The sequence below is a fragment of the Sinomonas soli genome (genome assembly GCF_054782415.1).
The window spans coordinates 1-226723 of record NZ_BAAGSN010000006.1 but is presented as its reverse complement, the minus strand read 5'-3'; the positions used below and the strand labels follow the sequence as shown (position 1 = coordinate 226723).

Sequence of the window (226723 nt, the reverse complement as noted above, 5' to 3'; positions counted from 1 at the left end):
CGTACGAGCCCCTGCTCTCCTGGGTCGAGGACATCGCCGAACTGACGAGGCCCGACCACATCCACTGGGTCGACGGCTCCGAGGCGGAGTACCGGCAGCTGACCGACGAGCTCGTCGCCGCTGGCACCCTCACCCGTCTGAACCCCGAGCTCTTCCCCAACTCCTTCGCGGCCTTCTCGGACCCCGCGGACGTGGCGCGCGTCGAGGAGCAGACCTTCATCTGCTCGCGGAACGAGCGCGACGCCGGCTTCACCAACAACTGGATGGACCCGGACGCCATGAAGGAGAAGCTCACGGGCCTCTTCGACGGCTCCATGCGCGGCCGCACCATGTACGTCATCCCGTTCGTCATGGGCCACCTCGACGCCGAGGACCCGAAGTTCGGCGTCGAGATCACCGACTCTGCCTACGTCGTCGCCTCGATGCGCATCATGGCGCGCATCGGCACCGACGTGCTGAAGAAGATGGAGGAGACCCGGGCGTTCTTCGTGCCCGCGCTGCACTCCGTGGGCGCCCCGCTCGAGGAGGGCCAGGAGGACGTGCCGTGGCCGTGCAACCCGGAGAAGTGGATCGTGCACTTCCCCGAGGAGCGCTCCATCTGGTCCTACGGCTCGGGCTACGGCGGCAACGCCCTGCTGGGCAAGAAGTGCTACGCCCTGCGCATCGCCTCCGTGATGGCGCGGGACGAGGGCTGGCTGGCCGAGCACATGCTCATCCTCAAGCTCACGAGCCCCGAGAACAAGGTCTACAACATCGCCGCCGCGTTCCCGTCGGCCTGCGGCAAGACCAACCTCGCGCTCCTCGACCCGACCATTGAGGGCTGGAAGGTCGAGACCCTCGGCGACGACATCACGTGGATGCGCTTCGGCAAGGACGGCGAGCTGCGCGCCGTCAACCCCGAGGCCGGCCTGTTCGGGGTGGCCCCGGGCACCGGCTGGGGCACCAACCCGAACGCGATGCGCGCCATCGCCAAGGGCAACAGCATCTTCACCAACGTGGCGCTCACCGATGACGGCGGCGTGTGGTGGGAGGGGATGACCGAAGAGGTTCCCGCACACCTCACCGACTGGCAGGGCCACGACTGGACGCCGGACGCCGACCAGCCCGCCGCCCACCCGAACTCCCGGTTCTGCACGCCGATCGACCAGATCGACATGCTGGCCCCCGAGTACTTCGCCCCGGACGGCGTCGAGGTCAACGCGATCCTCTTCGGCGGCCGCCGCAAGACCACCGTGCCGCTCGTGACGCAGTCGCGCAGCTGGGCCCAGGGCATCTTCTACGGCGCCACGCTCTCCTCGGAGACCACGGCCGCGGCGGCCGGGGCCGTCGGCGTGGTCCGCCGCGACCCGATGGCGATGCTGCCGTTCATCGGCTACGACGCCGGCGACTACCTCGCCCACTGGGTGCGGGTCTCCGCGAAGGCCAACCCCGCGAAGCTGCCCAAGATCTTCCTCGTGAACTGGTTCCGCCGCACGCGGGACGGCGGGTTCGCCTGGCCCGGATTCGGCGACAACAGCCGTGTCCTCAAGTGGGCCATCGAGCGCATCGAGGAAGCGGCCGACGCGGTCGAGACGCCGATCGGCTTCGTGCCCACGCCGTCGAGCCTGGACCTCACCGGCCTCGACATGACGGAGGCCGAGGTCGAGGAGGCGGTCCGCTTCGACCGCGACGAGTGGCTCAACGAGCTTCCCGGCCTCACCGAGTGGTTCGAGCGGTTCGGCGGCTCGCTGCCGAAGAGCATCACCGCCGAGCTCGACTCCCTCAAGACCCGTCTCGCCTGAGACGGCCATGACCCCGGCGGTTTAGACGGCGCCGGTCTCCAGGAGGGCTGCCCCGCTGCACACGGGGCGGCCCTCCTACTCTTTCCGGGGGGTCACCTCCTGAGGGCGGCCTCCCCGTGGGCGGCATGCGGCGGTACGTTGGAGCGATGGACGACGGCGTCTCCTCACCTCGTGTCCTCCCGCTCGCCTCGGTGGGCGCTGACGACCTGCCCGCGGTGGGCGGCAAGGGTGCGAACCTCGGGGAACTGGTGGCCGCCGGGCTCCCGGTCCCGCCCGGGTTCGTCGTGACCACCGCGGCGTACCGCGCGCACGCCTCAGCCGCTGGGCTCGACCCGGCGGCCGCCGCGGCGGATCCGGCCCGCGCCCGGGACCTCCTGACGCACACGCCCCTCGCGCCAGAGACGCGGCATGGAATCGCCGCCGCCCTGACGGACCTCGGACCGGAGGGCACCCGCGTCGCCGTCCGGTCCAGCGCGACAGCCGAGGATCTCCCCGGTGCGGCGTTCGCCGGGCAGCAGGACACCTTCCTGGACGTGACGGGCACGGACGAGGTGCTCGACGCCGTCCGCCGCTGCTGGGCCTCGCTCTGGACGGACCGCGCGGTGGCGTACCGGCAGCGCCAGGGGATCGGGCCGGAGGAGGTCGCGATCGCCGTCGTGGTCCAGCGCATGGTCCCGGCCCAGGCCGCCGGCGTGCTCTTCACGGCCAATCCGCTCACGGGCCGCCGCGCGGAGCTCGTGGTCGATGCTGCCCCGGGCCTCGGCGACGCCGTCGTCTCGGGCGAGGTCACCCCCGAGCACCTCGTCGTCGGCCGTGACGGCGCCGTGCGCTCGGTGCTGCCCCGGTACGAGGGCGCGCCTCGCGTCCTCTCCGACGCCGCCGCCGCGCAGCTGGCCGCCCTCGCGGTCAGGGCCGAGCGGCACTTCAGCGGCCTCGCGGGCGAGGAGGTGCCGCAGGACATCGAATGGGCGCTCGTGGACGGGCGGATCAGCCTCGTCCAGGCCCGGCCCATGACGGCCCTCCCGCCGGAGCCGCCAGAACTGGGCCGGATCCAGCGGACCGTGGGCCCGTTCTTCCTCGAGATGTTCGCGGTCCGGCCGCATCCCCTGGACGTCACCGGCTGGCTCGCCCGCGGCGTGCTGCCGATGTTGGACCTCATGGCCGGCAGCGTCGGGGTCCGCTTCCCGCCCCTCGGCCAGGTGATCCGGGAGCGCGAGGGCTTTCCGCTCCAGCTCGTCCCCCCTCGGCCCAGGCCGAGCCTGCTCATGGTCGGGGCACCGCTCTCTCTGGCCCGGCGCGCGCGCCGGTACGACGTCTGCCGGTGGACCGCGGACCCGCTCCTGGCCGAGTTCGACGCCGCGGTGGCCGCCCTCGAGGCCGAGGACCCGGCAGCGCTCCCGTGGCCTGACCTCGTGCGGCGCGTGGACCGCTGCAACGCCTCGCTTGAGCCGGTGGCCAGGATCCGGGTGCGGTACCTGCCCTCGGCATTCGTCCCCTTCGCCCCGCTCCGTCTCCTGCTCGCCGCGCTCGGGCTCGGACGGCTCGCGTCGCCGCTCGTGGCGGGCGAGCGGACCCGGACGCGGGACGGCAACGACGCGCTCGAGGCGCTCGCCGGCGTGGTCCGCGCCGACCCGGAGCTGGCCCGCGCGGCGGCCGGGCCGGACCCCGCCGAATTCCTCCGCGCCGTCCGGGAACGCCCGGAGTTCGCAGGCTTCGCGGCAGAGCTGGATGCGTTCCTCGCCGAGTACGGGCACCGGGAATCGGTCAGCGTGCTCCTGGCGACGGCGCCCACGTGGCGCGACGATCCCACCCCGGTCGCCGCGATCCTGATGTCCCTCGCGGCCGCGCCACCGGAGGGCCCCACGCCCGACAGGGCCGCGGAGGCCCTCTCGGAGCTCCTCGCCCACCCGCTCCTGCGGCCACGGCGCGCCGCGGCGGCTGCCCGCGCGGTGGTCGGCGCGTGCCGCCGCGGGCTCGCCTTCCGTGAGGACACCCACTTCCACGCCACCCGGCTGCTGCCGCCGCTGCGCCACACGTTCCTCGAGCTCGGCCGCAGGCTCTCCGAGGTGGACGCCCTCGCGGCCCCCGAGGACGTGTTCCACCTCCGCTTCGAGGAGCTGGCCGCCCTTGCCGACCCGGTGGTGATGGACGACGCCGAGGCCGCCCGGGTGCGCGCCCTCGCCGCCCGCAGGGCGCGGCTGAGGCGGGAGTACGCGGGCGTGCCGATGCTCGACCCGGGGCTCTTCGCCCCGGCCCGCGCCGGCGCGGACGCCGCCGACGCCCTGCTCTCGGGGACCCCGGCGAGCGGCGGGGTCGCAGAGGGACCGGTGAGGGTGGTTCCCGGCCCCGAGGCCTTCGCCTCCCTGCGGGCGGGGGAGGTGCTGGTGTGCCCCAACACGAACCCCTCGTGGACCCCGCTGTTCGCCCGGGCGGCAGCGGTGGTCGTGGACACCGGCGGCCTGGGGTCCCACGCGGCGATCGTCGCGCGGGAGTACGGGGTGCCGGCCGTCATGGCGACCGGGCATGGAACGTCCGTGCTGCGGGACGGACAGCGCGTCCGGGTCGACGGCACCCGGGGACGCGTGGACCTTCTGTGACGGTTGAGGGGTCATGTCCCTGCCTTGAGGGGTCAGAAGACAGCGATGAGGGGTCAGGTCCTCTCGAGACCTGACCCCTCATCGTGGGGATGTGACCCCTCATCGTGGGGATGTGACCCTCAGAATCAGGCGGCGGGGGCTGCCTCGGCGACGTCCGCGCGGACGGTGAGCAGCGCGCCGTCGTGCGTGTCCGCGCACTCCGCGCCCTCCGGAACCGAGACGCCCACGGTGACCCGGCCGCCCTCGGCGACCGCCCCGGTGACGAGCAGGTCCGCCACCCGGTCCTCGAGCTCGCGCTGGATCACGCGCCGCAGCGGGCGGGCCCCGAACTCGGGCTCGTAGCCGCGGTCGGCGATCCAGTCCACCGCGTCCTCGTCCACGGCCAGGGCGATGCCCTGGGCCGCGAGGCGGGCCTCGGTGCCGCGCAGCTGCAGCCGCACGATGTCGTGGAGCTGCTCACGGGTGAGCTTGCGGAACAGCACGATCTCGTCGATGCGGTTGAGGAACTCCGGCCGCATCGTCTCGCGCAGGCGCCCCATGATCCGCGCGCGCAGCTCGGCCGCCGAGGGGCCGCCGTCGGCGCCGCCGGCTGCAAAGCCCAGCGCGGCGCCGCGCGTCGCGAGGAACTCGGACCCGAGGTTGCTGGTCATGATCACCACCGTGTTGCGGAAGTCCACGGTGTGGCCCTGGCCATCCGTGAGCCGCCCGTCGTCGAGGACCTGCAGGAGCAGGTTGAACACGTCGGGGTGGGCCTTCTCGACCTCGTCCAGCAGCACCACGGAGTACGGGTGCCGGCGGACGCGCTCGGTCAGCTGCCCGGCCTCCGAGTAGCCGACGTATCCCGGAGGGGCGCCGACGAGCCGAGAGACCGTGTGGCGCTCGCCGAACTCGCTCATGTCGAAGCGCACCATGGCGGACTCGTCGCCGAACAGCGAGGCCGCGAGCGTCTTGGCGAGCTCGGTCTTGCCCACGCCGGTCGGGCCGAGGAACAGGAAGCTGCCCACGGGACGGTTGGCGTCGCCGAGGCCGGTGCGGTTGCGGCGCACCGACTTGGCGATCACGGAGACCGCGTCCTCCTGCCCGACCACGCGCTCGTGGAGCTCGTCCTCGAGGCGCGCGAGCCGTTCCCGCTCGCCTTCGGTCAGGCGCGCGGCGGGGATGCCGGTGGCGCGGGCCACGACCGCGGCGATGTCCGCCTCGCGCACGACGGCGTCCGGCCCGCTCCCGCCCGCGGCGTCGCCCTCGGCGGCGGTCCCGGCAGGACGGGCAGCGCCCGAGGCCTCTGCCTCGATGGTCGCCGTGAGCGCGTCGATCTCGTCCCGGAGCCGGGAGGCCTCCTCATAGGCCTCACGGGCGATGGCGGCCTCCTTCTGCTCTGTCAGCTCGGCGACCCGGGCCCCGAGGGCCTCGAGGTCCACGCGCGGGCCACGGGCCAGGCTCAGGCGCGCCCCGGCCTGGTCGATGAGGTCGATCGCCTTGTCCGGCAGGTGGCGGTCCGTGATGTAGCGGTGCGAGAGCTCGACCGCCGCGCGGACTGCATCCTCGGCATAGGTCACGCCGTGGTGCTCCTCGTAGCGGTCCTTGAGCCCCTCGAGGATCGCCACGGCGTCCTCGACGCTCGGCTCGCCGACCGTGACGGGCTGGAACCGCCGCTCGAGGGCGGGGTCCTTCTCGATCTTGCGGTACTCGTCGAGGGTCGTGGCACCCACGAGGTGCAGCTCCCCGCGGGCGAGCCGGGGCTTGAGGATGTTCCCGGCGTCCATGCCGCCCTCGCCGCCGCCCCCGGCGCCGACCACGGTGTGGATCTCGTCGACGAACGCGATGATGTTCCCGTCCTCGGCGATCTCGTCGATGGTCTTGGTCAGTCGCTCCTCGAAGTCGCCGCGGTAGCGGGTGCCGGCGAGCATCGCTGGCAGGTCGAGGGAGATGACGGTGCTGCCGGCGATCTGCGCCGGAACGTCCCCGGCCGCGACGGCCTGGGCCAAACCCTCGACGATCGCGGTCTTGCCCACGCCGGCCTCGCCGATGAGCACGGGGTTGTTCTTGGTCCGGCGTGCCAGGATCTCGATGGCCTGCTCGATCTCGTCGGCGCGGCCGATCACGGGGTCCAGCCGGCCCTCACGGGCGAGGGCGGTCAGGTCCGTGCCGAACTGCTCGAGCATCGACCCCTTCGTGCGCCGGCCCTTCTGGGCTGCCGTGGCGCGCAGGGGGCGCCTGGCCGCGCGCGGCGAGTGGCCGGCGTCGTCCGCGGGGTCCGCAGCGGCGGCCGAGGATTCGCCGTCCTGCAGCGACTGCGGGGTGACCCCGGCCGCTGCGAGGATCTGGCCCGAGGCGGCGTCGGAGTTGAGCACGAGGGCGAGGAAGAGGTGCTCGGGGTCGATGTAGGTCGAGCCGACCGAACGGGCCACCTTGTAGGCGTCGAGGAACGCGTGCTGGGCGCTCGTGGTGAGCGAGGGCATGCCGTCGCCGTCGTTCTGGTCACCGCCCACCGTGCCGGGCAGCCGGTCCTCGGCGGAGGCGGCGATCCCGGCCGGGTCCGCGCCCGCGTGCGTGATCATCGCGGCGACCTGCTCCGTCTCGGTCAGGGCGCGCAGCAGGTGCAGGGCGTCCACTTCGCGGTGACCGTGCTCCCGGGCGTAGCGGCCGGCGGCATTGAGGACCGTCTGGGTCCCGCGGCTCACGAGCCTCGTCATGTCGATGGGGCGTCCAGGCCGGCGAGCGCCCTGGCCCTGCAGGTAGCGGGCGAGGAACTCGTCGAAGGAGCCATTGCCGGCGGCGGGGCCGAAGAAGAGTGGCATCAGTTGTCCTCCGAGGGATATGTGCGGTGGCGTTGGAGCGGGCTGGGGCTACAACGGTAGAAGTTGAGTGACTTACGCTCAAGTTCAACGCTGTGTCCGACGAGATATTCCCGAGGGGTATCGGCGCTCTGCACCACGCGGCTAGGTTGAGGATCATGACGACCATCGCGCAGAACATCGTCGAGACCCTCGCAGCCAACGGCGTCCGCCGCGTCTACGGCCTCCCGGGCGACTCGCTCAACGGCTTCACGGACGCGCTCCGGGCCACGCCGAGCATCGACTGGGTCCACGTGCGGCACGAGGAGGCGGGGGCCTTCGCCGCCGCGGCCGAGGCCGCGCTCACCGGGGAGATCGCCGTCTGCGCCGGCTCCGCGGGGCCGGGGAACCTCCACCTCATCAACGGCCTCTACGACGCCAACCGCTCCCGGGTGCCCGTCCTCGCGATCGCAGCCCACATCCCCTCAACCGAGATCGGCTCGAACTACTTCCAGGAGACGCACCCGCAGGAGGTCTTCCGCGAGTGCAGCGTCTACGCCGAGCAGGTCACCGACCCGGCGCAGATGCCCCGCATCCTCGAGATCGCCATGCGCACCGCGGTCGAGAAGCGGGGCGTCGCCGTGGTGGTCCTGTCCGGCGACGTGGGGCTCACGTCGACGAACTCGGACCGGGTCACGGTGGTGCGCCGGGCCCGGCCGCGCGTGGTGCCCAACGAGGCCGAGCTGCGCGAGGCCGCCGGGATCCTCAACGCCGCAGGCAAGGTCACGATCCTCGCAGGCGCCGGCGTCGAGGGCGCCCACGACGAGGTGGTGGTGCTCGCGGACGCGCTCGGCGCTCCGATCGTGCACGCCATGCGCGGCAAGGAGTTCATCGAGTACGACAACCCGTTCGACGTCGGCATGACCGGCCTCCTCGGCTTCTCCTCGGGCTACCGGGCCATGGAGGACTGCGACGCCCTGCTCATGCTCGGCACCGACTTCCCGTACCAGCAGTTCTTCCCGTCCAAGGCCAAGGTCATCCAGGTCGACCTCCGGGGCGAGCAGCTCGGCCGGCGCGTGCCGCTGGACCTGGGCCTCGTCGGCGACGTCCGGGACACCGCGGCGGCGCTCCTTCCGCTCGTGCCGCGCAAGAAGCGCCGCACCCACCTCGAGTCCTCGCTCAAGCACTATGCGAAGGCCCGGTCCAAGCTCGACGACCTCGCGACCCCGACCAAGACGGGGCAGCCGCTGCACCCGCAGTTCGTCACCCGCACCCTCGATCGGCTCGCTGCCGACGACGCGGTCTTCACGGCGGACGTCGGCACCCCCGTCATCTGGGCGGCCCGCTACCTGACGATGAACGGCCGACGCCGGCTGGTCGGCTCGTTCACGCACGGCTCCATGGCGAACGCCCTGCCGCACGCGATGGGCGCCCAGGCCGCGTTCCCCGGCAGGCAGGTCGTGGCGCTCGCGGGCGACGGCGGGCTCTCGATGCTCATGGGCGAGCTCCTGACGCTTCGGCAGAACCGGCTGCCGGTGAAGCTCGTGGTCTTCAACAACGCGTCGCTGAACTTCATCGAGCTCGAGATGAAGTCCGTGGGATTCGTGAACTTCGGCACGGGCCTGGACAACCCGAACTTCGCGGCGGTGGCCGAGGCCATGGGCCTCAAGGGGGTGCGGGTCAACGACTCCTCCGAGCTCGAGGCGGGACTCGCGGAGGCCCTCGCGCACGACGGGCCGGCGCTCGTGGACGTGGCGACGATGCGCGAGGAGCTCGCCATGCCGCCGACGATCACCGCCCAGCAGGCCGGCGGCTTCACGCTGTACGCCCTGAGGACCGTGCTCTCCGGCCGCGGGGACGAGGTGCTCGACCTCGCGCGGGCCAACTGGCGGCGGGTCTTCTAAGGGCTGGCCCCGCGCCGGAATAGGGCCGGGGCCCGGAGGCGTTGTGACGGTTGTACCGTCAAGTTTTAGGAGCCCTCATGAAGATCGCCGTCTACGGAGCCACCGGAATGGTGGGGAGCCAGATCGTCGCCGAGGCCGCGCGCCGCGGCCACGAGGTGACCGCCATCAGCCGCAAGGGTGCCCCGGTGGAGGGGGCCGCCGTCGTGCGCGCCGCCGAGCTGGCTGACACGGATGCCTTCCGCGAGATCGCGGAGGCGAACGACGCCGTGGTGCTGGCGACGGCGCCCGACCGCACCGGCGGCCCGCGGGAGCCCTACATCGAGGCGCACCGCGCGATCGCCGCGGTGCCGACCGCCGCCAGGCTCTACCTGGTGGGGGGCTTCGGCGGCCTCTCGACGCCGGACGGCACCCGCATCAAGGACACCCCGGACTTCCCGGTGGAGTACAAGGGCGAGTCGGACGCGGCGTTCGCCGCCTACGAGGCCCTGCGGGACGCGGGCACGGACCTCACCGTCCAGGCTCCCGCGGCGGTCATCGCGCCGGGGGAGCGCACCGGCAAGTACGTCACCGCTGTCGGCGTGCCGGCCGCGGGCGACTCGATCTCGTCGCAGGACTTCGCCGTCGCCGCGCTGGACGAGCTCGAGCAGCCCCAGTTCCGCGGGACGTTCTTCACCGCCGCCAACTGACGTCCGGCCGCACCTGCGCGTCGAGCCGCCACCCTCATGCCTTCCAGAGCGCAGGGTGGCGGCTCGACGCCGTCGTGGGGAGGGCGGCTGCCCGGGGGATCAGTTCGCCGAGGCGAGCCAGAGATCGGGGCCGAAGACCTCGTAGTGGATGTTCGTGGCGGGGATACCCTTGGCGATCGCCTGGGAGCGGACCTTCTGCATGAACGGCAGCGGCCCGCACAGGTACACGCTGGCGTCCTCGGGAAGATCGATCTCGGCGAGGTTCATGAAGCCCTCGTGCGTGTCCAGGCGGGCGGGGCCGCCGCCGGTACCCGCGCCGACCGGGGCCAGCTCGGGCTGGGCCTGCTCGAGCCAGACCTTCAGGTGCGCGCCGTCGATCTTCTCCACGTCCCGGAGCATCTGGTCCGAGAGCGCCCACGTGTCGAGGCTGCGGTCCGCGTGGAGCGCGAGGACCTCGCGGCCCGAGCCGTTGGTGGCCAGGGCGCGCAGGATCGAGGCGGCAGGGGTGCAGCCGATCCCGGCGGTCGCGAGCACGAGGGGGCCGTCGCCATCATCCAGCGTCACGTCGCCGTACGGGTTGGAGAGCTCGACGACGTCGCCCACCTGGATCTTCTCGTGCATGATCGGCGAGACCTCGCCGCCGTCGTTGAACTTGGTGGTGATGACGCGGCGCTCGGTCGACTCGGCGTCGGCGGAGAGCGTGTACTGGCGTGCCTGGAGGAGTCCGTCCGCGACCGGGATGCGCACCGAGACGAACTGGCCGGGCTGGCCCGGCGTGGCCGGGGTGTCGTCCGCGGGCTCGAAGACGAACGTCATGGTGGTCGGGCTCGCCGAGGTCTTCTCGACGACCCGCCACGGCATCCACATCTTCGTGTTCGCCTGCTTGGCGTAGAGGCCCTTCTCGATCTTGACGAGCGCGTCCGCCATGAGCCAGTAGACCTCGGTCCAGGCGGCCGCGACCTCGTCGGTGACCGCATCGCCGAGGTCCTCGGCGATGGCCTCGAAGAGGTACTTGTAGACGATCTGGTACTGGTCCTCGGTGATGCCGAGCGAGGTGTGCTTGTGGGCGATGCGGCTCAGGACCGCCTCGGGGAGGGTGTCCGGGTTGTTGAGGAGGTGGCTCGCGAACGCGGCGATGGCGCCGGCGAGGGCCTGGCGCTGCGTGCCATTGGCCTGGTTGGCGCGCGAGAACGTCCCGTTGAGCAGCTCGGGGTGCGCGGCGAACATCTTCTGGTAGAACAGCGGCGTGATCTCGCCGATGCGGCTGCCGACCAGGGGCAGGGTGGCCTCGATGACGGGGCGCGCGGTATCCGAGAGCATTGCGACTCCTCAAGCATGGGGCTGGTCCCCGCGGCGGGGACTTGGTTATTCTGCATCTGTGATGCTGAATTAGCTCCAGTTTTCTACGACTCGTAGAAAATGGCAATTCCAGGGAGCGTGGGGGTCGTCACACAGCGGCTGTGGCGCAGGGGTGCTGCGATCGGGGCGCCGTGACCCAGAGGTTGCGGGAGGAGGATCTGCGAGGGGCCCGAGGGCGTCAGGCGGCGGGCGGGCGGAGCCCGATCTGCACGAGCACGGGGTCCATCTGGCGCTCGTGCGGCAGCGAGGCGACCACCACGCCGTCGAGCTCGCGGTAGAAGGCCTCGCGGGCCCGCCGGAGGGCGGCGCGCAGGCCGCACTGGAAGTTCAGCGGGCAGGAGCCGTTGGGCGTCTCGCAGTCCGCCAGGTCCGCCCGGGTGTCGAGGTCGCGCAGGACGCCGCCCACGGTGGCGGACCGGCCCTTGGGGCTCAGCTGGACACCGCCCGCGCGCCCGCGGGTCGACTCGAGGTAGCCGAGTTCGCGGAGTCGCAGGACGGCCTTGCTCACGTGGTTGTAGGGGGTCCCGACGCCCTCGGCGATGGTACGCGTGGCGAGCGGGACGCCCGAGTCGTTGGCGGCCAGGAGCATGAGGGCGCGCAGGCTCACATCCTCGAAGGCCGTCATACGCATGGCGGATATTCTACTCGCCGGTTCCCGCGTCCGCGGAGCCGGTCGGGTCGGCGCCCGCCGCCTCGTGCAGCAGCCGCACGAGCAGCTGCACTCCGGGGCTCGCGGCCATCGTGCGGCGGAAGGCCGCGGAGATCACACGGCGGGGCCGCTCGCCCGTCAGGGGCCGTGCCACGACGGTCCTCGGGAGTGGCAGCCGGCCTAGCCTGGGCACCAGGGCCAGCGCCGCGCCGTCGGCCGCGAGGGCCACGTGGGTGGCGAAGTCCGGATCGGTGAAGGCGATGCGAGGCAGCGCACCCTCGGCCTGGAAGAGGCGCATGAGGGCCTCGTGGCAGATCGCCCCCTTCGGAGTGGCGCACCAGGTCTCATCGAGCAGCTCGCGGCGGTCAAGGGCGCGCCGGTCGGCGAGCCGGTGGTCGCGGGGGAGCACCACGTCGGCCTCGTCCTCACACAGCTGCTCGACCGTCACCTGCGCCGGGACCTCCAGGGGGACGGAGTTCCAGTTGTGCACCACCGCGACATCCACCTCGCCGTGGGCCACGAGGGCGACGGCGTCGACGGGGTCGACGCTCGTGACCTCGAGGCGGGCCTGCGGGGCCTCCTGGCCGAGCCTGCGCGCCACCTGCCCGAACAACGCCCGGGTCGCCGTGGAGAACGAGGCGACCGAGAGCGTGCCCTGCGGGGCGTCCCCGGCCGTGAGCATGGCCTCGACACGCTCGAGATCGGCCAGCAGGCGGGATCCGTGCTCCACGAGCGTCCGTCCGCGTTCGGTGAGCAGCACGCCTCGGCCCTGCCGTTCGAGGAGGGCCGCGCGCGACTGGCGCTCGAGCTTCTTGATCTGCTGCGATACCGCGCTCGGGCTGAAGCCGAGCGCGTCTGCCGCGGCGACGACCGAGCCGTGCCGCTCGACGGCGGCGAGCGAGCGGAGCGCCTGGAGATCGATCATGAAGAAATCGTAGATGGTGGCCTGCAGAAATCAACGCTGGTGCTGCATGGTCTAGGACCGGATGATGGAGGAGTGAAACCCCGCCACGCCGCCCTCGCCGTTCTCGTCGCCATCCTGTGGGGGCTCAACTTCATCGCTATCGAGCTGGGACTCCGGGACGTCCCGCCGCTCGCCTTCGTGGCGCTGCGGTTCGCCCTCGTGGCCTTCCCCGCGGTGTTCTTCGTGAAGAAGCCTGACCTCCCCTGGCGGGTGATCGCGGGGGTGGGGGCCTTCATGAGCGCCGGGCAGTTCGGCCTCGTCTACCTCGCCATGCACCTCGGGATGCCGGCCGGACTCGCGCCCCTCGTGCTCCAGAGCCAGATGCTCTTCACGATCCTCCTGGCTGCGGCGGTGCTCCGGGAGCGGCCGACGGCGGCGCAGCTCGCCGGGGTGGGGGCCGGCGTCGTGGGCCTCGGCCTCGTCGCGGCAGGGCGCGGGGCCGTCGCGCCCCTCGGCCCGATGCTGCTGGTGGTCCTGGCGGGCCTGTCGTGGGGGATCGGCAATACGATCTCGCGGGCGGCGAGAGGCACGTCCGGGCTCGGGCTCGTCGTGTGGTCCGCGCTCGTGGTGCCCGTGCCGATGCTCGCGCTCTCCGCCCTCGTGGACGGCCCGGCGGCGCTGCTCGGCGCGCTCGGCCACCTCACGCTGCCCGCGTGGCTGAGCACGGTCTTCACCGTGGTCCTCGCCTCGCTGGTCGGATACTCGGCGTGGAACACGCTGCTGGGGACCTACCCGGCCGCGGCGGTCGTCCCGTACACGCTGCTCGTGCCGCCGGTCGGGATGGTCGGGGCGTGGCTGGCGTTCGGCGAGGTGCCCGAGCCGCTTGAGCTCGTGGGCGGCGCCGTCCTGCTGTCCGGCGTGGCCACAGCCGTCCTCCGTCGCCGCACCCCCGCCCCGTCTGGGGGCCGCCTCCAGGACGTCCCGCAGAGCGGCGCCCCGGACGCGACCTCCAGGAGGTGACCCTCAGGAAGTGATTCTCAGGAGGTGACCCTCAGAAGACGGTGGCCTCGTGGCCGTCCGCCTCCAGGGCGCCGAATGCGTAGCCCTCCGCCGTCAGCTCGTAGGGGACGACGGCGGCCATCACCCCGCCGCCGCGGTGTTCGGCGGCGCCGTGGATGCCGTCAGAGCCGTGCTCGGGGAGGTGCACGTCCGACGCGAACGCCACGGCCTGGCAGCCGTCACGGCCCTGCCGGAGGAGCTCGAGGAGATCGGCCATCATGGCCTCGGCGTCGTAGTCCCCGTCCGTGGCGGCCTCGGGCGGGGCGACCATGACGAGCCGCAGTTCGCCCTCGGAGTCCAGGGTCACGCCGAAGGGCAGGAAGCCGCCGTTCTGCTCGAGGTGCTCCTGGGCCAGGCCCAGCGCGGTCCCGAGCACTTCGCGCAGCTGGGCCTGCTGGGTCTCCAGGGGGATCTCCTCCGGCATCGTCACGCCCGCACGATCGCGAGGACGGTGTCCTGGATCGACGCGAGGGTCTCGCGGTCCTTGGCCTCGCCGTTGAAGCGCAGGAACGGTTCGGTGTTGGACGGGCGGAGGTTGAACCACCACGAGCCGTCCGCGGCGGAGAAGGTGGTGCCGTCGAGCTCGTCGATCGCGACGTCGTCGCCCTCGTACTCCTCGCGCACGCGGGCAACAGCGGCGGCCTTGTCCTCGATCTCGGAGTTGATCTCGCCCGAGGCCACGTAGGGCTCGTACTCGGCCGCGAGCTCGGACAGCGGGGCCTCCTGCTCGCCCAGGGCCGCGAGGACGTGCATCGCGGCGAGCATGCCGGTGTCGGCGTTCCAGAAGTCGCGGAAGTAGTAGTGCGCCGAGTGCTCACCGCCGAACACGGCGGCCTCCTCGGCCATGACGGCCTTGATGAACGAGTGCCCCACGCGCGTGCGGACCGGCCGGCCGCCGTCGTGCTGGACGAGCTCGGGGACCGCGCGCGAGGTGATGAGGTTGTGGATGATCACCGGCTCGGCCTCGCCGGCGGCCTTGGCCCGGGCGATCTCCCGGCGCGCCACGAGCGCCGTGATGGCCGAGGGGGACACCGGCTCGCCCAGCTCGTCAATGACGAAGCAGCGGTCCGCGTCGCCGTCGAACGCGAGCCCGAGGTCGGCCCCGTGCTCCACGACGGCCTTCTGCAGATCCCGCAGGTTCTCCGGCTCGAGCGGGTTGGCCGGGTGGTTCGGGAACGTCCCGTCCAGCTCGAAGTACAGCGGCACGATCTCCAGCGGCAGCGCGGCCAGGAGCTGGTCGCCGAGGACGGCCGGCGTGGTCATGCCCGCCATGCCGTTGCCGGCGTCCACGACCACCTTGAGCGGCCGGATGCCGGCCAGGTCCACGAGGCCGCGCAGGTACGCGGCGTAGTCGGCCAGGATGTCGCGCTGGTCAACGGTCCCGGGGTGGGCGACGGCGGGGACGGTGCCGGTCGCGAGGTACGCCTCGGCGGCAGCCTGGATCTCCTGGAGCCCGGTCTCGGAGGAGACGGGCTGCGCCCCCGCCTTGGCCATCTTGATCCCGTTGTACTGGGCAGGGTTGTGGCTGGCCGTGAACGTGGCGCCGGCCGCATCGAGGGCGCCGCAGGCGTAGTAGAGCTCGTCGGTCGAGATGAGGCCCAGCGTCATGACGCTGCCCCCGCGGGCCGCGGCCCCCTTCGCGAACGCCGCGATGAACTCGGGGGAGGACGGGCGCATGTCACCTCCCACGAGCACGGTCTTCCCCGCGAGCCCGAGCACGTCCACGAACGCCGCCCCTACGGCCTCCACGATGCCGGCGTCGATGGTCTCGCCCACGATCCCGCGCACGTCATAGGCCTTGAACGAGGCCGAGAGGTCGATGGAGGGCCGGGCGCTGCCGGGCAGGCTGGATGCGGCGTTCACGTTGCTGGTCACGGGCTCGATTCTACTGGCGGCCTCCGACACCGCAGGGTTGCGGCGCGGAGCCGGCCCGAAAGCGCGACGGCGCGTCCCCCACCCGAGTGGGGGACGCGCCGTCGTACGCGGACTCGCCTGCAGCCCGCCGGCGGGCTCAGTAGGCCTTGACGCGCTGCTCCACGATGAGGTGGATGAGGGCGAAGGTGCCCTCCTCGTCGATGGCCCGCAGGGCGGCCTCGAGGGCCGCCGGGACGTCAGCGTCCTTCTCCACCCGCACGCCGAATCCGCCGAAGGCCTGCGCCATGAGGGCGAAGTCGGGGTTCTTCAGCTGCGTGCCGGAGATGCGCTGCGGGTAGTGGCGCTCCTGATGGGAGCGGATGGTGCCGTACTCCTGGTTGTCCATGACGACCACGAGGGGAGTCGCCCCGTACTGGGCGGCCGTCGCGAGCTCCTGGCCGTTCATGAGGAACTCGCCGTCACCGGCGATCGTGACGACGCGGCGGCCCGGGTTCGCGAGCGAGGCGGCGATCGCGGAGGGCACGGAGTAGCCCATGGAGCCGTTGCGGGCGCTGATCATGGACCCGTACCGCTGGGTGGGGAAGTAGCGGTGGGCCCAGTTGGTGTGCTCGCCGGCGCCGAGGGTGACCATGGCATCCTCGGGCAGGGAGGCGACGAGGTGGGCCATGAGCGTGTCCATCCGCGCGGGGCCGTCCGTCGGCGTGGCGGGCGGGAGCGCCGCGAACTTCTCCTGCTCGGCGCGCATGCGCTCGGTCCAGGCCTTCCACTGCTCGCGGGCGGGCAGGTTCATGAGGACGAGGTCGCGCACGAACGAGTCGGGCTTGGCCACGATCTGGTAGGAGACCGGGCCGGAGCGCCCGCGCAGGGACGGGTCGATGGTGACGAGGAAGTTCTTCTTGGCCCAGTCCTGGCGCACGAGGAACCCGTCGGTGATGACGTCCCCGGGGACGGTGCCGACGAAGACCAGGAGGTCGGTCTCCTCGAGGAGGTTGTAGGTCGGCTTGGGCCGGCCGTAGCCGATGGGCCCGACGTAGGAGGGCGAGTCGAACGGGATGGTGCCCTCGCAGCGCCACTCCGCGGCGGCGGGGATGCTGTGGTCCTCGAGCCAGTTGGTCAGGGCGGTGGCGCCCTCCTGGGTCCAGTCGTTGCCGCCGACCACGAACAGGGGCTTCTCCGCCTGGGACAGGGCGGCCTTGAGCGCCTTCCAGTCCGAGACGGTCATGCCGCCCTCGGCGACCGGGATGACCGGGTGGATCGTCGCGTCGACCTCCTGCTGGATGATGTCCTCGGGCAGGCCCACGACGACGGGCCCGGGACGGCCGCTCATCGCGGCGAACATGGCCTCGGCGACGATCTCGGAGGCCCGCTCCGGGTGGTCCAGGACCATGACGCGCTTGGCGCCGGTGTCGAACCAAGACTTGATGTCGAACTCCTGGAACGCCTCGCGGTCGCGGTGGGCGAACGGGATGAGGCCCACGAACAGGACCATCGGGGTCGAGTCCTGCCAGGCGGTGTGCAGGCCCACGTGCGCGTTCGCGGCGCCCGGCCCGCGGGTGACCATGGCGACGCCGGGGAGCTGGTTCATCTTCCCGTCGGCCTCGGCCATGTACGCCGCGCCGCCCTCGTGGCGGCACACGATCGTCTCGATGTCGGCCCCGTGCAGCCCGTCGAGCACGTCCAGGAACGACTCGCCCGGGACGACATAGGTGCGCTTGACCCCGTGGGCGGCCAAGGAATCGACGATCACGTGCCCGGCGGACTTGCGCGCGGGCGCGGAGGGGGCGGGCTGGCCGGACTCGGCCGGGTGGAGGGCATCAGAAAGGGGCGGCACCGTTGCCGTCATGTCACGTTCCTTCTCGTTGGCACTGAGATGCCTTTACGGTATCGGGACCGCCGGGCCTGCGGGGCCGGGAAGTGTCGGAGGTCACGGCCATACTGGAAGGCATGGCAGGCAGCGCGCGTGAAAGTGTCCCTTCAGCGGAAAGTGTGACGGACCGTGACGATCCGTCCGGGCGCGGAGGGGGCGGCGCCGAGCAGCTGCGGGCGGAGGCGCTCACGGTGCTGCGCAGCCTCGTGGGCACCGAGGCGGCCCAGTTCCACCCGGGGCAGTTCGAGGCGATCGAGGCCCTCGTGGCCCACCACCGGCGCACGCTCGTGGTCCAGCGCACGGGCTGGGGGAAGTCCGCCGTGTACTTCGTCGCGTCCCTCCTCCTCCGCTCCCGCGGCGCGGGGCCGACGCTCATCGTCTCCCCGCTCCTGGCCCTCATGCGCGACCAGGTGGCGGCGGCTGCGCGGGCGGGCGTGCGCGCCGTCGCCATCAACTCGGCCAACCGGCTCGAGTGGGACGAGGTCCACGCGGCGCTCGAGGCTGATGCGGCGGATGTGGTCCTCATCTCGCCCGAGCGGCTCACCAACCCCTCGTTCCGCGAGCAGCACCTGCCCGAGCTGATGGCGCGGACCGGCCTGCTCGTCGTGGACGAGGCGCACTGCATCTCGGACTGGGGGCACGACTTCCGCCCTGACTACCGCCGCATCGCGGGCCTCATCGACGAGCTGCCCGGCTCGGTGCCGGTCCTCGCGACGACGGCCACCGCCAACGCCCGCGTGGTCCACGACATCGAGGAGCAGCTCGGCTCCGACGTCCTCACGCTCCGGGGACCGCTGGGCCGCGAGTCCCTGCGCCTCGGCGTGCTCGCACTGCCGGACGCCGGCCATCGCCTCGCGTGGCTCCTGGCCCACCTCGAGGAGCTGCCCGGCAGCGGGATCATCTACACGCTCACCGTCTCCGCGGCGGAGGACACGGCGCGCATCCTCACCGAGGCCGGGCACCGGGTCCTGGCCTACACCGGCAAGACGGACACCGAGGACCGGGAGCGGGCCGAGCAGCTGCTCAAGGACAACGAGGTCAAGGCCCTCGTGGCCACGAGCGCCCTCGGGATGGGCTTCGACAAGCCAGACCTCGGGTTCGTCGTCCACCTGGGGGCGCCGTCGAGCCCCGTCGCCTACTACCAGCAGGTGGGCCGCGCGGGCCGCGGCGCCGCGAACGCGGACGTCCTCCTCCTGCCCGGCCCCGAGGACCGCGACATCTGGCGCTACTTCGCGACCGCGTCGATGCCGGACCAGGACAAGGCGCAGGCCGTCATCGCAGTGCTGGCCGAGGCTGGCCGCCCCCTCTCGACCGTGGCCCTCGAATCCGCGGTCGAGCTGCGCCGCACCCAGCTCGAGCTCCTCCTGAAGGTCCTCGCCGTGGACGGGGCCGTCGAGCGGGTCGGCGGCGGGTGGCAGGCCACCGGGCTGCCCTGGGAGTACGACGCCGAGCGGTACGCGCGCATCGCCGAGGCGCGGGTCGCGGAGCAGGACTCGATGGTGGTCTACGAGCAGACCGCAGGCTGCCGCATGGAGTACCTCACGAGCGTGCTCGACGACGACACCGCAGCCCCCTGCGGCCGCTGCGACACGTGCGCCGGGCGGTGGTTCCCGGACGAGGTCGACCCGTCCCTCCTCGAGCGCGCCGGAACCCAGCTGCGCCATGCGGGCATCCCGATCGAGCCGCGGGCGCAGTGGCCCTCGGGCATGGACAAGCTCGGCGTGCCGGTCAAGGGCAGGATCCCGGCGGGGGAGCAGCTCGGCGAGGGCCGGGCCCTCGCCCGCCTCACCGATCTCGGCTACGGCGGCCCGCTCAGGGAGCTCTTCGCCGCGGGGGCGCCGGACGCCGAGGTCCCGCCCGCGCTGGCCCGCGCCTGCGTCGAGCTGCTCTCGGCCTGGGCGCGCGGCGACTCTGCGGCCGGGGCGTGGGGCGGCGCGGGGCGGCCCGCCGCAGTCGTGAGCGTGCCCTCGGCCACGCGGCCGCGGCTCGTCGACTCCCTGGCGCGCGGGATCGCCCAGGTGGGGCGCCTGCCCTACCTCGGCGCGCTCGAGCGCACGGACGCGGCCCGGGCAGGCCAAGGCGGGGGCAACAGCGCGTTCCGCCTCGCCGGGGTTTGGGAGGCGTTCGACGTCGGGGCCGACCTGCGCGAGCAGCTCGCTGCGCTCGCCGGCCAGCCCGTGCTCCTCGTGGACGATCTGGTCGACAGCCGGTGGACCGTCACGGTCGCCGGCCGTCTCCTGCGCCGGAACGGCGTCGGCGCGGTCCTGCCCCTCGCCCTCGCTCAGGCGGGATAACGGGAGGACGGCAGAGCGGTCGCGGCTGAATGTGACACGCCCCACGTCACAGGATGATCACGGATTGGTCACGGTTCGGTAGGGTGGAGCGAAGAGAACATCTGTGACTTAGACGAAAGGGCCCTCGTGAGCCACCCGGCCCCGCCGATCGTCCGGCGTCTGGCCTTCCTTGCCGTGCTTCTGGGTGCCCTTGCCATCCTGCTCCCCGGGGTCCTGGCCCCGGGGGCCTCCGCGGCGGAGGGCCGCGTGCCCGCGTCGCCGAGCGTCCCGGACCCGACCCCGTCGCCCACCATGACCCCCGCGACCCCGACGCCCGCCGGGCCGGCTGCCCAGGTGGCCCTCGCGCGGGCGGCCTGTGACTCAGTGCGCCTCACCGCGCGGACGGATGCCACGTCGCCCATGACGTACCGCGTCGCCGACGAGGCCGGAAACGTCGTGGCGACGGGCACCTTCTCTGGATCCGTGGATCGGGTCCTCTCACTCTCGACCGGGCATGACTACACGGCGGCCGTTGGGCCTGCGGGAGCCGACCCGATCGCCACGTCCTCGCCGGCCAGCCTGCGCGAGGCGTGCCCGGTCTCCGTCACCGCAGATGCCCCCGGCTTCGACGATCCATGCGGCACCCAGGCCGACGCGGTCGTGGCGCCCACGATCATCGGGGTGGACTACCGCGTGGGCGGCACCGTGCTCGCGCCCGGGGCCAATTCCGCCGTGGGGATGGTGACCGTCGAGGCGAGCGCCCGGCCCGGCTACGTCCTCAAGGGCCCCTCGCGGTGGACGCACACGTTCTCCGCCGCGCCGTGCGCGGGCCCGGTACAGGCGGTGCCCGAGCCTCAGGAGGAGGCCCCTGCGCCGGCACCGCCACCTGCCGTCCCGCCTGCGGCGTCCGCTTCGGGCACCGGCACCTCCGTGGTCGCCCCGCCCGCGCCGCAGACACCGGCGCCCACTCAGGATCCCGGGCTCGACGCCTCCACCTCGCGCTCGGCCGCCCAGCCCGCCATGCAGGCTTCGATGGGTGGTCCGGGGCCCCTCGAATGGAGCATCATGATTGCCATCGCGGTGGCCGGCGGCGTCGCCTTCTGGCTCAAGACCCGCCACTGAGGCCCAGCGGCACGGACCATGGCCCTGCGCGGTCCGAGGAGCCCGCGGTCCGAGAATGCAGAAACGCCCCCGGTTCAATGAACCGGGGGCGTTCCGCTCGGCGGAGACGGGGGGATTTGAACCCCCGGTCCAAGTTTCCCCGGACCCTTCATTAGCAGTGAAGTCCATTCGGCCGCTCTGGCACGTCTCCTTGCTGTCGCCAGCCTGACAAGCGTACCCAACCCGGGGGGCGAGAGCAAAAACCTCGCCCCGCTCGAGTCTTGGGGGTCGCCTTCTGGAGGTGACCCCCAGGAGGTGACTCCCAGGAGGTGGCCCCAGAAGCGGGGTCAGCGGAGGGTGCCCGTCAGGGCGCGCCACAGGAAGGTCTGGCTGCGGGCCTGCAGGGCCGCAGCCTGCCGGTTGTCCGAGGCCCCGGCGTGCCCGCCCTCGAGGGCCTCGTGGAACCAGACGTTCGGTATGCCCATGGCCTCCATGCGCGCGGCCATCTTGCGCGCCTGCACGGGGCCCACGCGGTCATCGGAGGTCGCCGTCCAGATGAAGGTGTCCGGGTAGTCCACGCCGTCGCGCAGCAGGTGGTACGGGGAGAAGGTGCGGATGGACTCCCACTCGTCCGGATGGTCCGGGTCCCCGTACTCCGCGATCCACGAGTAGCCGGCGGAGAGCTTCGTGTACCGGCGCATGTCCAGCAGCGGCACCCCGCAGGAGATGGCTCCGAACAGGTGGGGGTAGCCCACCAGCATGTTTCCCACGAGCAGGCCGCCATTGGAGCCGCCCGAGCAGCCCAGATGCCCGGGCGAGGTTACCCCACGTCGGACGAGGTCCCGGGCCACCGCGGCGAAGTCCTCGTAGGCGCGGTGCCGCTTCTCCTTGAGCGCGGCCTGGTGCCACGCCGGCCCGTACTCACCGCCGCCGCGGATGTTCGCCACGACGTACACCCCGCCCTTCTCGAGCCAGGCGCGCCCCACGGTGCCCGAGTAGGCAGGCGTGCGGGAGATCTCGAACCCGCCGTACCCCGACAGCTGGGTCGGCGCCGTCCCGTTGAGGACGAGCCCCTTGGGGCCGACCTGGAAGTACGGGACCTGGGTGCCGTCCGCCGAGACGGCGAAGTGCTGCTCGACCTCGAACCGCGACTCGTCGAAGAACGACGGCGCGCGCTTCACCTCCGCGTGCTCCCCGCCGAGGGTGCCGCGCAGCAGCGTGGTCGGGGTCAGGAAGCCGGTCGCCACGAGCCAGTAGTCGTCCCCGGCGTCGGGATCTTCGTCGTCCACCGCGTACGACTCGACGAGGTGCAGCGGCGGGCACGCATCGAGCACGCGGGGCGACCACGCAGCGTCGTCCGCCGGCTCCGCCGGCTCTGCAGACTCCGTCTCCGGAGCCGCAGCCCCGGGAGCGCCGGCCTCGCGCGAGGGCGGGGTGAGGACCCGGATCTCGGAGGAGACGTCGCGGAGGAGGTTGAGCAGCAGGTGGCTCCTGGTCCACGACCACGACTGCAGCGAGGTGTGGGCATCCGGCGCGAACAGCACGGTGACCTCCCGCGAGCCGGCCATGAATGCCTCGAAGTCGGCGGCCAGGAGCGACCCCGCCGGGAACACGCGCCCGTCCGCGCCCTCCTGACCGGCCCTGTCCTGGCCAGCCCCGTCGGCGCCGAAGTGCCAGTCGCGCTGGGGCCGGAACAGGATCCACTCCCTGTGCAGGTCAACGTCCACATCGGTGGGCACGGGGATGCGCTGCCAGGCGCCGTCCCACCAGATCGAGTGCTCGACGTCGAAGAAGCTGATGCGGTCGCTCGCGATGAGGCGCTCGAACCCTGGAGTGTCGTCGAATCCGGCCCCGGCCATCATGTGCTCTGCGGGGACCTCGAAGATCACCTCGGCGTCGGCGAGTTCGGTGCCGCGCGGCAGCCTGCGCACGATCCGCGGGTAGGAGGACGTGGTGACCGCGTCCTCGCCGAGGGTCGAGGAGACCAGGAGGGTGTCGGGATCCAGCCAGTCCACCCCGCCCTTCGCGGCGGGGAGGGCGAAGCCGCCCTCGGCGGGGTCGACGAAGGCGCGGTCCTCGACGTCGTACTCCCGCACGGCCGCGGCATCGCCGCCGTCGGGGGAGAGCCGGACCATGCAGCGCCGCCATGAGACCCCGTCCGCCGGGCGCAGGAAGTTCGCCCCGCCCCAGACCCACTCGACCCCGTCCGCGGCGGCCAGCGCATCGACGTCGAGCACGGTCTCCCACTCCGGGGTCCGGGTCACATAGGACTCCCACCGGGTCCGCCGCCACAGCCCCTTGGGGTGCTCGCCGTCCCGCCAGAAGTTGTAGTACCAGTCTCCGCGCTTGGCGACCATCGGGATCCGGTCCGTCGAGTCCATGACCTCGAGGATCCGTGCCTCGAGCTCGGGGTAGTCGGCCGTCTCGAGCAGCTCCTCCGTGCGGGCGTTCTGCTCCCGCACCCACGCGAGCTGGTCCTCGCCATGGATGTCCTCGAGCCACAGGTTCTCGTCGACGGGCTGGTCTGCGGGGACGGGAGCGGCCGGGGCGAGGGTGGCGGTGTCCGCGGCGGACTCTGGCGGCTGGGCAGTCATGGGGCCATCCTTCCACGCCGCACGTTAAGCTCAACCCTATGGTTCGGGGCGGGATTCTGCGTGTGGCGGTGGTGGGCTGCGGCCCCCGCGGAGCCTCCGCCGTCGAGCGTCTCCTCGCCGTGCACGCACAGCGGTCCGCCCCCGCGCACGACGCCGATGCCTCCCCGGGCGGCCGGCCCGGCGCCCGCGCGGCGCGCCTCGAGATCACCGTCTACGACCCGTTCGCCCCCGGGCCAGGCAAGGTCTGGCGCCCGGCGCAGCCGCGCCTGTTCCTCATGAACACCCAGGCCTTCTATCCCACGCTCATCCCGAGCGAGCCCGGCCTCGCGCCCCCTCTCGCGGGCGGGAGCTTCGACGCGTGGCGCGCGGCCCAGCGCGAGGCGATCGACGCCGGAACGTGCACCCTCGCGGCCGAGGAACAGGCCGAGCTCAAGGGCCTTGAATCGAGCGACTTCCCGCCGCGTGCGCTCTACGGGCGATACCTCGCCCAGACGTGGGACGCGGTTCTCGCGGCCACCCCGCCCGGTGCGGCGGTGCGGCACGTGCAGGCCGAGGTCGCCCGGGTCGGGCGCACCCCGCACGGGTTCGCCGTCACCTGCTCCAACGGCCGCGCCCAGGAGGCGGACGCCGTCGTGCTTGCCCTCGGCCACGTGCCCGCCCAGCCCAGCCCGGAGCAGGCGGCGCTAGCCGACGCGGCGGCGCACCTGGGGCTGCATTACCTGCCGCCGGCGGCTCCCGCTGATGTGGACTGGGACCGGCTGCCGGCGGGCGAGACCGTGCTGGTGCGCGGCATGGGGCTGAACTTCTTCGACGTGGTGGCCGCGCTCACCGAGGGCCGCGGCGGCCGGTTCGCCGAGGGGCACGACGGGCGGCTCGTGTACACGCCGTCCGGGCGCGAGCCGCTCATCGTCGCCGCCTCCCGGCGCGGGGTGCCGTACCGGGGCAAGGCCGAGCTCGACGCCTACTACGCGCCCTCCGTCCAGCTGCGCTGGCTCACCCGCGCGGCAGCCCTCGCGCCGCGGCAGGCCGGGATCCAGCCCTCCTTCGACCAGGACCTCTGGCCCCTCCTGCACCGCGACACACTGTGGGCGTACTATGCGACGCTCGCCCGGGTCGAGCCTGCGGCCGTGTCCGAGGGCTTCCTGGGGGAGCTCTCGTCCGCGCTGGCCGTGGAGGGGCCCGGCTGGGAGCCGCGCGCCTCGGCGGTGGTGCGCGACGGCGTGGCCCCGGCCCGGCGGCTCGACCTCCGTTCGCTGGGGGCGCCGCTGGGCGGCTGGCACGCCGCCGACCGCGCTGAGCTTGACGTCCGGGTCCTCGCGTACCTCGATGAGGACGCCGAAGGATCCGCGCGGGGAGAGGACGACCCGGTCAAGATGGCCATCGCCGCCCTCCACCGGGGCCGGGCGGTGCTCAAGGAGGCCGTGGCGGACGGCGGCATCACCGAGGCCTCGTGGGTCTCGGGCCTCCGTGGCTGGTTCGAGGGGCTCGCCGAGGGACTCGCGAGCGGGCCGCCTGCCCAGCGGATCCGCCAGCTGGCCGCCCTCATGCGCGCCGGGATCGTGAGCACCGTGGGGCCCGAGCCCCGCTTCTCCGTGGACCGCCTCGCGCGCACCTTCACCGCAGCCTCGCCCTGGGTGGGCGGCCCGGAGGTGCGCTCGCGCTGGCTGGTCGAGGCCCTCGCGCCGGCGAACGCCGTGGCGCGGGCCGACTCTCCGCTGGTGTCCGGCCTGCTGGCGGACGGGCTCGTGCGTCCGCGCTTCCTCGCAGGCGCGGACGGGGTGCCGCAGCCCGCTACCGGGCTGGACGTCACCTCGCCGCCGTATTGCGCGCTCGACGTCAACGGCCTGCCGGTCGAGGGCCTCTACGTGCTGGGCCTCCAGCTCTCCGCGGTGCAGTGGGGCACCGCGATCGCCGCCGAGGCCCACCCGCTCGCCGCGCCGGGCGAAGCGCACGAGGGCGCCCCCTATCCCAGCGGGCAGCGCACCCTCCGCGACGCGGACGCCATCGCGCGGGACATTCTGGGGATCACCTCCTGAGGGTCCCACACGTGGTGACCTTCAGGAGGTGGCTCCCAGAAGGTGGTGGGGCCGAGCACGACGACGGCCGGCGACCTCCCGTGGGGAAGCCGCCGGCCGTCGTCGCCCGTCACCCTGCCGCGTACCCGGAACGCGGAAACCGCGTCGAGATGCGTACCCGAAAGGGGTCAGGGGCGACGAGATGCGTACCCGAAACCGGGGTCAGTGGCAGAGCCTCGCGTAGTTCCTGGTCAGCGCCTCGACGGCCTTCGCCGAGCGGTTGCCCGGGTCGTCGAGGCTCTTCCTGAGCGCCGCGCACTGCGCGGACGCGGGCACCGGAGCCGGCTGGTCGACCACGGGGACGGAGAGCGGGAGCGTCACGGCGGCCTTCGACTCGAGAGCCGAGACCACGTACGTGCCGCCCTGCGGGAACTCCGGGACCGTGAAGTCCAGGACCGCCCTGCCGCCGGCCACGCCGTAGGTCCCCACGAGGACCGGCTCGCCGGTCGCAGGGTAGTACGTGAGCGAGACCTGGGAGTTCACCGGGCTGCCCAGGGACGTCAGGTCAAGCTGGCCCACCGTGACGGAGAGCTTCTGGCTGGCCGTCACGGACGACGGCGCACCGGTCACCTCGGCGCTGCGCTTGGCGAAGTCCGGGGAGACCGGGGAGTTCGCCGTGAGGTACGAGATCCACGCGTCGCGGTCGATCAGGCCCGAGTCACGAGTGTCCGTGCCGCTCTTGAAGACGTGGAAGTTGTCCCCGCCCTGCGCCAGGAAGCTGAACGTGCCCACACGGTACGTGCGCTGCGGATCGATCGGGCCCCCGTTGACCTGCACCGACGTGACCCGGTCGCCCTCAGGGCGGGTCGAGTCGAACGTGTAGGTGAGGTTCTTCGAGGTGCCCAGCTGGAGGTACGGACGGCTCGGGACGTTGCCCGCGTCGTCACGCTGCCACTGCTGCTCGAGCATCGTCTTGACCTGTGCGCCCGTCAGGGACGTGGTCCAAAGGTTGTTCACGAACGGCAGGACCGCGTTGGCCTCGGCGTAGGTGACCGTTCCATCGGGTGCGTAGTACAGCTCGGCGCGCAGGCCGCCCGGGTTCACGACGCCGATCTCGGCACCCCCCGCGGACGCATCCTTGAGCGTGGCCAGCAGCGAGTCGGCAACGAGACCGCCGAGGGTGGACGACGACGCGCGGTCGTCCCGCTTGCCGCCGGAGAACGCCGTCGTGACGTCCGCGGTCAGCTTGCCGATCGGCTGGCTGCCGATCTGGTCGGCCTTGGCGAGCGCCGCGTCGACGATCCCCTTGACTGCGGCGGCCCGCGGGTAGGCGGCCACAAGGCTCGCGTCCGCGGCAGTGGAGCGCTTGACGTTGGACTGCGAGTACTTGGTGACCCGCTTCGTCGCCAGATCGACGGTGAGGTCGATCATGCCAACGTTCTCGCCGTAGTTGCCGGTCTGCAGCACGGGCCGGGTCTTGCCGGGCTGGCCGGGGACCGGCCCGTCCCACGTGTACTCCTTGTGCGTGTGGCCCGTGAAGATGGCGGCGACGTCCGCGGACGTCTGGGTCACCAGCTTCGCGAAGGGGCCGCCCGCGGCGATCTCCGCCTCGAGGGTCACACCGTCCGGGGTGCCGGCGCCGGCACCCTCGTGGTACTCGGCCACGATGACGTCGGCGAGGTTCTCGGCCTTGATCTTCGCGGCCACCCGGTTGACGGCGTCCGTCGGATCGCCGAAGTCGAGGGAGCTCACGCCGCCCGGTGAGACAAGCGTCGGGGTCTCCTGGGTCACGACGCCGATCACGGCGACCTTGAGCCCGCCGGACTCGACCACGGTGTACTCGGGGAGCGCCGGGGTCGTGGTGCCCTTGGCGTACACATTCGCGCCGAGGTACGGGAACTTCGCGCTCGAGGACACGCGGCCCGTGAGGTCAGCGGAGCCCTTGTCCAACTCGTGGTTGCCCACCGCGCTGGCCTTGGCCTCGAGGGCGTTGAGGACATCGAGCGTGGGCTGGTCGTCCTGGCTCGCCGAGGCGAACAGGGACGCGCCGATGCTGTCGCCCGCGGAGAGGAACAGGGCGTTGCCGCCGGGCGCCTCGGCCTTGAGCTGTTCGACCGTGCCCGCGAACTTCACGGTGTTGGCGTCGATGCGGCCGTGGAAGTCGTTGATGTTCACGAGCCGGAGGGCCGCCTCGGCCGGTGCCGCGGCGAGGTTCATGCCGAGCACGAACGGGTCGTGGTCGGAGGAGCGGTACTGGTCCGCCACGTAGTAGTTCGTGACGTTGTAGTTGTACCGGCTGTACTCGAGCGCGATCGACTCGTAGGCGTTGATGTTCCAGACGTCCGCACCGCTGACCGTGGCGTCCGCGGCCGGCGAGGCGAGGACGTGGTCGAGGGACCCGACCATGCCGCCGAAGGCGTACGTGTGCTTGCCCGTGCGGGCCTCCTGGTCGATGTACCCAGCGTCCTTGAGGACCTTGATCGGATCCTCGAACTGGTAGGCGTTGAAGTCGCCGACGAGGAGGACCTTGTCCGTCTTCGCCGCGGCCTTCATCGTGTCGGCGAACGTCACGAGCGCCTGCGCCTGGCGGGTGCGGGCGAGGTTCGAGGCGCCCTGGCCCTTGTCGGTGTCATCCGGCGTCGCGGCCGAGCCCTTGGACTTGAAGTGGTTCACGATCGCGAGGAACGTCGCGTCGTCGCCACCCGTGACCGGCTTGAACGCCTGGGCGAGCGGCTGGCGTGCGATGCCCGTGAACGTGGCGTCATCGAGGATCACCGAGGCGCCCACCGGCGCTGCGACGGCCTTGCGGTAGATGAACGCCGTGCGGATCACGTCCTCCTGCGCGGGGACGACGGCCGGGCTCGGGACGAACGCCCACGTGTCCGCGGCAGCGGCGTTGAGCGCGTCGACGAGGATCGAGAGCGCGGAGTCGCGGTTCTTGCCGAACTTGGACGAGTTCTCGATCTCCTCGAGCGAGATGACGTCCGCGCCGGAGGCGTTGATCGCCGCGACGATCTTGGCCTGCTGGCGCAGGAGGTTCTCCTGGTTCGCGGCCCCGCGGGCGTCGCAGCCCGATTTCACCGTGATGGGGTTGCCCGCGCGGTCGATGTAGTACGTGCAGCCCTTGAGCGTGTCTCCCGTGGTCGGGAAGTAGTTCTGCACGTTGAACGTGGCCATCGTCAGGTTTCCGCCCACCTTCGCGGGGGCCGCCTGGCGGGTGTTCTCGAAGTGCGCGGGCTGGACCACGGCGGCGTTCGACGGCGTGAGCTGCTCGAGCGGCTGGAGCTTCCACGTGCTGTTGCGGTAGTCGAATACCATGTCGCCCGTGAACGTCGTGGGGGAGCCCACGCGGACCGGGTCCGTGGTTGCCAGGTAGGGCAGCGGCTGGGACTTGTTGGCGGCCGACATGAAGTTGGTCGAGGCGCCGTCGTCCAGGGTGACCTTGCGCGCGGCGTTGTCGGCGACCGCGGCGCTGTACGCGTCAGAGCCGTAGGCCGCGACCGCCGTCGGCTGCACGAGCGCGGAGGTGCCCGCGGCCAGGCCGATCTCGCCGTACTGGTTCACCGAGTAGTTGTCCGTGACCGTGAACGCGCCCTCGGGGGCCACGAGCATGCCCTCGAGCGCCTCCTTGGCGGTGTCGGACAGGGGGAGCGAGAATGAGGTCGGTTTGACCTCGGGTGCCGCGTCGGAGAGCGTCGTGAGGCCGCCCGCGGCCACCGTGATCTGGGTGAGGTCGAAGTACTCGCTCACGGCACCCGTGACCTCGACGTAGTCGCCGCGATGCACCGAGCCGGCCGTGGCGGGGGAGTAGACGAAGATCGCGTCCGACGAGGCGCGGTCGCCGGCGTCGGTGCCGCCCGACCCGGGGGTCTGGATGTAGTAGCCGTTGAAGCCGCCGGTCGCGTAGACGGCGGTGACCTTGCCACGCGTCGTGACGGTCTTGCCCACGAGTGGGCTCGCGGTGCCGGTGCCCTGGATGTCGGCGATCGCCGCCACCCCCGCCGGGTCGGTTCCGGTCCCCGGGTCGGTGCCGGGATCGGTGCCGCCGCCCGTGGAGGCCGAGTTCTGCGGCGTGATCGTGGCATTGAGCGTGAAGTCGGCCGAGTTGTCGTCGGTGTCCGTGCCGCCCGTGCGGTTGAGGCTCCGCACGTCGGTGTTGCTCGACGGCGCGGCGGCGGCCTTGGTCTCGAACGTGTTCGAGGTGCCGTAGCCGAGGAGGTCGGCCACGTCCGGGTTCCCGGTCAGGCTGCCGGTCGGGAGGGTCAGCGCGGTCGCCTTCCTGGCGAGCACGATCGTGCCGGTGGTGCCGGAGGGGTTGAAGCCTGACTGGACGTCCGCGGCGGGCAGGTCGGCCCCTGCCGTGCCGTTCGAGCCGCCAGCGACGAGCAGGTAGCCGCCGGCCTTGATGCTCTTGCCGGCGAGGCTCACGGTGGTGCTGGACGCCCCAGTGCCGGTCCCCGCCCGGTACTGGAGCGACCACGTGCTCAGGTCGACGTCCTGGGCGGAGGCGTTGCGGAGTTCGACGAACTTGTTCTTGAAGACGGCTCCGGCGCTGCCGCCGGAGAGATAGGCCTCATTGATGACGATGCCGGGCGCCTGCTCGGCGGCCGTGGCGGGCACGGCGGAGACCAGCGGTGACACGACGGCCACCGCGGAGAGGGCGGTCGCCGCTCTCCACGAGAATTTCCCCATATTCGGTTTCTCTTTCACAGGGTGGGTGAGTGAGGTGCTTGGAGCGAGATGGAACAGGCTGGATCCAACCAGCGGGATATGAACGGAAGGTTTCGCACTGCGGGGCTGCGGCATGACGCCGGAGGCCCGCGGGCAGTGACGGGACGGGAGCGGGGGTGGCGCCGCGGCCCCCCAAGCCGCGGTTCGCACCCCCGGGCCTACGCCTACGCCTGGCTCTCCTGCCCTCCCTGCCCGAGGTCCTGCGTGATGCGGAACACCGCCCCGAACGGGTCGGCGAGCGCCGCCATGCGGCCGAACGGGGTGTCGGCGGCGGGCATGAGCACGGTGGCGCCGCCGGCGGTGGCCCGGTCGACGACCTGGTCCGCGTTCTCGACGGCCCAGTAGACGACCCAGTGGGCGGGCACGCCTTCGGGCAGGTCGCGGGCGGCGTCGAAGATGCCGGCCTTGGACTCCGGGCCGTCGCCGTAGGTGGAGTAGCGGAAGTCGGGGGTGTCACTCATGACCGTGAGGTCCCAGCCCAGGGCCTTCGGATAGAACTGCACGGCGCCGTCGTAGTCCCGGGCATGGAGCTCGAACCACGCGGGCGTTCCCGGTTCGGCGAGCGAGCCGAAGCCTGTATGACCCGTGGTCTGCCAGGAGCCGAAGGCGGCGCCGCCGGTGTCCCCGAACACCGCCATGTGGCCCTGCTCGGGGACCTCCATCGGCGGCATCCAGACCTGGCCACCGGCGGAGGAGACGGCGTCCGCGGTCGCGGCGATGTCGTCCGTCCTGAAGTACACGGTCCACACGTCAGGCATGGAGGCCTGCTCCGCCATCTTGCCCATCATGCCGGCCACCATGGCCCCGTCCTTGAAGGCGGTGACGTAGCCGCCGTACTTCTCCTGGTCGCCGGTCTCGTAGGTCCAGCCGAACAGGTCGGCGTAGAACGCCTTCGCCCTCTCGACGTCGCTGGTCATGAGGTCGGTCCAGCAGGGTGCGCCGGGCACGAAGTGGGGGGTGGGCATGTGAGCTCCTCGGGTCGGTCTGTCTGGATGTCTGCCGAACTAGCCGAACGAGACAGACGCTATGTGGCGCATCCGACATTTTTCAAGGATCGGCGGGTCCAGTGCGCTGACCGGGCCGCGCCGTATCTCTCGCTGGCTCCGGACGCCGCCATCTCGCACGTCAGCGCGCTCGCGCTCCGCGGCCTGCCGCTCCCGGAGGCGCCCAGGCACGACCCGCGCCTCCACCTCACCGTTCCACCCGGCGGGGCGCAGTTCCGCCGCCGCGGCGTCGCGGGGCGCCGCGGCCGGGGGACGTCGAGACGGTCGACGGCGTCCCGGTCACCTCGCCCGCGCGCACCCGGCTCCGGCTTGCCCTCATCCGGGCGCGGCTGCCCGAGCCCGTCGTGGGATGCCGCGCTGCCCGCGCCAGTGCGCGGGCCCCCAGCAGCACCCGCCGGTGCTCGGCCCGCCAGGCCCCCCACACCCCCGGAAAGCGGCAGCGCCCCCGGCCGTGGGACCGGGGGCGCTGCGCCTAGGCGGAAGGTAAGGGATTTGAACCCTTGGTACGGGGTAACCGCACACTGGTTTTCAAGACCAGCTCCATAGGCCGCTCGGACAACCTTCCGTGTCCTAGTAGTGTTTCATAGGCCAGTGATCTCGTGAAAACTTCACGCCCCCTGGGGGAGGAGCACCGATATGAAGGCCGTGTTCATCACCGAGCCCGGAGGGCCGGAGGTACTGCAGGTGCGCGAGGTCGACGCGCCGGAGCCCGGCCCGGGAGAGCTGCTCATCGACGTCGTGGCCGCGGGGATCAACCGCGCTGACGTCCAGCAGCGCCGCGGCTTCTACCCTCCTCCGCCGGGCGCCTCGGAGATCCCGGGCCTCGAGGTCTCTGGCCGCATCGCCGGCTTCGGGCCAGAGGTCACCCGGCCTTTCGCGGTCGGGGACCGGGTCGTGGCCCTCCTGGCCGGAGGCGGCTACGCAGAGAAGGTCGCGGTCCCGGCCGAGCAGGTGGTCCGGGTCCCCGAGGGCGTGGACCTCGTCACGGCGGCCGCGCTGCCTGAGACCGCAGCGACGGTCTACTCGAACCTCTTCATGACGGCCCAGCTGGCCCCGGGCGAGCTCCTCCTCGTCCACGGCGCCACCGGCGGGATCGGCACGATGGCCGTCCAGATGGCCAAGGCCTTCGGTGCGCGCGTCGCCGCGACGGCGGGCGCGGAGGAGAAGGTCTCGACGGCGCGCGCGTTCCTCGGCGTGGACGTCGCGATCAACTACCGCGAGCAGGACTTCGTCGAGGCGGTGCGCGAGGCCACGGACGGCCGCGGCGCGGACGTGATCCTCGACGTGGTCGGCGCGAAGTACCTCGAGCGGAACGTCGAGGCCCTCGCCCCCTACGGCAGGCTCGTGGTGATCGGGCTCCAGGGCGGGGCGAAGGGCGAGCTCAATCTGGGCACGCTGCTCAGCAAGCGCGCCGCCGTGATCGCCACGTCCCTCCGGCCGCGCCCGGTGGAGGAGAAGGGGGCCATCATGGCCGCCGTCAAGGAGCATGTGTGGCCGCTCGTCACGGATGGCCGCATCAAGGCGCTCGTGGACAAGTCCTTCCCGCTGGCCCAGGTGACAGCAGCGCACGAGTACTTCGACTCGGGCGAGCACGTGGGCAAGATCCTCCTCACGATGTAGCCGCCACCCCCGCCGCTCACCGCGCGCTCCCTACCGCTCACCGCAGCGCCCGGCACCGGCCGGATGCCGGGGCGGTCGGCGCCGTGCCCTCTGGCTAGGGTCGAGAGCATCCATCACTCTCGCTCGAGGAGGAGCACCATGAGTACCGTCTCACGCCGCGCTGGGGGAGCGCCCGAGACCGGCCCGGCCGAGGGCGACCTCGTCCAGGACCCGGCCCTGCCGCCGGTCGCCGTCGACCCCGCGAGGCTCGAGGCGGAGAAGCGCTGGACCCCCGCCAAGATCGCTCTCTGGACCGCCATCGCCCTCGCGGGAGGGCTCGCTTGGGTCATGCTCGCGCTGGTCCGCGGCGAGACGGTGAACGCGATCTGGTTCGTCTTCGCGGCCGTCTGCACGTACCTCATCGGCTACCGGTTCTACTCCAAGTACATCGAGAAGTACCTGCTCAGGCCCAACGACGTCCGCGCGACGCCGGCCGAGTACAACGCGGACGGCAAGGACTTCGTCCGCACGGACCGCAACGTCCTCTTCGGCCACCACTTCGCTGCGATCGCCGGCGCCGGCCCGCTCGTGGGCCCCATCCTGGCCGCGCAGATGGGCTACCTGCCCGGCACGATCTGGATCATCGTGGGCGTGGTGCTCGCCGGCGCGGTGCAGGACTACCTCGTGATGTTCTTCTCGATGCGCCGCGGCGGCCGCTCGCTCGGCCAGATGGCCCGCGAGGAGCTTGGAGTCATCGGCGGGACGGCAGCGCTGCTCGCGACCCTGCTCATCATGATCATCATCGTGGCCATCCTCGCCCTCGTGGTGGTCAACGCCCTCGGCGAGAGCCCGTGGGGCGTCTTCTCCGTGGCCATGACCATCCCGATCGCGCTGTTCATGGGCGTCTACCTGCGCTTCATCCGCCCGGGCAAGGTCATGGAGGTCTCCGTGATCGGGTTCGTGCTCCTCATGACCGCGATCATCGGCGGCGGCTGGGTCTCGCACACCGACTGGGGCCAGGCGCTCTTCCACCTCGACCGGCTCCCGATCGCCTGGGGCCTCATCGTGTACGGCTTCGTCGCGGCCGTGCTGCCCGTGTGGCTCCTGCTCGCCCCGCGCGACTACCTCTCGACCTTCATGAAGATCGGCGTGATCGCGCTCCTCGCGGTCGCGATCATCGTGGTGCGCCCCGAGATCAGCGCCCCGGCGTTCAGCGAGTACGCGTTCAAGGACAACGGCCCAGTCTTCGCCGGCGGCCTCTTCCCCTTCCTGTTCGTGACGATCGCCTGCGGCGCCCTCTCCGGCTTCCACGCCCTCATCTCCTCCGGCACCACCCCGAAGCTGATCGAGAAGGAGCGCCAGACCCGCTTCATCGGCTACGGCGGCATGCTCATGGAGTCCTTCGTGGCGATCATGGCCCTCGTCGCCGCGGTCTCGATCGACCGCGGGCTCTACTTCGTCATGAACGCCCCGGCCAACCTCACCGGCGGCTCCGTCCAGCAGGCCGCGGCCTGGGTCAACGGCCTGGGCCTCGCGGGCGTCAACGTCACGCCCGAGATGCTTTCGGGGACGGCCCAGGGCGTGGGGGAGGCGTCGATCGTCTCCCGGACGGGCGGCGCACCGACCCTCGCGGTGGGCCTGAGCCACATCATGCAGCAGCTCATCGGCGGTGCGGGCCTCGCGGCCTTCTGGTACCACTTCGCCATCATGTTCGAGGCGCTGTTCATCCTCACCGCGGTGGACGCCGGCACCCGCGTGGCCCGGTTCATGCTGCAGGACTCGATCGGGAACTTCGTCCCGAAGTTCAAGGACACCTCGTGGCGCCTCGGCGCCTGGCTCTGCACGGCGGCCATGGTCCTCGGCTGGGGCTACATCCTGATCCTCGGCGTCACCGATCCCCTCGGCGGCATCAACACGTTCTTCCCGCTGTTCGGCATCGCGAACCAGCTCCTCGCGGCGATCGCGCTCGCGGTGTGCCTGGCCATCGTGGCCAAGCGGCGGACGTTCCGCCACCTGTGGATCGTGGCCCTGCCGCTCGCGTTCGCCGCCGTCGTGACCATCACGGCGAGTGCCTACAAGATCTTCTCGCCGGTCCCGGCGGTGGGCTACTTCGCCCAGAATGCCGCCTTCGCCAAGGCGCTCGCTGACGGGAAGACCTCGTTCGGCACCGCGAAGACGGTCGCCGCCATGGAGGCCGTGGTCCGCAACACGATGGTCCAGGGCGTGCTGAGCGTCGTGTTCGTGGTGCTCTCGATCATCGTGATCCTCGCCGCGCTCGTCGCGACGTCCAAGGCCTTCCGCGGGATCGGCGTGGGGCCGGAGGCCGACACCGAGGACCCCGCCGTGCCGTCGCGGGTCTTCGCCCCCGCGGGAATGGTGTCCACCGCGGCCGAACGCGAGGTCCTCGCCCAGTGGCGGGACGCCGGCATGGACACGACGCCGGCGGCTCACCACTGATGTCCCCCTCATCGGCCCGTCCCGGCGGCGAAGGGCGCACGACGGCGGTCGCCGCCGTGCGCTCGGTCCTCGCCGGGGCGCGGGCGCTCGCGCGCGGGGTCATGGGCGCCGACGCGTACGAGAGGTACCTCGAGCACCACCGGGCGGAGCAGGCCGCGGGCCGGTGCGCCGCGCCGGCGATGACCGAGCGGGAGTTCTGGCGCGACCACGCCGACCGCCAGGACGCGAACCCGCAGGGCCGGTGCTGCTGAACGGCGCCCCGGCTGGCCGGCGCCCCGGCTGAACGGCGCCCCCGCTGAACCGGGGCGCCGCTGAACCGGGGCGCCGGGTGCGGTCCCGCGCAGCCTTTCGCCCCGTGGCCCGGCGCGGGGCGCGTGAGAGGATGGCGCTATGACGTCAGCGGGGAACGAGCACACGGACGGGCAGGCAGCGGACCACGCGGAGGAACCCGTCGAGGGGACCGCGATCGAGGGCGACGCCGCCGCGGAGGCCGGCCACGCGGCGTCGTCAGCGCAGCAGCCGAGGCGGCCGAACCTGCAGGAGCTCGTGGACGAGCCGGCGAAGGTCATGCGGATCGGCACGATGATCCGGCAGCTCCTCGAGGAAGTGAAGGGGTCACCGCTCGACGAGGCCGCCCGCGAGCGCCTCGCCGAGATCCACGAGCGCTCGATCCGCGAGCTCGAGGACGGCTTGGCGCCCGAGCTCGTCGACGAGCTCCACCGCATCTCGCTGCCGTTCTCGGACGAGTCGGTGCCCTCGGAGTCCGAGCTGCGCGTCGCCCAGGCCCAGCTGGTGGGCTGGCTCGAGGGTCTCTTCCACGGCATCCAGACAGCCATCGCCGCGCAGCAGGCCGCCCACCAGCTCGCCGCGGCGCAGGTGCAGCTGCGTCAGCTCCCGCCCGGGACGATGATCGCGCCGGGCGTGGTCATCGGCCCGAACGGCGAGCCCCAGCGCGCGGCCCAGGGGCCCGGACAGATGCCCGGCCAGCGGCAGGGCATCCCCCGCGATCCCGACCACGGCCCGGGCCAGTACCTCTGAGCGTCCCCGTGGGATTCATCAAGTCCGCCCTCGCCGGCCGCCGCGACGACGCTGAGCTCGGCAAGGGCCTGTGGCGCCGCGCGCACGACCGCTTCCGCAGGGGCCTCGACCGCTACCACCAGGTCCTCGAGGGGATCGAAGACGACGCGCTCTACAGCGAGCTCGTGGTCATCGCCGACGGCCTCGCCGACCTCCTTCCCCGGGTGCGGGCGGTCTGCGCCGAGGCGCAGCGCCGCTCCCCGAGCGAGGGGCTGGACGTCCCGGGCGACTACGCCGCCGTGCACCGCGCCCTCTCCCGTGCAGGCAATGCCCTCGCGACCACGGCCGAGGCGGCCGCCATGCTGCGCCTCGCCGTCGGCCCTGTGCCGGTGGGGGCGCTGTCGGTGCAGCGCCGGGCCGCGACCGTGCTCGAGCATGTGCAGGAGGCCGAGGAGCTCATGCGCCGCTGAGCTGCCGACAGCCGGATCTATTCCACGGTTCGCGCTCCGCGAAGTCCGCTGGGAAATCCCTTGGAACCGCCGGTGCGCGCGCCCCGCGGTGGCAGGATGGGCAGCATGACTTCTGCTGAGACCCTGACCTCCCCTGTCCTCTCCTTCCACGACGGCCGCACCATCCCGCAGCTCGGCTACGGAGTGTGGCAGGTCGAGGACGACGTCGCCGAGCGCGTGGTCGGCGAGGCGTTCCGCGTGGGCTACCGCCACATCGACACCGCCGCGATCTACGGCAACGAGGCCGGCGTCGGCCGCGCCATCGCCTCCTCGGGGCTGGATCGCGACGAGCTCTTCATCACCACAAAGCTCTGGAACGCGGACCAGGGCCGGGACAAGGTGGCCCCCGCCTTCGAGACCTCCCTGGACAAGCTCGGCCTCGACTACGTGGACCTCTACCTCATCCACTGGCTCCAGCCGAAGCGCGGCCTCTACCTCGAGACCTGGGAGGAGCTCGCGAAGCTGAAGGAGTCCGGCCGCGTCCGCTCGATCGGGGTCTCCAACTTCACCGTCGAGGCGCTCGAGGAGATCCAGCGCGAGACCGGCGTGGTCCCCGTGATCAACCAGGTCGAGACCCACCCGTACTTCCCGCAGGCCGAGCTGCGCGCCTACGAGGAGTCCAAGGGGATCCTGCACGAGTCCTGGTCGCCGCTGGGCCAGGGCAAGGACCTCCTCGAGGATCCGGTGCTGCGCGAGATCGCCCAGAACCACGGCGTGAGCGTCCCGAACGTGGTCCTCGGCTGGCACCTCGCCCTCGGCAACGTGGTGATCCCGAAGTCCGTCACGCCCGAGCGCATCGCCCAGAACTGGACGGCCCTCGCCCTCACCCTCGAGCCGGCCGAGATCGAGGCCATCAACGGCCTCGACAAGGGTGCGGCCGGCCGCATCGGCGCCGACCCCGCCGAGGCCGACTTCGCCTGAGTTGCGAAGCCTGGACTGAAGCACGACGGAAGGTGACCCGCCTCCGCGAGGCGGGTCACCGGCGTCGTGCGCCTGGATGAAACGAGGACCCTGTGGAACAGCAGGCTGAGGTGTCCGCAGCGGCCGCCGGGGCGGACAGTGGCTGGGCAGCGATCGACCTCCTGCTCGCCGAGAGCCGCGCGGGACTCGAGCGCGTCCAGCCGGAGGAACTGGACCGCGAGATGTCGGCCGGTGCCCTGGTCGTCGACACCCGCCCGGTCGACCAGCGCCGCCGCGACGGGGCCCTCCCCGGGGCGATCGTGGTGGACCGCAACGTCCTCGAATGGCGCCTCGATCCGACGAGCCCCTGGCGGCTCCCGGTCGCCGACGACCCCGGCCGGCGGATTGTGATCGTGTGCAACGAGGGCTACAGCTCGAGCCTCGCCGCCCACACCCTGCAGCGGCTCGGCCTGAGCAGGGCCACCGATCTGGTGGGCGGCTTCCAGGCGTGGGCCGCGCACCGGCGTCAGGCGCGGGACTGAACGCCGCCGCCGAGCGCTAGAGGAGCACGATCGCGCCGGACGCAGCGACGCCCAGCACGAGCCACACGGTGTAGTCGCCGACCCGCCCCGAGTGCAGGTTCCGCAGGACACGCAGGGGAGGGTCGAGGAACGCCAGCGGGCGGCGGCCCACTGCCGAGGGCAGGCGGTGCCGGTAGAGGTCCGCGGCGGCGACCCCCAGCGCCGCGGCCGTGGTCACGAGCCCCCAGAGGATGCCCGGGGCGTCCCATCCCGACGAGGGACCGCCCGGGACCGCGCCAGCCGTGCCAGCGAGGGTGGCCGCCACGTACCCGGCCCGGTCCGTGAACTGCCGGCCCGCCGCCGCTGCCGCGTCGGCGATCCCCGGCAGGAAGCCGAGCAGGGCGCCCGCGCCGAGGAGCGCGGCCACGGGCAGGCTCATCGACGGCGGGACACGCCGCCGGCCGATCCGGACCTCGATCATCTCCTCGTCCCCGCTCATGCCCTCGGCCTCGATGCCCTCCGGCGGCGAGCCGAGCCCGAGGAAGATCCTCAGGCCCACGCGCAGCACGGCGCCGGCCGTGAGCGCAGAGACCGCGATCATGAGGGCCATGCCCCAGACCCGCCCCGACTCGGTCAGGGCATGCTCCGTGATGGCCTTGCCGAGGCCGGTCGCGAACGGGGGAGCGCCGGCGAGGGCGGCCGCGGCCACCAGGAAGGCCCCGCCGAGCAGGGGCGCGTCGCGGCCCCGCCCCTGCAGGGTGTACTCGTCCACGCTGCCGTACCGGTCGAGGACCACGCCGCTGAGCAGGAAGAGCGAGCCCTTCACCGCGGCGTGCCCGAGGACGTAGACCGCGATGCCCGCCAGCGCGGACTCGGAGGCCGAGCCGAGGGCCACGAGGAAGACACCCATGTGCGCGATCGTCGAGTAGGCCAGGAGCCGCTTGAGGTGGCGCTGGATGAAGCACATCAGGGTGGCGACCACGGCGGTGAGGACGCCGAGGACGAGGAACAGGGCCTGGATCCCCGCCGCTGCCGGCGTGCCGCTGAACACCGTCCAGTACACCCGGGCCACACCGTACAGCCCGAGTTCGACCATGACGCCGGAGAAGAGGACGCAGACGGGGGAGGGCGCCACGGCGTGCGCGTCGTCGAGCCAGAAGTGGAACGGCGCCACGGCCCCCTTGACGAGGAAGCCGGTGCACAGGAGGACGAACGCGATGGGCACGAGGAGGCTGTGGTCGCCCTCGAGCTGGTGGGAGAGGGCGGCGAGGTTGAGGCTGCCCGTGTGCGCGTAGACGAGCCCGACGCCGGTCAGCGACAAATAGGCGGCGAGCGAATTGATGATGCCGAAGTTGATGGCCCCGTGGACCGCGGACGGGTCCTCGCTCTTGAGCCCGGTGAGCGCGTAGGCCGCGACCCCCATGAGCTCGAAGAAGACGAACATCGTGAAGACGTCCCCGGCGAACGCGAACCCCGTCATGCCGGCCAGGAACAGCAGCATGAGGCCGTGGTAGTGCGAGCTGTCCGATTCGAAGTACCGCCACGAGAAGACCAGCGCGGCGACCATGAGGGCGGCGGCGAGCAGCGCGAGCCCGACCCCCAGGCCGTCGCCCACGAGGGCGATGCCCACGGTACGCCCGTCCCGCGCGGACCAGCCGCCCATCCAGTACACGAGCCGGGACGACGAGGTGCCCGCGAGCAGCATTCCGTCCACGCACACCGCTGCCACGGCGGCGGCGACGGCGAGGACGTCGGCGAAGGGCCTCCGGACGTACCTGCCGACCGCCATGAGCGCGCCGGCGGCGAGCACGAGCCCCACGACAAGGGCGGGCATCAGGGCCGCCGTCCCGGTCTGCATGCCTCAGCCCTTCAACGGGCCGAGGTCGTCGGGGTCGATGGCGCGGCGCCGCTTGGCCATCTGGATCACGAGCGCCAGCAGCATCGAGGTGACGGCGGCCGAGACCACGATGTCGGTGAGGGTCAGTGCCTGCACCACGGGGTCGACGACGGGCGCGTCCCGGCCCACCTGCGAACCGAAGATCGGAGCGAGGCCGCCGTTCTGGTAGCCGACCGCGATGAGGAGGATGTACGTGGCGGACTGGGCGACGGACAGCGAGACGACGGCGTGCACGAGGTTCCGGCTCGTGGCGATCCCGGCGATGCCGATCAGCAGGACGGCCCCGGCGACGATATAGGCGTACACGGTCATGCTGCTGCCTCCTCGTCGTCGTCCCGCTCGCCGGGATCCTGCTGGGGAGCCGCGCGGATCGCGAGCGCCTGATCGAGGAAACCGGACAGGAGGATGACGACGCTGCTGGCCACCGTCATGCCCACGGCGATGTTGAACAGGGGCACGGTCCCCGAGGACACGAAGTCTCCGAGCTGGCCCTGGGGGATGGCGTTGGCGAAGAGGTCCGCCCCGAGCGCCGCGCCCGCGAGGCCGAGCGCCCCGAACAGCACGACGCCGAGCGATTCCCCCTGCGCGAACCAGTCCAGCGGGCGCAGCCGCTCCAGGAGCCGGTAGTGGCCGCCCACGTAGAGCAGATGGATGCCCGTGGCCAGGACCACACCGCCCTGGAAGCCGCCGCCCGGGGTGATCGCCCCATGGGCCACGACGTCGGCGCCGAGCACGAGCGTGAGCGGGAACAGCACGTAGACCACGAGGCTCGTCGACTCGAGGGTCTGCCCGCCGCTGCCCACGGTGCGCCGGCGCTCGCGGTGGACGGGCCGCAGGAGGGCGACCACGCCGGCTACGGCGCAGAAGAGGATCGTCTCCTCCCCGAAGGTGTCGAAGCCCCGCTGGTCGAAGTTGATGCTCGAGACCGCGTTGGCCGTCGCGTGCGCAAAGGTCGCGGCGACGGCGAGGTCGCGGTAGGGGTGGCTCGCGCCGCCGAAGCCGGGGAGCTGCGCGAGGGCGGCCCAGAGCATCATGCCGAAGGCCACGAGCGCCACGGCGAGGAGGCCCATCCGCACGCCGCGGCTCACCGCTCGTCCTCCGCGCCGCGTGACTCCGCCTGCTCCGAGCGCACGCTCTCGATCTTCCGGATGGCGAGCACCACGATGAGGGGCACGACGGCGGTCCCGATCGCCACCTGGCTCAGCGCCACATCCGGCGCCTGCAGCACCATGAACATCAGCGACAGCACGAGGCCGTAGGCCGAGAGGACCACGGCCTGGCGTGCCGGCCGGCGCGTGAGCACCACCGCGGCGGCGCCGGCGAGCACGAGCGTGAGGCTCACGGCCACCAGGAGATCGGTGACCGGGGAGCTGGTCATTCGGGCTCCTTCCCGACCTCGGCCCCCGCCTCGGCCGCGAGTGCGCGCCCCACGGCAGCGGTGAGCGCTGGCCCGCTCAGGGCGAGGGCCGCGGCCGTGACCGCGACCGACGCGCTGCCCAGGGAGACTCCGAGCGCGAGCACGCCGGCGACGGCGAAGAGCGGCACCGCGAGGGTCGTCACGGGAGCGAGGAAGTGCAGCCGGCCCAGCGGCGAGCGGGCGAGCAGGGCCCCGCCCGCGGCGTAGGCCACGACGAGGACGGCGAGGGCGGCGCAGACCGCCTGGGCGGCGAGCATCAGGGGCCCTCTCCCGCGCCGGTGTTTCCGGCACGGTCGTTCCCCGCGGCGGCGGACTCGGGGGTGAGCAGGCGCGTGTAGACCAGGGTGCCGGTCGCCGTCAGCACCGCGAGGACGAGCGGGACGATGAGGTAGGAGGACTGGTTCACTGCCACGGACAGGGCGACCATGGCCATGATGGCGGAGGCGCCCAGCAGTTCGAGCCCGATCAGCCGTGACACAGCGGTGCCCCGCGCGCACAGCAGCAGTCCCGGCGCCACCCCCACGAGGAGGAGCGCGAGCGCGGCGGCCGCCCACAGGGATCCGGACGTCATCGTTCCGGCTCCTTCTCCCTGAGGACCTGCTCGTCCAGACGGGGCCAGCCCGAGGTGATCGAGTGGACCTTCACGGCCCCCGACTCGGGGTCGGAGGCGACCACGATCGATCCCGGAGTCGCCGAGAGGGCGACGATGCCGCCCGCACGCCAGCCGGTTTCCCGGGGACCGCCCGCGGGCATGGCGGCCTCGCGCAGCTCCTCCCGCTGCCCGGCGCGCAGCCAGCCCGGCAGACGGACCAGGTCCGCCACGGTTGCGGCCGGCACGGCGGCGGCCCAGCGCAGCCATCCGCGCACGGGGCGCGCCCGGAACGGCAGCGCCCGGCGGCCCAGCCGCGCCAGCACTGCGCAGACCAAGGAGACCGCGGCGGCCACCGCGGTCTCCACGGCCGTGACGGTCGAGGCTGTCGCGAGCCAGAAGAGGGTGCCCGCCGCCGTCCACAGCGCGTACTCGAGGGCGGCGCGGGCGGGAGCGGCGCGGGACGCCGCCTGCTGGTTCACACCGCCTCCTGCTGGGCCGTGATGGGCCGCGCAACCTCCTCGAGGGAGGTGCGGGAGGCCTCGACGCCGAGGAACACCTCGACCAGGCCGGCGGCGACCATCAGGCCCGCGCCGATGAAGTAGCCGCCGGCCACGGCCCCGACACCCTGGCCGATGAAGCCGCCGAAGAGGAGCGGGCCGATGATGCCGCCGAGGCCGGTGCCCACCGCGTAGAAGAACGCGATCGCCAGGGCCCGGGTCTCCAGCGGGAACACCTCGCTCACCGTCAGGTAGGCGCTGCTCGCCCCGCACGAGGCCACGAAGAACACGATCGTCCAGCAGGCGGTGAGCCAGAAGCCGTCCAGTGCCCCGGCGCCGAACAGGGCAGCGACGATGGCCAGGAGCACCCCCGAGCCGATGTAGGTGGCCGAGATCATCACCTTGCGGCCCACCGAGTCGAACAGGTGGCCGAGCGTGAGCGGCCCGGCGAAGTTGCCCACCGCGATGGCCACGAGGGCCCACGGGGCAACGTCCTCGGGGACATGCAGGAGCTTGGTCAGGACCAGGGCGTAGGTGAAGAACACCGCGTTGTAGAGGAAGGCCTGCCCGACGAAGAGCGAGAGCCCCAGGACCACGCGCTTCGGGTACCGCTCGAGGGAGACCTTGATGATCTCGCCGAACCCGATCGACCGGCGCTGCTTGATCGTGATGGAGTCGTCGACCTCGCCGAGCCGGCGCCCGGTCTCCTTCTCGATCTCGGCCTCGATGTCCACCACGGTCTTCTCCGCGCCGTCCTCCTGGCCGTGGATGAACATCCACCGCGGAGACTCGGGCACGTTCCGCCGCACCAGGAGGATGAGCAGGCCCAGGACGGCGCCGAGGCCGAACGCGAGCCGCCAGCCCAGTTCGGCGGGGAACAGGGCGGTGTTCAGCAGGACGACCGAGAGCATGGCCCCGAAGGCGGTGCCGAGCCAGTAGGAGCCGTTGATGGCGAGGTCGACGAGTCCCCGGCGCCGGGCGGGGATGAGCTCGTCGATCGCCGAGTTGATCGCGGAGTACTCGCCACCGATTCCCGCGCCGGTGAAGAAACGGCAGATGTAGAAGTAGACCGGGTTGAAGGAGAACGCCGTGGCGACGGTGGCCAGCAGGTAGAGGCCCAGGGTGATGATGAAGAGCCGCTTCCGGCCGAACCTGTCGGTGAGGTAGCCGAAGACGAGGGACCCCACGCAGGCGCCCGCGACGTAGATCGCGGCGGCCAGGCCGATTCCGGCGGGGGAGAGGCCCAGACCCGCGGAGGGCTGCGTCAGCCGGTCGCTGATGGAGCCGACGATGGTGACCTCGAGCCCGTCGAGGATCCAGACGGTGCCGAGGCCGATCACGACCATCCAGTGCCATCGGGCCCAGGGCAGGCGGTCGAGCCGGCCGGGGATGTTGGTGCGGATGGTGCCGAGCGTGCTCTGACTCATGGTCCCTCCTGAACGAAACCCTCCCGGCGACCCCCGCCAACAGGCGCGCCGTTCTTACCCTCCGCGCCGCGGAGCGAAACGCCGCCCCGCACCGATTCCCTCCGGATGACCCTGCCCGCGTCCCGGGAGCCTCAGGCGACCCGGTACTGCTCGGCGTCTGCCGAGCGGAGGACCAGGCCGTTGCCGAGCAGGGAGGAGTCCGGCGCAATGGCTCCGCCGTCGGGATCCGGGACGCCGTCGAACAGCATCGACTCGAGACGGACGTGGTCATGGAACCACTCGAGGTGCCGCAGCCCCGCGGCGGCCGCAGCCGGGGCTGCCGAGATCGCCGGGGCGCAGTGGCCGGAGAAGCCCACGCCGTGGGCCGCCGCGACGGCCGCGATGCGCAGCCAGACGGTGATGCCGCCGCAGCGGGTCACGTCGGCCTGCAGGCAGTCGACCGCCCCCGCGGCGCACATCCGCTCGGCGTCCTTGAGGCGGGTGAGGTACTCGCCCGCGGCGACGTCGGGGGACGTGCGCTCGCGCACGAAGCGCAGCCCGTCGAGGTCCTCGCTCGAGACGGGCTCCTCGAACCACGTGATCCGGGCCTCGGCGGCGGCGTCCGCGACGCGCACGGCCTGCTTCGGGGTGTAGGCCCCGTTGGCGTCGACGAACAGGGCCGTCCGGCCGCCGATCGCCTCGCGGGCGGCGAGCATCCGGGCGATGTCGCGGGACTCCGCCGCACCGCGGTCCTGCCCGATCTTGATCTTCACGCGGGGGATCCCCTGCGCCGTCCAGCCGGTGAGCTGCTCGGCCATGCGGGCGTCGATGTAGGTGGTGAAGCCGCCGCTGCCGTAGACGGGCACCTCCGTGCGGGCCGCGCCGAGGAACTGGTGCAGGGGCAGCCCGGCATGCCGGGCTGCGGCGTCCCACAGCGCGCAGTCGACGGCCGACGCCGCGTACGCGCAGGCCCCCGACTGGCCCGCGTTGCGCAGCGCGCGGGCCATCGCCTCGGAGCAGGCGGGGACCGAGAAGACGTCCGCGCCGACGACCGCGGGCGCGAGGAGCTCCTGCACGACCGGCACGAGGGCCGCCGGGCCGTAGGTGTACCCCGTCCCGTGCGTGCCGCCCGCCTCCACCCGCACCACCACGATGGTGGTGGAGTCCCAGGCGAAGGTCCCGTCGGCCTCGGGCTCGTCGGTCGGGACGGTGTAGGCCGCAGCGGTGACGGACGAGACCGCGGCGCCCGATCCGGCGTCGTGCATCGGGGCGCCCGCTGGCGCACTCATTCCCGATGCCCCGGGAGGAGCTCCTGGGCCTTGACCTTGAGGCCCTCCTTGATGAACTGCCAGGCGTTCTCGTCCCCCTTGGCGGCGCTCTTGGCCGTGTTGAGGGCCTGCTTGAGCGTGGCGTGGGGCGGGATAGGGGGCACGTTGGGGTCCGTGCGCACGTCGAGCAGCGTGGGACGGGTGGCGGTGAGCGCCTTGTCCCAGGCGGTGCCGAGCGCGTCCGGGGTGTCCACCGAGATGGCTCCCAGGCCCAGGCTGGCGGCGAAGCCCGCGTAGTCCACGTCCGGCAGCTCCTGCGTCATCGGCACGGTCGGAGAGCCGCTGAAGGCCCTCAGCTCCCACGTGACCTGATTGAGGTCGTCGTTGTGGAGCACGACCACGACGAGCCGGGGATCGGACCAGTCCTTCCAGTAGCGGGCGATCGTGATGAGTTCGGCGAGGCCGTTCATCTGCATCGCACCGTCCCCCTCGAAGGCGATGACGGGTCGGTCGGGGTGGGCCATCTTGGCCCCGATCGCGTAGGGCACCGCAGGTCCCATCGTGGCCAGATTCCCGGAGAGGCTCCCGCGCACCCCGGCCGGGAACCGGATCTGCCGCGCGTACCAGTTGGCGGCGCTGCCCGAGTCCGAGGTGACGATCGCCGAGGCCGGGATGCGCTCCGAGAACTCCGAGAAGACCCGGAGCGGATTGATCGGATCGGCCTCGACGAGGGCCTCGTCCCGCATGTCCGCCCACCACTTGGCGACCTTGTCCTCGATGTCCTCGCGCCAGCCGCGGTCCCCCTTGCGGTTCAGGAGCGGGATGAGCGCCCGCAGGCCCGCGGCGGCGTCCGCCACGAGGTTGACCTCGTAGGGGTAGCGCATGCCGATCATGGTCGCGTCGACATCGATCTGCACTCCCCGGGCCTTCTCCGGATCCGGCATGTACTGCAGGTAGGGGAAGCTCGAGCCGATGGTGAGCAGGGTGTCGCAGTCCCGCATCATCTCGTAGCTCGGCCTCGTCCCGAGGAGCCCGATCGAGCCGGTGACGAACGGGAGGGTGTCCGGAAGCGAGTCCTTCCCGAGGAGCGCCTTCGCCACCCCGGCGCCGAGGAGCTCGGCCACCTCCTGGACCTCCGCGGCAGCGTTGCGCGCGCCCTGGCCGATGAGGATCGCGACCTTCTTGCCCTGGTTGAGGACCTCGGCCGCCCTCCGGAGGCCCTCGGTGTCCGGGGCCAGCTCGGGCCACTCGATTCCGAGGCTCGAGGGGACCATCTTCATCTCGTGCGGAGGCGCCGAGTACTCGAGCTCCTGGACATCGGAGGGGATGATGACGGCGGTCGGCGCCCGCCGCGCGCAGGCGACCTTGATGGCCCGGTCGATCACGTTGGGCAGCTGCTCGGGGACGGTGACCAGCTGGACGTAGTCCGAGGCGACGTCCTTGAACAGCGAGGGGAGATCGACCTCCTGCTGGTAGGAGCCGCCGATCGACGTGCGCGCCACCTGCCCCACGATCGCGACCACCGGGACGTGGTCGAGCTTGGCATCGTACAGGCCATTGAGGAGATGGACCGCGCCGGGCCCCGACGTGGCCATGCACACTCCCACCTTGCCCGTGAACTTGGCGTAGCCCACCGCTTCGAAGGCGGCCATCTCCTCGTGCCGCGCCTGCACGAACCGGGGGCCCTCGCCCTTGCCGAGGGCGGTGACGATGCCGTTGATGCCGTCTCCGGGATATCCGAACACGGTGCTGATGTCCCAGGCCTTGAGCCTTTCGAGCAGGAATTCGGCCACGTTCTTCTCGGCCATGTCAGCTCTCCTTTGCTGGTTCGCTTACTGGTTCGCGCTGTGGTTGGCGCTGCCCCCCGCGCGCGCCTGCAGCGAGGCGGCCCGCGGTGCGTGCGGCGAGGGACATGATCGTCAGTGCCGGGTTGGCGCTGCCCTGGGTGGGCAGCACGCTGCCGTCGGTGATGAAGAGGTTCGGGACGGCGAAGGTGCGGCAGTCGGCGTCGACCACGCCGTGCCGCTCGTCCGCCGCCATACGCGCCCCGCCCACGAGGTGGGCGTAGCGCTCGATCGTCATGACCTCGCTGGCCCCCGCGGCCGTGAGGATCTGCTCCATCGTGTCGGCCGCCGCCGCCATGAGCCGGCGGTCGTTGCCGCAGCGGCTGTAGGTGAAGCGGGCCACGGGCATGCCGCGCCGGTCTGTCTCGGAGTCGAGCGTCACCCGGTTCTCCGGCTGGGGCAGGAACTCGCACAGGGCGCCGAGGCAGGCCCAGTGGACGAAGTCGGTCATGCGGCGGCGCAGTTCGGTGCCCCAGTGCCCCTGGGCGGCGATGTGCTCGGCCCACGTGATGGGCAGGGGGGAGACGGTCTGGATCGAGTAGCCGCGCTTGTACGGCTTCGTGGGGTCCGTCTCGTAGAAGGCTTCGCTGCTGACCTCGGGCGGCGGCGCCTTGTACATGCGCACCTCCTCCTCGAACCGGCCACCCGTCTGCGGTGCTCCCTGCACCATGAGGTAGCGGCCAACGAGGTCGTGGTCGTTGCACAGCCCGTCGGGGAACTGCGGCGAGGCCGAGTTGAGCAGCAGCCGGGGCGTCTCGATCGAGTAGGCCGCCACCGCGACGTTCCGCGCCCGCTGGAAGTGCTCCACGCCGCCGTGCTCGTAGTGCACGCCGGTCGCCAGCCCGGTGCGGGGATCGACGGCGACGCGGGTGACCATTGAGTCGGCCCTGATCTCGGCTCCGTGCGCGATCGCGTCGGGGACGTGGGTGATGAGGGGAGAGGCCTTGGCGTCCACCTTGCAGCCCTGCAGGCAGAACCCGCGGTAGATGCAGTGCCGGCGGTGCCCGAAGCGGCCGTTGGAGATCGCCACCGGCCCCACGCGGGCCTCGATCCCGCACGCCAGCGCGCCCCGCAGGAACGCCTGCCCGTTGCCCCCCACGGGGTGCGGGGTGTGGGGGTAGCTGTGCGGGTCGCCCCACGGCCAGTCCTGGCCGGCCACGGGCAGCTCTTCCTCGATGTCCTCGTAGTACGGCTTGAGGTCCTCGTACCGCAGGGGCCAGTCGGCGCCGACCCCGTCGAGGCTCTGGGTGTGGAAGTCGCTGGGATGGAAGCGGGGGGTGTAGCCGGCGAAGTGCACCATCGAGCCGCCCACACCGCGGCCGGAGTTGTTCGAGCCGAGCGGCACGGGGTCGTCGCCGTCGATCACGCGCGGCTCCGTCCAGTACAGCCGGTGCGACCCGGCCTCGTCGCTGACCCAGTCGCGGTCCGGTTCCCAGAAGGGCCCGGCCTCGAGGACCACGATGTTCCACCCGGCGCGGGCGAGGCGCTGCGCCATGGTCGAGCCGCCGGCTCCGCAGCCCACGATGACGAGGTCCACCTCGTCGTCGTCCGCGAAGCGGCGCATGCCGGTGTCCACGTCCGGGTCGGCCAGGGGCAGCAGCCAGGCGGACTCATTGCGGGCCCTGACGCCGCGCAGCCCGCGGGCCGCGCTCATGCGCTCTCACCCGGGCGCGCGTCCCGTACCTCGAAGTGCTCGCGCCGGTCGAGGCCCAGGTTCGCGTAGCCGCGGGGGTAGGCGGGGCCGGGGAACCCGATCTCGTCCCACACATACGGGTGGGAGTAGAACGCGGTGCACGCGTACCGCAGCCACAGGTTCCACACGTGGCCGGCCGGGAAGCCGTGCCAGGAGCCCTCGGTCTCATGGAGCTGGGTCAGGAGGGCCTCCTGCTGCTCCCGGCCCGCGGTCGCGAACCCGGTGCCGCAGCGCTCGCGTGCGTCCTCGTCGAGGAAGCGCAGCCCCTGCCGCCACACCTCGGCGTCCTCGGGCAGGTCCGCGTAGTGCCAGCCGTCCGTCTCACCCGCTGCCAGGCGGGCGTCGACGAAGTTCACGAGCGGGATACGCGGCTGCGCGTCCGGCTCCTGGCCCACGAGCCGGTCGAGGAGTGCGGCGGCGATGCCCTGCTCCTGCGCCGAGAAGAAGCTGATGTCCGGCGGCCGCTGGGTGCGGGAGATGACGAGCGACGCCGTCGTGTCGTCCCAGTGGCCGCGCTCGTCGAGGGCGCGCTGGCCCGGGAAGCGTCCTCCGCCGTCCTCGGCGGGCAGTGGGAGTGTCACGGCTCCCTCCGCAGGATCGACGCGAGGATCCCCATCCCGCCGACCAGGGTCACGAGCAGTGGGGCCAGCAGCGGCGGGCCCATCTCGACGTTGTAGCGCAGCTCCTTGAAGCCGCCGGGGCGCTGGGCGATCCCCCGCAGGTGGAGGTAGGTCCCCTGGAGCCCGTTCGCGACGATCGCGGCGCTGGCGATCGGCAGCGCCGTGTGGGCGAGCCGCGCGCTGAACACCCCGCCGATCCCGGCGGCGGCGCCGAGCGGTCCCAAGGCCACGGGCGCCCACATCCAGGGATTGCCGAAGCTCGCCTTGTCGTGCTCGAGGTAGATCTCGGCCGCGGTCACGAGCGCCCCCGCGGCGGTGAGGCCCGAGAGCGTGCGCTCGAACCGGCCGGTCTCGACGTTGCGGACCAGCTTCTGGATTCCGCGCGGCTGCACTGCGCCGAGGGGGCCACTACGGTTCAGGGGCCCGCGCCCCGGGCCCTTCGCGGCCAGGAATGCCAGTGTTCCCATCGGGGTTCCTTCCGTGCACGGACCGGGCGGCGTCCAGCCCTCCTTCTTCAGCGCTACCCGCGGGGGAGCGGGCAAAACGGGCTCCCAGTACCTTCCCAGCCGCCGGCGTACGCTGGCCGCATGAGCCAGGCGGGGGTTCCCGAGGAGACGCACGACGCCGGTGACGCACCGGCGGCGGGCGCGTCGCCGCCGTCGTCCGCCCGCGGCAGCGACGGCAGGGGCCGGAGCCGGAAGGGCGAGCCGTCCTGGGCGACGACGCCGGCGATCCGCCGCACCATGCTCGGGAACCGCTCGCGGGACACGGCCCCCGAGCTCAAGGTGCGCCGGGCGGTCCACGCCATGGGCCTGCGCTACCGCGTGGCCTACCGCCCCGAACCGGCCCTGCGGCGCACGGCGGACCTCGTGTTCACCCGCGCCCGCGTGGCGGTCTTCATCGACGGCTGCTACTGGCACGGATGCCCGGAGCACTACATCGAGCCGGCGAGCAACGTGGACTACTGGCGACCCAAGATCGCCCGCAACCGCGAGCGGGACGCCGAGACGACCGCCGCCCTCAGCGCGGCCGGCTGGCAGGTCCTGCGGTTCTGGAGCCACGAGGACCCCGCCAGGGTGGCCGCGGCGATCGCCGAGGCGGTGCGCCCGGCGGGATCAGGCCCGGGCCGCGCCGAGTCCGACTAGTCCGACGAGGCGGGAGGCTGGTCGCTCGCTGGCGTCCCGCGGTGGAGCGCGAGGGCGGCGTTGACGAGGCCGAAGTGGCTGAAGGCCTGGGGCGTGTTGCCGAGGTGCCGGCGCGCGTGCGGGTCGTACTCCTCGCTCAGCAGGCCCACGTCATTCGCCAGGCCGAGGAGCCGCTCGAACAGGGCCGACGCCTCCTCGGTCCGCCCGATCCCGACGAGCGCAGTCACGAGCCAGAAGGAGCAGACGAGGAACACGCCCTCGCCGTCCGGCAGGCCGTCCGCGCCCGACTCGGCCCGGTAGCGCAGCAGCAGGCCGTCCACGCTCAGCTCGCGCTGCACGGCCTCGACGGTCGCGACGACGCGGGCGTCCGTGTACGGCAGGAAGCCGACGCGGGGGATGAGCAGGAGCGCCGCATCGAGCTCTCTCGAGCCATAGGCCTGGACGAAGTGGGTCCGGGTGGGGTCGAGCCCGTGGGCCAGGACGTCGGCGCGGATCGCGTCGCGGACCTCGCGCCAGCGTTCGAGGGGGCCCCCGAGCCCGGCCTCGGCACCCTTGACCATGCGGTCTGCGGCCACCCAGGCCATGACCTTGGAGTGGGTGAGGTGCTGCCGCGGCCCGCGCATCTCCCAGAGCCCGTTGTCCGGCTGGTCCCAGATCCCTTCAAGGTATTCGACGAGGGCGAGCTGGAGGTCCCAGGAGTCGTCGCACGAGTGGACCGAGCTGCGGGTGAGGGCCAGGCCGTCGAGGACCTCGCCCCACACATCGAGCTGGAGCTGGCCGGCGGCGGCGTTGCCGGTGCGCACCGGGGCCGTTCCCTCGTACCCGGGGAGCCATTCGAGGGTGGTCTCCGGCAGGCGCCGCCGGCCGGTGATCGAGTACATGATCTGCAGGTCGGCCGGGTCGCCGGCGACCGCGCGCAGGAGCCAGTCGCGCCAGGCCGCGGCCTCGTCCGTGTGGCCGGTGGCGAGGAGGGCCTGGAGGGCGAGCGCGGCGTCGCGGAGCCAGCAGTAGCGGTAGTCCCAGTTCCGCACGCCGCCGATCGCCTCGGGCAGCGAGGTGGTGGGAGCAGCGACGAAGGCGCCGGTCGGCTCGAAGGTCAGGGCCTTGAGGGTGATGAGGGACCGGTTGACGGCCTCCCGGTGCGGGCCGGTCACCGTGCAGCGGCCCGTCCACTCCTCCCAGAAGGCGCAGGTGCGGGCGAGGGAGGCCTCCGCGTCCGGCCGGGGAGAGTACTCCTCATGGCTCGGACCCCACGTCAGGACGAACGGAACCCGCTCGCCCTCCTTCACCGTGAAGCTGCTGCGGGTGCGCAGATCGCGGCCCACGAGGGGCGCGGGCGTGCTCAGGTAGGCGGCGTCGGGGCCGGCGATCGCCTGGAGGACCCCACCGTGGCGGCGCACCTAGGGCACCACGTGGCCGTAGTCGAACCGGAGGGCGAGGTCCATCTCCAAGGACACCTCGCCCCGGAGCCCCTCGACGATCCGTACGAGGTCGACGACCCCGTCGCGGGGCGGCATGAAGTCGATCAGCCGCACCGCGCCGTCGTCGGTCTCCCAGATGGTCTCGAGGACGAGGGTGTCCGGGCGGTATCGGCGCGAGGTGCAGTCCCCGGCCCCAGCCGGCGCGATCCTCCAGCGCCCGTGGTCGGCGCTGCCGAGGAGCGCGGCGAAGCAGGAGGGCGAGTCGAACTGCGGCAGGCACAGCCAGTCGACCGAGCCGTCGCGGCCCACGAGCGCGGCCGTCTGGAGGTCGCCGACCAGTGCGTAGTCCTCGATCCGGGCCATGCGCCGCACCCTACCAAGGGCGGCCAAGGGCGGCAGCGTGAGTGATTGGATCCCCGCCCCGGCGGGTACAGGGAGGGAAACCTGACACTCAGGAGGTTGACCCATGGACCCGACCCAGCTCACGGCGGTCATTGTCATCGCGGTGATCGTCGTCATCGTGATCATCGTGGCCATCGCGGTGTCCCGGAAGCGGGGCGAAGCCCGGCGGCAGCGCCAGCGCGCGCACGCGGAGGAGCTGCGTGCCGAGGCCGAACGCCGGGAGATCGACGTCCGAGACCGGGAAGTCAAGGCCCACGAGGCGCAGGTGCGCGCCGAGCGCGCCGAGGTCGACGCCGCCCGTCTGCGCCGCGAGGCCGAGGGGCACAGCGAGAGCACCCGCGAGGACCGCGAGAAGATCGAGGAGCAGCGCCGCAAGGCGGACGAGCTCGACCCGGACCGCCGCAGCCGCACCGACGGTGCCCGAGAGGAGGCGGTCCCGCGCCAGGAGGTCCGTCAGGAACGCCGCGAGGAGGCCGTGGCGGAGCGCCGCGGAGAGCCGGTGCCCGGGGAGCCGATCCCGGGAGAGCCGGTCCGCGGGAATCAGGTCCGCGGGGAGCAGGTCCGCGAAGATGCCGGCCCGGTTCGACCCGGCCGGCACGGGGCGACGGAAGACCTCCGCACCGACCGCATGGACGGTACTGTGCCGCCGGACGCCGAACGCGGCGGGGCGACCGGTACCACCACCCCGACTGAAGGAACCCGCTGAGCGGGTTCACGAGAGAGGAGAGCCATGACCGATTCCGCAAACCCGATCCAGATCCAGAAGTTCCTCGAGGGCGTCGACTACCCCGCCGAGAAGGGGACTCTCGTCGCCAAGGCCAAGGAAGAGGGCGCCGACAGCAACGTCATGCGCTCCCTCGAGGCCATCCCGGACCGCTCCTACGCGAAGCCTACCGAGGTGAGCCAGGCGATCTCGGAGGTGGGCAACCACCCCGAGCGGGCCGCCGCCGGTGACTCGGGGGTGGACGACGACGATGACGAGCGCGGCGGCGACCGCTTCGACGCCGGGTGACCCGCAGGGAACCCTGCAACAGCTGGGAGGAGCGCCGGTCCTTGCGGACCGGCGCTCCTCCGTGGGGTCGGTAGTCTCTGGCCCGGGCCTGAACTCTAGAAGGGCTTCCCGCCGGTGACGGGAACCACCGCTCCTGAGATGTAGGAGGCCTCGTCCGAGGCGAGCAGCACGTAGGCGGGTGCCAGCTCGGCAGGCTGGGCGGGGCGCCCGAGGGGCGAGTCCTTGCCGAACTCCGGGACGTGCTCGGGCCAGCCCGTCGAGGGGATGAGCGGCGTCCAGACGGGTCCGGGCGCCACCGCGTTGATGCGGATGCCCTTGCTGCCCAGCTCCGGTGCGAGCGCCTTGACGAGGGCGGCCTGCGCGGCCTTCGTCATCGCATAGTCGAAGAGCCCCGCCGAGGGCTGCGCGGCCTGCACGGAGCTCGTGATGATGATGGACGCGCCCGGCTGGAGATGGGGGACGGCAGCGCGGAGCGTCCAGAACTGGCTGTACAGGTTGGTGCGGATCACCCGGTCGAACTCCTCAGTGGAGACCGTGTCGATGCCGTCCCGCGCCTGCTGGTACGCCGCATTGAGGACGAGGATGTCCAGCTTCCCGAACTCCTCCAGCGTGCGCCCGGGCAGGGAGGCGGCGAAGTCCTCCTCCCGCAGGTCGCCCTCGAAGTGCGCCGCGCGGGTCCCCGCCTCGGAGATGGCCGCCGTGGCCTCGGCCGCGTCCTGTGCCTCCTCGGGCATGGCGGTGATGGCGACGTCTGCCCCCTCTCTGGCGAACGCGAGGGCCACGGCGCGGCCGATCCCCGAGTCGCCCCCGGTGACGAGGGCGGCGCGCCCCGTGAGGCGTCCGTGGCCCTCGTAGGTGGTCTCACCGTGGTCCGGGCGGGGCTCGGTCTCCCGGGTGGTGCCCGGGGCCTCGAGATCCTGCGGGGGAATGGTGCCCGTCACGCGGGCACTGCGCGGGTCCTGGGGATCAGATGCATTCATGGGTGATTCCTTCCGTGACGGCCCGGCCGGCGGCCGGCGGGCTGGTTCCATCCGTGGGGCTGTGGGTAAGTAGCTGCCGATGAAGACGCGCAGCAGGCGGACGGCGCACGGGACAATCACCCGGCGCCGCGCGGGCAAGGGGTTCAGCTACCGGGACGCGGACGGCCAGCGGGTCGACGCGCCGGAGGTGCTCGCGCGGATCGAGGCGCTCGCCATACCGCCGGCGTGGCGGAACGTGCGGATCGCGGCGTCCCAGCGTGCCCGGGTCCAGGCGACCGGCATCGACTCCGCCGGTCGGAAGCAGTACCTCTACCACAGCACGTGGCGTGAGCGGCAGGAGGCCCGCAAGTTCGACCGCGCCGTCGCCCTGGCGCGGCGGCTCCCCGGGATCCGCCGGGCTGTCACGGAGGACCTCCGCGGCAAGCACGGTCCCAAGGAGCAGGCCCTCGCGGCCGCACTCCGCATCGTGGACCGGCTCGGGGTGCGCGTGGGAAACCGCAGGTACGCCCGCCAGCACGGGTCGTTCGGTGTCACCACGCTCCAGCGCAGGCATCTGCGGCTCGACGGCGACACCATCTCGCTGGAGTTCCCGGGCAAGTCGGGGATGCAGTGGTCGGTGGAACTGCGCGATCCCGACCTGGCCGGGTACCTCCGCAGCCTGCCGAAGGGCGCGAGGTCCCGGGCCGCGCTGGGCTACGAGTCCGGCGGGGGGTTCCAGCGCATCGGATCCGAGTCCCTCAACGGGTACCTGCGGGTGCGGGCCGGGATGGGGGTGAGCGCCAAGGACCTCCGGACGTGGCGGGGCACCGTGATCGCGGCGGAATCCCTTGCGTGCAGCGGCGAGCAGGGCTTCGACGCAGAGGAGGCGTGGCGCCGCGCCATCGCCGACGCCGCGGACTGGCTCCACAACACGATCGCGGTGGCGCGGGGATCCTACGTCGACCCGCGCCTCCTCCTCGCCTACCACGAGGGCAGGAAGCTGACGACGCCGGGCGGCAAGGTCTCCGACGCGGCGCTGGCCGAGCTGCTCGACTCGACGCCGCGCACGGGTCCGGGAACCTAGGCGCAGCGCGGCCGCCCGGATCACCGCCCGGCATTCCCGGATCAGTGGTCCGGGAACTCGTCGCGCGCCGGCTGCGAAGCGTTCTCCGCGTCTTCGCGAGGGGTCAGGTAGTGCTCGCCTTCCTCGGTGGTCGCGACCTCGTACTCCTCGGCGACCGCGTCGATGCGGGCCTGGTCCTCGGGCCCGGGCGGGCGGACCGGACCGGGGTTGGGCGTGCGCTCGGCATCGCCCCACACCGCTCCGGCTCCCCGGGAGGACGGGGTGACATCGGTCGGACCGTCGGCGACGGTGTCGTCCACCCCGTGCCGGGGCACCGGGGTGCCCGGGTGCGGGCCCGAGCTCTCGGCCGTGCGCTCCTCGCCCGGCTCCCGGTCCGCGAAGTGGGCCTCGCCGCCCTCGAGGGGCGTGCTCTCCCGGCGCTCGGGCTCGTCAGGAAGATTCCGCTGGTCCATGGCGTCCTCTCGAATCGGTGGAAGGCGGGTACAGGCCGCCCACGTCTTCATACCCTCTGATCGCCCGCATCAAAACCGCATCAAGACCGCATCAGAACCGCACCGGGACTCCGCCGAGGATGCGCCCGGCGGGAGTGCCCAGGGCCGCGCCTTTCCGGGGATCGGCGGCCCCAACTGGGAGCCTTCCCTCGGTAAGGCCGCGAGATAATCGGCACTCCCCATGCCAAGAGACAGAACTGTTCCTTCTCGCGCCGTTGTATTCGACGAGCAGTCGTGCCTACGGTGGAAACCGGAGTCAAGCAGCTGGCCCGCACCACCACGCCGGATGGCCAGTTGACTGGAGATTCAACGTCACTATGACCCAAGCGGCGCGACCCGTCGGCCGCCGCGAGCTGATCACCGAAGAAGACGCCCACCGCGCCGCTGTGCGCGCAGCGACGCCCGAACGGGTCGCCTCGGCGACTCGCGGTCCCTCTTCCCTTCCAGGCGACGCCGACCCCCAGCCCACCAGGACTCGAGACACCGGGACCTGGCCCCCATACGTCCCCGCGCACGGCGCGGACCGCCCAGCTCAGGAGGCGCCCGGCAGTCACTGACGCCCCACACATCTTTCCAATTCCAGCGAGGAGGCAACTCGCCATGCAGGAAGCTCCACGGCAGGCCCATCTGCTCCCAGTCCCCAACGATCCAGACCTTGCCGGCGCTCCAGAGAGCGTCAACGGCGTCGTCCTGGGAGCCGCGCCCGAAGGCCGGGCGTGCCGCAGCGAGCCTCCGACCGACGGCACCGACCCGGTGGCAGCGGGACAGCTCGCCATCGAGTACCTCGGGGTCGCCGATGCCCTCGCCCGCAGGTTCCGCTGCGCGGGGCACGACACGGAGGACCTGCGCCAGGTGGCCCGGCTCGGCCTGCTGAAGGCCGCCCACCGCTACCGGGAGCCCCTCGGACACGGGTTCGTGCCCTACGCGGTGCCCACCATCACGGGAGAACTCAAGCGCTATCTCCGCGATCAGTCGTGGGTCGTCCGGCCGCCCCGTGCGCTCCAGGAGCTCCGCCTCAAGGTCAACGCGCTGCGCCCCGGCCTCGCCCAGGAGCTCGGGCACGATCCCACCACGGCGGAACTGAGCACCGCGGCCGGAGTGCCGGCCTCCGACGTGGCGGAGGCGCAGATCGCGGAGTCGGCGATGGTCGGCCAGCCCGTCGAGCATGGAGACTCGTCAGAGGATCCCGAGGAACGCCGGCTGAACGTCGTCCTCGGTGCTGAGGACCCCGGCTACGAGCACGTCGAGCAGATGCACGCGCTCGCCGGGGCGATGTCCGACGCGACCGACCATGACAGGCAGCTCCTCGACCTCCGCTTCGTCCAGGAGATGACCCAGGACCAGATCGCCAAGGAGCTCGGCGTGAGCCAGATGCAGGTCTCGCGCCTCCTCAAGCGTCTGCTCGACAGGCTGCGGAGGAGGATGGCGGCCTGAGGCCCGTCCGTCCGGGCATGATGCCGGTGTGAGGGGGGCGGCATCAGGCCCGGGCGCGGCACACAGGAAGGGCGCGGTGCGTGCACCGCGCCCTTCGCCGCGCCTGGTCCTCCGGCCCCGCAGACCACCAGGCCGGCCCTAGCTGAAAGCGACCTGCCCGCCCTCCTGGCCGGCGGCGTCGTCCTCCTCCAACCCCTCCAGCGCGTCGAGGACGTGGCCGGGCAGGACGGCGAGCAGCGCAGGATCGGGGTCCGCGGCGAAGGGATCGCCCACACGCACCCGCGGATCCGTGAGGACCACGTGCGGGCCCTCCGCGGGCGGTCCCCACTGCTCCGGGGCCGCCGGCCCGAACATCACCACCGAGGGGGTGCCGTAGGCCGTGGCCAGATGGGCCGCCGAGGTGTCCGCGGTGACCACCGCCCGCGCCGCGGCGATCGCGGCGGCGAACGCATCGAGCTCCCAGCGCCCGGCCACGCAGGCCGAGGCATGCAGCCCGGCGGCCTTGACCACCGCCGAGGCGCGGAAGACGTCGTCCGGGCCGCCGGTGACCACCACCTGGTGGCCCCGGAGGGAGAGCACGGTCGCGACGTCCGCGAACCGCTCGATGGGCCAGCGCCTGCTGCCGTACGCGGCGCCCACGTGGATGATCGTGGCCCGCTCCACCGGTGCCGGCGTCTCGGGCGGGCACAGCCGGAAGTCGGAGGAGTCGGCCACGATGCCGTTCCACGTCAGCAGGCGCACCCAGCGGTCCCGCTCGTGGAGGAAGTCGTCCCATTCGGGACCGGCCCAGCCCGGCGCCGCGTGGCCGATCCGGTAGGTGGGCTCCAGCGCATCGAGCCGGCCCCTGCTCTCGGGCCCGTTCCCGTGCAGGTTGACGGCCACATCCACCGGGCGGCGCCAGGCGAGCGGATGGTCGAGGCCCGGCGTCGGCAGCAGCGCGTTGATCCCTCCGATGAGGGGGACGATCGGTGCCAGCCAGCGCGGCGCGGCGAGGACGAGCTCGTGGTCGGGGAAGGCCCGGCGCAGGCCCCGGAGCGCCGGGACCGCGACGAGGAGGTCTCCCAGTTTGAGTGCCCGCAGGGCGAGGACGGTCGGCTTCGTTGCACGCTGTGCCACGGCTGCTCCCTGAGTGTGGGATGACGGTACGCCCGCGGCTTGAGCGATTTTGGGAGAAGGAGGAGGAGAAGAAGAAGTCGTGTTAGGTCCGTTTAGTGTACTGCTGCAGGGGCACTGCTTCTCCTATGAGGAAGACCATTGGCGAGAGGGAGCGGCGGCCGGTACCGTCCGCAATCCTCTTCGACCGCGACGGGACGCTCGTCGCGGACGTCCCCTACAACACGGACCCCGATCTCGTGGTCCCGATGCCCGGGGCGCTCCAGACGCTCCGCCGCCTCCGCGCACTCGGCATCGCCTGCGGCGTCGTGACCAACCAGTCCGGAGTGGGCCTCGGCCTCATCGCCGAGCACGAGCTCCGGGCCGTCAACGCCCGCATCGAGGAGATCCTCGGCCCGTTCGACACCTGGCAGGTCTGCCCGCACGCCCCCGAGGACCGGTGCGAATGCCGCAAGCCCAAGCCGGGCCTCGTGCACGCGGCCTGCCGGGACCTCGGGATCCAGCCGGAGGACGCCGTGGTCATCGGCGACATCGGCAAGGACATGGAGGCTGCCCACCGCGGCGGCTCGCGCGGGATCATGGTCCCCACGCCCATCACCCTGCGCCCCGAAATCCTCGAGGCGCCCATGGTCGCTGGGGACCTCTCGTCCGCCGTCATGCTCGCCCTGGGACCCGAGCTGGCGCACAGCACCCGGCTCGGCCGCCCCGGCGCCCCGCCCCTCGGGAGCGTAGCGTGAGGCGCGTCCTCGCCGTCCGGCTCGACAGCCTCGGGGACGTGGTCATGGCCGGCCCGGCTGTCCGGGCGATCGCGGCACACGCGGAGCCCTACCTGCTCACCGGGCCCCGCGGGACCGGCGCTGCCCGCCTGCTGCCTCAGGTGCGCCACACGCGCGAATGGGAGTGCCCCTGGATCGGCAACCCGGCGCCGGAGGCGACCCCGCGGAACCTCCGTCAGCTCGAGCGGCTCGTCTCGGACATCGCCCCCGACGAGGCCGTCATCTTCACCTCCTTCCACCAGTCGCCCCTGCCCCTCGCCCTCGCGCTGCGGCTCTGCGGGGTCCCGCGGATCACGGCGCTATCGGAGGACTACCCGGGCTCGCTGCTCGACGTGCGGGTGACCTCGCGCGAACTCCCCTGGGAGACCCACGAGGTGGACAGGGCACTCGGCATCGCCGCCGCGGCGGGCTTCCCGCTTCCGGCCGACGACGACGGCCTGCCCGCCCTCGTGCCCCAGCGTCGCAGCGGGCTCCGTCCCGACGGCCCCTACGTGGTGGTGCACCCCGGGGCGGACGCGCCAGCACGGTCCTGGCCCGCCGAGAACGCCGCGGAACTGGTCGAGCAGCTCACTGCCGCGGGCCTGCGCGTGCTGGTCACCGGCGGACCGGACGAGCGAGCGCTGACAGCCCGCGTGGCGGGCTCCCGCGGCACCGACCTCGGGGGAAGCACGGGCCTGCCCGGCCTCGTGGACGTGCTCGCGGGCGCCAGCGTCGTCGTCGCCGGCAACACCGGGCCCGCGCACCTCGCGTCTGCCGTCCGCACGCCCGTGGTGAGCCTCTTCGCACCGGTGGTGGCCGCCGAGGTCTGGCGGCCGAGGGGAGCGCCCACCGTCCTCCTCGGCGACCAGGAGGCGCCGTGCGCCGGCACCCGTGCGCGGATCTGCCCGCTCCCGGGCCATCCGTGCCTGGCCGGCGTGCGGGCCGAGCAGGTCGTCGAGGCCGTGCAGGACCTGCTCGCGGCCCAGACCGGGGCGGTGGCCTGATGCGCATCCTCGTGTGGCACGTCCACGGCGGCTGGATGGACGGATTCGTCCGCGGCCCGCACGAGTACGTGGTCCCCGTCGACGCCGAGCGCGGGCCCTGGGGGCTGGGCCTGGCGGGCAGGCCCTGGCCGCGCGCCGTGGAGGCCACGGCCGAGGAACTCGCGGTCCGCGGAGGCGGGATCGACGCCGTCGTGCTCCAGCGCACCGAGGAGATCGGGCTGGTCCAGTCCCTGACGGGCCTGCGGCCCGGGACCGACCTCCCCGCGGTATTCGTCGAGCACAACACCCCCAAAGGCTCCGTCCCGGAGACCCGGCACCCGCTCGCCGACCAGACCGGCATCCCGATCGTGCACGTCACCCACTTCAACGCGCTCATGTGGGACAGCGGCCACGCGCCCGTGTTCGTGGTCGAGCACGGGGTCAACGACCCCGGCCTGCGCTACACCGGCGAGCTCGAGAGGCTCGTGGCGGCCGTGAACGAGCCCGTCCGGCGCCGCCGGGTGGCCGGCACGGACCTGCTGCCCGTCTTCTCCAAGGCAGCGCCCATCGATGTCTTCGGGATGGGCGGCGGCGGCCTCGAGGAGGCCACAGGCCTTGGGCCCGACTGCCTGACGTGGGCCGGCGACGTGCCCTCCGGGACCCTGCACGCCGAGCTCGCCCGCCGCCGCGCCTACCTCCACCCCTTCCGCTGGACCTCTCTGGGGCTTGCCCTCATCGAGGCGATGTTCCTCGGACTGCCGGTGCTCGTGGTGGGCTCCACCGAGGCCTGGCGCGCCGTGCCCCCGGGGGCCGGCTGCGTCAGTTCCGACCCGAAGGAACTCCTCGCTGCCGCACGCCGGCTGCTCGCCCACCCGGACGAGGCCGTCGAGGCGGGGCTGAAGGCCCGCGAGGCCGCCCTGGCCCGCTACGGACTGGACCGGTTCCACGCTGCGTGGGACCAGGTGCTCGCGGAGGCTGCGGACGGTACCCGCGGAGCGGGCACGCTGAAAGGAGCACAACGATGAAGATCGCCATGGTCTCTGAGCACGCGAGTCCGCTCGCGGCCATCGGGGGCGAGGACGCCGGAGGGCAGAACGTGCACGTCGCTGAGCTCTCCGCGGCGCTCGTCCGCCGCGGGCACGCCGTCACCGTGTTCACACGGCGCGACAGCAACAGGCTCCACTGGGAGCAGATGCTGCCCACCGGCGTCGGCCTCGTCAACGTCGACGCCGGGCCCGCACGCGCCGTCCCCAAGGACAGGCTGCTGCCCTACATCCCCGAACTCGCGGACCGGATCAGCGAGTACTGGGCGCAGGACACCCCGGACGTGGTCCACGGGCACTTCTGGATGTCCGGCGTCGCCTGCATCGAGGCGGCGGACAAGGTGCAGCGCCTGGGCCTCACCCCGCCCGTCGTGGCACAGACCTTCCACGCGCTGGGCGTGGTCAAGCGGCGCCACCAGGGAATCGAGGACACGAGCCCGCCTGAACGCGAGACCCTCGAACCGTGGGTCGCGCGGTCGGTGGACCGCGTCATCGCCACGTGCCCCGACGAAGCCTTCGAGCTGCGGTCCATGGGCGTGAGCCGGCGGCACATCTCGATCGCGCCCTGTGGCGTGGACACCGGCCTCTTCACCCCGGACGGACCGGCCCGGACCCGGGGCCAGCGGTTCCGGATCGCCACGATCGGCCGCCTCGTGCCCCGCAAGGGCGTGGACACAGTGATCCGTGCGCTCGCCCTCCTCGCCGAGTCCGGACGCCGGGACGTCGAGCTCCTCGTGGTCGGCGGCTCCGTGGCCAAGGAGCGCGTCGCAGAGGACCCGGAGGCGCGGCGCCTGCGCGACCTCGCCGAATCCCTCGGGATCGGCAGCCAGATCATCTTCACCGGCCAGGTCGCCCGCGACGCCATGCCCGAGCTCATGCGCAGCCTCGACGCCGTGGTCTGCTGCCCCTGGTACGAGCCCTTCGGCATCGTCCCGCTCGAGGCCATGGCCTGCGGAGTACCCACCATCGTGGCGGCCGTGGGCGGCCTCGCCGAGACCACGGTCGACGGCGTCACGGGCCTCCACGTCCCGCCCAAGGACCCCGAGGCGCTCGCCGACGCCGTGTCCGCGCTCGCGGACGATCCGCAGCGCCGGGCGGCCCTCGGCGCCGCCGGAGTCGAGCGCGCGCGGAGCCGCTACACGTGGGACAAGGTGGCCTCGGACACCGAGCGCATCTACCGGGTGATGCGCGAGCACTGGCAGCAGCCGGAGCCGGCCGTCCTGCGGTCCCGGCGCAGGCTGCGCCGCGTCGAGGAGGGGGCCTGAGGATGTGTGCAGCTCACCGAGGACTGGACGCGGCGCGGACCGCGCCCCGCTCCCGTGCGGCCCTGCGGCCCGTACCCGGCGCCGGGAGCGCCGCCTTCCGCTCCGCCGCCCAGCGCGGTCGGGCCGCCAGCGACCCCACCGCTGCGCTCGCACGCAGTGTGGCGGCCCATATCGCGGAGTCCATGGTGGCCCTCGAGGTGCTCGAGCGCCACTCCCTCGTGCTTGCCCGGTGGGGGCATGAGCTGGCGCATCGGCTCTCCCACGGCGGCAGGCTCCTCGTGGCCGGCAACGGCGGCTCCGCGGCGGAGGCGCAGCACCTCACGGCCGAGCTCGTGGGGAGGTACGACGGCGATCGGGCCCCCTTCTCGGCGATTGCCCTCCACGGGGACACCTCGGCGATGACGGCGATCGGGAACGACTACGGCTACGAGGAGGTCTTCGCCCGGCAGATCCGGGCCCATGCCAGGCAGGGCGACGTCGTCGTGCTCCTCTCCACCTCCGGGAAGAGCCCCAACCTCCTCAGCGCCGCCGCGGCGGCGCGGGAGGCCGGGGCGGTGAGCTGGGCCATGACCGGCCCCGGACCCAATCCGCTCTCCTCGGCGGTGGACGAGGCCGTGCTCCTCGACGGAAGGAACTGCCACGTGCAGGAGTCCCAGCTCGTGGCGATCCACGCCCTCTGCGTGTGCTTCGACGCGTGCATCGCAGACACCCCGGCGCCGCAGCCCCGGCCCGGCCGGAGCATCCCAGGAAGGGACCCCAGATGAGACTTGCCGTGGTGGGAGACACCCTCATGGACATTGACCTGCACGGCCACGCGAGCCGCCTCTGTCCGGACGCCCCCGCGCCCATCGTCGAAGTGGGCCGCCGGCTCGAGCGCGCGGGGGGCGCCGGCCTCGTGGCGACGATGCTCGCGGAGGACGGGCACGACGTCGACCTCGTCACCGCCCTCTCCAACGACCAGGCGGCGGCGCGCCTCCGCGCCCTGCTCAGCGGGGTGCGCGTGACCGCCGGGGCGCTCGGCGGCCCGACGCCGGTCAAGATGCGGGTCGTCGCGGACGGCCAGAGGGTCGCGCGGATCGATGAGGGCTGCGGCCAGAAGCCGTTCCCCCTGGTCGACGAGGCGATGCTCGAGCGGATCGCCGGTGCGGACGCGATCGTGGTCGCCGACTACGGCAGGCGGCTTGCGGAGGCCCCCACCCTCCGCGCGGCGATCGAATCCGCGGCCCGGCACGTCCCCGTGGTGTGGGACCCCCACCCGCAGGGCGCCCGGCCGGTCTCCAAGGCCGCCGCCGTGACGCCGAACCTGCCCGAGCTGCTGGCGTTCTCCGGGCGGGCGGTCAACGGACTCGGCGCCGTCGCGACCGCGGCGGGGCGGCTGCGGCAGCGCTGGAACGCGGAGGCGGTCGTGGTCACCCTGGCCGAACGGGGCGCGCTCGTGTGCGGGCCCGACGCCGACACCCACATCGCGGCGCCGGCCGCCGGGCTGCGGATCGAGGACTCGTGCGGCGCGGGGGACCGCTTCGCCGCCTCGCTCGCCGTCGCGCTCGCCGCCGGGCACGGCCTCGAGCGCGCGGTCGAGGCCGCCATCTCCGGGGCGGTGGAGTTCCTCGGCGGGGGCGGGGTCTCCTCGCTCGAGCGCGGACAGGCACCCCTGCCCCCCGCGGCGTCCGGGGGCGTCGCGGAGGCGCCGACCGCGGGGGAGGAGGAGCGGGAGGAGAGCGCCGCCTTCGCCCTTGCCCGGCGCGTCCAGTCCACCGGCGGCCGCGTGGTCGCCGCGGGAGGCTGCTTCGACCTCCTGCACGCCGGCCACCTCCGGCTCCTCGAGGCGGCCCGCGACCTGGGCGACTGCCTCATCGTGTGCCTCAACTCGGACGAGTCGATCCGACGCCTCAAGGGCGACTGCCGCCCGCTCATGTCCCAGGCCGATCGGGTGGACCTGCTCCTCGGGCTCAGCTGCGTGGACGCCGTGGAGGTCTTCTCCGAGGACACGCCGGAGCAGCTGCTCAAGGAGCTCCGCCCGGACGTCTGGGTCAAGGGCGCCGACTACGACGCAGAGCGGCTGCCCGAGACCGCACTCCTGCGGGAGTGGGGCGGCGACGTCGTCACCGTCCCGCTCGAGCCGGGACGGTCGACGACGGGCCTCGCCTCCGCAATCGCGGGGCTCGGCTGACGCCGGGCGACGACAGACCACTGACCATCACCACTGAACCGGAAGGACTCCCATGACCACCACGAGTACACGCATCAGCCACGAGACCGACCAGGCCACCCACGGGCCGCTCCGCGGCGCCCGGATCCTCGTGACCGGGGGCGCCTCAGGCCTCGGCGCGGCGATCGTCGACGCCGCGGCGGGGCAGGGGGCGCGGCCGATCGTCGTCGACCGGCAGCCTGCGCCCGAGGGCGTGGCCGGAGTGGTCGCCGACCTCTCGGTGCGCGAGGAGGCGGAGGCCGCCGTCGCCCGCGCGGTCGAGGAGGCAGGCGGGCTCGATGCGGTGGTGTGCGCCGCAGGCATCGACCGCTGCGGCGAACTCGCGGAGGTGCCGGCCGATGAATGGGAGCGCGTGCTGCGCGTGAACCTCCTCGGGACGGCCGCCGTGGTGCGCGCCGCCGTCCCGCATCTGCTCGAGTCGCATGGCCGGGTGGTGACCGTCGCATCGACCCTCGGCCTCCGCGGCGCCGCGGGGGCCACGGCCTACTGCGCCTCCAAGTTCGGCGTGATCGGCTTCAGCAGGGCCCTTGCCGCTGAGCTGAAGGGGAGGGTGGGCGTGACCACCCTCATCCCCGGCGGCATGGACACGGCCTTCTTCGATGACCGGCCCGAGGAGTACAAGCCGCACGACCGCAGCACCCTCAACCGGCCCTCGGACGTGGCCCGCTCGGTGCTCTTCGCCCTCTCGCAGCCGCGGGGCTGCGAGGTCCGCGAGCTGCTCGTGGCCGGTTCCATGGAGGATTCCTGGCCGTAGGCCGGCCTGTCGGACGACGGCATCTACGGGCAGAGCTACGGAGGACTGTGAGACGCGCCGGTCTGCCGCATCTCCAGAAATAGAAGATGTGCTCTAACAGTCTTCGTTCTATCGAATACATATACTAATATTGGTACATGGGGTGGGATGATGCATCGGGGTCAGGGGCTGAGGGGCCCCTCGGCGAGGGCGCGTCTGGCTGGGTCCCGCCGGAGCCGCCGGAGTGGCTGCGGCTGGAGTGGGAGCTCAACGATCTGGCGCGGCCGCAGGGGGTGGCTGCGGGTGCGCTGGGGCCGGTGCTCTCGGCGGCGTTCAGGGGGGCCCCGGACAAGGACCTCGCCGCGGCAGCCGTGGGCGGGGCCGGCCGTTCCGTCGGGACCGACCCCGATGCCGATTCATCGGACGGCGCCCAGCACCTGAGCGACAGCGGCCAGCGCCTATGGGACATCGTGGACGGGGTGGACTCGGGGCTGTTCGCGTCCCCGGAGGAGCTCGAGGTCTTCCCGGCGTCGGTAGTGCGGGCGGAGCTGAGGGAGATGGCCGCGGCCGGGCTCGTGCGCCGCCTGGTCCGCCTCGAGCAGCTCGAGGCGGACCGCCTGGCCGAGCAGGCCGCCGTGCTCGGCGCGCTCGTGGACCTCTGCGCCGGCGACGGCACCGACCCTCTCCGGACGGCGGAAGCGGCCTCGATCGCGGCCTCGGAGGTCTCCGCGGCCCTGAAGGTCTCCGCCCGCACCGCCAGGGGGCTGGTCGTCGAGGCCCTGTCCCTCAGCGACCCCGCCGCGGCCCCCGTCCTGGCCGCCCTCGCGGCCGGGCGGCTCTCCCGACGTCGGGCCAAGACCGTCCTGGATGCCGCCGTGCCCGTGCCCCCGGCACGCCTTGCGGCATTCCTGACCGCCGCCGTCGAGGCCGCCTGCCCCGCCGACCCGGACCGCATCCCCTCCCCGGCCGCGCTGACACGCCGCCTGCGCCGCCTCGTCGAGGACCACGCGGATGAGCCGTTCACCACCCGCAAGGCCCACGCCGCCGCCGGGCGCCGCGTCGATCTCGACCCCGCTCCGGACGGGATGTGCTGGCTCACCGCCTACCTGCCCTTGGAGCACGGGGCGGCGATCGACACCCGTCTCGAGGCCATCGCCCGCTCCCTGCACGCACCCGGCGAGGCCCGGACCCTTCCTCAGCTGCGCGCCGACGCTCTCGCCGACCTCCTCACCACCGACCTCCTTACCGCCGGTGCCGCGCCGCCCGGCGCCCCCGACCCCGCCGCGCTGTCCGGGGCCGCCGCGCTGTCCCAGCCCGCAGCACTGTCCCGGGCGGGAGTGCCGGACGCGCCTGCGGCCCCGGGACTCGCTCCACGAGCCGAGTATGGCGTGCCCGCGGGATCTGTGGGACCTGCGCGGTCGGGGGTCCGGTGCGAGGTGCTCCTCGTCCTGCCCGCGGCGACCGCCGCCGGCACCGCAGACACTCCCGCCGAACTCCTCGGCTACGGTCCCCTCGACCCCGCGGCGGCCCGCCTTCTCGCCGCCGACGCCGCAACCTGGACCCGTCTGTGGGCAGACCCCGCCACCGGGGCGCCCCTGGCCATCGGCCGCACCCGCTACGCCCCCACGGCAGCCATGCGCCGCTACCTCGGCGCCCGCGATGCCGCCTGCCGCTTCCCCGGCTGTGATCGCCCCGCTGCCACGACCGAAGCCGACCACACCATCGAATGGCACGCGGGCGGCCACACGGCCGCGGCCAATCTGGCCCTCCTCTGCCGCGAACACCACCGCCTCAAGACCCGCGGCCACTGGACGCTCACCCAGACAGACACCACTCAGACAGGCACCATTCCGCACGGCGCACCCGCACCGGCACCCGCACCCGCACCACCTCAACCGGTCGAACCGCCGGGCACCCTGCGCTGGACCTCACCGGCAGGACTGGCCTACACCACCTACCCTCATCACGACCCGCCCCCACCCTTCTAGGGCGGACACGGGAAAGAGGCACGTTGAGCGCGGACGGGGGGGTGACACCTTCTGGCGCCGACGCAGGTGAAGGGCTGGGGAGTGCCTTTCTACTGCCCAGCGAGCAGGGCCTTTGCGTCGGCCAGTACGCCCTCGACCGGGACGTCGGAGACCCATGGCTCGGAGTGATCGCAGGACCTGCCGAAGGGGTCGGTGCCATCGGCCCCGCACACCGGGCACAGCTGGCGCCACGAGATCTGCACCCGGTGCCTCCTCCGCTGGCGCGGCCCGGCGTTGACCAGGTTGGGGCCCCAGTACACGGACGCGGTTGGAGTCCCGAGCGCCTGCGCGAGGTGCCGTGGACCGCTGTCATTGGCGACCACGAGCTGCGCCGCATCGAGGAGGCCCACGAGCCCGTGCAGGTCCGTCCGCCCGGCCGCCGACCCGATGAGGTGCGCGGCGCTGGGAGCCGCCAGCGCGGCGTCGTGCGCGATCCCTTCGGCGAGCCCGCGCTCGTCCGGATCGCCCACAACGAGGACCTGCCAGCCCTCCTCAGCGAGGGCCGCCGCCACGTGGGCGAACCGCGCCGCCGGCCAGCGGCGCCGCGGATCGGTCGCGCCCGGATGGACGACGACGAGGCCCCTCGCCTCCGTCTGCAGCCAGGGAGCGGCAGCGTCGGCGTCGGCAGGAACGGCAGTCAACCGGGGCTCGAGATGCCTGGTCTCCGCCCCCGCGAGCGAGACGACCTCGAGCCAGCGGTCCACCTCGCGCTGGTAGTAGAGGTGCGCCAGCTGACGGTCGAGCGGGTCCGCGTCCGGGGTCGAGCAGCCGACCGTGTGGGCGGCGCCCAGGGCGAGGACGAAAGGGTTCGAGTTCTTGCCGCCGCCATGCAGCTGGGCAGCGAGCCCGAGCCCCTCGGCCTGCAGCGCAGCGACGACGTCATCCGTGCGCGGGTCATCCCGCCACGTGTGCCCGGACGCGTCCGGCGCGTCGGGGAAGGTCGGGACGACGACGACGCGGTCCCACGGGCCAGGACGGCCCTCGAGCAGCGCCGCCAGCAGCGGGGTCGTGAGCAGCGTGAGGTGTGCAGGCCGGTAGGTCTCTGACAGGGCTTCGAGGGCGGGGAGGACCGAGAGCAGGTCCCCGATCCCGCCGCCCCGGAGCACCGCGATCCGGTCCACACCGTCGAAGGGCTGGTCCTCACCGTGGGCGGCTCGCGCCATCGTGTCTCCTTGAATCTCTCTGTGTTCCGCCCGGCGGCGGACCTCCGGCTGCGGGCTCCAGGCACCCCCCCCCGAACCTCCGCGGACCCCCGGCTCCAGTCGGCTCCGTGCGGATCCGCTACCCCCGGGGCCCGCGTGCAAACGACCTCGAGAAGTCTTCCGAAGGGGTCGCTTGGGAGAGGAGGGCAGGGGTAGTAGGCCGATAGACGTTGTACAGGAGGTCGACATGAGCGCTGTCCTGCCGGGCAAGGCAGACTACGCGGGTGCGCCGCACCCATCGGGAGACGACGCCTTCGGAACGGATGCATCCGGAGCGGACGCAGCAGCAGGAGGCGCAGCCTCCGGGACGGAGACGGAGGCAGACGCAGCAGCGCTCGCCGCGGCCGAGGCACACCGGGTCGAGAGCGCGCTCCAGTCGGCCCGCCGGGCGTCAGCGGTGTGGCGACGCACGCCGCAGGCGGAACGCTCCACGGCTCTGCGGGAGATTGCCGCCGCCGTCGAATCGGCGGCCCACGAGCTCGCCGACCTGAACTCCCGGGAGACGGGCCGCCTCTTCGACGATGCCTTGGAAGGCGTGCGCTCGGGAGCCGAGGCGCTCCGGCGCTTCGCAGAGCTGGGCCTGCTCCGCTCGGGCCCGAGCCTCGCCGGGGCGTTCTCGGGGCTCGACTTCACGGTCTTCGAACCCCGCGGAGTCGTGCTCGGCCTGACATCCTGGGACGACCCCGTGGCGGTGGCCTGCGCCGTTGTCGGCGCGTCCCTCGCCGCCGGCAACGCCGTGGTCCTCAAGCCGAGCGGCCGCTGCCCCGCGCTCGGCCGGCGACTCGGACGGCTCTTCGCCTCGGCGGTCCCCGCCGGGGTGATCGGCACCGTGACCGGCAGCGGCGCCGTGGGCGCGGCCCTCGCCGAGGACCGGCGCGTCGACGCGATCGTCCACATCGGGTCCTCGGAGGCGGCGGACAGCCTGACCCAGTCCGCGTGCGCGACGGGTGCCCATCTGGTCCGCGGCAGGCCGGGCAACGGCGTGTTCATCGTGGACCGGGAGGTGGATCCCGGCTGGGCTGCTGCGAGTGCGGCGGAGGCAGCCTTCCGGCACGCGGGCCAGCTGCGCTCCGCGGCGAGCCGGATCTACGTGCTCGAGGACATCGCCGACGACTTCCTCGAGGCCTTCGCCGACCAGGCCCGGCAATGGACGGCCGGTGAGCGGCTCGGTCCGCTCGTCGACGCCCGAGCGCGGAAGGACGTCCACCGCGTGGTGGCCCAGGCCCTGGACCGCGGCGCCTTGCGCATCGCCGGCGGCGCCATCCCCGACGGATCGGGCTCCTACTACCCGCCGACCATCCTCACCGGCCCCGCCGCGACCTTGGAGGGCTTCACCGAAGAAGTCCGCGGTCCCGTGGCCGCCGTCATCCGCGTGGGAAGCTTCGGTGAGGCGATCGCCGAGGCCGCGCACTGCCCCTGCGGTGCCTCCGCAACGGTCCTCACCCGGGACATCGCCCATGCCCAGATCGCGGCCGCCGAGCTGCCGGTGGGCACGGTGGTGGTCAACGGCGTCGCCCAGGGAGCCACCGGGACCGATGCCCCGGGCCTCCCGCAGACCGGCAGCCCGGTGGGCTTCGGCCCGCGCCTGCTGGACGAGCTGAGCCGTCCCAAGGTGATCCACCTCGAGCCGCCCGTGGTCTCCCGGCCCGGGCCGGGCCTGGTGATCTGAGGTGGACGCCGCAGAGATCCTCGCTGCCCTCGGCCGCCGCCGCCCCCGAATCCTCGTGCTAGGGGACGTGCTCCTCGACCGCTGGTGCGAGGGCGGCGCCGAACGGCTCTGCCGCGAGGGGCCCGTCCCGGTGCTCGACGTGGCCCGCGTCGTCGACGCTCCGGGAGGGGCTGGGAACACCGCCATGAACCTCGCCGCGCTCGGCGCGGAGGTGGTGCTCGCCGGGGTGGCGGGCGACGACGAACCAGGCGGCGCGCTCTCCGCGTGCCTCGACCGGGCAGGGATCAGCACCGAGGGAACGCTCGTGCGGCGTGCCGGCCGGTCCACGTCGGTGAAGTCCCGGATGCTCGCCGGGGGCCAGCTGCTCCTCAGAGTGGATTCGTGCCGCCATGCTGACGAGGACGAGGCCCGCGAGGTCTCGGACCGTTCCCTCGCCGCGCTGGCGGGGGCGGACGCCGTCGTGGTGTGCGACTACGGCCTCGGCGCGCTCGCGGCCCTGAACCGGAACGCGGTCCGCCGGGGAGCGCACGCGCTCGTGGTGGACGCCCGCCGCTTCCACGACTGGGCGAGCCTCCGGGCCGACGTTGCGACCCCCAATGCCCAAGAGGCGGCCGACCTCCTCGGCGAGCCTCCGCCCCACGGAGACCGGCGTGCCTGGGCCGAGGGGCATGCGCGCGAGCTCGGCAGCGCGACCGGGGCCGCGCACACCCTCGTGACCTTGGACCGCGACGGGACCGTGCTCCTGGGGCCCCCGGGCAGGGTGCACGCCACCGCCGCCCGTCCCGCCCCTGAACAGAACGCGGTCGGTGCCGGCGATACCTTCGTGGCCGGGCTCGCGTACGCCCTCGCGCTTGGCCTGCCCGTCGATGCGGCCGCCGACGTCGGACAGGCCGCCGCGGACGTCGTGGTGGGCCTCCCGGGCACGAGCACCTGCACCGGGGAGCGGCTGGCCGCCGCGCTCCGCCGCGAACCGCCTCGCCGCGTCAGCACGCTCGAGGCGGCCCGCGAGGCCGCCGCCGCGGCCCGGTCCGCCGGCCATGCGGTGGTCCTCACCAACGGGGTGTTCGACGGGCTGCACCGCGGCCACACCGCCTTCCTCGAGGAAGCCGCACGGATGGGCGGCCTGCTCGTGGTCGGCGTCAATTCGGACCAGTCCGCGCACCGCCTCCACGGAGTCCTGCCGTCGGCCGCGGAGGACGACAGGGCGGCCGTCGTCGCGGCCCTCGGCTCCGTGGACCACGCTCTGGTCTTCGACTCCGAGACGGCCGTGCCGCTCATCGAGGCCCTCGCCCCGGACGTCTACGTCAAGGGCGGCGACTACCTTCCGGGCATGCTCGCCGAGGCGGGCGCCGTCGAGGCCGTCGGCGGGCGGCTTGAGACCCTCGGCTGGACCGAACGCGCGCACCGGCAGCCGGTGGACGGCCGCCGGATAGACAGCCGTCCAGAGGACAGCAGCCCGATGGACAGCCGCCGTGTGGACAGGAGGGCGGACCGGTGACCCGCGGTCCCGCGGACTGGGCCGCACCCAGCCCGCGCGGCGAACCGCTCCTCGAGGTCCTCATCCCGACCTGCAACCGCCCCACCGAGCTGGCCACCACCCTGGCCGGGCTCGCCGCCCAGGACTCGGACGGCTTCGGCGTCGTCGTCAGTGACCAGAGCGACGGCGCGGCAGGCTGGGAGCACGAGGGGCCCGCCGCGATGCTGCGGCTGCTCGAGGCGCAGGGGCGCCCGGTCCGCACCCTCCGGCACCACCCGCGGAGGGGCCTGGCGGAGCACCGCCAGTTCCTCCTCGAGGCCTCCGCCGCGCCGCGAGTGCTCTTCCTGGACGACGACGTATGGCTGGCCCCCGGCGCGGTCCGCACCCTGGGCGAGGCGCTCGGCACCCTCGGATGCGGGTTCGTGGGGATGGCCGTCCAAGGTCTGTCCTACCTCGATGACCCCCGCCCGGAAGAAGTCGAGGCCTTCTCGGTGTGGGATGGCCCGGTGCGGCCCGAGCGGATGGACCGCGGCGCCCCGGGGTTCGTGCGCTGGCGCCTGCACAATGCCGCGAATCTGGCCCACCTCGCGGCGGACCTGCGCCGCACCGGCAGGCTGCGGGCAGGCGAGTGGCTCCCGTACCGCGTGGCCTGGGTCGGCGGGTGCGTGCTCTACCGGCGGGAGGCCCTTGAGGACTGCGGCGGCTTCGGGTTCTGGCGCGACCTCCCCGCCGCGCATGCCGGCGAGGACGTCGTGGCGCAGTGGCGGGTGATGGAGCGCTACGGCGGTGCCGGGATCATCCCGTCCCAGGCCGTGCACCTCGAGAGCCCCACCACGGTCACGGACCGTTCGGTCGAGGCCTCGGCCGTCCTGGTCGGGGATGGGGGGCGGGGTCCGGAAGAGGTGTGAACCGGGTATCGAGAGGGAAACAACGGCTCGGGCGGGTCGGGGGTGCCGTCCGCGGTGGAAGGAGAACGGCGATGCCGGCGAATCGGACGCCTCCGAGCGTCAAGGGTCCGCAGATGTACGAGGGGCTGCGCGTGAAGGGGCACGCCTCCCTGCGCATGAGTGAGTCTGCCGATGCCCTCCGGAACCACTGAGCGTTCCTCCGAGCGCAAGTCCCAGCGCCACCTCCTCTACCACCGCCGCGAGACGTACGCGGAGAAGCTGGACCGCAACTGGGCCGAGATCCTGCAGGAGCTCCGCATCCTGCAGACTGGCCTGCAGCTCATTGCGGGATTCCTCATGACGCTGCCGTTCCAGGCCCGCTTCACCGCGCTGGATGACTACGCGCGCACGCTCTACCTCGTGCTGGTCGTGGTCGCGGCGATCGCCCTCCTCGTGGTGCTCACGCCCTTGAGCGTGCACCGGTGGCTCTTCCGCAAGCAAGTGAAGGACCGCCTCGTGGCGAGCGGGTCGTGGGCGGCGAAGGTGGCCCTCGGTCTGGCCGCCCTGCTCATCACGGGCACCTCGTCGCTCATCTTCGACGTGGTGCTCGGGCGGTGGCAGTCCCTCGTGGCAGGGGGTGTCCTGTGTGTGCTCTGCATCATGATGTTCCTCGCCGTGCCGGCCGCCATCTCACGCTTCCCGGACCCCACCAAGCTGCCCGAGACAGAGGCGGCGGTCCAGGAGCGGGAGGCTGAGCCGGGCCACGGCACGGACGACCACGGCACGCATGAGGTGCACACGCATCAGGGGCACGAGCCGCGCGACCCCGAGGCGCGCGGACTGCCGGGCGAGTGAGCGACCCTATGGGCGGCCGGCGCACTGACGCAGACGGGAAGGGGCCCGGCGCAGACGGGAAGGGGCCCGGCCCGTGGTGGAAGCGGGCGGCGAAAACCCTCGGGCCCGGGGTGGTCACGGGCGCCTCGGACAACGATCCCTCCGGCATCGCCACGTACGCCCAGGCCGGAGCCTTGTACGGCTTCGGCATGGCCTGGACGGCCCCGGTCGTGCTCCCGCTGATGATCGCGGCCCAGGAGATGTCCGATCGCACGGCATCCGCGACCGGCAAGAGCATCGGGGCGATCGTTCGGGACCGCTTCCCCCGCGCGGGAAAGGTCACCGTCGGAGTCCTCCTCGTCCTCCTGATGGTGGCGAACACCATCAACCTGTCCGCCGACCTCATGGCAGTGGGGGGAGGAATGGAGATCCTCGGCGCCGGTCCCGCTCAGTTGTGGAGCGCCCTCGCGGGCATCGCCATCGCCGTGCTCCTCGTCGCGGGCTCGTACAGGATTGTCTCCCGCATCTTCACGGGCCTCTGCCTCGCGCTCTTCACCTACGTGGCCGTGATGTTCGTGGCCCACGTCAGCTGGCTCGAGGTCGTGAGAGGACTCTCCTTCCAGCGGGTCACGGGCGATCTCCCGTACTGGGGGCTCGTCGCCGGCGTCTTCGGCACCTCGATCTCGCCCTACCTCTTCTTCTGGGAGAGCGGCCAGAGGATCGAGGAGATGCGCGCCGAAAAGCGCCATGGAGGCCCCTCTGCCGTGCCCGGCCGGGACATTCCCCTCCACCGTGCCCACCGGCGGCGCCGCCAGCGCCGGGTCGACGTCGTGACGGGAATGACCCTCTCGGTGGTGGTGATGTTCGCCGTCATTGTGGCCACCGGGGCCACGTTGGGACAGCACGGACAGTCGATCCAGACGGCGGCTGACGCAGCCAAGGCCCTCGCCCCGATCGCGGGGCCGCTGGCCGGCGCGGTGTTCGCCGTGGGATTCATCGGGACCGGTCTCCTCGGCGTCCCGGTGCTCGCCTCCGCCGCGTGCATCGGCCTGAGCAGCCTGACAGGAAAGTCGTGGGGGTTCGAGCGCAGTCTCCGCAGGGCGCCGGTGTTCTACGGGCTCGTGCTCGTCGGTACGGTTGGCGGCACGCTGCTTGCGAGCATCTCCCACAACCCGATGACGATGCTCGTGCTCAGCGCCATGATCAATGCGGTGGCCGCCGCGCCCTTCCTCGTGGTGGTCCTCCTCATCGCGCGCAGCAGGACGATCATGGGCAACGCCCGCAACGGACTGCTTTCCAATGTGCTGGGCTGGGCCACAGCAGCCGCCATGGCCGTGTGCGGCGTCCTGGCGCTCTGGTCGCAGATCGCCGGGGTTCAGTAGGGCCGGGACTCCCGAGGGCCCGGGGCCCAGTTGTGCCGGCCGGGCACCGGGGCCCAAGTTCCCTAGCCCCCGGGCGAACGGGGGCCCTAGGCTCTGGCCATGAGCGAAGCACAGGATTCTGCCCCCGTCCAAGGGATTGTCGTCGGCGTCGACGGTTCGCCCCTCTCGATCGAGGCCCTCAAGTGGGCGGCGCGGCTCGCACCCACGCTGGGCGGCCCCATCACGGCGATCGCGGCCTGGCACATTCCCACCAGCAGCGCTGGCTACGTCTCGTACCCCGGCATCGACTGGAACCCGGAGGAGGACGCCGCGACGGTGCTGCAGTCTTCGCTCCAGGAGGCCTACGGGGAGCACCAGCCGGAGGGCCTGAGGGCGTTCACGGTCCAGGGACGCCCGGCCCAGGTCCTCGTACGGGCCAGCCGGGACGCCACCATGCTCGTGGTCGGTTCCCGCGGCCTCGGAGGCTTCATGGGGATGCTCCTCGGGTCGGTGAGCCGAGCCGTGGCCGAGCACGCCTCCTGCCCGGTGATGGTGCTGCACACCCAGGGCGACGAGCAGGCGGGGGAGTCCCTCGACGCGCAGGAGCTGACCCGCAGCTAGGGGACTTTCGCCCTTTACAGGGGGCCTTCTCCGGCGTGTACTGGAAGTGGCCAGCGCGATGCGCCGGCGCATCTGCACCGACCAGCCGAGCACTGACCGAGTCCCCCGGGGGGACCGGGGGTGGAGAGTTGGGAGGAGAGCAACCCATGAACAAGTGGACGCGCTGGGAGGACTACGTCGCGCTCATCTGCGGCCTCTACGCGGCGCTTGCAACGATGTGGACGTCGCAGACTGCGTCGTCGACCTCGCTCATGCTCGTGTTCGGGATCCTGCTGATCGCGTCGGGCGTCCTCAACCTGTCGTTGCCCGGCACACCGTGGCTCGAATACGTGCAGTGCGCGCTGGGCGTCCTGCTGTTCGTGTCCCCGTGGATGGGCATGTACACGACTCACATGGGAGCGTCCTGGACCTCGTGGATCGCCGGCATCATCGCCGCTGGAGTGACAGCTGCGGCCTTCAAACCGGCCAACGACGCCAGGCACCACCGCGTGATGCCCTCGCACTGAGCGAGTCATCCTTCACCGTGGCCGCGGCCCGCAGGGGCCGCGGCCCTTTCACGTCACGAGGCGGGCCAGGCGCCGTGCCGTCCCGGCTCAGTCGTGCCCGGCTCAGTCGTGGTCGTGGGACTGGCGGTTGAGGGTCTGGTCGATGATGTCGCGGATCTCCAGGAGCGTCTCGGGGGAGAGGTCGCTGGTGAGGGCGCGGGCCGCGAAGTTCTTGACCTCGGCCTCCTTGAGCGTGCGGAGCAGCTCGAGTTGGGCCGTCACGCGCGAGGGCACCTCGGCGTCCGCGTCGGTCAGGAAGGACACGGGCACCCCGAAGAAATCCGCGAGGGCTTCGAGGAGGGGAGTGTCCGTGGTCATGGGACCGGTGCCGGCGCGCATGTAGTGCCAGCGCTGCCGGGAGATGTGCACGCCACGGGCCTCCATGGCGGTCTTGATCTCCGGGAAGGTGTAGCGGTTGCCGCCCTCGGCAGCCACGACGTCGAGGAGCGTGTTGAGGCGTTCCGCCAAGACTTCCTGTGGCTCCGGCGGGAGATGCTCAGGCATAGAAGGCTTCCTCCGATTTCTTGACGAGTCTCGATTCCGATGATGTCAGGAGCGAGCCGCCGGCGGCGAGTTCGCTGTCCATGATTTCGACCAGGGCGCGGTGCAGGCGCGACCTGGGGTCCCTGCTGACCACACCGCTGAGGGGCGCCGTGAGCGCGTCCATCACGAGGTTGGCGTCGGCCGCGCGCCGCCAGACCCGGTCCAGGCGCAGCAGGCAGTATCGCTCGTACACCTGCCAGGCGTCGGCCCACCGCGTCAGCGAGGGGAGGGCGAGCCCGAGCGGCAGCAGCACGCCGGCGCAGCCGGCGAACCACTCGAAGGAGGCCTCGAGCGCGGGCCCGGCGTCGAGGCCCACCGAGGTGAGGTCGCCGGCCTCGCGCAGCACGTTGGCCACCATGCCCGCCACGGCTGAGCCGCAACCCACGGCCACCGTGGTGAAGCCGGTCCTGAACAGGCCGGACGCCATCTGGGGCACGTAGCGCAGGCACACGAGCGCAATCTGGACCGCGGCGAAGATGACGTAGATGGAGAGCGTCGTCGTGAACACGAACACCCCGACGTCCACCTGGGCCTCGGGTCCTGCGGGGAGGCCGCGCAGCGGGACGGCGCCCACCGCGACCGCGCAGGCGTAGGCCGAGCAGTACGCCGTCATCGCCGCGGCGGTCTGCAGCAGGCCGCGCTGCAGCACCGACGCCTGGTCTGCCGGCAGCACGACGGCGCGGACGATCGCCGCGCGCACGAGCCCGAGCGCGAGCATGATGAGGGAGCCGACCGTGGGCACCGCCGCGCCCCCGCCGAAGACGGCGCCGCTCACCGCGGGCGCCATGAGGACCGCTGCCGCGGCGCCGGCGAGGGCCGCGGCGAAGACGAGGTCCCCGCGTCTGCGCAGGAACGGCCCAAGCCGGGTCAGGACCAGGATCCACAGTGCAGCCGTCGCGGCGGCGAGCGGGGTCATCCGAACACGCCCCGGAAGTTGAGGGGCTCGTCCCGGCGCGCCCGCCGGCCGCGGGCGATGGCCCCGGCGAACAGGTCGGCGAGGGATTCGGCGACGATCTCGGGCTCCGACTGGCGGCGGCAGCGAGCCAGGACCCGGGACACGATGCTGCGGTCCAGGTCGGGCAGGAGCGACGCGAGATGGCGGTCCTCGCCCTCGAGGAGGTCGTGCTGGAGCACCATGTGGGCCAGCTCGTGGAGGATGATCTGCTCGCGATGCAGCTCCGAGCCGGTCTTGGCATGGAGCACGAGCTCTGCCGCGGGCAGCGAGAGCCATAGCCCCGAGATCTTGTCCGCCCCGAGATGATCGACCGCGCGGACCACGATCTTCCGGCCGCGATGCAGCTCGATCCGCTCGGCGAGCGAGTCGAGCGTAAGATGGTCGGGCGCCCCGAGCGCCTCGAACGCGGCGGCCGCCTGCCGCCGGAGAACGCCTGTGTCCACGACACAACCCCCTTAGTCCCCCGTGGTCCCGCCAGCACCAGTGGCACCAGCACCACTGGTCACAGTGTAAGGTCTGCGTGAGGGCCGGATGAACGGCCGCGCGACATCAAGGCTGAAAAATGAAGAAGTTGATGTGGCAGCTGCCGGCAGTGGTCGGGGGGACAGCTGTTCTGACATTCTGCGGCGTCAGCACACTGCAGGCGGCCATGAACGGGCCGCTCCAGCAGTACGGTGCCTCCGTCCAGTCGGCGCGGGCCAGCGCATCGGCTGCCGCGCTCCGTGCCGCGCCCGCCTCCGCCTCTCCGGCTCCGCCCGCGAGTGCCGCCGGCGTCGAGCCGGTGGCGATGCCGTCCCTCGATCCCTGCGCCACTGGTGCCTGCGGCGACCCCTCCGCCGTCGTGCTCACCCCGGCTGCGAAGGCACCGGCCGACGCGGGACCCGCCGCCGATCGGGGCGGAGACGGCGGAAGCCCTGACGGCGGCCCCGACGGTTCGGGGAAGGGCAGCGCACCCGCCCAGGGCCGCGACTCCTCGGGCGGCCAGGCCGCGGCGCTGGGGAAGGGCCAGGGGCCCGCGGACTCGAACGGCGACGGCGCTGGGGACAACGCCCAGGGCCCGGGGCCGAACGGCCGCGGCCAGGGCGGCGCCGCCTCACAGCGGAATGGCCAAGTCAATGGGAACGGCCAGGACAACGGGTACGGCCAGAGCAATGGGTACGGCCAGGGCAATGGGTACGCGAACGGCCGTGGCGGCGGCAACGGACAGGGCAACAGCGCTGCGTCCGCCGCCGGGCAGCTCGTGAGCACCCTCGACCGGATCCTCGGTCTGACGGACCCCTACGGGATCTCCGTATCCGCGGGGCCGGGGAACTGGAACGGGAACGGCCCTGCCAAGGGGAACGGCCCTGCCAAGGGCAACGGCAACCAGGGCAACGGCCAGGGTGGCCGCGGGAACCAGGGCAGCGGCCAGGGTGGCCGCGGGAACTAGGACCAGCGGGTCCGCCGGCCGGAGGCGCCTGCTGTCCGGCCCTACTGCGCGCCGAGTCCGGCCCGCACGGGCCAGCCGTCGAGCACGGCCTGCACCGCCCGTCCGTCGGCGTCGTTGACCAGCACCGGAGCCGCGAGGTTCACGGTCGTGGCGCCGCCGGCCGGGGTCGCGACGACGAGGATGCGCGGGCGGTCCTGCTCGCGCAGGCCGATACGGGCGGCCGGCCCGGCGACGTCGGGGGAGTAGCCCGGCACGTACACCGCGGCGTCGAGGACGAAGAGCCTGATCGCCGGGTCCGCCGGGGGGCAGAGGCTGAAGAGGCCGGGGGCGCCGTCGACCGCCTCGAGCACCCAGTCCGTGTGCGGGGCAAGGCCGGGGAGCGGCTCCGCGAAGGCGAGCGCGCTCACCGGAGGAAGTCCGTCAGGCTCGGCTGGAGCACCTTGGCGGTGACGGCGAGGGCAGCCTGGTACGCGGTCTGCTGCAGCTGGAGGTCCAGCACGGCCTTGCCGAGGTCCATGTCCTCGATGCCGCTGCGGCGCGCCTCGAGCGAGGTGGCGGCGTCCGCGGTGGCCTGGCCGGCGCGGCTGAGCTGGGAGAGCCGGCCGCCCACGTCGGAGCGGGCAGCGGCCACAGCCTTCATGCCGTCGTCGAGCGCGGTGAGGCGCGACGTCGGGTCCGCACCCGAGCGGAGATCGGCGGCGATGCCGTCCAGCACCGCGAAGACGGAGCCGGGGCCCGTCCCGAAGGCGGCGGCGCCGTCGGCGTCCACGCGGACGGTCTGGTCGGGGCCGATCCGGCGCTGCACGGTGCCTCCCTGGGTGCCGTTGAAGGTGGGCGGGGTCCCGTCCGTGAACGCGCTCGCGGCGTCCGAGGTCCCGGCGAAGACGCTGCGGCCCATGTACTGGGTGTTGGCGGTGGCCAGCAGGTCCTGCCGGAGGGAGTCTATCTGGGTGGCGAGGGCGTTCCGGCCGTCCTGGTTGAGCGAGCCGTTGCCGCCCTGGATCGTGGCGTCGCGGACCCGCCGGAGCAGGTCGGTCGCCGAGCCGAGGGCGGAGTCGAGGGTGCCGAGCCAGGCGGTCCCGTCGTCGATGTTCCGCTTGTACTGCGCCCCGGCGGCCATCTGGGCGCGTACCCGCAGCGCCTCCCCGGTGCCCACGGGGTCGTCGGAGGGCCGCGTGATGCGGGTGCCGGAGCTGGCGGTGGCCTGGGCCGCGGCGAGCCTCGCCTGCCGGGCGCCGAGGGCGCGCTGGGCCGCGAGGGTCATGGTCTGGTCTGTCACGCGCAGCATGGCTACAGTCCTACCGTTCCGGTGTGGTTGATGAGGGTGTCGAGGGCCTGGTCGACCGCCGTGAGGACGCGGGCCGCCGACTGGTAGGCGTGCTGCGCCGCGAGGAGGTTCACGTTCTCCTCGTCGAGGCTGACCGACGCGTTGGAGGTCTGGGCCTGCTTCGCGTTCGCCGCGGCCGTGTCCGCGAGGTCGCCCTGCTGCTGGGCGGCGCGGGAGGCGGACCCCGTGGCCGTGACGAACGCGGCCCAGCCGGCGTCGGGCGATCCCGGGGCGAGGCCGAGCTGGGCGATCGCGTCTGCGGTGGAGCCGTCGAGGGCGCCCCCTCCCGGCGCGCCGGCCGCGATCTGGTCCGCGCCGCTCACCGCAACGGTGAGGCCCTGCGCGGCAGGGAGCGAGGCGGAGAGGGCGAAGAAGGCCCCGCCGCGGGCGCCGGTCGAGGTCTGCCCGGCGCTGTGGACCGCATTGACCGAGGCGGCCAGGGACGCGGCGACCGCGTTGTACTGGGCGGCGGCCTCGGCGATCGCTCCGCCGCTGCCGCCGTTTGCGGGCGCGAGGACGGAGAGCGCCCCGGCGATCGACCCGCCGTCGAGCCCCACCGCCTGCGCCGGGCGGTCCGCCCACACGAGGGTGGGGGCACCCGAGGCGGCGTCCGCCATGGTGGCGGCGCCGGCGAGCTGCACGGACCGGGCGGAGTCGCCGCTCACGAGCGCGTTCCCGCCGAGGTAGACCGTGACCGTGCCGTCCCCCTCCTCGCGCACCGTGCCGCCGGCGAGGGAGGCGATGGACTCGGTGAGCCTGGCACGGGCGTCGATGAGCTCGTTGGGCGAGCCGCCCGCCCCGAGCGTGGAGCGGATGCTCTTGTTCAGCGCCGCGACCTGGGCGGCGGCGTCGTTGAGCGAGGCGACCATGGACTGCGCGTCGGCGCGGGAGGCGGACCACTGGGCGTCGAGGGCGCCGTAGCCGGCGGAGAGGGTCGAGGCGATCTGGTTCCCGGCCTGGATCAGGGCGCTCGCCGGCGCGGGCTGGCCGGGCTGGTTGGCCACGTCCTGCCACGCCGACCAGAAGGACTGGAGCCTGGCGGACAGCCCGTCGCTGCCGGGCTCCTGGAGGACCGCCTCGATCTGCTGGTAGGCCGATGAGCGCTGCGCCGTGTACCCAGCGGTGGCCGCGGTGGTGCGGGCGGAGGCGTCCAGGAGGGCGTTGCCGAGGCGGGCGATCCGGTCCACCGAGACGCCCTGGCCCACCTGGGGGCCGGCCGTCGCGAGGCCCATCGCCGCGGGCGCTGCCACGGAGGACTGCTCGATGCGCTGGCGCGTGTAGCCCTCGGTGCCGGCGTTGGAGATGTTGTGGCCGGCGAGGTCCATGGCCTGCTGGGCGGCGGAGAGGCCGCGGTAGGCTGTGTTGAGGGCGCCGAAGGTGCTCACGGGGGTCCTATCCGCTCAGAGGTTCTGGTCGAACAGGCGCGCGCTGCCCTGGGCAGCCGAGCGCCCGCGCGCATCGTAGAGGGTGGTGACGGACGCCTCGGTCTCCGCGAGGGTCTCCTGGGTGGACCGGGCGGCCGCGCGCAGGAACTGGGCGTTCGCATCGCGCAGCTGCCGGATCAGGGCGGCCTGGTCCGTCATCGCCTTGAGGTGGGCCGAGAGGATGTCCGCCCACGCGGCGTCGGGCGCGCCGGCCGCGAGGTCACGGAGCGTCGCCTCCTCGTCCAGCCCCCACTCACGGGCGACGGCGGCGGCCGTCACCGCGCGCTCCAGACCGACCGCCTGGAGGCGCTCGAGGACATGCTCGACCTCGCGGGTCGCGTGCGAGAGCCACCGCGTCTTCCCCGCGGTCAGCAGCAGCTGCTCCTCCTCGAGCTTGAACGTCAGCAGGTCCAGCAGCTCGCGCTCGCGCCAGAGCTGGGCCGACAGGTCGTGGATCGCCATTCCTTGGCCAACTCCTCATCCATGAGGCAACAGTGCCGGGTGCGTGGCGCGCAGGCGCGCCGTGTACAGAGGACTGTCGGCAGGGCAGGCCGAAAAATTAGCCGGGCACAATTTTCCAGCGCGCAGCTAACGCGTTCCCCGGGGCCGCCGATAGGTGCGGTTGAGGGCCCACGGACGGGCCCGGAGCAGTACACATCACCAGTCACGGAGGAACCCACGATGGCACTGACCGTCAACACCAACCTTTCGGCCATGCAGGCCTACCAGAACCTCAACAAGACCTCCATCGAGATGGCCAGCTCCATGGCCAAGCTCTCGAGCGGTCTCCGCATCAACACCGCCGCCGACGACGCCGCGGGCCTCTCGATCTCCGAGGGCCTCAAGTCCCAGGTCAACGGCTATGGCGTGGCCGCCCGCAACGCCCAGGACGGCATCAACGTCATCCAGACCGCGGACGGTGCGATGGGAGAGGTCACCTCGATCCTGCAGCGCATGCGCGACCTCGCGGTGCAGGGCGCAAACGACTCGAACAACACTGCTTCGCGCGGGTCGATCCAGAAGGAGGCGGATGCTCTCAGCAAGGAGCTCTACCGCATCACGAACGGCACGAACTTCAACGGTAACAACCTTCTCAAGGGTGGTACCCAGAACTTCCAGATCGGCTCCGGTAGCGATGCCAACTCCACCATCACCGTGAACCTCGCGGACGTCGCCACGGGCGTCGGCAGCCTCGCGTCGACGGACGGGACCACCGCCGGCACAGGCTTCGACGTCACGAGCAACACGACGGCGCAGACGACGATTGGGAGCATTGACACGGCGATCGCCGCGATCTCGGCCCAGCGTTCTGATCTCGGTGCATCCCAGAACCGCCTGTCCCACGCGATGAACATCGCGAATGTCTCCGCGCAGAACCTCGCGGCCGCTCAGTCGCACATCGCGGACACCGACATGGCGTCCGAGATGGTCAACTACACGAAGGACTCGATCCTCTCGCAGGCCGGCACGGCGATGCTCGCCCAAGCCAACCAGTCCGGCCAGGGCATCCTCAAGCTCCTCGGCTGATCAGTGCAGTAGCGCCCGCGGCGGCCAGGCCCTCCACGGCCTGGCCGCCCTCGGCGTCCCACCCCTGACGCGGCGCGGCCTCGGCCGGCACCGCGCCGGACCGAAGGAGCACTACCATGGGAGTCTCGGTCAACGGACTGGGCAGCGGTCTGGACATTACGTCCATCATCACCTCGCTCATGAACGTCGAGGCGCTGCCCCAGCAGCAGCTCAAGCAGGCCCAATCCGACCAGCAGAGCATGATCACCGCCCTCCAGGGCCTCAACACGAAGGCCTCCGCGCTCGGCGACCTCGCCACGAAGATCTCTGCGCCCGGGGCGACCAACCTCTTCACGGCCACGACGGACAACACCGCCGTGACCGCCACAGCCGGCACCACGGCGACGGCGGGCACGTTCAACGTCACGGTCAACCAGCTCGCCCAGACCCAGGTCGACGTCACCGCTGCCATGGCCTCGTGGCCCACCGACTCGACCGGGGCGCCCTCGGCGCTCACCCTCGTCGACTCCACGGGCAGGCAGACCCAGATCACGCCGGCGAGCACGTCCCTCGATGACGTGGTCACGGCAATCAACGCCTCTGGCGGCCCCGCGAAGGCCCTCAAGGTCGCCTCGGGCACGGACGCGAGCGGCAACCCGCTCTACCGCCTCCAGCTCACCGCCACGCAGTCGGGCGCCGCGGGCGCCTTCACCGCCTACCAGGGCACGTCCGCGGACGTGAGTGCCGGCACGGCGACCGACCTCATGTCCCAGCCGGGGGCCGCCGTCGTGACCTCCGCGCAGGACGCCAAGGCGACGCTCTATGCGGGCGCGGCCGCCCAGCAGACCATCACCTCGGCCACCAACACGTTCACGAACCTGCTCCCGGGCGTGAACGTCACCGCCTCCGCGGGGGCCGTGGGCAGCAGCGTGGGCGTGACCGTCGCGAGCGATGCGGCCGGGATCTCGAAGCAGGCCAGCGACCTCGTCGCCTCGGTCAACGACCTCTTGAACACGATCGCGAGCAACTCGGCGGTCACGACGACGAGCAGCTCCTCGGGGGTGACGTCCGCGTCCGGCGGCCTCTTCACGGGCGACTCGAGCGTGCGCGCCGTCGGCTCGGCCATCACGGACGCCGTGTACCTGCCGACCTCGAACGGGCAGTCGCCATCGCAGATCGGCATCGTGATCCAGCGCGACGGCACCTTCTCCTTCGACTCGGCCAAGTTCTCCGCGGCCCTCGCGGCGGACCCCGCCGGGACCCAGGCCGCCCTCGCGGAGATCGCCGGCCGCGTCGCCACCGCGGCCACGAACGCCTCGGACCCGGTCACCGGCTCGATCACCTCGCTCATTGCCGGGCGCCAGAGCGCCGTCAACGACCTCGGCACCCAGATCAGCGACTGGGACCAGCGCCTGGCCGACCGCAGGGCGTCCCTCACCGCGGTGTACAACGCGATGGACACCGCCCTCGGAACCCTCAAGTCCCAGCAGTCCTGGCTCACGAGCCAGATCGCGGGGCTCCCGACCTACAGCCAGAGCTCGAAGTGAGCCCGAAGAAAGGGGACCGCCCGTGAGAGGCGCATCCTACGCTCGGCAGCAGTACACCCGGGACGCGGTGCTGTCCGCGAGCCCTGCCCGGCTGCTGACCATGCTCTACGACCGGCTCCTGCTGGACCTGCGCCGCGCCGAGGTCGCCCAGGGCGCCGCGGACTGGCAGGCGGCGAGCGACAACCTCCTGCACGCGCAGGACATCATCGCCGAGCTCACCGCGACCCTCCGGCCGGGCGTGTGGGACGGCGCCGACGGCCTGCGGGCCATCTACGAGTACGTCCGGGTGGCCCTCGTCAACGCCAACATCCACCGCGACCCCGAGCGCACCCGCGAGGCGATCACCCTCCTCGAGCCGCTCCAGCAGTCCTGGCACGCCGCCGCCGGCGTGGTCGCCGAGCAGGAATCCGCCGGCATCGAGTCCTCCCAGGGGTACGCCGTTGGCTGAGCAGGCCACGGACGTCCAGACGCAGGCCTGGGAGGCGGTCCTCGCGGCCCTCGAGTCGGACCTCGCCGCCGCCGGGCAGCTGCTCGGCGGCCCCCTCCCCGGCGCGCACGACGCCGGCCGGCCCGCCCGCGCGGGGCTCCCACCCGCCGTCGTGCGCTGGACAGCACCGGCCGCCCTCGGCCCGCTGCCGGAGCACCTCGCCGAGCGCGCCCGCGCCCTCGAAGCCGCCCAGCAGGACCTCGCGGCCCGGCTCGCCGAGGCGCGCTCCAACGCGGCGACCCACCTCGGCGCGCTCCGGGCCGTCCCCTCGGCGCGGCGCGACGCCCCGGTGTACCTCGACGTCCAAGGCTGAGCCGCCCGAGCGCTAACGCCCGCGCCCACCCTGCCGATAATGCCCTGCGAGCACGGATTGCTCGCAGACCAGGCCACGGACCGGCCCCCCTCTCGCGTTCCTCTTGGGCAGGAGAACTGTGCTCGAATCCGTGACGTCCGCCGCGCTCACCAGCGCCCTCGACGGACTCTCGCAGCGCCAGCGCGCCATCGCGGACAACATCGCCAACGTCAACACCCCCGGCTACCACGCCCAGCGCGTGTCGTTCGAGTCCGCGCTCGCCGCGTCCGTCCAGGCCGGCGACGGCCGCGCGTCGGCGACCACCTCCGTCTCCGCGGAGCCGACCCGCACGGACGGCAACAACGTCAACCTCGACACGGAGACCCTCTCCAACGTCGACACCGTGCTGCGCTACCAGTTCGCCTCGCAGGCGATCAACGCGCAGTTCACCGGGATCCGCACGGCGATGAGGACGGCCTGATGACCTTCGACGCGATCGGGATCGCCGGCACCGCCCTCACGGTCCACCGCAAGTGGCTCGACGCCATCTCGGACAACCTCGCCAACGTCAACGACGCCGCCCCCACGAGCGGGCCCGCGTTCCAGGCCCGCTTCATCGAGGCGCAGGCCGGCCCCGGCACCTCGGGCGTGTACGTCAAGAGCACTCCGCAGGGCAGCGCGACCGGGCGCATGGTCTACGAGCCCTCCAACCCCGTGGCCGACGCGCAGGGCTACGTGCGCTACCCGGATATCGACCTCAACGAGCAGATGGGCTCGCTCATCATGGCCCAGCGCGGCTACCAGGCCAACGCCCAGGTCGTGGACCGGGCCCGCACCATGTACGAGTCAGCGCTGCAGATCGGCAAGTCATCATGAGCATCGCACCCATCGGACCGGTCTCCCCGCTGCAGGGCGTGCAGGGCCTCGACGGGATCACCGGCGCCGCAGGCGTCACCGGAACCGCGGCGGGCACGACGGCGGGCGGCGGCTTCGCGGCGAGCCTCGCCGGCGCGGTGGACAACCTGCAGCAGCTCCAGTCCACCTCGAACCAGCTCTCCGTCCAGGCGGTGACCGGGAACCTGGATGACATCCACAACGCGACCATCGCCGCGACCCGGGCCCAGGTCACCCTTGAGCTCGCGGCGACCGTGCGCAACAAGGGCGTGGACGCGTTCAACGAGATCATGAGGATGCAGGGCTGATGCCGCCGTTCCTCCTGGCCGCGGGCAGGCGCCTCGGGGTCACCGTCAGGGGCTTCACGACGGGGCAGCGGACCCTCGCCGTCATCGGCCTCGCGGTCCTGGCGCTGGGCACCGTGGCCCTGGTCTCGTGGCTGACCCGGCCCACCTACGCGCCGCTGTTCACCGGGCTGCAGAGCTCGGACGCGAGCGCCGTGGTGGCCCAGCTCGGCAAGGACAACGTCCCGTACCAGCTCGCCGACGGCGGGGCCACGGTGCTCGTGCCGCAGGAGAAGGTCTACGACGAGCGGCTCAAGGCCGCCTCGGCCGGCCTCCCCGCCGCCCCGGCCACGGGCTACTCGCTCCTGGACAAGATGGGCGTGACCTCCTCCGAGTTCCAGCAGGACGTCACCTACAAGCGGGCCATCGAGGGCGAGCTGGGCACCACGATCTCGCACCTCGACGGCGTCAAGGCCGCCACGGTGCAGCTCGCCCTGCCCCAGAAGACGGTGTTCACGTCCCAGCAGGTCGACCCCACGGCGTCCGTATTCGTCGAGACCGTGCCCGGGCAGACCCTCTCGGCGGACAAGGTCGAGGCGATCGTGCACCTCACGTCGGCGGCCGTGCCGAGCCTCAAGGCCGCCAACGTCTCCGTGGTGGACGCCCAGGGCAACGTGCTCTCCGCCGTCGGCGCGGGCCTGAGCGCGAACGGCGCCAAGCAGGCCGCGGACTACCAGCAGCGCACCCAGACCGCCGTCCAGGCCGTGCTCGACCGCGTGCTCGGCCCGGGCAACGCGACCGTGGCCGTGGTGCCGGAGGTGGACCAGCAGTCGGCGCAGCAGAAGTCGGAGACCTACGCGAGCGCCTCGGCGGCCCCCCTGAGCCAGTCGACCACCACCGAGAAGTACAGCGGCACGGGCGCCTCGGGCGCCTCCGGGGTGCTCGGGCCGGACAACATCGCCGTGCCCTCGGGCGCGGCCGGCGGCAACGGCACGTATGACTCGACCAAGGACACCCGGGACAACGCGGTGAACAAGGTCACCGAGGACCGCACCATCCCCGCCGGGGCGCTCAAGCGCCAGTCCGTCTCCGTCGCGGTCAACTCCTCGGCCGCTAACGGAGTGAACATCCAGAACCTCAACGCGCTCGTCTCCGCCGCCGCCGGCATCGACACGACCCGCGGGGACGTCCTCTCGATGCAGGTGGTGCCGTTCAGCACCGCCGCGGCGGACCAGGCCAAGGCCGCGCTCGCCCAGCAGCAGGCCGACGAGGCCGCCAGGCTGCAGGGCCAGCTGCTGACCACCATGATCTGGGCCGGGGTGGCGCTGCTGGCGCTCATCGTCGCGGCCGTGCTGCTGTCGATGCGCCGGCGCCGCATGGCCGCCCGCGAGCCGATGGAGCTCGGCGGGGACATCCTCCTCGACGAGCTGCCCGTGCCCGTCGCCATCGAGCCCTCCGTCACGACTGCCCTCCCGGCGGTGGAGCCGCTCGTGCCGGCCCTGCCCGATCCCGGCGAGGAGGTGCTCGACGCCGAGCGGCGCCGCGCCCAGGTCGATCGGCTGGGCGCCACCGACCCGCAGAAGACCGCCGAGTACCTGCGCGGGCTCATGGACGAGAGGCAGACGGTATGACGCCCGCACTGGCGGCCGTCGGAGAGCTCCGGCTCACGGGGACGCAGAAGGTCGCGATCGTGCTCATGCAGATGAGCCCCGAGTCCGCCGCGAAGGTGATGGCCCACTTCACCGAGGCCGAGGCGGAGGACATCGCCGCCGAGATCGTCCGCCTCAGCCGCGTGGACCCCGCGGTCTCCGACGAGGTCATCGCCGAGTTCCACGAGATCGCGGTCTCGGGGCGGCGCATGACCCGCGGGGGCCGGGACTTCGCCGTCGGCCTCCTCGAATCCTCCTTCGGCCCCGACCGGGCCGCGGGCGTCATGGACCGGCTCGCCTCCACCATGGCCGGGAAGTCCTTCGAGTTCCTCGACACCGTGGACCCAGCGCAGCTGCTGACCCTCCTCGACGGGGAGCTGCCCGAGACGATCGCCCTCGTGCTCGCCCACCTGCGGCCCGAGCAGGCCTCCCACGTGGTCGCCGGCCTCGGCCCGGCGCAGGCCACGGACGTCGCGCACGCCCTGGCCACCATGGGCTCCGCCACCCCCGAGGCCGTCAGCGTCGTGGCCGAGAGCCTGCGCGCCCGCACCGGAACGGTCCTGACCCCGGGCCAGCGGCAGGTCGAGGTCATGGGCGGCGTCCAGCCCCTCGTGGACATCATCAATCGCTCCGACGTGGCCACCGAGCGCACCGTCCTGGACGGGCTCGCCGAGCGCGACCCCGAGCTGGCCGAGGAGGTCCGCTCCAAGATGCTCACCTTCGCGGACATCGTCAAGCTCGAGCGCAAGGACATCCAGCTCATCCTCCGCGGGGTCGACGCCGGCCTGCTCGCCCGGGCGATGAAGGGCGCCTCCCAGCCCGTGCTGGACGCGATCACCGGCAACGTCTCCGACCGCAACCGGGACATCCTCACCTCCGAGATCGCGGCCCTGGGCCCGGTGCGGGCCTCCGAGGTGGAGGAGGCGCGCGCGGAGATCGTGCGCTCGATCCGCGAGCTCGAGGCCACCGGGGCCATCACGATGCGCCGCGGCGAGGAGGACGACCTTGTCTACTGACACGGTGAACCTCGGCGCCCCCCTGCCCGGTGCACCGGTGCGCCCGGTCGTGTTCCCGGACCTGGGCCCGGCCGGGGAGTCGGAGGGCTACGCGCGCGGCCACGCCGCCGGGTACGCCGCCGGGCTGCGCCGCGCCGCGGCCGAGGCCGGCGAGCGCGAGGAGGAGCGCCGGGCCGAGCACGCGGCCGCGCTCGCCGTTGCGCGCTCGCGGGCCGAGGCCGCCGTTGCCGTCCTCGCCGCGGCCGCCCGCGCCCTCGAATCGCGCACCGCCCCAGTCCTCGCCGAGGCCGAGGCCCAGCTCGCCGCCGCGGCGCTCGCGGTCGCGGAGGCCGTGATCGGCCGGGAACTGGGCGACGCCCCGGGCAGCGCCCGGGCCGCCCTCGCCCGCGCCCTGACCGCACCGGACGCGGCCGCCGTCCTCTCCGTCCGCCTCCACCCGGCGGACCTCGCACTCCTCCGCCAGGCCGCGGCCCCGGTGCCCGCGGGCGTTGTCCTCGAGCCGGACCCGTCCCTCGCCCGCGGCGACGCCGTGGCCGTCTACCCCGACGGTGAGCTCGACGCCCGGATCGCCACCGCCCTCGCCCGCGCAGCCGCCGCCCTCACGGCGTCGGACCACGAAGCCCCGCCGCCTGAGGCCCACTCGCCCGGAGCCCGCGCATGAGCGTCCTGCAGGGCCTCCCCGGCGCCGTCGCCGCCGCGGCCCCCAAACGGGTCGGCACCGTCACCGCCGTCCGCGGCCTCGGGCTCGAGGTCGCCGGGCTCGGCTGCGCCGTCGGGGACCTCGTGGAGATCGCGGGCGACGCCGGTTCCGTCACCGGGGCCCAGGTGGTCGCCTCCGCGCGGGGTACCCTCACCTGCATGCCCCTCGGACCGCTCGCCGGCCTCCGGGTGGGCCACCCGGTGCGGGGCCGCCGCGGCGGCTCGCTCGTCCCCACGGGGCCGGCGCTGTTCGGCCGCGTCCTCGACGGCCTCGGCCGTCCCATCGACGGGCGCGGTCCCATCCCCGGCCCCCGCGTCCCCGACGAGGGCACCGTGCCGTCCGCGCTCGAGCGGGCCCGGATCGACATGCCCCTGCAGACCGGCGTCCGCGTCCTGGACACGCTCGCCACGGTGGGCCGGGGCCAGCGCCTCGGCCTGTTCGCCGGCTCCGGCGTGGGCAAGTCCTCGCTCCTGTCCATGGTGGCGCGCGGCACCGAGGCGGAGGTCTCCGTGATCGCCCTCGTGGGGGAGCGCGGCCGCGAGGTCCGCGAGTTCCTCGAGGACGATCTCGGCCCCGAGGGCCTGGCCCGCTCGGTCGTGGTGGTCGCCACCAGCGATGAGCCCGCGCTCATGCGCCTGCGGGCGGCCTCGACCGCCACGCGCATCGCCGAGTCGTTCCGCGAGCAGGGGGCCCACGCCCTGCTCATGATGGACTCCCTCACGCGCGTGGCGATGGCCCAGCGCGAGATCGGCCTCTCGGCCGGCGAGCCGCCCGCCACGCGAGGCTACCCGCCGTCAACCTTCGCCCTCCTTGCCCGGCTGCTCGAGCGGGCCGGGACCGCGCGCACCGGCTCCGTCACGGGCATCTACACGGTCCTCGTGGACGGCGACGACCACAATGAACCCGTGGCCGACGCCGCCCGCTCCATCCTCGACGGGCACGTGGTGCTCGAGCGCAAGCTCGCCGTCATGGGCCACTTCCCGCCGATCGATGTCCTCGGCTCGGTCTCCCGCGTGGCAGCCAAGGTCAACGCGCCCGAGCGCACCGCATGGGCCGCGGCCCTGCGCCGGGTGCTCGCGGCCCGCACGGCCGCCCAGGACCTCATCGACGTGGGCGCGTACCAGCGCGGCGGCAACCCCCTCGTGGACGCCGCCCTCGACCACGCCGGGGAGATCGACGCGTTCCTGCGCCAGGGCCTCGACGAGCGCACCGCGTCCGAGGACGCGTGGGCCAGGCTCTCCCGACTCGCCACGATCCTCGGAGGTCCCCGATGACGGCACCCTTCCCCCTCGCCGGCCTGCTCAGGCTGCGCCGGCTCGAGCAGGACCAGGCCGCCGGCCACCTCGGCGCCGCGAACTCCCGCCTCGCCGCCCTCGCCGCGCGCGAGGGCCGGTCCGTCGCGGAGGCCGAGCGCATCCCGTCCGAGGCCGACACCTCGGCCGCGCTGCTGGCCGTCGCCGCCGCGCGGGCCTCCTCGATGAGCATGCTCACCGAGCTGCGCAGCCTCACCGCCACGGTCGAGGCCGAGCGGGACGAGGCCGAGCGCGAGTTCGGGGCCGCCCGCGCCCGCACCGTGGGCCTGGAGAAGCTCGAGGCCCGCCACGCGGCCGCCGCCGCCGCCTCGGCGCTCGCCGCCGAGCAGGTGGTCCTCGACGAGCTCGGCTCGGCCGCCCGGCTCCGGGACGCCCACGGGGCAGGCACCGGCGCAGATGCCGGCCCCGGCGGCCTGCCCGGCGCGGGAAGCGGTGGCGCATGAGCATCACCGAGGCCATGGGCCGCGTGGCCCAGATCCAGACCACCATCTCAGGGTTCGACCCCGCGGCAGCCGCACGGCCGGCGTCGTCCGCCCCGGCCGCCGCGCAGTGCGCCGGCCCGGCGGCCACCCAGACCACGCCCCAGACCGCCGCGGCCTTCGCCCAGGCCCTCGCGGGCCTCCTCGCCCCCGCCTCCGCGGCGCCGGCCGACGGGACGGCCGCCCTCGCCGCGGCCGGAAGCACGGCCGGGGCCGCTGGCGGGGTCACGGGCGAGCAGGTCGCGGCCGCGGCGCAGAAGTACGTCGGCGTGCCCTACGTGTGGGGCGGAACCGACCCCGCCACGGGCATGGACTGCTCCGGGTTCGTCCAGCGTGTCTACCAGGACCTCGGCATCCCACTGCCCCGCGTCGTGCACGACCAGATGACCCAGGGCACGCCCGTCGCGTCCCTCGCCGACGCCAGGCCCGGCGACCTCCTCATCGACTTCGGCGGCGAGCACGTGGCCATCTACCTCGGCAACGGCAAGGCCATCGACGCCCCCGAGCCGGGCAGGACCATCCAGGTCCGCGACGCGTGGGAGAAGTACACCGGGCTCACTGCGATCCGGCGGATCGTGCCGGACAGCGGAGTCCCAGGGCCGGGGGCGGCCGCCGGAGCGGTGACCAGGTCGGCTGCTGGCTCCGCGCCGTCCGGCGTGGCGGGCCTCACCGCGTCCCAGCTGGGCTACGCCCGAACGATCGTCGGCGAGGTCCGTGCCCGGGGCCTGCCCGCCCAGGCCGCGGTCGACGCGATCGCCACCGCGCTGCAGGAGTCCTCGCTGAAGATGTACTGGAACCCGAAGGTCGCGGGCTCGCAGGCGCTCGCGCCCGATCCGTCCGCCATGGGCACCGACGGCTACTCCGTGGGCCTGTTCCAGCAGCAGGTCAACGGGAGCCAGTTCTCCTGGGGCACCGTCGCGGACGCGATGGACCCCCGGGCCTCGACCCGGATGTTCCTGGACCGCCTCACCGCAATCCCCGGGTGGCAGAGCATGCCCGTCTCCGCCGCCGACCAGGCCGTGCAGCGCTCCGCCTACCCCGGCGCCTACGCCCGGTGGGAGCCCACGGCGCGCGCCGTCGTCGCCGCCCTCTACCCCGGAGGCGCCTGATGCCCGCCCTCATCTCCGCCGCACCGCCCCTTCCTGCGACCGCCGCGGCCCCACGGCCCACCCCGCGCGGCGGTACGCCCGCGAGCGGGGGACCGGACCAGTTCGCCGCGGCGCTCGCCGACGTCCGGGGACGGCAGACCCCGGACTCTGGGAGCCGGCCTGCCGAGGCGCGCCGCTCCCACGACGACGCGGACACCGAGTCCGCACCCGGCGCCGGGGTCCCGGCGGCGCCCGCCGGATTCGTCCCGGGCCATGCGGGGGCTGCCGCCGCGGGTCCCGCGCAGGCTCCCGGCCCCGGCACGGGCACCGGCCCCGGCCCCGGCGCCGCGCGCACGACGGCGGGCCTCGCCGCCGCGTCCGGCACCCCGGCCGTCGGGCTGCCTGCCGTTGCTGGCGTGCCCGGCAGCGGCGCGGGCACCGGCGCTGTGGCGACTGGCGGCGCGATGGCGGCCGGACCTGCCGCGACTGGCGCGCCCGGCATTCCGGCGGGGGACAACGGCATGGCGGGCATCCCGGACGCCGCGCTCGTCGCGGCCGGAACCGCAGCCGCGGCCGCAGCCGCAGGGCCTGGCGCCGCAGTGCAGACGTCCGGAGCACCGGCGATGGGGGCCGGTACTCCGGGATCATCCGCCTCCCGGGCCTTCGGCCTAGCGGGCAGCGCGAATGCGCCCAGACTCGGCGGTGCCGGGACGGCGCCGGGCACGGCCATGTCCGGCTCCGCGCCCATGGACCTGTCCGCCGGCCGCCCGGAGTCGGTCCAGCCCGGCTCCGCCCTGTCTGGCTCTGTCCTGTCTGGTACGGCCCTGTCTGGTACGGCCCTGTCTGGTACGGCGCAGCCTGGTACTGCTCTGCCTGGCTCGGCGCAGCGTGGTACTGCTCTGCCTGGCTCGGCGCAGAGTGGCTCTGCCCTGTCGGTTCCGACACTGCCTGGCGGCACGCCGGCCGGCCAGGGGCCGGCCGACCTCGCGTCGTCCGCCGCAGCAGCAGCCGCCACCACCGGGCTCCCCGCGGCGCCCCTCCCGGCGGCGACGGTAGGCGCGGTGCTGCCGACCGCCGTCGTGCGCGGCCCGGCGGTGCCGCCGCAGGGGTTCGCCGGCCAGCTTTCCCAACCCGTGGCGACCCTCGCGCAGGCCGGCCCGGGCGAGCACCTCATGACCGTGAAGGTCACCCCGGAGAACCTCGGCCCGGTCACGGTGCAGGCACGCATCGGGCCGGACGGGGTCCGGATCGAGCTCTTCGCCCCGACCGACGCCGGCCGCGCCGCCGTGCACGCCGTGCTGCCCGACCTGCGCCGCGACCTCGCCGGGACCGGGCTCGGCGCGAGCCTCGACCTCTCCCAGCGCGGCGCCCCGCAGCAGCCGGGAGCCCAGGGGGACCGCGGGCAGCCCGGCAGCCAGCCCGGGGGCCCCGCGGGAGGCGCGGCGGGAGGATCCGCCCACGGCCAGCCGGGAAGCACCGCGGGAGGCCACCCCTCCGGACGGGGGAGCGGCGGAATCCCTCTGGACCCGGGCGCGCCGCCGGCAGCGCCCGGCGCACCGCCCACCACCGCCCCCACGGCCTCTGGCCTCGACATCCTCGTCTGAGAGAAAGGCACCCATGAGCACCAGCCCCATCGGCTCCGTCGGAAGCCCCATCGGCCCCGTCGGGAGCACGAGCCTGACCTCGTCGGCCCCGGTCCGGGCCCCCAAGCAGACCATGGACTCGACGGTCTTCATGGACCTGCTCGTCACGCAGCTGAAGAACCAGGACCCCAGCTCGCCCATGGACACCAACGCGATGATCAACCAGACCACGCAGCTGTCCATGATGGAGAAGCTCACCCAGCTGGCCACGGACAGCGCCCAGGGCCTGAGCATGCAGCAGCGCGCCGCCGCGGCGGCCCTCATCGGCAAGGCCGTGACCTACCTCGGCGCGGACGGCACCGCCGCCGTCGGCACCCCCAGCAGCGTCTCCTACACCGGAGCCGCGCCGACGGTGACGATCGGCGGCACCTCGGTCCCGCTCGAAGCGATCACCGGCATCGCCGGCGCCTGACCCCTCCTGTTTTCCTGACCAGCCCCGCCCCGCCTCCCTTACCGCCCGACGAAAGGCAGCCACCATGCTCCGCTCGCTCTACTCCGGCATCTCGGGCCTGCGCGCCCACCAGACCATGCTGGACGTCACCGGCAACAACATCGCCAACGTGAACACCACCGGCTTCAAGGGCTCCTCGACCCAGTTCGAGGACACGCTCTCCCAGCTGACCCAGGGCGCCAGCGGGCCGCAGCCGGCCACCGGCGGCACCAACCCGGCGCAGATCGGCCTCGGCGTGAAGGTCGCGGCCGTCACCACGAACTTCACCCAGGGCTCCGCGCAGACCACCGGCAAGGCCACGGACATGATGATCGCCGGCGACGGGTTCTTCATCACGAGCCGCGGCGGACAGCAGCTCTACACCCGGGCCGGCTCGTTCGGCTTCGACGCCGGCGGACGCCTCGTGGGGCCCGACGGCGGCATCCTCCAAGGCTGGACCGCGAACGCCGCCGGGGTGGTCAACACGGGCTCCCCGATCGGTGACGTCACCCTCTCGCCCACCGCCACGATCCCCGCGGTCGCCACGAGCCAGGTCGGTGTGGACGGCAACCTGCCCTCCGACGCCGCTGCCGGCACGTCCCTCGAGCGGGACATCAAGGTGTTCGACGCGAACGGCACCGCCCGGAACCTCGCGCTGACCTTCACGAAGACCGCCGGCGGGTGGGACGTCGCCGCCGCCGACGCCGACGGGGCCACCGGTGCCGGCACCCTCGCCTTCGCGGGCGGCAAGCAGACGGCGGGCGGCACGCTCGCCGTCGGCGGCATCACCGTGGACCTCGGCCCTGTGACGGGCTACGCGGGGATGACCACCGTGGCCGCCACGAGCCAGAACGGCTCCTCCGCCGGCACGCTCGAGGCCTTCACCCTCGGCTCTGACGGCTCCCTGATCGGCTCCTTCAGCAACGGCCTCAAGCAGACCGTGGGCCGGATCGCCCTCGCCAAGTTCACCAACCCCTCCGGGCTCGAGAAGGCCGGCGACTCCTCCTACACGGTCACCGCGAACTCCGGCACGGCCCAGATCGGCCAGGCCGGCGACCCGGGGTTCGGCACCCTGGCCGGTGGCGCGCTCGAGATGAGCAACGTGGACCTGTCCCAGGAATTCACCAACCTCATCGTGGCCCAGCGCGGCTTCCAGGCCAACGCGCGCATCATCACCACCTCGGACCAGGTGCTCCAGGAGCTCGTGGACCTCAAGCGCTAAAAAGGACGGGAACTGCAGAAGTCCGCGGGGCAGCCCGGCTGCCGGACGGGCCCGGCCTAGGTTGTCCGCTCCCCGGCGCTGGCAGCGGTGGCCAAGTGGGAGCGGACGTGGACGGGTGTGGCGGCGGTCTGCGGGATGGCCTGCAGGGCGAAGGACTCAACGGCGCCGGGCCGGAAGAGAAGGCACTGGGTGGAGCCGCCGAACTGGAAGTATCCGAGTTCCTCGCCCTTCTCGAGGTGCTGTCCGGGGACCACTTGCTCCCCGATGACGCAGGAGGAGACCTCGATCATCCCGACCGGCACGACGGCGACGAGCCCGATTGTCGGGTTGTCCGCCTCGATGAGGATGATGGCGCGGCTGGCGACATGGGCCAGATAGGCCTGGGAGTTGGTGGGTTCCACCGCGTCCGCGCCCTCCGAGTCGGCCTCCGAGAAGTACGTGCCGGGCTGGACGTAGGCGCGGACCACGGTGCCCGAGACTGGGCTGTGCCAGCGGTGGTAGTTCGTGGCGCTGAGGAAGGCCTGGTGGACGGTCCCGCCGACGAACTCGTCGACGGCCGGGTCGTCCGCGAGCAGGTCCTCGAGCGAGTAGGGCTGGCTCTTGACCCAGAACTCGTCCCGGCGCTGCACACCGGTGCTGAGCTTGTACGGCGTGGACTCGCAGGCGCTGACGATGACCCGGTCGTCGTCGGGGCGGTCCACCGGCCGCTGCCCGTCGGCGAACCGGCGGGTGAAGAAGTCGTTCCAGGAGGTGAATCCCCAGTGCGGGTCGTCGGGGTCGTGGGCGAACTGGTTCATGCCCACCACCCGTTGGGCCGTGTCGCTCTTCCAGCCCGTGTCCGAGTCGTTGAGCACATACAGCGACTCCTCGCTGTCCAGGAAGGCGCACCAGGCGTTGAGGATGTCCTTGAGGCCCTCGTTCACCCGCGGGTCGCGGTAGAACGCGAAACCGGCGGCCGTGCCCGTGGTCCAGTCGAGGATGCCGGCCATCGGGGTCGTGACCATCGACCCGTCGCTGAACTCCGGCGCCGTGGTCAGGACGGCGTTGACCAGGGACAGCATCTGCTCGAAGCTGTGCAGGTGCCGCTGCTGATACGGCTTCGAGGAGGGCACCTGCTCGATCATCCGGGTCGCGTACATGCGCAGGGTCGGGTCCGACGTCACGAGCCGGCGGAACCGCTGCACGGCCGGATGCCACTGGGTTTCCGCCTCGGAGCCGGCCGTGCGCTCGGCATGACCCTGAAGCCATGCCTCGAGGTCCTCCTGCCCGGGAAGCCATCCGCCCTGCTGCTTGTGGTCCTGTTCCGCCATGGTCCTCGTTCGTTCCTAAGGGACTGCCTCTGCGTGCGGTCCGATGAGTGATGGACGCGCGGACGCGCGCCGGGTCTGCGAGCACCCGTGGGCTCCAGCCGAAGAGGGCTTACCCGACGGCTGCGTCTCTGAACCCAGACGGGATGCTGACAGCCTCCGGGCACGTGGGACGGGTTCGCCATGCGCGGCGACGATGTTGCCGGTCTTCTCGGCGTGGAGCTCGAGGAGCCCGACGGGGCGGTCGCCTGGGCGAGGGCGGCGGCGTGGGCGACGTCGGCGGGGATGTGCTCGACGGTGACAACGACCCGTCCGGCCCTGTCAGCGATCGCGGGCGCTCTGGGTAGACACGGTGCCAATCGTGCGACGGCCACTGACCCTTGCTGTGCCAGTCCGCATGCGCGCACGTGCGGGAGGCGTCCGGCTGGCGCCCGGTCCGGAGGGAGGCCATTGGCCGGCCGGGGCGCCTTCCGTGCCCCCGGGCCGTCCGAGCCTCCGTCCGGATGTCATCAGATGCTGGGCAGCCAGTTTCGGCGTCGAAGCCTCGTGGGCCGTTCCACATGGAGGAGACAGCGCTTCCCCCTCCCGAGGCAGGAGCCACTCCTTTGCCGACCAAAGCAGCGGCCTTACGCCGCGGACAGGGCGGCCGATAGTGGGGGGCGAGGCCGCGAGCCTCGCCCCCGAGCAGAAGAACGGCCCCATGATCGCAGTCACCCGCCTCAACGGGTCACGCTTCGCAGTCAACCCAGACCTCATCGAGCGCGTGCAGGAGAACCCTGACACGACCCTCGTGATGGTCGGTGGCGCCACCTACGTGGTGCGGGAGAGCCTCGCCGAGATCATCGGGCTCATCGCGGACTACCGCGCCCTCGTGCTCGCCACAGCACGCGGGCTCACGGTGGGCCAGGGGCAACAGCTCAGCCTCGTGCGGGGGACAGCGGAGAACGATCCAGGCCCGGGGGCCACGCCCCTGCGCCCCACCCAGCGCTAGGAGAACACCACTATGGACCCGTCACTCATCGTCGGACTCGTCCTCGCGTTCGGGTCCGTCGTCGCGATCGTGTCGATGGAGGGCGCGAGCGTCACGGCCCTCATCCTGCCCCCGCCCATGATCCTCGTCTTCGGGGCCACCATCGCCGTCGGCCTCGCCGGCAACACCCTCAAGGACACGCTGCGCGCCTTCCGGGCCGTCCCGCGGGCGGCGACCGGCCGCGCCCCGAGGCCGCAGGAGAGCATCGACAAGATCATCGCCCTCGCGGAGAAGGCGCGCGCCGAGGGCCTCCTCTCGCTCGAGGCCGAGGCCACCGACACGAAGGACCCCTTCCTCTCGCGCGCGCTGCAGAACGTGGCCGACGGCACCGACGCCGAGGAGCTGCGCATCATGATGGAGGACGAGATCGGCACGAAGTCCCGCGCCGACCACGCCGACTCCAAGTTCTTCGCCGCCCTCGGCGGCTACGCCCCCACCATGGGCATCATCGGCACGGTGGTCTCGCTCACCCACGTGCTCGAGAACCTCTCCGACCCCACGTCACTGGGCCCGATGATCGCCAGCGCGTTCATCGCGACCCTGTGGGGCCTGCTCTCCGCCAACTTCATCTGGCTCCCGATCTCGGCCCGCATCGCCCGCCTGTCCGAGCTCGAGATCGAGCGCATGACGCTCATCATGGAGGGCATCCTGGCCGTCCAGGGCGGGGCCCAGCCCATGCTCCTCGCGGACCGCCTCCGCGCGATGGTCCCCGAGCACCACGTCAAGGACCGGGGCAGGGCGGACGCGAAGGAGAAGATGAGGGCCGCCGCGTGAGCCGACGCCGCACCCCGCGCAAGCCCCCCGAGCCCTTCCACGTCGACGAGCGCTGGGCGATCTCCTACATGGACATGATCACGGTCCTGTTCTGCCTGTTCGTGGTGCTCTACGCGATGTCCACCGTGGACCAGAACCGGTTCGAGAAGCTGCGCAACTCCCTCGCGACGGGCTTCGGCACCACCGTCACCCAGAAGATCGACACCGCCACCGGTACCGTGGTCCCGCCGGACAAGGCCAGCAAGGACACCGAGGGCTTCTCGAGCCTCGCCCTGGCGACCAAGGAGGTCGAGAGGCTCACGGCCCTGAAGGAGCAGATGACCGCGCGCCTCGACGCGAAGGGCCTCCTCGGGGACGTGCAGTTCACGATCGACCAGCGCGGGCTCACCGTGCGTCTCGTCGGGTCGCAGACGTTCTTCAGCCCGGACAGCTCGGCGCTCACCCCGCGCGCCGTGGGCGTGCTCGACGCGATCACGCCCGTGATCGTCCCTACGCCGCTGCACGTCTCGGTCGAGGGGCACGCCGCGAACCTCATCACGGGCTACCCCTCGGTCTGGGAGCTCTCCTCCGAGCGGGCCACCAAGGTGCTTCGCGTGATGGTCGAGCGCGATGCGCTGCCGGGCGCCCGGGTCGGCGCCACCGGCTACGGCTCCTCCCGGCCCGCGAACACGGGCACGAGCGACGCCGACTACGAGCAGAACCGCCGCGTCGACGTCGTCGTGCTCTCCGACCAGTCCGAGGAGGTCCGGGCGCTCATCCCGGAGGCGCTCAAGGCGCGGGCGGCGCAGAAGTAGTCAGGGCAGTTCGACTCTGGACCACGGCACCGGCAGCATGCAGAATCAGTGCTCCACGGAGGCGAGCGGTGCGCGACGCGAAAGGTGCGCGATGAACGGACCCAGCGAGGAACTCCGCGCCGAGGTCGAGCGGCGAATCGACTCCCTCGAGCGTGAGCTCGCCGAGGCGGACCAGAGGCTTCCTGACATCAGCGCGTGGGTCGGGGAGATCGAGGAGGACGTCGTCCGGCTGGTTTCGCGGGTGCTGGAGGAATGCCGGCACGACGTCGAGTCCGACGGGCGGCTGACGGCAGGCCGTGCGGCCCTGGACCGCGACGGCGCCCTGGGCGTCTACGCGGCGGTCCAGGCGTGGGCGGCCCTGGCGTCCTACGTCGTGGCCCGTGTCTATGCGCCGAGGAGTCCGTGGCACCACGGCCTGGCGACCGCCGCCACGAAGGTGGTCGCCGTCCTCGGCTCGATCGCCGTCGTGCTGGCCGGCCCGCTCCGCCCCGTCGCGGCAGCGCTCGGCGCGCAGTCCTCCACCATCGGCACCCAGTTCCCCTCGGCGCCGCTCACCGTCAGCCTCACCTTCGCGGCCTAGGTGGATCCGCGCAGGGTGGGCGAGCGGACTCGAGGACGTGCGCCGCCGGCGGTTTGGGGACGCCGTGGGCCGGGAACGCACTGGGGGTACCACCGGAACGGACAGTAGGAGGCATGGCGATGACTGAGGAAAAGCCCGAGGCCGACGCTTTCGAGCAGGCCCTTCCGGCGGAGCCGGCCGCGCAGGCCGATCCTGTCGGCAGCCCCCCGGTGGAGGCGCCGGAGGCGGACTACGCGGAGCAGCACGCCCCGGTCCTTGCGTCCGAGGAGACCTCCCGGCCCCGGATGGACGCCGAAGCCTCGGAGGCTGACCTGCTGGAGCAGGCCGAGGGGATTCCGGGCAGCGACGAGGACTACCCGCCCGGAGCCGAGGAAGAGGGGTACCCCTCCGCCGGAGAAGACGAGGGACCCGAAGAGTAGACGGGGGAGGGGCGGGCTCCGGGACGAGCCCGCCCCTCCCGCTTCCCCAGTGCTCTGGCAGGGGCCGGCGGTCGCTGCCGGCCTCGGCCAGAGCCCCTTACCGCCCGTCCCCGCCTGCCGATAGTGAAGGGCGTGACTGCGCAGGACCTCGGCATGCCCCAGGCCAGAACCGCCGAGCCGTACGACTTCCGGCGTCCCACCACTCTCGCGCGCGAGCACAGCCGCATCCTCGAGGCGGCCTTCGACTCGTTCGCCCGCCAGTGGGGCACCCAGCTGACCGCGAAGGTCCGCACCAAGTCCACCGTCACCACCGAGTCGCTCCTGGTGCAGACCTATGACGAGTACGTGGCGTCCCTGGTCCCCGTGACCACCATGGTCCGCTGCGTCCTCGGTGAGCACCACGCCAAGATGGTCGTCCAGTTCCCCACCCCGGCCGCCCTCGGCTGGGTGGCCCGGATGCTCGGTGGCCACGTGGACAAGGCAGGCCTCGAACGCAAGTTCACCCCCCTCGAGCACGCGCTGGTGAAGAACCTCGTGGACGAGGCGCTCGACGTCCTCGCCTACTCGCTCGGCCCCCTACTGCCCGACACGGCCAGGGTCGAGTCCATCCAGCACAACTCCCAGTTCGCCCAGGCGGCAGCGACCGCGGACCTCATGGTGGTCGTCGCGTTCACCGTCCGGGTGGGGGAGTCCGCCACCGCGGTGACCGTCGCGATCCCCGCCGACGCGCTGCTGCCGCAGCTGGGCGCCGTGAACCCGGTGGCCAGCGCCGAGGACGCCCCCCAGCTGGTGCGCCGCCAGCTCGCCGAGGTGCCCGTCGAGGTCGCCGTCCGGCTCGCCGAGGCGACCATCACCCCTGAACAGGTCCTCGCCCTGGCCGTCGGAGACACCATCCCGCTGCCCCACCACGAACGCGAGCCGTTCCGCGTGAGCGTGGGCGGCCGGGACCTCGCCCAGGCAATGGTGGTCCGCAGCGGGTCCCGGGCCGCGGCCCGCATCGTCGCGCTCACCGCGCCACCGCCCGACGCCGCGCCCCAGGGGCCGCCCGCAACGCCCGCCTCGCACCCTGCCGCACCCCACCCCGCGGCATCCCACCCCGCCGTCGCCATCAAGGAGTACCGCCCGTGAGCACCCCGGCCCGCACCGCCTCCGCCGCCGAGCAGCTCGCGGCCGCCCTCCCCGTCCCGGGCCTGCGCGTCTCCGGACCGGCCGTAGGGGTTTCCGCCCCCGTGGCGGCCGTCGTCTCGGCCTCCCTCATCGGGCCCGCCACGGCCGAGATCGCGCTCGGCCTCGTGGACACCGGCTTCGTCGCCGAGGCGGGCGGCGGCCCGGCCGCGCGCACGACGGCGGTGCTCCGGCCCGCGCTCGAACGCGCCGCCGCGGCGCTCGGCGACGGAGTCCTGTCCGAGCTCGTCGAGGGCGATCCTGCCGGGCTCCTCACCGGCGGACCCGACGCCGACGGCGTCGCGGTGTACGAGATCTCCGACGGCGCCGCCCCCTTCGGCTGGTTCGCCGTGCGGCTCGCGGACGAGGCCTGGCAGGCCGAGGACCCCGGGACGTTCGCGGACCGGCTCGGCCGCATCCAGGACGTGGAGATGGCGCTGACGGTGGAGATCGGCCGAACCCGCATGAGCATCCGCGAGGCCCTCGCCATGGAACCGGGCAAGGTCATCGAGCTCGACCGCTCGGCCGGGGCGCCCGTGGACGTGCTCCTCAACGGGCGCCGGATCGCGCTCGGCGAGGTCGTCGTCGTCGACCAGGACTACGCCGTGCGCATCTCGCGGATCCTCGACACCGCCGAGGCCCAGCGCTGAATGGACTCGCTCATGCTGGGCCTGCGGGTCCTCGTCTCGCTCGGCGCCGTGCTGGGGGTCATGTGGCTCCTGTACCGGCGCCTGCGCCGCGGGCCGGCCGCGGCCAAGGGCAGGCCCCTGAGCGTCGTCTCCCGGCAGAGCGTGGGGCCCAAGGCCTCCGTGGTGCTCGTGGACACGGACGGGAAGCGGTTCATGCTCGGCGTCACCGAGCACGGCATCAGCATCCTGCACACCGCCGAGGCCCCGGCCCCGGAACCCGTGGAGGCTGAGGGCACCGCCGCCGCGACCCGCCGCGCGGCCCGCCACGCGGCGTCGTTCGACGCCGAGCTGGCAGCCCAGCAGGGACGGCTCGCCGAGCAGCCGGCGCCGCTGGCCGGCTCCCTCCTCGATCCCGGCACGTGGCGGCTCGCAGCCGGCGCGCTGCGCGCCGGGCGCCGGCCGTGACCCTCTCGCTGGACGCGCGGAAGGGGCGGGTGCCCTCGTGGGTGCCCCGCGCCGTCGTGCTCCTCGCCCTCGCGGCCCTCGCCGCGATCGCGCTCCTCCTCGCAGGCGCCGCGGCGGGCCACGCCGCCGGTCTGCCGCTCGAGCCCGCCGGCCCGGCCGGCCCCGGCGACCCGACTGCCCCCGCCGCCCCCGGCGGCAGCGGCGGACTGACCCTGCAGATCAACACGCCGGACAACGCGCCATCCTCCGCGGTCGTGACCCTCATCGGCATCACGCTGCTCTCGGTCGCGCCCGCGCTGCTGCTCATGATGTCCTCGTTCACCAAGATCTTCGTGGTCCTGGCGATGACCCGGAACGCGCTCGGGCTCGCGTCCGTGCCGCCCAACCAGGTCCTCGCCGGCCTGGCCCTGTTCCTGTCCCTGTTCATCATGTGGCCGGTGGTCAGCGACATCAACAATCTCGCCGTCCAGCCCTACCTCGGCGGCCACCTCGACTTCGGCCACGCGTTCACGGCGGCCAGCGGGCCGCTGTCCAAGTTCATGGTCGCGCACACGCGCCAGGAGGACATCGCCCTCATGACCCGGGCGGCCGGGCTCGAGAACCCCGCCAGCCCCGCGGCCACCCCGCTGCAGACGCTCATCCCCGCGTTCATGATCTCGGAGCTGCGCTCGGCGTTCATCATCGGGTTCGTCATCTTCATCCCGTTCCTCATCATCGACCTCGTGGTCTCCGCCGCGCTCATGTCGATGGGCATGATGATGCTCCCGCCGGTGATGATCTCGCTGCCGTTCAAGATCCTGCTGTTCATCCTCGTGGACGGCTGGGGGCTCATCATCACCGCGCTCATCCAGAGCTACCACGGAGGCCCCTCGTGAACACCTCCGCGGTCCTCGACATCCTCCTGCAGGGCCTCCTCGCCGCGGCGAAGCTCTCCGCCCCGGTCCTCGTCACCGCCCTCGTGGTCGGGCTCGCGGTCTCCCTCGTGCAGTCGATCACCCAGCTGCAGGAGGCCACCCTCTCCTTCGTGCCCAAGGCCGTGGCCGTCGCCGTGGCCCTCGTGGTCTGCGGGCACTGGATGATCTCCGAGATGGTCTCCTTCACCAACGACCTCTTCGCCAGGCTCCCCTCCCTCCTCGGATCGGTGTGAGGGCCGCATGGACATCCCCATCGACCAAGGCTGGATCGAGGCCGTCATGCTCGCCGCCGTCCGCATGACGGCATTCCTCTTCATCGCCCCCCCGTTCTCCCACAACGCGTTCCCTGCCCGCATCAAGGCCATGCTCGGCGTGGGGCTCGGGCTCGCCGTGTCCTCCCGGGCGGCCGCCGGGCGGCAGCCGCTCGACACGGCCGGCTTCGTCACCGGACTCGTCCTCGAACTCGTCACCGGCCTCGCCCTCGGCTTCCTCGTCTACCTCGTCTTCGCCGCGCTCCAGGCAGCAGGCTCCCTCATCGACCTCTCCGGCGGGTTCCAGCTCGCGCAGGGCTACGACCCGCAGAGCATGGTCAACGGGGCCCAGTTCACCCGGCTCGTGCAGATGGCGGCCCTCGCGCTCCTGTTCTCCTCGGACGGCTACCAGGTGGTCCTCGCGGGCCTGACCGGCAGCGTCACGGCCATCCCGCTCGGCGGCGGCCTCGACCTGGCCAAGCCCGTGGCGGCGATGGCCACCGCGGCGACCGGCATGTTCGTCTCCGCCGTCCAGATCGCCGGTCCGCTCATGGCGGTCCTCTTCCTCGCCGACGTGGGGCTCGGCCTCCTCACCCGTGTCGCCCCCGCCCTCAACGCGTTCCAGATGGGCTTCCCGCTCAAGGTCCTCATCACGCTCGGCCTCGCCGGCGTCATGTTCCTCGCCCTGCCCCGGGTCGTCGCCGCGCTCGCCCAGCAGGCCGCCTCCCTCCTGATGGGGGTGAGGTGATGGCGGACTCCCAGGAGCGCACCGAGAAGGCCACCGACAAACGCCTGCGCGAGGTCCGGTCCAAGGGCCAGCTCTCCCGCTCGCAGGACCTCACCGCGTGGCTCGCCGTCGGGGTCGGGGCCATCATGCTCCCCTCCACCGTCTCCCGCGCCGCGGACGCCGGCGCCGCCCAGCTGTTCACCGCTGCCTCCGTCGCCGCTAGCCCCGATCCCGCCAAGGCGGTCGCGGCGCTCACCGACGGGTTCGGCTCCCTCGCCGGTACCGTCGGGCCCCTCGTCGCGGCCGTCTTCGCCGCGGTCCTCGCCGGCTCCGCCCTGCAGGGCGGCGTGCACGTGAAGCGGTTCAAGGCCTCGTTCGAGAACTTCAACGCCGCCCAGGGGCTCAAGCGCATGTTCGGCGTCCAGGCCCTCTGGGGCGGGGTGAAGGCCCTCGCGAAGACGGCCGTGGTGGGGCTCGTGCTGTGGAACGTGGTGCAGGGCCTCGTGCCCGTCCTGCTCTCCGCCGGCGGACTCCCCATCACGGGCCTGCTGGCCGAGGCGGGCAACGGAGCGGCGTCCCTGCTGCAGTTCGCGGTCGCGGCGGGGGTCCTGCTCGCCATCGCGGACGTCGCGGTCGTGATGCGCCGCAATCGCACCAAGACCCGCATGACCAAGCGGGAAGTCAAGGAGGAGACCAAGACGAGCGAGGGCGACCCGCTCGTCCGCTCCCAGCGACGCTCCCGGCAGCTGGCGATGTCCCGCAACCGCATGATCGCCGCCGTGGCGAGTGCCGACGTCGTCCTCGTCAACCCAACCCACGTGGCCGTGGCCCTGCGCTACGAGCCCGGCAAGTCCGCCCCGCGCATCGTCGCGAAGGGCGCCGGAACCGTCGCCGCCCGCATCCGCGAGGAGGCCGAGAAGGAACGCGTTCCCATGGTCCGCGACGTCCCGCTCGCACGGGCCCTGCACGGCACATGCCAGCTCGGGCAGGAGATCCCGCTCGAGTACTACACCGCGGTCGCCGGCGTCCTCGCGTTCGTCATGGCCCTCAAGGCCCGCGGCGCCGCGGCCGGCGTCCACACCGTCCCGCAGCGGCCGGCGGTGCCTTCCGGCCGCCTGGTGCCTGGTGCCCCGCCGGCCCTCCCTGTGCCACCCATGCTTGCCGTCCCACCCATGCCTGCTGTCCCACCCACACCGCCCTTTCCGACCCGAGGAGCCCCGCTGTGAACCGCACCCTCTCCCGGCTCGCCGTGCCGATCGGGATCGTCGGCATCGTCCTGCTCCTCGTGGTGCCCGTCCCGGCACCGCTGCTCGACGTCCTGATCGTGTGCAACATCCTGCTCGCGCTGGTCATCCTGCTCACGAGCATGTTCGTGAAGAAGCCGCTCGACTTCTCCGTGTTCCCCTCCCTGCTGCTCGTCGCGACCCTGTTCCGGCTCGGCCTCAACGTCGCCTCCACGCGCCTCGTGCTCGGGCAGGGCTTCGCGGGCCAGGTCATCGCCGCGTTCGGCAAGGTCACCGTGGGCGGGTCCCTCATCATCGGCGCGGTCGTGTTCGTGATCCTCGTGGTCATCCAGTTCGTCGTGGTCACCAAGGGCGCCGAGCGCGTGGCCGAGGTCGGGGCCCGGTTCACACTCGATGCCATGCCGGGCAAGCAGATGGCCATCGACGCCGACCTCAATGCCGGACTCATCACCGACGTCGTGGCCCGCCAGCGGCGCGCGGAGGTCTCCGCCGAGGCCGACTTCTACGGCGCCATGGACGGCGCGTCGAAGTTCGTCAAGGGAGACGCGATCGCCGGGATCGTGATCATCGTGGTGAACATCGTCGGCGGCATCGGCGTGGGCATGGCCCAGCGCGGCCTCTCCCTCGGCGACGCCGTGGGGACCTACAGCCTCCTGACCATGGGCGACGGGCTCGTCACCCAGATCCCCGCCCTGCTCATGGCCGTCTCGACCGGCATGATCGTCACCCGCTCCAACGCCGAGGCGGACCTCGGCCAGGCCGCGTCGAAGCAGCTCTCCCAGTCCCGCAACGCCCTGCTCATCGCGGGCTGCGCCGCCGTGGTCATGGCCCTCATCCCGGGCATGCCGCCGCTGCCCTTCCTCGGCGTCGGCGCCTTCCTCATCCTCGCCTCGCGCCGGGTGAAGCCCGCGGACGACGCCGCTGCTGCCGCCGCCTCCGCGGACGCCGCACCGGAGCCGGACCCGAACCAGCTGCTCCTTGAGCAGATGCGGGTCCATCCGCTCGAGATCCTGCTCGCCCCGGACCTCGTGGACCTCGTGGGCGGCTCGCCGGACGACCTGCTGGCCCGGGTCAAGTCGCTGCGGCACAAGGTCGCCATGGACCTCGGCGTCGTCATCCCCGCCGTGCGCACCCGCGACAGCGTCGAGCTCCCGCCGGCCACGTATGCCATCCGGGTCGCCGGCGTCGAGGCCGGGCGCGGCACCGCCCCCACCGGCAGGCTCCTCGCGCTCGGCGACTTCCTCGACGCGCTGCCCGGGACCGCCATCGTCGAGCCCGTCTTCGGCCTCGCCGGCAAGTGGATCCCCGCGGAGATGCGCCACAGCGCGGAGATGACCGGCGCCACCGTGATCGACCGCGTGAGCGTGCTCGTCACCCACCTGTCCTCGATCGTGACCGCCAACGCCGCCCGCCTCCTCTCGCGCGAGGACGTCCGGGTGCTCACCGAGGGGGTGCGGGCCACGAGCCCGGCGGCGGTCGAGGAGCTCACTCCGGCGCTGCTGACCCTCGCCGAGCTCCACCGCGTGCTTCAGGGCCTCCTGTCCGAGCAGGTGCCCATCAACGACCTCACCCGCATCTACGAGGCCCTCGCGCTGCGGGCCAAGGCCTCCGCCGATCCCGAAGGCCTCATCGAGGCGGCGCGGCTGGCCCTCGGGCCGGCCCTCGTCGCGCGGTTTGCCGAGAACGGCCGGCTCTCCGTCGTCACCGTGGAGCCGGTGCTCGAGCAGACCCTCGTCCAGGACCTGCGCCCGGGGGAGACCGGGACCCAGCTCGTAATGGACCCCGGCAAGCTCGACGCGATCCTCACCTCGCTCAGCTCCGCCGTGGCCGCCGCCGAGTCCGCCGGCAGGGCCGCGGTGCTCGTGTGCGCGCCGATGCTGAGGCCGGCGCTGCGCAGGCTCGTGCCCCACCCGCCCGCCGGCGTTCCAGTGCTCTCCTACGCTGAGGTGACGTCCGCGGAGCTGGCCATCGAGACGATCGGGGTGGTGCGCCTTGGCTCAGCAGTTCCAGCTTAGGGGCGCCTCCCTCGAGGACCTCGCCCGCGAGGCCCTCCAGACCTACGGCGCCGCGGCCCGGATCGTCCGCGCCGAGCGCGTCCTCGACAGCGGTCTCGGCGGCTTCCTCGGACGCCGCCACATCGAGGTCACGGTCCACGTCCCCGACGAGGGCGGGCTGCCCACCGCGGCCGGTGCCCCCGCCCTGCCGCATGTGCTCACGGCCCGCACCGGGATCGCCGCGCTGCTGGAGGAGGCCGAGAGCGCCGAGGACGCCCTCCGCACGGTGCGCGCGCCCCCCGGGCGCCACGACCCCGGACCCGCCGCCGACCCCGCTGAAGGCGGCGCTGCCCGCGGCCCCGGTGGTGCCGGGGCGCCTGCCGCGGACCGGCCGCACCGGGCGGTCTCGACCGAGGCGACCGGCTTCGATGCGCTCCTGCAGCGGCTGCGCCGCGAGGTCGACGCCGGCGCGGTCCCCACGCCGCTGTCCGCCGCCGGCGATCTCGTCCTGGTCCTCGGGATCGGGGGAGCGGCGGGCGCCGTGGTCCAGTCGATGGCCGAGCGCGCGGGGGCGGCCGACCAGCAGGGGCCGGCGGAGCACCCCGGCCCGGAGGCGGGGTGGGAGCTGTACGGGGCGGGCGCCGTCGGCCTCGCGGACCGGCCGCACCTCGACGGCCGGTGGGATGCCGTCGCGGCGCGCGCCGCCGCCGTCGAGGAGGACAGGGCCGTCCTCGTGGCCTGCTCGCTCGGCCTGCTCGCCGACGGGCTGCCCCACCTCGAGGCCGCCGCCGAGCTCGCCGCCGACCAGGTCTGGCTCGTGGTGGACGCGCGCCACAAGCCGGAGGACACCGCGGAGTGGACCGATCGGGTGCGCGGCACCCTGCCGGTCGACGCGCTCGCGGTCCTCGGCGCGGGGGAGACCCGCACAGCCCACACCGTCAACCGCCTGGGGATTCCCCTAGGCTGGGTGGACGGATCGCCAGCACCACGGACGGTGCTCTGAGGGCGCCACGCCCGCTACCCACGGAAGGGGAACACCATGCTCGTCCTGACCCGCAAGCCCGGTGAGAAGATCATGATCGGCGAGGACATCGTCATCACGTTCCTCGAGAGCCGAGGCGGCGAGGGCATCCGCATCGGCATCGAGGCACCGCGCCACCTGACGGTCAAGCGCGAGGAGATCTTCGAGGCCGTGGCGGATGCGAACCGCGCCGCGACGCACGCCGACGCCGCCGAGGTGCTGCGCGGCCTGCCCCCTGCGGCGCTGCCCTCCGAGCAGGCCTGAGAGGCCGCACCACCCCTTTTTTTCGCACGTGACACGGCGTGTCATGCGCAGCGAATGGACATGTACAACGTTGTCAGGATAAGAATGTACATGTCCAATGAGGTGACGGCTGGGGTCGTCGATGTCCCTCCATGGGCTTCACGCCGGCTTGGTCTCACAGGGGTGCACGTGGATATCGGAGAGCGCAACAGCCTCGTCCTGCAGAATCTGCCGCTCGTCGGCTACCTGGTCTCCGACCTGTGCGCGCGGGCCACCCACCTCTCGCGCGAGGACATGGCTTCCGTGGGCGCGCTGGGCCTCGTCCTGGCCGCGGACTCCTACGACCCCTCGACCGGCGTCCCGTTCGGCGCCTACGCCCGGCGGCGCATCACGGGCGCGCTCTCCGACGAGCTGCGCTCGCTCGACTGGGCGGGGCGCGGCACGCGCAAGCGCATCAAGGCCGTCCAGGCCACCGCCGAGGCGCTCGCCGGCGGGCTCGGGCGGCAGCCCACCGAGGACGAGCTCGCCACCGCCCTCGGCCTCACCCGCGAGCAGGTGCGGGACAGCTTCGCCGACGCCGCCCGCACCGTCGGTGCCCTCGACGACGCCGCGGAGGCGCTCGTGGCCGAGGCGGTAGCACCGGAGGACGCCGTGCTCGCGGCCGAGCGCACACAGTACCTCCGGGCCGCAGTGCAGGCGCTTCCCGAGCGGCTGCGCGCCATCGTCACCGCGATCTACCTCGAGGGCCGGGCCGTCAAGGACGTCGCCGCCGAGCTCGGCATCACCTCCTCCGCCGTCTCGCAGCAGCGCAGCGAGGCGATGCGGCTGCTGCGCGAGGGCCTCGAGCGGCACTTCTCCGACCGTGAGGCCCCCACCGGGCCCGAGCTCCTCGGGGCGGCTCAGGCCTCGGCGGCCGGTTCGGCGAGGATGGTGCCGTACCTCGAGGCCTTCGCGGCCGCTGCCAACGGTATCCGCCGGGGCGGGCTCCGGCGAGAGGCCGCCTCCATGGCCGCCCGCGCGTTCGCCGGTCCGGCGGTCATCGCCGCCGAGTCGTAGCCACCCGCCGGGCCCTGCGGCCTCTGGCGGCAGCGGCGCCGGCTCAGGCGGCGCCGATGAGCCCGGCGAACGGCGCGGGGCACTCCTTCGGAACCGGGACCAGTTCAAGGCTGATCCCGCGGCCCATGTCGGTAGCCCTCGCCTCGATGCCCAGCTCGACCCGGGGCCGCACGGACACGGGGATCCGTTCGGCGACGACGACCGGGACCACGGTGGTGTGGGGGCTGCGGTGCTGTTCGGCCCGCGCGGCGGCAGACGAGCGGGCCAGCTGGTCCTCGTCGCAGGAACCATGCTGGACGTCGACGGCGTACCGGATCCCCGTGGCCGGGTCGTCCAGGATGAGGCTGTGGATGCCCCGCGGGCAGAGGGGGGCGTGCCGCAGGGCCCCCAGGCCGAGCATGGCCGGGTCCGCGGCGATCTCGTCGCGCAGCCAGTGCGGGCGGATGTCGGGGCGGCGGGCGAGCCTCGTGCTGTCGAGCCGCACCGCGTCCCAGTGGGAGAGGTCTGCGAGGACGGTGCGTCCCGTGGCGTCGTCGGTGAAGCGGAGGCATCCGGTGTCGGTCCTGCCGGCCACCGTGCCGGTGCGCTCCTCGCCCCCGGCGAGCAGCGCGAAGCGGTCGCCTTCCTCCAGCACGATCGCGGCAATGGCAGGGCTGATGTGGCTCATGCGGGCATGTCTCCTCGGTCCCGGGCTGTCCCTCCCGGGCACGCCTGATTGTACATGTCAAAGTGGGGCGGACCGGAAAATTGCCGGGAATGAGTTGTACATGTCAAATTCACCGTAGTATTCGCACTGGAACCAGTCGCCCATGGAGGACTACCCAATGCGCCGCAGTCCGAAGCACCGCGCCGAGCCCGCTGGGAGGCCCAGGAGCGGTGCCCTGGGGGGCCACGCTGCCAAGAACGCGCGCGCCGTCGCCTCCACCGCCGCGTCGCTGGCGGTCGCGCTGGCGCCGTCCCTGCTCGGAGGAGCACCCGCACACGCCGCCCTCGCCGCAGCTGTCACCGCCGGCTACCCGCAGCGCGCGGCCCAGGTCGGTGTCACGATCGTCACCCTGCAGACCAAGGACAAGAGCGCCGCAGACGCCGCGGCCCTCGACGTGACCGCCTACCGCAACGCGGTCGCCTCCGCGAGCAGCTACTGGTCCGCCATGTCCGCAGGCCGCATCAGCCTGCGCGTCACCAAGGTCGTCGCGGGCTTCAAGACCTCGGCCTCCTCGGGCGACGACTTCGCCGCCATCATGAGCACGGTGTCCCGCGAACTCGGCTGGACTCCCGGCTCTTCGACAGTCCTCCTGCTCGCCGTGCCGCGTGACGACGTCCTGGTCTCCGGCAGCAAGGGGAACCTCGGGGCCGGGTGGGCGGCGAGCCAGACCAGCGGGCGGATCCTGCTGCCGCGGCCCTCGAGCTTCACCGGGCCCGTGACCGCGCACGAGATGGGCCACATCCTCGGTGTCGGCCACGCCAACACGCTCCAGTGCAGCAACGGGGCCGTGGACGCCGTCCGGGCCGGGGCACGCTTCGCGGACACCTCCTGCAGCACCCGCGGGTACGGGGACGGCACCGACCTCATGGGCATCTCCCGGTACAGCCAGCCCCAGCTGAACGCGTACCTCTACGAGTACGGGGGCATGGGCCGCGGGGACGAGATCGCCAACATCGGCACCCCCGGCGCGGCCTCCACGTACACCCTCACGCCCTGGGCCGGCGGGGCCCCGCGCCGTGCAGCGAAGTTCAAGGACCCCTCCACCGGCGAGTGGTACTACCTGCAGTACCGGGCGCCGGTCGGGTACGACGCGCCCACGGCGCTGGCGGGCAACCAGGGAGTGCAGATCATCAAGGGGGGCCTCGACGAGAGCGAGTCGCTCCTCATCCCGCCCACCACCAAGCCGTTCTCCGGCGTCTATGCGGCCAACCTCGCCTGGCAGCCGGGCCAGACCTTCACCACGGCCGGTGGCACCCGCGTGAGCATCAACGCCGCCGGCGCCGCCTCCGCGACGGTCAGCATCACCGCCAAGGGGGCTGTGCCGGAGAACGTGGCGGCCCTGATGGACGCGAAGGCCGCGCAGTTCGGCCTGGGGCCGGGCTTCGGCGGCATCGGCACCCTCCGCGACGGCGGCCTCTACCACATGTACCAGCGGGGGGCCGTGGTGTGGACCCCCTCCGCGGGCGCCCGGGTGTCCAAGGGTGCGATCCGTGGCGCGTGGCAGCGGCTCGGGTTCGAGAATGGGTCGCTCGGCTTCCCCACCTCCGATGAGATCGGCGGCCTCAAGGACGGCGGCGTGTACCAGATGTACCAGGGCGGTGCGATCGTCTGGTCACCGCAGAACGGTGCGTTCGAATCGAAGGGGGCGATCCGCGGCGCGTGGCAGCGGCTCGGCCTCGAGGACGGAAAGATGGGCTACCCGACCTCGGGCGAGGCCGGCGGGCTCAGGAATGGCGGCGTCTCCCAGATGTACGAGGGCGGCGCCATCGTGTGGTCGCCCCAGACGGGTGCCTTCGAGTCCATGGGGGCGATCCGCGGCGCGTGGCAGCGGCTCGGCCTCGAGAAGGGCAGGCTCGGCTACCCGACCTCGGGGGAGGTCGGCGGCCTCAGGAATGGCGGCGTCTCCCAGATGTACGAGGGCGGCGCCATCGTGTGGTCGCCCCAGACTGGTGCCTTCGAGTCGACGGGCCCGCTCCGCGACAGGTGGCTGAGGCTCGGGGCCCAGAACGGCGACCTCGGCTATCCGACCTCCGCCGAGATCACCGGCCTGAAGGGCGGCGGCGTCTCCCAGTCCTACGAGGGCGGTGCGATCGTGTTCTCCCCGGCGACCGGAGCCTTCGAATCGGTCGGCGCCATCCGTGCGGCCTGGTCTAGCCTCGGCTCCCAGAACGGGAAGCTCGGCTACCCCACCTCGGGGGAAGCCGCCGGGCTCAGGGGCGGTGGGGTCTCCCAGTCCTTCCAGGGCGGGACCATCGTCTGGTCGCCGAGGACCGGGGCGCACGAGTCCCTCGGGGCGATCCGCGGAGTCTGGACCAGCATGGGTGCCCAGGACGGCGCCCTCGGCTACCCCACGAGCGGCGAGATCGGCGGACTGAAGAACGGCGGCGTCTACCAGCAGTACGAGGGCGGCGCCATCATGTGGTCCCCCCAGACCGGGGCGCACGAGTCCATGGGCGCCATCCGGGCGGCCTGGGGAAGCATGGGCTACGAGAACGGCAAGATGGGCTATCCCACAAGCGGCGAGTACGCGATCAGCGGCGGCGTCGCCCAGAACTTCGAGGGTGGAAGGATCGAGTGGAACAGGAGCTCCGGGATCAAGGTCATCGCGTCGGTGGGTGCGGCCAGCGGGACGGTCACACCGATTCCCACCCCGCCGCCCGCTCCGGCCCCCACGCCGAGCCCTGCACCCGCGCCGACCCCGCCGCCCGCCGTGAACACTGAGACGGCAGCCCAGATCCAGTCCATGGTTCGTCAGACCGCCGTGCAGATGGGCGTCGACCCGGCCCTGGCCCTCGCGGTCGCCGAGCAGGAGTCCAGTTTCCGGCAGAACGTCACCTCTCCAGTGGGCGCGATCGGCGTCATGCAGATCATGCCCGCCAACCGCGACTGGCTGGCCGGGATGACCGGACGTCCCACACTGGACCTGAACAAGACGGCAGACAACATCGCCGGCGGCGTCGCAATGCTCCGGTGGCTCACCGCGGAGGCGAAGAACCTGGACGAGGCCATCGCCGGCTACTACCAGGGGCTCGGATCGGTCCAGAGCCGGGGCATGTACGACGACACGAAGGTCTACGTCGCCCAGGTCAAGGCCCGCATGGCCAAGTTCTGAGGGCCCTCGCTGGCGCGCCGCGCGCCGAGCCCACCGGTGTGGACTCCGCCGCGTGCGGTTTGGCCTCCGGCTCCTCGGGTAACAGGTTGGGCGAGTTCCTCTCCCAACACAGGGTTCTCGACCGCGGGCTGGTAACCCGCCTTCCCGTGGAGGGGCCAGTCCCCGGCCCCTCCACGATGTGTCTCTAGGGGCGGAGGGCCGCCGGCAGCGTCAGGATCTCGGCGCCGTCCTCGGTGATGGCGATCGTGTGTTCACTGTGTGCCGTGCGGCATCCGGTGGCGCTCCGCAGGGTCCAGCCATCGGCGTCAGTGATGAGCTCAGCCGTGTCCTCCATGATCCACGGCTCCAGCGCCAGCAGCAGTCCAGGCCGCAGCCGGTAGCCCCGGCCCGGTCGCCCGCTGTTGGGCACGTGGGGGTCCTGGTGCATGCTGGATCCGATGCCGTGGCCACCGAACTGGGTGTTGACCGGATAGCCCTCGGCACCCAGGACGCCCCCGATCGCGTGCGAGATGTCGCCGATGCGGGCCCCGGCCACCGCTGCCGCGATGCCGGCATCCAGGGCACGTTCGGTGGCCCTGATCATCGCCGTGCTCTCCGGCCGCTCCGACCCGCCCACAAGGAAACTGATCGCCGAGTCGGCGGCGATCCCGTCCTTGGTGACGGCGAGGTCGAGGGTGAGCAGATCGCCGTCGGCCAGCGTGTAGTCGTGGGGCAGCCCGTGGAGCACGGCATCGTTGACGGCCGTGCAGACGTAGTGCCCGAACGGTCCGCGGCCGAACGGGGACGCATAGTCGACGTAGCAGGACAGCGCCCCCGCGTCGGCGATCATCGCCCGCGTCCAGCCGTCGATGTCCAGCAGGTTCGTGCCCGGAGTGCTGCGCGCCTTGAGGGCCTGCAGGATGTCCGCGACGAGCGCCCCGGTGTGCCTCGCCCGCTTCAGCTCCGTGGGGCTCAGGATCTCGACCATGTGATGCCTCTCCTCGTGCTCCTTGACCCTAGCCCATCGCCCGGACGCGGCGGGGCAGTCCCGCGTCGATGAGGACCACCGCGAACCCCACGAGCACTCCCAGGACGGTCTCGACGGCCCGGTCCGCGATCAGCGCCTGCGCCGGCCCGGGCAGCGCGAGCCGCGTCATGAGCAGGATCAGCGGCGTGAAGAAGAACAGGGCCAGGGCATAGTGGCGGGCCATGAAGAGCTCGGTGGGGAACTGCAGCGCAACGACCAGCGCGCCCATGACGAGCGGCGTGGGGTGGAAGGCGAGGATCGCGCCCGTCAGGCCGAGGCCGGCCAGCGTGCCGACCACTCGGTGCAGGCCGCGCCGCAGCCGCCCGTGGAAGCCGGTGGCCGAGAGGGGGACCGCGGCGCCTGCCATGGCCCAGTGGGGGTGCCCGATGCCGAGCGCCAGGGCTGCCAGGCCGGCCGCCGAGACCGCGAGCACATAGCCGCCGGCCCTCCGCGGGGACGGAGGCACCCGGGGCGCCCTGACGGCGCGTCGCACCGCGGCACGGCGCGACGAGGCGCCGATCGCGCTGGCGAACGCGGCCGCGGCGAGGGCCACCGCGGTCGCGATCACGGGGTCGGCGCGGTCGAGCGCGGCACACGCTCCGAAGGCAAAGAGGGCGAAGAAGGGGCCCGCGGGACGGAACCCGACGCGGTCGGCGGCCAGCGAGGCGAGCCCTGCGAACGCCGCCTCCGCGAGAACGAGCGTCCCGGCCGGGGCCTGCAGGGCGGACAGCGCGGATCCGAGCCCGACCCCGGCCACTAGCAGGGCGCCCGCCGCGGACTGGTGCCGCAGCCTGACCGACCGGTTCGTGCCGCGGCCGTACATTCCGGCGAAGCCGCCGAAGACTGCGTCGATCACGAGCTGCGGGTGTCCGGCCACGAGGAGCGCGGCCGTGGGGATTCCCACGCCCAGGACCATCCTCAGGGCGGGCCAGTGGTCCTCCTCCGCGGGGCCGAGCGCCGCGAAGGCGCGCAGACGCGCCACCAGCAGCCGCACTGAGCACTCCCTTCGTTGCCACCGCGCCATCCGCCGGTGGGACACCTGCGTCTGGCGCAGGGCATGGGATCCCTGCTGCCTCCAGCATAGGCGCCGAGGCGTGGCCCCGGTGTCCGGAACGGACCGGCACCGACGGTCAGAGCCCGGGCATCCGCAGTGCGAACGCCGCGCCGCCCTCCGGGGCGTGGCCGGCGGCGAGCTCGGCCCCGAGCCGCGAGGCGAGCCGCGAGGCGATGGAGAGGCCGAGCCCGGTGCCTACCCTGCGCTCGCCGGCGTACCTGTCGCGGAGCGCGCCGCGGTCGAAGGCCCGGTCCACGTCCTCCTCGCTCAGCCCGGGACCGCCGTCCCGCACCTCGAGCACCACGGCGCCGGGCTCCCGGCGGCCGGCCAGCACCACCGGGGCTCCGGCGGGCGCGGCGCGCAGGGCGTTCTCGACCAGGCCGTCCAGAAGCTGCCGGAGCCTCCTCGCGTCGGTGGCGACGAGGAGCGAGCCGGCTGCCTCGGCCCGCATCGCGATCCCGGCAGGCTCCCACACGCCGCGCCACGCCTCGACGACGGCGGGCAGCAGCTCAGCAGCGTCGACCTCGTGGACGTCGATGCGGAAGTCGTCCGCCTCGAGGCGGGCGAGCTCGAGCAGGTCCCGGACGAAGTGGTCCAGCCGTTCGGTCTCCACGGAGAGGGTCCTGCCCACCCGCGGGACCTCCTCGGCCGGGATGACTCCGTCTGCGAGGGCCTCGGCGTACCCCTGGAGGGCCGTGAGGGGGGTGCGCATCTCGTGCGAGACCGAGAGCAGGAATTCGCGCTGGCGTGCCTCGCTCGTCGCGAGCGATCCGTCGAGGGCCGCCAGCGCGTGGGAGACCTGGTCGATCTCAGCCGGCCCGCCGCCGTCGACCGCGACCCCCCGCTCGCCCCCCGCCAGCCGCCGCGCGGCGGAGGCGAGGCGGGTGAGCGGCGTCGCGACCCAGCGGGCCACGAGAGCCCCGCCGAGCACTGCGCACACGAACCCCAGGACAAGGGCCCAGGCGAGGCGTGCCACGAGTGGGCCGGCTGCCTGCGTCACGGCGGAGACCGGCTCGGCGAGGACCAGTCCACCGCCGGCCGCGATGGGCCGGGCCTCGACGACCACGGGGGTCCCAGCGACGATCTCGGTCTGCGACACCGCCCGGCCGGCCCGGACCTTCGCCGCGGCGTCGGCACTGACGAGGCGCCGCCCCGCGCCGGTGACAGTGCCGTCCGGCTGGATGAGCGCGATCCGGCCGGCCTCCCCGAACGCGAGCTCGCGCAGGGAGGCCAGATCGGTCACGCTGCCCGAGGCGCTGAGGGCGGTGGCCTCCCGGGCCAGGCTCGAGCGCGCCTGGTCCACGGCCGCGGACCGGATGAGCTGGGCCCCGACGAGGCCCGCGATGAGCGTTGCGGCCGCGGCGACGGCGGCCATGACCACGGTGACCCGGAAGTGCAGGGACCCGAACCAGCCCCTCACGGGCGCCGGTCCGGGTCTTCCGAGGCGCTGTAGCCCACCCCGCGGGTTGTCCGGAGGGGACTCGCCGCGCCGAGCTTGGCGCGGAGCTGGGCCACGTGCACATCGACGGTCCGGCCGCCGCCGTAGTCCGCCTGGCCCCACACGGCGGCGAGGAGCTGCTCGCGGCTGAAGACGCGCCCGGGTTCGGACATGAGATGGGCGAGGAGATCGAATTCCATCGCCGTCAGGGAGAGGGGCCGGCCGTCCGCCTCGGCCGTGCGCCGCTCGAGGTCGAGCAGGACTGTCCCTACCCCCAGCACGCGCGGCGGCCGAGGGCCGGCCGCCCGCCGCAGCAGGCTCTTCACCCGCGCCACGAGCTCGCGCGGGGAGAACGGCTTGGTGAGGTAGTCGTCGGCGCCGAGCTCGAGGCCGAGCACCCGGTCCACCTCGTCATCGCGCGCGGTCACGAAGATCACCGGCGTCCAGTCGCCGGCCTCCCGCAGCCGCCGGCACACCTCGACCCCGTCGAGCCCCGGCAGCCCGACGTCGAGCACGATCGCCACCGGCCGCAGCTGCCGGACCCGCGCGAGCGCCGCCCCGCCGTCGCGCTCGACGTGCACGCCATAGCCGGCGCGGCTGAGGTAGAGGCGCTCGAGGTCGGCGATCGCGTGCTCGTCCTCGACCACGAGGACCAGCCCCCGTCCCTCGCCGGTGCTGCCGCTGCGATCTTCCACAGGTTCATTCAAACGCACGACGGCGCGTGGCGGCCGCCGCTGGCCGCCGACTTTACATTCCCCGAACATCCGCCGAACACCCCGCTTGCCTGGGTTCGCCATGCTGGGCAGCGGATCGGCGGACAGGGCCGATCCGGGCAGCCCCGACCGCGCTCCGAAAGGCACCATCATGTTCCCCCAGCCAGACCCCGCCACCTTCCCGCGGCGCCCCCGCCGACGCTGGGTCGCCGGCGCCGCCTCCGCGCTCGCCGCAGTGATCCTTGCGGGCGGCGGCACGGCCGTCGCACTCCAGGCCCACAGCACCCCGGTCCCGGCCGCGCAGGCACCCCAGCCGCAGGCAGACGAGTCGCTGGCGGACCTGACCTCGCTCGACGGCCTCGGCGCGGACGTCGCTGCGGCGGACTCTGGAGCTGCTGCCGTCCAGGACGCATCGCTCCTCCAGACGGCAGTCCCCGCGGCGGCGGGTGCGGCGCCGTCGCCGAGCGCCCCTGCCTCCTCCGCGAAGCATCCGGCGAGGGCCGCGCTCCGGCGCGTGCTCGCCGTCGTGATCCGCCAGGACGGGAGCGCCCAGTACGGCCAGCACGCGCAGGCCGTTGCGCGGGCCGCCGCCAACCGCTACCCGGCGGCCTTCCGACACCTCCCCGCGAAGCTCCGCGATGACCTGTGGACCCTGGCGGGGGCCGCGCCCGGGCAGGAGGTCGCCGACGCACAGGCCATCAAGGCGCACGCCCTCGACGGGACCTACGGCGCCGGGATCAAGAAGCTCGCCGAGGCGATCCAGAAGGCGCCGGCCAAGCCGAAGGCCTCCTCCTCGCCGTCGGCTCCTGCCTCGCCCTCGCCGTCGGCTCCGGCGCCGTCGGCTCCTGCCTCGCCCTCGCCGTCGGCTCCGGCGCCGTCGGCTCCTGCCTCGCCCTCGCCGTCTCCCAGCGCCGGGAGCTGAGCGGCTCCCGGGGCGTCAGGCCGGCAGCCACTGCACCGGCAGCTGCCGGGGCCCGAAGATGATCGTGCTGTCGATGCGCTCCAGGGGCGCGCCCGGCGCGAGGGACAGGCCCGGCAGGCGTGCCAGGAGGGCGGAGAGGGCGACGCGGGCCTCGAGCCGGGCCAGGGGCGCCCCGAGGCAGAAGTGGATGCCCTGCCCGAAGGCGAGGTGCCGGTTCGGGTGCCGGTCGGGGGTGAAGGCGTCCGGGTCCGGGAACTGCCGGCCGTCGCGGTTCGCCGAGCCGATCCAGGCCGCGAGCCGGGACCCGGCAGGGATTGCGGTGCCGCCCACCACGGTGTCCTGGGTGGTGACCCGGAACATGGACTGGACCGGCGACCGGAAGCGGAGCACCTCCTCGATCGCCGAGGGCAGGGCTCCGCTCTCGGCGCGGAGCCGGTCGATCGTTCCCGGCCACTCCGCGAAGGTCAGCACGGCGTTGCCGAGGAGGTTGGTGGTCGTCTCGTTGCCGGCCACGAGCAGCAGGGCGCAGAAGCCCAACAGCTCCATCACGCTCAGGTGCTCCCCGTCGACCTGCGCGGCGAGCAGCCGGCTGATGAGGTCCTCTCCCGGATCGCGCCGCCGTCGTTCGATCATGGCGAAGAAGTACTCGGCCATCTCCTGCTGCGCCGCCGTCCGGCCGGGGCTGTCCTCGTAGTCCCGGACCTGGCTCACCACGGTGTCCGACCACCGCTTGAAGCGGTCGCGGTCCTCGGCGGGGATGCCCATGAGCTCCGCGATGACGATCACGGGCAGCGGATAGGCGAAGTCGTCGATGAGGTCCATGGAGCCCGTGGCGGCCACCCGGTCGAGGAGCTCCTCGACGATCTCGGAGATCCGCGGTTCCAGGGCGGCCACCGCCCGCGGTGTGAACGCCTCGGAGACCAAGGACCTGAGCTGGCGGTGCCTCGGGGGGTCCGTGCTGATGAGGCTCGAGGCGAAGAGGTGGTCCTGGTCCGGCTCTCGGCCTCCCCGCATCCTGGAGGAGAAGACGGTGTGCTCGGAGAGCGCCCGCTGGACGTCGTCGTACCGGAAGAGGTGCCAGACCCCCTGCGCGGCGTCGAACAGCACGGGGGAGTCCTCCCGGAGCTCCCGGTAGAGCGGGAAGGGGTCGAAGCGTGCCGGCAGTTCGGACACGAGGCTCATGGTTCCTCCAGGGCGTCGGGGCGACGGTGCACGAGGAGCGCAGCGATCGCGAGCGTTTCGAGGGCGGTCCAGACGAGGATTCCGGCCCAGATCTCCGGGGAGAAGCTCAGCCGGCCGTCCGCGGAGGCCACCGCCGCGAAGTAGGGGCCCCAGAAGAGCGGGGGCGCGAGGGCCGCGGCGGCGCGCAGGCGGACGGGCCGGTCCGGACCTGGCCTCAGGACGAGCCACGCGAGGCCTACCAGGGCCGCACCCGCGGCCGCCGCGAGGACAAGCCGCGCGTCGCGGAACGCGACCATGGCCTGCAGGGCCGCCGACGGCACGAAGGTCAGCAGCGCCGGCACGACGGCCGGGAGACGCCACCGGGACGCCGCCAGCAGGAGGGGGACGAAGAGCGCGGCCGTTGAGACGAGGAACGAGCCCAGGGCCACGATGGTGCTCGCCGACGTTGCCGCCAGGATCGGCCTGACCCCGCCGACCGGCTGCCCGTAGGTCTGGACGAGCCCGTGGCGCGCGAAGACCGCGAACTCCTGGAGGATGAAGATGGCGACCATGCCGCACAGGGCGGCGCTGACGAGGGCAGTGGTGAGCCGGGCCGGCGTCGTCCGTCCGGGCGGCGCGGCGGTGGCGGCAGCAAACGGTGCGCCCAGGATGAGGAAGCCGCCCGTGGCCAGCCCGAGATGGGAGGGGCTGAAGAGCGCCTTGATGTCCTGCTCGATGCCGAACACCGAATGCCACACGAGATCCGCCACCCCGGAGACGAGGAAGAGGACGACGCCGACGACGGCCCCTCCGTAGCCGGCGGGGACGGCGTCCATCCACCGGGTCCCCCGCCGGTGGCGGCGCCACACGAGGAAGCCGATCCACACGGCGTTCGCTGCGAAGCCCGAATACAGGACCGCGTGCCACGGCGTGAAGAACGTCTCGAGGTGCGCGAGATTGTTGTGGGCCCAGCCGTCGATGTAGGTCCCGGTCAGGAGCCACAGCCCGGCCACGAGGGACAGGGTGTCCTCGGCCGCCGTCGTGGCCCGGCGCGCCGGGACTGGGGCGCCGGGGAGAGCGGGGGCCGACGTGATGTCCATCAGCACGCCTCACGCGGCCTTGACGGGGGACTTCACGTCTCCGGGCGCCGCGGTCGACGCGGCCTGGTTCTCCCGGGCGATGAAGGCCGACAGCTCTCCGATCATGCTCATCAGCGGGGCAGGGAAGACCACCGTGGTGTTCTTGTCGACCCCGATCTCCACCAGACTCTGGAGATTGCGCAGCTGCAGGGCGAGCGGGTGGGCCATCATCGTGTCCGAGGCCTGGCCCAGGGCTGTGGCTGAGATCGCCTCCCCCTCCGCGGCGATGATCTTGGCCCTCTTCTCCCGTTCGGCCTCGGCCTGCCGCGCCATGGCCCGCTTCATGCTCTCGGGCAGCTGGATGTCCTTCAGCTCCACGAGGGTGACCTCGACCCCCCAAGCGGTGGTCAGGACATCGAGGATCTGGCGGATGTCGGCGTTGATGCGGCCGGTCTCTGAAAGCGTCTGGTCCAGCGTGTGCTGCCCCACCACCTTGCGGAGGGTGGTCTGGGCGATCTGGTCGATGGCGGCGGCGACGTTCTCGATGGCGACGACGGACTTCACGGCGTCCACCACCCGGTAGTAGGCGACCGCCGAGACGTCGACGCTGACGTTGTCCTGGGTGATGATGCCCTGCGACTGGATCGGCATGGTCACGATCCTCAGGCTCACCAGGGGCAGGCGGTCGACGACCGGGATGATGAACCGGAGCCCGGGCAGCCGCACCCCGACGACCCTGCCGAGCCGGAACAGGACCCCCTGTTCGTACTGCCGGACGATCCGGACCGACATCCTCGCCGCGACGAGGACCACCACGATGACGATGATGAGGACGGTCAGGGAGACGGCGTCCATCGCGATCCCTCCTTGGAACGCGGACCGCAGGAGGTTCCCCGTCGGGCAGCGCAACGGTCCTGCGTCCATCTTCCCCGCGGCCGGCTGGAAGGGTTAGGGGCGGACGGCCCTCCAGCACGCGGGACACCGGACCGGCGCCTGCACACCGCTACGGCGCGCCGACGCCGGCCTCCGCCGCGCACGGCTTACATATGGAGGGATATGAATGCTCTCCGCCTCCTTGCCTCCGCGGCGTCCGTCGCCGCCCTCCTGACCGCGGCCACCGCCTGTTCCGCCGCCTCCATCGGGACCGCCATCGACGCCGGCGGCCACGCCGCCCCGCCGTCGGCCCAGCCGCCGTAGGCCGCCGGCCAGGGGCAGATCAAGGAGGTCCACTCGCCCTCCCAGGTCGCCCTCGACGAGCAGCTGGCGCCCGGCCGCTGCCGGGCGCGGGTGGTCGATGCGGCTGCGGGGAAGTACCTGCCCGACCCGGCCTGCACCCCGGGCGCCGTGGACCCGGCGGTCACCCAGGCCACGATCGACTCGACCATCTGCAAGGCGGGCTACACCGCTGCCGTCAGGCCGTCGTCGGCGGCCACCGCGAAGGTGAAGGCCGAGAGCCTGCGGGAGTACGGCGAGAGCGCGTCCGCCACGACGGAGTACGACCACCTGGTCAGCCTCGAGCTCGGGGGCTCGAACTCCGTCTCCAACCTCTGGCCCGAACCCAACAGGGCCGGCGCCGCCGGCACGACCAACCCCAAGGACGCCGTGGAGAACACGCTGCACCGAGCCGTCTGCGCGCACACGGTCCGGCTCGCGGCCGCCCAGACCGCCATTGCGCACGACTGGACCACGGCCCTCCACGTCCTCGGCCTCTGACCCCCGGACCCAGCTGGCCCCAAGGTCGGCCTGACTAGGATTGCGGAATGGTTCGTACCCGGCTGTACCGCGACGGCAAGGTCGAGCGCGAGGACCTCGCACTCGAGGAGATCGAAGGGCTCCTCGGCGAGGAGGGCGCGACCGTCTGGATCGACTACGAGTCGCCCAGCGATGACGACCTCGGCGCCATGGAGACGATCCTCGGACTCCACCGCCTCGCCGTCGAGGACGCACTCCATGACCACCAGCGTCCCAAGCTCGACCGCTACCGCACGCACCTGTTCCTGGCCGCCTACGAGGCCTCGCTCGCGCCCGAGGGCAGTGACCTGGCCGTGAACGAGGTCAAGGCGTTCATCACCCGGCGCGCCCTCGTGACCGTGCACGGGCCGGACTTCTCTCCCGAGCGGCTCACGGAGCGGTGGGACCGGGAAACCGACGTCGCGGGCCACGGGGTGGCCTTCCTGCTCTGGGGGCTCATCGACCTGCTCGTCGACGGCCACTTCGACGTCGTCCAGGACCTCGACGAGCGCATCGAGGACCTCGAGGACGCGCTCTTCGACGACCATTCCTCGGATCACGACCTGCAGCGACGCTCGTTCGAGCTCCGCAAGGCCCTCGTGCGGCTCCGCAGGGTCGTCCTCCCGATGCGCGAGGTCCTCAACACCGTCCTGCGCAGGGACCTCGAGATCGCAGACCCGGCAATGCAGCCGTTCTTCCAGGATGTCTACGACCACGTCCTGCGGGCGTCCGACTGGACCGAGTCGCTGCGGGACATGGTCAGCAGCATCCTCGAGACCCACATCAGCATCCAGGGCAACCGGATGAACCTCGTCATGAAGAAGCTCACGAGCTGGGCCGCGATCATCGCCGTGCCCACCGCCGTCACCGGGTTCTTCGGGCAGAATGTGCCCTTCCTCGGATTCCAGAGCACCCTCGGGCTCGTCCTGTCGCTGAGCATGATCGTCGGCGGCGGCGTCGGGCTGTATGTCCTCTTCCGCCGCAAGGAATGGATCTGATCGTGGACGAACGCCAGAATGCCACCACCCGCTCCTCCACCGTCGAGGCCTGGACCGACGCCCTCGCGCAGTCCACCGGCTCCCCCGGCGGCGGCGCGGGAACCGGCGTCATGCTCGCGGTGGCGGCCTCCCTGGCATCCATGGTTGCCGGCTACACCGAAGCGGACGGGCCGCACCGCGCTGAAGTGGACGGCCTGCGGGAGAGGGCGCAGTCCCTCCGTGGGACCGCGCTCCGGCTGGCAGACGAGGATGCCGCGGCCTCGCGCGCCTTCGGTGCTGCCTTCCGCATGGAGCCGGGTTCCCAGCGGGACGAGGCCATCCACCGGGCGTGCGTCGACGCCGCCCAGGCGTCCGCCGTCCTCGGCGAGCACGCCGTCGGGGCGATCGACGACCTCGCGTGGCTGGCGGCCAACGGCAACCGCGCCCTCATCGCCGACGTCGTGGTCGCCTTCGGTGCGCTCCGGGCCGCCGTGGCCGGTGCCCGCACGAATGTCAGCTTCGATCTGGCATCGCTGCGGTCGGCCGGGAAGAGCCTCGAGGAGGTCCGGGACCTGCACCCGGATCTGTGGGAGAGCGTCGAACAGCTCGAGCGCGCGATCGCCCGCATCGACAGCCTGACCGCCGACGTCGATGGGCGCGCGGCCCCCACGGGCACCGTCTGACCGTCCGCGGAGCACTCCCTGGCCGCGCCGTTGCCGCGCTGACGGCCGCGGACGTACCGTGACGGAGTGACCGATCTGGAGGACTTCCTCACCTGGGTCAGGACCACCCTGCGTGACGCGGAGGTGGCCCTGCACAACGGCGACGCCGGCCCCCGCCGGGCCATCTGGGCCAGCGATGAGCCCGTCAGCATCCTGGGCGCATGGCGGAACGCGTACGGACACCGCGAGCTCGAGGAGGTGTTCGGCTTCCTCGAGCAGAGCTTCTCGGACTGCACCGCCTACGAATTCGAGCTCCAGGTGTACGACGTGGTGGGAGATGCGGCCTACACAGTGGGGCTGGAGCACACCTCAGTGTCGGTCGATGGAGAGCCGCGCACCTACTCGCTGCGCGCGACCCAGGTCTACCGGCGCGAGGGCGGAGTCTGGAAGGTCGCCCACCGCCACGCGGACACCGTGACGGACTAGCGCTCTCCGAGGAGAACCGCAGGGCCTGGTGGCGCGTGGGGCAGCAACGCCCCGCCGGTGGATCAGGAGGCTGGCGCGACGGGGCCGTCCGCGCCGGGGAGGGGGAGGGGCTCCCCATGCACCGTGACGATCTTGCCGGTCCGCTCGGCAAGGAGTTCGAGGAGCTCGACCGGGGCGGAGGCACTGGCCAGCGCTGCGCTGCGCGCGACGTCGTCGGGGACGTGCTCAGCAGCGAGCACCACCCGGTGGGCCACCGGCAGGCGGTTGCGTTCCGTCGTCCAGAGGTCGAGCGCCCGGGCGAGCTGGTCGGCGTCGGCGTCGCCAGCCTGCACCTCCACGATGAGACGCGTCCCGTCCGTCGGGTCGAAGAGGATGACGGCGAACTGCTCGGGCCCGCTGCGGGGGACGGTGCGTTCGAAGCGGGGCATGCCGTCGGTGAGGTCGAGGAGGACCGGGCTTTCTTCGATGCGGGCGGCGAGCCACGCGGCGTCGAGGCCGAGTGCGTGGAGGGCCGAGCTGCGGTGCTGGGGCGTGCTCACGCCCGGATCCTATGTGCGCAGGGAGGACGCGCGCGGGAGCCGGGGCCGGTGCGCGGTGAACAGAGAGCCCACAACCGGCTGCGGCGTTTCACTGGGAGAGGTGCCGGGTAGAGGTGGGGTTGAGCTTCCTCTCCAGATCAAGGATCCTCATCGCGGACTGGTAATCCGCACCCCGGTGGAGGGGCCCTGGCAGCTGGGGCCCCTCCATTTCTGGGCCGGGGGGGTGTCGGGGGCACCCGACCCGGCTACTGCGGGACGGCGGGCCTTTCGAGCTCGGTGCGATCGCGGGGGAAGCCCTGTCGCGGGCGGGTCCGCTCTGGTAGAAACGGTGGCAGCGTGCGACGTCCGACCCCTGCTGTGTCGATCGCGTGCGTGCGCGGGGGGCGTCCGACTGGCGCCCGGTCCATCAGGGCCATTGGCCGGTCGGGCGCCTTCTGGGCGCGCAGGGCACGGCCGTCGCGGCAGGCACCGGTTGCCCTCAGCCGGCCTTCTCGTTGGCGAGGTCGATGATCCACTTCGGGGTCGCGACGCGCAGCCGCTTGTCCAGGGTGACCCGGGCCTTCGCTGCGGCGATCTGGACACGGTGGTCGCGGCTGCTGGAGGACCGGCGCCGCACCGGGGCGGTGCCGTCGGACGTGGGGGCCGGCGCCTTCTCCGTCATGCTCGTCGTCACTCCCTTCGATGCCCGTGCGGCCATCTCGCCTTCCCCGTCATTGTCCGGGCCGCCGGTGGGGCCGTCCACCACCCGGGCTCCGGCAGCGACGACGCCGAGCGCCGACTCCGCCTCGAAGACCTCGAGGGGGTCGGCCGTGGCGACCTTGAGGAGCTCGAGCTCCTCCTCGGTGGCCAGCTTGCTGCTGCCGAGCACCTCGATGGCCTTCTGGCCCATTTCCGCCTGGTCAGGGTCGGTTGAAAGGGAGGAGTCAATGGCCCACTGCGCCCGTCGCCACCACTCGGCCTGATTGTCGGCCCGGCTCCGCTCCTTGAGGGTCTGCCACGCGATCCACGCCGCAATGATGGCCGCGAGCAGGGGAGCATAGGGCGCCAGCGTCTGCCACCACGGGGCGGGGTCCATGTGGACTATCACGTCGAACGGACTCGGGCTGGGGGTCGGCGGCACGCTCACAGCCTAGCGATCCGTCGCCTTGACCTCGGCGAGCGCTCCCGGCAGGTCCGCGCGAACCGGATCGCCTCGCGATCCTCGGGATGGAGCGCGGGCCGCGGTCTGCTGGGCACGGCGGCTTCGCCGGGGCCCTTGCCGCGGATCAGACGGACGCGGCGAGTTCATAGGCGTACGGCGGGGATGCCCTCGGTGGGTCGAGCGGGGTCAGCACGGCGTGGGCACGGCTGCCGCTGCGATAGATCGTGGACCACGAGAACGTCCTGCTGTCCCGGCCCTTCTGCTCGGCCGTCCAGCCGGTGAGGACGGCGCTCCGCGTGAAATAGTCAGAGACCGCCTGGGGCGCCAGCGCGCTCGTGAAGTCGACTGTGCAGCGGCCGCCGCCGCGCGGGTCGTCGAGCGCCGGGGTGCACTTCTGCGCGGTCCTGGTCGAGCCCGGGGGCAGCTGGACGAAGAAGAGGTCGGTGGCCAGGTTGTAGAGCTCGTGCTGTGCGACGGCGGACGAGGCCGGGGACGCCGTGCTGATCCGGCCCGCACCGCCGGGCGCCGCCTGGAGGCCGGCCGCCGTGGTGCAGCCCGTGAGAACGATCGCTACGGTCATAGCCAGCGTTGCTGAGCCGCAGCCCCTGTTCATCCTCCGGATGACCCCCATGGCGGGAGCATATTCCTCCCCCCTCCCGGCGTGAAGGAGAAGCAGCAGCGCCGGCTGGCAAGGGGTATGCCCGGCTGCCCGAGACCGAGCGAGATGACGGGCACGAATACCCTTCTGTGGGGTGCCGCGCGATGCAGTCCAAGGCAGCTGCCGAGGCCATGGAGTATGACGGCGTGCTGGCGGACACGATGGTGATCCTCGTCGAGGAGTAGCCGCTGCTGATTCCGGGAGGCCGGGTGGTGGAGGCCCAGCCCGGCCCGACGACCACTGACGCCCTTCAGGAACCGGTGAGGAAAGAGACCTTGGTGATCGACTGCCGGTAGGCCTGGATTACATCGTCAAGGGGCACGTTCCCGAGCGACAGCGAGAGCTGCAGTCCCTCCAACTCTCCAAGGCACGCCTCTGCCGCGCTGACCTGGGAGGCGACGTTGGCCGAGTTGGCCAGGTTGGTCGCTACAGCGGCGGCGACCGAGAGCAGGACCGCGGCCAGGCAGAGGACACGCCAGACAATGGAGTCGTCGGGAAGCGCGAACAGGTTCTTCACCGCATCGGTGAACCTGCTTCCGCCGGCCGCGGGACCAACCGTGAAGGCTGCGGCCAGGGAACTGCCGACAATGCTGATATTGGTCAGCCGGCTCCGTCGCGGACGCGCACGGCGGAGGAAATCCCGGATCGTTCCGCGCCGCTCCTCAATCCGGGCAGACAGCTCACCGCGTGCGCCGGCATCCTCGTCCATGTCCAACCTCCATGGTGAGTGGTTGTCGAGGATCGCTCCCAGTGTGTCAGCGGCGAAGTGCAATGTATACGGGACATCGGCGTCCGGGCTGATTCCGAGCAGATGGGCTGCGGCCGCGCCGGTGAGCCCCTTTGGAGACGAGGTCGCGAATCTCCAGTTCCCGCCCGGTCAATGCTCCGCACGCGGCGGAGTTTCCTGGACGGTCCCCGAAGCCCCGTGAAAGGACCGCGTCGAGCAGCCTCAGCACCGGTTGGATGCGCCGCGCGACGTCCATCTGGTGGTCGGTGAAGTCGACTCAGGCCCGGTTCACCGCCCACCCGCGGATACTGAACCTCGAGGGCCTCGCGACCAAGAAGGCAGGCTGACGGTTCGACCCGAGCGGCTCCAGGCCCTCCTTGAGGCGCGGGTGCGGTAGAGCTGCCGGTCCGTGACGAGGTCGATGAGCCGCCGCGGCTGCCAGACCCCGGCGCCGCCGTCCCCGACGTAGCTGCGTACCACGCCACGTTCTCGCCGGGGAAGAGCTCGAACAGCAGCTCGCTGGCTGCGCCCAGGTATTCGCCTCTGCCGCCGAGCCCCGAGAGCTCTCCCGCCAGCTTCGCCTCTGGCTCCATCGCGCGCCTCCTCGGATTCTCGCTGGATGATCGGACGCGCATGAGGCCAGAAATAGGGCCGAATGCGCACCAGGGCGCACCGTCCCGACAGAGCACCCGGGCCAGGCGACGCGGGGGACGCCGGGGAGGCCGGGCCAAGCCGTCAGGGTAGGGAGAGGCCAGGATCAGTCGGTCCGAGGAGCGCTCCCTTCCGCGACTGAGTAGTCGAGCAGGACTGCACCGCCAGTGGCGTAGTTAGGCACATCAGCGCCGACCGCTTGTCCTTCTGGCGAGGCCATCGCCTGGCGGAAGGCGTCGATATCGGCGAAGTCGCCCTCGAACACTGCGAAGTACGGTGCCCCGTCCGGGCCCGGGGAGATGTCGAGGGAGTACCTGTAGCCGAGGATGCCTGGGATCTTGGCAATGAGCGGCAGATGGGTCGACTCGTAGTAGTCGGCGAAGGCCTGCCGGTCTGCCGGCTCGGGGTAGAGGACGAGCAGCTTGTGCATGCGAGTGCCTTCCGTGCGTTGTTCCGGCTTCGGGATGTCCGAGCGCGGCCCCCGGCAGTCCCCGTAGGACCATGGTCCCGCCGCACGCTGGGAAGGTGAATACGCGGTTGTGCGTATGCCGTGCGCAGCCGCATCGCGCTTCTGATGGCGGTCTTCTCGGTGGGGACTGGGCAGCCTCCAACGGGCTGGCAAAGCAGCGGAAGGGGACCGTGTCATGCAGTACGTCGTCTTGCAGGTGATCCTGAAGGAGAAGCTCTGGGGGACCGGGTCGGCGAACCTGACCCAGCTCGAGAAGGCCGTCAACAACCAGGCCGCCAAGGGCTACCGGCTCCACATCATCACCACTGCCAGCAGCGGCAGCAAGGGCTTCGGCGGCGGTGACCGCATCCAGGCGACGATGGTGTTCGAGAGCCTCGCCTAGCCGGCAGGGGCGGGCCGTTGAACGCAAAGAACCCCTCTCCGATCCGCGTTTCCGCGAGCCAAAGAGGGGCTGTCGAGCCTCCTAGCAGGATCGAACTGCTGACCTTCTCATAACAGCTCGACGATTGACTAGGTTGGACTCTGATGGACGAAACCGCTTCTGAACTGGGGAAACTGCTCCTGAGTAGTCGGAGCCAGTGTACTCCGGTGGACTCAGTTTCCCTCAAAGTCGGACCATAAATCGGACCCTAACTGCCGCCCGCCGTACAAGCCCAGTAGCTCCAAGTGAGGTCGTTAGCCGGCGGGCTTCAGCTCAATGTAATGACGTTCCTCATGGGCCATCGGCTCGCAGACGTTCTTCATGCCCGACCGGGCCGAGCTCACCCCCAAGGACCACCGCCGTCCTCGACGCCCTCGGGCCCGTGGTCGCCAAGTCCGGCCTCGAGGTCGCCATCGAAGGGCACGCCGCGCACGGGGCCACCGCGTACGCGTCCACGTGGGAGCTCTCCGGGGACCGGGCCATCCGGGTCCTGCGCCGCCTCGTCGACAACGCCGGCGTCGACCGGGGCAAGATCGGCGCGGTCGCCTACCGCTCGGCCCGGAGGGTGAACGACGACTCCACCGAGGCGCTCATGGAGCAGAACCGGCGCGTGGACATCGTGGTCCTCTCCGACCAGCCCGAGCAGGTGAGGGCGCTCATCCCCGACGCCCTGAAGGCGATGGCCGCCGGGAAATAGGCCGGGTCAGGACCAGCGGGCGGCATCTGGGTCCCAGGAGTGCCCGTCCCTGGCCTCCCCGGTGAAGATGGGATCGGCAAAGGCGAGCACCTGGGCTACCTGGTCGTCGATGTCGGCGTGGCAGAGGTCCTCCACCCGTTGGTTCTTTCGCCATTTGGCCCACTTGGCTTGGGCAGTGACCCCGTTCGCTTGGACATAGTCCCCGTAGCCGGCGAGCAACGGACGGAGGGCTCGGACCTCGGCTTCCCGGTGCGATGCGACCCGGTGCACAGCCTCAGACAGCTGCCCGGCATCGAACGGGTACGTCGTGGAGAGCGCTCCCACGTCGAGCAGGTCCCTCCACCTGGTGCTGGTCGTGCCGCGCTGGAGCATCGTCACTGTCTTCTCGGCGATCACCGTCGTGAGCGGGTGCCCCTGGACGGCGATCGTGCCGCCGAGAAGCGACGGCAGTTCGACCCGCTCGGGCGCTGGCCAGATGGGATCGCCCGTGCTGACGTCGAGCTTGATGACGATCTCGCCCCGATGGATCTTTGCAGGAAGGGTTGCGCGGAGGCCCGTGTACTCGTCATCGTCTCGGATCTGCTCGATCTTCGGGTCGTCCTGGCTGAACGCGATTCCATCCTCTGCATCGACGGCGACGACAGTCGTCACCACCTCCGTGAGGTGATCGACGTCCAGCTGGAAGTCCAAGGCCTGCATGTCTATGTCTCGGGTCGGGCGACGCAGCGCGTGCGCGGAGAGCAGTACGCCGCCTTTGAGGCAGAAGTCATCGGCGTAGTCGGTCATCCCGAGCCGGGCCAGGAATCGCTCGAGCCCGTACAGGGTGAGCAACTCATCGGTAGGCCGGCGGCGTTTCCTCGCCAGAGTGATGATCTGGCTGTAGACCTTCTCGGCTGTTCCGGTCACAGCAGGACCTCCAAGGCGCGTTGCAGGGGTGCTTTGGCCCGGGGGAGGGCCGAGGCGAGTTCAAGGAGCTTCGCCGGCTGGGAACCGCGGCGGCGGAGCCAGTTCCGCAAGGCCTCGATTCCGGTCTCGTAGCCGACCGCGCCGCGCAGCCGGAACGCGTCCACGATGGAGCGCTCAGCCGAGTAGAGGCCGACCCTCACCCCTCTGCTGCCCTCGATGGAGACCATCGACCGACCGAGGTCGAAGGTGGCCCTGTCGAACAGGTGCCAGTCGATAGGGCCGGCGAGGTGCGGTGGATTGGTACCGCGGGGGAGGGCTAGGTCGATGCTGGACGGGATCTCGTCGATGAGTTCGTGTCGGGCGAGCGCGCTGACGAGACAGAGGGTGGACATGGGTGCTCTGCGGGCGGCCTCCACGAGATCCAGATCGAAGTCGATCTCGTCGCCGGCCACGAACAGGCCGGGTCCGACTTTCTCGAGCACGCCTTCCTCGACGAGCCGATACAGCGTGGACTTGGAGACACCCCCGCGGTCGGCCTCGTGGAGGCTGAATGCGCCTCGCGGCAGGCGCTGCCGGGCAGTCTTCATGGGAAGATTCTATGACAGATAAGGCTATCTGTCATGAAATCTTCCCAAACGGGAGTGAGGCACCACTTGGGAAGAAAGTACGACAGATAAGGTTATCTGTCATGAAATCTTCCCAAATGGGAGTGTGCCACTCGCCTCACTGAATGGACCGACCGGCGGTGAGGGGCCGGTCCGTGTCCGCACACATGGGGGTCCATACGCACAACCATGCCCTCCGGCGGGTCCCAGGACTGAGACCAAGGCCCCGACATCCGGCCGTAGGACTTTCGCCCGCCCACCACCTTCGCCCGCGAGCACTCCCGCGTCCTCGAGGGGTCCTTCGAGACGTTCGCCCGCCATGGGGACCCAGCTGGCGGCTGACGCTGTTATTCATGACGTCGTCCTGCCGTCAGGCCAGGCAGTGCAGCTCGTCGGTGTCGGCAGCAAGGTCCTGGGAGGGGCAGACGGCATCCAAGGGGCCACACGTGTGCGGACCCGCCCCTGCCGGGATTCCCTGGGTCAGAGGCGCTTGAGGAGCTCCGCCTTCTTGTCCTCGAACTCCTCGGCGGTCAGCACTCCGGCGTCCTTCAGACTGCCCAACTGGGCCAGCTGGTCGAGCACCGATGGAGAAGGGGCAGCCGGCGCGGCGGGCGCGGCGGGGGCGGCAGCGGCGTGGCTGTGCCGGGCGACCACAGCGGCCTCGACGGCGTCGCGGAACGCGGTGAAGGCCGGCTCCTGGATTCGGGTGAACACCATCGAGTTCTCGTCGCCGGCCGCATCGCTGGTCTGGGAGCCGAACTGGCTTCGCCGCTCGACTCCGCCCGGAAGGGTGAACTGGATGAACCCGTTGATGAGGGCGCCTGCAGGCTTGAGCTGGACGGCGGAGACCGCCGCGAGCGGGACACGCTTTACGCCCTTGCCGACCGTCAGCCGCCCGAGGAACCCGGTGTGCTGGATGGTGAGGAAGTGCCCGTCGAACGCGACGTACCCGCCCACTCCGACGGCCACGGCGGCGTCCGCGGAGATGCCGTACTTCTCCCGGAAGGCGCCGTCGGCCTCGACGGACTCGGCGATCTGCTCGACGCTCTCGAGCGCGCCCTTGGGCAGGGCATCGGCGAGCCTTTGGAGGTTCTTCGGCACGTTGCTGCCCTGGCCGTCCATCGTCCAGACGATGACCGTGGCCTGCCCGTCGGTCGTCACGGTCCCGGTGAAGGTCGCGGCGAAGGTGTTCGTCCGCAGCGAGAACGGCGACTCGACGACGATGGCCTCCGGGCCCGGGGTGCTCGCCTTGAACTTCAGCCCCTTGGCTGCGCCCAGGATGTGGGCGGTCGCCGTCACGGCATCGGCGAGGAGGGTCCATTGGATCTGGGGGTGCTTGGTCAGTGCCACAGTCCCGACTTTAGGCGGGGCGGTCAGGGGCCCGGGGGAGCGGCGCACTGGACACGCGCACGCGGTGCCCGGCCACGACCAGTTTCAGATTCTTCGAGCAGGGGAATGCCGGCCGCGCCGACTGAGCGCCGCTCGGCCTCCGCGTCCGCGACGGCCCCGCGTGCAGTGTGCGCCAGCGTGTGCCGCCGCGCGCGCTGCCCGCCCCGCTCGCTCGCGCGCCGCTCGCGCGCGCACGCCCGGGGTGCCGGTAGCTTGAGCGCATGACAGAGCTGAGCGTCGGCGGCCTGACCGTCGAGGATACCCAGGCCAAGGCGTGGGCGACCGAGTACCTCCTGGACACACGCTCGGCCTCGAGCTACCCGGCCTACGACGCCTACGAGGGATCCGGCGACCGCCCGGACCTCGGCGAGGCCGACCTGCTCGCCCCCGCCCTGCTGAACGTTGCACAGAAGCCGGTGAAGACCTACTACTCCCTCCAGACCCTCGCCCCAATCCTCAACGTGGGTCTCGCGCTTGTCCCGGTCGGGGTGCCGCTGGATCAGGCTGACGACTCCGTGCTGGAGGCCGTGGCGGCCCTGTTCGGGGTGCTGGACGAGGACCCGGCCCCTGCCTACGTGGGGATGACGAAGCTGGCCAAGGTCCTCGCCCGGAAGCGGCCCGGCCTGATCCCGGTGTACGACGAGGCCATCGGTCACGCCTACTCCGGCTGCCCCGGCGCCCCGGTCCCGTGGGACAAGTCCCGCCCCTGGTCCGGGTACGCCGCCGCGTGGCTGCGCGCGATGCGCGCCGACCTGGTCGCCCACCACAGCGTCTGGACCGAGCTTGCAGCGATCGCCCCGGGACCGGAGATCACGCCGCTGCGCGCCCTGGACATCGTCGCCTGGCGCGCCGGCCAGGCCGCCCTGCCCCCGCGGAGGAAGGGCCGCCGCGCGGCAGCTGTCGACCCGCTCTGACCCGCTGAGGGCCGTCGTCGGCCACTGTTCCCGGGCCACCGCACAGGTTGGCGCGAGCTCCCCTGGGCTGATGACGGCGGGTACGAAGCGCGCGACGCTGAACGGCGGATCGTGGCCTGTGGGCGTCTCTTCTCAGGGTAGGGTCGAGCTCCGGAACGGGTCGATGGGGGCGGGTGCGGCTAGCGTCGGCATGGGTGACGTGTGCGCGGAGCCCGCGGCCCTCACTGAACGGGACCCAGGCGCGGGTAGGTGCGAACCACTGGCGCCTGTACGGCTACGTGGCTGGGTACACCATCACGCGGAATGTCAGGTAGCCCGCGCCGGCCTCCAGGCCGTTCACCATGTGTGCGGGGAAATTGCCGTCCAGAGTGCGGTCGCCGAGTGTGACTGTCTGGCCGTCGGCGAATCCGTCATCGGGGATCTGGAACCCGTCCTTGGGACCCTGGACTGAGATGAACCTTAGAGAGTTCTTGATGTACTGGACCTTGATGGGGGCCTTGGATTTCAAGGTCGCGCTGTCCCACACACTCTTCACGTTTTGGCCCTCGAACGTCACGAACAAGCCGGCTCTACCGTCGTCGCTGTACTTGAAGGCCTTCTGCGCGGTGAGGCCTACGACGGCGTTGTTGGGCAGGTTGTCGGCCACGTCGTTGTCGACGATTGCGCCGACCTCGACGGTGTCGCCGGGATTCACTGTCAGGTCGTCCGTGAAGGTGTTGTTCGGCTGATCCGCCAACTTCACCCGTACGAAGTTGCGTTCGTCGCCGTAGGCGGGGTTGTCAGTGATCGAGTTCAAAGCGATGTATGGGGCGGGACTCTTGACGGTGAAGGTCGCACGCTCCGGGCCCCATCCGAATACCTGCGAACCTGGCGGGCTTGGTGCCCCGGCCTTGATCCCACCGAAGACGTTCGTGATGTTCGTGTAGGCCTCGGGGACGTCCTTCGCGAGGCTCAGCCAGGTGTCAATTCCGGCTCCGGCGGCCGTCAGGGCGACGGCACTCACGCTGATCTTGCCCCAAGCCGTACCCAAGAACCGCCTGATTCGGCCCGGACTGCTGTTTCCCACCGTTGCCCCCCCAATCCGCAGGGCGTGCTGCCCGCTGGGAGCATCTTGGACTGGGGCGCCCTACGGGGGCAAGACCTCCCCCGAATAGCGTCAAGCGGCCGAGGTGGGCGCTTCCTCTGAAATGAGGCGGTACTCAGCGTGCAGCTTGGCGAGGCGGGGCACGATGAAGGACTCGACAGTGTCCTGGCTGAGCTCTACGCCCACCCAGGCGCGGCCGGTGCGCTCAGCGACGGCGAGGGTGGTGCCGGACCCGGCGAACGGGTCCAGGACGAGGTCGCCGGGGTCGGTCGCGGCGAGGATGAACCGCTCGAGCAGCCCCTCCGGCTTGGACGTGTCGAACCCGCGGGAACCGCCGAAGATCACGACGCCCTCGGCGTGGGCGTCCTCATTGGTCGGCGCCCCGTTGACCCGGAACGACTGCAGATTGGTCAGGACCTTCCCGTGGGACTCCTGCGACAGGTAGGAGGGGCGCAGCAGCGGCTTCGGGGCGATGATCGCACCCGGCGTCTGGGCCATCTTGTCCAGCGCGGCCTGCTGGTAGCGGAACGGGCCCGTCATCTGGAACGCGTTCGCGTTGGTGCCCTCGGTGATCTCGATGTCGTCGAGGAGCTCGGAGGCGATGGTGCGGGTGTCCATGCGACCGGCGGGAAGGACCTGGTCCTCGAAACCGAACGTGACCGACCCGGCAGGGAAGGTCAGGATGGCTTCCTTGGAGGAGCCGTTGTGGAAGGGGATTCGCTTGCCGGCCTGGGTGGCCGAGTGCACGAGCGGGGCCATCCGGGCCCGGTCCTTGGCGTAGACGAGGATGTGGTCGGTGACGTCGGCTAGGTGCGCGTGCAGGAACGATGCCCGGTTCTTCTTCTCCCACACGATGGTGCCGACGTAGTTGTGGTCGCTAAAGATGTCGTCGAGGAGGCACCGGACCCGGTGGATGTGCCGGTCGTCGAGGTGGACCCACACGGACCCGTTTGGCCGGAGGGCCGCGTGCACGCCCTCGAGAGTGTCCCGGAGCATGGTCAGCCAGCTGGCCAGGGGTGACGAGTCGGAGTACTCGCCGAACTTCTTCCCGGTGTTGTATGGCGGGTCGAGATATGCCATCCGGGCGGACTCGTTGAGGCTGGGGTCCTTGAGGACGAGCTCCGCCTTGCCAATGAATATCCGGTTCGAACTCTCTTCGCCCGGTCGGCCGCTGCGCACAAGACCACATTAGACATGTCCAAACCTGTCGTCGAATCAGGAGCGTGGCGATACCTGCCCTCGGCCCTCACCGGTGGAGTGCATGGGAGAGCGAAACGTGGAGGTCAGCTTGCCGCGGCCCACCGCCAGGCCCGGGGCCTTAAGCAGTGGTCAAAACCTTCTGCGCGAAGGCCACCAAGGCCTGGTTAACGATGTGAGGTTCCTCAGCCTGTGGGTAGTGTCCTGCGCCCTGCACGAGTAGCTGCCCGGTTTCGGGAAGGCGGTCGACGATCCAAGCTGCCTCTGCCGCCGCATCCGAGAGATACATGTCGGCCGTGCCTGCAACTACGAGGGCGGGGCACTCCAGATAGGGGAGGCGTCCGGAGGCTGACGCGTGGCTGGCCCGGGCCATGGCGGTCAGCGCGCGGGCGTGGCCCGGGCGACGCAGATCAGCGAGGATGGCAGCTCTGTGCGCCTCGAAATCGGCGGGCCTGCGTCCGGGATACCGCGAGCTTAGGCGGGCCCGCCAGGCCCAAGGCGCCCACGGCCCGGAAAGTGCGGCCCTCTGGGCCCAGCCGATGAGCGGCCGCAGGGGTGCCTGGTGAATGAGCGGGCTGATGAGCACCACGCCCGCGACGAGGTCGGGACGCTCGAATGCGGCCCAGACGGCAGCCGCAGCGCCCGTCGAGTTCCCGACCAGCAGCGCCGGGCCGTCAAGCTCCGTGGCTATGGCAAGCGCGTCGCCCCCGATCAGGGCATCGTCGTATCGGGTGAAGCTGGCGTCGCTGTCGCCGTGGCCGCGCAGGTCCATCGCCGCTGCTCGGAATCCGGCCTCAGCAAGAGCACTGGTGTTGTACCGGTAGCTGCTGCGGAGTTCGCCCATGCCGGGTATCAACACGACGAGTGGACCTTCGCCGAGCACCTCGAAGGCGATTCGGCCCTCGTCCCTCCGCAGTTTCCGGGGGCCGACTTCAAGAGCGGACATAAGGACTCCTTGCAAGCGAAATGGCCTAGAATCCCAAGGCTAGGCCGGAGCGAAGGCTCGTGGGGCTGGTGTCCGGTCTACGATCTGACCGCGCCGGGAAGAGGCACTCCCCCCTTCGGAATCTTTGCCGCTGAAGGCAAAGAGTCCGAAGGGCGGGCGGTTGTCAGGCGGCGGCATCGCCAGTGCAGCGGGTGAGGGCCCGTGAAACGCTGGTCTTCGAAATTCCCAAGAGTTCAGCGATCCGCCGTTGTGAATGGCCTTGATGGGCCAGCTTCACAACTGACAATGCGTCGACCGGTCCCCGTGGAGGTCGTTGCCTGATGGCGGGTTTCTCCATCGCGCCTCCTTCAGGAGGGTGAATTCTGGCATCCAGGCCGATCGCGTCGCCTACCTGCACTGCCCTGATTTCAACGAAGGTCAGGGGCACGGCCAGGCCTAGGAGGCCAACGAGCCTCCGGTAGCGTTTCGACGCGGACTCGGCGACGACTACCGGAATGTGCTTTATCCCGGGGTTTGTCCGCCGCTCGTAGTCCCAGTATTCGAGTGTGCGGAAGAGGTGGGATTCGTCGAGGGCTCCCAATTGCAGCTCCACGGTGTAGCGGACTCCGCTCTCCGCCTGGGACAGGAGGAGGTCGAGGCGTCCGCCTCCCTTCTGGTGTCGCTCGACGGCCACGACGACCACAGGGCCGAGGCGGAGGACTGAGGGGTCTTCAATGATTCTTTCCTGGAGCCAACGTTCGTTGAACTGGGGGTGGGTTTTGAGATTGAGGTTCTTCAAAGAGCGGTATTGCACGGCGTTGACTGTAGACCACTTTTGCCGCGGCACAAAATCGCTGAATTTCAGTTTCAGAAATTGCGGAGTTTCTGAAACAGTTTTCGGTTCCGGGCGCGGGAAGCCCTGCGTTCGGACTCCTGAAGGAAATGTCAGAGAATTCATGTACGCTGAGGTGCTAATTCCCCCCCCGGACAACGGAGGCCTTGTGCTGACTGCATTAACTGACATCGACTTCGGCATTTGGCGCGTCCGGACCGCCTCAGGGACCGTGTACCTTCTGGACCTCCAGTCCGAGGGCAGCACCCTGACCCGGCTGCCGGCCACCGAGCCGCCGACCAGCCCGCTCGCCCTGACAGGTGAACTCCGGAAGGACGGGCAGGCGATACCTCTGCTGGCCGTCGTGAGCCTTGAGGTGGGCCAGGAAGCCCAGTTCTGGCTCGACGTCCGAGGAGACGGCGTGCCCACCTTCCGGTGGACCACAGAGGTCGTCACGATCGATGAGGCGGAGAACCAGTGAGCGGGAGCGCGGTGCGATTCGCCGTTGCCGGAGACTGGCACGGCAACCTGTCAACGGCGCGGCAAGCGATCTGGACCCTCAGAAGAGAGGGCATAGACCTGCTCTTCCACGTAGGCGACCTCGCTGTCCGATGGCCGGGGCCGAAGAAGGGCCGCTTCGACAAGCGCGTCGAACAGCTCCTCGCCGACGCCGGCATCGAGTTCCTCTTCATCGACGGCAACCACGACAACCACGCCGAGCTCCGCGAGCTCACCCTGCGACCCGATGGCACCCGGCGCCTATCGGAGAACATGGCGTACCTGCCGCGCGGGACCGTCGTGGAGCGCGCCGGCCTGCGCATCGGCGCCCTGGGTGGCGCGTTCAGCATCGACCGTCGCTGGCGGACCGAGGGCAAGAGCGTCTGGGCCGAGTTAGAGGAACCGACCGAGGACGAAGCCCAACGCCTGATCGAGAACGGCCCCATCGATGTCCTCCTCCTGCACGACGTGCCGATGGGCTTCCGTGGCCTGGAGAGCGCCCTTCGGCTGCCGGGCGACGTGATCGCCCGCGCCGACCGCACCCGAGCGCTCCTGCAATCCGTAGTAGAACGTCTGAAGCCGCGCCTGGTCTTCTGCGGGCACTGGCACCAGCGACGCGCCGACGTGTTCGAGTGGCCGGACGGCACCACGACCGAGGTGCACGTCCTAGCCGACGACAACGCCTGGGGCGGGAACCTCGCAGCCCTGACCGCGGACGGGACGGGCGGCCTCGCCGTCGCCCCCCTTGTCATCGGTAGGTGACGGGCAGAAGGGCGAGGCCCAGTGTGGGCCGTAACAGCCATGCGACGTTGGCCAGCCCAGAGTTGCCAGCCGCACCTCTGGGCATTCCGGTGCACTCGGAAACCTGCGCCGCAGCCAGCGGACCCAGACGCTGCCAGGGGCCGTCACCTTGATCAGCTGGCCTGTCCGGGCCGTGGCGCTCGCATGAACCGTGGCGCCGGACGCACCGCGGCCGCGACTGCTCAGGCAGCGGAGGTGGTGAGACCACCCGAGCACTCCGCACACATGGTGTCCGTCGGAGGAACCAACGGCTCCCAGAAGAATTCTGGGAGGCCGCTCCGAACGGATCCATACCGGAGACAGGAGCAGCTGTGCGTACAGCAAGCACCAGCAGCGGACGCAGCCCAGTAGAGCGGCACACCCTGAGTGGGGGAAGGCGGGGAAACCGGGGGACAGTCCTAACGGAGGGCGAGGGAAGAGGACGACCGGCTGCTCTGCGGGCAGCTGCCCCCCAGTGCTGGGGGAACACCCCCATTTTCCCCACCTTCCCCCAGACCGGCCCCGCTGAGGGGGCCAAGTGAGCGCCCGGAAGTCTCAGGCCACCCTCCTGAAAGAAGCCGCGGAGCAGCTGACAGGGAAGGGCTTCCTCATCCACGCCGTCGGCAAGGACAAGGTCCCTGCACACCCTGCCGGGTACATGGCCACTCCCGAGGCCGTGCGCCAGACCAGCGAAATCGCCCTCGGGCGAGTGAGCGCCGGAAAGACGACCGGGATCGCTGTCTTCACCGGCTCCCAAGGCTTCTACACGACAGACGGTGCCAATCAAGGATTCATCCTCACGGCGTTCGAGATGGAAGGCCGTGCCATGACCGATTCCGGCTTCTACGCAGAATGGGAGCTCACGGTCGAACGCCGCGACCTCCAAGATGCGTGGAAGCGGCTCGAGGAAGGCTGGAAGGAGAAGACACCCAGCGGCGGTCTTCGATGGTTCTTCGCCGTCGAAGCACCGGACGCCGACTACGCGCAGGAGATGAAGGGGCTCAGCGGATCCCTCGCCGCGCGCCGCGATTCCCGAGTCTATGCGGAGCTCCTCGTCACCCATGCGTCCGTCATCGTCGCGCCCAGCCACGGGGCCGTCCACCCGACGGGACTGCCCTACGAGCGGCTAGCTGGAGGCCCCGACACGCTGCCGCGCCTCTCATTCGGCGAGCTCAACGCCATCTCTGAGCTCTTGGCCGAGCTCGACGAAGCAGTCGCCCTCCCCGGAAGCGGTGCAGGAACGGATCTGCTCGACGGCCGAAGCAAGGCCATGCTCCGGCAGTACGACCGGAAGGTCGACGACGCGGACCTCGCCCGGATGATCGGGGAAGCCGACTGGACCCTCCACGGGCAGGACACCGACGGGACCTGGCGCCTGTCCAAGGAGGACGGCCACGCGGAGGTACTCGTGGGCGGCCCCCGGCACGAAGGTGCTGCCTGGACCTTCTCCACCTCGGCGGCACCGCTCTGGGTCCAGCGCCACATGCGCCCCGCCGACGTCCTCGCCGCCCTCACATACAACGGCGACTACGCTGCCATGCTCCAAGATCTCCAGGAGAGCGGCGAAGTCCGCTACGAGCCCTGGCCCCTGACAATCCGGAAGCGCGCAACTGTCTACCCGGACAGGACTGTCACCCATGCTCTGGCCAAAGCCATCGGGAGCGCACTGCAGGACGCCGAGCACCCGACCATCACCGGCGTGCCCTTCGCACTGCTGCAAGTCCACCCTCGCTCGGGTAAGGCTGTCACACCGGTCTCCATCGGCACCGACCACGAACTCCGGCGCTGGAGCGGCCCCTGCGCCCGCGAAATCCTCCTGCTCTCCGTCGTTCAACCAGCCAGACGGGTCCAGCAAGCGGTCACCTACCAGCACGCTCTGCCGAGCGCCGTCGTCGACATGGTGCTCCCGCACGACGCGATCCCTGCAGCGCTTCCGACCGTCAGGTACGTCGCCGGCGAACCGATACTCCTCCCCGACGGGAGCACGATCAGCGTTCCCGGCCACCACCGCCAGCAGGAGGCACTCCTCGCTATCCCGCACAGGGAACGAGCGTACTGGGCCGCCTACACCGTTCCGGCCAAGCCCACCCAGGCCGAGGCCCAGGCCGCGGCCGACTTCGCCGTCAGCGAGGTGCTGACCGACTTCCCCTTCGAAACCAGCGGCGACCTCATCCGCGCTCTCGCGTACCTGCTCACCGGCGCAGCACGCGACCTGACCGGTGCCACCCCAGGATGGCTGCTGGATGCGGCAGAGAGAGGCTCGGGCAAATCACTGCTCGCCCGCATCATGCGCCTCATCTGCACAGGCGATGAGGGATACACCGCGGTGGGCTACAGCCGATCAACCGACGTAGAAACCGGCAAGGAAATCGTCGCCGCCGCCCTCACCGGGGCCCGGCACCTGCACGTCGACGAGCTCCCCCGGCAGGAGAAGGTCACCAGCAAGGTCCTCATGGAGCTCATCACCGATGACGGGACGGCCCGACGCCGAGTCCTCGGCTCCTCCACCGAGGTCACCATCCCGCCCATGACCGTCACCGTCTGCGGAAACAACGCCGAGCTCGGAGGCGACTCCAACCGGAGGTTCATCCCAATACGCATGGTCAACCACGGCGCCGTGCTCGCGTTCGAGCGCACAGGCTTCCGCCACGACAACATCGTCGCCTGGGTGCGGGAGAACCGGCCCCGCCTCCTCGCCGCCCTGCACACCGTCCTCGCCTACGGGCTCCAGCACCCGGTGCCCCTCAGCAAGCTGCCGACAGGCTTCGGAAGCTTCGAACGCTGGATGACGGTCGTCGGCTCCGCACTCCACCACATCGTGTGGGAAGGCAGGCCCGCGAGCGAGCTCTTCGCGGAGGGGCGCAGGGAGTTCCTCCAATCGCAGGACGACGAGGGCGACGACTGGGGCCCGCTGATGGCAGCCTGGCACGCGAGATTCGGCAACGACGGATGGGTGACCGCCAAGACAGCACACACCCACTGGGGCAAGGGCCGCGGCGGCGTAGACCTGCCCGCAGCCCTCCTCAACGTCGAGGGCATCAGCGAGACCGGACTGGTCCGGGCCTGGGGCCACGCACTGTCGTCGCGCCGGGAGTCATCAATCGTATGGGACGGCCACATCTACCGCCTGGCCATGAAACGCAACGACAAGCGCGGGCACGCCTTCGCCGTCCAGCTGATCACCGCTGGATCCGCCGCGCAGAGCCCGGCACCCCTGCACACGGCGGCACCCCCTATCCGGGAGAAGGCCACCGCCCCGCAGGTCGTGGCACATCCGGCGGCATCCGGCCAGGACACCGAGCCCCTCGAAGACCTCATCGACCTCGACGCAGCCTGAAAGGACAACGCATGACCGCCGCAACAGCGGAACTAGCCGGCCAGGCCCACCTCGCATCCCTAGAGTTCCTTCCGGCTGGAGTCGACAACGCTGCCTTCGGGAACTGGCTGGACCGGGCCACCCCCGGCATCCTCGCCCTCGACTGCGAGACAACCGGCCTCAACACCCGGTCACCGAGCTTCAAGGTCCGCCAGCTATCCTTCGGCACCCCATCGGGTCAGGCAGTCGTGATCGACGGCGCTGATACCGCCCTCGTCCGCTCGTGCCTGGGCCAAGCAGTCCGCTCTGGGCGCCAGATCTGGGCCCACAACGCAACATTCGACGCCAACGCGATCTTCGCTGCCTACGGAGTCCGGCTCCGGCGGCTGCGCTGCTCCCTGACGCTCGCGAAGACCCTCGACCCAGACATCATCGGAACCGGACAAGGGGGCCTGAAGAAGCTCCGACCTGCCGCCGCCGAGTCCCTCGAGCGACTCGCCGCCCACTGGGGGCGGCTCAGCGGGAGAGCTGTGGACCCAGAGGGCGAGCACAGCTGGCTCCCCGATGCGGTAGCGGCACTCCCGGAGGACGATCCCCATCTTCTCGACTACGTAGCGACCGACGCGACCGAGTGTGCCCGCCTCGTCGCAGACTGGCGGTCCATCGTGGACGACGACGAATGGGAACTCGCCATCCTCGAGACCGAGGTCGAAGACCTCTGGCGGTGGCCAGCGGCTCGCGGCTACCTGATCGACGATGAGCTTCTGAAGCGCAGGATCGCCGAGCTCACTGCACTTCGCGAACAGTCGCTACAGCGGTTCGGGCTCGACCTGACCTCCAACTCGAACGCGACCCGGGCCTGGGTAGCGGCGCGGGGGATACGGATCCGAGACCGGGACGGAAAGCCCACGCTCTCACACAAGGCGTTCGAGAGGGCGTTCGTCCCCTCTGCGGCACAGGACGACTGGGCCGCCTTCACGGAGCTCCGCAGCGCGGCTGGCACAGCCAATAAGCTCGGCGAGCTGCGCACGAGCCTGGAGGCCGGCCGCATCCACCCCACGATCAAGGGCATCGGAGCAAACACGGGCCGGATGAGCATCTCAAAGCCAGCCATCCAGAACCTCCAGGCGGACCTGCGCCCCCTCCTGCTCGCAGAGCCAGGGCATGTCCTGGTAGGCGCCGACCTCAACCGGGTCGAGCCCTGCGTCATCGCCGCCCTGAGCCAAGACCCGGGGCTTATTGAGGGAGTGAAGGAAGACCTTTATGAGGAGCTTGCCGTCGCCGTCTATGGTGCGGAAGCCCGAGGTGACAACCAGGCGCGGAAGGTCGCCAAGAAGGCCTTCCTCGCTATCGCCTACGGTCAGGGGACTGCTGCCCTCGCTTCGGATCTCGGTGTCGAGGACACTGCCGCTGCTGAGGTCATCGACGGCATCAAGCGCGCGTATCCCGTGATGAGCCGATGGATGGACGAGATCCGGGCCGACGCGCGGAGGGGGCGCATCCTTGCCACTGCCTACGGCCGGCGACTCCCGTGTACCCCCCACAAGCCCTACCGCGCAGTCAACTGGGTCATTCAAGGCACGGCTGCGGACCTGTTCAAGAGGATCACCGTCCGGGTCGCGGAACTTCTTTCGCGGGAAGCGCTGTACCTCCCCGTGCACGACGAACTCATCGTGCAAGTTCCTCAAGCGGAGGTGAAAGGTGCAGAAGCGGTACTGCGCGCAGCAATGAGCGTGGAGCTCAACGGGGTGCAGATCAGCGGGAACCCCGTCGTGCTCAGCGAGAGACTCGGTCACGCGTAACTGGCTCACCGCAGAAAGCCTCCGTCCCTCCACGCCCCTGCAGCCCGTCGCGTCGCGTGGCAGCTGCGGCTAGCGCTGAGCCGTGTTCCGGCGTCAGAGCGGAGACCGAGTCCCCACTCCGGACAAGCAGTTGGCCCGCCGCGCTACTCCCTGAAGAAGGCCGCGTACCGCAGGGAGACCTACACTGTGACTGCCGATACTTCGACTTGATGGGGAAGGTTCGATGGCCTCGGTGGATGCCCAGATCCGTGCCGTGGGTACAACAATCACGGACACGATAGACGCCCTCGCGCATGACCGCGGGCTGCTGTCCCGGAACATCATCAAGCAGCTGCGGGATCTGGTCGAAGCGGTGGCCGTGCGTCTCCACGTCGGCGACGGCGGCGCCGAATTCCGCTACGACCTGACCCACGCTGCGGTCGAGTGGATCGGTTCGACGGGGAAGCAGACCAACTTCATCTACCGCTTCCACAGCCTGCTCCAGATGAGCGCGTCACATTACTCCTTCGACGCCGACACGGCGGAGCGGCTCATGCTCAAGTACTACGAGTACCTGGTCCGCACCCGCACCCTCCTGCACGAGCGGTGCGGTGTAGACACCCTGGACAATCTGGAGAGGTTCCCCGTCGACCTCGATCCGGCTCTGAGCGAATACCACCGGAAGATCGCCGAAAGGATCCAGGCGGCACATGAGCTTCCGGCCGAGCACGGCATCCGGAGCCGCTACTACGTCCACAAAGTCCGAACCTTTTTCACCACCGGGCGGATCTTCTACGAAGTCACCTTCTCGCCCATCACCGATCACCTGAACAAGTTCGACCGCATCATCGCTTTCACCGACATCGACATGACCGACAAATACGCAGCACAGCTGCGCCTCCTGCCGGACGAGATCCAGGTCCTCGGCCAGCGCATGCCCATCGTCATCATCCGCTCCTGGGACGTCTCCATCCGCCCGTGCGAGTTCAACAACTTCGCCAGGATCTTCGGCGAGTCGACGACCGCGACCTCCACCAGTTCAGAGTATCTGCGGCTCATGGACTACCTCACCGAGAAGGCAGCGAGCCTCCTGGACCTGATGCTCGTGAGCGACGCCCGCTACAACGAGATCAAGGCCTTCGCGACCCAGCGGATCCAGAAGCCCCAGATCTTCCCCGTGCTCGACGCGGCACGCGAGAAGGTGAGGGCCAAGTCCCCCGGGAGCAACGTCGTCCGCTACCTGATGCTCTCCATGCGCAACCGGGTCATCAAGGAGCAATTCGACCCCGCCCCGAGCTACTACCTCTCGGGACTGCGGTTGTCGCCGAGCTGCAGCCCGTTCGATAAGATGCCGTTCTGCGCCATGCCGAAGCGGCACGTTCCCCATTTCGCGGACCTGATGGCGAGCATAGATGCGCGCGGGCGCAAGCACGAGTTCCTCGCACGTCGCATCAGGAACAACGTCGAACGTCACGGCATGCTCTACACGCCCGCAGCCGATGTCGAGGACCTCGGCGACCTGGACGAGCTGATCGCGACCCACAACCAAACCATCCCCCCGACCGCCCGCCACGCCGGCCGTGTCATCGAGAAGGACAAGGGCCACGTCTTCATGCACGGGTATGAGGACAGCACTGTCGAGATCATCGAGAAACTTCAGGCACACGCATCCTCAGGCGTGGACGGCTATGAGGGGTCGGTCGAAAGGTGGCTTGGCGAGACCCAGCTCAGGGTCGACGACGACGCCAAACGGGACGCACTCAAGTCCCTCTTCAAGGCGTCACGCGTCGCGATGATCTACGGCGCCGCGGGAACTGGCAAGTCCACCATGGTTGGTTACATCGCCAACCATTTCGTCGAGAAGCGAATGCTCTTCCTCGCCCACACCCACTCTGCCAAAGACAATCTGGAACGAAAGGTCATCGCGCCCGATGCAGAGTTCCGGACCATCAGGAGCCACATCTACCGACCCGGCACGCAGGAGTACGACCTGCTCGTCATCGATGAGTGCAGCATCGTCAGCAACGAAGACCTCCTGGAGATCCTGCGCAAGACCAGCTTCAAGCTGCTGGTACTGGTCGGTGACGTCTACCAGATCGCATCGATCCAGTTCGGGAACTGGTTCAGCATCATCCGGGACCTCATGCCTCGGGCCGCGGTGTTCGAACTCATCAAGCCTCACCGCACGAACAACCCAGCCCTGCTGGACTTCTGGTCCAAGGTCCGCCATCTCGAGGACGGCATCGAGGAGGTGATGGCACACAACGGCTACTCGGCCGACCTGGACGAGTCCATCTTCGAGACCCGGCGAGAGGGCGAAATCATCCTCTGCCTCAACTACGACGGCCTCTACGGCATCAACAACGTGAACCGCTTCCGGCAGGGCAGCAATCCGGGAAGGGCGGAGGTCTGGGGCGTCAACATGTACAAGGTCGGCGATCCCGTCCTCTTCAACGACACCGAGCGTTTCAAGCCGTTCATCTACAACAACCTCAAGGGCCGGATCGTCGACATCGAGGTGTACGAGGACCGCATCAGGTTCGATGTCTGGTTGGACCGAACAGTCACCGAGCTGGACGTGGACGGCTATGACCTCCGGTACGTCGCTGAGTCGACAGTCAGCTTCGACGTGGTCCAAGCCGGCAGCACCGACGAGGACACCGAGACGGTCTACGCCACGGTGCCATTCCAGGTCGCATACGCCGTTTCCATCCACAAGGCGCAAGGCCTCGAGTATGACTCCGTGAAGGTAGTGATCACCGATGCCAACGAGGATGACATCTCGCACAGCATCTTCTACACCGCCATCACGAGGGCACGGGAACACCTCAGGATCTTCTGGTCGCCCGAAACCCAGAAGGCGATCCTCGACAAGCTCGAACACAGCCGAAGCGGCAGGGACGTCGGCCTCCTGAGAGCGCGGAGGGGGATTGCCCCACTTCGCTGAGCGCTGCGCGACTGGCGCGAGCACCCGGAACGTGACCCTGCCAGTATGGAGCGGCTCGCGTCGACCCGCAGCTAGCCTGACCCGAGGCCGACCGGACGCGCCGCTATCCTGACCGGGCAAACGGGTGCCGTCGCCTCAAGCCCACAATCGCAGCCGGTCAGGCAGCCTGACCGCACCCGCCACGCCCTTCGCCGTCCCGACTTTGTGGCCCTTGACCCGTTCTGGACGACGAGGCGCTGGCACCGGCAAGCGCACCCCTGCCCGCTTCAGCGGGGAACCGATCAGGTGTGTGTGATCGCCCTGGCGCATCCAGTACGGCGTCGCGGCCAGCAGCTTCGAATTGGCGATGACAGCGGTCGCATCGAAGGAGGCCCAAGCCTGGAATGGCAGGTCCAGGACGTCCCGCCGCTTCCACCGGCCGGGACCCCCGGACGCCCCGAGCGCGAAGTCTGCGGCGAGCGTGAAGAACTCCTCCGAGAGCTCGTGCCGGGCCGGGAACCATTCGTCCCAGGCGGCGATCCCGATGCGGGCGGCGGGGGAGTCGGGGCCAGTGCCGGGGAACGATGCCAGGACGTTGGCGACGCGACGGTAGAGGTCGTGGCGCGGGTCCGAGCCAGTCCCCTTGGGGCGGTCGGGATGGGGCGCGGCTACGAAGACGATGACCAGCCCTGACGTTTCCAAGGGACGTTCGCGAAGGAGCTCCGCCCAGCGGCGCACCTTCTTCTCAAGCGCATTGGAGGCCGTAGCAGTGATCTCGACAGCAATCCTCAGGCCGTCGGCGCGGACAAGGGTGGCATCGGCGCGTCGATTGTCGGGGAAGGGCAGCTCGCGTCCCAGGCCGGCCCCCGCATACAGGTCGACGGTCGACAGCTTCTCACCGAGTACCGCCGCGATCTGTGGAAGGTACTCGGCAGCGCGGAGGACCAGCTCGGCGGCGAGGATGTTATGCCGGTCAAATTGGGACCCGCTGTTCCACGGGTAGCCGGCAGTCACCGCAACCCACTCTGGCCAAGTCAGCAGGGGGAGGACGTGCTTTTCGAACGCCTCGGTGTTCGATGGGCGGTAAATCGAACCCCTCAAGCGCTCCGATGTTGTGGCGAGAGGCGCTGGGAAGGCGCCGACGTCAAGGATGCCAAGAGAGGCGGACGCGGCGACCGCAGAGCTCGCGGAATCAAGGAGGAGGGGTGCTCCGGCGAACGCAGCTGCCTGTTCCGCGGTGAGGGTCCGGTACGAGTCAAGGGCGCCCCAAAGGCCAAGACGGTCACGGCGCCCGCGGCTCACGTCCAGTAGCCGGAGCGCTTCCCTCTCGTCCATGAGGTAGCGGCGGTTGACGGATCGTGGGTGCTGGGCGGCGCGTGCTTCGAGAAGGCTGCGATTCGACCAGAGAGCCTGCGAGCCGGGGGCCCAGAGCCTGTCCCAGTAGGGGTCTGCCCGGTTCGGCGTGCTGAGCTCATCGTTCGGGCAGGCAGACGGCAGGAGGGATGCATGTACCGCATCCAGTCGGGGCCGGTGACGGCGGGAGGAGGTCTGCATGTTCATGCCTCTAGCCATGCGTAGGCCGGGCTCCCTCGGGCGCAAAGGGCGCTGATTCAGGCGTTCCAGGGATCGTCGATCGCAAATGAGGAGCGCCAGAAGCCCACGAACCGGGGGCGAGAGCGCCGTGTCTCCTTTGGGTCTGTGACTGGGGGGCCTCCGTGCCGCGCATACCGCAGTGGCCCGGGGCGGCCGTCGTACGCTGGGAGTGCGTCAAGGGCAGGCCATCGAAGTGGCGGCAGCACGCGGAGGAAGAACAGCGTGGCGGCCCGCAGTCCGCCCGGGCTGGGAACTGGTTGTCGCCGGCGATTGGTCTCTTGCCGAGAGACGAGGTGCCGTCGGCTCTGGAGGGCGGGGCGTCGTGGGCAGCCTACGTGCGGTGCAGCAGTCCAGTGCCTAACCAGGTGCCGCCGGGGACTTCCGCGCCAGTCAATGAAGTCCCTTATCGATGTGCGGCTCGGCGCCGGATCAGACCGGGTCTGCGGACAGCCATCGGGATGTGTGGTCGGGTTCGGTTCAGCGCGCGACGGCAGGCGAGGTGTCCGCCCGAGGGGACGGCCTTCTCGAGATGCGGCCTGCTCCGCGAATGGACGGCACGCCGGTTGCGGCAGTGTTGCTGGGAGTGGGCAGCCGGTCTGGGATGTCCCACAGCCCAGCGCACCGCCCATCCGTCATGGGAACGCGGACCGGCCGCAAGCCGTACCGGCGGCTCAGCCCGACGAAGCGCGGGGCGAGGCGAGACACCACGGGTGGCACACCGCGGCCTCAGCAGGCCGCCCATCAAGACCCACAACAAGGCCCGCGACGCGGCAGCACCCCCGCAGGGGGTGCACGCCACCCGCCCCGCTGCGCGGGACGGGCGCCGCACCGCGCCGGCGGGGCCGCGCAGCGGCCCACGCGGGGGAACGTGACGGTGAACGCGACGCAGGAGCGGAACACGGGGAACACTGCGAGGGACACGACGGGGACGGGATGCCCCTCGCCCTGCGGGCGAGGTCGCGAAGCGACCGAGCCCTTCTTAATATGGCCACCCCGCCCCAGCCCACACGACCCCGCCATCGTCTGGGGCTATCGCCCGGCCCGCGCCTCCCCGTGGTCGGCAGCGGGCATGGAAGTCTGCAGGGGTGGGGGCTACCGCCCGGCCGGGGCGGTACCCGGCTCAGGCTGCTCGGGGTCGGCCGGCTGGGAGCGGACGACATGGCCGTGGACGGTGGCGAGCTCACCGGACGGCTCGACCCGCAGCTCGACCACTTCGAGCGCGGGTTCGCCGTACCTGGCGGCGGCGAGGACGTCCTCGGGGATGCGCTCGGCGGCGATCGCGCCGCGGTGCGGGATGAGTGGCAGGCGGCCCTGCTCCTGCTCGAGGTGGCGGAGGGCACGGTCCACCTGGACCCTGTCGGCGGTGCCGAGCTGGACCTCGACGATGTGCCGGACACCGGTGGCCGAGTTGAAGAAGATGGCGGCGAACTGGTCGGGGCGTTCGTGGACGATGGTCCGCTCGAACGACGGGGTCCCGTCGCCGAGGCCGAGCCTGGCGGGGTCCTCCTCGATGCGGGCGGCGAGCCAGGCGCCGGCGAGGGCGAAGGAGTCATCCAGCGGGGAGTGCTCGGGGGTTCCGGTGTTCACGCGCGCATCATATGTGCGCCGGCTGAACACCCGCCTGCCGCACGGGTCAGGGGCCGGGGGCGATGGGGTCGTCCGGGCCGGGGAGGGCGACGGGTTCGTCGTGGACGGTGACGATGTTGCCGGTCCGCTCGGCGTGCAGCTCGAGGAGCTCGACGGGTGCGGTCGCCTGGGCGAGGGCCGCGGCGTGGGCGACGTTGACGAGGATGCGCTCGGCGGCGACAACGACCCGATGGCCCACGGGAAGGCGGGTGCGCTCGGTCTCCCACAGGTCGAGGGCGCGGGCGAGCTGGTCGGTGCCTGCGGTCCCGGTCTGGACTTCGGCGATGGAGCGGGTGCCGTCGGCGGGGTCGAACAGGAGGACGGCGAACTGCTCGGTGCTGGTGCGGGGGACGGTGCGTTCGAACTTGGGCATGCCGTCGGTGACGTCGAGGAGGATGGGGGACTCCTCGATGCGGGCGGCGAGCCAGGCGCCGTCGAGGCCGAGGTCCTGCAGGGGTCCCTCCGCATCTGTGTCCTGGGACCTCGGGCCCTATCCGGGGACACGGGTAGCTGCGAGGCTCCGGCGCATGGGGAAATCTCTGATCGCTCGCGCCGTCGTTGTCCTGTTCGTCCTATCGGGGTGCTCTGCGCAAGCGCAGCCCGCGGTCAGCCCACCACCACCGAGCACATCGCCGTCACCGACTCCGACGCAGGCGGCGACCGCACAGCAGTTCGCGTCGCTGATTGCCGAGCACGAGGCAGCGATCCGTGAATTTAGCTCGATTGACCAGATGAACTGCGGACTGGCCGTCTTCCATGAGGAACGCACCGACGAGCGCGAACGGTGCGTGGGTGTGACCGCTTCGGTGGCCTCAGCCATGGAGGCGATTATTAAGGGGTTCGACGCGCTGCCGGCACCGCCGGCCGAGGTGGCGGCGCTGGTGCAGCGGACGCGCGATGCGATCGGCGATGCAGGAAGCACTGACTTTGTGGGCAACTGCGTGGGCGCAGGTAAGGCCAGTTCCAGGGCTTGCAGTCATCCGTTGGCCGCAACGGTCGACGCGACCCACCGGACTGGGCCGGTCTTGGATGCTTGGAGGCCCTACACCCACTGACCCCTGGCGGGGTGCTTGTGCTCGCTGGCGACGTACGCGTTGCAGCCGCCGACGGCCCATTCGGGGCAGTCCTTGCCCGAGCGCGGGCGGCCGGCCCGGCGCGGTCGGTTCGAGACCCGGTCCCAGCGCGACAGGGTCGAGGACGCCATCGGCGACGGTATGGAGGAGCACGGGCGGGCGTGGGGGCCGACAGCGATCGCCAGACTGGTCTGGGCAGCGGGAATGTTCCGGCTCGCCCGCGTCCGGTACCACGTGCGGGCCCTCATAGCGGCGGCCAGCCCCCGGTCGGAGCTGCGCCGCTACGCGACCGTCGAGGCGGCGGCCTCGGGACAGGATGGGCGGGGGCGGTGAGGCCAGGTCGGGCCAGTCGGATTGCCTTTGTGGAGCCGAGCTCCAGGTTCGAGGGCCTGTCCTGAATGCTGTGTCCGGCGGTTCATGACGAGGGCTTGAGCCCGCGATCACACCGGTCGAAAGTAGCTAGTGAGGGTGCCACAGAAACGAGTGGTCCACGGCTACGGGGGGAGCAGCATCATGAACGGAGCCGACAGGCGAAAGGCGCCCAGCAGGATGAGGTTGGTGGCCCGGGGCGCCTCGCTAGTGCTTGCAGCCGTCCTTCTGGCAGCGACAGTTGCTGGCTGTGTGGGTGTGGATAGCCCTGGCCCGTCGGCGGACTCCAACAGCTCCACGGTCAGCGAAGCCCCAGAGAGCACCCCGGCAGCGACCGCTACGACATCCGCCCCTCCGGCCACCGCTGCACCGGCACCTGGTCCTGTGAGTGACCTGACTGGCTTTGGAGCGACTCAGGAGAAGTGGGACAGCACCCACACGGCCGACACCAGTAGGGTGCCCGGGAGTGCCTACAACCCCGGGTTCTCCACTGCCGGGTGCAGCACCAATGGCGATGAGTATTACGCGATGGAGGGCACCAGCTTCTACTCGATGTGCCTGCCAGCCCATCTATCCCAGGCGATCGCCCAGGCCCTGGTCATGAAGGAGTTCCCGAAGGACGCGGCCGTCCTCTGGCAGGGAAAGCAGACGAGCAACGAACCGGATGAGTGCTACGAGGAGGAGGTGCACAGTCCCACGCTGGCGGCAGCGCTCGGCGGCAGCGGCAATGCGCTCATCGAGTTCCAGACCTTCGTCCCCGGCAACTCGACCGGCCATATCAAGTACGACGCTTCGAATGTGAACATCGTGCTCTTGTCAGGGCAGGACGCCCCGAGCCTCGACGCCGCTGGGGGATGCTGATCTGCGCACCGGAGGCGGCGCGCGGGCCGCGGGGGCCCGTCCAGGCGGGGCGCAGGACCCCTAGCCGAGCATCCGGCGCAGGAGCATGAACACGGTCCCGGCGAGCACGAGCACCCCTCGGGGAACACGGCCCTGCCGATGCCCGCCCTGGGCGGCGAGCCTGTCGGGACGCTGGCGCGGGACGTGGCTTGCGGCGCATGTCCGCCTCAACGTCCCTGCTCTGGGACGGGGCCGACCACGCCCATGGTGGGGGGCGTCGGTCCTCCGCCCGGGGGCAACGGAAGGGACCGACGCCCTTCCTCATCCCGGACCTTCTGGGGCCCTCGTCAGGCCTCGTAGCCGTAGACCCAGCCGCCTGCGACCATCGTCCCCTTGATGCCGACGTTCTCCAGGTCCTGCTCGGGGGCTGTGAGCAGGTCGGTGTCGAGGACGGTGAGGTCGGCATCCATGCCCTTGTGCAGTGTTCCGCGCCGTGATTCTGCGTGGACGAGCCAGGCGCTGTCTGCGGTGAGCGCGTGGAGGGCCTGGCTGGGGGTGAGCCGTTGGTCGGGGCCGAGGGTCTCGCCGCTGCTGGTCCGCCGGGTGACTGCTGTCCAGAGGGTCCTGAGGGGGTCCATGGGTGTGATGGGGCAGTCGGAGTGGAGGCCGAAGTGCAGGCCCTCGCGGACCGCGTCGGCGAGCGGGTCGATCCGTGCGGCGCGTTCGCCGCCCAGGAATATGTCGCGGTGTCTGTCGCCCCAGTAGTAGACGTGATTGGCGAAGATCGACCCTGCGGCCTCGATGGCGGCAAGTTCCTTGAACTGCACGGCGGATGCCATCTGCAGGTGCTCGACGCGGTGGCGGCCATCGCGCCGTCCGCCTGCTGCTGCGGTGTCCTGGAACGCCTCGATAACGGTCTGGATCGCGCGGTCGCCGTTGGCGTGGACGGCGCACTGGCCCCCGGCGCGGTCGACGCGCTGGACGAGTTCGGTGAGGGCAGTGCGGTCGAAGAGGAGGTCGCCGCAGGACTGCTCCGCACAGGAGTAGGGCTGCAGGAGTGCAGCCGACATCCCCTGGATCGAGCCGTCGGACCAGTATTTGGCACCGCGGAGTTCGAAGTTTCCCACTGGGGCATTGAACCGGCCGCCGCGCTCATTCAGGAATCGGTCGAGGAGGTCCCCGCGCAGGTAGCCGGCGACGCGCAGCGGGACCTGGCTGTTCCGGGCGAGCTTCTCCCAGGTGTCGAGTTCGGCGAGCCCTGCCATGAGGCCGATCCCGAGGTCGTGGATCGCAGTCATCCCGCGGGAGACCGCGTGACCCATCGCGTACTTGGCAGCCTCCTCGAGGTCGACCTCGGATGGGTCGGGGATGGCGCCGAGCACGGTGTTGACGGCGCCGATCTCCCACATGAGGCCGGACAGCTTCCCACCTGCGTCGCGTTCGAACCTGCCTTCCGCGGGGTCGGGGCTCTGCTCGGTGATCCCTGACAGTTCCAGTGCCTTGGAGTTCGCGGCGAGGAAGTGCCCTGAGATGTGGGATACGGCGATGGGCAGGTCGGTGCTGACGCAGTCCAGGTCGTCCCGTGTGAGGTGGCGCTGCTCGCGCAGCAGGGTGTCGTCGTAGCCCCAGCCTCTGAGCCAGGCTCCCTGGGGCAGAGTTGCTGCATGGGTCCGCAGCTGCTGCAGGATGTCCTCGATCGAGCTGTTCTCGGGGCTGCGGCAGTCGGCCCAGTTCCGGGTGAGGCCGAAGAAGATCGGGTGGACGTGGGACTCGACGAGGCCGGGGATGACGGCGGCCCCTCCCAGGTCCGTCAATGCCGCCGGGCCGAGGGCCTGATCGACTTCGGTGGCCGTGCCTGCGGCGGCAACGCGGCCGCCGACGATGCCTAGGGCTTCGACGGGGTCCGACTGGGCGTCGGTCCTGATGATGCCGTTGACGAGGATGGTCGCGTCGTTGTTCATTACTTCCCTTCCTTGCCCTCTGCTGCGACAGCGAGGACGGCGCTCGTGGGCTCGGCCGGCTCAGTCAGGGGCCTGCCGCGTCGCCTCCAGATCCCGGCGGTGGGGACGGCCGAGGGCCAGAGGAGGCGGCCGCAGACCACGACGGCGATGTTGGCTGCCAGGGCAGGGACTCCGATGCTCAGTCCGTCGAGGTCCGCGTTCGCCAGGTAGAGGGCGAGGGCGGTGGCCACGCCGGCGACGAGGCCGGCGGCGAGGACTGCAGGGCGGGTCCGGCCTCCGATGATGAGGACGGCTACGGGGACCGCGAGCTGGGTGAAGCCGTAGTAGGAGGTGTTGATGAGTGCTCCCATGAGGTTGGGGAAGACCAGGGTGAGGACAATCGAGACCAGCAGGTAGAGGGCGATGATGATGCGGACGTAGGACTTCTGGGACTTCTCGCTGACGCCCACCAGGACGTTGCGGGAGATCAGGGTCCCGATGCAGAGCGACGATGCGGCCAGGACCACGATGGCGCACAGGGCTGCGCCGCCGGCGATGACGCCCACGAGCCAGTCGGGGAGGAGCTGGCGGGTGACCTCGATGAAGGCGAGGTTGGTCTGGGCGCCCTTGAGGCCGGGAACCGCCGAGATGGCGTAGAAGGCGGCGACGATGAGGAAGGGGTACATGAGCATGTACAGGGGCATGCCGATCTGCGTCTTGCGGATCACTCGGGCCGACTTGGAGCTCATCACGGCCTGGATGATGAAGGGGAACATGTAGAAGCCGATGGCCTGGAAGAGCAGCGTCGACATCGTGTGCGTCATGCCCTTGCCGTATGCGATGGTCCCGTGGTCCACGTGTTCATTCGCCGCGGCCATGATTGCCGGGACCGAGGGCACCTTGGCGAGGACGAAGACGGCCACCACGAGGATCGCGAAGATGAGCGCGAAGTCCTTGATGAAGCTGACGTAGGCGGGGGCCTTGATTCCGGACAGGAGGGCGAAGGCCAGGGCGATCGCGACGCCGATGAGGACCGTGGCCAGGGGTGTGAAGCCGAGCCCGAGCCCGTCCAGCGCAACCGTGAGGCCGGTCAGCTGCAGCTGGGCCCACGGGATGAGGAAGACCACGCACAGGAGGGCGGCGGTGAGTTCCAGGGACCGGGAGCTGAAGTGGCCGCGCAGGACGTCGGGGAGGGTGACGGCGTTGTACTTGCGCCCGGCCTTGAACATCAGGGGCAGGAGGAAGTAGCCGATGGGGTAGCCGAGGAGGATGTAGCCCATGAACCAGACGGCGAACGAGGACCCCTCGGCGTAGACGCCCCCAGGGAAGCCGATCACCGTCCCGATCGAGTAGACCTCGCCCACCACCAGGATGAAGAGGAGGACGCCCCCGAAGCTGCGGCCGCCGACGAGGAAGTCCTCGGTGGTCTTCACCCCTCGGCGGGAGTAGAGCCCCATCGCGACGGCCACTACGAGCACGAGGGCGAACGTGACGATGGTGATCATGGCCGGGCTCCTTCACTGGCCTCGTCCTCGTAGTCCCCGTGCCTGTCCCAGCGATGCCAGGAGTACGCCATCAGGGCGCTGGTGAGCGGGAACATGCAGAACATGAACACCAGGACCGCCGGCATGCCCAGAACGGTCGCGTGCGATGGGCCCAGGACCAGGATGCCTACGACCAGCAGGGCTGCTGGCAGGACCAGCCCCGTGATGATGCTCCGTAGCTGTGGATACACTGCATCTCCTTTGACGCGGGTTGGATGGCTCTTGAGCAGTATGGGCTCGCCAAACTGGCCCCATCAAGATCCAGTTTTGGGCTCAATGAGCAGTCCAGATTGCTTGCAGGGGTGTGCCATAGTGTGCCCATGGGCAAAAGTGCCGCTGGCGGAAGAGCCGAGGACCAGTACGCGGGGCACGGCTTTGCGCTCGGGGATCCTGCGGTGGGGGAGACCCTTACGGTCCGGGTGCGCAGGACGATCGAGCAGTTCGTGGCCCGTGGCGTCTGGGCCGCCGGCACGCGCGTCCCTTCCAGCCGCAGGCTGGCGGCCGACCTCGGGATCTCCCGCTCCACCGTCCAGAACGCGTACATGGCGCTCATCGACGAGGGGTACCTCGTCACCCAGGACCGGAAGGGCGTCTTCGTCAGCGGCGCCCTGGCCGCGGCCGGGCCGCAGCAGCCCTACATGACCTCGGAGGCGGCCCGCCGCATGTGGGAGGAAGGGGTCGACTGGGAGCGGGTCACCTACTCGCCGCGAGCCCCCTGGCCCGAGCTTGAGCGCGAGCGCCTCTGGTACACCTACCGATACCCCTTCGTCACCGGCCAGCATGACCCCGCGTTCTTCCCGAGGGAAGCCTGGCTTCGCGCGCTCCGACGGGCCCTGGAAGCCCCACACCGCCACGCAAGTCTCGACGACACTTTGGCAGACGACGAGTGCCTGGTCCAGGCCATCATCACCCAGCTGCTCCCCACCCGCGGGCTCACCGTGGACCCCGAGAACGTGCTCATCACCCTCGGCAGCCAGCAGGGCCTCCAGCTGATCGCCGAGACCACCGTGCGGAGGGGCGACAGGGTCGCCGTCGAGAACCCCGGCTACATCGATGCGAGGCACGTGTTCAACAGAAGCGGGGCCCGCATCGTCGACGTGCCAGTGGACGAGAACGGAGTCATCCCGCAGGGGGACTACGACGGCGCCCGGCTCCTCTTCGTCACCCCCAGCCACCAGCACCCCACCAACGTGACGCTCTCGCTCGAACGGCGCCTGAGCCTGATCAACCAGGCTGAGGAGCAGGACTTCCTGATCGTGGAGGACGACTACGACTCCGAGCTGCGCTACCGGGGACGTCCCAGCCCCTCGATGGCCAGCCTGGACCCGCGAGGCCGCACGGTCTACCTCGGAACCCTCTCCAAAGTCCTCGCCCCGGGCCTCCGTGTCGGCTACGTGGTGGGCCCTCGCGCCCTCATCGCAGCGCTGCGTGACCGGCGCCGGTACGCCCATCGCCAGCCGCCAGGCCACCTCCAGCGCGCAGTGGGACTGCTGCTCGAAAGCGGAGACTTCGCCCGCTCCCAGCGCCAGTACCGCAACGCCCTCGCCAGGCGCTGGGAGATCGCCAGCCACGCTGCCCGGCGCGACTTCCCACCCGGTCAAGTTCTGCCGCCAGGCGGGACAGGCCTGTGGCTCCGACTCCCCAATGGCATGGATGCGAGGACGCTTGCTGTCGAAGCCCGGCGCCATTCGATCCTCATCGACCCCGGCAACATGTACTTCTCAGATCCAGACGTCCACAGCACCCATATCCGGGTCGGCTTCGGCGCAATACCAGAATCCCTCATTGACACCGGGATTCGCCGACTCTCGAAGCTGATGCGAGACCACTACTCGTGAATGAAATGAGACGAGGCACTGGGCCGCCTCCGCTCGGGGACTACAAGATGAGCAAGCCTCAGCACGAAGTGCGCCAGCGGCCCGAGGGGCTCAGCTCGCTCGAATGGCTTCCGCGACCGACCCGATGATGCCGAGTCGGCTGGCTAGACTGGCGTTGGCCGGGACCTGCACCTTGATGCCGTGGTAGTGGATTTGGATGCCGGCTTCTCGGACGCAGGAGGCGACTGCTGCAGCATCCATCAGCGAGGTGGGCTCGTCTTCCCGGAGGGGGAGGTGAGCATCGGCCCAGGGGGCCCCGTACGCGCTGGCGCTGTCTCCGGCCCCCGAGAAGATCACGCCCTCCAGGACACCCTGTGCGACAGCATGCCGGATGTGCGCCTGCGGAAAAGACGGGTCATGGCCCTCAAGTGCCGAGCGGCCCCAGTTGACCGCGAAACCGACGTCGTACTCTCGGGCAAGGCGCATCTCGTCGTGGGCCTGCAGGAAGCCCTTCTCCCCGGGGAACCGGGGATTCCTTGCGTCGCAGTGCTCGATCACCAGACGCGTGGTCCAATGGCCGATCGAGAGGTCTTCAAGGGACCGGGAGAAGGCTTCAACGGTGCCGTTCCCGCCGGGAGCGGAGTGGATCTCGAGCACTGAGACGCTCTGTTCCCCGGTGATCTGGTTGAGTTCCTCGGCTGCCCCCCGAAGGTCGCGTACGAAGTTCACGGCGCTCTGTCGAAGGGACTCGTGCGGGGATGCGAGGCCGAAACCGGGGGTGCGTGCCTGCCGCTTCATGGTGCCGGGGATCGCCGTGACGGCTGATCCGGTGAACCGTCCGCTCAGCTGGCCCGCCAGCCACATCATGTCAATGTCGGGCACGCCGAGGACGTGCGTATCGGGGATTTCAAGGGCCGTGGCCAGGCCGCGGGCGCCCAGACCCGCATAGAACTCGGCCTGATCGCTCCGATCTCCGGGTAGCGCGGCATAGGCTCCGACCATAAGCGGGATACCGACGGATTGTGCACCGGACGCGGCACGGTCCGATGTGGTGGCTGGGCGAACATCAGATGGGCTGGGCCGGGTCGGGTTGGCCAACGTTCCCGCCTGGGTGATCGGGTCGTCCCCGGGCTGCGCCGGTCTATCGCAGTGCACGCTCGAACCAGCCTGTGACGGTGGTCGGGTGTGTGATCGCGGTGCCGACGACGACTGCGAATGCCCCGGCGTCGAGCGCGGCCCGTGCCTGGGCCGGTGTGTGGAGTCGGCCCTCGGCGATGAGCGGGCGGCCGAGGTCCGCCGCCGCGACCGCGGCGATGAGCTCGAGGTCGGGGCCGTCGGTCGTGGGCCGTTCGCCGGTGTAGCCGGCGAGGGTGGTCCCGATGAGGTCGGCGCCGGCATCGGCGGCGGCAAACGCGTCGTCGAGCGAGCCGCAGTCTGCCATGACGAGCGCGTGGGACTGGGCGTGGACCCCGGCGACCGTCTCGGCCAGGGTCAGCCCGTCCGGGCGGCCCCGGCGGGTGCCGTCGATGGCCACGACGTGGGCACCGGCGGCGGCGACGGCCAGCGCATGCCGCAGGGTGGGGGTGATGTATACGCCCTCGTGGCCGTCCTTCCAGAGCCCGATCACCGGCACTTCCACGGCGGTGCGCGTGAACTGCACGTCCGCGATGCCCTGGACGCGCACGGCGGAGGCTCCGCCGCGGACCACGGAGGCGGCCATCGCAGCGGTGATGTGCGGCTCGCGCAGCGGCTCGCCGGGGTAGGCCTGGCACGAGACGATGAGGCGGCCGCGCAGGGCTTCGAGGGCGCCGGGGGTGAGGATCACTGGGGGCCTTTCAGCAGGGGAGGGTGGCGGGGGCGAGGGCCAGACGCGCTGCGCCGACGAGTGCGGCGGCGCCGCCGAGGGCGGCCGGCACGATCGGCATGCCGGCCAGGGGCGGCATGAGCTCGGCGCGGAAGGCGTCCTCCATGGCGTCCCACCACAGGGGGCCGGCGCCGGCGAGGCCGCCGGAGACCACGATCACCTCGGGGTCGAGGGTGTTGGCGAGCCCGCCCGCGCACTGGCCGGCCGCCCGCGCCGCGACGGCCACGGCGGTCCGGGCCAGGGGGTCGCCGTCCTGGGCGCGGGCGACGACGGCGCGGGTGTCCGGCGCGGCGGGATCGCCGCCGCGTCGGAGGTATTCGGCGTGCAGGGCAGGGCCGGAGGCGATCGCCTCGACGTGCCCCGCGGAGCCGCACACGCATGGCAGGGGCGAGCCCGCGGCGTCGTGCGCGTAGGGGGAGGCGAGGTGCCCCACGTGGCCGCCCACCCAGCGGTGCCCGAGCAGCGGCCGGCCGTCGACGACGAGGCTGCCGCCCACTCCCGTGCCGAACGCGATGAGGAGCGAGGACGACGTCGCTGCGGCGGCCCCGCGCCAGGCCTCGCCGAGGGCGTGGGCGTGGACGTCGTTGACGACGGCGGTGCGCAGCCCGGTCCGTGCGGCGAGGCCGCCGGCGAGGTCGGTGCCGGCCCAGCCCAGGATCGCGTCCGTCGCGGAGACGACGACCCCGCGCACGGCGTCGATCACGCCCGCGGAGCCCACCCCGGTGCCGGAGACCTCCAGTCCGTCCGCGACGGCGCGGCCCTGCACACCGCGGACGAGCTCGGCGGTGGCGTCGAGGATCGCCTCGCCCCCGGCGCGGTCAAGGGTCGGGATGGTCTCGGCGAACAGCAGGTCGCCGCCGTCCGTGACGAGTCCCGCGGCGGTCTTGGTGCCGCCGAGGTCGACGCCGATCGCGTGCCTCACGCCGTTGCCCTCCTCGAGCCGTGGATCAGTATGTGCGGGGATCGGATTCTGGGGTGGTTCAGAGCAGGCCGGTCTCGACGAGGATGCTGCGGATGGCGTCCGCCTCGGCCTCGTTGAGGGGGGGCATGGGCGTGCTCATGGTGTTGGACTCGATGACGCCCATGAGCTGCAGGGCGGTCTTGAACGCGCCCAGGCCCGCGGCGCCGCCGGAGACGCGGCCGCCCGGGGCGTAGACGATGTCGAAGACGCGGGCGAGGCGGTCCTGCTCGGCGGCGGCGGCGGCCCAGTCGCCGGCCTGGGCATGGTCGTAGAGGCGGCGGTAGCCGGTCGGGTCAACGTTGCCGAGGCCGGGGACCACGCCGGCCGCGCCGCCCAGGAGTGCCCCGTCGACGACTACTTCGTGGCCGGTGAAGACGGAGAACCCGGGCAGGCCGCGGGTCGCGAGGAGCAGCTGGCGGAAGGAGACGTCGTCGCCCGAGGAGTCCTTGACGCCGGCGATCACGCCGTCCTTGGCGAGCCGGACGAGGACGTCGGCGGGCAGCTTGAAGTGCGTCCGCACGGGGACGTCGTAGGCGAAGACCGGGGTTGCGACGGCCTCGTGGATGGCGCGGAAGTGCGCCTCGGTCTCCGCGGCGTTGCCGATCGCGTAGTACATGGAGGTGACCACTAGCGCGTCGGCGCCCAGGTCCACCATTTTCTTGGCCTCCTCGATGACCCGGTTGGTGGTCTGCTCGTTGGCCCCGACCACCAGGGGGACGGCTCCGGCGTTGGCCCCGGCGATCGTGCGGACGGCGAGCTCGCGCTCGGCGTCGGTCATGTAGGGCACCTCGCCGGAGGATCCGAGGACGAACAGGCCGGTCACCCCGCCGTCGACGAGGTGCTTGACGACGTTCTTCAGGGAGTCGGCGTCGAGGCTGCCGTCCGGGTGGCGGGGCGTGACGACCGGCGGGATGACGCCGTGGAAGGTGGCGGGCACAGGGATCTCCTCGGGAGGGTGGGTGGGTCTGCAGGAGTGGGGCGTAGGGGAATTCAGGACGCGTGCAGCAGGCTCGGGGCGGCCCCGAGGAGCTTGCGCGTGTAGTCGTTGGTGGGGGAGTCGAAGACCTCGGCGGCGGTGCCTTCCTCGACGATCTGTCCCCGGTAGACCACGCAGATGCGGTCCGAGACGTACCGGACGGTCTGGATGTCGTGGCTGATGAACACCATGCCGAGCCCGAGCTGCCGCTTGAGGTCGTTGAGGAGGTTGAGCACCTGGGCGCGGACGGAGACGTCGAGCGCGCTCGTGGGCTCGTCCGCGATGATGATCTCCGGGTCGAGGGCGAGGGCCCGGGCGATCGCGACGCGCTGCCGCTGGCCCCCCGAGAGGTTCGAGGGCGTGACCTCTGCCGCGGACTGGGGCAGGCCGACCAGGGAGAGCAGTTCCTTCACCCGGGCCAGGCGGGTCGCCTCGGTGCCGATCCCGTGGACCACGAGCGGGTCGAGGAGGATGTCCTGGATCGTCATGCGCGGGTTCAGCGCGGTGGCGGGATCCTGGAACACGACCGAGACGGTCCGCCCGAACTCGCGCCGCAGCCGGCCGTCGAGCCGCTTGACCGGCTTCCCCCGGAACAGGAACGTGCCAGCGGTGGGCTCCTGGAGGCCGACGAGGACGTTGGCGAGGGTGGACTTGCCGGAGCCGGACTCGCCCACGATGCCCACGGTCTCGCCGCGGCGCACGGAGAAGTCGACGCCGTCGACCGCCTTGACGATGGTGGGCCGGAACAGGGAACCGCCGCGGGCGCGGTGGTGGACCCTGAGGTCTCTGAGCTCGAGGACCGGGGTGCTGGGCTGGGCCTGGGTCACTGGGCGGCCTCCGTGACGAGATCGTTGGTACGGGCCGGGGCCTCGTGGCTGGCCCAGTAGTGCTCGGGCTCGCCCTCGACCGGCACGAATGCCAGGCGTTGGCGGGGGTCGGCACCCGGGCGCAGGGACCGCTCGGCGAAGCGGTCGCCGGTGGCGAAGTCGCGGGGCGAGGGGACGGTGCCCCGGATCTGGTGCAGCCGGGGGGCATCGGCCTCGATGGAGAGCACGGAGCCGAGCAGGCCGCGGGTGTACTCGTGCCGCGGGTTGCGCAGCAGGTCGGAGGTCCGGGCGGTCTCGACCACCTGGCCGGCGTACATGACCGTGACGCGGTGGGCGAGCTCGGCGACGAGGGCGAGGTCGTGGCTGACGAAGACCATGGCGAAGCCGAGCTGCTCGCGCAGCTCGTTGAGCAGCTCGATGACCTGCTTCTGCACGGTGACGTCCAGGGCCGTGGTGGGCTCGTCCGCGACCACGATCTTGGGGGAGCGGGAGAGGGCCATGGCGATCACGACACGCTGCCGCTGGCCGCCGGAGAGCTCGTGCGGGTAGGAGCGCAGCGTGCGGTCCGGGTCGAGCCTGACGAGTTCGAGGAGCTCGCGCGGGGTCTTGCGGCCGTTGCGGCGCGTGAGCTGCTCGAGCTGGTCCTTGATCAGCATGGACGGGTTCAGGGCGCTGAGGGAGTCCTGGTAGATCATGGCGATCTGCTCGCCGCGGAGGCCCTCGTAGCGCCTGGTGCGCTCCTTGGGGCTGTTGGTCAGCAGCTCCCTGCCCTCGAACCGGATCGAGCCTGAGAGCACGGCCGTGGGTGCCTGCAGGCCCATGACGGCGAGGGAGGTGATGGACTTGCCGCAGCCGGACTCGCCCACGAGCGCCATCGTCTCGCCCTCGCGGACCGTGAACGAGATTCCGTCGACGAGGGGGACGTCGCCATAGCGGGAGGGGAAGCGGATGGAGAGGTCCTCGACCGTCAGGACGGTCTTCGCGTCCGGGGCGACCTGGGGGAGCCGGTCGGTGCGGCGCGCCTCGGCCTCGGCGAGCTTGACCAGCTCGAGGTCCAGCAGGGCGCTCGGGTCGGCATCGAGGCGTCCGACGGCGTCGATCGCCCCCGTGCCGAGCTCGCCTGCCGCTCCGGGTGCCGCCGGGATCCCGGCGGTGAGCCCCTCGACGGCCGCGCCGGCGACGGCGGCCGCCGAGCCGTCGTCGTCCTTCACCCGCGCAGCGCGGCGCAGGCGCGGGTTCACCATCGCGTCGGTGAGGCCCTCGGCGAGGATGTTCAGTGCGAGGACGGTGAGCAGGATCGTGATGCCGCCGAACGTGGTGGGCCACCAGCCGCCGGCGAAGACGAGCTGCCGGCCGTCGCTCATGACGTTGCCCCACGAGGCGGCGGGCTGCTGTACGCCGGCGCCGAGGAAGGAGAGCGAGGCCTCGAGGATGATCGCGTCGGCGACCATGACGGTGGCGAAGACGAGCACGGGGGCGGCGGTGTTCCGGACGATGTGCCTGGTGAGGATGTAGAACCGGCCGGCACCGATCACGCGTTCGGCGCGCACGTAGTCCTCCCCGTACTGGGCCAGGACGTTGGCGCGGACCACGCGGGCCAGCTGCGGGGAGTAGACGATGGCGATCGAGAGGATGATCACGGGCACGGTCGAGCCGAACAGGCTCAGGGAGCCGGCGGAGAGGGCGAACATGAGTGCCGCGGCGAGTGCGACGCCGGGGAACGCCATGACGACGTCGAGGACGCGCATGACCGTCTCGTCGGCCCACTTGCGGCTTGTGGCCGCGACCGCGCCGAGGACGGCGCCGAGGACGACGGCGAGGGCCACGGCGCCGAGGCCGATGACGATCGAGACACGGGCGCCGTAGAGGAGCCGGGTGAAGACGTCGCGGCCGCCGAGGTCGGTGCCGAAGAAGTGCTCGGCGTCCGGGGCAGTCTTGGGGATGAAGGATTCGTTCTCCCCGTAGGGGGCGAGGAGAGGGCCGAAGACTGCCACGAGGACGATGAAGGCCAGGAAGGCGAGGGAGATCTTGGAGCCCAGGGGCATCGCCCGGAAGCGGGCGCCCTGGGTGGCGAGGCGCTCGGCGAGGCCGGCGCGCGGGCCGAGGACTGCGGGGCGTGGGGTGTTCATGTCTCAGACCGTCCGGATCCGCGGGTTGATGAGCAGGTACAGCAGGTCGACCGCGATGTTGACGAGGACGAAGGTCGCGGCGATCGTGATCACACCGCCGCTGACGAGGTTGACGTCTTTGCCGGCGAGGCCGTTGATGATGAGCTGGCCCATGCCGTGCAGGTCGAAGATCGCCTCGATCACGATGGCGCCGCCGAGCAGGTAGCCGATCCGCAGCCCCAGGACGGTCACCGGGGTGACGAGGGCGTTGCGGAGCACGTTCTTGGCCACGACGGTTCGGTAGGGCACGCCGTTGCCGACGGCGGTGCGGACGTAGTCCTTGTCCAGTTCCTCGACCATGGAGGTGCGCACGACGCGGATGAGGGAGGCCGCCACGGGCAGGCCCAGCGCGAGGGAGGGCAGGGCCATGGAGTAGAGCCAGCCGACGAACCCGTACTGGTCGGCCCAGGAGAGGCCGCCGACGGGGAACAGCGAGCCGGCCGGGAGCGCGAACCACTGGATGAGCAGGATGCCGAGCCAGAAGGACGGGGTCGCGATGGCGGCGATGGAGAAGATGCGGATGAGCTGGTCCGGCCAGCGGTCGCGGTAGAGGGCGCCGAGGATGCCGAGGACGAGGGCGAGCGCGACGGCGATGAGGACGCCGAGGAAGGTCAGCTCGAGGGTGATGGGGAAGGCCGCGGCGATCTTCGCGCCGACCGGCTCCTCCGGCGGGTTCGTGACGCCGAAGTTGCCGGTCACGAGCTTGGCGAGGTAGGCGAAGAACTGGACTGCCAGGGGCTGGTCCAGCCCGTGGTCGTGGCGCCAGGCTGCCTTCGCGGCCTCGCTCGCGTCGGGTCCGAGGACGAAGGTGGCACGGTCGCCCGGGGCGACCTGCAGCACGAGGAACACCAGGATGGTGACCCCCAGCAGCATGAACGGCAGGACGGCGAGGCGCCGGCCCAGCAGTCGCATCAGGGTACTCACGGTTTCTCAGGCTCCGGATCTAGAAGGGGGACGGGCGACGGCGGAGGGGGCCCCGCCGTCGTCCGCGCGGCGTGTGCTCGGCTACTTGTGGCCGACGCCGATGAAGGAGACACCGGTGGTCGGGAGCGGCTGGAAGTCGAGCAGCTGCTTCTCGTCCCACGCGGTGGGCAGCTGGCGGTGGAAGACCGAGTAGAGCGGGGCCTGCTCGGCGATGATGTCGACCACCTGGGCGTGGAGGCCCTTGGCCTTGGCGGCGTCGGACTGGGCAGCCTGGTCCAGGAGCGTCTGGATCTGGGCGAACTCCGGTGCGCCAGCCCAGCGGGCGCGGGTCTTCATCCAGGTTCCGGGGCGGTAGAACCAGCTCAGCAGCAGGTCCCCGTCGTTGCCGAAGACGCTCGGGTCGCCGGAGGCGCACACCACGTCGTAGTCGCCGCCGTCGGCCCGCTGGGCACTGTAGACCGTGGCGGTGGGGGCGATGTCGAGGGTGGTCTTGACGCCGACCGCGTCCCAGTTCTCCTTCACGAGCGGCATGATCGGGTCGATCCAGGAGTTCTGGGTCGAGGTCACGCGCAGGGAGAGGTCGGAGACGCCGGCCTCCTGTAGGAGCTGCTTGGCCTTGCCCGGGTCGTAGGTGTACTGGGTCGAGGCCTTCGTGTAGTCCGGATGGCCCTCCTGGAAGTAGGAGGTCGCCGCCTTCGCGTTGCCGAGGAGGGCCTTCTTGATGATGCTGTCCGTGTCGAGTGCATAGTGCAGCGCCTGGCGGACGCGCTTGTCCGAGAACGGCGCCTTGGCGCAGTTGAACATGAGGAACAGCTGGCCGAAGGACTGCACTGCCTGCACGGTGGCGCGGCTCTTGAGCGAGTCGATGTCGAGGTAGGGCACGTCCTCGATGGCCTGCGTGCGCGAGGGGATCGAGTTCACCCGGGCGGTGCCGTCGGAGATGAGCAGCCACGTCATGGAGTTGGCCCGGGCCGGGTACTGGCCCTTGTAGCCGTCGAACTTCGCGAAGACGATCTTGTCGTTCGCCGCGGCCGAGACGAACTTGTACGGGCCGGAGCCGACCGGCTTGGCGTCGAACGCCTTGGCCTTGGCCGCGGTGTCGGTGAGGGCCTTCGGCACGACCTTGACGACCGCGATGCGCTGGGCGAACTCGGCGAAGGGGGTCTTCAGTGTGAAGGCGACCGTCTTGTCGTCCTTCTTGGCCACGTCCTTGAGGAAGGGGAGGAAGCCCGCGAAGAGCGACTTGAGCGCCGGGTCGAGGATGCGCTTGAAGGACCACACCACGTCGTCCACGGTGACCGGCGAGCCGTCGTGGAAGGTGGCGCCCTGCTTGAGCTCGACCTCCCACGAGGTGTCGCTGACCTTCTTCGGGTCCGAGGCGGCCAGGGCCAGGTACGGCTTCCGGGTGGCCGGATGGAGGTCGACCAGGCCCTCGAAGATGTGGTTGTTCGCGGCCACCGGGGTCGCCCCGGAAGCGGTACCGGGGTCGAAGCCCGAGGAGAGCGCGAACGAGATGCCGGCAACGAGTTCCTTGGTGGGGTCCGCCGAGGCGCTCCCCGTCGAGCCGCTGCTGGACGTCTGGCTCACCGGCGAGCACGCCGCGACCGACGCAGAGATCGCCGCGGCGGCGCCCAGCACGCCGCTGAGCTTGAGGAAGGACCGGCGGCTGGCGTCATCGGCCAGCGGCAGGTTCGCGATGGGGTTCTTCATCGTGCCTCACCATTTCATGTTGGATGCTCGAGGAGTGCGACCCTCGAATGTCGAATATCGGATGTGGGATGTCCTAGGTCATTCCACTGTAAGGTGGCTCACACAGGAGGTCAAGCGTGCAGGGACTCCCCCGGCCCGGTTCCCGACCGGACGTCGGATATCCTATGATGGTGAGAGTTGAATCACAAACCCCTACGGCTGCAAGGGCGAGGGGAATAGGAAAGGGAGGGAGAGCCATGGCAGACGCGACTTCCGCGCAGGTGCTCCGGTTCAGCGCCCAGGCCCGCCTGCGCACGCTGCAGCGGGAGATCATCGACCTCATCCTCGAGCGGGGACTCGCTGCCGGCGACCCCCTGCCGACCGAGAACGAGCTCAGCGCGACGCTGGGAGTCGGGCGCAACGCGCTGCGCGAATGCCTCAAGGTGCTGCAGGGGCTGGGGATCGTGGAGATCCGCCACGGCTTCGGGATGTTCGTGGCCCCGTCGAACTTCGACGCCTTGGCCGATGCCCTGACGTTCCGCGGGCAGCTGTCCCTGCGGCGGGAGGGGCACGAGGCGATGGAGCTGGTCGATGTCCGCCAGGCGCTCGAGTCGGGCCTGGTCGGGGCCTCGATCGATGCGATGACTCCCGAGCGCCTGGCCCAGCTCGAGGAGGCCGTGGCCCTCATGGAGGAGCATGCGGCTCGGGGGGAGGAGTTCTCCGCCGCCGATGCGCGCTTCCACCGGCTCCTCTTCGAGCCGCTGGAGAACCACCTCCTGCTGAGCCTGCTGGAGGTCTTCTGGACGGTCTACCGGAAGATCCACGCCGAGGTGGGGCCGGGGACAGCCGACTTCGTGAGCACGGCAGCAATGCACCGGCGCATCCTCCAGGCTGTGGCCGACGGGGACAAGGCCGCTGCGGCCGAGCAGCTCAACCGCCACTTCGACGGCATCCGCAAGCTCATCACCGACCGACGCGCCCTGTAGGAGCGGCCATGGAGATCGTCATCCTCCCGGACGCGGCTGCCGTCGCCCGCACGGCAGCCGACATCATCGAGGCCCGCGTCCGCACGGGGCCCGCCGTCCTCGGGCTGGCCACCGGTTCGACGCCTTTGGGCACCTACCAGGAGCTGGCAGCCCGCCATCGCACATCGGGACTCAGCTTCGCGGACGCGAAGGCGTTCCTGCTCGACGAATACGTCGGGCTGCCGGCCAGCCATCCCGAGTCGTACCGCTCTGTCATCCGCCGGGAGTTCGCACAGGAGGTGGACTTCGCCGAGGGAGCCGTCCAGGGGCTCGATGGAGAGGCCGAGGATCCGGCGGCCGAAGCCGAACGCTACGAGGCCTCCATCCGCGCGGCCGGCGGCGTCGACATCCAGATCCTGGGGATCGGCACCGACGGCCACATCGGCTTCAACGAGCCCATGTCCTCGCTCCGCTCGCGCACCCGCATCAAGACGCTGACCGAGCAGACCCGCCAGGACAACGCGAGGTTCTTCGACCACATCGACCAGGTGCCCCACCACGTCCTCACCCAAGGACTGGGCACCATCGGCCGGGCACGCCACATCCTCCTGATCGGCCTGGGCAAGGCCAAGGCCGAGGCAGTGGCCGCGGCGGTGGAAGGGCCCGTCGCAGCCTCCTGCCCGGCCTCGGTCCTCCAGTTCCACCCCCACGCCACCGTGCTCCTCGATGCTCCCGCCGCCTCCTCCCTCCGCCACACCGAGTACTACCACCACGTCCTCGCCAACAAGCCGTCCTGGCAGGAGCACTGATCCGCCCCTGAGCGGCAGTCGACCGACACAGCAGCAGCCGGCTCAGCCCCGGCGACGAGGAGCACATCAAATGCCGCTCACCGACATCACCCTGGACGAGTGCTGGAGCCTCCGGCCCAGCCTGCCCGAGCCCGCCGACCTCGACGCCTTCTGGAGGAAGACGCTCGGGCGGGCAGTTCCGGCAGGCAGCAGCCCGCTCCTGACCGAGGTCGACAGCGGCCTCGCGCTCGTCTCCACCTACGACGTCGTCTTCGGCGGCTCCGATGGACAGCCTGTCCGCGGCTGGCTCCGGACGCCACGGACAGTTGAAGGGCGCCTCGGCTGCGTCGTGGAATTCCTCGGCTACGGCCGCGGCCGAGGCCTCCCCCATGAGGACCTGACATACGCCTGCGCGGGATACGCCCACCTCTTGGTGGACACGCGCGGACAGGGCTGGTCCGCAGCACCGGGAAGCACCGAGGACGCCGTGCCCCAGAGGCCAGGCGACGTGCCCGGCTTCCTCACGCGCGGGATCGAGTCGCCGGAGACGTACTACTACCGGCGCGTCTACGCTGACGCCGTCAGCGCCGTCGCCTCTGCGCGCGCACTGCAGATGGTCGATCCGGACCGGGTGGTGGTGACCGGCATCAGCCAAGGCGGCGGCATCGCCCTCGCCGCAGCCGCCCTCGCGCCGGGAATCGCCGGGGTCATGGCCGACGTGCCATTCCTGTGCAACTTCCGGCGCGGTGCCGACATCGCCGCCCGACCGCCGTTCACCGAGATCGCGGACTACCTCAGCCTGCACCGCGACCAGACCGAGAACGCGTTCAACACCCTCTCCTACTTCGACGCCGCCCTCCTGGTGCGCCGGGCGACCGCACCGGCCCTCTTCTCCATCGCCATGATGGACCCAGTCTGTCCACCCTCGACCTGCTTCACCGCATACCACGCCTACGCCGGCCCCAAGACGGTGGATGTCTACGAGTTCAACGGGCACGAAGGAGGCGGCGAGGTCCACCTCGCCGCCAAGCTCGCATGGCTGCACCGGACGATCGGTCACCACGGGGCGGCCGGAAATGCGGGAGGAGCATGATGAGCAGAGCGGTGCCTTCCACGGTCATCCATGGTGCGGCCGTCGTCAGCGAAGGAGCGCTCGTCCCGGACGGCTGGGTGCGGTTCGAGGGAGGCCGCGTCACGGCAAGGGGCGCCGGCAGCACCTGGTCGCGGGCAGATGCCGTGTTCGACGCCGCAGGTGCGTGGCTCACCCCAGGGTTCGTTGACATCCACTGCCACGGCGGGGCTGGCGCCTCGTTTGACGAGGGGCCCAGCGCGATCAGCACCGCCCTCGCCCTACACGAACGCCACGGGACCACCCGTTCGGTCCTGTCCCTGGTGAGCGCCCCCGTCGACGTGCTCGCCGCCCGGCTCTCGGTCATCGCGGAACTGGCATCGCAGGATAGCCGGATTCTCGGGAGCCATCTCGAAGGCCCTTTCCTCGACCCGGGGCGAAGGGGAGCCCATGACCCCGCGGCCCTCCGTCCGCCGACCCAGGAGGACATCCAGGCCCTGCTCGCCGCAGCAGCAGGGTCGCTTCGGCAGGTCACCCTCGCGCCGGAGTTGCCCGGCGGCCTCGAGGCTGTCAAGGCGTTCTCCCAAGCGGGCGTGCGTGTCGCCATCGGGCACACAGACGCGGACTACGACCAGGCACTCGAGGCCACCGCAGCGGGAGCTACGCTGCTCACCCACGCCTTCAACGCCATGAACGGTGTCGGCCACCGCGCCCCCGGCCCTGTAGTAGCCGCGAGGAGCTCCCCGCAGATGACCCTCGAGGTCATCAACGACGGCATCCACGTCCATCCTGAAGTTGTGAGGATGCTCTTCGCAGCCGCGCCGGGGCGCGTCGCCTTGATCACCGACGCAATGGCCGCCGCAGGGTCCTGCGACGGCGCCTACAGACTAGGAGGCCTCGCTGTCGACGTCAGGGACGGCGTGGCGCGTCTCGCCGCCGGCGGGTCCATCGCCGGCTCGACCCTCACACTGGACGCCGCCCTGAGACGCGCCGTGCAAGATGTCGGCATCCGGGTCCCGGAAGCAGTCCAGGCCCTCACCCAGACGCCCGCGACAGCCATGGGCCTCGGCACTAGGTACGGCCGCCTCTCACCGGGCTACGCAGCAGACGCCGTGCTCCTCGACGCAGGGTTCGACGTCCTGGCGGTCTGGCGGGACGGCGAGCGCATCGCCTGAAAGCCGGGCCGCGTCTCCCGAGGCATCGCCGGTGACACGGCTAGCGCCTCCTCGCGCCGACGGACCGCATCCCTCCCCATCGGGGAGGCCACCCAGGAGCACCCGGCGCCCCTGCGCAGGCGCCTCGCTCCGAGCCTGCCCCTGCGCTCTGATACGTCGTCAGAGGCCGGGGGCTCCGATGAGAAGGAGGGCAGCGAGCACCATGACAAGCGACCATAGTCACGACCACAGGTTCTTCGGACAACTGCGCCCTCGGGGCCGTCCGACAAGCCACGCAAGCACAGCCCGTCGGGGATGGTTAGCACTTCACCGCACCCTTGACGCATGTGATCTGAATCATTAGGTTGGGGACGTCCTACGTCCCATCAGGGGAGCAATCCACTGTGCCTTTCGATTACTTCCATCCGATCTACGGACATGGGACGTCCAATATCATGCGTTCAAAGGAGAGTCTATGAAGCCGCTCGAACAACGCCCACAACATCGACCACGCACGGCACTCTCAGGACTTGGCGCCGCGGTCCTCGCGGCCGCATGCCTGGCTGCGGTCGCACCCCCAGCGCAGGCCGTCCCCGGCGCCGGCAACGATGACGCCGCGGGGCACTTCAGCAGCCAGGTCCTCGCGTCCAACGGGGACAACGCCATCGATCCCGTGCTCGGGAAGTACTACAGGATCGTCGGGCTCGCCAGCCTCGGCAATGGCGTGGTGCTCGCGTCATACGACGGCAGGCCCACCGGGGGCGACTCGCCGGCACCGAACTCAATCGTCCAGCGCCGCAGCACGGACGGCGGGAAGACCTGGGGCGCACCGACGTACATCGCCCGCGGCCAGGTAGCGGCGCCCGGCCAGGCGCCGTTCGGCTTCTCCGACCCGAGCTACGTCGTGGACCGCGAGACCGGGACGGTCTTCAACTTCCACGTCTACTCCAAGGACGCAGGCTTCGCCTCGAGCCACCTCGGCAACGACGACGCAGATCGCTCGGTGATCAGCTCCGAGGTCTCCGTCTCCACCGACGGGGGCAAAACCTGGTCCACCGACCCAGCCAACCAGCCCGCGCTCCCCACGCCCACGGCCTACCCGTCCGGGTCCGCGTACTCGGACTTCGCTGGGCCACTCATCACGAACGTGGTCAAGCCGGTGGGCGCCACGGTCAACGGCGTCGCCAACGTCGGCGGGGTCGTCGGCCAGTTCGCCTCCTCGGGAGAGGGCATCCAGCTCAAGTACGGCCCTCACAGGGGCCGCCTGATCCAGCAGTTCGCCGGAACGGTCATCCAGCCCGACGGCTCGCGGCAGATCCAGGCCTACAGCGTCTACTCCGACGACCACGGCAAGAGCTGGCAGATGGGCCAGCCGGTGGGCACCGCGATGGACGAGAACAAGGTCGTGGAGCTCTCCAACGGCGACGTCATGCTCAACTCACGCGACAGCGCAGGCGGAGGCGGGCGCAAGATCGCGATCTCGCACGACGGCGGAGCGACCTACGGCCCCGTCACGTACGACCACACCCTCACCGATCCGCGCAACAACGCGGGCATCACCCGCATGGTCCCCGATGCGCCGGAAGGGTCAGCGGACGCGAAGAAGCTGCTCTTCTCCAACGCGGACAACCCGCCATTCGCGCGCGTCAACGGCACCATCCGCTACTCCTGCGACGACGGAGCCACCTGGAGCACCTCGCGCGCCTTCGCCCCGGGTCTGCCCACGAGCTACTCGACCGTCACAGCCCTCGGAAATGGGAAGTTCGGGGTCCTGTACGAGGGTGCCGGCAACACCATCACGTTCGACACCTTCGACTCACAGTGGCTCGGTCCCCTGTGCGGGGCCCTGACATCCGACGGCGCGCGGTTCGCCCCCGGCGGCTCGGCCGACGTTGCGCTGACAGTGGCAAACCAGGACAGCCACGCGTTCTCGCGCGGAACCGTCTCGCTCGCCCTGCCCGACGGCTGGACGGCCACCGCCGCGAACGTCCCCTCACTGCCTGCCGGGCAGAGCGCCACGGTGGTGGTGCGGGTCACCGCCCCCGCCGGCGCCCGCGCCGGCACCGTAGCCGGCCGCGCCGAGTTCTCCGCAGCCCAGGGGCACCTCGATGCGAAGATCCTGGTGACCGTCACCCCTTAGGCCTGCGCGCCGGGGCCGAGAGGGCACGTCGCTACGCCGTCGGCGCTGCCCCTCTCGACCCCCGCCCGCTGTCAGCTTCTAAGCCCTGGAAGACCGCTCTGACAGCGCCACAGGGTTTCGTGATTACGTCGACCTCACGTGCCTAATCGTCCAGACTGCTATGGACGATTAGGCACGACTGTTGGTCTGTGCCCAGGGTCACGAGGTTCCCCGGGCGGGACCCCCAAGGGGGCAATCGTCCAGAATGCTCTGGACAATTCGCACTGGCGCCTTGGGGGAGCGGTTACGGTGGGGGTGCCTTGCCGGTCACGCCGGTACAGCTCTGCCGGCCAGGGGTCGCCGTCCTACGGTGTCGCCTCCCGCTTCGGGACGGAGGCCGGTCCCGGTACGGCGCCGGCCTCCCCGCTTCGGCGTGAGTTGCGCTGGCATTCCTTCCAGCCATGCTCGATGTTCAGGACGATGTCCTCTGGGGGGAAGGACTCTCCGGCCCCGTACAGGACGAACACCTCCCGGTCGGCGCTCAGGTTGAGCGTGACAGAGCGCTCGTCCTCGGCCTTCCCTGTGACGAGCACGACGCCAGCGGCGGGGAGTGCGCAGTCGACATCGCGACACCAGGCACCCCACTGGAGGGTAACGCGGTGGTGGGCGTCGACTGAGTCGCTTCTCGGCTTCAACCGGATCCAGACGTGCCCTTCGAGTCTGGCGGGCCAGATCAGGTGATGGTGGCGCGCCAAGGGGCCATCATGGGTGCCCCAAGGGTCCCATCTGGGCCCCCACAGGTTCCTCAGCGCAAGGCTCAGCCAGCCCCTGGCCTGGTAGAGGCCGTCGAGATGCTCCGCGTGCCTGAGCGGCGGCAGCGCCCCGCCCTCATATCGGGCAAGTTGCGACTTGGAAATGACGATCCCGCCGCCGTTCCTTTTCTTCGCCGCTGCCTGCGCCTGCACTAGATCGCTCAGGCTGACCTTTCGGAGTGCGCGGAGCGCTTCACCGAAGCGGGCCGGAGTGTCCGGCATGGATGAGAAGAGCCCTTCTGATGGGTCTTGTCCCATTTTCGTCCCCCACTCAGGGCGACCTGTCCGCGCCATGTGAGCCTGAGCGTAGGTGGGTTCGTGGGGACGGACAACCGGTCCCGCCGACGACCCGGAGCAGAGGCACCACGCGAGGAGGCCCAAGAGGCCCAATCAGGAGGAGGAACCGATGACAACCACGACCAGGCGGCGGCGCAGAGGCTTCTGGCTGTTCGCCGCCATAGCGTGCACGGCGCTTCTCGTCGCCGTGTCTGCAGGCACCAATCTGGCCGCGCCGGCGAGTGCAAGCCCCATCGGGTACAGCCCCGGGATCCAGAGTGACCCACAGCAGACTGGCTGTTACAAGGACGCCGTGACCGTCAAGACCGTTCCCATCGTCGATACGTCGACGCAGCGGAAGACTGGCATCGTGGAAGTCCGGTACTCGCCGCACTGCGAAACCAATTGGGTCAGGGCCACCTCGTTCATCAAGGGCGTCGTGCAGAAGCAGATCTGGACGAAGGAACCCCTGAACGGGATCGAGGTGGACTACGGGCCGGGCACGAGCTGGTCCTACCAGGTGAAGGCCCCGGGTGTGGACTGCATCGGATTCGACGTCGCCATCGTGATCAATCCGCCGGTCGTGACCGACGGGACGGCGCACGGTGACGTCTGTGGGTGACCAGCACCGATAGGGGCCCGCGACGCAGCCCGTCGCGGGCCCCTCCTGCGTCCAGGCACGGCTACGGCGCTGCCCAGCCAGGTAGGGAGGGCGATCCGCGACCGCCACCGCGACCGGGCAAAGGGCCCTCGCAGCAGCCGCCTGACCACCCACCGGTCCCACCGCGCCATACTCGTTGGACATGTACAATCCGACCGGAAGCCAACCACCTAGGGGGACCCTTGAAGCTCACCCACGCCGCCCTCGCGGCCACCGCCCTCACCGCACTCCTCACCGGGTGCTCCACCGCCCCCGCCGCGCCCCGGCGCCGCCGCAGGACGGCGGCTCCTACGCCTCCCTGGCCGCCCTGAAGGACGCGTACATCAAGGCCGGCGACACCTGCGAGACCCTCACCCCGACCAACGTCAAGCGCACCGCCGAGTCCGGGCGCTGCGGCCAAGTCTGGCTCGAGACCTACGTCAGCCACGCGGACGCCGCCGCCACCGTCCAGGACTGGAAGGACACCTTCAGCCGGCCCGACTCCCCGCAGGAGACGCCCATGCTGGTCGGTCAGAACTGGATCATCCAGGCCCCCGACGCCGCACAGCTCCAGACCAAGCTCGGCGGGCAGCTCGTCAAGATCGGCGGATGACCACCGGGCGGGCGAACCCGGGCGGCCCATCAACGCATGTTCTCCTGCGTACCGCCGCGGACGAGAATCCACACCCGAAGAGGGCCTTCCTCATCAGGAAGCTGTTTTCCGCCGCTGGCGCCGGCCTGCTCATCGCAGCAGGCCTCGCCACTCCGCTGACAGCCGCGGGCGGGATCAGGCGGCAGCCGCAACGGCTGGCCGCTCCGGGTGGTTGTACCGCACGAGGATGTCCGGCTCCTCGGAACGCTCCCGCTCGTGCTCGAGGACGCCGTCGACGGTGAAGGCGAGCTCCGCCGGCGTCCGTTCGCGGAGGACCCGCTCGTCGACCTGCAAGGCGACGGAGAGGTCGAAGTCGAGCCAGTGGCCCAGCAGCATGGGCCCCGCCGCCAGCAGGACCAGCCCATCGGGCGCCGGCTGCCGCCGGTCGCGGACGGAGCGGTCTGTCTCCGGGTCACGCAGCCGCGGCAGCCACTGCGCAGGCCCGGGTGCGGCGAGCGGGTCCAGCACCTCGCGGGCCAGCGCGCCGAAGTCGAACCAGCGTTCCCGGTAGCTGTCGGGGTCCTGACGGCCGAACTCCAGCCGCTGGGAGGCCGGGAGCATGAAGTCCTTCAGCTCCACCACCTTCGCGGCCCGGCCTGCCGGGCGCAGCCTCGCCGCGATCCTCCGGGCGAGGTCGGCCGGTGCCGCCGCATCCGCGCCGTCGACGGCGACCCTGGTCCGGCCCGGCCGTGCCAGGCAGCGGTCAACCACCATGGACACCAGCGCCCCAGGTGTCATCGGCGCGTAGGAGGGCATCCACTGATTATCGCCCCCGCCGCGCGGCGCGTGCCGGCGCCTCCGCATATGGGACGGCAGCAAAGCACGACCCAGTCCTCCGCCTGAGCGGCCGCCGCCCTTGATAGAGGAGGGCCCCGCAGCGATCAACGCTGCGGGGCCCTCCTGCGTGGTCAGGCGGGGCGGGGGAGGGTGCCTGGCCGCTCGGCGGTCAGCACCAGAGCGGTGAGGGCCACCGTCCCGGCGAGTAGCACCGCCAGGGTGACGCCCCCGGCGGAGCCGAACTCGAACACGCCCAGGCTGTCCTCGAGGAGCGCCCCGATCAGCACCAGCACCGCGGAGCCGGCTACTGCTAAGGGCACGGGGCCACCGCGGCGGCGGGCACGGCGGGCGAGGACGATTCCGGACACCAGCGCCCCGGCGGCGCCGGCGGCGAGCAGCCACATGGCGACGTCGGCGCCGGGCCCGGCGGTGTGGCGGACCTCGCTGCCAGCGAGGATGCCCAGCCACAGGACCGCGGCCAGGGCACCGGTGGCGATCGCCGCGACGGCGGTACCGACCCGCAAGGCAGGCCCGCCCCGGCTGGTGGTCGGCGCCGCTGCAGCGGCAGTCTTCTTCTGGGCAGAGTTGTCCATGGATCCCCCAATATTGGTCTGCGCGGGCCGGGCTGTGCGTGCGCGGCTCCCGGATGAGACTACCCGGCCGGGGCCCGCCAGCCGTGGACTGCAAGGGGCGGTGTCAGGCGACCGGTGCGCCCGCCTGCCGGACAGCGGCCTCGAACCGGGACTACTTCTCGCAGGCGACGCCGTCGCCGTCGCGGTCCAGCTTGCGGCTGTACCCCGGCGAACCTGCGTACAGCGGGGCTGCACCTGCGGCCCGCACCGCGGCGCAGTTCGCGTACGAGACGCTGCCCGTGTCCGGGACAGGCGCGACGGGCACCGGGGGAGCGGGCGGGTCGACGGGGTCGACTGTCTGGGGCGGCGCGACCGGGGTCGGCTGGACCACCGGGGCCGTCTGGTTGGTCGGGGCCGACTGGTCCGGGCAGGAGCCCAGGATGCGGGCGATGGCGTCGTGCTCGGCCTGGGTGACCCACAGGCCGTAGGTGGCCTTCACCGAGACCTGCCGGGCGACGTACTGGCAGCGGTAGGACTTGTTCGGCGGGAGCCAGGTCGCGGCGTCGCCGTCGCCCTTGGCCTCGTTCGTCGGCCCGTCCACGGCGAGCAGGTTCAGCGGGTCGTTCGCCAGGGCGGTGCGCTGGGCGAGGGTCAGCTGCTGGGCGCCCTTCTGCCACGTGTCCGAGAGGGCCACGACGTGGTCGATCTGCACCGCGGTGCTCGTGCCGTTGCCGCGGACGAAGGAGATCGTCTTCGCCGTGTACGGGTCGTTCAGGGTGCCGGTGGCGATCCTGCACTTGCTCCCGGCGGTGAACGTCGTGTTCGTGAGGTCGCGCTTGAGGATGTCGTTGCGGGTGTCGCACCCGTTGTGGTCCACATCCGCCCACGCCTGGCCGAACTGGGCCCGGTCGTACCCGGTCTTCGGGGCCCGGCCCTTCACCGGCAGCGTCGCCAGCAGGTCCAACGCCTTGGTCGCGTACGCGGGCTGCGCCTTCGGGGCCTTGCCGTCGGCGGCGACCACCGTGTCGGGGTCCAGCGGCTCTGTGGTCGCTGTCGGAGTCGGTGAGGGGGTCGGTTCCGACGAGGCCGACGGCGACTCAGCCGTGGTGGGGGCAGGGGAGGCAGTGGAGTCGGCAGAGGCCTGCTCGAGGTGCGCGGTCCTCGGTGCCATCATGCCCCCGACGACGAACAGGACCACCGCGGCGGCTAGCGTCGCCCCGCCGATCTTCCGGCCGCCCGGGATCCGCGCCCACGAGCGGCGCCCCGTCGCCACGACGTATAGGCCGGTCAGCAGCGCCGCCATAGCCAGGACGATCAGGACGGCCCAGAACCCGCTGGAGAGGGCCCCGAGCAGGGCGATGACTCCGACGATTGCCCCGACGATCCAGGTCGACTTCCCGGGCGTGCCCGGCCTCCTCGGGCCGCGTGGCGGCAGTTGGGTGTAGCTCATATTCTCTTGTCCCCCAAGGATCAAGGTGCTCGCCCTGCCGCCCCAATGCGGAGGGCAGGCCCCGGTGTGCGTTCCGAGGCCGACAGCTCCTGAGTCTAGACTCGGGGGCTAACAGCCGCCGCCAGCGCCGCAATGCGTCGCGCCCTCGGCGGCCCGGGGAGGGGGGACACGATGCGGCAGGACCTGGTGCGCGAGCTCGCGCTGCAGATCACCGGTCTGCCGGCCATGCCCGCCGCCCGGCCCCGGCCCGAGCGGTTCCTGGCCCGCCTGTCCGCTGCCCGCGCGTTCCAGGTCGCCGAGCGGCGCCTGCCCAACCCCTCCGCTGCGGACCCGGACGAGGCCGAGCTCGGCGACTGGCTGCGCACCCAGCGCGCCCGGGCACGCACCGGGTCCGCCACACCCCAGGAGCGGGCACTGCTCGAGGACGGCCTCGGCCGGCACTGGGACGACCCGGTCGCCCGCGACCGCGCCGACACCGCCTGGGACCGCCAGCTCGCCCGCTACAAGGCGTTCACCGCCCGGCACGGGCACCGGCCCCGCCCGGTCCTGTCCGGGACCGAGCGGAACCTCTACGACTGGGCCGGCGCCCAGCGGCGCGCCCTACTCGACGGGTCCCGGCCCGACCGCATCGAAAGGCTCCTCGCCGCCACGAGAGGCACCGATTGATCTGCACGAGGCTAAGGGCGCGTGCAAGTTCGAGCCCCCGACACCGGCGAATCACCCCAAAGGCGTCGGCATGGACGCCAGGTGGCCTCAGCTCGTCCTGTCCCGGGTCCGGGCGTCCTGCGGGACGGTCCCGACGCGCACCGGTTCAGCGATTGCGGCACCTTTGGGCGGCCTCCGAACTGCGGTGCCGCACCTGGCAGGAGCCCTGTCGGTAGACGACCACGTGGCCCTTCGACTTCCTGGGCTTCGCGACGATGCGCCTCGCCCATCGGGCGCTCCCTTCACTGATTGAAGACGTCGGGACGATACCGCGAGCCCGGAGCCTGCCCAGGTTCCAGCGCTGGGAATCAGCCTTCTCGGCTTCGGCCGGTGGGAGAACAGCGTACGTGGTTCTTCCGAGGGCACGGGCTCGAGCGGGAATCCGCCATGGAATGCCAGTGCCAGCCGTGGGGAAGCTGGGGAAAGTGGGGGACAGTTCCAGCAGATCGTGAGGGCAGAAGCGGACGCCCACCAAGCCCCTCGTAATTCGGCCAGAGCCGGGCAAAGAACCCCGCTTTCCGCACCTTCCCCAGTGAAGGGCCCCGTTCTCCCAGGCGGTAACTGCAGCACCGACCACTATCGCAACTGAGTAGTCCGGCCGCCGGCGATGCCGACAGTGATCACGCCGTTCGACGGGGTTCGGGGCACTAGCACACGGCACACGAGGTACGTAGACCCCAGACCTGCCAGGGGCCAGAGCCAATTACCGCTGCCCCGACCCGTCGGGATCTAGGCCTTGTCCTTCGCCCACCAGAGGAAGGAGGAGGCGTGCTGCTGGTTGCGGAAGCCGTCTCCGAGGAGCGCCAGCAGCAGGTCGTTGCTCCAGAGTACAAGGCGGCCGATCGTCCAGGTGACTCGCTCGGGGTCTGGCAGCTCAAGGCCCCAGATCGAGCGGGCGATTTCGCGCTTGCCTGCCACGCCGGTGTACTTGAGGATCGTGAGGTACTGGTCCGGGTACACGATGCACAGGACCTTCGTGAGGAGCGACTCCTTGAAGCCCTTCATGCCGACATGCACCGTCTCGTTGATCAGGGCGGTGAGGCGGTCCTCAAGATCGGCCGGTGACGTGCCGCGGAGCAAGAAGTCGACCGCGCCGCGCACTCGTTCGGCGCCGGCTTCGGCCCCTATCTCGTTCCACGCGTCGTTGAAGACGGACATGTTGCCGGGGTTGCCCCCTGTGCCGTTGTTGGCAAAGTCCTTCAGATCCTGCGGCCGCGCCCTCGGCAGGCCCTCCGCGCTGAACACCTGCTGGTACTTGGCCCAGTATGCCGCCATGGTTGGATCAGGCTCCGGTGCCTGCTCCAGAAACTCGGCTTTTAGCTCGTTTGCCCGTTCCAGCTTGACGGGATCGACATCGCCGGGCTTCGGGAATCGCTTTCGAATGTCCGCCAGAGTCGGCCGGGACACGCTCTGGCGGGCAGGCTCCCCGCGGAGCCATTCATGCCCGCATTCCGCACACCTAAGCTTCTTCTGCGTCCCTGACATCCTTTCGACCAGGCTCACCTGGGATGAGTCGGCCTGGCAACTGGGGCAGTCAAGATCAAGCGCCACGGGACGCGCCTTTCGAACGTGCGGGATCCGGCGGATACAGAGCCACTTTAGGTTAAGGCGCCTCGGCTAACCTCCAGCCGCGCGGCGCGATCAGGAGGACGATCTGGGCGAGCGTCTATGCAGGGCCGAAGCCGCTATTCGTCGGTTCCCGTCGCATCTCTCCCTTCCTCTGTATGGAGGTCCAAGTACAGCAGCCTGCCGAGAAGCTCGAGCATCGCCTTCTCCACTGCGCCCTTCTCGTTGAAGAGTTCGGTCATGCGGGAATGCGCATCGTTGGTCTCCGCCACGGCGAGGAGCAGCGCGTCCTTTAGGGTCGGGGATGCGAGGAATTGTTCCTCGCTGTTCACTTCGGCCTGTTCTCGCAGGTCCTCGTCCGTCTTCATCGCGTCCACGAGAGCGTTGGTCCATGAGGAGACTTGGTCTTCCCGGAAGTTCTCGCCGGCGAATTGAGAGTTCAGCCTGTCGATCAGTTCGTTTAGCAGCACCAGCCGGGGGTCGCGGTTGGCTTTTGACCCTGCGCCAGTTGTGGGCTTCAGTGGGACGACCTCGCCCTCAGCGAGGTTGAGCGTGTGCTTGCCGGTTTCCTTCTGCTTGATGTGCACCAGCTCGACGTGAGAGAGGTCTACTCGCTCGGAGCCGCCGCCCGCACGCAGGTGCGGGGTCAGCAGCCGGAAGAATACGGCGTGCTTCTCCACATCGGTGTCCTCGAAGTCGATGATCTGTGACAGGAAGTCGTAGAGGCGCACGTACGTGCTGACGTCCTTGCGGAAGATGTCGAGGTCGTCGATCGTGCCCTTGTCCTGCTGCGCGGCTGCGGTGTTGTAGGCGGCGATGTATCGCTGCTTCACCGGCTGGATCGCCCCTGCCAGGGCGTTGTTGCCCTTCTTCAGGACGAAGGCTTCCACGACGGCGTCGAGCTCCTCCGGTGTGTACCGTCCCGAGGTGTCCAGCTTCGTCTGAAGATCGTGAATCAGGTTGGGGTCGGTCGTCGCGATAATCTGGGCTTCCTCGTAGTACGGCTTGAAGGCGGCGAGGATGTCCTTCTCGCTGTTCACGAAGTCGAGGATTGTCGTCATCTTGCCGGGGAGGAACCGGTTGAGGCGGGAGAGTGTCTGCACCGCGGCGACGCCGGAGAGCTGGCGGTCCACGTACATCGCGCACAGCAATGGCTGGTCGAATCCGGTCTGGAACTTGTTCGCGACGATCATGACCCGGTATTGGTCGGTGTTGAAGGCGTTGCGTAGATCCTTCACACCGGGGTTCAGCGTGTGCTCCGTGAAGGGGCCCGGTCCGGTCTCGGGGTCATCGACTTCGCCGGAGAACGCTACGAGGCTCGTGTAGTCGGTGTAACCCATCTTGGCGATGTAGTCATCCATCGCCTTCTTGTACCGCACGGCGGCCTTGCGGGAGTCTGTCACGACCATCGCCTTCGCCTGGCCGTCGAGCAGGTGCTTCACGTTCGACTCGAAGTGCTCAATGATCACCTGGACCTTCTGGGCGATGTTCGTCGGGTGCAGCTTCACCCAACGCATCAGGCCCTTCGTCGCGGCTGACTCGTCGACCAGTTCGCCGTCGCCGTCGATCCGCTGGACCGGCCGCATCTGGCCGCCCTCGACCTTCATTGCCAGCTCGTACGCGGTCTTGTAGGTGGTGTAGTTCAGCAGTACGTCGAGGATGAACTGCTCTTCGATGGCCTGCGCCATTGTGTAGGTGTGGAACGGTCGCGGCAGTCCGTCCTGACCGGGCGTGCCGAACATCTCCAAAGTCTTGGCTTTAGGCGTCGCAGTGAACGCGAGGAAGGAGATGTTGTGCGTGTCGGCCTTCGCCTTGGCCTCAGCTGCGAGGATTGCCTCGACGTCGACCTCGCCACCGTCGGCCAAGTCTGCGGCCTCCTGCTCGGAGAGCACCTGCTTGAGCTTGCTGGCCGTCTGCCCGGTCTGGGAGGAGTGGGCCTCGTCGGCGATGACCGCGAAGCTCCTGCCAGCAAGGGCCTTGTTCTCCTGGATTGCCTGGAGGACGTGGGGGAATGTCTGGATCGTCACGACGATGACGAGCTTGCCCGAGGAGAGGGTCTCTGTCAGATAGGAGGACTTCGAGGAGAAGGACTTCTTCGCGGCCTCGGTCCTCGAGATCGTGGCGACAATTCCGCTCTTGGACTCGATCTGCTTGATGGCCTCCTGCAGCTGGGCATCGAGCACGTTGCGGTCGGTCACGACGATGACGGTGTCGAAGACTTTCTGGTTGTCCGCGTCGTGCAGGGTGGCGAGCCTGTGGGCAGCCCAGGCGATCGAGCGGGTCTTGCCGGAGCCGGCTGAGTGTTGGATGAGGTACCGCTGGCCGGGGCCGTTCTCCCTGGCGTCGGCGACGAGTTTGGTGACTGCGTCGAGCTGGTGGAACCGCGGGAAGATCAGCACGTGGCCTGTCGTGGTTTGGCCGTTTTTCTCGTCGGTGTGCTTGGTGGTCTCGTAGTGGATGAACTTCCCGAGGATGTCGAGCCACTGGTCGCGTTGGAGGACTTCGCGCCACAGGTAGGTGGTCGGCGATCCTCCGTCTTCGTCGGGGCCGTTGCCGGAGTGTCCGTCATTGCCTCGGTTGAACGGGAGGAAGCGGGTCTTCTCTTTCGCGAGCCTCGTGGTCATCCAGACCTCGTCGTTGCTCACAGCGAAGTGGACAAGCGCACGCGTGCCAAAGCCGAGCAGCGGTTCGCCGGCCGGGTCCCGGTCTTGCATGTACTGCTTCTTCGCGTCCCCGATGTTCTGCTTATGATCGGTCTTCAGCTCCAGCGTTGCGACCGGGATGCCGTTGAGGAACAGCACCAGGTCGATGGAGTTGTTGTTCTTGGTCGAGTAATGGACCTGGCGCATGACCCGCAGGCGGTTCGCCCTGTATCGGTCGTTGACGGTCTGGTTGACGTCCTGCTCGGGGCGCTTCTGCATCAGCACGAACGTGGCAGGGGTGTCCTTGAACCCTGCCCGGAGCACCTGCAGCGACCCGCCTACGGGCTGTCCCTTGTCGAGCAGCGCTGCCAGCCGTGCCAGGATCTGATCCTTGGCCTTCGCCCTGGCCTGCTCCGGCATAGACGGCTTGACCTTCTTGGCGAGCTCGTTCGGCTGAGTCTGCTCGAGCCAGGCGAACAGGTCCTCGGGGAACAGCGCCCGTTGCCGGTCGTAGCCGGTGTCATCATGACTGAGGAGCCAGTCGTGCGCCTCGAGGTACTCGCAGAGCTCCCGCTCGAACTCGGACTCCCACGTCTGGTTTGCCATCAGGCTCCTCCTGTATAGATCTGACCGGTGACGGCGGCGGTGATTAGGGCACTCCGCCGTTCCTTGGCGAGGCCGATGTGCAGCTCCACCTTGTCGATCAGAGCGTCGATCTTGGCAATCTCGCGATCGAGATAGTCGACGATTTCTCGTTGCTCATCGAGTGGTGGGATGGGCAGCGGAAGGTCAATGAGCATCGGGCGACGCACCGAGTCGACGGTCGACTTGGCACTCCCGTCGAGAGCGGCCTTCGCGAAGCGCGCCGAGAATGAGTAGAAGAAGAACTTTGGGGTTACACGGCGGAACCGACGCATCACATAGACGCGTTGGTGGGCCATGAACCGACCGTCGACAAGGTGGAAGACCTTCCCAACCCCAGCGCCATCACCCGCGGTCAGGACTGCAGGGCCCTCAAACTCGTACGTTTGGCTCTGAAGTGGGGTATCCGAACGAACATAGAAGGGGAACTCGCCTTCTTCATCTGCGTCTTGCGTGTCTCCCGACCCTGTTCCGACATCGCAGAGGTAACGACACCGTATCGGTTCGAAGACAACATGCCCCCACCTCTCCGTGGCAGTGAGCACTGTCGCCGAACGTCGCTCGCGGAGGCGCTCAATCAGGGCGGTCTGCTTTTCGATTAGATCATCGATCAGTGCTGTCTCTCGGTCTAGATAGTTGGCGATCGCGCGTTGTTCTTCGGCTGGCGGAAGAGGTAGATGAATCTTGGCAAAGTCCTGGTAACGGATCGATTGACCGTCCCGAAGCTGATTGACCGTGACACGCAGCGCTTGGATATATCGGTCCGATTTCAGTAGCCACCGGAAATAGGGCCCGAATACTCCGTGGCGAGGGGTCAACACCGTGTAGGCAAGACTCACCTTGCCGGGAATCGTTGATCGTTCGATGCCCCCTTGGAACGACCGGAGATGGATGATGAAGTCTCCCGGCCTAACGCGCTTCATGTTGTCCGCACCAGTCAGGTTGAGAACCACGCGTGTGCCAGTGATTTCCATGTATTCCGCTTGAGTCACTACCCCGAACTTCTGCGACGGAGTCAAATGTTCGTCGTCATCGGCGCTGAGCTCCCGGCGGTCCTTGAAGAGCGCTTTGGCCGGGACTACCGCCCAGCTTTGCGGAATCCGAGGCAGCCAATCGTGTCCTGTCTCGACGAGATCGCGAACTTGCGTGGGTGTCACGCCTCCACCTTCTGGAGCAGGTCAATGATCTCGGCCGTGAGCTGGTTGAGTTCGGCGTCGATCACGTCGAGCGGCCGCGGAGGCACGTATTTGTAGAACAGACGCGTGAACGGAATCTCATAACCGATTTTCGTTTTCGACTCGTCGATCCATGCGCTGGCGACGTGTGGCTTCACCTCGCGTTCGAAGTACGCTTCAATGCTGTCGCGGAACGGCACCGTCTCGGTGTCTCTCAGGTCGGTGTCGGGTTCGATGTTGCCTTTGCTGTCGGTGCAGACCTCCGCGGAGTCGTCGCGTCTGCCGATGGTCTGCCCAATTGCCTTGATGACGGGAGTACTCACGATCGTTCCGGCCGCCTTGAGTGCCAACCGTAGTGCCCGGGTGAACTCATCGCGATTCTTCCATGCCCTACCTTCAAGTGCAGTCAAGGCAGTGCTTACGGCTCGCTGATCGGTATCGCCGAGCTTCTGCACGGCCTTCACCGCTCGAACTGCTGTGGCAGTCTCCGATGTGACTTCAAAGTGCAGGCGGAGCGGCTGCTCGACGGTGACCTCCCAGTAGCCGAAATCTGCTGGTTCAAGGATCTTCGACTCCTCTGTTTCCTTGAATTCGGCGTAAAGCTTCACGATTGCAGCGCGGTCCGCGTCTCCGATCTCTCGGTTCTTCGATCCAAGATTCTTGCGGAGTTTGGTCCATCGGCTGGTCGCATTGATCAGCTGGATCTTTCCTCGACGCTCGGCAGGCTTGTGGTTGTCGAGGATCCAGACGTAGGTGGCGATTCCGGTGTTGTAGAACATGCTCGTCGGCAGTGCGACGATGCAGTCGACCAAGTCTGATTCGACCAACCAGCGGCGGATCTCCGACTCACCAGAGCCGGCGCCTCCAGTGAATAGGGGCGAGCCGTTGAGGACGATGCCAGCGCGGCCACCGGAGTTCTCGATCCCTGCGGTGGCGGGGCGCATCTTGGACACGAGGTGCTGGAGGAACAGCATTTGCCCATCGCTGATACGGGGCAGCCCAGCATCGAAGCGCCCATCGCCACGTGCGTGCTCCTTGCGGACAACCTCCTCTGCGGCCTTCCAGTCGCCGCCGTATGGGGGGTTGGAGAGGCAGTAGTCGAAGCGTGACTCAGCATGGCGGTCGTCCCGGAGAGTGTCTCCGAGGCGGATCGAGTCGACGGCCTGACCCTTGCCGATCATGTCGGACTTGCAGATGGCGTAGGACTCGTCGTTGAGCTCCTGCCCGGCCAGCGTGACCTTGGCCTTCGGGTTCATGGCCTTGATTGCTTCTTCAGCGACCGAGAGCATCCCGCCTGTGCCGGCGGTGGGGTCATAGATCGAACGCACAACGCCTGAGGTCGCGAGCAGGTCATCGTCGGGTGCGAGCACAAGGTCGACGATCAGCCTGATGGCGTCCCGGGGAGTGAAGTGCTCGCCCGCCGTCTCGTTGGAGGCAGTGGAGAACTTGAAGATAAGGTGTTCGAAGACCTCCCCCATGTCGGCGTTCGACACCACGTCGGGGTGGAGGGGGATGTCGGAGAACTGCTCGACGATCAGGTAGAGCCGGTCCTTCTCATCGAGCTTGTGTACCGTCTTGTCGAAGCCGAACCGCTCGAAGATGTCCGAGACGTTTGAGGAGAAGCCTGAGACGTAGTCGAGGAGGTTCTCGGCTAGGTTGTCTGGGTCCCCGAGCAGCGACTTGAGGGTGTAGTCGGTCCGGTTCCAGAAGTGCAGCCCATACTGCTTGCGGAGCTTGGCGGCGAGCAGATCGTCGTTCGGGGTCGCAGCGGCGAGCTCGTTGACGGCCTCCCGGTTGTCCGCGAGCACGCACTCCATGCGTCGCAGGATCAGGAACGGCAGCGTCGCCGTGCCGTACTGCGCAGGCTTGTAGACACCCCGCAGCTGGTCCGCGATGTTCCAGATGAAGCCTCCGAGAGCAGACATGCCCTGCCTTCCGTGTTCTCGCTCGTCATTTCTTGCCGGTTCGCTGGTAGCCGCTATAAAGGATCGCGGGTTTCCAGGATCAGTCTGATGGCAACCATATCCGCCTGAGCGCGGGGTGCCGTGAAGGCCCGTTGCGGCTTGGGTAACGGCCCGAATCAATCCTGAGCCCCCCGGTCCTCGGCGATCTCGATGACTCCCGTCGCGATGCCCTCGACGAGGCTGTCGCGGACCGTCGACGCGGCCTCGAGGAGCGCGCGGGCGGCGGACTGCAGGCGGCGCGACTCGGTGATGCGCTCCGTCACCCGAGCCTGTTCCGCCAGCGGCAGGAGAGGGATCTTGAGGTCCTGGACCCGGATCCGCTGAATAGTGGTGCCCAAGGACTGCCTCTGGTTGCTGGCCGTCACCAGGAATTCGGCGAGGTAGTCCGGACGCATCACGTTGCCGTTCAGGCGGAGAAGCTGGAAGTTAGGGCTCAGCAGAACCTGTCCGCCGACCGTGTCCACACGGGCGGCGAGGCCCCCCGTGTTCTGGACCAAGACGTCTCCGGGCTCAGTGATGACCGGGTCGTGCTTGAGGACACCCAGGCTGATCCGCCGTGGCTCGTCCTCCGCCCCCCGAACCCAGCTTCCGCTGACGACGGGAGTCCCCTCGCTGCTGTAGTCCTCCTCGCGGATCCGTTCGTTGGCCTTGAGCAGGGCTAACTTGCCGGCCTTGGCCAGATCGGAGACCGAGATCATCTTCGGCACCTGCGTGCCGGCGACGACAGCACCGCTGGTCAGCTTCGCCAGCGGCTCGACGGCTGCTGCCGCAGCCCGCAGCCTCTCGACGTTCATCAGAATGTCTTCCGTCTCAGGGGTATCCCGTGCCGAGGCTGTCCATCGCTGAGGGCTCAGGGTCCCGTCATCAGAGAGGATCTCCGCAACTTCAAAGGCGCCCGCAGTCATGTCCTCCGGGACTGTGCGGCGCTCACGCCATTCCTTCAGGGCAGAGGCGACGCCGTCGATGTCGATCTCCTTGCCCTGGCTCTGGTCGACCAGCAGTACGCGCGAGGGGTCAGCGCTCTCATGTGGTCTGGAGAGGACCCACAGGTTCAGGGGGATTTGAGTGTTGGATGCCAGGCCGCCGGGAAGGGCGACGACAGCCTCGACAACTCCGTCCTTTAGCATTGCTGCGCGTATCCGGCCGGTCGGACCGCTCTGGAAGGCGCTGCCCGGAGATTGAAGGACGAAGGCGCGACCACCAGGTCCGAGGTATGACAGGGCGAGTTGGAGCCAGGCGGTGTCCATGCTCGACTTCGGCGGTTGCCCGTAGGCCAGCCGCGGATCTAGATAGAGGCTCTCGTGGTCGTGGTAGGACATGCCATACGGGGGATCAACGACGACGACCTGGGCGATACCGTGCCCGAAGTTGTCAGTGTGGAACGAGTCCCCCAGCCGGACACTCATCTCGTTGTGGCCGGTCACGAGCGCACGCTGGTTCGCCTGTGCGCAGGCGACCTCGTTGACGTCCTGCCCAGTCAGAGCCACGCGGCGCTCACCCCGGCTTCCCGTCGCCAGGAGCAGGCGGCCGGAGCCCGCTGCAGGGTCGTGCACGGGGCCCGGTATGCTCTCGGCGGCTGCGGCAAGCAGGGCGACGAGAGGTGCACTGGTGGCCCACTCGTCATAGCCCCGACGGGCAGAAGTGGTCAGACGCTCCTGGAAGGATACGAAGGCTTCCCCGATTTTGGACGCGGGCACACTGTCGAGGCCCCGGATGAATCCACGGATGCCGGCGCCGCTCATGCGGTCAAGGATGGCGGTGCCGTGACCGTCCAGGAATGGGCCGAACAGAGGCTCTCTTTTGGGGCGAGCCGTTTCATAGGCGCGCATTCCGCGCTCGACCGCGCGGATGATGTCCCCGGGTTCATCGAGATTCAGCAGGTGTCGCCAGTGGGTGTCGTCGGGGAGTCCGTTGTCGAAACCCGTGGACGCCGGGTCGGAGACGTAGCGCCAAGCAAGTAGCGATCCGGTGATTAGGCCGTAGTCGCCAGGTGCTGCAACGCTGCGGAGCAGGTCCGTCGCGCTCCATACAGCGGAATCCGCTGGGAGGTCTGTGACTTCTCTGCCGTTGAGCTTGAGCCAGGCGTGAACCGCGGCGGCGTCGAAGCGGGGGCTTGCTGCGCTTCCGGCCACAGGCTTCGGGAAGTCTTTGTGCCGCTGGCGCCAGTTGCTGACAGTAGAACGGCCGACGCCGGCGAGCTGGGCAATGTCGCTGGCGGTAATGGTGACTGTGGCGTCTGGGGTGCTCATGCTGCGTCCTTTTCGATGCTGGACATGCTGACGATTTTGGAGGGGATGACCTTTTCGAGCCTCACTAGGTCGGGGCCCGCAGCGAGCCGCATTCGATGGGAAAGCCCGCTGTCCGGGGAGATGACGATGACGTTGGTCCCGGCGGCCTTGAGAGCCGCTACCGCGGGGGCAAAAATGTGATCCCCGGAGGCGACTACGACGTTGTCGTAGCGGCCCGCGATCCACGAAGTGTCGCTGACCGCCTCGATAAGGGCGGTGTCAGCGCCGTCCTTTCCGCTGCGGGCGAGGCGCTGCGCCGACCCGGCCCAGCCGAAGTAGGTGGCAGCTGCGTTGTGGTGGCTCGAGGCGATGACGGTGTGGTCGCTCTCGTTGGGCGGGACCGCCCAGTTGATGCGTGACTGGACCCTGGTGACTTCGGCTCTGGCGAGCCGACAGGTGCCTGCCATGTTCTCGATGTCAACCAGGTAGAGAGATCGGCTTCGCAGCCCGCGGGCCTTAGGAGCCCGAAGAGGGCTGGGTTGCCGTTGCATGGTTTCAACCTCCGTGAACGCCTGTGTGAATAGCTGGAGTCTAGAATGGACGCTGCAGCATTGTCAACATGCAACGTTAGTTCACAGACTGTGCGAGACGCTTCCGAGCACAGGCCGCGGCGCGGTCCCGCGACAGCAGGGCACTCTGCAGTCCGGCCCGGACGCTGGCCTTCCGGAGATCGAATCGGCAAAGACTTGCTCGCAACTGAAAGCGAGGAGGGCTTGTTCTGTACAGATCGCACCAAGCGGCCCTGCCGGGCCGGGTGGGGAGTGGGCGTGGGATAGATTCGAACTGCTGTTCCGATTGCGATGGGAGTATCGATGGCCGTTCGCTCAGAGGGGTACGAGGTCATTGGAGTCAGCCTCTTCGGTCCGCCTCCCCTGCAACAGATACATCTCCCTCTAGAGGCAGGCTTGTCCACCCTCTTCGGCCCCAACGGCGCCGGGAAGTCCTCGCTTCTTAATGGCGTCTTGGACGCACTTCGGGGCCGGGCCCGCGCGGGGTCGAAGGCCTATCTTCACGTCCGGCTGACTGGTCTGGCCAGCGATCCGGACCCGTCGGAGGTGAGCCCGTTCGAGTACTCGCTCTGGGAGGGCCTAAACGTCGACCTTAGCGACGCAGAAGGCACAACGAGACAGCGGCTCTGGCAGTGGGCAGTCTCAGCAATTGCCGCCCGCGCAGAAGCTGATGTGGCGCCCGTCGGCGACAGCATCGTCGTTTCTCTCGTGGCCGCCGGGGCCGAAGACCATCCGCAATGGGAAGCCTTCCTCGGCGAACAGCTCGGGGACGACGAATGGGCTCAGGTTGGCGCCTATGCGGATTGGCAGAGCCGCCTGCAGGAGCAGGCGGAGCTCTACAGGACGGGTGAGGGGGAGTTCCGCGCGCAGGACTTCGCGGATGAGCTCGACCGTGCTCCCGTGCTGCCATTCCTGCTGGACAGTCCAGCGCGAGAGGACCTTCCGCTGGTCGCTCCCGCCGAGGAGGCGGGCCAATACTGCTTCTGGCCGCGGACCTGGCCAGCTCCGCAGCTCGCAATTGGCCGCGCGTCGGTCAGCCCAATTGCCCTGATCACCGATGGGGTGTCGGCCCGTAGGATCGGTGAGGCCACTGGCCTGGCGCTCGTCGGCATGGCTTCCGGGACGAAGGGCTTCATCGACGTTATCGACGAAGAAGTCCGATTCAATCCTGCATTCGACAAGACGGTGCGGCACATCGAGGACCGGGCCAACGACTTCTTCGCGCTCATGGGCTACCCGCACTACCGCTTGTTCATTGATCTGAAAGCGCCGAAGGCATGGTTCGTCGGCCAGACCCCGGAGTGGCGCGCGATGCCGGCGCATTCCCCGGGACGGGAAGGTTCCTTCGCGCTTGCAGGCCTTTCGAGCGCGGAACAGAGGTGGGCCGTCGCGGCTGTCCAATGGGCTCTGGCTGAGGCCGAGGAGGACGGCAGGCCGCGGATGTTGATGATTGACGAACCCGAGCGGGGACTCCATCGGCTCAGAGAGAAGGACCTCCCGGCAGCACTGAGCGGTCTCTGCGCGAAGGACCCCGCCCTCACCGTGCTGGCAGCGTCGCATGCTCCCGCGTTCCTCGACCTCCGGTCGAACTCAGACATCCTGAGGACAACCCGGCTCCCGGGAATGCCCACCGCGGTGCACCGCATCGATTCGGCTGCGAAAGGGAGCCTTTCGCAGATCAGTGAGCAACTCGGCCTTACCTTGGGGGACGTCCTCCAGCTGACGCGGGTGTTCGTTCTGGTTGAAGGTCTGCATGATGAAATCGTCTTGGGCCATCTGCTCGCTGAGGACCTGCGCAAGGCATCAGCGCGGATTCTGGCGCTCCGCGGAGCGAAGGACCTCAGGTCGGTAGCCGAGGCGAAGTTCCTTTTCACGGCAACCGAGGCCGCTTTCCTGGTGGTCCTCGATGGGCTCCTCATGCATCGCATCCGGCCGATCTGGGGCGAGGCCCAAACGCAGTCCGCAGAAGGCAACGTTAAGGGTGCCCGACGGTCCTTGAGCCAACTGGAGAAGGTCCCCGGAGGCAGCGAAGTGAAATGGCTCCAAGAACTCGGCCATGCTGCCCTTGACACAGCCCAGCTCGACCGAATCAACGTCCACGGTCTTCGGAAGCGGGACATCGTCATGTACCTGCCTGAGGCGAGCTTTATGAGCACGCCCACAACCTGGCAGGAACTCAACGGGGAGTACGAGACCTACACGCGGCAGGTGACCCCCGCTGTGCGACTCAGCTTCAAGGACTGGCTGAGGAAGAACTACAACGCCCACTTCAAATCAGATGACGTCTTGCATGGGGCCCAGGCGGCTTCCACGAGCCGCGAAATCCAGGACATTGGGCTCACCCTCCAGAACATGGCCAGATTCAGCTCGTGAGCATCCCGGACGCCAGACGCTGATGGATATGGCGATAGCGGACCGCAGAGATGTGACGGACGGTAAGACCCGAAGGGCTGGACCAGCCGAGGACTTGTGCCTTCGTTGGCGGGGCGCGAGGGGACTTGGTTGCACCCCGCCACTTCATGTGAGCTAGAGGAAGGTTCGACCGGGCGCCAGACCCTCGAGCGCCGCAGCGTGCCTCACGGGCTCCGCCTGCTGGGGAACGTAGTACCGCCTCGTGACCGACATGTTTCCGTGACCGCCCTGTTTTGCTGCTTCGGCGAGGCCGACCGCATCGGCGACGGCCGTGAGGGCGGTTCCTCTGAGCTTGTGGGGTACGGCCCAGTCGAGCTCGACATCGATCCCTGCTAGCGCTTTGGCCTTGCGGTAGTGGGAGCGCACGTTCGAGGGTCTTACGAATGTCCCTCTGGCGGTCACGAAGCAGAGGTTGTGAGGATTCAGGGCTGGACGTTCGCGGTGCCTCCGCGCCAAGACCGCCATGACCCAGCTCGGTGCCTCGACTATGAGCTCGGGTCCGTCCTTGCGACCCTTGCGCCAGGGCTGGCGGAAGAACCGCCCCGCGACCCGCTGGTGCTTGCTGTCGGTGTAGCCGGCCTGCTCCACCAGGGTTCCACGCACGTGGATGAGGTCCAGCTCCCAGTCGATGTCGTCCCACGTGAGGGCTAGTGCTTCGCCGATCCTCACGCCACTTCCCAGCATCACCGAAAGTGTGTCCACCAGGTAGCCCGAGCGTGCCGGCCCACGGACCTCACCCGCCTGCCATTCGCGCGCCGCCCGGTGGACCACCTCCAGCTGGGCCTGCGTGAGGACGCGCGGCTTCTTCTTCGAGGGAACGGGTGCCCTGCATTCGGCCGCCGGATTGGCTGCGATGTGCCCGTCTGTCACGGCGTCCCGCAGGGCGGGCGCCAGGATGGACAGCACCGAACTCGCAGTGCTGTATCCCCGTCCGCCGCTCACCAGGCCCTTGAGCAGCCTCTGGACTCTGCCAGGCGTGAGGTCGGCCACCGGCAGATCCCCGACGGCCGGGACGATGACCCGGTTGATGTGGCCTGCGTACCCTGCCCGGGTCTGGGGGGAGATGCCATTCGAGTCGTCATTCTTATCGGGCCGTGAATCAAGCCAAGCCCACACGACGGACTCCACGGTCACTGCAGGCCCCTGGGCAGCTTCTAGGGCCTGATCGACCTTTGCCTCGACTGCGGCCCGGGCGAGGCCCTTCGTGCGGCTCTTCGCGGTTGCCTCGCGGCGTACCCCGTCCGGCGTGCAGTAGTAGCACCGCGCCCGGTACAGGCCCGCTGCGTCCTTCTTCGGAGTGACGAACGGTTCGCCTCGCTCGCCAGGCTCCATCGCGCGTCGCCCCATCAGGCGGCCTTCTTCCCGGTCACGCCCGCCCACCTGCGCAGGGCCTCGAGCTCGTAGCGGACGGTGCCGCCAGGCAGCTTGTAGTAGGCGGGGCCGATTCCTCGGCATGCCATCTTGGCCAGCCACGCCTTGGACAGGCCCAGGTAGGTGGCCGCCTCCTGACGGGTGAGGAGGATCTCGGGGAAGTCGTCGCGCGTGCGCGGTGTTGGTCTCTCGGTCATGCACAGCATGTGTGCGGAGAGGTGCGGCGCCCTCCCCGCGGTGGTCGGCAAAGTCGGACCATAAATCGGACCCTTGGACATGAAGAAGCCCCTCCTGTCTGCGTTTCCGCAGGTCAGAAGGGGTTCTTGGAGCCTCCTAGCAGGATCGAACTGCTGACCTTCTCATTACGAGTGAGACGCTCTACCGTCTGAGCTAAGGAGGCGTTCCAGTGGTCCGCCGTTCGTCGAACCACCGAGAGACAACTGTAGTCGAGCGCCTCGCCCGGGGTCAAAACGGGCCGCGGTCCGTCGGCGGCCTTCTGGCCCGCGCGCCCGGAAGCTGTTCACCGAGCGTACCCGGCGCGTTCAGGCGCCTGACCGCGGCGGCTGGGATGCTCGGCAGACCCCGGCCAGGAGGAGTGCCGGCAAGAGGAACGAGGTCCCGTCCGTGACGCTGCACCTGCGGCCGGCTGCCGAGCGCACGCCACGCCTTGCCGTGCTGGACATGAACGGCACCACCGTGACGGACGGCGGCGCCGCCGAACGCGCAGTCGAACAGGTGCTGCACGCGTGCGGAGTGGAGGGGCAGCGGCTCGCGGACGCTCTCGCGCAGTCCCGCCGCAGCGCAGGCCTGGACCGCGCAGAGCTCTTCTCCCGCGTCTTCACGGACGACGGCGGCACCGCCCGGGCGGCCTCGCGCGCCTTCTCGGACGCGTACGACGCGATGATCGCGGCCGGTGCCGTGGCGGCCGTCCCGGGAGCCGAGGAGACCGTGCACCTGCTCCGGGAGCGCGGCGTCAAGGTGTGCTTCGCGACCGGGTTCGGACGCCACACCCAGAACAGCGTCCTCGAGGCGCTCGGGTGGATGGGCCTGGCCGACCTCTCACTCTGCTCCGAGGACGCCGGCCGCGGCCGCCCCTACCCGGACATGGTCCTCACCGCGGTCCTGGCGCTCGATGTCGAGGACGTCCGCGACGTCGTCGTGGTCGGCGACACCGAGGCCGACATCGTCTCGGGCCGGCGGGCGGGCGCGGGCGGCGCGGTCGGCGTCCTCACGGGAGCACAGGCCGCCGGCGAGCTGCGCGCCGCCGGAGCCGACGCCGTCGTGCCCTCGATCGCGGACCTGCCCGGGCTGCTCTGGCCCGACGAGCCGGCCCAGTGCTGAGTCCGCCCACCGCTGAGCCGGCCCGGCGCTGAGCCGGCCGGTCAGCAGCGGGTGCCGTCGGTGGGCGCCTTCCGGTCCACGAGGTAGGAGTCCACGGCGTTGTCCACGCACGTCGAGCCGCGCCCGTAGGCGGTGTGCCCCTCGCCCTTCCACGTCAGCAGGGCAGCGTTGCCGAGCTGCTTGCGGAGGTTCCCGGCCCACTCGTACGGGGTCGCCGGGTCGCCGGTGGTCCCCACGACGAGGATCGGGCTCTGCCCCGTGTAGTGCGCGGGGGCGGGGGTGCGGACGGGCTTGTACGGCCAGTCGCGGCAGTTGACCCCGCCGTAGGCGAAGAACTCCCCGAGGGTGGGCGAGTCCTGCCTGAGCTGGGCCGCCTCGGCGCGCATCGCGGCGGGGGAGGCGTCCGTGGAGTAGTCGAGGCAGTTGTACGCCATGAAGGCGAAGTTGCTGTTGGAGCTGTAGCTGCCGTCCTGCTCGCGGTCTGCGGCGATGTCCGCGAGCCGGAGCATTCCGCTGCCGTCGCCCTTGAACGCGCCCACGAGCGCCTGGGTCAGGGCCGGCCAGTTCTTGTCGTTGTACAGCGGCAGGATGAAGCCGTTGACGAAGTCCGTGACGTTGATGGTGCGGCCGCTGTTGGTGTGCAGCGGGCTCTGCCGCACGGTCGCGAGCAGGGCCTGGATCTTCGCCACGCCGGCGTCCTCCGACCCGGAGAGCGGGCAGTCGGACTGCGTGAGGCACGAGCGCACGTACGCGTGCACGGCGGCCTCGAAGCCCCGCGCCTGGCCGCGCGTGATCTCGTGGTTGTCGAGCGAGGGGTCCAGCGCGCCGTCGAGCACCATGCGGCCCACGCGGTCCGGGAAGAGGGTCGCGTAGGTGGAGCCGAGGAACGTGCCGTAGGAGTAGCCGAGGTAGTCGAGCTGAACCTGCCGGGACGCCGCGGCACGGATGATGTCCATGTCCTTGGCCGCGCTGACGGTGTCGGTGTGGGCCAGCATGGGCCCGCTGTGCGCCTGGCACGCGTCGATGAGCTTCTTCTGCTCCGCGAATGTCGCCGCGAGGCCGGCGTCGGTGCCGGGGTCGGCAGTGAACTCCCGCAGCGCGTCCCGCTCCTGGTCGCTCACGCACGTCACCGGTGCCGAGCGCTTGACCCCGCGCGGGTCGAAGCCGATCACGTTGTAGGAGTCGAGGAGCTTCGCGGAGAACATGGTCTGGGCCGAGTCCTTAACCATGTCGTACCCGGACCCGCCCGGACCGCCGGGGTTGACCAGGAGGCTCCCCTTGGCGTTGCGCCCGTTGAGGCGGATGAGCGCTAGGTCGGCGGTGTCGCCGGCCGGGTTGGCGTAGTCGACCGGCACCTTGACGGTGGTGCAGTCGAACTTCCCGCCCTCGCACGGGCTCCACTGCGCGTTCTGCGTGTAGAACTTCTCCAGGCCCGCGGGGGCGCCCTGGGTGGCGGCGGGATCGCTGCCGGGCTGCGAGCCGCCCGCGGACGGGGTGCAGCCGGTGAGGACCAGGAGGGCCGTCACGATCGCGGCCAGCGCTGCCGCGGCGCTGGCGTGCCGCGGCCTCTCGCGCACGACGCCTCCCCGCGCCGTCCGCGGGCGGGCTGCGGCGGCGCTGGAGCCCGGGCGGGAGCCGGCGGGGCGCGGGGAAGCAGGGAACGTCACGGGTCTCCTCAGATCAGGGCAACGGCCATCGCCTCGACTGCGAGCAGCGGGGCGACGTTCGTGGTGGTGATGCGTTGACGGGTGGTGTTGATGGCGTCCATGCGGGCTAGGGTGGCCTCGGGCGTGGACTGCGCGGCGAAGGCCCGGATGTCCTCGGCCAGCTCGGCGTTGACCGGCTCGAGGCCGCCGTCGAGCTGGACCATCAGCACGTCCCGGTAGAACGAGAGCAGGTCGGTGAGGGTGCGGTCCAGGGAGTCCGTCACCGAACGCTTGGCCCGGCGCTTCTGGTCCTCCTCGAGCTGGCGGACCTGCGCGCGCAGCGAGGGCGGCAGCTTGTCGCCCTCGGCTACCCCGAGGGTCTCGAGGAGCCGGGCCCGCTCCGCGGCGTCGCGCTCGTCATTGGACGCGTTCGCTTCTTCGGTGGCGATCTTCACGAGCTGTTCGGCGAGGGCCACGGCCTGGGAGACGGTGGCGAGCGCCAGCGGAGCGCGCACGGTGTCGGTGCGCCGCTGGCGTGCCGTGGGGTCGTTGGCGAGCCGGCGCGCGATCCCGATGTGGCTCTGGGCCGCCCGGGCCGCCTCGAGCGCGAGGCGCGCGTCGGCGCCGTCGCGCTCCACGAGCAGCGCGGCGACGTCCTGCACCGGCGGCAGGCGCAGGCCCACCGGGCGGCAGCGCGAGCGGATGGTCACGAGCACGTCGGCGGGGGAGGGGGCGCACAGCATCCACACCGTGCGCGGTGTGGGCTCCTCGATGGCCTTGAGGAGCACGGTGGTGGTCCGCTCGGCCATGCGGTCGGCGTCCTCGACCACGATCACCCGGTAGCGGCCGGTCTGCGGGCGGTCGCCGGCCTTGGCGACCATCTCGCGGGCCTCGTCGATCGTGATCGTCACCTTCTCGGTCCGCACGAACTCGACGTCGGGGTGGGTCTCGGCGAGGACCGCCTGGCAGCCGGGGCACTCCCCGCAGCCGCGCGCCATGACGTCGTCGGCCTCGCAGTTGAGGGCGGCCGCGAAGGCTTTGGCCGCCGTGGAGCGGCCCGAGCCCGGGGGGCCGGTGAACAGCCAGGCGTGGGTGAGCCCGTCGCCGGCGGCAGCGCGGCGCAGCTGCTCGACCACGGGGGCCTGGCCGCGCAGTTCGTCCCAGACGCTCATGCCGGTGCCTCGCCGGCCGCCGCGGGCGCGGTGAGCGCTGCCCGGACCCGCCCGAGCACGTCCGCCGCGAGGTCCTCGGGCGCCCGGGCCGCGTCCAGCACGAGGTAGGCCGCCGGATCGGCGGCGGCGAGGTCGAGGAAGGCCCTGCGCACGCTGCGGTGGAAGTCGTCGGGCTCGGACTCGAGCCGGTCCTCCTCGCCCTGCCCTGCGGTGCGGCGGGCGCGGCCCTCGCCCTCGTCCACATCGAGCACCACGGTCACGTCCGGCCAGAGGCCCTCCGTGGCCCATTCGTTGAGCCCGCGCACGTCCTCGGGGCCGAGCCCGCGCGCCACGCCCTGGTAGACCACCGAGGAGCCGATGTACCGGTCCGTGATCACCACGGCGCCCCGCTCCAGGGCCGGGCGGATCGACTGGGCCACGTGGGCGGCGCGGGCCGCGGCGAAGATGAGCGCCTCGGTGCGCGGATCGATCTCGCCGTGGCCGTGCTCGAGCACGAGGCCGCGCAGCTTCTCGCCGATCTCCGTCCCGCCCGGCTCGCGGGTCAGGAGCACCTCGTGCCCCTCGGCGCGGAGGGCCTCGGCGAGGAGCCGGGCCTGGGTCGACTTGCCCGCTCCATCGCCGCCCTCGAACGCCACGAAGAGCCCCGCGGCGGAGCGCAGGCCTGAGCCGTGCGGAACTCCGGGCTGGGGGCTGGACTGGGAGACGACGGGGGAGATCACCGCTTCTAGGTTACCGGTGGATGTGCCCGTCGCCGCAAAGGCCCCCGGGCCCTGTGGATACCGCTCGCCGTGTCCGGGCTCACCGTGTCCTAGATTGGGACGCATGACAGCCGACCCCGAGTACCCGCACCTCGACGACGCAGCCCTGGCAGCCCTCGCACCGGAGACGCTGGCCGTCGCCGCGGGCCGGCCCCAGCGCGGCACGGACTCCCCGGTGAACCCAGAGATCGTGCTCTCGTCGACCTTCGTGGGCCTCGGCGGGGTGGGCGAGGGCGCCCGCGGGTACGCGCGCTTCTCGAACCCGACCTGGGAGCCGTTCGAGGACGCGGTCGCCAAGCTCGAGGGCGCCCCGCTGCCGGCGCTGCTGTTCAGCTCCGGGATGGGCGCCGTCGCCGCGGCGCTGAGCCTGGTCCCCGTGGGCGGCGTCCTCGTGGCGCCCCGGCACTCCTACTCGGGCACCCTCGGCCTCGCCCAGCTCAAGGCGGAGCGCGGCGAGCTGACACTCCTCGAGGTCGACATCGAGGACACGGGCGCCACGGTCGCGGCGCTGGACGGCGCCGACATGCTGTGGGTCGAGAGCCCCACGAACCCCATGATGGAGGTCGCCGACCTCCCGGCCCTCGTCGCCGCCGCGCACGCCTCAGGCGTGCTCGTGGTCGTCGACAACACGTTCTCGACCCCCCTCGGGCAGAAGCCCCTCGGCGTGGGCGCGGACGTCGTGGTGCACTCCGCGACCAAGTACCTGGCCGGCCACTCCGACGTGCTCCTCGGCGTCACCGTGACGGCGGACGAGCAGCTGCGCGCCCGCCTGCACCAGCACCGCACCCTGCACGGGGCGATCGCCGGCCCGGTCGAGGCCTGGCTCGGGCTGCGGGGGCTGCGCACCCTGGCCCTGCGCGTCGAGCGCTCCCAGGCCACCGCGGGCGAGCTGGCGCGCCGTCTCGATGCCCACCGTGCCGTCTCCCGCGTGCGCTACCCCGGGCTGCCCTCGGACCCCGGCCACGAGCGCGCCGCCGCCCAGCTGGCCGGCTTCGGCTCGGTCATCAGCATCGAGCTCGACGGCGCCGAGGCCGCCGACGCGTTCGTGGGCCGCGTCGCGCTGTGGCTGCCGGCCACGAGCCTGGGCGGCGTCGAGTCGACCATCGAGCGCCGCCGCCGCCACCTCGCGGAGCCGCACACGGTGCCGGACGGACTCGTGCGGCTCAGCGTGGGAATCGAGAATGTCGAGGACCTGTGGGAGGACCTCCGCCAGGCGCTCGGCTCCGGACGGTAGGCTGATCGCGTGGACGGCAAATTCCTCATCTTCTGGATCCAGTTCGCCTCGTTCTACGTCACCGGGCTGATCTGTGCTGCCGTCGCGGTCTGGGCGTTCGTGGACTGCCTGATCCGGAAGGCGCCCATGTTCGAGGCGCGCATGAAGCGCACCAAGGGCTTCTGGCTCGGCGTCACCGGCGCGGCGGCCTTCGTGAGCGTGCTCGGGGTCATCCTGCCCCAGGGCAGCGGCTTCATCTTCGGGTTCGGCGGCTACGGGCTGTTCAACATCGCCGCGGTGACCGCGGCCGGCGTCTACCTCGCCGACGTCCGCCCCGCGGTCGCCCACCGCTGACCCTCCGCCCCGCGAGGTCACCCCGCAGCACGGGCGCGGACGGCTAGGCTGGCGTCCGTGGTGCAGAAGGCGAGGCCCGTGCGGGTGGTACGCGGCGGCGTCGTCGGCAACGTGACCAGGGGAACCACCAACCCCAACCGGATGCGCCGCGTCGACCGGTGGATCACCGGGACCCAGGCCCGCCGGCTCCTGCTGCACCCGCCGGTCCCGCACGCCGTGGACCTCGGCTACGGGGCCTCGCCCATCACCGCCGTCGAGCTCTTCCTCCGGCTGCGCGAGGTGCGCCCGGACCTGCGCCTGACCGGCATCGAGATCGAGCCGGGCCGGGTCGCGGCCGCCAAGCCCCTCGAGCGCGAGGGCCTCGACTTCCGGGTGGGCGGCTTCGAGCTCCCCGTGGACGGCCGGCTCGCGCTCGTGCGCGCCTTCAACGTCCTGCGCCAGTACGAGGAGCGCGACGTCCCGGACATCTGGGACCTCGTCCGCTCGCGCCTGGCTCCCGGCGGCATCTTCGTCGAGGGCACGTGCGACGAGATCGGCCGCCGCGCCGCCTGGGTGACGCTCGACGCCGCCGGTCCCCGCGCGCTCTCCCTCGCCGTCCGCTTCGGTTCCTTCGAGCGGCCCTCCGACGTCGCCGAGCGCCTGCCCAAGGCCCTCATCCACCGCAACGTGCCGGGGGAGCGCGTGCACGCCTTCCTCGCCGCGCTCGACGCCGCGTGGCTGGCCGCCGCGCCGCTCGCCCCGTTCGGCGTGCGGCAGCGGTGGCTCGCCATGTGCCGGGCCGTGAAGGCCGCCGGATGGCCGGTGCTCCACGGCCCCAGCAGGTGGCGGCTCGGCGAAGTAACGGTCGCGTGGGCCGCGGTCGCGCCCGATAGCATGGCCCCATGACCTACACGCTCATCCTGCTGCGCCATGGGCACAGCGAGTGGAACGCCAAGAACCTGTTCACCGGCTGGGTGGATGTGGACCTCAACGACCAGGGCCGCGAGGAGGCGCGCCGCGGCGGCCAGATGCTCGCCGACAAGGGCCTGCTGCCGGACATCCTCTACACGTCCCGCCTCAAGCGCGCGATCAACACGGCGAACATCGCCCTGGACGTCGCGGACCGCGGCTGGATCGACGTCAAGCGCTCCTGGCGCCTCAACGAGCGCCACTACGGCGCACTGCAGGGCAAGGACAAGGCCCAGACCCTCGCGGAGTTCGGCGAGGAGCAGTTCATGGTCTGGCGCCGCTCCTACGACACCCCGCCGCCGCCCCTCGCGGACGACTCGGAGTTCTCGCAGGTGGGCGACCCCCGCTACGCGGACCTCGGCGACGACATCCCGCGCACCGAGTGCCTCAAGGACGTCCTCGAGCGGCTCCTGCCCTACTGGGAGTCCGAGATCAAGGCAGACCTCAGGGAGGGCAAGGTGGTCCTCGTGACCGCCCACGGCAACTCGCTGCGTGCACTCGTGAAGCACCTCGACGGCATCAGCGACGAGGACATCGCCGGCCTCAACATTCCCACCGGCATCCCGCTCGTCTACGAGCTGGACGAGGACTTCAAGCCCGTCACCGCCGGCGGCACCTACCTCGACCCGGAGGCGGCCGCCGCCTCGATCGAGGCCGTCAAGAACCAGGGCCGCAAGTAGGAACCACGGAAACACGACGCCGGCCGCCCTGGGGAGGGCGGCCGGCGTCGTACTCGGCTCAGTTCGAGGTGTTGTCCCCGTCCCACTCGCCCGTGACGAGGTAGGAGACCTTCCGGCTCACGGACACGCCGTGGTCGGCGAACCGCTCGAAGTAGCGGCTCAGGAGCGCGACGTCGACGGCCACCGACGGCGAGCCGGTCCACGTCTGGTCGGCGATGGCGCGGAAGATGCCCGCATGCAGCTCGTCGAGCTCGGCGTTCGCGGCCTGGATGCGGCTCGTCCGGGTGAGGTCGTGGTCCTCGAGCAGGGCGGTGACCTCGTTGATGATCTCCGCATCCAGCTCGGCCATCCGGGCGAACGTGCCCGCGAGGGACTCGGGGGTGGCCTTCTCGGGGTAGCGGAGGCGGGTCAGCTGGGCCACGTGGCGGGCGAGGTCGCCCATGCGCTCGAGGGACGCGCTCATCCGCAGGGAGCCCACGATGATGCGCAGGTCGGACGCGACGGGGCCCTGGAGGGCGAGGATCTCGATCGCCTTCTCATCGAGGGCCGTCTGCAGGAAGTCGATCCGCGCGTCGGCGGCGATGACCTCCTGGGCGAGCTCGACGTCGGCGTTCGTGAGCGACTCGACGGCCCGGTCGAGCGCGGTGGCCACGAGGCGAGAGATCTCGACGAGGTCCTCGTGGACCTTCTGCAGCTCCTCCTGGAATACCTTTCGCACGGTGGCGTCCTTTCACGGCTCGACGAGGCAGAGCCCCGGTGGGCGCTCCGACTCGTCACACTTCCAGCGGTCAATGAACAGTTCGCCGCCTTGAGGTGAACGTTAGTTGAACCGGCCCCCGCCAGCCACCAGGGCGGTCCGCCCACGGTGGGTCGCGGCCTAAGCTAAGGAGCGTGGACCCTCTCGTCGTCGGCATCGTGGCGGCCCTGATCGGCCTGTCCTTCGGCGCCTTCGGCGTGCTCGCCTTCAGCGCGAGCCAGCGCCAGCGCCAGCTCCTCGAGGGGCCGGCCGCGGAGCCGAGCTTCCCCGAGGGCGCCGCGGACGTCCTCTCGGTGCTCGGCCAGGCCTTCGTCGTGGTCGACGCGGTCGACGGCGTGGTCCGCGCGAGCCCCGCCGCCTACGCCTACGGGCTCGTCCGCGGCCACACGGTCGTGCACCGCGAGCTGCTGCAGATGACCGCGAAGGTCCGCGGGAACGGGGTGATCCTCGAGAAGCAGCTCGAGCTGCCGCGCGGACCGCTCGGCCAGGGCACCATCATCGTCAATGTGCGCGCCGCCGTCCTCGGCGACGAGTACATCCTGCTGCTCGCCGACGACAGGACCGAGATCACCCGCACGGAGCGCATCCGCAACGACTTCGTGGCCAACGTCTCCCACGAGCTCAAGACGCCCGTGGGCGCCATCTCGCTGCTGGCCGAGGCGCTCGAGGCGAGCCCCGACGACGAGGACGCCGTCCGCCGCTTCGCAGCGCGCATGCACAAGGAGGCCAGCCGGCTGGCCGCGCTCGTGCAGGACATCATCGAGCTCTCCCGTCTCCAGGGCGCCGACGTGGTGCACCAGGGCAAGGCCGTGGACATCAACGAGGTGGTCGCCGACGCCGTCGACCGCTCCCGACTCGCTGCCGAGGCCAAGGACATCGAGGTCCGCGTGGGCGGCCACGTCGACGCCCAGGTCTTCGGCGACCCGGATCTGCTGACGAACGCCTTCCGCAACCTCATCGACAACGCCGTACGGTACTCCCCGGGGAACACCACGGTGGGGATCGGCCTCCGGCACCGCGACGGACTCGTGTCCGTGTCCGTCACGGACCAGGGGATCGGCATGGCGCCCGAGGACCAGGAGCGCGTCTTCGAGCGGTTCTACCGCGCGGACGCGGCCCGTTCGCGGCAGACGGGCGGGACGGGCCTCGGCCTGAGCATCGTGAAGCACGTCGTGGAGAACCATGGCGGCGAGGTGACCGTGTGGTCGCAGCCCGGCAAGGGCTCGACCTTCACGGTGCGCCTGCCGGACATGGAGGGCGGCACGGAAGACCAGAGCGCGGCCAGCGGGCCGCCGGAGCAAGGAGCGATGGCTTGAGCAGGATCATGATCGTCGAGGACGAGGAGTCGTTCAGCGACCCCCTCTCGTTCCTTCTGGCGAAGGAGGGCTACGAGGTCGAGGTCGTCGACAACGGGAACGATGCCCTGGTCGAGTTCGACCGCAACGGGGCCGATCTCGTGCTCCTCGACCTCCAGCTTCCCGGAATCCCCGGGACGGAGGTGTGCAGGCAGCTCCGCGCCCGCTCGGGCGTCCCCGTGATCATGCTGACCGCGAAGGACTCCGAGATCGACAAGGTGGTGGGCCTCGAGCTCGGCGCCGACGACTACGTGACCAAGCCCTACTCCTCGCGCGAGCTCGTGGCGCGGGTGCGGGCGGTCCTGCGCCGCCACGGCGAGCCCGAGGAGCTCATCTCCTCGACCGTGCAGGCCGGGCCGGTGCGCATGGACGTGGACCGGCACGTGGTGAGCGTCGACGGCGAGCAGGTGTCCCTGCCGCTGAAGGAGTTCGAGCTGCTCGAGATGCTCCTGCGGAACTCGGGCCGCGTGCTCACCCGGGGCCAGCTCATCGACCGGGTGTGGGGATCGGACTACGTGGGCGACACCAAGACCCTGGACGTGCACGTGAAGCGCCTGCGGAGCAAGATCGAGCCCGATCCCTCGAACCCGCGCCACCTCGTCACCGTGCGCGGGCTGGGCTACAAGTTCGAGCCCTGAGTTCCGCTCGCCCCCAGGCCCCGCCCCGCCCCCGCCCCTCTGGGGTGACCCTCAGACGGACGACGCCGGCCGCCCACCCTGTGCGGGGTGAACGCCCGGCGTTGTCCGCGGCTGCGTCAGGCGACGCGTCGCGGCGCCCGGTGGGGCGGTGGGATCAGCGGCTCGGAGTGGCCGAGGCGGACTCGGAGGGGCTCGCGGGCGCCGTGGCGGGTCCCGTGGCCGAGCCGGACGGGGTGGCCGAGGCGGACCCGGACGGGCTCGGGATGTACTGGCGGTACTCGGACAGGGTGCCGTCCATGATCGGGATCTGGACGTCCTGGCTCGTGCTGCCGGCCGTGAACGAGACCTTCGCGAGCGCGCCGGGGATGCCGCCCGCATGCGTGAGGGACACGTTGCTGCCGGGCTTGGCCAGCTGGACCTCGCCCTTCTTCGGGACGTCGATGCGCACGGTCGAGGAGCCATCCTTGAACGTGAGGGTCATGTCCTGCTCGGTGGGGTTGAAGACCGTGCCGACGAGGCGGCCGGGGCCGCCGGCGGTGCCTGCGGAGGCGGAAGAGGTGGCCGCACTGTCAGCGGAGACGATGAGCATGTTGCGCAGCTGCAGCGAGCCGACGTCCGCCCGGACGCCGTCCGAGGGGGAGTACACGTGGGTGGTCTGCTGGGCGTTGATGTAGCCGCAGCCCGTGGCGGTCAGCAGGCCGACGCCCAGCGCGGCGAGGACAGCGACGCGCTTGGCCGGCTTCGTTGCAGAAAAACGCACAGCTGGCTCCTGAAGAGGGTGTGAGGTGTCTGGTCGCCCCTAGCGTATCGCCAATTTCGACGTTCTGTAGATTCGGCGCGACTGCCCCACCCCGCCCTCATTGACCGCGCGCGGCACGCGCGCGACGCGGACGTGAAGCATGCTTTTCGCGCTGGGTCAACCCCCCTGGGGGTACCGGAAGGGCCCCACTTCCGCGTGATTCCGGGCTTCGCGGGGCGACCGGGGGCCCGGTCCGGAGGGGGAACGTGGTAGACTAGTCTGCGGGAAAGGGGAATGTCCACATGGTTTTTGAGGTTGGCGAGACGGTTGTTTACCCCCACCACGGTGCAGCCAAGATCGAAGAGATCAAGATGCGCACGATCAAGGGCGAAGAGAAGATGTATCTCAAGCTCAAAGTGGCTCAGGGTGACCTGACGATTGAAGTACCGGCCGAGAATGTGGACCTTGTCGGGGTCCGCGATGTCGTGGGCAAGGAAGGCCTCGAGCACGTGTTCGATGTCCTCCGTGCCGAGTTCACCGAGGAGCCGACCAACTGGTCCCGCCGCTACAAGGCGAACCTCGAGAAGCTGGCCTCCGGCGACGTGATCAAGGTCGCGGAGGTCGTCCGTGACCTCTGGCGCCGGGATCAGGACCGCGGACTCTCCGCGGGAGAGAAGCGCATGCTGGCCAAGGCCCGCCAGATCCTCATCTCCGAGCTCGCGCTCGCCGAGAAGACGGACGAGGAGCAGGCTGCGACAGTCCTGGACGAGGTCCTCGCCTCCTGAGGCAGGCCCTCCAGAGGCAAGGATGTCCGCGAAGGCCCCGGCGTATGCCGGGGCCTTCGCGCGTTTCCGGGCGTCCCGGGCCGTTCGTCTAGGCTGGAGCCCATGACTGATGCCTCCCCCCAGCCTGCGTCCCCGACCGCCGTCGTGATCGTGGCGGCGGGCTCGGGGACGAGGCTCGGGTACGGCGTCCCCAAGGCGCTCGTTCCGCTCGCGGGCGCGCCGCTGCTCCTCCACGCGCTCCGCGGGGCGGCCGGGGCCGGGATAGCCCGCCAGATCTGCGTCGCGGTCCCGGAAGGGGACACCGAGCTCACCGAGCTGTGCCGCACCTTCGCCGAGGAACTCGGCGAGCTGGCCCCCGAGATCACCGCGGTGCCCGGCGGACAGACGCGCGCCGATTCCGTCCGCGCGGCCCTCGCTGCCCTGGCCCCCGGCACCGTCCACGTGCTCGTTCACGACGCCGCGCGCCCGCTCACGCCGTCGGAGGTGTTCCACCGGGTGGCCGAGGCGCTCGAGAGGGGAGCGGGCGCCGTCGTGCCCGCGATCCCCGTGGTGGACACGATCAAGTCCACCGCACCGACGGAGGGCGACGCGGCCGCGGTCGCGGCCGAGGTCGTGACCGGCACCGCGGTGCGCGAGCAGCTGCGCGCCGTGCAGACGCCGCAGGGGTTCGACCTCGCTGCCCTCCGCAGCGCCCACGAGCTGGCCGCGACGTGGGACCCGGAGCAGGCCGCCGCGATCACGGACGACGCCATGCTCCTCGAGTCGATCGGCACCCCGGTCTACGTCGTCCCCGGCGACCTGCAGGCGTTCAAGGTCACGACCCCGATGGACCTCCATGTCGCGGAGACCCTTGTCGCCGCCCAGGGCTGAGCACTAGACACACCCCCGGAACCCCAGGAGAGCCCCCATGACCCTTCCCCGCACCGGGATCGGCATCGACGTCCATGCCTTCGCGCCCGAGGACGCGCCCCGCCCGCTGTGGCTCGGGGGGCTCCTGTGGGAGGGCGAGCGGGGGCTCGCCGGCCACTCTGACGCGGACGCGGTGGCCCACGCCGCGGCGAACGCGCTGTTCTCCGCCGCGGGCCTCGGCGACCTGGGCGCCCACTTCGGCACGGACCGCCCCGAGTACTGCGGGGCCTCGGGGGCGACGCTGCTGCGCGAGGCGGCCAGGATCGTGCGGGACGCCGGGTACGAGATCGGGAACGTCGCCGTGCAGCTCGTCGCTCAGCGTCCCAAGTTCGGGCCCCGCCGCGCAGAGTCCGAGGCGCTCCTGTCCGAGATCGTCGGCGCGCCCGTCAGCGTGAGCGCCGCGACCACCGACCACCTCGGCTTCACCGGCCGCAGGGAGGGCGTCGCAGCCCTCGCCACCGCCCTCGTCGCTGCCGTCCGGTAGACTGGTGGGCCGTTCCGATCACCCGCCTGCGACGCCGTGCGTCGCTGATCCCCAGGGAGCCACTGCATGAAGAGAGGCCTGCTCGCCACCGCCCTCGCGGCCATGATGCTGCTGACCGCCTGCGGCGCAGACGGCCGCCTCAGCGTCCAGGAAAGCTGCAAGCTGCTCAGCAACGACCAGTTCAAGCCCACCGGCAACCAGGTCCAGCAGGCCAAGCAGATCGCCGACCACTACGCGGACCTGGCGAAGAAGGTCGACCCCTCGATCGGGACGATCATCCAGGGCATGGCGGACATGCAGAAGAAGGTCGCCGATTCGTCGACCGCCGTGGCCACGCCGGAACAGCAGAAGCAGTTCTCGGACGCGCTCAACAACATCGGCAAGGTCTGCCCCAGCTGACCAAGGCGCCCGGGGGCGGGGCCCCCGCGTCGTCCCGGCCCTCGCCGTCGTCCCGGCCCTCGCCGTCGTCCCGGCCGCCCACCCGTATACCCTTATCCAGTGACCCTGCGCTTCTACGATTCCGCCACAGCCGAAGTCCGTGACTTCGTCCCACTCGAGCCCGGCAAGGCCTCGGTGTACTACTGTGGCGCCACCGTGCAGGGCTCCCCCCACGTGGGGCACGTCCGCTCCGCGATCGTCTTCGACCAGCTCACCCGCTGGCTCGCCTACCGCGGCTACGAGACCACCGTGGTCCGCAACGTCACGGACATCGACGACAAGATCCTCGCCAAGTCGGAGGCGAGCTTCGCCCCGGACTTCGTCCCCGAGGGCACGTACCTCCCCCGCGAGGAGTGGTTCGCGCTCGCATACCGCTACGAGCAGGAGTTCGAGGCCGCCTACGAGGTCCTCGGCGTCCAGCGCCCCACCTACGAGCCCCGGGCCACCGGCCACATCACCGAGATGCACGAGCTCATCGCCCGGCTGATCGAACGCGGCCACGCCTACCCGGCCGGGGACGGCTCCGGCGACGTGTACTTCGATGTGCGCTCGTGGCCCGAGTACGGCTCGCTCACCCACCAGCGGATCGACGACATGCAGGCGGCCACGGACGCGGATCCGCGGGGGAAGAGGGACCCCCGCGACTTTGCGCTGTGGAAGGGCCACAAGGACGGCGAGCCGGTGACGGCGTCGTGGCCCTCGCCGTGGGGCCGCGGCCGGCCGGGCTGGCACCTCGAGTGCTCGGCGATGGCCACCAAGTACCTCGGTGTCCGCTTCGACATCCACGGCGGTGGCCTCGACCTGCGCTTCCCGCACCACGAGAACGAGCTCGCCCAGTCCGCCGCGGCGGGGGACCAGTTCGCGAACTTCTGGATGCACAACGGGATGGTCACCTTCGAGGGCGAGAAGATGTCGAAGTCCATCGGCAACGTCATCGCGCCCGCCGAGATGCTCGCGCTCGCCAGCCCGCGCGTGGTCCGCTACTACCTCGGCCAGGCCCACTACCGCTCGGTGCTCGACTACCGGCCCACGTCGCTCACGGAGGCTGCCGCCGCTGTCGAGCGCATCGACGGCTTCATCGCCAAGGCGCGCGCCCGGGCGGGCGGGGACCCGGCGCACGACGGCGGCGGCTCGCCCCGCGCGGGCCGCGCCGGGGCCGCGGGCGGTTCCGTGCCGGAGGCGTTCGCGGAGGCCATGGACGAGGACCTCAACATCCCCCAAGCGCTGGCCGTGCTCCACGAGACCGTGCGCCGCGGCAACTCGGCCCTGGCCGACGGGGACGCCGAGGGATCCTCCGCGGCGCTGGCCGAAGTGCTGGCGATGACCGCCGTCCTCGGCCTCGACGCCGCCCGCACCGACACGCCGTCGTCCGACAGCGCCGTCCATCAGGCCCTCGCCGTGCTCGTCGACGCCCAGCTCGAGGCGCGGGCCGCCGCGCGGGCCGCGAAGGACTGGGCAGCCGCCGACGCGATCCGCGACACCCTCTCGGCGGCGGGCATCGCCGTCGAAGACTCAGCCGACGGTGCCGCCTGGAGCCTCGTCGCCCCGCACACCGCACAGACCAACCGAATGGGAGCTTAGATGGCCGCCAAGGGACGCCCGGGAGCAACCCGGAAGAAGAAGGGCCCGACCACGGGCACCGGCGGCCACGGCCGCAAGGCCCTCGAGGGCAAGGGCCCCACGCCCAAGGCCGAGGACCGCGTCTACCACAAGGCGCACCGGGCCAAGGAGCTGGCCGAGCGCTCGGCCGCCAAGCGCACCGGGCAGCCGGGACGGCTCGCCGCCGGCCGCGGCGGTACCGGCCGCTCGAAGGGCGCCGAGGAGATGGTCACCGGACGCAACTCGGTGGTCGAGGCGCTGCGCGCGGGGGTGCCGGCCAAGGCCCTCTACGTCGCCGTGCGGATCGAGATGGACGACAGGGTGCGCGAGGCCATGAAGCTTGCCGCCGAGGCCGGCATCCCGCTCATGGAATCGCAGAAGCCCGAGCTCGACCGGATGACGGACGACGCGATCCACCAGGGCGTCGCGCTCCAGGTTCCCCCGTACAACTACCCGGACGCGTTCGAGCTCGCGGAGGAGACCATCGAGAAGTGGCGCCGGGGGCACATCGCCAACGCGCCCCTGTTCGTGGCGCTCGATGGGATCACGGACCCGCGCAACCTCGGCGCGATCATCCGCTCGGTCTCGGCATTCTCGGGGCACGGCGTGATCGTGCCCGAGCGGCGCTCCGTGGGCATGACGGCCTCGGCGTGGAAGACGTCTGCCGGCGCGGCCGTCCGCGTCCCCGTGGCCAAGGCGCCGAACCTCAACACGGTGCTGCGGCAGATGAAGGAGCTGGGGATCTTCGTGCTCGGCCTGGACGGCGACGGCGACGTCTCGCTGCCCGGCCTCGCCCTGGCGCCCGAGCCGCTGTGCCTCGTGGTGGGGTCCGAGGGCAAGGGCCTCTCCCGCCTCACGCGTGAGCTGTGCGACCAGATCGTCTCGATCCCGATCGACTCGGACATGGAGTCCCTCAACGCCGGGATGGCCGTGGCGATCTCGCTCTACGAGGTCTCGACCCGCCGGGCGGCCGCCGAGGCCAAGTAGCGCTCGCGAGGTCGCTCCGTGGGTGCGCGAGGCCGGGGGGTGGCCTCGGCGTCCTGCGGGATGACCTCGGGCTAGAACCGGACGCGGTTCGCGAGGACCGGCAGGGCCTCCCGCGCCTTCGCCACCTGGGCGATGTCGAGGTCCACGTACAGCGTCTCGGGCCCGGACCCGGCGCGCTCGACCAGGTGCCCGAACGGGCTCACCACCGCGGAGCGGCCGATCCCGGTCGGCGCCCCGTGCTTGGCGTCCACGCCCGCGGCCTCCGGATCGGACTGGCCCACGGCCACGACGAAGCACGTCGAGTCGACGGCGCGGGCCCGCACGAGCAGGTCCCACTGCTCGGCCTTCCCGGGCCCGGGTCCCCACGAGGCGCACACGATCTGGACCTGGGCGCCGTCGTCGGCCGTCGCGGTGAAGAGGTCCGGGAAGCGCACGTCATAGCACGTCGCGAGGCCGAAGGTGACGCCGCCGGCCGCGAAGGTGACAGGCTCCTTGCCGGCCGTGACGGTGTCCGACTCGAGGAAGCCGAACGCGTCGTAGAGGTGGATCTTGTCGTAGTGGGTGTCGACGCCGCGGCCGTGGACCAAGAGGGTGTTCCGGACGGTGCCGGCCTCCCCGGGCGTGAACATGCCCACCACCACGATCACGCCGGCGTCGTCGGCGGCCGCCCGGACCGCCTGGGCCCAGGGCCCGTCGAGGGGCTCGGCGATCTCCGTCAGCGAGTGCCCGAAGGCGCGCATGGTCGCCTCGGGGAACACGACGACGTCGGCGTGCCGCCGCGCCGCCTCGGCCACGCGCGCGCGGACGAGGGCGAGGTTGTCCTCGACGGAGCGGGATGAGGTCAGCTGGACGAGTGCGATCCGCATGGCACCAGTATGTCCGAAGGCGTCGCAGAAGGCCCGGCTTTCCCGGCGGATCGCGTGCGGATACTAGGATGAGCGTGCCGAGGGTGGCCCCACGCTCTTGTCGACCCCGACACCGACGAGGAAGGACCACGGCCCGGCTCGCCCGGGCCAAGGATGCTTATGAGCATGAGCAACATGACGATGCCCCTGGCGTTCGTGGTGACGCCGTCGCAGCCGTTTCCGCTCGGACTCACCCCTGCCCGCTCGGCCGAGCAGCAGGCAACCCATACCGTCAACCTCGCCGTGTACGCCCCGGGGCTCGACGCGGTGGACGTCCACTTCCTCGACCACGACGGCGCCTGGCGCAAGGCACCCCTGACGGAGTACACGGACGGGGTGCACCACGGCCTGATCCCGGGCATGCCCGAAGGCACCCAGTACGCGTTCGCCGCCCGCACCGATGAGGCGGGGGAGGCTCCGGCGCCCGGCGAGGGCACGCTCCTCCTGGACCCCTACGGCCGCGCGGTCGAGGAGGCAGAGGGCCGCTGGCTGAACGTGCGGGTGCACAACGGCTTCGACTGGGGCGACGTGGATCGCCCCACGGTCCCGCTGCGGGACACGATCGTCTACGAGGCCCACGTCAAGGGCCAGACCATGCTCCACCCGGACATCCCCGAGGACCTGCGCGGAACGTACGCGGGCCTCGCGCACCCGGTGATGATCGACTACTTCCGGCGGCTGGGCATCACTAGCGTCCAACTCCTGCCCGTCCACTTCCACCTCGACGAGTCGCACCTCCAGGACCTCGGCCTCACCAACTACTGGGGCTACAACACGGCCGCGTTCTTCGCCCCCCACCCGGCCTATGCCACCGAGTCCGCCCGAGCGGCCGGCCCGCAGGCGGTGCAGGACGAGTTCAAGGGCATGGTGAAGCTCCTGCACCAGGCCGGCATCGAGGTCTTCCTGGACGTGGTCTACAACCACACGGCGGAGGAGGGCCAGGACGGCCCGGTGGTCGGCTTCCGTGGCCTCGGCGACCACGAGTACTACCGCTGCGACCCCCAGGGCCGCTACATCGACACGACGGGCTGCGGCAACACGCTCGACTTCTCGAACCCGCGTGTGGTCCAGCTGGCCCTCGACTCGCTGCGGCTGTGGGCCGAAGAGTACCGGATCGACGGCTTCCGGTTCGACCTCGCGGTGTCCCTCTGCCGCGACGGCCAGCACTCCTTCACCCCGGCGCACCCCTTCCTCGTCGCGGCCGCCGCGGATCCCGTGATCTCGCGGACCAAGCTGATCGCTGAGCCCTGGGACCTCGGGTTCGGGGGCTGGCAGACGGGACGGTTCCCGCTGGGCTGGTCCGACTGGAACGACCACTACCGCGACACCGTCCGCGACTTCTGGCTCTCCGACCGCGCCGAACTCGACGGCGGCGGCCTCGGGGGCCCGACGGCGAGGCTCGCCGATGCGCTCTCCGGCTCGCACGGCCTGTTCGCCGCGTCGGGACGCACCGCGCTGGCCTCGGTCAACTTCGTTGCCGCCCACGACGGCTTCACGCTCGCGGACCTCACCGCGTACCACCGCAAGCACAACGAGGCCAACGGCGAGCAGAACCGGGACGGCGCCACCCACAACCGCTCCTACAACCACGGCTTCGAGGGTCCCACCGAGGTCGAGACGATCCTCGAGGCGCGGATCCAGTCCGCGAAGAACCTCATGGCCACCCTCATGGTCTCCCTCGGGGTGCCCATGATCACGGCCGGCGACGAGTTCGGGCGCTCCCAGCAGGGCAACAACAACGCGTACTGCCAGGACAACGAGCTCACGTGGCTGAACTGGAACCTGGACTCGACCGGCCAGCACCTGCTCGAGCACACGGCCTGGCTCATCCGCATCCGCCGCGACTTCCTCCAGCGCCAGCCCCCGAGCTACCCGGCGCGCGAGGAGAGCAACTACTTCCACTGGTTCGGCGCGGACGGGGAGCCCATGGACCCGGGACGCTGGCAGGACCCGCGGGAGCGGCTCCTGCAGTTCCTCCTCGGCTCGAAGGACGGCTACCTCGACGGCCTCGTGGTGGTCAACGGCAGCCCGGAGCGGACCGCGGTGACGTTCCCCGAGGCCAAGGGGCACGCGATGGCCTACGAGCTGCGCTACTCGACCGCGCGCCACGCCGAGCAGCGCATCGGCACGGTGTTCGCCTCCGGGCAGCAGGACGCTGCCGAGCCGTACTCCCTGACCGTCTACCGGGCCCGGTCCGCGGCATGAGGCCGGCCCTGCGCCGGGTTGCAGTGCCGCTCGTGCTGCTCGCGATGGCGGTCGCGGGCCTGCTGTCCGCCTGCGGCGCGCTGACGGCCGACGCCGGCCGCTCGCCCTCGCTGTCCGCCTCCGCTCGCGCCGCGGCCCCGTCCACGGCGCGGACGAACCCGAGCCGGCTCGCCGAGGTGAAGGCATCCCAGCTGCCGCGCGAGGGCCGGGACACGCTCGCGCGCATCGCTCGCGGCGGCCCGTACCCGTACAGCCGCGACGGGGTGGTCTACAGCAACTTCGAGAAGATCCTGCCGGCGAAGCCCAGCGGCTACTACCACGAGTACACGGTCACCACGCCTGGCTCGTCGGACCGCGGCGCACGCCGGATCGTGGCGGGCCAGCAGGGCGACTCCTACTACACGGACGACCACTATGCGTCGTTCCGGTTCATCAGGGAGGACCAGTGATGGCACACGGTCATTCCGGACAGCGCCGCCGGGTCGTCGTCCCGGCCGCGCCGTCCAAGCGCGAGGTGCTCGTCGCCTTCGGGGCCGCCCTCGGCTTCCCGGACTACTACGGCGCGAACCTCGATGCCCTCAACGACTGCCTCCAGGACCTCGCCTCGGAGCTCGCCAACGGCGAGGCGGCGCCGCTCGAGGTCGAATGGCGCGTGCACCCGGCCTTCCGGGCCACTGCTGCCTTCGCCGCCGTGGAGGGCATCCTCGCCGACGCCGTCGGCGTGAGCGAGGACGCCCTCACGGTGCGCGTCGTGGACGCCTGATCAGGCGTTGACCACGAGGCCGAGCTCGGCCTTGGACGCGAGCCCCTCATGCCGGGGGATCACCCGGACGGTGTAGCCGAACGCACCCGAGTGCTCGATCGTCGCCGCCCCGGTGAAGACGTAGCGGCCGTTGCCGAGGTGCTCGCTGGGCTCGAGCTCCGTCAGGCCCACCCCGGTGAGCTGGTCGGCCTCGTCCACCTTGCCGTAGGCGAGCTCCACGAGCACGTCGGAGGGGTTGAGGACGCCGAGGTTCAGGTAGGTGCTGACGTTGAGCTTGTCGCCGATCTGCGGGACCTCCGAGAGGCCGCCGGAGTCGATGTGCTCGACGTGGACCTGGGACCAGTTGCTGCGCACGTGCTTGGTCCACGCCGCGAGCTCGCGTGCGGCCCGGTAGTCGTCCGCCACCGCCGCGCGGCCGGCCTGGGCCGCGGGGGTGTACAGCTCCGTGACGTAGTCACCCACCATCCGGTCCGCCGAGACGGCGGGGCCGAGGAACGAGAGGGTGTGCTTGATCATCGAGATCCACGAGGTCGGTGCGCCCTCGGGCCGGCCGGACGACGGCCCCGCGGCGCCGGCGGACTCCGCCCCCGTGTCCGTGCCGGCGTGGCCGTAGAAGCGCGGGGCGACCTGGGTCTCGATGAGCTCGTAGAGGGCCGCGGCCTCGATGTCGTCCCGCTCCTGGGCGCTCGCGCCGCCGCTCGCGGTCGGGATCGCCCAGCCGTTGGAGCCGTCGTAGAGTTCGTCCCACCAGCCGTCGAGGACCGAGAGGTTGAGCGAGCCGTTGATCGCGGCCTTCATCCCGGACGTCCCGCACGCCTCGAGGGGGCGCAGGGGGTTGTTGAGCCACACGTCGCAGCCCGGGAACAGGGTCCGCGCCATCGCGATGTCGTAGTTCGGCAGGAACACGATGCGGTGGCGGACCTCCGGGTCGTCCGTGAACCGGACGAGGTCCTGGATCATCTTCTTGCCGGCATCGTCCGCCGGGTGAGACTTGCCGGCGATCACGATCTGGATCGGGTGCTCGGGGTCCAGGAGCAGCCGCTTGAGGCGCGCCGGGTCGCGGAGCATGAGGGTGAGGCGCTTGTACGTCGGGACGCGGCGCGCGAACCCGATGGTGAGGACGTCCGGGCTCAGGATCGAATCGGTCCAGGTCAGCTCGGCCTCGCCCGCCCCCCGTTTGTGCCACGCGGCGCGCACGCGCCGGCGCACGTCCTCGATGAGCCGCGCCCGCAGCTCGCGGCGGATCTGCCAGATCTTCTCGTCCGTGACGTTGAAGACCACGTCCCAGCGGCCGCCGACCCCGCCGCCGGGGGCGAGGTCCTCGGCCATCGCATTGATCCTCGGGTCGATCCACGTGGGCACGTGCACGCCGTTCGTGACGGACGTGATCGGCACCTCGGAGTGGTCGAAGCCCGGCCAGAGGCCCGAGAACATCTCCCGCGAGACGCGGCCGTGCAGCTTCGCGACGCCGTTGGCCCGCTGCGCGAGGCGCAGGCCCATCACCGCCATGTTGAACACCGAGGGGTCGCCGCCCTCGTAGCTCTCGCGCCCCAGCTCGAGCACCTTCGCGGTGGGCACGTCCGGGGCCAGGCCGGCGTCGAAGAAGTACTTGATCTGCGCCGCGTCGAACCGGTCGATGCCGGCCGCCACGGGCGTGTGCGTCGTGAACACCGTGGAGGCACGGCCGGCCACGAGCGCCTCGTCCCACGTGAGCGGCGGGGTCGCGGACATGAGCTCCTGGATCCGCTCGATGCCCAGGAAGCCCGCGTGGCCCTCGTTCGTGTGGAAGACCTCCGGGGCGGGTCCGCCCGTGAGCCGCTGGAAGATGCGCAGGGCCTTCACCCCGCCCATGCCCAGCAGGAGCTCCTGCTGGAGCCGGTGGTCCCCGCCGCCGCCGTAGAGGCGGTCGGTGATGGAACGGGCGCCGTCGTCGTTCGCCGGCATGTTCGAGTCGAGCAGCAGCAGCGGGACGCGGCCCACGTCTGCCCGCCAGATGTGGGCGTGGAGCTTGCGGCCGTTCGGCAGCGGCAGGGTCACCACGCAGGCCGTGCCGTCCTCCTCCTTGAGCAGCGTCAGCGGCAGCGCGTCCGGGTCGAGCACCGGGTAGGTCTCCTGCTGCCACGCGTCGCGGGAGAGGGACTGCTTGAAGTAGCCGGCCTGGTAGAGGAGGCCGACGCCGATCAGCGGCACGCCGAGGTCCGAGGCACTCTTGAGGTGGTCGCCCGCGAGGATCCCGAGACCGCCGGAATACTGGGGGAGGACCTCCGTGATGCCGTACTCCGGGGAGAAGTAGGCGATGCACTTCGGCGCCGCGTCACCGAGCCCCTGGTACCAGCGCGGCTCCTCGAGGTAGGCACGCAGGTCTTCCTCGGCCGCGCGCACGCGGGACACCACGTCCGGGTCGAGGGCCAGGCGCTGCAGCTGTTCGCGGGTGATGAGGCCCAGCAGGCCCGCCGGATCGTGCCGGCTCTCCTCCCACAGCTCTGGGTCGAGGCCGGCGAACAGTTCACGGGTCGGCTGGTGCCAGGACCAGCGCAGGTTCGTGGCAAGCGTGTCGAGCGCGGCGATCGGCTCGGGGAGCACGGTGCGGACGGTGAATCTACGGATGGCCTTCACCTGCGCCACACTAGCCGAGCCGCGAGCACCGATGAAGAGCGCCACGTTACATGGCGGTGAACTGCGGGTACTGGTCGGGGAGTGTGCCAATTGGCGGCCAGTCACGTCCTTCGCAATCGTCCGCGCGCCGGGCTATCGTGACGGATGGACAGGCCTTCAAGGACCACGCCCGTCACGCGAAAGGACAACCTGTGCCCGCTGTCGAACCTCACATCCCCGGCAAGCTCCGCTTCGGCCGCTTCCCCATCACGGACGTCTCCCCCGTGGTCGAGGGTGGGGCCTTCCCCGCGAAGGCCGTCGCGGGCGAGGGAATCGTGGTGGGCGCCACCGCCTTCCGCGAGGGCCACGACGCGCTCGGCGTGAGCGCGGTCCTCTACTCCCCGCGCGGCAAGGAGAAGCAGCGCGTCCGGCTCCGCGAACTGGGACAGGGCCTGGACCGGTGGCACGGCATCCTCACCCCCACCAAGGAGGGGGAGTGGACGTTCACCATCGAGGCCTGGCATGACCGCTACGGGACGTGGCACCACAACGCGGCCGTGAAGGTCGCCGCCGGCATCGACGTCGAGCTCATGCTCGCCGAGGGGGCCGCCCTCTTCGCGGCCGCGGCGGAGGAGGAGGAGCGCAGCGAGGCGGACCGCGCAACGCTCCGTTCGGCGTCGTACACCCTCGCCGACGCCTCCCGCATGGTCGAGGACCGCCTCGCGGCGGGCGACGCGCCCGAGGTGCGCGCCGCCGTCGAGCGCCTCCCGATCCGCGAGCTCGTCACGGAGAGCGAGCACTACCCCCTCCTGGTCGAGCGCGAGCGGGCCGGCCGCGGCGCCTGGTACGAGTTCTTCCCCCGCTCCGAGGGCGCCGTGCGCGACCACGCCACCGGCGCGTGGACCTCCGGCACGCTCCGCACTGCGGCGGAGCGCCTCCCCGGGGTGGCCGCCATGGGCTTCGACGTGATCTACCTGCCCCCGATCCACCCGATCGGGCGCGCGTTCCGCAAGGGGCCGAACAACTCGCTCACCGCCGACCCGGGCGATCCCGGCTCGCCGTGGGCCATCGGCGCCGCCGAGGGAGGCCACGACTCGATCCATCCGGACCTCGGCACGTTCGAGGACTTCGACGCGTTCGTCGCCCGCGCCGAGGAGCTCGGCCTCGAGGTGGCGCTCGACCTCGCGCTGCAGGCATCCCCGGACCACCCGTGGGTCACGTCCCATCCCGAGTGGTTCACCACCCGCGTCGACGGCTCGATCGCCTACGCCGAGAACCCGCCGAAGAAGTACCAGGACATCTACCCGCTGAACTTCGACAACGATCCGGAGGGGCTCTCCAAGGAGATCCTGCGGATCGTGAACCTCTGGATCGACCACGGGGTGAAGATCTTCCGCGTCGACAACCCCCACACGAAGCCCGTGTGGTTCTGGGAGTGGCTCATCGGCAAGGTGGCCAAGAAGAATCCCGACGTCGTCTTCCTCGCCGAGGCCTTCACGAGGCCTGCGATGATGAAGGCCCTGGGCCGGGCCGGCTTCCAGCAGTCGTACACCTACTTCACGTGGCGGAACACGCGGGTGGAGCTCGAGGAGTTCTTCACGATGATCTCGAAGGAATGGGCTCCGTTCTACCGGCCCAACCTCTTCGTGAACACCCCGGACATCCTCACCGAGTACCTCCAGTACGGCGGCTGGCCGGCGTTCAAGATCCGGGCCGTCCTCGCCTCGACAGCGAGCCCGCTCTGGGGAGTCTACGCCGGCTACGAGCTGTTCGAGCACGTGGCCCGCCCGGGTGCCGAGGAGTACATCGACAACGAGAAGTACGAGTACAAGCAGCGGGACTGGGCGGGCGCGGAGGCCGCGGGCCGCTCCCTCGCGCCGTACCTGACGCGGCTGAACGAGATCCGCCGCGCGCACCCGGCGCTCCTGGACCTGCAGAACCTCACCCTGCACTCGAGCACCGACGATGCGACGGTGGTGTTCTCCAAGCACAAGGAGAACGCGGACGGGACCAAGGACACCCTCATCGTCGTGGTGAACGTGGACCCGCATTCCTCCCGCGAGAGCACCGTCACCCTCGATCTGCCGGCGCTGCACCTCGACCGCGAGGACCTCGACCTCGAGGGCAGGTTCCGCGTCGACGACCTCCTGTCCGGACAGTCGTGGATGTGGGGCAAACACAACTACGTGCGGCTCGACGCGCACGCCGAGCCGGCGCACATCCTCCACGTGCGTCGGTAGCCGGTCCTTCAGGCGCCACGCTAACGTGGCGTAGACCCGAACCAGCGTGACCCCCGCCGTTAAGGAGACCTCCGAGTCCATGAACATCGGCCAGCAGGCACAGCCGAACTTCAACGTCAATGCACCAGGCCTCAAGCACGATCCCTTCTGGTACAAGAAGGCGGTCTTCTACGAGGTCCTCGTGCGGGCGTTCAACGACGCGAACGGGGACGGCTCCGGGGACATCCAGGGCCTGATCGACCGGCTGGACTACCTGCAGTGGCTCGGCGTCGACTGCCTGTGGCTGCCGCCGTTCTTCGAGTCCCCGCTCCGCGACGGCGGCTACGACGTCTCCGACTACGAGTCCGTGCTGCCCGAGTTCGGCTCGATCAGCGACTTCCAGCGGCTCGTCGCCGAGGCCCACGCCCGCGGCGTGCGGATCATCATCGACCTGCCGCTCAACCACACCTCGGACCAGCACCGCTGGTTCCAGGAGTCCCGGCGGGACCCGGATGGCCCCTACGGCGACTTCTACATGTGGAGCGACACCGACGAGAAGTACCAGGACGCCCGCATCATCTTCATCGACACCGAGGAGTCCAACTGGACCTTCGACCCGATCCGCCGGCAGTTCTTCTGGCACCGCTTCTTCAGCCACCAGCCTGACCTGAACTACGAGAACCCCAAGGTCCAGCAGGCGATCTTCGACGTGGTGCAGTTCTGGCTCGACCAGGGAGTGGACGGCATCCGGGCCGACGCGATCCCGTACCTGTACGCAGAGGAGGGGACCAACTGCGAGAACCTCCCGGCCACGCACGTCTTCCTCGCCCGCCTGCGCGAGTTCATGGACCACAACTACCCGGGCCGCATCATCATCGCCGAGGCCAACCAGCCCCCGCACGAGGTGGTGGAGTACTTCGGCACCGAGACCGAGCCCGAGTGCCACATGGCCTTCCACTTCCCGATCATGCCGCGCCTCTACTACGCGCTGCGCGACCAGAAGTCGCAGCCCATCATCGACACGATGGTGGACACCCCGGCCATCCCCGGGGGTGCGCAGTGGGGCACCTTCCTGCGCAACCACGATGAGCTGACCCTCGAGATGGTCACCGTGGAGGAGCGCGAGGCCATGCTGGGCTGGTACGCCTCGGATCCGCGGATGCGGGCCAACGTCGGCATCCGCCGCCGGCTGGCGCCCCTGCTGGACAACTCCCGCGCGGAGATCGAGCTCATCAACGCCCTCCTGCTCTCGCTGCCGGGCAGCCCGTTCCTGTACTACGGCGACGAGATCGGGATGGGGGACAACATCTGGCTCGAGGACCGCGACGCGGTGCGCACGCCGATGCAGTGGAACCCGGACCGCAATGCGGGCTTCTCGACGGCGGACCCGGGCAAGCTCTACCTCCCCACGATCCAGTCGTTGGTCTACCACTACGGCATGGCGAACGTGGAGGCGGAGATGGCGCACTCCGGCAGCCTGCTGCGGTGGATGCGCAACATCCTGGGGGTGCGCCGCGCGCACCCGGTCTTCGGCCTCGGCGGCTATCGCAACGTCCCCGCGGACAGCGAGCGGGTGCTGGCCTACCTGAGGGAGATGCCCGACGACGTGGCGCACGGCCGGCGCGGCGAGGCCGTCCTCTGCGTCTTCAACCTCGCCGGACACCCGGTGGCCACCGCGCTCGACCTGCCCGAGTTCGCCGGGCGCGGCCTGCGCGACATCTTCGGGGGAGAGCCGTTCTCGCAGGTGGGGCAGGACGGGCGCTTCCACGTGACGCTCGGGGCGCACGGGTACTTCTGGCTGCGCGTCCGCAACGCCGCCTCCGTGCCGACCAGCCCGCTGACCACGGCGCTGCCAGTCATTGTGCCCGAGTCCCCAGCAGGGGAGCTGGTCCAGTGACGGACACCGAGATCCGAGGCCTCTTCCCGTCCCTGGAGGCGCTGCTCACAGAGTGGATCCCCGAGCAGCGGTGGTTCCCGGCCAAGGGCCGCGAGGTCGAGTTCCAGCCGGTGGGCGGCCTCGTGCTCTCGGGCGGGGGCCCCGATGCCCCACGCCTGGAGGTGCACTTCATCCGGGCCAGCGCCGGCCGGCTCGACACCGTCCTCAACGTTCCGCTGAGCCTCCGCCAGAAGCCGGCCGAGGGCAGTGAGGCTGCCCTCATCGGCAAGGTCGGCGGACCGGGCGGAACGGTCGTCTGGGTGTACGACGCCGTGCACGAACCGGTGTTCGCGGCGGCGCTCCTGGGCCTCATGGCGGACGGCGCCGCGGTCGAGGGAGACCACGCCGGCGCGGTGGGGTCCTCGAGCGGGCAGGCGGCCCTCCCCGCCGGCGCCCTCACGGCGTCGGTGCTGCGGGGCGAGCAGTCGAACACCTCGATTGTGGTCCGCTCGGCTGCCGGCGATGCGATGGTCAAGGTCTTCCGCCAGCTCTCCGAGGGGCTCAACCCCGAGGTGGAGCTGGGGGCCGCCCTGGCCCGAGCCCACGCCACTGACGCTCCCACGGCGCTCGGCTGGATCGACGCCGGGTGGGAACGGCCGTCGGGGGGCCGAGCACAGGGCCAGCTCGCCGTGGCGCACGAGTTCCTCGCCGGCGGCGCGGACATGTGGGGCGTCGCCCTCGACGCAGCCGCGGACGGACGTGACATCTCGGACACCGCCCGTGGGCTCGGGGCGGCCACCGCCCGCATCCACACGGCGCTTGCGACGACGCTCGGGACCGAGACGCTCGACGCCGGGGCCGCCGACACGTTCATCGAGCGGCTCTCGGAGCGGCTGCGCGCCGCCTGGGCAGAGGTCCGCGCGAGCGTGGGGGTGCCGGATGCCGCCCTCGACTCCCTGCTCGCGGCCCTGCCAGCAGCCCGGGAGGGCCTGGTCCTGCAGCGGATCCACGGTGACCTGCATCTGGGCCAGATCCTCCACTTCGCCGGCAGCGAGAGGCCCTTTGCGATCCTCGACTTCGAGGGCGAGCCGCTCCGGCCGGTCGCCGAGCGCAGCCTGCCCGACGTAGTCCTGCGGGACGTCGTCGGGATGCTGCGCTCCTTCGACTACGCCGCCGGGGCCGCACGGCGGACCGATCCCGCCGCGCGCGTTCCCGAGGGCTGGGCCGACGCCGCAGGGCACGCCTACTGGGAGGGCTACGCCTCCGTGGCAGGAGGCGAGAGCCCCTTCGGCTCGGCGCTCTTCGACGCGCTGTGGCTCGACAAGGCGCTGTACGAGGTCTCGTACGAGGAGCGCAACCGGCCAGCATGGGCCGAGATCCCCCTGCACGCCGCACGCACGGCGCTGGGGGCCTGGCTTCCGGGCGGCCGGGAGCAGGACCAATCACAGGACCGATCACGGGAAGGCATCCCCGGTGGGCCCGCAGGCGCACCGGAGGGGGCAGCAGTCGGGACGGCAGCACCGCCGCCCGGAGAGGAGGCGCACGTGGCACACGGAGAGCATGCAGGGGGAGCAGCGCAGGGCGCTGCAGGGCAGACCGCCGCACAGCATGACGGCGCGGTCCGCGCCCAGAGCCTGGCGGGGAACGCCGTCGAGGCACCCTCGGGAACCGTCCCCGGCGCCGGCGAGAAGGCGCCCATCCCCGTCGATGGGGACGTCCTGGCGAAGGTTGCCGCCGGAGCATTCCACCAGCCGCACGCCGTCCTCGGCGCGCATCTTGACGGCGAGGGAACGGTGACCATCCGCGCCCTCAAGCACCTCGCGAGCTCGGTCACGGCGGTCACGCCCCAGGGCCGGGTGCCGCTGGCCCACGAGTCGCACGGCGTGTGGGTGGGGACCGTTCCCGAGGCGGACCCGGGCCACGTGCCGGACTACCGGCTCGAGGTCGAGTACGGGGACGGGCACCTCGTCACGGTCGACGACCCGTACCGCTACATGCCCAGCATCGGCGAGCTCGACCTCCACCTCATCGGGGAGGGCCGCCACGAGGAGCTGTGGAAGGCGCTCGGCGCCCACGTGGAGAGGCACCACTCCGTGCTCGGGAACGTCGAGGGCACGTCCTTCAAGGTCTGGGCGCCGAACGCCCAGGCCGTCCAGGTCAAGGGCGACTTCAACGGCTGGGACGGGCGCGAGCACGCGATGCGGAGCCTCGGGACCTCCGGCGTCTGGGAGATCTTCATCCCAGGCGTTGTAGCAGGGATGTGCTACAAGTTCGGCATCCTCACGCGGCACGGCCACTGGGTCGAGCGCGCCGACCCGATGGCGTTCGCCACGGAAGTCCCGCCGCACACTGCCTCCCGGGTCGACGAGTCGAACTACGCCTTCAAGGACGACGAGTGGATGGCCGCGCGGGCCTCGAGGGATCCGCACAACGCCCCCATGAGCGTGTACGAGGTGCACATCGGCTCCTGGAAGCCGGGGCTGGGCTACCGCGAGCTGGCCGAGGAGCTCGTCGAGTACGTCACGCACATGGGCTTCACCCACGTCGAGTTCATGCCGGTCGCCGAGCATCCGTTCGGGGGATCGTGGGGGTACCAGGTCACGTCCTACTACGCGCCGAGCTCGCGCTTCGGCCACCCGGACGACTTCCGCTACCTCGTCGACCGGCTGCACCAGGCCGGCATCGGCGTGATCGTCGACTGGGTCCCCGCGCACTTCCCGAAGGACGAGTGGGCCCTGGCGAAGTTCGACGGCGAGCCGCTGTACGAGCACGCCGACCCGATGCAGGGCGAGCACCCCGACTGGGGAACGCTCATCTTCAACTTCGGGCGCACCGAGGTGCGCAACTTCCTCGTGGCGAACGCGCTCTACTGGCTCGAGGAGTTCCACATCGACGGGCTGCGCGTCGACGCGGTCGCATCGATGCTCTACCTGGACTACTCCCGCGAGGAAGGCCAGTGGCGGCCCAACCAGTACGGCGGCCGGGAGAACCTCGAGGCCATCTCCTTCCTGCAGGAGACGAACGCGACCGCCTACAAGCGCAACCCCGGCATCGTGACGATCGCGGAAGAGTCCACCGCCTTCCCCGGCGTCACGAAGCCCACCTCGCTCAACGGCCTCGGCTTCGGCATCAAGTGGAACATGGGCTGGATGCACGACTCGCTCCAGTACATGCACGAGGACCCGATGAACCGGTCCTGGCACCACAACAAGATGACGTTCTCGATCGTGTACGCATTCAGCGAGAACTTCCTCCTGCCCATCAGCCATGACGAGGTGGTCCACGGCAAGGGGTCCATGCTGCGCAAGATGCCGGGAGACCGGTGGAAGCAGCTGGCCAACCTGCGTGCCTTCTACGCCTTCCAGTGGGCACACCCGGGCAAGCAGCTGATCTTCATGGGCTGCGAGTTCGCGCAGGAGGCCGAGTGGAACCAGGAGCACGGGCTCGAGTGGTGGATGGCTGAGCTCGAGCCGCACCAGGGCGTCCAGCGGCTCTTCCGCGAGCTCAACTCGGTCTACCGGTCCACGCCGGCACTGTACGAGAAGGACAACGACCCGGCCGGCTTCGAGTGGATCCGCGGCGACGACGCGGAGCGCAACGTCATCTCCTTCATCCGCTGGTCCGACGACGGCGCCCCCCTCGTGTGCATTGCGAACTTCGCCGGCAACCCGCACATCGACTACACCGTCGGCCTGCCGCAGGCCGGCCGCTGGCGGGAGCTGGTGAACACCGATGCCACCGAATTCGGTGGCTCCGGCGTGACGAACGGCGGGCTCGTGGTCGCGGAAGCAAGGGAGTGGGACGGGAAGCCGGCATCGGCAGTCCTCACCCTTCCGCCGCTGGGCGTGGTGTACCTCGTCCCCGACGTCGCCGCCGAGGCAGCCGAGTAGTCACGGGCAGCTGGGGGCGGTCCGCCCGGTGCGGTGGGGAGGCGGTCCGCCGCCTCCCCACCGCGCGTTCCGGGGCCGGTTGGCGTTGCCCGCGGGCCGGTGGTATAGTTCTATCCGCGCCGGAGACCGGGAAACATCCCGGAAGGCGCAACCAACCCCGACAGTTCCCGAACAGTCATCGAGCCGCTCAGCGCGGTTTGACTCGGAAAGAGCGAACGGGTAGGTTAGAGAAGTTGCTCCGGGAGGGCCTGGCCGGTTGGTTGGTCTGGTTGTTACCGGGTGC

Annotated in this window: 204 protein-coding genes, 3 tRNA genes and 1 pseudogene (1 of these 208 cut by a window edge); 115 read left to right on the top strand and 93 right to left on the bottom strand. The window is 71.0% G+C overall.

Translation table 11 applies throughout. The features are described from left to right. Positions 1-1781, top strand: partial view of a phosphoenolpyruvate carboxykinase (GTP) gene (locus tag ACYVKZ_RS06690; protein WP_460991285.1) — the 3' portion only. The gene continues 43 nt to the left of window position 1, outside the view; 1781 of the gene's 1824 nt are visible here — the last part of the coding sequence; its start codon lies off the left edge, out of view; the stop codon is at positions 1779-1781. Between the two features lie 146 nt (positions 1782-1927). Next, entirely contained in the window at positions 1928-4378 is a 2451-nt protein-coding gene (locus tag ACYVKZ_RS06685; protein ID WP_460991284.1) for a PEP/pyruvate-binding domain-containing protein, read from the top strand. A 125-nt stretch (positions 4379-4503) separates the two neighbouring features. Here ACYVKZ_RS06685 and ACYVKZ_RS06680 read toward each other — a convergent pair whose 3' ends face one another. Next, positions 4504-7176: an ATP-dependent Clp protease ATP-binding subunit gene (locus tag ACYVKZ_RS06680; RefSeq protein WP_460991283.1), complete on the bottom strand. Its 2673-nt coding sequence runs from the start codon at positions 7174-7176 to the stop codon at positions 4504-4506. 155 nt (positions 7177-7331) lie between these two features. On the opposite strand from ACYVKZ_RS06680, the gene poxB reads away from it, so the two are divergent. Next, the gene (gene poxB / locus ACYVKZ_RS06675; protein ID WP_460991282.1) at positions 7332-9056 is read left to right on the top strand and encodes a ubiquinone-dependent pyruvate dehydrogenase; all 1725 of its coding nucleotides are present in this window, start codon (positions 7332-7334) and stop codon (positions 9054-9056) included. A gap of 77 nt (positions 9057-9133) precedes the next feature. Beyond that, complete coding sequence (locus ACYVKZ_RS06670; RefSeq protein ID WP_460991281.1) at positions 9134-9742, top strand: NAD(P)-dependent oxidoreductase; 609 nt, start codon at positions 9134-9136, stop codon at positions 9740-9742. A gap of 99 nt (positions 9743-9841) precedes the next feature. On the opposite strand, the gene ACYVKZ_RS06665 is transcribed toward ACYVKZ_RS06670, so the two are convergent. The 3 genes from ACYVKZ_RS06665 to ACYVKZ_RS06655 form a co-directional block, all read right to left on the bottom strand. After that, positions 9842-11062 carry a globin domain-containing protein gene (locus tag ACYVKZ_RS06665; protein WP_460991280.1) on the bottom strand — a complete coding sequence of 407 codons (1221 nt, stop codon included), beginning with the start codon at positions 11060-11062 and terminating at the stop codon, positions 9842-9844. Positions 11063-11279: 217 nt separating this feature from the next. Next, complete coding sequence (locus ACYVKZ_RS06660) at positions 11280-11732, bottom strand: RrF2 family transcriptional regulator (RefSeq protein WP_460991279.1); 453 nt, start codon at positions 11730-11732, stop codon at positions 11280-11282. Between the two features lie 10 nt (positions 11733-11742). Then, positions 11743-12675: a LysR family transcriptional regulator gene (locus tag ACYVKZ_RS06655; RefSeq protein ID WP_460991278.1), complete on the bottom strand. Its 933-nt coding sequence runs from the start codon at positions 12673-12675 to the stop codon at positions 11743-11745. Between the two features lie 72 nt (positions 12676-12747). On the opposite strand from ACYVKZ_RS06655, the gene ACYVKZ_RS06650 reads away from it, so the two are divergent. Then, the gene (locus ACYVKZ_RS06650; RefSeq protein ID WP_460991277.1) at positions 12748-13674 is read left to right on the top strand and encodes an EamA family transporter; all 927 of its coding nucleotides are present in this window, start codon (positions 12748-12750) and stop codon (positions 13672-13674) included. A 31-nt stretch (positions 13675-13705) separates the two neighbouring features. Here ACYVKZ_RS06650 and ACYVKZ_RS06645 read toward each other — a convergent pair whose 3' ends face one another. The 3 genes from ACYVKZ_RS06645 to ACYVKZ_RS06635 form a co-directional block, all read right to left on the bottom strand. Beyond that, entirely contained in the window at positions 13706-14137 is a 432-nt protein-coding gene (locus tag ACYVKZ_RS06645) for a hypothetical protein (protein WP_460991550.1), read from the bottom strand. Positions 14138-14139: 2 nt separating this feature from the next. Next, complete coding sequence (locus tag ACYVKZ_RS06640; protein ID WP_460991276.1) at positions 14140-15588, bottom strand: phosphomannomutase/phosphoglucomutase; 1449 nt, start codon at positions 15586-15588, stop codon at positions 14140-14142. Between the two features lie 136 nt (positions 15589-15724). Further along, a complete protein-coding gene (locus tag ACYVKZ_RS06635; protein ID WP_460991275.1) occupies positions 15725-17431 on the bottom strand; it encodes a thiamine pyrophosphate-dependent enzyme in 1707 nt (568 codons plus the stop codon). A gap of 101 nt (positions 17432-17532) precedes the next feature. Between ACYVKZ_RS06635 and ACYVKZ_RS06630 the strand changes: the two genes are divergently transcribed. Continuing rightward, on the top strand, positions 17533-19749 hold the full coding sequence (locus ACYVKZ_RS06630; RefSeq protein WP_460991274.1) for a RecQ family ATP-dependent DNA helicase: 2217 nt from the start codon (positions 17533-17535) through the stop codon (positions 19747-19749). 126 nt (positions 19750-19875) lie between these two features. Then, positions 19876-20850: a hypothetical protein gene (locus ACYVKZ_RS06625; RefSeq protein ID WP_460991273.1), complete on the top strand. Its 975-nt coding sequence runs from the start codon at positions 19876-19878 to the stop codon at positions 20848-20850. Between the two features lie 101 nt (positions 20851-20951). Here ACYVKZ_RS06625 and ACYVKZ_RS06620 read toward each other — a convergent pair. Both ACYVKZ_RS06620 and ACYVKZ_RS06615 read right to left on the bottom strand, forming a co-directional pair. Continuing rightward, positions 20952-21040: transfer RNA gene (locus ACYVKZ_RS06620), tRNA-Ser, on the bottom strand. Positions 21041-21176: 136 nt separating this feature from the next. Then, a complete protein-coding gene (locus ACYVKZ_RS06615) occupies positions 21177-23423 on the bottom strand; it encodes a prolyl oligopeptidase family serine peptidase (protein WP_460991272.1) in 2247 nt (748 codons plus the stop codon). Between the two features lie 38 nt (positions 23424-23461). Between ACYVKZ_RS06615 and ACYVKZ_RS06610 the strand changes: the two genes are divergently transcribed. Further along, positions 23462-25459 (top strand): FAD/NAD(P)-binding protein, encoded by a 1998-nt coding sequence (locus ACYVKZ_RS06610; protein WP_460991271.1) that lies wholly within the window; start codon positions 23462-23464, stop codon positions 25457-25459. A gap of 201 nt (positions 25460-25660) precedes the next feature. On the opposite strand, the gene ACYVKZ_RS06605 is transcribed toward ACYVKZ_RS06610, so the two are convergent. The 3 genes from ACYVKZ_RS06605 to ACYVKZ_RS06595 all read right to left on the bottom strand — a co-directional run bounded on the left by ACYVKZ_RS06605 (position 25661) and on the right by ACYVKZ_RS06595 (position 31738). Then, positions 25661-30130: an ExeM/NucH family extracellular endonuclease gene (locus ACYVKZ_RS06605; protein WP_460991270.1), complete on the bottom strand. Its 4470-nt coding sequence runs from the start codon at positions 30128-30130 to the stop codon at positions 25661-25663. A 203-nt stretch (positions 30131-30333) separates the two neighbouring features. Then, a complete protein-coding gene (locus ACYVKZ_RS06600; RefSeq protein WP_460991269.1) occupies positions 30334-31134 on the bottom strand; it encodes a VOC family protein in 801 nt (266 codons plus the stop codon). Between the two features lie 516 nt (positions 31135-31650). Then, a tRNA-Ser gene (locus tag ACYVKZ_RS06595) sits at positions 31651-31738 on the bottom strand. Positions 31739-31809: 71 nt separating this feature from the next. Here ACYVKZ_RS06595 and ACYVKZ_RS06590 point away from each other — a divergent pair. The 7 genes from ACYVKZ_RS06590 (at position 31810) to ACYVKZ_RS06560 (ending at position 38197) form a co-directional block, all read left to right on the top strand. Next, positions 31810-32793 (top strand): NAD(P)H-quinone oxidoreductase, encoded by a 984-nt coding sequence (locus ACYVKZ_RS06590; RefSeq protein WP_460991268.1) that lies wholly within the window; start codon positions 31810-31812, stop codon positions 32791-32793. Positions 32794-32931: 138 nt separating this feature from the next. Next, a complete protein-coding gene (locus ACYVKZ_RS06585) occupies positions 32932-35229 on the top strand; it encodes a carbon starvation CstA family protein (protein WP_460991267.1) in 2298 nt (765 codons plus the stop codon). After that, positions 35229-35480: a YbdD/YjiX family protein gene (locus tag ACYVKZ_RS06580; protein ID WP_460991266.1), complete on the top strand. Its 252-nt coding sequence runs from the start codon at positions 35229-35231 to the stop codon at positions 35478-35480. The genes ACYVKZ_RS06585 and ACYVKZ_RS06580 overlap by 1 nt, the downstream gene beginning before the upstream one ends. A gap of 139 nt (positions 35481-35619) precedes the next feature. Next, positions 35620-36267 carry a proteasome activator gene (locus ACYVKZ_RS06575; protein ID WP_460991265.1) on the top strand — a complete coding sequence of 216 codons (648 nt, stop codon included), beginning with the start codon at positions 35620-35622 and terminating at the stop codon, positions 36265-36267. A gap of 8 nt (positions 36268-36275) precedes the next feature. After that, positions 36276-36716 carry a hypothetical protein gene (locus tag ACYVKZ_RS06570; RefSeq protein ID WP_460991264.1) on the top strand — a complete coding sequence of 147 codons (441 nt, stop codon included), beginning with the start codon at positions 36276-36278 and terminating at the stop codon, positions 36714-36716. A gap of 105 nt (positions 36717-36821) precedes the next feature. Continuing rightward, complete coding sequence (locus ACYVKZ_RS06565) at positions 36822-37676, top strand: aldo/keto reductase (RefSeq protein WP_460991263.1); 855 nt, start codon at positions 36822-36824, stop codon at positions 37674-37676. Between the two features lie 92 nt (positions 37677-37768). Beyond that, complete coding sequence (locus ACYVKZ_RS06560; protein WP_460991262.1) at positions 37769-38197, top strand: rhodanese-like domain-containing protein; 429 nt, start codon at positions 37769-37771, stop codon at positions 38195-38197. A 16-nt stretch (positions 38198-38213) separates the two neighbouring features. Here ACYVKZ_RS06560 and ACYVKZ_RS06555 read toward each other — a convergent pair whose 3' ends face one another. The 13 genes from ACYVKZ_RS06555 to ACYVKZ_RS06495 form a co-directional block, all read right to left on the bottom strand. After that, positions 38214-40034: a complex I subunit 5 family protein gene (locus ACYVKZ_RS06555; RefSeq protein WP_460991261.1), complete on the bottom strand. Its 1821-nt coding sequence runs from the start codon at positions 40032-40034 to the stop codon at positions 38214-38216. Between the two features lie 3 nt (positions 40035-40037). Beyond that, the gene (locus ACYVKZ_RS06550) at positions 40038-40385 is read right to left on the bottom strand and encodes a sodium:proton antiporter (RefSeq protein ID WP_460991260.1); all 348 of its coding nucleotides are present in this window, start codon (positions 40383-40385) and stop codon (positions 40038-40040) included. Next, positions 40382-41161, bottom strand: coding sequence for an MnhB domain-containing protein (locus tag ACYVKZ_RS06545; RefSeq protein WP_460991259.1), 780 nt, complete (start codon positions 41159-41161; stop codon positions 40382-40384). Before ACYVKZ_RS06545 ends, ACYVKZ_RS06550 begins: the two co-directional genes overlap by 4 nt. Continuing rightward, complete coding sequence (locus ACYVKZ_RS06540) at positions 41158-41451, bottom strand: Na(+)/H(+) antiporter subunit B (protein ID WP_460991258.1); 294 nt, start codon at positions 41449-41451, stop codon at positions 41158-41160. The genes ACYVKZ_RS06545 and ACYVKZ_RS06540 overlap by 4 nt, the downstream gene beginning before the upstream one ends. Beyond that, complete coding sequence (locus ACYVKZ_RS06535; RefSeq protein ID WP_460991257.1) at positions 41448-41747, bottom strand: hypothetical protein; 300 nt, start codon at positions 41745-41747, stop codon at positions 41448-41450. The genes ACYVKZ_RS06540 and ACYVKZ_RS06535 overlap by 4 nt, the downstream gene beginning before the upstream one ends. Beyond that, positions 41747-42061 carry a monovalent cation/H+ antiporter complex subunit F gene (locus tag ACYVKZ_RS06530; RefSeq protein ID WP_460991256.1) on the bottom strand — a complete coding sequence of 105 codons (315 nt, stop codon included), beginning with the start codon at positions 42059-42061 and terminating at the stop codon, positions 41747-41749. The genes ACYVKZ_RS06535 and ACYVKZ_RS06530 overlap by 1 nt, the downstream gene beginning before the upstream one ends. Next, on the bottom strand, positions 42058-42561 hold the full coding sequence (locus ACYVKZ_RS06525; RefSeq protein WP_460991255.1) for a hypothetical protein: 504 nt from the start codon (positions 42559-42561) through the stop codon (positions 42058-42060). Before ACYVKZ_RS06525 ends, ACYVKZ_RS06530 begins: the two co-directional genes overlap by 4 nt. Next, on the bottom strand, positions 42558-44006 hold the full coding sequence (locus ACYVKZ_RS06520; protein ID WP_460991254.1) for an MFS transporter: 1449 nt from the start codon (positions 44004-44006) through the stop codon (positions 42558-42560). Before ACYVKZ_RS06520 ends, ACYVKZ_RS06525 begins: the two co-directional genes overlap by 4 nt. A gap of 131 nt (positions 44007-44137) precedes the next feature. Further along, the gene (locus ACYVKZ_RS06515) at positions 44138-45274 is read right to left on the bottom strand and encodes an enolase C-terminal domain-like protein (protein WP_460991253.1); all 1137 of its coding nucleotides are present in this window, start codon (positions 45272-45274) and stop codon (positions 44138-44140) included. Further along, the gene (locus ACYVKZ_RS06510) at positions 45271-47061 is read right to left on the bottom strand and encodes a thiamine pyrophosphate-requiring protein (protein ID WP_460991252.1); all 1791 of its coding nucleotides are present in this window, start codon (positions 47059-47061) and stop codon (positions 45271-45273) included. Before ACYVKZ_RS06510 ends, ACYVKZ_RS06515 begins: the two co-directional genes overlap by 4 nt. Position 47062: 1 nt before the next feature. Next, entirely contained in the window at positions 47063-48751 is a 1689-nt protein-coding gene (locus ACYVKZ_RS06505; RefSeq protein WP_460991251.1) for a GMC family oxidoreductase, read from the bottom strand. Continuing rightward, a complete protein-coding gene (locus ACYVKZ_RS06500) occupies positions 48748-49371 on the bottom strand; it encodes a gluconate 2-dehydrogenase subunit 3 family protein (RefSeq protein WP_460991250.1) in 624 nt (207 codons plus the stop codon). The genes ACYVKZ_RS06505 and ACYVKZ_RS06500 overlap by 4 nt, the downstream gene beginning before the upstream one ends. Further along, positions 49368-49877 carry a hypothetical protein gene (locus ACYVKZ_RS06495; protein ID WP_460991249.1) on the bottom strand — a complete coding sequence of 170 codons (510 nt, stop codon included), beginning with the start codon at positions 49875-49877 and terminating at the stop codon, positions 49368-49370. Before ACYVKZ_RS06495 ends, ACYVKZ_RS06500 begins: the two co-directional genes overlap by 4 nt. Before the next feature lie 120 nt (positions 49878-49997). Here ACYVKZ_RS06495 and ACYVKZ_RS06490 point away from each other — a divergent pair, with 120 nt between their 5' ends. Further along, positions 49998-50555, top strand: coding sequence for a very short patch repair endonuclease (locus tag ACYVKZ_RS06490; protein WP_460991248.1), 558 nt, complete (start codon positions 49998-50000; stop codon positions 50553-50555). Here ACYVKZ_RS06490 and ACYVKZ_RS06485 read toward each other — a convergent pair. Further along, a pseudogene (locus tag ACYVKZ_RS06485) lies at positions 50552-52339 on the bottom strand (glycoside hydrolase family 15 protein). The gene ACYVKZ_RS06490 and the pseudogene ACYVKZ_RS06485 overlap by 4 nt on opposite strands. A gap of 103 nt (positions 52340-52442) precedes the next feature. Here ACYVKZ_RS06485 and ACYVKZ_RS06480 point away from each other — a divergent pair. After that, complete coding sequence (locus ACYVKZ_RS06480; RefSeq protein ID WP_460991247.1) at positions 52443-53084, top strand: hypothetical protein; 642 nt, start codon at positions 52443-52445, stop codon at positions 53082-53084. A gap of 24 nt (positions 53085-53108) precedes the next feature. Further along, on the top strand, positions 53109-53390 hold the full coding sequence (locus ACYVKZ_RS06475) for a DUF2795 domain-containing protein (protein WP_460991246.1): 282 nt from the start codon (positions 53109-53111) through the stop codon (positions 53388-53390). 95 nt (positions 53391-53485) lie between these two features. Here ACYVKZ_RS06475 and ACYVKZ_RS06470 read toward each other — a convergent pair whose 3' ends face one another. Continuing rightward, positions 53486-54370 (bottom strand): SDR family oxidoreductase, encoded by an 885-nt coding sequence (locus ACYVKZ_RS06470; RefSeq protein WP_460991245.1) that lies wholly within the window; start codon positions 54368-54370, stop codon positions 53486-53488. A gap of 79 nt (positions 54371-54449) precedes the next feature. On the opposite strand from ACYVKZ_RS06470, the gene ACYVKZ_RS06465 reads away from it, so the two are divergent. After that, positions 54450-55433, top strand: a complete 984-nt coding sequence (locus ACYVKZ_RS06465) for a DNA topoisomerase IB (protein ID WP_460991244.1) — start codon at positions 54450-54452, stop codon at positions 55431-55433. Positions 55434-55474: 41 nt separating this feature from the next. Here the strand turns inward: ACYVKZ_RS06465 and ACYVKZ_RS06460 are convergent, their stop codons facing one another. After that, positions 55475-55885, bottom strand: a complete 411-nt coding sequence (locus tag ACYVKZ_RS06460; RefSeq protein WP_460991243.1) for a hypothetical protein — start codon at positions 55883-55885, stop codon at positions 55475-55477. Positions 55886-56524: 639 nt separating this feature from the next. On the opposite strand from ACYVKZ_RS06460, the gene ACYVKZ_RS06455 reads away from it, so the two are divergent. After that, positions 56525-57358, top strand: a complete 834-nt coding sequence (locus tag ACYVKZ_RS06455; RefSeq protein WP_460991242.1) for a sigma-70 family RNA polymerase sigma factor — start codon at positions 56525-56527, stop codon at positions 57356-57358. A 138-nt stretch (positions 57359-57496) separates the two neighbouring features. On the opposite strand, the gene ACYVKZ_RS06450 is transcribed toward ACYVKZ_RS06455, so the two are convergent. Beyond that, entirely contained in the window at positions 57497-58474 is a 978-nt protein-coding gene (locus tag ACYVKZ_RS06450; RefSeq protein WP_460991241.1) for a glycosyltransferase family 9 protein, read from the bottom strand. Between the two features lie 125 nt (positions 58475-58599). Here ACYVKZ_RS06450 and ACYVKZ_RS06445 point away from each other — a divergent pair, with 125 nt between their 5' ends. The 8 genes from ACYVKZ_RS06445 (at position 58600) to ACYVKZ_RS06410 (ending at position 67447) form a co-directional block, all read left to right on the top strand. Further along, positions 58600-59208 carry a D-glycero-alpha-D-manno-heptose-1,7-bisphosphate 7-phosphatase gene (locus ACYVKZ_RS06445; RefSeq protein WP_460991240.1) on the top strand — a complete coding sequence of 203 codons (609 nt, stop codon included), beginning with the start codon at positions 58600-58602 and terminating at the stop codon, positions 59206-59208. Next, on the top strand, positions 59205-60230 hold the full coding sequence (locus ACYVKZ_RS06440) for a glycosyltransferase family 9 protein (protein WP_460991239.1): 1026 nt from the start codon (positions 59205-59207) through the stop codon (positions 60228-60230). The genes ACYVKZ_RS06445 and ACYVKZ_RS06440 overlap by 4 nt, the downstream gene beginning before the upstream one ends. Further along, positions 60230-61234 carry a glycosyltransferase gene (locus tag ACYVKZ_RS06435; RefSeq protein WP_460991238.1) on the top strand — a complete coding sequence of 335 codons (1005 nt, stop codon included), beginning with the start codon at positions 60230-60232 and terminating at the stop codon, positions 61232-61234. Before ACYVKZ_RS06440 ends, ACYVKZ_RS06435 begins: the two co-directional genes overlap by 1 nt. Beyond that, positions 61231-62517: a glycosyltransferase gene (locus ACYVKZ_RS06430; RefSeq protein ID WP_460991237.1), complete on the top strand. Its 1287-nt coding sequence runs from the start codon at positions 61231-61233 to the stop codon at positions 62515-62517. The genes ACYVKZ_RS06435 and ACYVKZ_RS06430 overlap by 4 nt, the downstream gene beginning before the upstream one ends. Before the next feature lie 2 nt (positions 62518-62519). After that, positions 62520-63281 carry a D-sedoheptulose-7-phosphate isomerase gene (locus ACYVKZ_RS06425; protein ID WP_460991236.1) on the top strand — a complete coding sequence of 254 codons (762 nt, stop codon included), beginning with the start codon at positions 62520-62522 and terminating at the stop codon, positions 63279-63281. Then, positions 63278-64687, top strand: a complete 1410-nt coding sequence (locus ACYVKZ_RS06420) for a PfkB family carbohydrate kinase (RefSeq protein ID WP_460991235.1) — start codon at positions 63278-63280, stop codon at positions 64685-64687. Before ACYVKZ_RS06425 ends, ACYVKZ_RS06420 begins: the two co-directional genes overlap by 4 nt. Before the next feature lie 52 nt (positions 64688-64739). Beyond that, positions 64740-65480, top strand: coding sequence for an SDR family oxidoreductase (locus tag ACYVKZ_RS06415; RefSeq protein ID WP_460991234.1), 741 nt, complete (start codon positions 64740-64742; stop codon positions 65478-65480). Positions 65481-65617: 137 nt separating this feature from the next. After that, the gene (locus tag ACYVKZ_RS06410) at positions 65618-67447 is read left to right on the top strand and encodes an HNH endonuclease signature motif containing protein (RefSeq protein ID WP_460991233.1); all 1830 of its coding nucleotides are present in this window, start codon (positions 65618-65620) and stop codon (positions 67445-67447) included. 89 nt (positions 67448-67536) lie between these two features. Here the strand turns inward: ACYVKZ_RS06410 and ACYVKZ_RS06405 are convergent, their stop codons facing one another. Continuing rightward, positions 67537-68649, bottom strand: coding sequence for a glycosyltransferase family 9 protein (locus ACYVKZ_RS06405; protein WP_460991232.1), 1113 nt, complete (start codon positions 68647-68649; stop codon positions 67537-67539). 226 nt (positions 68650-68875) lie between these two features. Between ACYVKZ_RS06405 and ACYVKZ_RS06400 the strand changes: the two genes are divergently transcribed. The 7 genes from ACYVKZ_RS06400 to ACYVKZ_RS06370 all read left to right on the top strand — a co-directional run bounded on the left by ACYVKZ_RS06400 (position 68876) and on the right by ACYVKZ_RS06370 (position 76043). Continuing rightward, a complete protein-coding gene (locus tag ACYVKZ_RS06400) occupies positions 68876-70357 on the top strand; it encodes an aldehyde dehydrogenase family protein (RefSeq protein WP_460991231.1) in 1482 nt (493 codons plus the stop codon). Position 70358: 1 nt separating this feature from the next. Further along, positions 70359-71855: a PfkB family carbohydrate kinase gene (locus tag ACYVKZ_RS06395; RefSeq protein WP_460991230.1), complete on the top strand. Its 1497-nt coding sequence runs from the start codon at positions 70359-70361 to the stop codon at positions 71853-71855. After that, positions 71852-72742, top strand: coding sequence for a glycosyltransferase family 2 protein (locus ACYVKZ_RS06390; RefSeq protein ID WP_460991229.1), 891 nt, complete (start codon positions 71852-71854; stop codon positions 72740-72742). The genes ACYVKZ_RS06395 and ACYVKZ_RS06390 overlap by 4 nt, the downstream gene beginning before the upstream one ends. 171 nt (positions 72743-72913) lie before the next feature. Further along, the gene (locus ACYVKZ_RS06385) at positions 72914-73576 is read left to right on the top strand and encodes a DUF6328 family protein (protein ID WP_460991228.1); all 663 of its coding nucleotides are present in this window, start codon (positions 72914-72916) and stop codon (positions 73574-73576) included. A 110-nt stretch (positions 73577-73686) separates the two neighbouring features. Beyond that, on the top strand, positions 73687-74937 hold the full coding sequence (locus tag ACYVKZ_RS06380) for an Nramp family divalent metal transporter (protein ID WP_460991227.1): 1251 nt from the start codon (positions 73687-73689) through the stop codon (positions 74935-74937). A 99-nt stretch (positions 74938-75036) separates the two neighbouring features. Next, positions 75037-75537, top strand: a complete 501-nt coding sequence (locus tag ACYVKZ_RS06375) for a universal stress protein (protein WP_460991226.1) — start codon at positions 75037-75039, stop codon at positions 75535-75537. A 146-nt stretch (positions 75538-75683) separates the two neighbouring features. After that, positions 75684-76043, top strand: a complete 360-nt coding sequence (locus ACYVKZ_RS06370) for an SPW repeat protein (protein ID WP_460991225.1) — start codon at positions 75684-75686, stop codon at positions 76041-76043. Positions 76044-76145: 102 nt separating this feature from the next. Here ACYVKZ_RS06370 and ACYVKZ_RS06365 read toward each other — a convergent pair whose 3' ends face one another. The 3 genes from ACYVKZ_RS06365 to ACYVKZ_RS06355 are packed head-to-tail and all read right to left on the bottom strand — an operon-like array spanning position 76146 to position 78023. Then, positions 76146-76586: a hypothetical protein gene (locus ACYVKZ_RS06365; protein WP_307007399.1), complete on the bottom strand. Its 441-nt coding sequence runs from the start codon at positions 76584-76586 to the stop codon at positions 76146-76148. Beyond that, positions 76579-77541: a hypothetical protein gene (locus ACYVKZ_RS06360; protein WP_460991224.1), complete on the bottom strand. Its 963-nt coding sequence runs from the start codon at positions 77539-77541 to the stop codon at positions 76579-76581. The genes ACYVKZ_RS06365 and ACYVKZ_RS06360 overlap by 8 nt, the downstream gene beginning before the upstream one ends. Then, the gene (locus ACYVKZ_RS06355; protein WP_460991223.1) at positions 77538-78023 is read right to left on the bottom strand and encodes a hypothetical protein; all 486 of its coding nucleotides are present in this window, start codon (positions 78021-78023) and stop codon (positions 77538-77540) included. Before ACYVKZ_RS06355 ends, ACYVKZ_RS06360 begins: the two co-directional genes overlap by 4 nt. Positions 78024-78229: 206 nt before the next feature. Between ACYVKZ_RS06355 and ACYVKZ_RS06350 the strand changes: the two genes are divergently transcribed. Continuing rightward, on the top strand, positions 78230-79009 hold the full coding sequence (locus tag ACYVKZ_RS06350; RefSeq protein ID WP_460991222.1) for a hypothetical protein: 780 nt from the start codon (positions 78230-78232) through the stop codon (positions 79007-79009). A 41-nt stretch (positions 79010-79050) separates the two neighbouring features. Here the strand turns inward: ACYVKZ_RS06350 and ACYVKZ_RS06345 are convergent, their stop codons facing one another. From ACYVKZ_RS06345 to flgN, 4 genes are read right to left on the bottom strand one after another with little or no spacing between them, the layout of a single operon-like run. After that, complete coding sequence (locus tag ACYVKZ_RS06345) at positions 79051-79416, bottom strand: flagellar assembly protein FliW (RefSeq protein WP_460991221.1); 366 nt, start codon at positions 79414-79416, stop codon at positions 79051-79053. Next, entirely contained in the window at positions 79413-80297 is an 885-nt protein-coding gene (gene flgL, locus ACYVKZ_RS06340; RefSeq protein ID WP_460991220.1) for a flagellar hook-associated protein FlgL, read from the bottom strand. The genes ACYVKZ_RS06345 and flgL overlap by 4 nt, the downstream gene beginning before the upstream one ends. A gap of 2 nt (positions 80298-80299) precedes the next feature. Continuing rightward, on the bottom strand, positions 80300-81721 hold the full coding sequence (gene flgK / locus ACYVKZ_RS06335; RefSeq protein WP_460991219.1) for a flagellar hook-associated protein FlgK: 1422 nt from the start codon (positions 81719-81721) through the stop codon (positions 80300-80302). 15 nt (positions 81722-81736) lie between these two features. Further along, positions 81737-82222 (bottom strand): flagellar export chaperone FlgN, encoded by a 486-nt coding sequence (gene flgN, locus ACYVKZ_RS06330; RefSeq protein WP_460991218.1) that lies wholly within the window; start codon positions 82220-82222, stop codon positions 81737-81739. Between the two features lie 219 nt (positions 82223-82441). Here flgN and ACYVKZ_RS06325 point away from each other — a divergent pair, with 219 nt between their 5' ends. From ACYVKZ_RS06325 to ACYVKZ_RS06250, 16 genes are all read left to right on the top strand, one after another. Further along, the gene (locus ACYVKZ_RS06325) at positions 82442-83287 is read left to right on the top strand and encodes a flagellin N-terminal helical domain-containing protein (RefSeq protein WP_460991217.1); all 846 of its coding nucleotides are present in this window, start codon (positions 82442-82444) and stop codon (positions 83285-83287) included. A 116-nt stretch (positions 83288-83403) separates the two neighbouring features. Beyond that, complete coding sequence (gene fliD, locus ACYVKZ_RS06320) at positions 83404-84813, top strand: flagellar filament capping protein FliD (protein WP_460991216.1); 1410 nt, start codon at positions 83404-83406, stop codon at positions 84811-84813. 22 nt (positions 84814-84835) lie between these two features. Continuing rightward, positions 84836-85261, top strand: a complete 426-nt coding sequence (gene fliS, locus ACYVKZ_RS06315) for a flagellar export chaperone FliS (protein ID WP_460991215.1) — start codon at positions 84836-84838, stop codon at positions 85259-85261. Next, complete coding sequence (locus tag ACYVKZ_RS06310; protein WP_460991214.1) at positions 85254-85613, top strand: hypothetical protein; 360 nt, start codon at positions 85254-85256, stop codon at positions 85611-85613. The genes fliS and ACYVKZ_RS06310 overlap by 8 nt, the downstream gene beginning before the upstream one ends. Before the next feature lie 118 nt (positions 85614-85731). After that, entirely contained in the window at positions 85732-86073 is a 342-nt protein-coding gene (locus ACYVKZ_RS06305) for a flagellar basal body rod protein FlgB (RefSeq protein ID WP_307007411.1), read from the top strand. Beyond that, positions 86073-86468 (top strand): flagellar basal body rod protein FlgC, encoded by a 396-nt coding sequence (locus ACYVKZ_RS06300; RefSeq protein ID WP_460991213.1) that lies wholly within the window; start codon positions 86073-86075, stop codon positions 86466-86468. The genes ACYVKZ_RS06305 and ACYVKZ_RS06300 overlap by 1 nt, the downstream gene beginning before the upstream one ends. Beyond that, a complete protein-coding gene (gene fliE, locus ACYVKZ_RS06295) occupies positions 86465-86794 on the top strand; it encodes a flagellar hook-basal body complex protein FliE (protein WP_460991212.1) in 330 nt (109 codons plus the stop codon). Before ACYVKZ_RS06300 ends, fliE begins: the two co-directional genes overlap by 4 nt. Next, positions 86794-88401, top strand: coding sequence for a flagellar basal-body MS-ring/collar protein FliF (gene fliF / locus ACYVKZ_RS06290; RefSeq protein ID WP_460991211.1), 1608 nt, complete (start codon positions 86794-86796; stop codon positions 88399-88401). The genes fliE and fliF overlap by 1 nt, the downstream gene beginning before the upstream one ends. Continuing rightward, positions 88398-89435 (top strand): flagellar motor switch protein FliG, encoded by a 1038-nt coding sequence (gene fliG / locus ACYVKZ_RS06285; RefSeq protein ID WP_460991210.1) that lies wholly within the window; start codon positions 88398-88400, stop codon positions 89433-89435. Before fliF ends, fliG begins: the two co-directional genes overlap by 4 nt. Further along, positions 89425-90096: a FliH/SctL family protein gene (locus ACYVKZ_RS06280; RefSeq protein WP_460991209.1), complete on the top strand. Its 672-nt coding sequence runs from the start codon at positions 89425-89427 to the stop codon at positions 90094-90096. Before fliG ends, ACYVKZ_RS06280 begins: the two co-directional genes overlap by 11 nt. After that, a complete protein-coding gene (locus tag ACYVKZ_RS06275; RefSeq protein WP_460991208.1) occupies positions 90093-91409 on the top strand; it encodes a FliI/YscN family ATPase in 1317 nt (438 codons plus the stop codon). The genes ACYVKZ_RS06280 and ACYVKZ_RS06275 overlap by 4 nt, the downstream gene beginning before the upstream one ends. Next, on the top strand, positions 91406-91891 hold the full coding sequence (locus ACYVKZ_RS06270) for a hypothetical protein (protein WP_460991207.1): 486 nt from the start codon (positions 91406-91408) through the stop codon (positions 91889-91891). The genes ACYVKZ_RS06275 and ACYVKZ_RS06270 overlap by 4 nt, the downstream gene beginning before the upstream one ends. Then, complete coding sequence (locus tag ACYVKZ_RS06265; protein ID WP_460991206.1) at positions 91888-93036, top strand: C40 family peptidase; 1149 nt, start codon at positions 91888-91890, stop codon at positions 93034-93036. Before ACYVKZ_RS06270 ends, ACYVKZ_RS06265 begins: the two co-directional genes overlap by 4 nt. Next, positions 93036-94619 (top strand): flagellar hook-length control protein FliK, encoded by a 1584-nt coding sequence (locus ACYVKZ_RS06260; RefSeq protein ID WP_460991205.1) that lies wholly within the window; start codon positions 93036-93038, stop codon positions 94617-94619. The genes ACYVKZ_RS06265 and ACYVKZ_RS06260 overlap by 1 nt, the downstream gene beginning before the upstream one ends. 13 nt (positions 94620-94632) lie before the next feature. Beyond that, positions 94633-95070: a flagellar hook assembly protein FlgD gene (locus tag ACYVKZ_RS06255; RefSeq protein ID WP_460991204.1), complete on the top strand. Its 438-nt coding sequence runs from the start codon at positions 94633-94635 to the stop codon at positions 95068-95070. Between the two features lie 64 nt (positions 95071-95134). Further along, complete coding sequence (locus ACYVKZ_RS06250) at positions 95135-96310, top strand: flagellar hook protein FlgE (protein ID WP_460991203.1); 1176 nt, start codon at positions 95135-95137, stop codon at positions 96308-96310. A gap of 56 nt (positions 96311-96366) precedes the next feature. Here the strand turns inward: ACYVKZ_RS06250 and ACYVKZ_RS06245 are convergent, their stop codons facing one another. Continuing rightward, positions 96367-97620 carry a phophatidylserine decarboxylase associated domain-containing protein gene (locus tag ACYVKZ_RS06245; RefSeq protein ID WP_460991202.1) on the bottom strand — a complete coding sequence of 418 codons (1254 nt, stop codon included), beginning with the start codon at positions 97618-97620 and terminating at the stop codon, positions 96367-96369. 697 nt (positions 97621-98317) lie between these two features. Between ACYVKZ_RS06245 and ACYVKZ_RS06240 the strand changes: the two genes are divergently transcribed. From ACYVKZ_RS06240 to ACYVKZ_RS06165, 16 genes are all read left to right on the top strand, one after another. Further along, positions 98318-98608, top strand: a complete 291-nt coding sequence (locus ACYVKZ_RS06240) for a flagellar FlbD family protein (RefSeq protein WP_307005774.1) — start codon at positions 98318-98320, stop codon at positions 98606-98608. Positions 98609-98620: 12 nt separating this feature from the next. Beyond that, a complete protein-coding gene (locus tag ACYVKZ_RS06235) occupies positions 98621-99421 on the top strand; it encodes a motility protein A (RefSeq protein ID WP_460991201.1) in 801 nt (266 codons plus the stop codon). Next, entirely contained in the window at positions 99418-100215 is a 798-nt protein-coding gene (locus ACYVKZ_RS06230) for an OmpA/MotB family protein (RefSeq protein WP_460991200.1), read from the top strand. Before ACYVKZ_RS06235 ends, ACYVKZ_RS06230 begins: the two co-directional genes overlap by 4 nt. Positions 100216-100306: 91 nt before the next feature. Then, a complete protein-coding gene (locus ACYVKZ_RS06225) occupies positions 100307-100795 on the top strand; it encodes a hypothetical protein (protein ID WP_460991199.1) in 489 nt (162 codons plus the stop codon). A 119-nt stretch (positions 100796-100914) separates the two neighbouring features. Next, a complete protein-coding gene (locus tag ACYVKZ_RS06220; RefSeq protein WP_460991198.1) occupies positions 100915-101214 on the top strand; it encodes a hypothetical protein in 300 nt (99 codons plus the stop codon). Between the two features lie 132 nt (positions 101215-101346). Continuing rightward, positions 101347-102342 (top strand): flagellar motor switch protein FliM, encoded by a 996-nt coding sequence (locus ACYVKZ_RS06215; protein ID WP_460991197.1) that lies wholly within the window; start codon positions 101347-101349, stop codon positions 102340-102342. Continuing rightward, the gene (gene fliN, locus ACYVKZ_RS06210; RefSeq protein WP_460991196.1) at positions 102339-103028 is read left to right on the top strand and encodes a flagellar motor switch protein FliN; all 690 of its coding nucleotides are present in this window, start codon (positions 102339-102341) and stop codon (positions 103026-103028) included. The genes ACYVKZ_RS06215 and fliN overlap by 4 nt, the downstream gene beginning before the upstream one ends. After that, positions 103029-103472 (top strand): flagellar biosynthetic protein FliO, encoded by a 444-nt coding sequence (gene fliO / locus ACYVKZ_RS06205; protein ID WP_460991195.1) that lies wholly within the window; start codon positions 103029-103031, stop codon positions 103470-103472. It begins immediately after the preceding gene. Beyond that, positions 103469-104347, top strand: a complete 879-nt coding sequence (fliP, locus tag ACYVKZ_RS06200; protein WP_460991194.1) for a flagellar type III secretion system pore protein FliP — start codon at positions 103469-103471, stop codon at positions 104345-104347. The genes fliO and fliP overlap by 4 nt, the downstream gene beginning before the upstream one ends. Further along, positions 104344-104619 (top strand): flagellar biosynthesis protein FliQ, encoded by a 276-nt coding sequence (gene fliQ, locus ACYVKZ_RS06195; protein ID WP_460991193.1) that lies wholly within the window; start codon positions 104344-104346, stop codon positions 104617-104619. Before fliP ends, fliQ begins: the two co-directional genes overlap by 4 nt. A 7-nt stretch (positions 104620-104626) precedes the next feature. After that, positions 104627-105385 carry a flagellar biosynthetic protein FliR gene (locus ACYVKZ_RS06190; protein ID WP_307005786.1) on the top strand — a complete coding sequence of 253 codons (759 nt, stop codon included), beginning with the start codon at positions 104627-104629 and terminating at the stop codon, positions 105383-105385. Next, positions 105385-106590: an EscU/YscU/HrcU family type III secretion system export apparatus switch protein gene (locus tag ACYVKZ_RS06185; protein ID WP_460991192.1), complete on the top strand. Its 1206-nt coding sequence runs from the start codon at positions 105385-105387 to the stop codon at positions 106588-106590. Before ACYVKZ_RS06190 ends, ACYVKZ_RS06185 begins: the two co-directional genes overlap by 1 nt. Further along, positions 106587-108623, top strand: coding sequence for a flagellar biosynthesis protein FlhA (locus ACYVKZ_RS06180; protein WP_460991191.1), 2037 nt, complete (start codon positions 106587-106589; stop codon positions 108621-108623). Before ACYVKZ_RS06185 ends, ACYVKZ_RS06180 begins: the two co-directional genes overlap by 4 nt. After that, positions 108601-109605: a hypothetical protein gene (locus ACYVKZ_RS06175; protein WP_460991190.1), complete on the top strand. Its 1005-nt coding sequence runs from the start codon at positions 108601-108603 to the stop codon at positions 109603-109605. Before ACYVKZ_RS06180 ends, ACYVKZ_RS06175 begins: the two co-directional genes overlap by 23 nt. Before the next feature lie 36 nt (positions 109606-109641). Beyond that, positions 109642-109887, top strand: a complete 246-nt coding sequence (locus tag ACYVKZ_RS06170) for a carbon storage regulator (protein WP_460991189.1) — start codon at positions 109642-109644, stop codon at positions 109885-109887. Positions 109888-110055: 168 nt separating this feature from the next. Beyond that, positions 110056-110922 carry a sigma-70 family RNA polymerase sigma factor gene (locus ACYVKZ_RS06165; protein ID WP_460991188.1) on the top strand — a complete coding sequence of 289 codons (867 nt, stop codon included), beginning with the start codon at positions 110056-110058 and terminating at the stop codon, positions 110920-110922. 43 nt (positions 110923-110965) lie between these two features. On the opposite strand, the gene ACYVKZ_RS06160 is transcribed toward ACYVKZ_RS06165, so the two are convergent. Then, entirely contained in the window at positions 110966-111589 is a 624-nt protein-coding gene (locus tag ACYVKZ_RS06160) for a hypothetical protein (protein ID WP_460991187.1), read from the bottom strand. 157 nt (positions 111590-111746) lie between these two features. Here ACYVKZ_RS06160 and ACYVKZ_RS06155 point away from each other — a divergent pair, with 157 nt between their 5' ends. Next, positions 111747-114740 (top strand): transglycosylase SLT domain-containing protein, encoded by a 2994-nt coding sequence (locus tag ACYVKZ_RS06155; protein ID WP_460991186.1) that lies wholly within the window; start codon positions 111747-111749, stop codon positions 114738-114740. Between the two features lie 184 nt (positions 114741-114924). On the opposite strand, the gene map is transcribed toward ACYVKZ_RS06155, so the two are convergent. From map to ACYVKZ_RS06135, 4 genes are all read right to left on the bottom strand, one after another. Next, positions 114925-115707 carry a type I methionyl aminopeptidase gene (gene map, locus ACYVKZ_RS06150; protein ID WP_460991185.1) on the bottom strand — a complete coding sequence of 261 codons (783 nt, stop codon included), beginning with the start codon at positions 115705-115707 and terminating at the stop codon, positions 114925-114927. Between the two features lie 28 nt (positions 115708-115735). Then, positions 115736-116740 carry an FUSC family protein gene (locus ACYVKZ_RS06145; protein ID WP_460991184.1) on the bottom strand — a complete coding sequence of 335 codons (1005 nt, stop codon included), beginning with the start codon at positions 116738-116740 and terminating at the stop codon, positions 115736-115738. 136 nt (positions 116741-116876) lie between these two features. After that, positions 116877-118220, bottom strand: a complete 1344-nt coding sequence (locus ACYVKZ_RS06140; protein ID WP_460991183.1) for a HAMP domain-containing sensor histidine kinase — start codon at positions 118218-118220, stop codon at positions 116877-116879. Then, positions 118217-118933 (bottom strand): response regulator transcription factor, encoded by a 717-nt coding sequence (locus ACYVKZ_RS06135; protein WP_460991182.1) that lies wholly within the window; start codon positions 118931-118933, stop codon positions 118217-118219. The genes ACYVKZ_RS06140 and ACYVKZ_RS06135 overlap by 4 nt, the downstream gene beginning before the upstream one ends. 169 nt (positions 118934-119102) lie before the next feature. Here ACYVKZ_RS06135 and ACYVKZ_RS06130 point away from each other — a divergent pair, with 169 nt between their 5' ends. Next, complete coding sequence (locus ACYVKZ_RS06130) at positions 119103-119873, top strand: hypothetical protein (RefSeq protein WP_460991181.1); 771 nt, start codon at positions 119103-119105, stop codon at positions 119871-119873. 15 nt (positions 119874-119888) lie between these two features. On the opposite strand, the gene ACYVKZ_RS06125 is transcribed toward ACYVKZ_RS06130, so the two are convergent. The 3 genes from ACYVKZ_RS06125 to ACYVKZ_RS06115 are packed head-to-tail and all read right to left on the bottom strand — an operon-like array spanning position 119889 to position 122968. Beyond that, the gene (locus ACYVKZ_RS06125) at positions 119889-121055 is read right to left on the bottom strand and encodes a cytochrome P450 (RefSeq protein WP_460991180.1); all 1167 of its coding nucleotides are present in this window, start codon (positions 121053-121055) and stop codon (positions 119889-119891) included. Further along, entirely contained in the window at positions 121052-122134 is a 1083-nt protein-coding gene (locus ACYVKZ_RS06120) for a hypothetical protein (protein WP_460991179.1), read from the bottom strand. The genes ACYVKZ_RS06125 and ACYVKZ_RS06120 overlap by 4 nt, the downstream gene beginning before the upstream one ends. A gap of 9 nt (positions 122135-122143) precedes the next feature. Then, positions 122144-122968, bottom strand: coding sequence for a slipin family protein (locus ACYVKZ_RS06115; RefSeq protein ID WP_460991178.1), 825 nt, complete (start codon positions 122966-122968; stop codon positions 122144-122146). A 201-nt stretch (positions 122969-123169) separates the two neighbouring features. Between ACYVKZ_RS06115 and ACYVKZ_RS06110 the strand changes: the two genes are divergently transcribed. From ACYVKZ_RS06110 to ACYVKZ_RS06090, 5 genes are all read left to right on the top strand, one after another. Then, a complete protein-coding gene (locus ACYVKZ_RS06110) occupies positions 123170-123310 on the top strand; it encodes a hypothetical protein (RefSeq protein ID WP_460991177.1) in 141 nt (46 codons plus the stop codon). A 90-nt stretch (positions 123311-123400) separates the two neighbouring features. Further along, positions 123401-123826: a hypothetical protein gene (locus ACYVKZ_RS06105; RefSeq protein WP_460991176.1), complete on the top strand. Its 426-nt coding sequence runs from the start codon at positions 123401-123403 to the stop codon at positions 123824-123826. A 47-nt stretch (positions 123827-123873) separates the two neighbouring features. Then, entirely contained in the window at positions 123874-124842 is a 969-nt protein-coding gene (locus ACYVKZ_RS06100; protein WP_460991175.1) for a magnesium transporter CorA family protein, read from the top strand. Between the two features lie 2 nt (positions 124843-124844). Continuing rightward, positions 124845-125504, top strand: coding sequence for a cyclodeaminase/cyclohydrolase family protein (locus ACYVKZ_RS06095; RefSeq protein ID WP_460991174.1), 660 nt, complete (start codon positions 124845-124847; stop codon positions 125502-125504). A gap of 66 nt (positions 125505-125570) precedes the next feature. After that, entirely contained in the window at positions 125571-125969 is a 399-nt protein-coding gene (locus ACYVKZ_RS06090; RefSeq protein ID WP_460991173.1) for a nuclear transport factor 2 family protein, read from the top strand. A gap of 62 nt (positions 125970-126031) precedes the next feature. Here the strand turns inward: ACYVKZ_RS06090 and ACYVKZ_RS06085 are convergent, their stop codons facing one another. From ACYVKZ_RS06085 to ACYVKZ_RS06065, 5 genes are all read right to left on the bottom strand, one after another. Continuing rightward, positions 126032-126508: a hypothetical protein gene (locus tag ACYVKZ_RS06085; protein WP_460991172.1), complete on the bottom strand. Its 477-nt coding sequence runs from the start codon at positions 126506-126508 to the stop codon at positions 126032-126034. Between the two features lie 478 nt (positions 126509-126986). After that, the gene (locus ACYVKZ_RS06080) at positions 126987-127628 is read right to left on the bottom strand and encodes a hypothetical protein (protein WP_460991171.1); all 642 of its coding nucleotides are present in this window, start codon (positions 127626-127628) and stop codon (positions 126987-126989) included. 145 nt (positions 127629-127773) lie between these two features. After that, on the bottom strand, positions 127774-128229 hold the full coding sequence (locus ACYVKZ_RS06075) for a hypothetical protein (RefSeq protein ID WP_460991170.1): 456 nt from the start codon (positions 128227-128229) through the stop codon (positions 127774-127776). Positions 128230-128557: 328 nt separating this feature from the next. Further along, complete coding sequence (locus ACYVKZ_RS06070; protein WP_460991169.1) at positions 128558-129016, bottom strand: hypothetical protein; 459 nt, start codon at positions 129014-129016, stop codon at positions 128558-128560. A gap of 775 nt (positions 129017-129791) precedes the next feature. Continuing rightward, positions 129792-130115 carry an EthD family reductase gene (locus ACYVKZ_RS06065; RefSeq protein WP_460991168.1) on the bottom strand — a complete coding sequence of 108 codons (324 nt, stop codon included), beginning with the start codon at positions 130113-130115 and terminating at the stop codon, positions 129792-129794. Between the two features lie 214 nt (positions 130116-130329). On the opposite strand from ACYVKZ_RS06065, the gene ACYVKZ_RS06060 reads away from it, so the two are divergent. Both ACYVKZ_RS06060 and ACYVKZ_RS06055 read left to right on the top strand, forming a co-directional pair. Continuing rightward, positions 130330-130536, top strand: coding sequence for a DUF4177 domain-containing protein (locus tag ACYVKZ_RS06060; RefSeq protein WP_460991167.1), 207 nt, complete (start codon positions 130330-130332; stop codon positions 130534-130536). A gap of 421 nt (positions 130537-130957) precedes the next feature. Next, complete coding sequence (locus ACYVKZ_RS06055) at positions 130958-131272, top strand: OmpA/MotB family protein (protein ID WP_460991166.1); 315 nt, start codon at positions 130958-130960, stop codon at positions 131270-131272. A 6-nt stretch (positions 131273-131278) separates the two neighbouring features. On the opposite strand, the gene ACYVKZ_RS06050 is transcribed toward ACYVKZ_RS06055, so the two are convergent. From ACYVKZ_RS06050 to ACYVKZ_RS06040, 3 genes are all read right to left on the bottom strand, one after another. Beyond that, positions 131279-132178, bottom strand: coding sequence for a nucleotidyl transferase AbiEii/AbiGii toxin family protein (locus ACYVKZ_RS06050; RefSeq protein ID WP_460991165.1), 900 nt, complete (start codon positions 132176-132178; stop codon positions 131279-131281). Further along, entirely contained in the window at positions 132175-132765 is a 591-nt protein-coding gene (locus ACYVKZ_RS06045; RefSeq protein ID WP_460991164.1) for a type IV toxin-antitoxin system AbiEi family antitoxin domain-containing protein, read from the bottom strand. The genes ACYVKZ_RS06050 and ACYVKZ_RS06045 overlap by 4 nt, the downstream gene beginning before the upstream one ends. A 498-nt stretch (positions 132766-133263) precedes the next feature. After that, positions 133264-134133, bottom strand: coding sequence for a DUF4429 domain-containing protein (locus ACYVKZ_RS06040; RefSeq protein WP_460991163.1), 870 nt, complete (start codon positions 134131-134133; stop codon positions 133264-133266). Between the two features lie 260 nt (positions 134134-134393). On the opposite strand from ACYVKZ_RS06040, the gene ACYVKZ_RS06035 reads away from it, so the two are divergent. Further along, entirely contained in the window at positions 134394-135086 is a 693-nt protein-coding gene (locus tag ACYVKZ_RS06035) for a DUF6308 family protein (protein WP_460991162.1), read from the top strand. 274 nt (positions 135087-135360) lie between these two features. Here the strand turns inward: ACYVKZ_RS06035 and ACYVKZ_RS06030 are convergent, their stop codons facing one another. The 4 genes from ACYVKZ_RS06030 to ACYVKZ_RS06015 all read right to left on the bottom strand — a co-directional run bounded on the left by ACYVKZ_RS06030 (position 135361) and on the right by ACYVKZ_RS06015 (position 139106). Beyond that, positions 135361-136089, bottom strand: a complete 729-nt coding sequence (locus tag ACYVKZ_RS06030) for a hypothetical protein (RefSeq protein WP_460991161.1) — start codon at positions 136087-136089, stop codon at positions 135361-135363. Positions 136090-136242: 153 nt separating this feature from the next. Next, positions 136243-137250, bottom strand: coding sequence for a DNA methyltransferase (locus ACYVKZ_RS06025; protein ID WP_460991160.1), 1008 nt, complete (start codon positions 137248-137250; stop codon positions 136243-136245). Between the two features lie 238 nt (positions 137251-137488). After that, entirely contained in the window at positions 137489-138313 is an 825-nt protein-coding gene (locus ACYVKZ_RS06020; RefSeq protein ID WP_460991159.1) for an alpha/beta fold hydrolase, read from the bottom strand. A gap of 163 nt (positions 138314-138476) precedes the next feature. Continuing rightward, a complete protein-coding gene (locus ACYVKZ_RS06015; RefSeq protein ID WP_460991158.1) occupies positions 138477-139106 on the bottom strand; it encodes a helix-turn-helix domain-containing protein in 630 nt (209 codons plus the stop codon). A gap of 187 nt (positions 139107-139293) precedes the next feature. On the opposite strand from ACYVKZ_RS06015, the gene ACYVKZ_RS06010 reads away from it, so the two are divergent. The 5 genes from ACYVKZ_RS06010 to ACYVKZ_RS05990 all read left to right on the top strand — a co-directional run bounded on the left by ACYVKZ_RS06010 (position 139294) and on the right by ACYVKZ_RS05990 (position 148446). Then, the gene (locus ACYVKZ_RS06010; protein WP_460991157.1) at positions 139294-139605 is read left to right on the top strand and encodes a hypothetical protein; all 312 of its coding nucleotides are present in this window, start codon (positions 139294-139296) and stop codon (positions 139603-139605) included. After that, entirely contained in the window at positions 139602-140384 is a 783-nt protein-coding gene (locus ACYVKZ_RS06005) for a metallophosphoesterase family protein (RefSeq protein ID WP_460991156.1), read from the top strand. The genes ACYVKZ_RS06010 and ACYVKZ_RS06005 overlap by 4 nt, the downstream gene beginning before the upstream one ends. Positions 140385-140940: 556 nt before the next feature. Next, a complete protein-coding gene (locus ACYVKZ_RS06000; protein WP_460991155.1) occupies positions 140941-143739 on the top strand; it encodes a hypothetical protein in 2799 nt (932 codons plus the stop codon). Positions 143740-143750: 11 nt separating this feature from the next. Then, complete coding sequence (locus tag ACYVKZ_RS05995) at positions 143751-145520, top strand: DNA polymerase (RefSeq protein WP_460991154.1); 1770 nt, start codon at positions 143751-143753, stop codon at positions 145518-145520. A 223-nt stretch (positions 145521-145743) separates the two neighbouring features. Next, complete coding sequence (locus ACYVKZ_RS05990) at positions 145744-148446, top strand: ATP-dependent DNA helicase (RefSeq protein WP_460991153.1); 2703 nt, start codon at positions 145744-145746, stop codon at positions 148444-148446. Positions 148447-148581: 135 nt separating this feature from the next. On the opposite strand, the gene ACYVKZ_RS05985 is transcribed toward ACYVKZ_RS05990, so the two are convergent. From ACYVKZ_RS05985 to ACYVKZ_RS05975, 3 genes are all read right to left on the bottom strand, one after another. Continuing rightward, positions 148582-149439, bottom strand: a complete 858-nt coding sequence (locus ACYVKZ_RS05985; RefSeq protein WP_460991152.1) for a hypothetical protein — start codon at positions 149437-149439, stop codon at positions 148582-148584. A 1671-nt stretch (positions 149440-151110) separates the two neighbouring features. Beyond that, positions 151111-151605 (bottom strand): hypothetical protein, encoded by a 495-nt coding sequence (locus ACYVKZ_RS05980; RefSeq protein WP_460991151.1) that lies wholly within the window; start codon positions 151603-151605, stop codon positions 151111-151113. A 46-nt stretch (positions 151606-151651) separates the two neighbouring features. Continuing rightward, positions 151652-152017, bottom strand: a complete 366-nt coding sequence (locus tag ACYVKZ_RS05975; protein ID WP_460991150.1) for a hypothetical protein — start codon at positions 152015-152017, stop codon at positions 151652-151654. 154 nt (positions 152018-152171) lie between these two features. Between ACYVKZ_RS05975 and ACYVKZ_RS05970 the strand changes: the two genes are divergently transcribed. From ACYVKZ_RS05970 to ACYVKZ_RS05960, 3 genes are all read left to right on the top strand, one after another. Then, positions 152172-152699, top strand: coding sequence for a hypothetical protein (locus tag ACYVKZ_RS05970; RefSeq protein WP_460991149.1), 528 nt, complete (start codon positions 152172-152174; stop codon positions 152697-152699). A gap of 72 nt (positions 152700-152771) precedes the next feature. Beyond that, positions 152772-153050, top strand: coding sequence for a hypothetical protein (locus tag ACYVKZ_RS05965; RefSeq protein ID WP_460991148.1), 279 nt, complete (start codon positions 152772-152774; stop codon positions 153048-153050). Positions 153051-153614: 564 nt separating this feature from the next. Next, positions 153615-153947, top strand: coding sequence for a hypothetical protein (locus ACYVKZ_RS05960; protein WP_460991147.1), 333 nt, complete (start codon positions 153615-153617; stop codon positions 153945-153947). 60 nt (positions 153948-154007) lie between these two features. On the opposite strand, the gene ACYVKZ_RS05955 is transcribed toward ACYVKZ_RS05960, so the two are convergent. The 4 genes from ACYVKZ_RS05955 to ACYVKZ_RS05940 all read right to left on the bottom strand — a co-directional run bounded on the left by ACYVKZ_RS05955 (position 154008) and on the right by ACYVKZ_RS05940 (position 157601). Continuing rightward, on the bottom strand, positions 154008-154157 hold the full coding sequence (locus ACYVKZ_RS05955) for a hypothetical protein (RefSeq protein WP_460991146.1): 150 nt from the start codon (positions 154155-154157) through the stop codon (positions 154008-154010). A 116-nt stretch (positions 154158-154273) separates the two neighbouring features. Then, the gene (locus ACYVKZ_RS05950) at positions 154274-155887 is read right to left on the bottom strand and encodes an amidohydrolase (RefSeq protein ID WP_460991145.1); all 1614 of its coding nucleotides are present in this window, start codon (positions 155885-155887) and stop codon (positions 154274-154276) included. Then, positions 155887-157371: a sodium:solute symporter family protein gene (locus ACYVKZ_RS05945; RefSeq protein ID WP_460991144.1), complete on the bottom strand. Its 1485-nt coding sequence runs from the start codon at positions 157369-157371 to the stop codon at positions 155887-155889. Before ACYVKZ_RS05945 ends, ACYVKZ_RS05950 begins: the two co-directional genes overlap by 1 nt. Then, positions 157368-157601: a hypothetical protein gene (locus ACYVKZ_RS05940; RefSeq protein WP_460991143.1), complete on the bottom strand. Its 234-nt coding sequence runs from the start codon at positions 157599-157601 to the stop codon at positions 157368-157370. The genes ACYVKZ_RS05945 and ACYVKZ_RS05940 overlap by 4 nt, the downstream gene beginning before the upstream one ends. A gap of 129 nt (positions 157602-157730) precedes the next feature. Here ACYVKZ_RS05940 and pdxR point away from each other — a divergent pair, with 129 nt between their 5' ends. Continuing rightward, the gene (pdxR, locus tag ACYVKZ_RS05935) at positions 157731-159248 is read left to right on the top strand and encodes a MocR-like pyridoxine biosynthesis transcription factor PdxR (protein ID WP_460991142.1); all 1518 of its coding nucleotides are present in this window, start codon (positions 157731-157733) and stop codon (positions 159246-159248) included. 90 nt (positions 159249-159338) lie between these two features. Here pdxR and ACYVKZ_RS05930 read toward each other — a convergent pair whose 3' ends face one another. From ACYVKZ_RS05930 to ACYVKZ_RS05895, 8 genes are all read right to left on the bottom strand, one after another. Further along, positions 159339-160229 (bottom strand): DUF4862 family protein, encoded by an 891-nt coding sequence (locus ACYVKZ_RS05930; RefSeq protein ID WP_460991141.1) that lies wholly within the window; start codon positions 160227-160229, stop codon positions 159339-159341. A 139-nt stretch (positions 160230-160368) separates the two neighbouring features. After that, on the bottom strand, positions 160369-161052 hold the full coding sequence (locus ACYVKZ_RS05925; protein ID WP_460991140.1) for an N-acetylmannosamine-6-phosphate 2-epimerase: 684 nt from the start codon (positions 161050-161052) through the stop codon (positions 160369-160371). Between the two features lie 10 nt (positions 161053-161062). Further along, entirely contained in the window at positions 161063-162013 is a 951-nt protein-coding gene (locus ACYVKZ_RS05920) for an ROK family protein (protein WP_460991139.1), read from the bottom strand. A gap of 58 nt (positions 162014-162071) precedes the next feature. Further along, positions 162072-162989, bottom strand: a complete 918-nt coding sequence (locus ACYVKZ_RS05915; RefSeq protein WP_460991138.1) for a dihydrodipicolinate synthase family protein — start codon at positions 162987-162989, stop codon at positions 162072-162074. 53 nt (positions 162990-163042) lie between these two features. After that, complete coding sequence (locus ACYVKZ_RS05910; protein WP_460991137.1) at positions 163043-163855, bottom strand: ATP-binding cassette domain-containing protein; 813 nt, start codon at positions 163853-163855, stop codon at positions 163043-163045. Continuing rightward, positions 163852-165984, bottom strand: coding sequence for a dipeptide/oligopeptide/nickel ABC transporter permease/ATP-binding protein (locus ACYVKZ_RS05905; RefSeq protein ID WP_460991136.1), 2133 nt, complete (start codon positions 165982-165984; stop codon positions 163852-163854). The genes ACYVKZ_RS05910 and ACYVKZ_RS05905 overlap by 4 nt, the downstream gene beginning before the upstream one ends. A gap of 3 nt (positions 165985-165987) precedes the next feature. After that, entirely contained in the window at positions 165988-166947 is a 960-nt protein-coding gene (locus ACYVKZ_RS05900) for an ABC transporter permease (RefSeq protein WP_460991135.1), read from the bottom strand. Between the two features lie 81 nt (positions 166948-167028). Continuing rightward, positions 167029-168657 carry an ABC transporter substrate-binding protein gene (locus ACYVKZ_RS05895; RefSeq protein WP_460991134.1) on the bottom strand — a complete coding sequence of 543 codons (1629 nt, stop codon included), beginning with the start codon at positions 168655-168657 and terminating at the stop codon, positions 167029-167031. 236 nt (positions 168658-168893) lie between these two features. On the opposite strand from ACYVKZ_RS05895, the gene ACYVKZ_RS05890 reads away from it, so the two are divergent. The 5 genes from ACYVKZ_RS05890 to ACYVKZ_RS05870 all read left to right on the top strand — a co-directional run bounded on the left by ACYVKZ_RS05890 (position 168894) and on the right by ACYVKZ_RS05870 (position 174752). Then, positions 168894-169622: a FadR/GntR family transcriptional regulator gene (locus ACYVKZ_RS05890; protein ID WP_460991133.1), complete on the top strand. Its 729-nt coding sequence runs from the start codon at positions 168894-168896 to the stop codon at positions 169620-169622. Between the two features lie 8 nt (positions 169623-169630). After that, a complete protein-coding gene (nagB, locus tag ACYVKZ_RS05885; protein WP_460991132.1) occupies positions 169631-170410 on the top strand; it encodes a glucosamine-6-phosphate deaminase in 780 nt (259 codons plus the stop codon). Positions 170411-170480: 70 nt separating this feature from the next. Then, positions 170481-171482 carry an acetylxylan esterase gene (locus tag ACYVKZ_RS05880; RefSeq protein WP_460991131.1) on the top strand — a complete coding sequence of 334 codons (1002 nt, stop codon included), beginning with the start codon at positions 170481-170483 and terminating at the stop codon, positions 171480-171482. Then, the gene (gene nagA / locus ACYVKZ_RS05875; protein WP_460991130.1) at positions 171482-172633 is read left to right on the top strand and encodes an N-acetylglucosamine-6-phosphate deacetylase; all 1152 of its coding nucleotides are present in this window, start codon (positions 171482-171484) and stop codon (positions 172631-172633) included. The genes ACYVKZ_RS05880 and nagA overlap by 1 nt, the downstream gene beginning before the upstream one ends. Positions 172634-173087: 454 nt before the next feature. After that, the gene (locus ACYVKZ_RS05870) at positions 173088-174752 is read left to right on the top strand and encodes an exo-alpha-sialidase (protein ID WP_460991129.1); all 1665 of its coding nucleotides are present in this window, start codon (positions 173088-173090) and stop codon (positions 174750-174752) included. Positions 174753-175096: 344 nt separating this feature from the next. Here ACYVKZ_RS05870 and ACYVKZ_RS05865 read toward each other — a convergent pair whose 3' ends face one another. Next, a complete protein-coding gene (locus tag ACYVKZ_RS05865) occupies positions 175097-175765 on the bottom strand; it encodes a hypothetical protein (protein WP_460991128.1) in 669 nt (222 codons plus the stop codon). Positions 175766-175949: 184 nt separating this feature from the next. Between ACYVKZ_RS05865 and ACYVKZ_RS05860 the strand changes: the two genes are divergently transcribed. Both ACYVKZ_RS05860 and ACYVKZ_RS05855 read left to right on the top strand, forming a co-directional pair. Then, a complete protein-coding gene (locus ACYVKZ_RS05860; protein WP_460991127.1) occupies positions 175950-176441 on the top strand; it encodes a DUF2690 domain-containing protein in 492 nt (163 codons plus the stop codon). A gap of 277 nt (positions 176442-176718) precedes the next feature. Then, the gene (locus ACYVKZ_RS05855) at positions 176719-177072 is read left to right on the top strand and encodes a hypothetical protein (protein ID WP_460991126.1); all 354 of its coding nucleotides are present in this window, start codon (positions 176719-176721) and stop codon (positions 177070-177072) included. Positions 177073-177246: 174 nt separating this feature from the next. Here ACYVKZ_RS05855 and ACYVKZ_RS05850 read toward each other — a convergent pair whose 3' ends face one another. From ACYVKZ_RS05850 to ACYVKZ_RS05840, 3 genes are all read right to left on the bottom strand, one after another. Further along, on the bottom strand, positions 177247-177867 hold the full coding sequence (locus ACYVKZ_RS05850) for a nucleoside/nucleotide kinase family protein (RefSeq protein ID WP_460991125.1): 621 nt from the start codon (positions 177865-177867) through the stop codon (positions 177247-177249). Between the two features lie 152 nt (positions 177868-178019). Beyond that, the gene (locus ACYVKZ_RS05845) at positions 178020-178481 is read right to left on the bottom strand and encodes a hypothetical protein (RefSeq protein WP_460991124.1); all 462 of its coding nucleotides are present in this window, start codon (positions 178479-178481) and stop codon (positions 178020-178022) included. Positions 178482-178632: 151 nt separating this feature from the next. After that, entirely contained in the window at positions 178633-179910 is a 1278-nt protein-coding gene (locus tag ACYVKZ_RS05840; protein WP_460991123.1) for a GmrSD restriction endonuclease domain-containing protein, read from the bottom strand. A 171-nt stretch (positions 179911-180081) separates the two neighbouring features. On the opposite strand from ACYVKZ_RS05840, the gene ACYVKZ_RS05835 reads away from it, so the two are divergent. Continuing rightward, positions 180082-180576 (top strand): helicase associated domain-containing protein, encoded by a 495-nt coding sequence (locus tag ACYVKZ_RS05835; protein WP_460991122.1) that lies wholly within the window; start codon positions 180082-180084, stop codon positions 180574-180576. A 768-nt stretch (positions 180577-181344) separates the two neighbouring features. Here ACYVKZ_RS05835 and ACYVKZ_RS05830 read toward each other — a convergent pair. From ACYVKZ_RS05830 to ACYVKZ_RS05805, 6 genes are all read right to left on the bottom strand, one after another. Continuing rightward, positions 181345-182166, bottom strand: coding sequence for a zinc ribbon domain-containing protein (locus ACYVKZ_RS05830; RefSeq protein WP_460991121.1), 822 nt, complete (start codon positions 182164-182166; stop codon positions 181345-181347). A gap of 134 nt (positions 182167-182300) precedes the next feature. Beyond that, the gene (locus ACYVKZ_RS05825) at positions 182301-185429 is read right to left on the bottom strand and encodes a type I restriction endonuclease subunit R (protein WP_460991120.1); all 3129 of its coding nucleotides are present in this window, start codon (positions 185427-185429) and stop codon (positions 182301-182303) included. Further along, positions 185429-186622, bottom strand: coding sequence for a restriction endonuclease subunit S (locus ACYVKZ_RS05820; RefSeq protein ID WP_460991119.1), 1194 nt, complete (start codon positions 186620-186622; stop codon positions 185429-185431). The genes ACYVKZ_RS05825 and ACYVKZ_RS05820 overlap by 1 nt, the downstream gene beginning before the upstream one ends. After that, entirely contained in the window at positions 186619-188565 is a 1947-nt protein-coding gene (locus tag ACYVKZ_RS05815; protein ID WP_460991118.1) for a type I restriction-modification system subunit M, read from the bottom strand. The genes ACYVKZ_RS05820 and ACYVKZ_RS05815 overlap by 4 nt, the downstream gene beginning before the upstream one ends. Before the next feature lie 155 nt (positions 188566-188720). Further along, positions 188721-190853, bottom strand: coding sequence for an N-6 DNA methylase (locus ACYVKZ_RS05810; RefSeq protein WP_460991117.1), 2133 nt, complete (start codon positions 190851-190853; stop codon positions 188721-188723). After that, positions 190850-191299 (bottom strand): NYN domain-containing protein, encoded by a 450-nt coding sequence (locus ACYVKZ_RS05805; protein ID WP_460991116.1) that lies wholly within the window; start codon positions 191297-191299, stop codon positions 190850-190852. Before ACYVKZ_RS05805 ends, ACYVKZ_RS05810 begins: the two co-directional genes overlap by 4 nt. A gap of 498 nt (positions 191300-191797) precedes the next feature. Between ACYVKZ_RS05805 and ACYVKZ_RS05800 the strand changes: the two genes are divergently transcribed. Then, positions 191798-193774, top strand: a complete 1977-nt coding sequence (locus ACYVKZ_RS05800; protein WP_460991115.1) for an ATP-dependent nuclease — start codon at positions 191798-191800, stop codon at positions 193772-193774. A 153-nt stretch (positions 193775-193927) separates the two neighbouring features. Here the strand turns inward: ACYVKZ_RS05800 and ACYVKZ_RS05795 are convergent, their stop codons facing one another. From ACYVKZ_RS05795 to ACYVKZ_RS05785, 3 genes are all read right to left on the bottom strand, one after another. Beyond that, a complete protein-coding gene (locus tag ACYVKZ_RS05795; protein ID WP_460991114.1) occupies positions 193928-195160 on the bottom strand; it encodes a site-specific integrase in 1233 nt (410 codons plus the stop codon). After that, entirely contained in the window at positions 195160-195381 is a 222-nt protein-coding gene (locus tag ACYVKZ_RS05790; RefSeq protein WP_460991113.1) for a helix-turn-helix transcriptional regulator, read from the bottom strand. The genes ACYVKZ_RS05795 and ACYVKZ_RS05790 overlap by 1 nt, the downstream gene beginning before the upstream one ends. A gap of 127 nt (positions 195382-195508) precedes the next feature. Then, positions 195509-195584: transfer RNA gene (locus ACYVKZ_RS05785), tRNA-Thr, on the bottom strand. 224 nt (positions 195585-195808) lie between these two features. Between ACYVKZ_RS05785 and ACYVKZ_RS05780 the strand changes: the two genes are divergently transcribed. Further along, the gene (locus ACYVKZ_RS05780; RefSeq protein ID WP_460991112.1) at positions 195809-196525 is read left to right on the top strand and encodes an HAD-IA family hydrolase; all 717 of its coding nucleotides are present in this window, start codon (positions 195809-195811) and stop codon (positions 196523-196525) included. Between the two features lie 41 nt (positions 196526-196566). Here the strand turns inward: ACYVKZ_RS05780 and ACYVKZ_RS05775 are convergent, their stop codons facing one another. Genes ACYVKZ_RS05775 through tmk form a run of 3 tightly spaced genes read right to left on the bottom strand, consistent with a single transcriptional unit; the run spans position 196567 to position 200002 of the window. Then, the gene (locus ACYVKZ_RS05775; RefSeq protein ID WP_460991111.1) at positions 196567-198192 is read right to left on the bottom strand and encodes an alpha/beta hydrolase; all 1626 of its coding nucleotides are present in this window, start codon (positions 198190-198192) and stop codon (positions 196567-196569) included. An 8-nt stretch (positions 198193-198200) separates the two neighbouring features. After that, entirely contained in the window at positions 198201-199343 is a 1143-nt protein-coding gene (locus ACYVKZ_RS05770; RefSeq protein WP_460991110.1) for a DNA polymerase III subunit delta', read from the bottom strand. Next, the gene (gene tmk, locus ACYVKZ_RS05765; protein ID WP_460991548.1) at positions 199340-200002 is read right to left on the bottom strand and encodes a dTMP kinase; all 663 of its coding nucleotides are present in this window, start codon (positions 200000-200002) and stop codon (positions 199340-199342) included. Before tmk ends, ACYVKZ_RS05770 begins: the two co-directional genes overlap by 4 nt. Positions 200003-200165: 163 nt before the next feature. On the opposite strand from tmk, the gene ACYVKZ_RS05760 reads away from it, so the two are divergent. From ACYVKZ_RS05760 to ACYVKZ_RS05745, 4 genes are read left to right on the top strand one after another with little or no spacing between them, the layout of a single operon-like run. Further along, the gene (locus tag ACYVKZ_RS05760) at positions 200166-201335 is read left to right on the top strand and encodes a trans-sulfuration enzyme family protein (RefSeq protein WP_460991109.1); all 1170 of its coding nucleotides are present in this window, start codon (positions 200166-200168) and stop codon (positions 201333-201335) included. 9 nt (positions 201336-201344) lie between these two features. Further along, a complete protein-coding gene (locus ACYVKZ_RS05755) occupies positions 201345-201668 on the top strand; it encodes a DUF2516 family protein (protein WP_460991108.1) in 324 nt (107 codons plus the stop codon). A gap of 57 nt (positions 201669-201725) precedes the next feature. Beyond that, positions 201726-202553, top strand: a complete 828-nt coding sequence (locus tag ACYVKZ_RS05750; RefSeq protein ID WP_460991107.1) for a class I SAM-dependent methyltransferase — start codon at positions 201726-201728, stop codon at positions 202551-202553. Next, positions 202550-203296 carry a phosphoglyceromutase gene (locus ACYVKZ_RS05745; RefSeq protein WP_460991106.1) on the top strand — a complete coding sequence of 249 codons (747 nt, stop codon included), beginning with the start codon at positions 202550-202552 and terminating at the stop codon, positions 203294-203296. The genes ACYVKZ_RS05750 and ACYVKZ_RS05745 overlap by 4 nt, the downstream gene beginning before the upstream one ends. 58 nt (positions 203297-203354) lie before the next feature. Here ACYVKZ_RS05745 and phoU read toward each other — a convergent pair whose 3' ends face one another. Then, complete coding sequence (phoU, locus tag ACYVKZ_RS05740) at positions 203355-204014, bottom strand: phosphate signaling complex protein PhoU (protein ID WP_307005826.1); 660 nt, start codon at positions 204012-204014, stop codon at positions 203355-203357. Positions 204015-204187: 173 nt separating this feature from the next. Here phoU and ACYVKZ_RS05735 point away from each other — a divergent pair, with 173 nt between their 5' ends. Next, positions 204188-205369, top strand: coding sequence for a sensor histidine kinase (locus ACYVKZ_RS05735; protein WP_460991105.1), 1182 nt, complete (start codon positions 204188-204190; stop codon positions 205367-205369). Continuing rightward, the gene (locus ACYVKZ_RS05730; RefSeq protein ID WP_307112472.1) at positions 205366-206046 is read left to right on the top strand and encodes a response regulator transcription factor; all 681 of its coding nucleotides are present in this window, start codon (positions 205366-205368) and stop codon (positions 206044-206046) included. Before ACYVKZ_RS05735 ends, ACYVKZ_RS05730 begins: the two co-directional genes overlap by 4 nt. 154 nt (positions 206047-206200) lie before the next feature. Here ACYVKZ_RS05730 and ACYVKZ_RS05725 read toward each other — a convergent pair whose 3' ends face one another. Further along, a complete protein-coding gene (locus ACYVKZ_RS05725; RefSeq protein WP_460991104.1) occupies positions 206201-206806 on the bottom strand; it encodes a hypothetical protein in 606 nt (201 codons plus the stop codon). Between the two features lie 281 nt (positions 206807-207087). Here ACYVKZ_RS05725 and ACYVKZ_RS05720 point away from each other — a divergent pair, with 281 nt between their 5' ends. From ACYVKZ_RS05720 to rlmB, 6 genes are all read left to right on the top strand, one after another. Next, positions 207088-207570, top strand: a complete 483-nt coding sequence (locus ACYVKZ_RS05720; protein WP_066495480.1) for a CarD family transcriptional regulator — start codon at positions 207088-207090, stop codon at positions 207568-207570. Positions 207571-207672: 102 nt separating this feature from the next. Further along, positions 207673-208440: a 2-C-methyl-D-erythritol 4-phosphate cytidylyltransferase gene (gene ispD, locus ACYVKZ_RS05715; RefSeq protein WP_460991103.1), complete on the top strand. Its 768-nt coding sequence runs from the start codon at positions 207673-207675 to the stop codon at positions 208438-208440. A 37-nt stretch (positions 208441-208477) separates the two neighbouring features. Next, complete coding sequence (ispF, locus tag ACYVKZ_RS05710) at positions 208478-208963, top strand: 2-C-methyl-D-erythritol 2,4-cyclodiphosphate synthase (protein WP_460991102.1); 486 nt, start codon at positions 208478-208480, stop codon at positions 208961-208963. Between the two features lie 66 nt (positions 208964-209029). After that, on the top strand, positions 209030-209362 hold the full coding sequence (locus tag ACYVKZ_RS05705) for a hypothetical protein (protein ID WP_460991101.1): 333 nt from the start codon (positions 209030-209032) through the stop codon (positions 209360-209362). Positions 209363-209461: 99 nt separating this feature from the next. Further along, positions 209462-210982, top strand: coding sequence for a cysteine--tRNA ligase (cysS, locus tag ACYVKZ_RS05700; protein ID WP_460991100.1), 1521 nt, complete (start codon positions 209462-209464; stop codon positions 210980-210982). Continuing rightward, complete coding sequence (gene rlmB, locus ACYVKZ_RS05695) at positions 210983-211987, top strand: 23S rRNA (guanosine(2251)-2'-O)-methyltransferase RlmB (protein ID WP_460991099.1); 1005 nt, start codon at positions 210983-210985, stop codon at positions 211985-211987. It begins immediately after the preceding gene. A gap of 71 nt (positions 211988-212058) precedes the next feature. On the opposite strand, the gene ACYVKZ_RS05690 is transcribed toward rlmB, so the two are convergent. Further along, positions 212059-212853, bottom strand: coding sequence for a carbon-nitrogen hydrolase family protein (locus tag ACYVKZ_RS05690; protein WP_460991098.1), 795 nt, complete (start codon positions 212851-212853; stop codon positions 212059-212061). 174 nt (positions 212854-213027) lie between these two features. Between ACYVKZ_RS05690 and glgX the strand changes: the two genes are divergently transcribed. From glgX to ACYVKZ_RS05675, 3 genes are read left to right on the top strand one after another with little or no spacing between them, the layout of a single operon-like run. After that, positions 213028-215097 (top strand): glycogen debranching protein GlgX, encoded by a 2070-nt coding sequence (glgX, locus tag ACYVKZ_RS05685; RefSeq protein WP_460991546.1) that lies wholly within the window; start codon positions 213028-213030, stop codon positions 215095-215097. Continuing rightward, entirely contained in the window at positions 215094-215546 is a 453-nt protein-coding gene (locus ACYVKZ_RS05680) for a guanyl-specific ribonuclease (RefSeq protein WP_460991097.1), read from the top strand. Before glgX ends, ACYVKZ_RS05680 begins: the two co-directional genes overlap by 4 nt. Then, positions 215546-215860, top strand: coding sequence for a barstar family protein (locus tag ACYVKZ_RS05675; protein WP_460991096.1), 315 nt, complete (start codon positions 215546-215548; stop codon positions 215858-215860). The genes ACYVKZ_RS05680 and ACYVKZ_RS05675 overlap by 1 nt, the downstream gene beginning before the upstream one ends. On the opposite strand, the gene glgP is transcribed toward ACYVKZ_RS05675, so the two are convergent. Further along, on the bottom strand, positions 215861-218476 hold the full coding sequence (glgP, locus tag ACYVKZ_RS05670) for an alpha-glucan family phosphorylase (protein WP_460991095.1): 2616 nt from the start codon (positions 218474-218476) through the stop codon (positions 215861-215863). Between the two features lie 191 nt (positions 218477-218667). Here glgP and ACYVKZ_RS05665 point away from each other — a divergent pair, with 191 nt between their 5' ends. The 3 genes from ACYVKZ_RS05665 to glgB all read left to right on the top strand — a co-directional run bounded on the left by ACYVKZ_RS05665 (position 218668) and on the right by glgB (position 226440). Next, on the top strand, positions 218668-220695 hold the full coding sequence (locus ACYVKZ_RS05665; protein ID WP_460991094.1) for an alpha-1,4-glucan--maltose-1-phosphate maltosyltransferase: 2028 nt from the start codon (positions 218668-218670) through the stop codon (positions 220693-220695). 79 nt (positions 220696-220774) lie between these two features. After that, the gene (gene treS / locus ACYVKZ_RS05660) at positions 220775-222571 is read left to right on the top strand and encodes a maltose alpha-D-glucosyltransferase (RefSeq protein ID WP_460991544.1); all 1797 of its coding nucleotides are present in this window, start codon (positions 220775-220777) and stop codon (positions 222569-222571) included. Then, a complete protein-coding gene (glgB, locus tag ACYVKZ_RS05655; RefSeq protein ID WP_460991093.1) occupies positions 222568-226440 on the top strand; it encodes a 1,4-alpha-glucan branching protein GlgB in 3873 nt (1290 codons plus the stop codon). The genes treS and glgB overlap by 4 nt, the downstream gene beginning before the upstream one ends. The last annotated feature ends 283 nt before the right edge of the window (positions 226441-226723 follow it).

What these genes read in the sequence shown, in the direction of transcription:
- ACYVKZ_RS05795 (WP_460991114.1), bottom strand. Translation starts at nt 195,160, where the DNA reads ATGGGGCGACGCGCGATGGAGCCTGGCGAGCGAGGCGAACCGTTCGTC.
- ACYVKZ_RS06685 (WP_460991284.1), top strand. Translation starts at nt 1,928, where the DNA reads ATGGACGACGGCGTCTCCTCACCTCGTGTCCTCCCGCTCGCCTCGGTG.
- poxB (WP_460991282.1), top strand. Translation starts at nt 7,332, where the DNA reads ATGACGACCATCGCGCAGAACATCGTCGAGACCCTCGCAGCCAACGGC.
- ACYVKZ_RS05680 (WP_460991097.1), top strand. Translation starts at nt 215,094, where the DNA reads ATGAGGCCGGCCCTGCGCCGGGTTGCAGTGCCGCTCGTGCTGCTCGCG.
- ACYVKZ_RS05990 (WP_460991153.1), top strand. Translation starts at nt 145,744, where the DNA reads ATGGCCTCGGTGGATGCCCAGATCCGTGCCGTGGGTACAACAATCACG.
- ACYVKZ_RS06360 (WP_460991224.1), bottom strand. Translation starts at nt 77,541, where the DNA reads ATGACCCCGCTCGCCGCCGCGACGGCTGCACTGTGGATCCTGGTCCTG.
- ACYVKZ_RS06540 (WP_460991258.1), bottom strand. Translation starts at nt 41,451, where the DNA reads ATGACCAGCTCCCCGGTCACCGATCTCCTGGTGGCCGTGAGCCTCACG.
- ACYVKZ_RS06120 (WP_460991179.1), bottom strand. Translation starts at nt 122,134, where the DNA reads ATGGACATCACGTCGGCCCCCGCTCTCCCCGGCGCCCCAGTCCCGGCG.
- ACYVKZ_RS05905 (WP_460991136.1), bottom strand. Translation starts at nt 165,984, where the DNA reads ATGAACACCCCACGCCCCGCAGTCCTCGGCCCGCGCGCCGGCCTCGCC.
- ACYVKZ_RS06190 (WP_307005786.1), top strand. Translation starts at nt 104,627, where the DNA reads ATGGACATCCCCATCGACCAAGGCTGGATCGAGGCCGTCATGCTCGCC.
- ACYVKZ_RS06065 (WP_460991168.1), bottom strand. Translation starts at nt 130,115, where the DNA reads ATGCACAAGCTGCTCGTCCTCTACCCCGAGCCGGCAGACCGGCAGGCC.
- ACYVKZ_RS06220 (WP_460991198.1), top strand. Translation starts at nt 100,915, where the DNA reads ATGACTGAGGAAAAGCCCGAGGCCGACGCTTTCGAGCAGGCCCTTCCG.
- ACYVKZ_RS06350 (WP_460991222.1), top strand. Translation starts at nt 78,230, where the DNA reads ATGAACGGGCCGCTCCAGCAGTACGGTGCCTCCGTCCAGTCGGCGCGG.
- ACYVKZ_RS05850 (WP_460991125.1), bottom strand. Translation starts at nt 177,867, where the DNA reads ATGCCCTCCTACGCGCCGATGACACCTGGGGCGCTGGTGTCCATGGTG.
- ACYVKZ_RS05770 (WP_460991110.1), bottom strand. Translation starts at nt 199,343, where the DNA reads ATGAGCGTCTGGGACGAACTGCGCGGCCAGGCCCCCGTGGTCGAGCAG.
- ACYVKZ_RS06410 (WP_460991233.1), top strand. Translation starts at nt 65,618, where the DNA reads ATGGGGTGGGATGATGCATCGGGGTCAGGGGCTGAGGGGCCCCTCGGC.
- ACYVKZ_RS05930 (WP_460991141.1), bottom strand. Translation starts at nt 160,229, where the DNA reads ATGGTCGGAGCCTATGCCGCGCTACCCGGAGATCGGAGCGATCAGGCC.
- ACYVKZ_RS06435 (WP_460991238.1), top strand. Translation starts at nt 60,230, where the DNA reads ATGCGCATCCTCGTGTGGCACGTCCACGGCGGCTGGATGGACGGATTC.
- ACYVKZ_RS05880 (WP_460991131.1), top strand. Translation starts at nt 170,481, where the DNA reads ATGCCGCTCACCGACATCACCCTGGACGAGTGCTGGAGCCTCCGGCCC.
- ACYVKZ_RS05720 (WP_066495480.1), top strand. Translation starts at nt 207,088, where the DNA reads ATGGTTTTTGAGGTTGGCGAGACGGTTGTTTACCCCCACCACGGTGCA.
- ACYVKZ_RS06590 (WP_460991268.1), top strand. Translation starts at nt 31,810, where the DNA reads ATGAAGGCCGTGTTCATCACCGAGCCCGGAGGGCCGGAGGTACTGCAG.
- ACYVKZ_RS05705 (WP_460991101.1), top strand. Translation starts at nt 209,030, where the DNA reads ATGAAGAGAGGCCTGCTCGCCACCGCCCTCGCGGCCATGATGCTGCTG.
- ACYVKZ_RS06070 (WP_460991169.1), bottom strand. Translation starts at nt 129,016, where the DNA reads ATGGACGAGGATGCCGGCGCACGCGGTGAGCTGTCTGCCCGGATTGAG.
- ACYVKZ_RS06025 (WP_460991160.1), bottom strand. Translation starts at nt 137,250, where the DNA reads ATGGCATATCTCGACCCGCCATACAACACCGGGAAGAAGTTCGGCGAG.
- ACYVKZ_RS06420 (WP_460991235.1), top strand. Translation starts at nt 63,278, where the DNA reads ATGAGACTTGCCGTGGTGGGAGACACCCTCATGGACATTGACCTGCAC.
- ACYVKZ_RS06260 (WP_460991205.1), top strand. Translation starts at nt 93,036, where the DNA reads ATGCCCGCCCTCATCTCCGCCGCACCGCCCCTTCCTGCGACCGCCGCG.
- ACYVKZ_RS06575 (WP_460991265.1), top strand. Translation starts at nt 35,620, where the DNA reads ATGACGTCAGCGGGGAACGAGCACACGGACGGGCAGGCAGCGGACCAC.
- ACYVKZ_RS06160 (WP_460991187.1), bottom strand. Translation starts at nt 111,589, where the DNA reads ATGAGCCACATCAGCCCTGCCATTGCCGCGATCGTGCTGGAGGAAGGC.
- ACYVKZ_RS06325 (WP_460991217.1), top strand. Translation starts at nt 82,442, where the DNA reads ATGGCACTGACCGTCAACACCAACCTTTCGGCCATGCAGGCCTACCAG.
- ACYVKZ_RS05860 (WP_460991127.1), top strand. Translation starts at nt 175,950, where the DNA reads ATGACAACCACGACCAGGCGGCGGCGCAGAGGCTTCTGGCTGTTCGCC.
- ACYVKZ_RS06635 (WP_460991275.1), bottom strand. Translation starts at nt 17,431, where the DNA reads ATGACGGCAACGGTGCCGCCCCTTTCTGATGCCCTCCACCCGGCCGAG.
- pdxR (WP_460991142.1), top strand. Translation starts at nt 157,731, where the DNA reads ATGGGCAAAAGTGCCGCTGGCGGAAGAGCCGAGGACCAGTACGCGGGG.
- ACYVKZ_RS06225 (WP_460991199.1), top strand. Translation starts at nt 100,307, where the DNA reads ATGAACGGACCCAGCGAGGAACTCCGCGCCGAGGTCGAGCGGCGAATC.
- ACYVKZ_RS06170 (WP_460991189.1), top strand. Translation starts at nt 109,642, where the DNA reads ATGCTCGTCCTGACCCGCAAGCCCGGTGAGAAGATCATGATCGGCGAG.
- map (WP_460991185.1), bottom strand. Translation starts at nt 115,707, where the DNA reads ATGGTCGAGATCCTGAGCCCCACGGAGCTGAAGCGGGCGAGGCACACC.
- fliG (WP_460991210.1), top strand. Translation starts at nt 88,398, where the DNA reads ATGACGCCCGCACTGGCGGCCGTCGGAGAGCTCCGGCTCACGGGGACG.
- ACYVKZ_RS06610 (WP_460991271.1), top strand. Translation starts at nt 23,462, where the DNA reads ATGGTTCGGGGCGGGATTCTGCGTGTGGCGGTGGTGGGCTGCGGCCCC.
- ACYVKZ_RS06265 (WP_460991206.1), top strand. Translation starts at nt 91,888, where the DNA reads ATGAGCATCACCGAGGCCATGGGCCGCGTGGCCCAGATCCAGACCACC.
- glgX (WP_460991546.1), top strand. Translation starts at nt 213,028, where the DNA reads ATGACGATGCCCCTGGCGTTCGTGGTGACGCCGTCGCAGCCGTTTCCG.
- ACYVKZ_RS05950 (WP_460991145.1), bottom strand. Translation starts at nt 155,887, where the DNA reads ATGAACAACGACGCGACCATCCTCGTCAACGGCATCATCAGGACCGAC.
- ACYVKZ_RS05760 (WP_460991109.1), top strand. Translation starts at nt 200,166, where the DNA reads ATGACAGCCGACCCCGAGTACCCGCACCTCGACGACGCAGCCCTGGCA.
- fliO (WP_460991195.1), top strand. Translation starts at nt 103,029, where the DNA reads ATGGACTCGCTCATGCTGGGCCTGCGGGTCCTCGTCTCGCTCGGCGCC.
- ACYVKZ_RS05975 (WP_460991150.1), bottom strand. Translation starts at nt 152,017, where the DNA reads ATGCCCAAGTTCGAACGCACCGTCCCCCGCACCAGCACCGAGCAGTTC.
- ACYVKZ_RS06585 (WP_460991267.1), top strand. Translation starts at nt 32,932, where the DNA reads ATGAGTACCGTCTCACGCCGCGCTGGGGGAGCGCCCGAGACCGGCCCG.
- ACYVKZ_RS06550 (WP_460991260.1), bottom strand. Translation starts at nt 40,385, where the DNA reads ATGACCGTGTACGCCTATATCGTCGCCGGGGCCGTCCTGCTGATCGGC.
- ACYVKZ_RS05895 (WP_460991134.1), bottom strand. Translation starts at nt 168,657, where the DNA reads ATGAAGAACCCCATCGCGAACCTGCCGCTGGCCGATGACGCCAGCCGC.
- ACYVKZ_RS05790 (WP_460991113.1), bottom strand. Translation starts at nt 195,381, where the DNA reads ATGACCGAGAGACCAACACCGCGCACGCGCGACGACTTCCCCGAGATC.
- ACYVKZ_RS05825 (WP_460991120.1), bottom strand. Translation starts at nt 185,429, where the DNA reads ATGGCAAACCAGACGTGGGAGTCCGAGTTCGAGCGGGAGCTCTGCGAG.
- ACYVKZ_RS06605 (WP_460991270.1), bottom strand. Translation starts at nt 30,130, where the DNA reads ATGGGGAAATTCTCGTGGAGAGCGGCGACCGCCCTCTCCGCGGTGGCC.
- ACYVKZ_RS06100 (WP_460991175.1), top strand. Translation starts at nt 123,874, where the DNA reads ATGGTTCGTACCCGGCTGTACCGCGACGGCAAGGTCGAGCGCGAGGAC.
- flgN (WP_460991218.1), bottom strand. Translation starts at nt 82,222, where the DNA reads ATGGCGATCCACGACCTGTCGGCCCAGCTCTGGCGCGAGCGCGAGCTG.
- ACYVKZ_RS06240 (WP_307005774.1), top strand. Translation starts at nt 98,318, where the DNA reads ATGATCGCAGTCACCCGCCTCAACGGGTCACGCTTCGCAGTCAACCCA.
- ACYVKZ_RS06275 (WP_460991208.1), top strand. Translation starts at nt 90,093, where the DNA reads ATGAGCGTCCTGCAGGGCCTCCCCGGCGCCGTCGCCGCCGCGGCCCCC.
- ACYVKZ_RS06075 (WP_460991170.1), bottom strand. Translation starts at nt 128,229, where the DNA reads ATGACCGTAGCGATCGTTCTCACGGGCTGCACCACGGCGGCCGGCCTC.
- ACYVKZ_RS06615 (WP_460991272.1), bottom strand. Translation starts at nt 23,423, where the DNA reads ATGACTGCCCAGCCGCCAGAGTCCGCCGCGGACACCGCCACCCTCGCC.
- ACYVKZ_RS06630 (WP_460991274.1), top strand. Translation starts at nt 17,533, where the DNA reads ATGGCAGGCAGCGCGCGTGAAAGTGTCCCTTCAGCGGAAAGTGTGACG.
- ACYVKZ_RS06460 (WP_460991243.1), bottom strand. Translation starts at nt 55,885, where the DNA reads ATGGACCAGCGGAATCTTCCTGACGAGCCCGAGCGCCGGGAGAGCACG.
- ispD (WP_460991103.1), top strand. Translation starts at nt 207,673, where the DNA reads ATGACTGATGCCTCCCCCCAGCCTGCGTCCCCGACCGCCGTCGTGATC.
- ACYVKZ_RS06385 (WP_460991228.1), top strand. Translation starts at nt 72,914, where the DNA reads ATGCCCTCCGGAACCACTGAGCGTTCCTCCGAGCGCAAGTCCCAGCGC.
- ACYVKZ_RS06060 (WP_460991167.1), top strand. Translation starts at nt 130,330, where the DNA reads ATGCAGTACGTCGTCTTGCAGGTGATCCTGAAGGAGAAGCTCTGGGGG.
- ACYVKZ_RS06130 (WP_460991181.1), top strand. Translation starts at nt 119,103, where the DNA reads ATGTTCCCCCAGCCAGACCCCGCCACCTTCCCGCGGCGCCCCCGCCGA.
- ACYVKZ_RS06400 (WP_460991231.1), top strand. Translation starts at nt 68,876, where the DNA reads ATGAGCGCTGTCCTGCCGGGCAAGGCAGACTACGCGGGTGCGCCGCAC.
- ACYVKZ_RS06490 (WP_460991248.1), top strand. Translation starts at nt 49,998, where the DNA reads ATGAGCCAGGCGGGGGTTCCCGAGGAGACGCACGACGCCGGTGACGCA.
- ACYVKZ_RS06515 (WP_460991253.1), bottom strand. Translation starts at nt 45,274, where the DNA reads ATGAGTGCGCCAGCGGGCGCCCCGATGCACGACGCCGGATCGGGCGCC.
- ACYVKZ_RS05840 (WP_460991123.1), bottom strand. Translation starts at nt 179,910, where the DNA reads ATGAGCTACACCCAACTGCCGCCACGCGGCCCGAGGAGGCCGGGCACG.
- ACYVKZ_RS06520 (WP_460991254.1), bottom strand. Translation starts at nt 44,006, where the DNA reads ATGAGTCAGAGCACGCTCGGCACCATCCGCACCAACATCCCCGGCCGG.
- ACYVKZ_RS06510 (WP_460991252.1), bottom strand. Translation starts at nt 47,061, where the DNA reads ATGGCCGAGAAGAACGTGGCCGAATTCCTGCTCGAAAGGCTCAAGGCC.
- ACYVKZ_RS06470 (WP_460991245.1), bottom strand. Translation starts at nt 54,370, where the DNA reads ATGAATGCATCTGATCCCCAGGACCCGCGCAGTGCCCGCGTGACGGGC.
- ACYVKZ_RS06035 (WP_460991162.1), top strand. Translation starts at nt 134,394, where the DNA reads ATGACAGAGCTGAGCGTCGGCGGCCTGACCGTCGAGGATACCCAGGCC.
- ACYVKZ_RS06655 (WP_460991278.1), bottom strand. Translation starts at nt 12,675, where the DNA reads ATGATCGATCTCCAGGCGCTCCGCTCGCTCGCCGCCGTCGAGCGGCAC.
- ACYVKZ_RS05745 (WP_460991106.1), top strand. Translation starts at nt 202,550, where the DNA reads ATGACCTACACGCTCATCCTGCTGCGCCATGGGCACAGCGAGTGGAAC.
- ACYVKZ_RS06235 (WP_460991201.1), top strand. Translation starts at nt 98,621, where the DNA reads ATGGACCCGTCACTCATCGTCGGACTCGTCCTCGCGTTCGGGTCCGTC.
- ACYVKZ_RS05890 (WP_460991133.1), top strand. Translation starts at nt 168,894, where the DNA reads ATGGCAGACGCGACTTCCGCGCAGGTGCTCCGGTTCAGCGCCCAGGCC.
- ACYVKZ_RS06270 (WP_460991207.1), top strand. Translation starts at nt 91,406, where the DNA reads ATGACGGCACCCTTCCCCCTCGCCGGCCTGCTCAGGCTGCGCCGGCTC.
- ACYVKZ_RS06530 (WP_460991256.1), bottom strand. Translation starts at nt 42,061, where the DNA reads ATGACGTCCGGATCCCTGTGGGCGGCCGCCGCGCTCGCGCTCCTCCTC.
- ACYVKZ_RS05845 (WP_460991124.1), bottom strand. Translation starts at nt 178,481, where the DNA reads ATGGACAACTCTGCCCAGAAGAAGACTGCCGCTGCAGCGGCGCCGACC.
- ACYVKZ_RS06405 (WP_460991232.1), bottom strand. Translation starts at nt 68,649, where the DNA reads ATGGCGCGAGCCGCCCACGGTGAGGACCAGCCCTTCGACGGTGTGGAC.
- ACYVKZ_RS06555 (WP_460991261.1), bottom strand. Translation starts at nt 40,034, where the DNA reads ATGCAGACCGGGACGGCGGCCCTGATGCCCGCCCTTGTCGTGGGGCTC.
- fliF (WP_460991211.1), top strand. Translation starts at nt 86,794, where the DNA reads ATGCCGCCGTTCCTCCTGGCCGCGGGCAGGCGCCTCGGGGTCACCGTC.
- ACYVKZ_RS06300 (WP_460991213.1), top strand. Translation starts at nt 86,073, where the DNA reads ATGACCTTCGACGCGATCGGGATCGCCGGCACCGCCCTCACGGTCCAC.
- fliD (WP_460991216.1), top strand. Translation starts at nt 83,404, where the DNA reads ATGGGAGTCTCGGTCAACGGACTGGGCAGCGGTCTGGACATTACGTCC.
- ACYVKZ_RS06370 (WP_460991225.1), top strand. Translation starts at nt 75,684, where the DNA reads ATGAACAAGTGGACGCGCTGGGAGGACTACGTCGCGCTCATCTGCGGC.
- ACYVKZ_RS06475 (WP_460991246.1), top strand. Translation starts at nt 53,109, where the DNA reads ATGACCGATTCCGCAAACCCGATCCAGATCCAGAAGTTCCTCGAGGGC.
- ACYVKZ_RS05945 (WP_460991144.1), bottom strand. Translation starts at nt 157,371, where the DNA reads ATGATCACCATCGTCACGTTCGCCCTCGTGCTCGTAGTGGCCGTCGCG.
- ACYVKZ_RS06415 (WP_460991234.1), top strand. Translation starts at nt 64,740, where the DNA reads ATGACCACCACGAGTACACGCATCAGCCACGAGACCGACCAGGCCACC.
- ACYVKZ_RS06465 (WP_460991244.1), top strand. Translation starts at nt 54,450, where the DNA reads ATGAAGACGCGCAGCAGGCGGACGGCGCACGGGACAATCACCCGGCGC.
- ACYVKZ_RS06250 (WP_460991203.1), top strand. Translation starts at nt 95,135, where the DNA reads ATGCTCCGCTCGCTCTACTCCGGCATCTCGGGCCTGCGCGCCCACCAG.
- ACYVKZ_RS06255 (WP_460991204.1), top strand. Translation starts at nt 94,633, where the DNA reads ATGAGCACCAGCCCCATCGGCTCCGTCGGAAGCCCCATCGGCCCCGTC.
- ACYVKZ_RS06480 (WP_460991247.1), top strand. Translation starts at nt 52,443, where the DNA reads ATGGACCCGACCCAGCTCACGGCGGTCATTGTCATCGCGGTGATCGTC.
- ACYVKZ_RS06115 (WP_460991178.1), bottom strand. Translation starts at nt 122,968, where the DNA reads ATGGACGCCGTCTCCCTGACCGTCCTCATCATCGTCATCGTGGTGGTC.
- ACYVKZ_RS06665 (WP_460991280.1), bottom strand. Translation starts at nt 11,062, where the DNA reads ATGCTCTCGGATACCGCGCGCCCCGTCATCGAGGCCACCCTGCCCCTG.
- ACYVKZ_RS06185 (WP_460991192.1), top strand. Translation starts at nt 105,385, where the DNA reads ATGGCGGACTCCCAGGAGCGCACCGAGAAGGCCACCGACAAACGCCTG.
- ACYVKZ_RS06110 (WP_460991177.1), top strand. Translation starts at nt 123,170, where the DNA reads ATGAATGCTCTCCGCCTCCTTGCCTCCGCGGCGTCCGTCGCCGCCCTC.
- ACYVKZ_RS06045 (WP_460991164.1), bottom strand. Translation starts at nt 132,765, where the DNA reads ATGAAGACTGCCCGGCAGCGCCTGCCGCGAGGCGCATTCAGCCTCCAC.
- ACYVKZ_RS05835 (WP_460991122.1), top strand. Translation starts at nt 180,082, where the DNA reads ATGCGGCAGGACCTGGTGCGCGAGCTCGCGCTGCAGATCACCGGTCTG.
- ACYVKZ_RS05870 (WP_460991129.1), top strand. Translation starts at nt 173,088, where the DNA reads ATGAAGCCGCTCGAACAACGCCCACAACATCGACCACGCACGGCACTC.
- ACYVKZ_RS06430 (WP_460991237.1), top strand. Translation starts at nt 61,231, where the DNA reads ATGAAGATCGCCATGGTCTCTGAGCACGCGAGTCCGCTCGCGGCCATC.
- ACYVKZ_RS05865 (WP_460991128.1), bottom strand. Translation starts at nt 175,765, where the DNA reads ATGCCGGACACTCCGGCCCGCTTCGGTGAAGCGCTCCGCGCACTCCGA.
- fliE (WP_460991212.1), top strand. Translation starts at nt 86,465, where the DNA reads ATGAGCATCGCACCCATCGGACCGGTCTCCCCGCTGCAGGGCGTGCAG.
- ACYVKZ_RS06680 (WP_460991283.1), bottom strand. Translation starts at nt 7,176, where the DNA reads ATGCCACTCTTCTTCGGCCCCGCCGCCGGCAATGGCTCCTTCGACGAG.
- rlmB (WP_460991099.1), top strand. Translation starts at nt 210,983, where the DNA reads ATGGCCGCCAAGGGACGCCCGGGAGCAACCCGGAAGAAGAAGGGCCCG.
- nagB (WP_460991132.1), top strand. Translation starts at nt 169,631, where the DNA reads ATGGAGATCGTCATCCTCCCGGACGCGGCTGCCGTCGCCCGCACGGCA.
- ACYVKZ_RS06600 (WP_460991269.1), bottom strand. Translation starts at nt 31,134, where the DNA reads ATGCCCACCCCCCACTTCGTGCCCGGCGCACCCTGCTGGACCGACCTC.
- ACYVKZ_RS06245 (WP_460991202.1), bottom strand. Translation starts at nt 97,620, where the DNA reads ATGGCGGAACAGGACCACAAGCAGCAGGGCGGATGGCTTCCCGGGCAG.
- ACYVKZ_RS06660 (WP_460991279.1), bottom strand. Translation starts at nt 11,732, where the DNA reads ATGCGTATGACGGCCTTCGAGGATGTGAGCCTGCGCGCCCTCATGCTC.
- ACYVKZ_RS06565 (WP_460991263.1), top strand. Translation starts at nt 36,822, where the DNA reads ATGACTTCTGCTGAGACCCTGACCTCCCCTGTCCTCTCCTTCCACGAC.
- ACYVKZ_RS05960 (WP_460991147.1), top strand. Translation starts at nt 153,615, where the DNA reads ATGGAGGGCACCAGCTTCTACTCGATGTGCCTGCCAGCCCATCTATCC.
- ACYVKZ_RS06495 (WP_460991249.1), bottom strand. Translation starts at nt 49,877, where the DNA reads ATGGGAACACTGGCATTCCTGGCCGCGAAGGGCCCGGGGCGCGGGCCC.
- ACYVKZ_RS06445 (WP_460991240.1), top strand. Translation starts at nt 58,600, where the DNA reads ATGAGGAAGACCATTGGCGAGAGGGAGCGGCGGCCGGTACCGTCCGCA.
- nagA (WP_460991130.1), top strand. Translation starts at nt 171,482, where the DNA reads ATGAGCAGAGCGGTGCCTTCCACGGTCATCCATGGTGCGGCCGTCGTC.
- ACYVKZ_RS06425 (WP_460991236.1), top strand. Translation starts at nt 62,520, where the DNA reads ATGTGTGCAGCTCACCGAGGACTGGACGCGGCGCGGACCGCGCCCCGC.
- ACYVKZ_RS06645 (WP_460991550.1), bottom strand. Translation starts at nt 14,137, where the DNA reads ATGCCGGAGGAGATCCCCCTGGAGACCCAGCAGGCCCAGCTGCGCGAA.
- ACYVKZ_RS06505 (WP_460991251.1), bottom strand. Translation starts at nt 48,751, where the DNA reads ATGAGCGCGGCCCGCGGGCTGCGCGGCGTCAGGGCCCGCAATGAGTCC.
- ispF (WP_460991102.1), top strand. Translation starts at nt 208,478, where the DNA reads ATGACCCTTCCCCGCACCGGGATCGGCATCGACGTCCATGCCTTCGCG.
- ACYVKZ_RS05815 (WP_460991118.1), bottom strand. Translation starts at nt 188,565, where the DNA reads ATGTCTGCTCTCGGAGGCTTCATCTGGAACATCGCGGACCAGCTGCGG.
- ACYVKZ_RS05970 (WP_460991149.1), top strand. Translation starts at nt 152,172, where the DNA reads ATGGGGAAATCTCTGATCGCTCGCGCCGTCGTTGTCCTGTTCGTCCTA.
- ACYVKZ_RS05810 (WP_460991117.1), bottom strand. Translation starts at nt 190,853, where the DNA reads ATGAGCACCCCAGACGCCACAGTCACCATTACCGCCAGCGACATTGCC.
- ACYVKZ_RS06455 (WP_460991242.1), top strand. Translation starts at nt 56,525, where the DNA reads ATGCAGGAAGCTCCACGGCAGGCCCATCTGCTCCCAGTCCCCAACGAT.
- treS (WP_460991544.1), top strand. Translation starts at nt 220,775, where the DNA reads ATGAACATCGGCCAGCAGGCACAGCCGAACTTCAACGTCAATGCACCA.
- ACYVKZ_RS06580 (WP_460991266.1), top strand. Translation starts at nt 35,229, where the DNA reads ATGTCCCCCTCATCGGCCCGTCCCGGCGGCGAAGGGCGCACGACGGCG.
- ACYVKZ_RS06125 (WP_460991180.1), bottom strand. Translation starts at nt 121,055, where the DNA reads ATGAGCCTCGTGTCCGAACTGCCGGCACGCTTCGACCCCTTCCCGCTC.
- ACYVKZ_RS05690 (WP_460991098.1), bottom strand. Translation starts at nt 212,853, where the DNA reads ATGCGGATCGCACTCGTCCAGCTGACCTCATCCCGCTCCGTCGAGGAC.
- flgL (WP_460991220.1), bottom strand. Translation starts at nt 80,297, where the DNA reads ATGCTGCGCGTGACAGACCAGACCATGACCCTCGCGGCCCAGCGCGCC.
- ACYVKZ_RS06375 (WP_460991226.1), top strand. Translation starts at nt 75,037, where the DNA reads ATGAGCGAAGCACAGGATTCTGCCCCCGTCCAAGGGATTGTCGTCGGC.
- ACYVKZ_RS05675 (WP_460991096.1), top strand. Translation starts at nt 215,546, where the DNA reads ATGGCACACGGTCATTCCGGACAGCGCCGCCGGGTCGTCGTCCCGGCC.
- ACYVKZ_RS06365 (WP_307007399.1), bottom strand. Translation starts at nt 76,586, where the DNA reads ATGCCTGAGCATCTCCCGCCGGAGCCACAGGAAGTCTTGGCGGAACGC.
- ACYVKZ_RS05805 (WP_460991116.1), bottom strand. Translation starts at nt 191,299, where the DNA reads ATGGCAGGCACCTGTCGGCTCGCCAGAGCCGAAGTCACCAGGGTCCAG.
- ACYVKZ_RS06020 (WP_460991159.1), bottom strand. Translation starts at nt 138,313, where the DNA reads ATGTCCGCTCTTGAAGTCGGCCCCCGGAAACTGCGGAGGGACGAGGGC.
- ACYVKZ_RS05995 (WP_460991154.1), top strand. Translation starts at nt 143,751, where the DNA reads ATGACCGCCGCAACAGCGGAACTAGCCGGCCAGGCCCACCTCGCATCC.
- ACYVKZ_RS06535 (WP_460991257.1), bottom strand. Translation starts at nt 41,747, where the DNA reads ATGCTCGCCGCCCAGGCGGTCTGCGCCGCCCTCGCCGTCCTCGTCGTG.
- ACYVKZ_RS06670 (WP_460991281.1), top strand. Translation starts at nt 9,134, where the DNA reads ATGAAGATCGCCGTCTACGGAGCCACCGGAATGGTGGGGAGCCAGATC.
- ACYVKZ_RS06155 (WP_460991186.1), top strand. Translation starts at nt 111,747, where the DNA reads ATGCGCCGCAGTCCGAAGCACCGCGCCGAGCCCGCTGGGAGGCCCAGG.